This window comes from Pseudomonas sp. BO3-4, assembly GCF_034044115.1.
Taxonomy (GTDB): Bacteria; Pseudomonadota; Gammaproteobacteria; order Pseudomonadales; family Pseudomonadaceae; genus Aquipseudomonas; species Aquipseudomonas alloputida.
This window is the reverse complement of sequence record NZ_CP139018.1, coordinates 4,492,574-4,723,259: the sequence shown is the minus strand read 5'-3', so window position 1 is coordinate 4,723,259 and position 230,686 is coordinate 4,492,574. Positions and strand designations below refer to the sequence as shown.

Genomic DNA, 230,686 nt, shown 5'->3' with positions numbered 1-230,686 from the left:
GATATTCCCCTGGAAGAGCGTGACGCCGACGAGTGGCTGGACTTTGGCGGTGCCCCGGCGGTACGGGATGTGCAGGTATTCAACCCGGTGTTCGACGTGACCCCGGCCGACCTGATTGACGTTATCGTGACCGAACGGGGTGTTGTCGAGCGCCCGGATACCGCCAAACTGGCCCAGTTGATTTGCCGCAAGCGCCTGCACTGATACCCCGGTAGAACGCGTACTTTGTGGGGGCGGCCTTGCGTCGCGATAGGGCCGCAAAGCGGCCCCGGGATGTCGGCGAAGAAGCAAAAATTGCCGGGGCTGCTGTGCAGCCCTATCGCGACACAAGGCCGCTCCCACAATGACCGTGCACTGCCGTACAGATCTCCCCACCGCCCCCGCCTTTGTGATAATATCCGGCAGTTTCCAAGACCGCCCAAAGTGGCGGCCTTCATTGCGCAGATCCATGGCACAACTCATTGATTTGTCGTAAGTCGTCGCACCCTTATGCGCTGCGGCGGCGAGCTTCGTTCGGCCCTTGATGGAGCTGCGAAGTTTCACCAGAAAAAGGAATCAGGCTTCTCATGGGCGAACTGGCCAAAGAAATCCTCCCGGTCAATATCGAAGACGAACTGAGACAGTCTTACCTCGACTACGCGATGAGCGTGATTGTCGGGCGAGCGCTGCCCGATGCGCGTGACGGCTTGAAGCCCGTGCATCGCCGCGTTCTCTATGCGATGAGCGAACTGGGCAACGACTGGAACAAGCCGTACAAGAAATCCGCCCGTGTGGTCGGTGACGTGATCGGTAAGTACCACCCGCACGGCGACACTGCGGTCTACGACACCATCGTGCGTATGGCCCAGCCGTTCTCGTTGCGCTACCTGCTGGTCGACGGCCAGGGCAACTTCGGTTCGGTGGACGGCGACAACGCTGCTGCCATGCGATACACCGAAGTGCGCATGACCAAACTGGCCCACGAACTGCTGGCCGACCTGCACAAGGAAACCGTCGACTGGGTGCCCAACTACGACGGCACCGAGCAGATCCCGGCGGTCATGCCGACGCGTATTCCCAATCTGCTGGTCAACGGTTCCAGCGGTATTGCCGTGGGCATGGCGACCAATATCCCGCCGCACAACCTCGGCGAGGTCATCGATGGCTGCCTGGCGCTCATCGACAACCCGGAAGTCACCATCGATGAGCTGATGCAGTTCATCCCTGGCCCGGACTTCCCGACTGCCGGCATCATCAACGGTCGCCAGGGCATCATCGAGGCCTATCGCACCGGCCGTGGCCGCATCTACATGCGCGCCCGCTCCGAGATCGAAGACATCGACAAGGTTGGCGGCCGCCAGCAGATCGTGATCACCGAGCTGCCGTACCAGCTGAACAAGGCGCGCCTGATCGAAAAGATCGCCGAGCTGGTCAAAGAGAAGAAGATCGAAGGCATCACCGAGCTGCGCGACGAGTCCGACAAGGACGGCATGCGCATCGTCATCGAGCTGCGTCGCGGCGAGGTGCCGGAGGTGGTGCTCAACAACCTCTACCAACAAACCCAGCTGCAGAGCGTATTCGGCATCAACGTGGTGGCCCTGGTCGACGGCCGTCCGCGCCTGCTCAACCTCAAGGACCTGCTCGAAGCGTTCGTCCGCCACCGCCGTGAAGTGGTGACCCGCCGTACCGTATTCGAGCTGCGCAAGGCCCGTGAGCGCGGCCATATCCTTGAAGGCCAGGCGGTCGCGCTGTCCAACATCGACCCGGTCATTGCCCTGATCAAGGCCTCGCCGACGCCGTCCGAAGCCAAGGAAGCCCTGGTTTCCACACCGTGGGAATCCAGTGCCGTGCAGGTCATGGTCGAGCGCGCCGGCGCCGACGCCTGCCGCCCTGAGGACCTGCCGGAGCAGTACGGCCTGCATGACGGCAAGTACTTCCTGTCGCCGGAGCAGGCCCAGGCCATTCTCGACCTGCGCCTGCACCGCCTGACCGGCCTGGAGCACGAGAAACTGCTGGCCGAGTACCAGGAAATCCTCGAGCAGATCGGCGAGTTGATCCGCATCCTCAGCAGCGCCGAGCGCCTGATGGAAGTGATTCGCGAGGAGCTGGAGGCCATCCGTGCCGAGTACGGCGATGTGCGCCGCACCGAAATCCTCAATGCCAGCCACGACCTCAACTACGGCGACATGATCCCGGAAGAAGAGCGTGTGGTCACCATCTCCCATGGTGGTTATGCCAAGACCCAGCCATTGTCCGCCTACCAGGCCCAGCGCCGCGGCGGCAAAGGCAAGTCGGCGACCGGCGTGAAGGACGAGGACTACATCGAGCACCTGCTGGTCGCCAACAGCCATGCCACCCTGTTGCTGTTCTCCAGCAAGGGCAAGGTGTACTGGAAGAAGACCTACGAAATCCCCGAAGCGTCCCGCGCTGCCCGCGGTCGTCCGCTGGTCAACCTGCTGCCGCTGGAGGAGGGTGAGCGCATCACCGCCATGCTGCAGATCGACCTCGAAGCGCTGCAGCAGAATGCCGACCTCGACGAAGAACTGGACGAGGCTGATGACACCGTGCTCGAGGGTGAGCTGGTGGAGGCCGAGGAAGTCGACGAAGAAGACGGCGACACCCCGGAGTGGGTTGCAGAGCCGACCGGCGCGTACATCTTCATGGCGACCGCTTCCGGTACCGTCAAGAAGACCCCGCTGGTGCAGTTCGCCCGTCCGCGCTCCAACGGCCTGATCGCCCTGAAGCTGAAGGAAGGCGACACCCTGATTGCCGCGGCCATCACCGATGGCGCCAAGGAAGTCATGATGTTCTCCGACGCTGGCAAGGTCATTCGCTTTGCCGAGAGCGTCGTGCGTGAAATGGGTCGCAACGCCCGTGGTGTTCGCGGCATGAAACTGGGCAAAGGCCAGCGGATCATCTCGATGCTGATCCCGGAGTCCGGCTCGCAGATCCTCACCGCCTCCGAGCGTGGCTTTGGCAAGCGCACCCCGCTGTCCAAGTTCCCGCGTCGCGGCCGTGGTGGCCAGGGTGTGATCGCCATGGGTACCAAAGGGCGCAACGGCCTGCTGATCGGGGCTATCCAGGTGCAGGAAGGCGAGGAGATCATGCTGATTTCCGACCAGGGCACGCTGGTTCGCACCCGGGTTGGCGAAGTGTCCAGCCTGAGCCGCAACACCCAGGGTGTTACGCTGATCAAGCTGGCGGCCGATGAGACACTGGTGGGCCTGGAGCGTATCCAGGAGCCGTCCGAGGACGAACTCGATGAGGTGATCGAGGCGGACGAGGAGGGTGTCGAAGCCGAAGCGCCAGACGAAGCTGCAGGCGCCGAAGAGGCCCCGCAAGAGTAATCAAGCGTGAAACCCGAACGGGGCGACCAAGGTCGCCCCGTTTGACTGATAACAGCTGGCAAAGCCCGGCCTTGTGGGAGCGGGCATGCCCGCGAAGCAGACACTGCGGTAGATGGCACCGGCTTTGCCGGTGTTCGCGGGCTCGCCCGCTCCCACAGGGTCGCTGCTAACCCATGTGATAGTTTTTGTTCTATTTGGCAGAGCGAGAGTGGATGTGAGCAAACGAGCCTTTAACTTCTGCGCAGGCCCTGCCGCGCTTCCTGACGCTGTCCTGCAGCGCGCACAGGCCGAGATGCTGGACTGGCGTGGCAAGGGGTTGTCGGTGATGGAAATGAGCCATCGCAGCGACGATTACGTGGCCATCGCCGAAAAGGCCGAGCAGGACCTGCGTGACCTGCTGTCCGTCCCCTCCAACTACAAGGTGCTGTTCCTGCAAGGGGGCGCCAGCCAGCAGTTCGCTGAAATCCCGCTGAACCTGCTGCCGGAAAACGGCACGGCCGACTACGTCGAAACCGGTATCTGGTCGAAAAAGGCCATCGAGGAAGCGCGCCGTTTCGGCAACGTCAACGTCGCCGCCACTGCCAAGCCTTACGACTACCTGGCCATCCCCGGCCAGAACGAGTGGAACCTGACCAAAAACGCAGCCTACGTGCACTATGCGTCCAACGAGACCATCGGTGGCCTGCAGTTTGACTGGGTGCCGCAAACCGGTGACGTACCGCTGGTGGTCGATATGTCGTCCGACATCCTCTCGCGCCCGATCGATGTGTCGCAGTTCGGCCTGATCTACGCCGGCGCGCAGAAGAATATCGGCCCAAGCGGCCTGGTGGTCGTGATCGTGCGCGAAGACCTGTTGGGTCATGCCCGCAGCAGCTGCCCGACCATGCTCGACTACAAGGTTTCGGCTGACAACGGGTCGATGTACAACACCCCGGCCACCTACTCCTGGTACCTCTCTGGCCTGGTCTTCGAGTGGCTGAAAGAGCAGGGCGGTGTTGAGGCCATGGAGCAGCGCAACCGTGCCAAGAAAGAGCGCCTTTACGGGTTCATCGACCGCAGCGAGTTCTACACCAACCCAATCAGCGTCAACGCCCGTTCGTGGATGAACGTGCCGTTCCGCCTGGCTGACGAGCGCCTGGACAAGGCCTTCCTCGCTGGCGCCGATGCGCGTGGCCTGCTCAACCTCAAGGGCCACCGTTCGGTGGGCGGCATGCGCGCCTCCATCTACAACGCCTTGGGCCTGGAAGCGGTAGAAGCGCTGGTAGGCTACATGGCTGAATTCGAGAAGGAGCATGGCTGACATGTCCGAACAGGAGCTCAAGGCGCTGCGCGTGCGCATCGACAGCCTCGACGAGAAAATCCTCGAGCTGATCAGTGACCGCGCCCGCTGCGCCGAAGAAGTAGCCCGGGTCAAGACGGCCTCGCTGAAAGAGGGCGAGAAGCCGGTGTTCTACCGTCCCGAGCGTGAAGCTGCGGTGCTCAAGCGCGTGATGGAACGCAACAAGGGGCCGCTGGGCAACGAAGAGATGGCGCGGCTGTTCCGCGAAATCATGTCGTCGTGCCTGGCCCTGGAAGAGCCGCTGAAAATCGCCTACCTCGGCCCTGAAGGCACCTTCACCCAGGCGGCGGCCATGAAGCACTTCGGCCACGCGGTGATCAGTCGGCCGATGGCGGCCATCGACGAAGTGTTCCGTGAAGTGGCGGCCGGTGCCGTCAACTTCGGTGTGGTGCCGGTGGAAAACTCCACTGAAGGTGCGGTCAGCCACACCCTGGACAGTTTCCTCGAGCATGACATGGTGATTTGCGGTGAAGTCGAGCTGCGTATCCACCACCACCTGCTGGTGGGCGAGAACACCAAGACCGACAGCATCACCCGCATCTACTCCCACGCCCAGTCGCTGGCCCAGTGCCGAAAGTGGCTGGACGCGCACTACCCGAACGTGGAGCGCGTGGCCGTATCGAGCAATGCCGAAGCGGCCAAGCGGGTCAAGGGTGAGTGGAATTCGGCGGCGATCGCCGGCGATATGGCGGCCAACCTGTACGGCCTGACCCGTCTGGCCGAGAAGATCGAAGACCGCCCGGACAACTCCACGCGCTTCCTGATGATCGGTAACCAGGAAGTGCCGCCGACCGGCGACGACAAGACCTCGATCATCGTTTCGATGAGCAACAAGCCAGGTGCGTTGCATGAGTTGCTGGTGCCGTTCTATCAGAATGGCATCGACCTGACCCGCATCGAGACCCGCCCGTCGCGCAGCGGCAAGTGGACCTACGTGTTCTTCATCGACTTCGTCGGTCACCACCGTGACCCGCTGATCAAGGCGGTGCTCGAGCAGATCAGCCAGGAGGCTGTGGCGCTGAAGGTGCTGGGCTCGTACCCGAAGGCGGTGCTTTGATCTGAGGTTATTGGGGCCGCTTCGCGCCCCATCGCGACACAAGGCCGCTCCCACAGGTGTAGTGCATTGTGGGGGCGGCCTTGCGTCGCGATGGGCTGCAAAGCAGCCCCAATGGCTCCTACCGGCTGTCCAGATTTCAGAACAGGGTTCGCACCAGTGGTAAATGCAGCAAAAACCAAACCCGCACCTATCATCGACCGCCTGGTCGTGGTCGGCCTGGGCCTGATCGGTGGTTCGTTCGCCAAGGGCCTGCGTGAAAGCGGCCTGTGCCGCGAAGTGGTCGGAGTCGACCTGGACGCCCCCTCGCGCAAGCAGGCCGTGGCCTTGGGCGTGGTCGACCGCTGCGAAGAAGACCTCGCCGCCGCTTGTGTGGGCGCCGATGTCATTCAGCTGGCCGTACCGATCCTGGCCATGGAAAAAGTCCTGGCCCGCCTGGCCCAGCTCGACCTGGGTGATGCAATCATCACCGACGTCGGCAGCGCCAAGGGCAATGTCGTGCGGGAAGCGCGTGCCGTCTTCGGTGCCCGTCTGCCGCGCTTCGTCCCGGGTCACCCCATCGCCGGTTCCGAGCAGAGCGGGGTAGAGGCCTCCAATGCCACCTTGTTCCGCCGGCACAAGGTCATCCTCACGCCGCTGGTCGAAACCGACCCCGCCGCGCTGGCCCTGGTTGACCGCCTGTGGCGTGCGCTGGATGCCGATGTGGAGCACATGTCGGTCGAGCGCCATGACGAAGTACTGGCCGCCACCAGCCATCTGCCACATCTGCTGGCCTTTGGCCTGGTCGACTCACTGGCCAAACGCAATGAAAACCTCGAGATCTTCCGGTACGCTGCGGGTGGATTCCGCGATTTCACAAGAATCGCCGGCAGCGATCCGACCATGTGGCATGACATCTTCCTCGCCAACCGCGACGCTGTCCTGCGCACGCTTGATACATATCGCAGCGATCTCGACGCCCTGCGCGACGCGATCGCTGAAGGGGATGGGCACCAACTGCTGGGTGTATTCACCCGCGCACGGGTTGCCCGCGAGCATTTCAGTAAAATCCTGGCCCGCCGGGCCTATGTGGACGCTATGAACGCCAACGATCTGATTTTCCAGGCCCAACCGGGTGGCCGCCTGAACGGGCGGATCCGTGTACCGGGCGACAAGTCGATTTCCCATCGCTCGATCATGCTCGGCTCGCTGGCCGAAGGTACTACCGAGGTCGAAGGCTTCCTCGAAGGCGAAGATGCGCTGGCAACCCTGCAGGCATTCCGTGACATGGGTGTGGTCATCGAAGGCCCCAACCACGGTCGTGTGACCATTCACGGCGTGGGCCTGCATGGCCTCAAGCCGCCACCTGGGCCGCTGTACGTAGGTAACTCCGGTACTTCGATGCGCCTGCTGTCGGGCCTGTTGGCCGGTCAGTCGTTCGATGTCACCATGACCGGCGACGCCTCGCTGTCCAAGCGCCCGATGAACCGTGTGGCCAACCCGCTGCGCGAAATGGGTGCTGTGGTCGAGACCGGCCCGGACGGCCGTCCGCCGCTGACCATCCGCGGTGGCCACAAGCTCAAAGGGCTGACCTACACGCTGCCAATGGCTAGCGCCCAGGTCAAATCCTGCCTGCTGCTGGCCGGCCTGTACGCCGAAGGCAAGACCACTGTCACTGAGCCTGCACCTACCCGTGACCACACCGAGCGCATGCTGCGCGGTTTTGGCTACTCGGTCGACAGCCATGGCCCGGTGGCCTCGCTGCAGTCCGGTGGCAAGCTGACCGCTACCCGGATCGAAGTGCCGGCTGACATTTCCTCGGCAGCGTTCTTCCTGGTCGCAGCCTCTATCGCTGAAGGCTCCGAGCTGGTGCTGGAGCATGTCGGCATCAACCCGACCCGTACCGGCGTGATCGACATCCTGCGCCTGATGGGCGGCGACATCACCCTGGAAAACCAGCGTGAAGTGGGCGGCGAACCCGTGGCCGACCTGCGTGTCCGCGGTGCCAAGCTGAAGGGTATCGACATTCCTGAAGCGTTGGTGCCGCTGGCCATCGACGAATTCCCGGTATTGTTCGTGGCCGCTGCCTGCGCTGAAGGGCGTACCGTGCTGCGTGGCGCCGAAGAGCTACGGGTGAAGGAGTCCGATCGCATCCAGGTGATGGCCGATGGCCTCACCACCTTGGGCATCAAATGCGAGCCGACCCCGGACGGCATCATCATCGACGGCGGCCAGTTGGGCGGCGGCGAAGTGCATGGGCATGGTGACCACCGCATCGCCATGGCCTTCAGCGTGGCTTCGCTGCGCGCCAGTGCGCCAATTCGCATTCACGACTGCGCCAACGTCGCCACCTCGTTCCCCAACTTCCTGGCGCTGTGCGCCGAAGTGGGGATTCGCGTGGCAGAAGAGGGCAAGTCGTGAATTCAATGGCACCGGTTATCACCATCGACGGGCCAAGCGGCTCGGGCAAGGGCACGGTCGCTGGGCTGATTGCCCGCGAGCTGGGCTGGAAGCTGCTGGACTCCGGCGCGCTGTATCGCTTGCTGGCATTCAATGCCAGCAACCATGGCGTCGACCTGACCAACGAAGAGCTGCTGACCAAACTTGCCGCCCATCTGGATGTGCAGTTCATTGCTGCCGAGCCCGGTAAGCTGCAACAGATCATCCTTGAGGGTGAGGACGTCAGCAACGTCATCCGTACCGAAACCGTCGGTGCTGGTGCATCGATGGTGGCCTCGTTGCCGGCAGTGCGTGATGCGCTGCTGGTGCGTCAGCGTGAGTTCCGCGAAGTGCCGGGGCTGATTGCTGACGGTCGCGACATGGGTACCGTGGTGTTCCCGGATGCGCCATTGAAGGTCTTCCTCACCGCCAGCGCGGAGGAGCGCGCACGTCGCCGCTACCTGCAGTTGAAGGGCAAGGGTGAAGATGTTAGTCTGTCGAGTCTGCTGGATGAGATTCGTGCGCGTGATGAGCGTGACACCCAACGTGCAGTGGCCCCGCTGAAGCCAGCGGCCGATGCCATTCAGTTGGACTCTACCGAGTTGTCCATCGAGCAGGTGTTGCAACGTATCAGAAGCGAGATCGCCCAGCGCGACCTTATCTGATAGCCAGGAAAGCAGGCAGGGGCACCAGTCAACGTCCTGCCGGCTTTCCTTTACTTAAAACGAACCCACATTGTCTGGAATGTGGTTATGGGCGTCTGTTTCGCCCGAATCTACAGGAATTAAAATGAGCGAAAGCTTTGCAGAACTCTTTGAAGAAAGCCTGAAAACCCTCAATCTTCAGCCGGGTGCGATCATCACCGGTATCGTTGTCGACATCGACGGCGACTGGGTTACCGTACACGCTGGCCTGAAGTCCGAGGGCGTCATCCCGCTCGAGCAGTTCTACAACGAAGCTGGCGAGCTGACCATCAAGGTCGGTGACGAAGTTCACGTTGCGCTGGACGCGGTCGAAGACGGCTTTGGCGAAACCAAGCTGTCCCGTGAAAAAGCCAAGCGCGCCGAGTGCTGGATTGTTCTGGAAGCAGCTTTCGCCGCCGAAGAAGTGGTCAAGGGCGTTATCAACGGTAAGGTTAAGGGCGGCTTCACTGTCGACGTTAACGGCATCCGTGCGTTCCTGCCGGGCTCCCTGGTTGATGTCCGCCCAGTGCGCGACACCACCCACCTGGAAGGCAAAGAGCTGGAATTCAAGGTCATCAAGCTGGACCAGAAGCGCAACAACGTTGTCGTTTCCCGTCGCAGCGTGCTGGAAGCCGAGAACAGCGCCGAGCGCGAAGCCCTGCTGGAAACCCTGCAGGAAGGCCAGCAAGTCAAAGGTATCGTCAAGAACCTCACCGACTACGGCGCATTCGTGGACCTGGGCGGTATCGACGGCCTGCTGCACATCACCGACATGGCCTGGAAGCGCATCAAGCACCCATCGGAAATCGTTAACGTTGGCGACGAAGTCGACGTACGCGTTCTGAAGTTCGACCGTGAGCGCAACCGCGTTTCGCTGGGTCTGAAGCAGATGGGCGAAGATCCGTGGGTAGCTATCACTGCCCGTTACCCAGAAGGTACTCGCGTACAGGCTCGCGTTACCAACCTGACCGACTACGGCTGCTTCGCTGAGCTGGAAGAAGGCGTTGAAGGTCTGGTACACGTTTCCGAAATGGACTGGACCAATAAGAACATCCACCCGTCGAAAGTCGTTCAGGTTGGCGACGAAGTGGAAGTCATGGTTCTGGACATCGACGAAGAGCGTCGTCGTATCTCCCTGGGCATCAAGCAGTGCAAGTCCAACCCATGGGAAGACTTCTCCGGCCAGTTCAACAAGGGTGACAAGATCACCGGTACCATCAAGTCGATCACCGACTTCGGTATCTTCATTGGTCTGGACGGCGGCATCGACGGCCTGGTTCACCTGTCCGACATCTCCTGGAACGAAACCGGCGAAGAAGCCGTGCGTCGTTTCAAGAAGGGCGACGAGCTGGAAACTGTCATCCTGTCGGTTGACCCAGAGCGCGAGCGCATCTCCCTGGGCATCAAGCAGCTGGAAGACGATCCGTTCTCCAACTTCGTTGCTGTCAATGACAAGGGCGCTATCGTCAAGGGCATCGTGAAAGAAGTTGACGCCAAAGGCGCCATCGTCACCCTGGCCGACGACATCGAAGCCACTCTGAAAGCTTCCGAAATCAGCCGTGACCGCGTTGAAGACGCGCGTAACGTTCTGAAGGAAGGCGAAGAGATCGAAGCCAAGATCATCAGCGTTGACCGCAAGTCCCGCGTTATCAGCCTGTCGATCAAATCGAAAGACGACGCTGAAGAGCGCGAAGCTATCCAGAGCCTGAAAAACGCTCCGGAAGCTGCTGCCGACACCACCATGGCTGCGCTGCTGCGCGAAGCAATGGCCAAGCAGAACTGAGTTCTGTTTGATCGGTAGAAAAAGGGCGACCCTCGGGTCGCCCTTTTTTTATGCTCGGCAATCAGGCGGTGCGGTGGATGGCGCTGCTGGACCACGCCAGCTTCAGGCTGGCACAACCCGGTGTAGGAGCGGGTTCACCCGCGAATCAGGCAGCGCGGTGGATGGCACCGGCTTCGCCGGTGTTCGCGGGTAAACCCGCTCCTACACCGATGGCGCTGGATCACACTCGCCTCAGGCCGACGCACCCCGTTGTAGGAGCGGGCTTGCCCGCGAATCAGGCAGCGCTGGCCTGCCTGAGTGGTAGACCATTCTTGAATTACTTCAATCTTGAATTTTTTTATTAAGTCAAGATCCACCCTGTTCAAATCCTTCCCAGCGTGCTACAAACTGGTTAAGCAATGATCTAGCTGCTTGATAACGAAGGGAAAAATATGACGAAGTCGGAGCTGATCGAACGTATTGTCACCCATCAGGGGCTGCTCTCGTCCAAGGATGTGGAGCTGGCCATCAAGACCATGCTTGAGCAGATGTCGCAATGCCTGGCTACCGGCGATCGCATCGAGATCCGCGGTTTTGGCAGCTTCTCGCTGCACTATCGCGCCCCCCGCGTGGGCCGTAACCCGAAGACCGGCCAGTCGGTCAGCCTCGAAGGCAAGTTCGTGCCGCACTTCAAACCCGGCAAAGAGCTGCGTGATCGGGTCAATGAAGAAGACGAGGCTGAAGCCTGATCTACCAAGGAGAGAATTCTGATGCGTAACCTCAAGCGCGCCCTGGCGGCAGTATTCGTGCTGCTGTTGGCGGCTGTGGTGCTGTTCTTCGTGCTGGAGAACCAGCAAGCCGTGTCATTGGTCCTGTTCGGTTGGGCTACGCCAGCCATGCCGGTTGCTGTTCTGGTATTGGCTGCCTTGGTCATTGGCCTGGCGGTCGGGCCATTGCTGGGGGCTTACGGCGTGCAGCGCAGCAAGCGCAAGATCAGGGCTTCGGCCCGTCAGGCGGCACTGAACGGCAACTAAGGAAATTTCCTACACCTATTAAAGAAAGGTTCACCTATGCATGCGTCGGCCGTCATGGAGTAATAGTCCACTTCATTTTCGGTCCAGGCGAGTGTGCGCAGCATGGAATATCCCAGCCTTTCCCATCACGGTGGTACCCGGGGTGTCACCGGGTCCTGTCACCAGCTGCACCTCGGCCCATCCACCAGTTTGCTGGTCGACTGCGGGCTGGAACAGGGAAGTGATGCGCCGCCCGGTGCAGCATCCGCCCCCCTCGGTTTTGATATCCAGGGTATTCAGGCTCTGGTCATCACCCATGTCCACCTCGACCATGTTGGGCGCATCCCTGCGCTGCTGGCAGCGGGTTACCGTGGCCCTATCCTGTGCAGCGAACCCTCGGCCCGGCTGCTGCCGCTGGTACTGGAAGACGCCTACAAGCTGAGCATCAGCAGCGAGCCTGCGCAGGTGGCGCGCTACCTCGACTTCATCCATGACCTTATCGTGCCGCTGCCCTTTGAGCAGTGGCACACGGTGGTTGAGTACCCTGGTCTTGCCTGCCGTATTCGCCTGCAGCGGGCAGGGCATTTGCTGGGTTCCGCTTATGTCGAGTGTGATATGCAGCATGAGCACACCAACACCCGGTATGTGTTTTCTGGTGACCTGGGCGCTTGTGGCAACCCGCTGCTGCGCCCGGTGCAACCTCCGGAGCGTGCCGATGTGCTGGTGCTGGAAAGCACCTACGGCGACCGCCTGCACCCACAGGCAGGCGACCGCCGTCAGCGGCTGGAAGACGCCATCGACCGAGCCCTCGCCGACAAGGGCACCCTCCTGATTCCCGCATTCAGTCTTGGTCGTACGCAGGAGCTGCTGTACGAGCTGGAAGACATTCTGCACCGCAAAGCCCTACTGAACACTACCGGTCCGGCTCCGGACGGTGAGCCGATCGACTGGTCACAGTTGCCCATCATCCTCGATTCGCCCTTGGCTCAGCGCATCACCCGCGTGTACCGGGAGCTGCACGAATACTGGAATGCAGAAGCCAGGGCGCGTGTTGCAGCAGGGCGTGATCCACTCGGCTTCAGCCAACTGATCAGTGTGGACACCCATGCCCGCCACCAGCAGGTGGTGAACTACCTCAAGAGCACTGGGCGACCGGCGATCGTGATTGCCGGCAATGGCATGTGTTCGGGTGGGCGCATCGTCAATTACCTCAAGGCCATGCTGGGGGATCCGCGGCATGAGGTGATGTTTGTCGGCTATCAGGCCAAGGGGACGCCGGGGGCGGTAATCCAGGCGAGTGAAGGGGCAGAAGGGTTTGTGCAGATTGATCTGGATGGGCAGATGTACGAAATCCGGGCGAAGGTGGTCACGGTGGGTGGGTTTTCGGGGCATGCTGATCAGGCGGGGTTGGTCGGTTTTGTCAACGCAATGTCGCGCGTGCCGGGGCGGGTTGTGTTGGTGCACGGGGAGCAGCGTGCGAAGCTGATTTTGCAGCAAGTTCTCAGGGCTAGCCGAGAAACGCATAACCCATGCTTTGAGGTAATTATTCCTGAATAAAGCGGGTTGGCCATTGAACGTTCACGCGCGCAGTTGTCTCAAACCTGCCATTTGAGTTTCGCCGCCCGACGATGCAGTTGCTAAAACGGCGGTTGAACAGCCGACTGAAGATGCGCTCTCTGGCGCTCCTCGGGGGACAAGCTACATGAAAAAAACTCTGGTATTCTACGAGCCTCAGCTCGGGTCTGGAGCCTGGATGGCCAGGAATTGCCTCGCTGGGCGCGTATATTTATTGCTGCTGCACCCGACCGCAGCGGCTGTCAGATATTAAGATACATGTAGGTTTCCTGAGGTTTGAAACTTCAAGTGGCCGTTAAGGACTCAAATATGGAATTGATCCCGGTAATTTTATCCGGTGGCGTTGGTAGCCGTCTGTGGCCAGTATCACGTGAGGCTCATCCCAAGCCGTTCATGACCCTGCCAGACGGTCAGAACCTCATCCAGAAGACTTTCCTGCGAGCCGCCGACCTGAACGGTGTGGTTGAAATCCTTACGGTCACCAACCGCGAATTGCTGTTCAAGACCGAGGACGAATATCGCACCATCAACAAGCAGAACCTCAGCCAGGGTTACATTCTCGAACCCTTCGGTCGCAATACCGCCGCAGCCGTGGCCGCTGCGGCATTGCAGCTTCTGCAGTCCCACGGCCCTCAAGTGCACATGCTCGTGCTGGCGGCCGATCATCTGATCCAGAACGAAGCGGCTTTTTCCGAAGCAGTCAGCAAGGCCGTTCAGCTGGCAGGCGAGGGTTGGCTGGTCACATTCGGCATTAAACCCCAATACCCTGAAACCGGCTTTGGCTACATCGAGGCTGCGGATGGCGGTGTGCTCGAAGGTGGGCTAAGAGTCGAGCGTTTCGTCGAAAAACCCGACGCCAAAACCGCTGAGGCCTATGTCGCTGCTGGCAACTATTTCTGGAACGCCGGCATGTTCTGCTTCCAGGTTGGCACTGTGATCGAGCAGTTCAGGGCTTACGCTCCTGATGTGCTTGAAGCTGTCGAGCGTACCCTCGAAGCCTCGCGCCGCTCTACCTCCAAAGGCTATAGCTGCCTGGCTCTGGATGCAGAGTGCTTCGCCAGCGTGCCGGACATCTCCATCGATTACGCCTTGATGGAACGCTCGAGTAAAGTGGCGACCATTCCGTGCGATATCGGGTGGAGCGATATTGGCTCGTGGAATGCTGTCAGCGAACTGACCCTGCCGGATGAGCATGGCAACCGCTTCGACGGCGAAGTGATGGCTTACGGGGCGAGCAACAACTATGTCAGCACCGAAGACCGCCTGGCTGCGCTGGTAGGTGTTCAGGACTTGCTGGTGGTAGACACGCCTGATGCACTGCTGATTGCTCATAAAGACCACGCTCAGGACGTGAAACATATCGTCAAGCGCTTGAAGAACGATGGTCACACCGCCCATTTACTGCATCAAACAGTGCACCGCCCCTGGGGTACTTACACCACCTTGGAAGATGGTGAGCGCTTCAAGATCAAACGCATTGTGGTCAAGCCCAAGGCGTCGCTGTCCCTGCAGATGCATCACCACCGCAGTGAGCACTGGATTGTGGTGAGCGGTATGGCAGTGGTGGTCAATGATGATCAGGAACTGATGCTCAACACGAACGAATCCACGTTCATTCGGGCGGGTCACAAGCACCGTTTGCAGAACCCGGGTGTAATCGACCTGGTGCTGATCGAAGTTCAAAGCGGCGACTACCTGGGCGAAGACGATATCGTTCGCTTCGAGGATAACTACGGTCGTTGCGACGCCTGATCCAGCCTCTCCAGTCGACCCCGTGGGCCTGATCCAAGCGCGGGGTCGATTTCGCTCGGCAAGCCTGTCGCCGACTTTCCCCTTTTTCGAATGGTGTTCGCTCAAGCGCCGCCGTATACAAGTGAGATGTATGTACCCACCCATTCAGACCCGCTGCTTCAAAGCCTATGACATTCGCGGCCAAGTGCCGGCTGATCTCAATGAGGATGTTGCCTATCGTATTGGTCGTGCCTTGGTGGCTGAGCTGGGTGGGCGCAGCTACGTGGTAGGTCGTGACATGCGCTTGGAAAGCCCGACTCTTTCCCAAGCATTGATGAGGGGCCTTACTGAAGGCGGCGCCGACGTTATAGATATTGGCCTTTGTGGCACCGAGGAAGTGTACTTCGCTACCAGCCACTACCAGGCCGGCGGTGGCATCATGGTAACCGCCAGCCATAATCCCAAAGGCTATAACGGCATGAAACTGGTGCGCGAGCATTCGCGACCTATCAGTGGTGACACGGGCCTCAAGGATATTCGCCAGCGGGTGGAATCCGGTGATTTGGGGACCGCAGCCCCGGCCGCAGGCAGTGTTCGCCTGGCGTCCGACAAAAGCGCTTACATCGACCACCTGCTGACCTATGTGGACCTGGCTACCCTCAAACCATTGAAAGTGCTGGCGGATCCGGGTAATGGTGCTGTCGGCCCGGTGCTGGAGCTGTTGAAGGCGCGCCTGCCACTGAAGCTCACTGTTATCAATGGGGAACCAGATGGCAACTTCCCTAATGGCATCCCCAACCCGCTGCTACCGGAAAACCGTGACCTTACACGCCAAGCTGTCCTGGATACCGGTGCAGACATGGGTATTGCCTTCGATGGTGATTTCGATCGCTGCTTCTTCTTCGACAATCAGGGGCGTTTCATCGAGGGCTACTATGTAGTTGGCCTGTTGGCTGAAATGCTGCTGGCCAAGCACCCAGGCAGCAAAATCATTCACGACCCGCGCCTGACCTGGAACACCATCAAACAGGTTGAAGAAGCAGGGGGAATGGCAATCCAGAGCAAGACCGGCCATGCCTTCATAAAAGAGCGTATGCGCGCCGAAGATGCGGTATATGGCGGCGAAATGAGCGCCCACCATTACTTCCGTGACTTTGCCTACTGCGACAGCGGTAACATCCCTTGGCTCCTGGTCGCTCAGTTGATGAGCGTAACGGGCAAAAGCCTGGGGCAACTGGTGGACGAACGTATTGCAGCGTTCCCGTGCAGTGGCGAAATCAACTACGAAGTGGAGGATGTTAAAGACACTATCGAGAAGATTCTTGCTCACTACTTGCCGCAAAACCCCAGCGTCGACCGCACCGACGGTATCAGCGTAGAGTTCGCTGACTGGCGTTTTAGCCTGCGTGGGTCCAACACCGAGCCATTGCTGCGCCTCAATGTCGAGAGCCGAGGCGATCAGGCTTTGGTTGAGCGCCAGGTTGCACAAATCGCCGGCTTAATCAGAGGTTAATTATGTTTGGCATGATCAAAGGTATATGGAGCTATCGAGGCTTCATTATCTCTTCAATCAAGAACGAATTCATTTCACGCTTTGCGCGAAGCAAACTGGGCGGGCTGTGGATGATTATTCATCCCCTGGCCCAGGTCGCCATCTATGCGCTGATCCTGTCCAACGTGCTGGCCGCGAAGCTGCCAGGCATTGACAATAAATACGCTTATGCCTTGTACCTGATGGCCGGCATTCTGGCCTGGAACCTGTTTGCCGAGATCGTCAGTCGGTGCCTGACGCTATTTATCGAGCAGGGCAATATTATGAAAAAGATGCGCTTTCCGCGTATTACGCTACCGGTTATCGTGGTGGGCTCGTGTTTGCTGAACAATGTCTTGTTGTTCGCAGCAGTGATGCTGGTTTTCTCATTGCTTGGCCACTATCCGACGCTGCAGATACTTTGGCTAATCCCGTTGGTGATGATCGTCGTTGCATTAAGCGTTGGCATTGGCCTAGTGTTGGGTATTCTCAATGTTTTTCTGCGGGATGTCGGTCAGGTAGTGCCCATCGTGCTGCAGGTGTTGTTCTGGTTTACCCCAATCGTTTACATGGTCAATGTGATACCTGAACACCTTCGGGCCACCCTTAGTTTTAACCCCATGTATCCCATTGTTACTGCCTATCACGACGTACTCCTGTACGCTAAAGCGCCTGATTTGAGTCAGGCGGTTGTCATGATCGGGATTTCCTTTGGTCTGTTGTTGCTTGGCCTGTTCCTGTTTCGTCGGTCTGTGCCTGAAATGGTGGATGTACTATGAGCCTTTTGAGTGTCAGTGATGTGGGCAAAGCCTACAAAACGTACCGTTCGGAACTGCAACGAATCGCCCACTGGTTCTTTTTGCCCACTAAGGCAAGCAGTGAACACTGGGTGTTGAAACACATCAACTTTGCAATTGAACCCGGCGAAGCCATCGGCATTATCGGGCAAAATGGCGCCGGCAAGTCCACCTTGCTGAAGATGATCACCGGGACGTTGCAGCCGACCCAGGGTCGAGTACAGGTCAATGGCCGAATCGCAGCCATTCTGGAGCTGGGCATGGGTTTCAATCCAGAGCTCAGTGGCCGCCAGAACGTGTACCACGCTGCGGGTCTGATGGGTTTCGATGTACAGCAGATCAATGATGTCATTGATGACATTGAAGCCTTTGCCGAGATTGGCGAGTACTTTGATGAGGCAGTGCGTACCTATTCCAGCGGTATGCAAATGCGCGTCGCATTTGCCGTGGCGACTGCGTTCCGTCCAGAAATCCTTATCGTCGATGAGGCGCTGTCAGTAGGGGACAGCTATTTCCAGCACAAGAGTTTTGAGCGCATCCGTGAGTTCCAGCGGCTGGGAACATCGCTTTTGATCGTGTCACATGATCGTGGCGCCATCCAATCGCTGTGCAGCCGGGCCTTGCTTCTGGAAAACGGCTCCATCATCAAGGATGGGCCACCAGAGCAGGTCATGGATTATTACAATGCCCTGATTGCCGAGAAAGAAAACAGCACCGTGCAAGTCAAGCAACTGGCTGATGGCACCGTGCAGACGCAGTCGGGCAGCGGCGAGGCAACTATCGGTACCGTTGCTTTGTACGACATGCAAGGCACGCCTGTCGAGTTCGTGGCTGTGGGTGACAAAGTGACCCTGAGCGTGCAAGTAGAGGTGCACGCGCCGATCCCTGAGCTTGTAGTCGGCTACGTGATCAAGGACCGTTTAGGCCAACATGTTTTCGGTACCAATACCCACCACTTGGGCAAAGCCCAGAAGGCGCTTGAAACCGGTGAAAAACTGGAGTACCGCTTCGACTTCGAGATGAATCTGGGGCCTGGTTCCTATTCTGTAGCGGTTGCCTTGCATGCCAATGAGGTGCACATCGGCAGCAATTACGAATGGCGAGACCTGGCGTTGGTGTTCAACGTGGTCAATACCTCAAAGCCCCAATTTGTCGGCATGGCTTGGGTTCCAACAGCTGTGGAGTGCATCCGGTGAAAAAACCTTTCTATCGCGCTTTCGAGGATCGCTACCGTGGCTCCACGAAACTGATCACCGAGCGGCTGCAGGTGTATATGCCGTTCCTTCATCCGCTGTTGGCACTGGATGACGAGCATCGTGCGATTGACTTGGGCTGTGGCCGTGGCGAGTGGTTGGGTGTACTGGCCGGGGAGGGCTTCAATGCAGTTGGCGTAGACCTGGATGACGGCATGCTGGAGCAATGCCGGATCGAGGGTTATGCCGTTGAAAATGCCGACGCCGTTGCCAAGCTTAAATCGTTGGCCGACGCCAGCCAGGTGCTGGTGTCCGGGTTCCACATTGCCGAACATGTCCCGTTCCCGGTTTTGCAAGAGCTGGTAGGGCAGGCGCTTAGAGTACTCAAGCCCGGTGGGCTGCTGATACTGGAAACCCCCAACGCCGAAAACCTCATGGTGGGGACCAACAGCTTTTACCTCGACCCCAGCCATGAAAAGCCTATCCCCAACCTGCTACTGAGCTTTTTGGCGGAATACGAAGGCTTTGGTCGTAGCAAACTCGTGCGGTTGCAAGAGCTCTCACCACTACCCGCACACGAGGACATGCGCCTGCTGAATGTGCTCAGCGGTGTAAGCCCAGACTACGCGGTAATTGCTCAGAAAGATGCCCCGGAGCCGACACTTTCGGCCTTCGCCAGCGCCTTCGATGCTGAGTATGGGGTGACCCTTGAGGACCTGGCTGAGCGCTATGAAGAAAGGCTGGCTAGCAACTTCCAGCAAGTGGGCGAAAGCGTCGAAAGCTGCCATTCGGCATTGTCGCAAGTTAACCTGGAGCTGGGTCAGCACCAGGCAGCCCTTGTGGATTTGAGCCAGGAAGTCGAGCGTCATCGCGCCGAACTGGAGAGCCTCAAGCAAGTGGTGAACGGCCTGAACCACCATCTGGCCGATACCCAGCAACGGCTGGCTCTTGCTGATGAGCGTATGGCGGCGACGCAAGCCTGGATCGATAAGCAACAGGCCAAATCGCTGGTAGCTATCGTCAAACGCACAGCCAGGCCGCTTGCCATCAGGATGATTCGGTCGGTACTCGGCAACCAGGTGCTGCGACACAATGCCAACCAGTTGCTGCGCAAATTCCCCAAGCTGCACCATCAGTTGAAACTGTTCGCTCAGAACCGCGGGCTTATTGGGGGCGGTGCATTCGCATCGGCGGCCATGGGCCACGTCGGGTTCCAGGCAGTAGATTACTCGAGGGTAAGTTTTGCCGTATATCCCAAAGCGCCGCTGCTGCCTGAAGGCTATTACCTGAAGGACGAGGCTGTCGCACCGGCGTTTAATGCCGTGCGGATCACGGGGCATATCGAAGGCCATTACAGCCTCGCCATCGTCAACCGCGGCCTGGGTGTGGCGTTGTTCGACATGCTGGAGGGCAAGCTCGCGTTCCAGCCCTACCATGGTAAGGCGTACGACAATGTCATCGAGATACCAGCCTTCCAGCAGCGGCTGACAAATGCAATAGGCCAACCGTTGGATGAAGCGTTGGAAGGGGAAGTGCTGTCGATTGTTCATCACTACCCCATGATCAAGGACCTGAAAGGCGCTGGCATGCGGCTGGTCATCTTCTTCTGGGAAGAAACCGCAATCCCGTACGAGACCATCAGCTTCATTAACGAAAACTTCGATGCTGTTATCGTGGCCGCTTCTTTCGTAAAGAAAGTGCTGCACGATTCTGGCTGTGAAGTACCGGTGGTCATCTGCCCTGTCGGGGTAGATCACATCATTACCAATGAAGTGGCACCGATTACCGATATTCGTCCCGCTGCCGGGCAACGGTTCCGATTTTTGCATGTATCGTCGATGTTTGAGCGCAAAGGCCCTGACGTGCTGCTTGAGGCCTTTGCCGAGGCTTTCTCCAGCGCCGATAACGTCGAGCTGTACATCAAGACGTTCCCCAACCCGCATAACCGCGTACATGAATTGATCGCCAACCTCTCGGCTGATCGGCAAGACATGCCATCGATCGTGGTTGACGAAAGCCCTATGGACGACCAAGGCATTATCGCGTTGTATCGTTCCGCGCACACGCTGGTGCTGCCAACGCGTGGTGAAGGCTTCAACTTACCAGCGGCTGAAGCGCTGGCAATGGGGTTGCCGGTAATCGTCACCGGCTTTGGTGCGCATGTTGATTTCTGCACGCTTGGCACTGCCGAGCTGCTGCCGTTCTTGTTTGCCAAGTCGGGCAGCCACTTGGGTGCGGCTAATTCATGCTGGGTCGAACCGGACAAGCATACCTTGGCCCTCAAGATGGGCGAACTGCGCGGCAAAATCGTCGAAGGCGACGATGCACTCGAGCAGCGCCGGCGCCAGGGCATTGAACTTGTTCGCAGCATCTACACTTGGGAGCAGAGTGCGCAGGCGGTTTTAGCCAGTGCCAACTGGCTCAAACACGAAATGCCGGCGGCCGCCGCCAGCAAGACCAAACTGGTGGTGGTTTCTCCTTGGGCAACCAAATGCGGCATTGCTGAATACACTCAGGCATTGCTCAGTGAGTTCAAGCAGGACGATTACGACGTTCGCATTTACTGCGATGAGCGCACCACAGACACAACCTCCGATGTCTATCAGCCTGCCTGGAGGCTTTCCGACGCCAAATCGATGTGCAAGGTGTTGGCCAACGAGGGCTGTGCCGATGCTGATGTTGTTTTGGTGCAGCATCAGCCGAGCCTTTTCGCCCTCAATGATGAAGTTTGCGAGCGTCTGGCGCAGTTGCACGATCAGGGCAAGGTTGTGGTGCTTGAACTGCACTCTACGCAGCCGTTGATTACCGACCACCGCCTTTCCGAGAGGGCCGTACGTTCGCTGCACAAGCTTGACCGCATCATCGTCCACAAGCCTGAAGACCTGAATAACCTATTGGTGCTGGGCCTGGCCGCCAACGTCATGATGATGGCGCACGGTGTTATCTCTCCGCTCACTGACGTGCAGCCGGCGGATGTCCGCGATGAGTTGGGTATCGCTCAGGATGACCTGGTCATTTCGTGTTTCGGCTTCATTCTTGCCCACAAGGGTATCGACACGCTGATCGAGACCATTCTGCCGTTGGCGCAAGAAACAGGCCGCAATGTTCACATGCTCGGTTTGCACTCCATCCTCGATGCGCGCAGCGAACAGACACTGGATGCTTACCGGGCCAGGGCGGTTGAGCTTGGTGTGGATGACAAGATCACCTGGGTTACCGATTTCCGCCCCATCAAGGAGTGCCTGCGCCTGATGAGCGCAGCGGATTACGTGATCTTCCCCTACAAGGAAACACAAGAAAGCGCCAGCGGTGCGGTAACGATCGGCATTACCACCCTCAAGCCGGTGCTGGTGAGCCCGATCCATATCTTCTCGGACATGGCTGAAGCCACCTTGCAGATGACCGGTAGCCACGCTGCGGACATCGTGGCGTCGATCGCAGAGCTTGAACGCAACCCGGACAAGGCTCAGGCGTTGGTGGCGCGACAGGAGCGATGGATTGACGACCGCAGTTGGGAGCGGGTTTCTGCCCGCCTGAGCGCTACCGTGCAGGCACTGTTGTTCGAAAACAACCACCTCGCCCCGATTGTGGAAAAGCACCGCCGACTCAGCCCGGGAATCAGCCCGGCAGCACCGAAGAAGTTGCTGGTGGATGTGTCCGAGCTGTACTTCCGCGATGCTAAGACTGGTATTCAGCGCGTCGTGAAGCGGGTAATCAATGAATTTCAGCGCGGTGAGGGTGTTGATTACCAGGTAATCCCGGTATTTGGCGTTACCGGCAAAGGGTATAGGGTTGCAAGTGGATATCCAGGCTCCAGTGCCTATGTGGCCAGCTTGAGCGAATGCCCGATTGAGTACTCGGCGGGGGATGTGTTCCTGGGGTTGGACCTGAGCGCGCATTTGTTCCCCGAGTTTGATGGCGAGCTCGAGCGCATGCGCCGTGCAGGCGTGGGTATCCACTTTGTGGTTTATGACCTGATCCCGTTGTTGCACTCAAGGTTTGCCTACCCCGGTATTGATGGCGCCTTCAACAACTGGATGCGTTCTATCAGCCAATATGCCGATGGGGTTGTGGCGATCTCGGCTGCGGTGGCTGCTGACGTTAAAGTCTGGTTGCAGCAGCACGGTGGCGGGCGTGTGATGCCGTCCATCAGTCATTTCCACCTGGGGGCTGATATCGAAGAGGTTCAAGGCCAAGGCAGCTCTACGCTGGAAGATACGTTCATTGACCAATTGAAAGCGGTGCCCACATTCCTTATGGTGGGTACGCTTGAGCCACGCAAAGGCCATGCACAGACTTTGGCTGCGTTTGATGTGCTGTGGGCCCAGGGTGTAGAGGTGAACCTGGTGCTGGTTGGCAAGGAAGGCTGGGCCGTCGAGCAGTTGGTCCAGCACCTGCGTGCGCACCCACAATTGGGCAAGCGCTTGTTCTGGCTGCAAGGGTTGAGCGATGCCGACCTGACCGAACTCTATAGCGCCAGCTGTGCGTTGATCGCCGCCTCGGAGGCCGAAGGCTTTGGCTTGCCGTTGATTGAAGCTGCACAGCACAAACTGCCCATCATTGCGCGCGATATACCTGTGTTCCGCGAAGTGGCGGGGGAGTTTGCCTATTACTTCCAGGGCGTGTCCGCGGATGAGCTGGCTCACGCCATGAAGCAATGGCTGGAGCTGTTCCAGCAAGGTGCCCAGCCGCTTTCGGATGAGATGCCTTGGCTACATTGGAGTGAAAGTGCAGCTGAATTAAAACGCCTGGTGTTGGGTGTGACGGAAAATACTCAGCTAAAGCATAAGGCGCCTGCTCAACTGCACTGATTGCGTACGCTTGGCCATCCATGAACCCTGCAGTGCGGCGCGGCCGCACTGCAGGGTTTTTGCCATATGGCTTGTATGAGGCACGCAGTAAACGCGCCTTTATCCGGCTACGGGCACAGCCTGGCGACGCTGGCGCAGATAGCGTTGTGCCGGGCGCTCCAGCCAGCGGTGGGTCAACAGGCTAAGCGGGATAAGGATGGAAAAGAACAGCAGCATGACCCATCCCTGGTAGAACACCGTACGTGGCAAGGCCAGCGCGTCGAAGCCTATGGCGAAGAGGATCTGCAGCGGGAAGTGGGTGAGGTAGGATGCGTAGCTGATGTCCCCCAGCCAACCCCAGTGCCGTGCCAGCCCATGCCAGCGGAAGCCCAGGGCAGCCAGCGCCGCCACTAGTAGCGGGTAGCACACGTACAGCAGCACGGTACCGTTCAGCGCGTCAGCCCTGTGAACCAACCAAACCCAGCTTGCAATACACAGCGGCACAGTGGCCACGACAGTGCCGGTATCACCTGCCCACCGCCTTAGCTGATTGAGCACGCTATAGGTGACGCCGCCAATGAAGAAGCACAGCACGCCACTGCCCAGCTTGTACACCTCAGGGTACAGGTAGCTGCCCAGCGCCAGGGCCATAAAGGTCAAGGGCCATTTCCAGCGGCGGCAAAGACAGATCAGGAAAAATGCCGCATACAGCAATACTTCCACCGACACAGACCAGAACGGGGCATTGAACGACCAGCCTTTTTCCAGCCCCCAGGCAGGTACCATCAACAGGTTCAGGAGTGCGTGATACGCGTCGTTGAATGGGTAGACGAAGTAGCCGTCGCGGCCACCCGAATACGCCCATTGCAGCCCGGCAACGGCCATAAAGGTAACGATGTGTAGGGGGTATAAACGGCTGAAGCGGTCCCATGCGAAGCGCGCGGCAGGTAGCGAGCGGTCGGCCACCTCGGCGGCGAACAGCCAGTAGAACACAAAGCCGGACAAGGTAAAGAACAGTTGCACCGCCATGCCGCCATGCTGATACAACATCTTGAACTGGCTGAACAACGGCTGCAGGGTCGGGTCAAATTGTGCGGGTGTACTGCCCACATAGAAAAAGTGCTGCCAGTGCCAGAACACGACGCACAAGGCGGCAAAACCGCGCAGGACATCGAGGGTGTAAAGCCTGTTGCTGGTAGATGGGGGCATGGGATGCTGATTACCTGAGTCGCTGGGCCTTCAAGCCCGTGGTGTGCTTGAAGCGCCGATAACAGGCTGTTGAGCGCCCTGTTCACTTACTTGGCCTTTTTACGCTGGCACCCTCTTGCTCCGCTGAAAGGGGCGGCATTGTAGCCAGAATCCCTCTTCAGGAAAAGCAGATGGCGGCCATGCCATATCCGTCGGCCTGCATGGCACCGGAGCCATCCCTGTAGCAGGTCGCTCAGCACATCATGCCTAGCTCGGCCTCATCCATCAGCGCTTGAGCCAACGCGCATACACAGTGTGAAGCCCAGATCAGTTGCGGTTTGTTTTCCATCAATCCGTCCAGGGTCATGTCCCGTGTGTAGCCAGCTCTGAGACCTGTTCCCGAGAGCTCTGGCATGGGATGCCGGCTTCGATGCGGAAGAGGGGGCGACTGGTTTTGCCGACAGTGAATTAGGTTTCTACCGTAGACATTGTTCAATTTCCCGAAATCGCTGCAGCCTGGGTATGGGGCACCCCGGCCATCCCCCACATCAGTTGCACAAGCGCCAACGTGCAAAGATCGCAGCCTGAAAGGCGAGGCTGGTTTGCCTGCGATAGACCCAACCCGGGCGACACAATCAGTTAAGCCTCAATGAGACGTTTTGTAAGCGCTCCATAAACCCCACCTAACCAAAGATGGGCAGCGCACCTAGCTGTGTATTTGAGGTGTGCAATTCCATGGGAGTAGCGCTTCGTAGTCTTCCACTGAGCACGCCTGCGGCAGGCGTTCCAGTGCGTGGCGCAGCCACGCATAGGGTTCTTGGCCGTTGGCTTTGGCCGTTTCTACCAAGCTGTAAAGTTGTGCGCTGGCAGTGGCACCTTTGGGCGTGTCACTGAACAACCAGTTCTTTCTCCCGATGACAAACGGGCGGATCGCACGCTCGGCCGCGTTGTTGTCCATCGGCAAGTAGCCGTGCTCGACGTAGCGTTCCAATTTGCTCCAGTTGCTGGCCAAGTAACCGATGGCCTTGCCCAAGGCATTCTGCGTCGTGACCTGAGGTTGTGTTTTCTCTACCCAGTTTTTCAGCTGAGTCAGCAATGGCAGGCTGCGCTCCATGCGGGCAACCTTACGATCTTCGTCGTCACTGTCCTTCAAGTCGCGCTCGACGCCATAGAGCTTATTTATAAGGTTCAATGCGATGTCAGCGCGTCCTGTTTTGCCCTTGGGCTGTACTTTCTGCGCTTCGACGAACTTGCGGCGCGCGTGCGCCCAGCAGCCCAGTCGCTCCAGCCCGTCCTGTGCGGCCAGCGCGTTGTAACCGGCGTAGTCGTCGGTCATGACATAGCCGCGATAGCCGTCCAGCAGGCGCACCGGCACCTCCTGCGCTCGGCTGGTGGCGTAGTCGAAAAGGATCACCGGGCGATCAGGTGGGCCGCCGGTTTGCACCCACATCCAGGATTGGCTGCTGGGCTCACGACCAGGCTCTTTCAACACCTGCACACGTGTTTCATCACAGTGGATGATCCGACTGTTCAACAGGCTTTCGCGCATCAGATTCAGCAGCGGCTGAAAGTGCTCGCTGCATTGAATCACCCAGCGTGCCAGGGTTTGGCGCGGGCTATCGATACCGTGACGCCCCAGCACTTTTTCGAAGCGGTGAAGCGGCAAGCCGTCTACGTATTTGGTGGTCAGCAGCATGGCCAGCACACTCGGGCTGGCCATGCTTTTCTCGATCATCTGGGCGGGCCTGTCCGCCGTTACGGGCGCTGACTCGCAGTCCCGGCAGCCGTACACCTTGCGAACATGCTTGATGACGCGAATCTGCATCGGGACGATTTCAAGCTGTTCGCTGACTTCTTCACCGATGGCATGTTTGCGGCAGCCACAAGCGCAGGTCAGTTCATGCTCGGGCAGTTCGTGGACAACTTCGATACGCGGCAAATCAGCTGGCAGCGGCTTGCGCTTGCCACGGCGTTTGGTTGGCGCAACGACTTCTTCGTCGTCAGCCTCATCCAAGGGCTCGGCCAGGCTTTCCGCTTCGTCGAAGAGTGGCAACTGTGGTGTCGCCGCATCGCCAGTCTGCTCGGTCTTGCGCCCGAACAAGCGCTGGCGCAACAGCGCAACTTCCTCTTCGAGATGAACGATCTTGCCCTTGTCGGACGCGCGCTCGTTGATCATCTGCTCAAGCAGTTGCTTGAGCAGAACAGGATCGTCAGGGAGGTTTTCGGGCATGGAAATCATGCCGCGGATTATACCGAATCAGGCGACGTATCGAGGCGTCAAAACCTGATGCGGACGGTTGCGCCAGAGGTCGAAGCCATCGAGCAGCCAGTTCAGTTCCTGAACGGTCAGGACAATGGCGACGTCAGTCGGATCAGGTGAAGTTTTGAACCGTTCGGACTCCAGGCGTTTGAGCCAGAGGCAGAAGCCGTTGCGTTCCCAATACAGGATCTTCACGCGGTTGCGCGGCTTGTTGAGGAAGACGAAAAGCACTGGGTCGAACACCGCCACCTTGATATCGAGTTCGACCAGCGCGGCCAGGCCATCGATGGATTTTCGAAAGTCGACGGGCTTTGGGTAGAGGTACACTTTTTCGACTTTGGCGTCGGGTCGCATCATGGTCGGCGAGCTCCAGAAAGAAATCGGGAGCACAGCATCGGGGATCAGGTAAGCGCTTTGAATGTGGGGTTCATGGAGCGCTTACGATTGTTGGCACTCGGCGCACATGCGGGTGCCCGCACGTACAGCCGCCATAAGCGTAAGCAAACGGACAACAATCGACGGCCTGCCAAAACCGGTCACTGATTTGGTAGCGACGGGTCGAGACTAAGTCTCACGATTAACGTGTGCAACGGAAAACAGGCGCAGGGAGTATCTTTGGAAAGTGGCCTACAAGGAAGGGGCAAATTCTGATTATTTGCCAGGCCATGCAGCGGTTGCTTTTTAGTGACGTGTGAAAAACGCCACTATCGGCAAGACCCGGTTACGGCATGTGTCCAGAGACAAGGCTGCGCTACCGCAGCCCTTCTCCGCGAAAAGCGTTAGTCGAACAGCTCAGCGTCAGCCAGTGCCACCCCGAGCTGATCTTTACCAGACAAGCTCGGTGTAAAGTCGATAGGCCATTCGATGCCGACTGCCGGGTCATCCCAGGCAATGCAGCGCTCGCACTGCGGCGAGTAGAAGTCGGTGGTCTTGTAGAGGAACTCTGCGGTTTCACTCAACGTGACGAAGCCGTGCGCGAATCCTGGTGGGATCCACAGCTGGTTCTTGTTCTCGGTCGACAGCACCGCCCCCACCCACTTACCAAAGGTAGGGGAGGAGCGACGGATATCCACCGCAACATCGAAGACCTCGCCCTGCACCACGCGTACTAGCTTGCCCTGGGCGTGAGGTGCCAGCTGGTAGTGCAGACCACGCAACACGCCTTTAACCGAGCGCGAGTGGTTGTCTTGTACAAAGTCGGGCTGCAGACCGGTCACTTCGCTGAAGACACGGGCGTTGAAGCTCTCGTAGAAGAAACCACGTTCGTCGCCGAAAACCTTGGGGGTGAAAAGGACAACTTCGGGGATGCCCATTGCAATAGCGTGCATCAGAAAACTCTAACCTCAAGTAAATTACGCAGGTACTGCCCATAACCATTTTTCAGCATTGGTTGGGCCAGGCGTTCGACTTGTTCAGCAGAGATCCAGCCTGCGCGATACGCGATTTCCTCAGGGCAGGCGATTTTCAACCCTTGCCGGCGCTCAATGGTCGCAATGTACTGGCTCGCCTCAAGCAGGCTGTCGTGAGTGCCGGTATCTAGCCAGGCATACCCGCGGCCCATGATCTCTACGTGCAGCTGCTTTTGCTGCAAATACAGGTTGTTCAGGTCAGTGATTTCAAGCTCGCCCCGCGCAGAAGGTTGCAATTGTCGCGCAAGGTCGACAACCTGGTTGTCATAGAAGTACAGGCCGGTTACGGCATAGCTGGACTTTGGTGCTTTCGGCTTTTCTTCGATAGAAAGCACGCAGCCGTCCCCATCGAACTCAGCCACCCCGTACCGTTCAGGGTCCTGAACATGATAAGCGAACACCGAAGCACCCTCCTGTCGCTTGTCTGCATTGAGCAGCAGCGCCTGGAAGTCATGGCCATAGAAGATATTGTCGCCCAATACTAGCGCTGATGGATCATTGCCAATGAACCCTGAACCGATGGTGAATGCCTGGGCCAGGCCATCTGGGCTTGGTTGTACCGCATAGGTAAGGTTCAGCCCCCACTGGCTTCCATTACCCAGCAGTTGCTCGAACCGGGGTGTATCCTGAGGCGTCGAGATAATCAGTATGTCGCGAATACCAGCCAGCAATAGCGTACTGAGCGGGTAATAGATCATAGGCTTGTCGTATACCGGCAGTAGTTGCTTGGATACGGACAAGGTGGCGGGGTGCAGGCGGGTGCCAGACCCCCCCGCCAGAATTATTCCTTTACGCGCCATATGCGGTCCTTAAAGCTGGGTCTCGTCCAGCATGCGTTGCACACCTTGTTGCCAAGGCGGCATCTTTAAGTTGAATGCCTTTTCGAGTTTAGCCAAATTCAGGCGAGAGTTTCGCGGCCTTGCGGCCGGGACAGGATAATCTTCAGTGGCGATCGCACCGATCTGCTCAGGGCTTACTTTCAACGCACAACCCTGGCGGCTGGCATGCTGCAGCACAAACTGTGCGTAGCCATGCCAGGTGGTTTCACCCGCTGCTGCCAGGTGATAGATACCTGCCAGTTCGCTAGGATTAGATGCGCCGAAAATCTGCCTGATGATGTGGGCAGTTACATCTGCGATCAACTCCGCCCCGGTGGGTGCACCGTGCTGGTCAGCTACTACGTTAAGTACATCGCGCTCTCTAGCAAGCCGCAACACGGTCTTGGCGAAGTTCTGACCGCGGGCGGCGTATACCCAGCTGGTGCGCAGCACCACGGCGCGGGCACCGCTGGCCTCGATAGCGACTTCGCCATCGCGCTTTGTACGGCCGTAGACCGAAAGAGGGTGGGTGGAGGCCTCTTCTGGCCAGGGGCTGGAGCCGCTGCCGTCGAATACGTAATCTGTGGAGTAATGAATCAGCCAAGCGCCGATAGCAGCCGCTTGGCGCGCCAATACTCCAGGCGCATCGGCATTGATGCGTCCAGCCAGCGCTGCTTCGCTTTCCGCCTTGTCTACCGCGGTGTAGGCGGCCGCATTGACGATGATATCCGGCTTCAACGCCCGGACCGTGGCTGCTATCGCATCAAGGTCCCCCAGGTTGCCGCTCAAGTCCAAGCACCCTTGACGATCCAGTGCAATCACATGGCCAAGCGGTGCCAGTGAACGTTGCAGTTCCCAACCCACTTGACCATTTTTACCCAAAAGCAGAATTTTCACTGTTTGCCCGAACCATATTGCTGCGCTACCCAGTCCCGGTAGCTGCCATCCATGACGCTAGCTACCCATTGCTGGTTGTTCAAGTACCACTGCACGGTCTTGCGGATGCCCGTGTCAAATGTATCTGCGGGCCTCCAGCCAAGCTCTCGCTCAATCTTGCGTGCATCGATGGCGTACCGGCGGTCATGGCCCGGGCGGTCTGTGACATAGGTGATCAGCTCTGCATACTGCTTGACTGGTTCACCGGTCTTCACATTGATGACATCTCGTTCGTCGGCAGGCGCCATTTCATCGAGCAGCGTGCACAGAGTGCGCACGATGTCGATGTTGGCTTTTTCATTCCAGCCGCCGATATTGTAGGTTTCCCCGCAGGTACCGGCTTCCAGCACTCGGCGGATACCAGCACAGTGGTCTTCGACGTACAGCCAGTCGCGAATCTGCTGGCCGTCGCCATAGACAGGCAGCGCTTTGCCGGCCAACGCATTGACGATCATTAGAGGGATAAGCTTTTCTGGAAAGTGGAACGGCCCGTAGTTGTTCGAGCAGTTGGTGGTCAACACTGGCATGCCATAGGTGTGGAAGTACGATCGCACCAAGTGATCACTAGCGGCTTTGGTGGCCGAATAGGGGCTGTTCGGCGCGTAAGCAGTGTCCTCGGTGAAGGCTGGGTCTTCGCTGCCCAGCGTGCCATAAACCTCATCGGTGGAAACATGCAGGAAGCGAAAGCCAGTCTTGGCGTCGCCTTCCAGCTGGTTCCAATAGCCTCGGGCCGCTTCCAGCAGGCGGAAGGTTCCGAGGACGTTTGTTTCCACGAACGCTTCTGGGCCTGTGATAGAGCGGTCAACGTGCGACTCCGCAGCGAAGTGCACCACTGCTCGGGGGCGGTGTTCGGCAAATAGCCGCGCGAGCAGGGCTGCATCGCAAATGCTGCCCTGCACGAACCGATGCTGCTCGCTACGCTCCAGTGATTGCAGGTTGGCCAGGTTGCCGGCGTAGGTCAGGGCGTCGAGATTGAGAACCTCTTCGCCACCTTTTGCACACCATTGCAGTACGAAGTTGGAGCCGATGAAGCCAGCGCCTCCTGTGACTAGAATCATGTCAGTTCCTCTGTCTGCACATGGCTATTACTGGAGGGCAACTGGAGGGGGTAGTCAAGGATTGATGTATAAGCCTCGCCCAGCTGCTTGCACAAGCGCTTCAAGTTGTACTGCTTGGCCCGTTTGCGCCCGGCAGCCCCCAGGGTGCGAATTTTTTTCGGGTTACGGCAGAGCTGGCGCAGCCTATTGGCGATCGCTTTAGTGTCACCGTGCTTGAAGGTGTGACCATTGACGCCTTCATCAACCAATTCGGGCAATGCCCCCCAGCGATAAGCCAGTACTGGACGGCTGGCGGCCATGCCTTCGAGCAGCGTACGGCCAAAGGTTTCCTGGCAGTGCGACAGGTTGAGCACAATATTAGCTTGAGAAATAGCCGTTTGCGGGCTGGTTGCGTAAGGCAACAAGCTGAAGTTGGCTGGCAACTGGCCACGCGCTTCCAGTGTTCTCAAGGCGGCGACGCTTGGCGTATTTGGCCCTATCAGCAACAACTGAAGGTTAGGCGTGTCCCGAGCGGTGTCGCAGGCCAGCTGCAGAAGATCCTGGATACCTTTTTTCGGCAAATTGCTGCTGATAAGCGCGGCCGTGATGCACTTGTTGTCAATGACGTTAGGCAGGTCGAACGCCTTCAGGTCAATGATGTTGCTGACCACGTAGGTGGCCCCTTGCTTGGATAGATGCTGCGCAGTAAAGGCTGAGTTGGCCAGTACGTGATCGACACGTTCGAGTGCTTGCTCCACGATCTGCGGCGCAGGCAGGCCAATGGCGGCGCAGAGCGCCGGGTCATGGGTCGGGGACTCATGTGCATGCAGCACTGACTGTACGTTTTCGAGACGTGCCGCGATCAACGGCTCACGCAGCATCAGGGTGTTGGCCTGGACCAACTCTACCGAATGGTCACGGATAAGCGTGCGGAAGCGTTCAACGGCCAATGGACATGGTGCTGTACTGGCTACCCATTGACGAGTGGGAATACAGGCGACGAATAGCGCGCGGGCGCGTAATTCATCGATATAAGCCATGTTGGCAACGCTTGGCACGCTGACCACCACGTTAAGTTGCAGCATGTTGCAGGCATCAAGTACATCCAACAGGCTGCGTTCGGCACCAAACAGTTGCACCCCGGCCGCGTGGGCGCACAGCAACAGGGTTGGCCGACCCGGTCGATTCGGCTGGCTACCCGTGAAACTAGGGTGAGCGGGGTTGTAACCTGCTTGGCGACCTGTTTTTTCATAATGCACCAGCGGCGGCAGGCCACTGTCACGCGCCTCTATGCATTGCTCCAGATACCACGCTGTATTGAAGTCCGGGCCCGGCTCGCGGCCTTCGGCAAAACCGTTAGTAACATAGTGCTCCCAAGGGCTGATGCCGGCTTTCTCCACATCGGGGTAGCGTTGCAGGTACCACGCTGCGTCGAACAAGGCTGGTAGCCCTGTGGCGTTATCTTGCGCCGTGACGGGCTCGGGCGCCTCTGGTTCTGCCAGGGCTGGAGGAGGGGAGGAAGGCTCGGCTGGTGCAGGTTGCTCGTCGCTTGGAGGAAGTGCCTGAGCTACTGGTGCCATTACAAGCAGCTTGGCTTCACGAACGGAATCCACGACCTGGCAGGTTTGCAAGCCTTGAATGGCCGGTACTTGATCCAATGGGTAGGCAAGCAGATGACGCCCTACAAGCACCACGCGTTGGGCCACCAGTTGCTGCTCGGCCAGCACGATGTCCACTGTACCCAGTACGGCCTCGCGAAGTATGGCGGAGCTCACACGGCCTGGGCGCTGGTAGTCAGGCCAATGCAGCACGGCAACGCGCTCACCTTGCCCTTGCAACCTGTCCAGTATCAGGCGCAGGGCCTTGGCGCTGCGCGCTGTTTCGCCAAGGTCGCTGATAAGCAGCCAGTCGTAGCTGGCTTGGGCAGATGACGTACGCAGCATCGGTGCGGGTGCCGGGAAGGCGCGTTCACCCGCGCTTTCAGGCAAGCGCAGGTGAGCCGCATCTTCTGCCATGGCATGCCAGGTATCGGCCAGAGCGCTGTACAGCTGGCGCAGGCCGAAGAACGTCGAGCGCAGATGCGTGCCGGAAGCCATGGTCAGCGATTGTGGCAGGTGACGGGCAATGACCAGCGGCACCCCTGGCAGCAGGTAAAGCAGTGCCTCGTCGCCATGGCGCCGTTGCAGGCGCTGACGCAGCTCATGGTCGGCCGCGACACGCACCTCATCCCAGCCGCCAAGTTCGCGCACGGCATCGCAGCGCATCATGATGGTGGAAACGCTCGGTTCGATCAGGCTGTTTTCCATGCGCCAGCATTGGAAGTGCAGCTCGGTATCGGCCCTGACCCACTCAGCCAGAGTGCCGACCAGGCCGGGGTTCTGCAGCAGTGGGGTGGCCATGAGCTCCAGGCGCTGAGGGTGGGACCAGTCGTCACTGTCATGGTTGACCACGAACGTGCCGGTCGCGTGCTTCAATGCCGTATTGCGAGCAGCGTAAGCGCCGCGGTTTACCGGCTGCTGCAACAGCACGATACGCGCATCTTCTCGGGCCAGCTCAGAAACACGCTCGACCGTGGCATCGCTGCTGCAGTCATCGACAACCAGGATTTCGAGGTTGCTCCAGCTTTGAGCCAGCAGGCTGCGCAGGGCCGTTTCAATGAACGCCTCGGCGTTGAACGCCGGCATGATCACGCTGATTTTTGGCTGGGCCTGGGGTGGAACCTTCGCGGCAGACGCGGCCTGGAGGTTATCCAGGGTGAGCGCAGCTGCGGTATCACGCAAGGCAACCGGTGCCAGGTCGGCAGCGGCAAGCGCACGGTTAAGCCAGAACAGGCGCATAGCCGCTGGCGGCTGGTGTTGGGTGCCCTTTGTGGCCAGCAATACATTGGCGGCTGCCAAGCACAAGTCCGCTTGCATGCCTTTTGCCGCGATGGCCTCGGCGATGCAGGTTTGCGCAAGCGACTGCTGGCCATTGCGCAGCAGCACCTCGGCCCTTAGCAATATTGGGCCAAGGGTGCCGATGTAAGGTGGCAGTGGCTGTGCGAGGGCGTCGATGTATGGAAGTGCGCTCGACCATTGCGAGGCACTGGCATGCCAGCGGGCCAGGGCCCAGGAAGCGTAGGCGTGCTCTTCACGGTCTTCGGTGTGTGCCTGCAGGGCACTGAGCTCGGGCAACGCCAGCCCGCTGAAGCCGCCCCACAGGGCCGACTCCAGGCGATAGGCTTGTAGATACCGGGGCAAGCGACCCTCAGCGGCACCATGTTGTTCATAGTGCTGTTGTGGGTCTGCACCTGCAGCCGCTACATCCGGATAAGTCGCTACGTACCACTGGGGGTCGACCACACTGTTGAACGGGCTTGCCGCCTGAGGCTTAGACATTGGCAGCTACCCGGCTGATCACCTGACGAGCACGGTGCAGCGTGTGGTTGGACTGGTCCATGGCCGCGAGAATTTCGCGATTGGCCAGGTAGTAGTTTTCCAGCTCTTCCTGCACCAGATGCAGTTGCGAAAGCAGCAGTTCGTTCTCTTCGCCCAGCGCCTGGGCATTGGCTGTTGCGCCGGCCAGGTCCATGCCGGACTGCTGTTGCGCGGCAAGGGTCTGGTCCAGCTCTTTCTTCAACTTGGCGTATTTGTCGTTGAAACCCTGGCTTTCCAGGTGACGCTTTTCCAGCTCTTCTTGCACTTCGTGCAACTGGGCCAGCAGAAGCTCGCTTTCTTCTTTGTAACGTTGAGCAGCGCTATTGTCGGCATGCACCTGTTGGGCTTTTTGTTGTGTAGCGCGAGCCTGTGCTACTTCCAGCTGGAGGGCTGCGACCTGTTGTTCGAGTGACAGGCTGGCCTGATGGCGCTTTTCCAGCTCTTCCTGCACGTTATGCAGTTGAGCCAGCAACAGCTCGTTTTCCTCAGCCAATGGCTTGGAACCCGCGCTGGCAGCGCTTATGGCCTGGGTAGCTTGCTGCTTGTCCGCCAGCGCCTGGGCCAGCTGTTGCTGCAGGCTGCTGTGCTGCTCCCTGATTAGCTGACTTTCTGCTTCACGATCGGCCAGCGCTTGCTGCGCGCGGTGTAGCTGCGACAGTACCTGTTCGCGCTCATCCTGGCGGCTTTGCTGAGCACTTCGCGCTTGCTCGGTTTCACGACGCAGGCTGGTGATGGCCCTTTCGCGCTCATGCAACTGCAGTTGAGCGTTTGGCAGTTGCCGGCCGGCATGAATCAGATCCAGCAGTTCGATCAACCCTGCCGTAGTTGGCAGTGGGCGATTGGAGCGGAACTCCGGTTCACCGTTTGGCAGCCATGCTGCCGCTTCCAACGCTTCGTACAGGGTCCAGCTCTCGGGCGCCATCTGCTCGAAGACGCCGGCCAGGGTAGCCGCCAACGGGTCGGCAAACAGCTGCACTGGCTGATCGTTGTAAGCCAGGCCCAGGCGCTCGAACAACGCCTGCGGCGTCACCCTGTCGATGTTCACCAGAATCAAACGCTGACGCAGCGTGCGGCGCAGTTGCAGCACTGCGCGTTGCTCTGCCTGCCACTGGTGCAGTGCCGCTGCGACATCGACGGTGGCACCATCGGCCAACCAGGACCAAGGCGCACGGTACAGCCACACACGCTGGTGTGCCCCCGAAGAGCTGGTGAGGTCGACGCCGGCCATGAACTGCGCAGCGGGTTTCCACTGAATCGAAAATGCGTCGTCAAATGAGGCGCCTACATACGCGCGGCTGGCCTGTTCACTCAGGCCGGAGAGTAGGGTTTGCATCGATGTCTCCATAAAAACGATAGCCATGTCATGGCCGCGCTCAGTCCTTGCTGTACAGGTCGCGGGTATAAATTTTGTCGAGTATATCGTTGATTTCATCGGTAAGCCGATTGGCCACGACCACATCGCAGCTGCGCTTGAACTCCTCAAGGTCAGTCAGGACCGCTGAGTTGAAAAAGGTGGCAGTCTTGAGCACCGGCTCATAGACCACCACCTCCACCCCCTTGGCCTTCAGGCGCTTCATGATGCCCTGAATGGACGAGGTGCGGAAATTGTCCGAGCCGGCTTTCATGATCAACCGATAGATACCCACTCGTCGCGGCTGGCGCTTGAGAATGGCCTCGGCGATGAAGTCTTTGCGGGTACGGTTGGAGTCGACGATTGCCCGAATCAAGGTTTGCGGCACGTCGCTGTAGTTGGCCAGCAATTGCTTGGTGTCCTTGGGCAGACAATAGCCGCCATAGCCGAAGGAGGGGTTGTTGTAATGGTTGCCAATCCGCGGGTCCAGCCCGACACCTTCGATGATTTGGCGGGTATCCAGGCCATGGCTTTCGGCGTAGCTGTCCAGCTCGTTGAAGTACGCTACGCGCATGGCCAGGTAGGTGTTGGCGAACAGCTTGATCGCCTCGGCTTCGGTGGCGCCGGTGTGCAGTACCGGCACGTCTTTTTTGATCGCGCTGTGCTGCATCAGTTCGGCGAATAGCCTGGCGCCTGCGGTATCACCGCCGACTACGATGCGAGAAGGGTACAGGTTGTCATAGAGCGCTTGGCCTTCACGCAGAAATTCCGGTGCAAAAATGATGTCGTCAAAACCGAACAAGCGCCGCATGCGCTCGGTGAACCCGACTGGCACTGTGGACTTGATCACCAACGTGGCCGCTTGGTTGACTGCTCGCACGTCGCGGATGACCGACTCGACGGAACGGGTATCGAAGCGGCCGCTTTCAACGTCATAGTCGGTGGGTGTGGCGATGACGACGAAGGCCGCATCGGCGTAAGCCTCTGCGCCATCGAGCGTTGCCTGCAGGTTCAGCTGCTTGTTGAGCAGATAGTCTTCAAGCAACGGGTCGACAATGGGCGAGCGGCGCTGGTTGATGGCGTCTACCTTGCCCGGGTCGCGGTCCAGCGTGAACACTTGCGTGTGTTGAGCGAGCAGGGCGGCATTAGCCAGGCCTACGTAACCCATTCCGACGACGGTAATTTTCATGGTCTGCATACCCAGGCAACGGGCCGTGGCAGGCACTGGGGAGGGGTGATGTTCATAGTGTGCTTTCCCTTGCGCGCCTAGGCGTACTCAACAGCAGATAATGTAAGCGGGCCGGCTTTTCAGCCGGTCCTGCGAAGTGCCAAAGCGGTGCCTTGGTGCCTGGGCTATTTCAGGCAAGCATGCAACAGGGGTATCAACCGTTGCAGGCGTTCGCCTGTGTCAGGCTTGGTTGCCCGCATCGAGGCCCCGGCAACAGCCTTGCTGATCGCTGCATAACCCCAGGGTTTGTGGGCACGGATAAGTGCCGACTGCTGGTCGTCCGCCTGCCGGAACTCATTGTACAGGCTGGTATTGGGCGAGGGCAGTTCCTGCAGCCAGTCTTCGGGGCGGGCGAGCGCCACCATCGGGATATCGCGTTGCTTGCAGAAAACCGACAGATGCAGGTCTGCCATGCCCGGCGTACCGAAATGGGTAAGGTCCAGCCCGCGCAACAGACCCGAGTGGAACGCTACGGTGCCAGTGCCCAGGTTGTTCACCAACGCATCCCGTTCCAGTTCCTTTTTGAACATGTGCACCTTGCGGAAGGATGTGAAGTAACCTTCTGCCTGCTCTGGCAGTAGTACCCCATGTACCCCGATGACCGCCTGACGCTCGTAATCCTCGATGCGTCGCACCATGCTGGCGACGTAATCAGGGGGATAGACGATGTCGTCATCTGCTGTGAAGTAGTAGCAGTCTTCTGCAAGGGTGGAAAACGCCAGGAACTTGCCGTTGTCGCGCAGACCTGGGTGGTCCTTGGACAGGTAGGCCGTTACTTGGGGGTGGCAATTACGGACGAAGTCTGGGATCGAATCATAGCGGTCCAGATAGACGTGCATCGCGTCGACCTGCGGCGCGAGGCTAGCGAGTACCTGGCGCAGCAATTCGGCGCGTTCTGGGATGGAGCACAGGCTGACGACCACGGGTTGGGCGGGGACGAAGCATCTTGGCCTCGTAAGCAAGGGGTGGGCGTTGCTTGGCGGTAAGTCGCCATCATGGTCCGAATCGATAAACTGAGCTCTTGGCGACGATCTGCAATAAAGAGGAGTGTCGAGCTCAAAAACTTCCTCTGCTGACTGTCCTAGAGAAATAAGAATCTTAACAAGATGATCATGCTCTGAGGCGCGGGTTTGCCCAAAATTCAAGATGGGATTAAAAATGCTACGGCGCACTCCTAAAACATATGATTCCAAGCTGCTAAGGTGGTCGAGGGGTAGTGCTGGCTGATCATCGGTTAGAGCGAAATAATGGATTTTATTTCTTACGCATTGAGTGCCGGGTTGCATTAAATGCTGCATGGAACGATGAATTCGATCAGGGTGACTAAGGTCATAGCCGCGCTGGAAGAAAATATAATTTCCGCGTGACATCTGAATTCCAACTTTTTTAGAGAATATTTCACCGAGATCTGTATTAAGGCGCTTGCATCGTAGGTTGCTAACAGTTTTAAGAAGGCGTTGGATTTTGTACCATGTACCATCAGTGCTGTTGTTGTCTACTATAACGAGCTCGAGATTTTTCCACTTTTGACGTAAAATTGAAGTTATCGATTCCTCGATATATTCTACTTGATTGCTTGCGGTTAAAATGACTGAGACCAACGGTTCGGTGGTTACGTCATTGAAAGGCAAAGAGTTTGTATGTTCAGCTTTGGTCGATCGATATTCGGAGTTGTATTCTGGTGGTGCTGGCAGTATTGTTGAGGACTCAAGGCTGAGTTTTTGAGTGACTAGTTGGTGAGCAGCGACTGGGGGTAACCCCAGTCTGCCGCGTGCAATATTTAATGTTATCAGGTAAGTGCTTGTCAGAGCGGGTTGTTCTAACGCAGCGCGTTCGTATAGGTCCACTGCTAGCTGATAATCACCGTTGCGAAAGGCCGTTTGGGCGCGGCTACTAAATGACATCGACTTAACTCCTGCGGATCGACAAAGCTACTTAGTGCCCAAGCTGAATTTCGAGTGAAATTTGGGTGGGGTGAGTATCAAGATTTTCTGGCGTTGATATGCAAAATGCAGTGACTTCACTGTATACGCCAAATTCTTTAGAGAAAAAAGTGTTGTAAAGTTCTACGCTTGCTGATGAAGAAATTTTAATTTTTACATTGGAGTTATCGCTGATGAGTGCCTCCAGTGTGGAGTTGTTGGTGGTGAATTCTAATGTCGAATAAATATTGCAGGCTAGCCTGCCGGTCGAGCCGTCCTCAACTATATCCGTTACAGAGAATTTGCCAATATTGAGTTCCGATAAGTTGATTACGCGCTTGAGTGAATGACCGTAGGTGGAAGTGGTTCCAATTAAAGCAAGGCCTTCAATCTGTATTTTGGGGAGGCCGTTTGTTAATTTAGCGAAGTCACGAATGGGCTCCGCACCTAAAAAATGCGGGACGTTGTGCGCGGCTTTGGATCTTAGTGCGATTCTTCTAGGGTCCTTTTCATTGTGTGAGCCAAGTCCGCCATCTCCCAATACGACTTTTCCGTCATAGTAAAGGTGGACAGATAAGTCGTCGTCGTGCCTATGATAGTTTGAGAGGTGGCTCGACTTGAATATTAAATGAAAATCTTTCTTTAAAACGGAGCCGCGAACGATCAAGTAACCTGAGTTGGAGTAATCTAAGATGTCTATCTCCTCCTTCTGCTCGTATGATAGGCCTTTGTCGTCATCTTGGGTGTCACCAAGCATTGGGAGATTTCCACTGGGCAGCGTTATAGCCCGTAGAAAAGCCTCTGCCTTTTCTATATATTTTTCGCTTATTAGTGTGATTTCAAGGTCGCCAAGTTCAGCCAAGGTGCGAAGTTGCTTAAGCCGAGCAAGCATCATTTTTTGATAGCCTGGACTATTTTCCTTGTGAACACCTTCTTCAGTGAAAGCGAAGCAAATTTCATCTATGAGTCGTTGACGGTTAACATCTCTCACTAATTGGAGCTGTTCACCTTCAAACATTAGGCCGATAGTCAAGCCAATCATGGCCTGATCGAAGCCGTGATTAGTATGCTTTGAATAGTTTTTATCCAGGAGTAACCATTGGAGATGATTCGTAATTAGATGGCCAATGGCTGTGGACTGTGGATCTTCATTGCTGAGCCAGCCCAAAGAATGGCATGCTAAGAACCAGTTAGTTATATTCCTTACACGGTAGGCCGATGCGTGATCGTGCCAGGCAAGCGGTGATTGATTGTTGGATGCTGCATTTTTTGACCAGCCCTTAATTGCGTCCAAACAAAGTGTCAGATATTTTTTTTGCTCTTCAGCTGATAGCAGGTCAGTGCTATTTGCGAACCAAGTGAGGAAGGGGAGGGCCTGCAGTTGCCACCACCAATTTCGATCTTGGTCCGCACTTTGCCAGTCAAAGGACTGAATGCATAGATTCGTATCTGCGAAGTTTTTTGCTTCGAACACCTTAGTATCAAATAATTTCTTCAGCTTGTGGCAGTCGGCTCGACTATCTGGCTTGATTACTTTTTTTATATATCTGTGGGCTTCAGGTGTTGCGTTTGCAAAAACTTCTTTAATCATCATACGTATGTCAGTACTCTAAAATTAATTTTTCCCAGCGATGACTGGTAGCTTGCTTTTGTACAATTTCGCGCATCTTAGATACTAGGTTGTTTTGCGGTCTGCCGTCAAGGACGGCGCTCTTTGCCTCAAGGAGTGAATCCACTATCCATTCACTTCCCCATATGGCCTTAGCTCCTTCCCAGTTCCAGATAATAGGCGTTGCACCGGTCAATATGCCTTCACCAATAGCCATATGATACGATTCATGGTCAGACGAAGAAAGTATATATCCTACCATGGTGAACCATTCGTTGACATCATCACCCGCTGGGTCAAATATAACTCGATGCCTAAGTTCTGGGCTTTTGTTGATGCGCTCAAAAAGATCTCGATAATATGCTAGCTCTTCAGGTCTATTTACCAACCACGGATAGTCAAGGGGGTTTTTCCCTTTGACGCGAAGGCAGTAGCGACTATCGTGCTCTAACAAAGCCTCAAGAAGATCAACGGCGCGATCAAGACGTTTGCTCTTGGGGGTAACTCCTATGATTCCGAGCGTGTATTGAGCGTCACCGGTTTTTTTCTTTGGTGTGAACTTTGTATCATCAAGTAAGTTGCTGATAACTGATGTTTTTGAGGTTGGGAAATTTTTGAATACTTCCAGCGCCTGTTGGCGAGTATGCTCACTTACGAATACAATTTGCTCGATGGCGTCCCAGTTGGCTTCGGCTAAGTAAGGGAGTCGCGCTTCTTGAGCATGAAAGCGAGCGATAAGTCGCTGGTGCGGTTTTTTGTTGTGGGAATACCATTTCAAATTGCCTAGGCACCATTCGCAAACAATGATATCCACTGTTTCTAGGAAGGCTTTGCTATTTTCTTCTACATGTTTATCGTGCCCCTGCCACTGGTCTGTGATGAACTCAAATTTTCCAGTGTCATTTAATTTCTGCTGAAGCGAGTGAAAAAACTTGAGGTCGTGGCCGGCCACAAGGATACGAATTTTTTGTGTAGGTGCAGTATTATCATTTTCCGATAATAGCCAGTCGCGGATTTCAGAAGTTCGCACGGAGAAAGTATGCTTCTGTGCTACGTTTCGAAGCGATTGAGCGGCCTGCTCAGCTATCTCGGGCTGAGTCAATGCGCGGGTTAGTTGTTGCACGAACTCTTCACTATTATTAGCGAACAAAGGATAATTCTTTCCAAGCAGTTTCTCGTGCAATGAGTTGCGGTTCAGGATGGCTGCACATCCCGCTCCTCCATACTCCAATATTTTTGTTGAGTATTCGACTGTGTCATTCATCGTTTCGGCGCGCCAAGAGAGCCCAACGCGTGCCTCAGCTAAGTGTTGCTGGACGCTTTCCCGAGATCGTCCCCCTAGCCAAGTCAATCCGGTCGTCTCTTCCAGTGCATATTGCATGCGTTCCTGATAATTTGGCTGTCGGGGCTCATCGTGGATTTTATCCCCGATCATAACGAGCTCGCTGCCTGGAATCCGCGCGTGGACTTGTGGCCACAACTGGGCCATCTCCAAGGTCATCCAGTCACCCTTGAATTTACCAGCATAGATCGCCTGTAGCGGCCGCTCAGATATCGGCAACTGCCTTGTGACGATATCTGGAATTACCGGTGTATAAATTCGGTACTTACTAACATCCAACTGTGGTACGAGCGATTGCCATAGGGACTTGAATCCTTCTGTTTGGCAGAGTAATCGGCGACATCCAAGACCAATCCTGCGAATCAAAACGCGTTGTTCAGCGCTGTATTCTTTCAAGTCTTGCGGTATGTCGGTAAGGTACATCCAGCACTTGCCAAGTATCGACGGAAAGTTAAGGAGGTTAGTGGCGATATCAAGGCCGCGTATGATGATTACATCATATGGCTGTTGTCTGTCCAATCGCTCCACGAGATCTGCAAGCATGTTTGGGGGCAGGCGTTTATAGCTTTTTCCTTCCCAAAGGTTTCGGTCGGTCCCATTGATTATTTTAATCCTTTCCATAGCCCTGAGAGGGCCAAAGAGTTCATCGCGCTCGGGGGAGCTCTTTGCAATAAAGTCGACCTGAGCAACGCCAGTTTTAGCGGTCGCCATGGCGATCGTCTGTGCCCAGATTGATGAGCCGTCGATATAGTTTAGGTCAGGGGCGCCACAAATAAGTACGCGTTTAAGCTTGTTCATGAGAGTAAGTTTTATGCGATCAATTTTAGTGAGGTGAGCTGGACTGAAAACTCTTCACTATCGATGCAGAAAAGTTTTCTATGTGACACGCTATTTGACCAGCATTCGTTGATATGGTGCGTTAGGAAAGTGTCCGGGCGCCATATTGATGCACCTATCATGCTGGATAGGCCGTAAGCGAATGCATCCGTTTCTAAAGCTTTAGCCCATCCGCTTGCCTCAGGTTCGTAAACCATGGCATTGACCAGATCTCGTAGGTACTCGGCACCATAGCTGGCTTTTGGGGATAGCCAGCCTACCGCTTTAGCAGATTCTGCTCTAGCTCGTATTGAACTGCTGTCAAGCGCTGGGGCTTCTACTATGACAACGCCTGGGGGTGTATTTAACGCATCTAGAGGCGCCGCAATTTCAATTACCAGCTGGAAGTTTTTGTAGCTTTGCTTGGCCGCCGTCCCTATTAGGCTGTCGAGTTCCTTTTGAGTCTTGGCACGAGCGATCAACAGTAACTCAGGTTCCGCCTGGATATACTGGTCTAAACCCATTTTTTCAAGCATGAAATTGAGTCTATGTGCATAGGTGTGATTTGAGAAAACTTCACGAATCCCTGCTAGACTTCTGCGGCGCCATTCTTTGTCATCAGTAAGCAATGTGTGGATCGCGTGGTTGGCTTCTTCTTCACTATGAACTAACCAAACCGCGTCTGAGTCAAATAGTTCTTCAATTCCCCGTGCGTATGTACTTACAACGGGGGTGCCTGAGGCCATCAGTTCGAACACGCGACGTGAAAACATTGTAGGTGAGTCTAAAACCGAGTTTACGTTCAGAAAGACACGATAGCGGCTATATTCGGCGCAAAGTTCTTTATAGGGTAGGCTACCTTTGATTCCTTGTTGATACTCCCTAGGGAAAGGGAAGGCGCCGGTGCCATGGTTACGATCGTATATATCAAGGCCGTAACGGTTTGCTGCCTGCAAAAGCCATCGCATCGCTTGGCCGCGCTCAGCGTGACGTTCCCCGTACCAGCTTCCGGCAAAGCAAGAGCGTGCAGCTCTTCCACTCAATGGAGCTGGCTTGTGCAGAGCCGGCTGCGCTGCGAATGGCAGCGGGTAGACGTTGCTGTTGCCCGTATGCTTCCTATAGGAATCACACATGTTGGCATCGGTAGTAAATATATAATCTACCAACTGAGCGCTGCACATAAATTTTTGATGATGAACTGGGTCTTCTTTATTCCAGAAGACGGTTGGAATTTTCTTTTGTAGCGCGTACTGTGTTATCTGCGCAACTTCATGGCCTGGTTTTGTGGCGTAATCTGCAACTCTATACTGCCAGCTATTTCCATTTCCTTTCCACGCGCTTTCAATGAAGAAAAAAGCGGGGCGATATTGTTCGGCGAGCGCGTACCAGTTGTCGGGTCGTGGCTGAATCAGGTTGATTTCCTGCTCAAAACAGCCAGTTGTGAACTCGTCCATGATTCCCATCACGTAAGGCTGCCCATTGTCTGGATAATCTGGCCACCCTAGGATACTTACTTCTGCAGCTAACTTGCTAGGGGGGGTAAAAGCAGCAGTGGCTTCATTTTTAGACTTGATCTGAACTTCAAATGCATCAATGACTATTCGGTCTGTTGCCGTGGCGTTGAATCGGCACACGCCGATACGGATGCGTTCTGCACCTGCTGGAATTTTAAAGTTGTGTAGGTTTGCTATAGTTCCAAGGTTGCAGTTAACGTATTTGAAATACCCTTGCAGGTGCCTGGATTTAGCTAGCTGGCCACACGAAAAATCCATTTCTTTGCCATGGATATCGTTGGCGCTTACTACCATCACTGCTTTTCTGCGATTCGTCGCGTCTTTAGTAAAATAAGATACTGCTGCTCTAATGGTGATTTCATCTCCCTGATGAACTTTCACGTCGTACCACTTCATCTGGTCCGTTAGCTCTATAGACTCCATCAGGTAAGTGCCAGCGACCGCGGCGGCTTTATTTTGAATGCCTGTTTTTTCGATATTTAAAGCGGATTTATTGCTTTCAGCGGTATGTGGCTGTAGACCCCGTACAGTTGAGTCGGTGATTGGAAAATGTGCGGGGGCAGCTAAGCGATGTTCGCAAATTTTAATGTTGATTTCGAAAGCCCGTGAACTGATCGTCCTTGCAAGATCTTGGTACAATGTCAATGCTTTAGCGAACTCACCGGCTCTAAACGCTGCCAGTGCTGCTTGAGTTTTGGAAATTCCAGTTTTCACAAACTGCCCCGCCTACTAGTTAGTCAAGAATGCCGACAGCATCAACAACGTTGTTAGATTTTCGAATGTTTTCTACAGACTCAATGAACTCCCGGTGCTTCACCAGGATACAGATAACATCAGCTGTTTCAAGCGCGGTGTTAAAGTGGGAAAGCGTAATGTTTGGTTCGGCGAGCTTTGACGGGAGCTTTTCAATGTTAGGCTCAACCGCTAAGACTTGGCATCCAAGTTTTGCAACTTTTTGCATAATGGTAACAGCGGGGCTTTCACGCAGGTCATCGATATCAGGCTTGAACGCCAACCCGAGGCACGCAACACGAATGTCAGCTATGGTGCTGCCAGGTTTATTTGCCATTTTGTCAACGATACTGGCCTTCACCATATTTAAAACCCATTCAGGCTTATAATCATTGACTTCACGTGCGGTTCGAATTAGTTGGGCCTCGTCTGGTGTGGTCGCTACGATGAACCATGGATCAACAGCAATGCAATGACCACCAACTCCTGCTCCTGGTTGGAGAATGTTTACGCGAGGGTGGTGATTTGCCAATGCGATTAGTTCCCAGACGTTAATGTCCAGTTTTCCGCAGATCATTGATAGTTCGTTTGCAAATGCAATATTAACATCACGGAAGCTATTCTCGGTCAGCTTGCACATTTCCGCCGTCCGAGCATTAGTGATAATGCACTCACCCTCGACGAACGTTTTGTATAAGCTGACGGCCATTTCACTGGCTTTTCGAGTCATGCCACCAATGACCCTATCGTTGCTTACCAGTTCATGGATCACCTTGCCTGGAAGAACACGTTCAGGGCAGTGGGCTACTTGAATGTCAGCCTCCTCGCCCATTTGCTGTGGGAAGCTGAGGTCGGGGCGCGCTTCGGATAACCAAGCGGCCATCTGTTCTGTAGCGCCAACTGGAGATGTAGACTCAAGAATTACCAAATTACCCTTACATAAAACTGGGGCGATTGCTTTGGCCGCTGATTCAATGTAGCTGAGGTCGGGCCTATGTCCATCTTTGAAAGGGGTCGGGACAGCAATTAGAAAAGCGTCGGCTGGTTCTGGTGTAAGTGTGGCGCGGAGATAGCCCTCTGAAACTGCGGCGTGGACCAGGATATCTAGCTCCGGTTCTACAATATGAATCTTTCCGCTGTTGATAGTGTTAACCGCGTGTTCTGAAACGTCGACTCCGATAACCTTCTTCTTGCGCGATGCAAAAAGAGTTGCGGTTGGAAGGCCAATGTAGCCAAGGCCAATCATAGAAATAGTTTGATAGGAGTGCTTAGTGTTGGGCATTGTCGTTCCTGACATTTTGTGCTGCATGCTGGCGGTGTTGCCGAGCATGCATGCAAGGGCTAAAGGGTTAAGCGTTTTTCAGCAACGCTTGAATAATTCTTTGGCAAGCAGTGCCGTCGCCATACGGATTGTGAGCAAAGCTCATGGCCTTATAGGCTTCGTGGTCCGACAGAAGCCGCTTCAGTTCACGAACTATATTTGCCACATCACTGCCCACCAACTTTACCGTACCAGCGGCAACGGCTTCAGGCCTTTCAGTGGTATCCCGCATTACTAGAACAGGCTTCCCAAGCGATGGCGCTTCCTCTTGTATACCGCCTGAGTCAGTAAGAATGATGTGAGAGCGGCTCATCAAATGGACGAAAGGGAGATAGTCCATCGGCTCGATCAGGTGGACGTTGTTAATGCCTGACAGTAGGCGATTAACAGGTTCTCTTACGTTAGGGTTCAGGTGGACTGGGTAGACGATATCAACTTCTGGGTGCTGTTGAGCAACCTCCAGAAGCGCCTGGCAGATGCGTTCAAACCCGCTGCCAAAACTTTCGCGGCGATGCCCAGTAACCAAAATCAACTTGCGAGAAGGATCCAGAAAGTTAGATGGTGCCGAGGCTTTTTTATACAGTACCTCATCGTTTTTCAGGCGATTTACAACGTCCAAAAGCGCATCGATTACTGTGTTGCCGGTCACGACTATCGAAGCATCAGCAACCCCCTCGCGCAGCAGATTCGCTCGCGAGTCCTCGGTGGGTGCGAAATGTATGTTAGCCAATGCTCCGGTCAGCTTGCGGTTACCCTCTTCGGGCCATGGGGAATACAGATTGCCGGTGCGCAGCCCAGCTTCAACATGGCCAACAGGTATTTGGTGGTAGTAGGCAGCCAGGGTCGTAGCAAAAGTAGTTGCCGTATCGCCATGCACCAGGACCATATCGGGCTTGAAATCCTGGAAGACGCTTTTCATGCCTTGCAGGATCGAAGTGCTTACATCCGTTAGGTCCTGGCCTGGCTTCATGATGTTGAGATCAAACTCTGGTTTGATTTCAAACAATTCCAGGACTTGGTCGAGCATCTCTCTGTGCTGCCCAGTTACGCACACTCTCGCCTCGAAGCGCTCATCTGCTGCGAGTGCAAGCGCAAGGGGTGCCATCTTGATTGCTTCGGGGCGAGTGCCGAATACTGTTAGGATTTTCATGAGGTTATGCTCGTTTACACCTTATGGGGGATGGAGATAAGACAAGCGTCTTTTTCCATTTTGCGAGTAGACATCTGAGCAGTCAGGCCCTCAACTTCGATGTCTTTCAGCCATAGCTGGACGATTTCCTTTTCATCTTCACGGATGTAGTCGTCGAGCAAGATGTCGATGTGCGCATCTTTGAAACTTGCAAGTACCGAAGGCACTGCAGGATATCGCGCATGCTTTCCAAGGGATGCGGGTGGGCCGTCGACTATAATTAGTATCTTGATACCTGAACTTAGCTGCTCAGCCAATTTATGCAGGGCGGCGTGACAGCTGTAATATGAATATATGGTGCCATTGAGTGCCTTGAAATCAGCCAAAGGTGCAAGTTCTAATTGCACAGCTTCCAGTAACCCCGCGTTTCGCAAGTTCGCCTGCGTCTGCGCGTGGTACTGCTCCAGGTGTTCGAATGCCACCTGCACGGTGGCAGGCTTGCCGTGTTGCTGGCGAGCAATTCTCGCCAACGCTTTGGCAATAACTACGGTTGAAGTGCCAGAGCCAAACTCGAGGATCAAGTCATAATCATTGCCGTCGATTAATTCGACCAGGTACAGCGCAAAGTCCGGGCTGATCGGCCAACCGTGCATACCGGGCAAATGTTCGCCATGATTCAGATAGTTCTGAACGCCCATAAATGCCTCCAGCTGCTGGGCAGCATTGAGCATCTCGGACTTCATCGTGCGCTCCAGAGACTGTCGCACTTTGACCATTTCGGCATTCTGCTGCTTGATCTGTTCGCTCAAGGTTGCGTGATGTTTCTGCAAATCCTCGGATAACTTCTGAACAGCGTTTTTTTCGGGGGCTGGGCGAATGGCGCTTGGGCCTGGCTTTTGCTGGGCTTCCAGGGATGGCAGCCCAAGCTCGCCCAGTTCCTCGCGCACGCGTGCTTGTACCAGCAGGCGTACATCAGCGCCGGGCGCGGCAATTTTCACGGCGTTCTGGAAGTGCCCCAGCGCCTGTTGCGAGCGGCCAGCAATAGCCGTGGCGCGGCCCAGAGTATTGTGCACGCCAGCAATCAGCACCTGGCTGATCAGCTTCTTGCTGCAACCCCAGTCCTGGGCAAGGCGGGTGAACTGGCGCGCGGCGGTCATGTTGCCCAGTTGCTGGTGGGCGCCGGCAGCCAGAAGCGCCAGCTTGGCGCGGTCCGGGTGATGCTGTAGGGTTTCACGTTGCAGCTCGGCAAGGCTTTGCCAGTCCCCGAATTGCCATTGCGTGCGGCTGCGCTCAAGCAGGTTTTCGTCATAAGGGACTAAATGAGCATCTAGGCCTTCGTCGGCATCTTCCAGAACAACCGGCTCGGCAGCGGGCTGTTGCTTGACAGGTGGGCTCTTACGAAGGCGTAGCCAGTTGGCAATGGCTGTAAACATTGGCAAGCCCATATTCAAAGCCCTGGCTCGCGCAGAAGCAGATCTTTGATCAATTCGAGCTGGGCTTCGCTCTTGACCAGTTCTTCTTCCAGCAAGCGCTGCCGATGCTGATACTCGACCGCTTCACGCTCAAGTGTGTGCACATAACCCTGATTGGCTTCGAACGTATCCTTATGCTCGGCCAGCGCCTTCTGCAACTGGTCACGCTGTTCGCTGACCTTGTCCAGGTGCGCTTTGTATTCACTGGCCGATCTGGTTTGCCCCTCGCAGGTTTCGGTGAGCCTGGCGTTGTCCTTGGCCAAGGCATCGCGTTCGCTAGCAAGCTCGCTGGCCTTGGCGCCGAGCGCGTCAGCGCGGGCCTGGCGTTCGTCTGCCAGTTGGGTCTGCATCTGGCAGGCACCCGCCAGCTCGGCCCGTTGGTTCTCCAGCGCTTCGTTGATCAGGGCCAGTTCGCTGTTGCGGCTAGTCAGTGTGGCAAGCTCTGCTCGCAGGTCGTCTATCTGGCTGGCTTGCTGGTCGTAAGCTGAAGTCAACGCTGCATGCTGCTGCCGTAGCGCTTCGCAAGCGCTGGCAAGCTGGTCGCGCTCATTGCCAATTTCATGAACTTGCGCCTGCTGGGCGTTAGCCTGGCCGGCCTGTTCTTGCAACGCCTGATGCAGCTCTTCTTGTTGGGCTTGCATTGCTTCGCACGCAGAGGAGAGCCGGGCGTTCTCGCTTGCCAGCTCATCGAGCTGTTGCTTTTGCTCGTTGGCCAGCCCGGTCAGTTCGAGCAGGGCGACGTCGCGTTGCTGCAGTTGCTGCTCCAGCTCCTGTAGCTGCTGCTGTCTGTTTTGAGCGGCAGACGAAGACTGTGAGCGTAGCTGTGCAACTGCGCTGTGCAGGCGATGCTGTACCAGGCGCGTAGCGTTGCGTTCGAATAGCAGCTGGCTTTGCGGGAAGATGGCGTCCGGGTTGTCGGTCACCAGCTCGAAACCAATGCCGTCCATCCAGGCGATGATCTCGCTGTCACTGGCATCATCCTGGTACAGCGGCTCGCTGCTGCATTCGATAATCACCCAGCTGAAGATGTGCAGTGCGGCTGCCGGGGTAGCTTGCAGTAACTGTAATGCCTGCCCCGGTGCGGCAATGAGCAATGCGTGGGGTTGCCGGCCGTCCAAGGCCTGTTCGGTCACGATCGCTTCAAGGCTGCGGGCTGGAACCTGCAATGCTTCATCGCGGCGCAGATTGGGGTAGTAGGTAAACAGGTCGGCTGCCTGGTTGAGGCTGCTGTAGGCCAGGTTGTTCAGCGCTTGCAGCGTTGCCACCGGCTGTGCGTCGCCGGTAACGGCTACCGCGAGCAGGTGTTCCCCCTGGTCATGACGCAAGCGACGGCCCAGTTCCTCGGCCAGGCGTGGATGGGCCTCGGCCAGCAGCAACTGGCGGCAGCCCAGCTGGCGCCAGTCGCCGAGCTGGCTGCCGGTACCGGCACCCACGATCAGGCTGGTGTCCAGCCCGTCAGCGCTGTGTTCATGAATGTGGCGCAGCAGCTTTTTCATTACTCAATGGCCTCGTCCAGCCGGGTTTCGACATCGTCTAGCAGGGCTTCAAGAATGCATTGCGCCTTGCGCAGTTCATGCAGTTGCGTCATGCCAGGCAGGGTGTTGTCACTGGGCTCGCACAGCAGGTCACCCAGCAAGGCGCATGCCTGGGTGCTGTCCGGGCGCTTGAGCAGGAACGACTTGAGCAGGGCGATGGCTGCTTCGCGCTGCTGTTGGCCAAGCAGCAGGTCAACACGCTGCGGCAGACCGTGGTCTTGCATGTACTTCAGACGCTTGGCCAGCGCGGTGTCCTGCGGTTGCAGGGCAATGGCCACCTGCAGGGCCTCTTCGGCCTGTTCGAACTGGCCCAGGGCAAACAGGCTGTTGGCCATGCCCAGGTGCGCCCAGTGCAGGCGCAGGTCGCAACCAGCGGCTACGCGGAACGCGTCCAAGGCCTCGCCGGCATTGCCCTGCAGCATCAGGCATTCACCCAGCTTGCAGTAACTCAGCGGGTTTTCGCCGAGTGCGCCGTTGATGGTGGCCCATGCAGTTTGAGCTTCAGCGACCTCGCCGGTTTCTTGCAGGCGTGAGGCAAGCCGATAGGCCTGTGCGAAGTTTCTCAGGTTGCCAGCAAAGCGGCTGTAGTTGGCTTGGTTCATCAGCTCGGTCAGCATGCCCAGGCCAAGCGCTCGCGGGATCTGAGGGTAGCTGGGCTCGCGTCGCTCCGGGCCGAAGGCAACGGGCTCGCCGCCAAGAATGCCGCCGGTGTCTGCAACGCGTGCGGTCAGGCTGTGCACCTGGCCGTCGAACAGTTCGTGGGACAGTTGCAAATCGAACATATAGCAACCATCGCCTATCCCGGCGGTTTGCAAGTCTTCTCGAAACTGCTGCGCAAGGCCTTGGGCAACGACTTCACCATTGGCGATAATTTCAATGGTCAGCCGTTTTTGTGGTTGAGCAGGAGCAAACGCCCAGCCGAATGCGCGGTCGTCAAGAATGTAATCGAAATGGCCGTTGACTTCGGTACTTGATGCTGCCGGTGCAGATAGGGAATTCATGGCGTTTGGTCTGCAATTGAGTACGAGTGGAGGTTTGCTGGCCGCCCCTGATGATGGCAGTGCAGCCGTAGGGCCGCGGGCATGCGCCGGGACAGCGACCGTGCGTGCGTGTCGATGCCGTGCCCTGATGAAATAAAGCGCTTGTTTACCGTGTGGTTAATCAGGCAATAAATTTTTATTGCCATACCGCAAACCCGGGCTAAGCTTGAAACTGATTGGAATAACAATGTGCCAGGCACGGCATAACGCACTGCGTGGGTCAAAAGAGCCAGCACAGTGAACAGAAGTGAAAATTTTTGGGCATTGCCATCCATGCCGTACACCTATTGATTCCTTTCTTCCCAGGCTCCAAGGGCAGGCTGGGTATGCTTCCGTTTAGCAAAGCTGCTAACGGGCATTGCTAATCCACCGTAAGGCCCGGTCAAGTAATCCAAGGCTAACGCTGGGTTATAAAACGGGTCATTGTAGTGGCCGATCGTCCAGCGCTCAATGAATTTTTGCTGTTCGCGTTGAGCGCGCGCTCTTTTTTCAGGCGCCAAATCTTTGCCGCGGCTGGCGGATTCTGCGTGGATGAGTTGTGCACCTGCACTCCACACCAGATGTAACCCTTGTTGTTGAATCCTCATGCAAAGGTCGACATCGTTGAATGCCACCGGGAACGTGAGCTCATCAAGCCCACCCACGTCGTCGAACACCGCTTTGCGCATGAGCATGCAGGCTGCCGTGACTGCACTTTGGCGACGCGTTAGCTGGTTAAAACCGAGATATCCCGGATCGTCTTCTGCTAGCGTATTGCCACTATGTGCAGCCAGGCCATTGATACCTACTACTACACCGCCGTGCTGGACCATGCGGTTGGGCCACAATAACTTCGCCCCCACTGCGCCTACGTTCGGGCGCAGAAGTTGCGCCACCATTTCTTTCAGCCACCCGCTGTCGATGATTTCTATATCGTTGTTCACCAAGCCGATCACGTCACCCGTTGCCAGATTTGCTGCGCGGTTATTGATGGTCGAGTAATTGAACGGGAAGGGATGGCGCAGCACTGTGACACCGCGCTCAGTTAATGCTGTTAGATAATCCAGGGTCTGCGGGTCGGTGGATTGGTTATCCACAACAATGAGTTCGAGGTTCTGGTAGTCGGTGTTGTTAAGTAAGCCTTCCATACATGCGGCCAGCAATTTGTACTGGTCACGGGTTGGCACGATCAGGCTGACACGGGGCAGTTCCACGGGTAATGGCCAGTGGGCCCGCAGCAAGGCGGGGTAATTGTTCACTCTGCTCACAGTCGCCCCTGTTGCCAGCTGTTCGCACAGCCAGCTGATAGCCTGCTGGCGTTCGGGGGAGGGCGCTGCCTGCTCGGGGCTGGCGGCAGCATGGTGGGCGCGGTGGTACAGCACGCGGGGCAAGTGGCTCACGCATAATTTGTTGCGCTGCGTGGCTAGCGCGACCGCCGCGCTCAGCTGGTGGAAGTTGCAGGCCTGTGTGCCCGGCCCGGCGGTTAGCAGCGCCAGCGCGTGCTCAATAACCTCTTTGCCAAATATTGCGCCTGGCGTAAAGATATCGGCGCCGATGAACAGGTCAATGTCCCATGTGGGTTTGAACCAAGGGAAGCTGCGTTCGCCTTGTGCGCCATCACGGTCGCAGTCGGCGTAACCCCAGGCACTACCGTCGTCCAGCAGGGCGCTGAGGTGGGTAAGTGCATGCCCTGCCAGCCGGTCTCCTGCCACCAGCGGCAGGATCCGATCACACCCCGCCTCGAGCAACTGCCGCAGCCCAAGGGTGAGCATCTGCGGTGGCGTGGCCGCAAGGGCATGCACGCCGAGACGGTCAGCGCCCAGGCTCGCCAGGCTGCCCTGCTCAAGGTTGTTGTCACCGTCGCTGATCAACAGGATGCCGAGAGTACCCTGCAGGGCGGGGGCGGGTGCTTCGCCCAGGCGCTGAAAAGCGTCAAACCACTGTGGGTACAGATGCCAGCCTGCGCTTTTGGGAAGGCGCAAAGCCTGCTCCCTGGCGAGGCCGCTCAACAGGGCGAGGGTGCGGTCGTCCTCGGTTGCAGGTAGTTGTTGAAGCAACCCCTCAAGCCCCTCCGGCAGGCAGCACAAGCGGACCGGGCTGCCTGGCAATGGCTGGCCAAGGTCATTCACTACCTCCAGAACATGCAGTTCACCATCGGCAAGCTCCCAGGGCAGGTCGATGGCGAAGCCGTGGTCGGCACTCGCTCGGTAGGCCAGCGCCTGGTGATGTTGGTCGCAAATTCCGTTCGCGACCTCAATGCCGCCTTCGCGTACGCTGATTTGAACGTGTCGGCGGGGTGCTTTGGGGTCCCAAGCCCAGCCGCTCAAGCGTAGGCCGCCTGTATGCCAAACCTGTGAAGCAATGGCTGAGGTATCCAGGGTTGGCGCGGCAGGGATTTGCACCCGGCCTTGAAGTGGCAAGCCGGTATTAGCTATTTGCGCCGTGATCGAGCGGGCTTCGTCCAGCCAGCTTTGGCGCAGCTGCACGGAAAAGCCGTGGAATTGGTCCCCCTGTGGAGCACAGGGTTCGTATTGGTCGGCGCGGGCAAGTGCGACGCTGGCGCCGTCGATGAGCACTTCAACGATCAAGCGTTGCTCGGGTTGGGCTGCATCGAATGCCCAGCCCTGCAATACGTCGCCCTGCAGGCCGGTGATGGCTCCGATTGCAGTGGCGGGGTTGACGATAGGGTCGCCCGCCTGGGGCGTATCAAGGGCTGCATGGGGCATCAGGCTTGGCTCAGTAAAAAGTTAGTTGGGTAATCGGGGCTGCGCCGAGTTGGTCGGCAATTGCCCCAGGGTTAGCGTACAGCGGCACGCCTAGCTCGGCGGAAAGCGCCGCTGCGGGCCAGCCCGCATCTGGGCTTTCAGCCAGGCTCAGTACGGCTTCACAGCCAGCAGCTTTGGCTCGGTCGGCAAATGAGAAGCCAGCTATCTGCGGCAGCAGGTGTACCGTGCCAGTGGCTTGCAGTGATTTCAGCCATGGTGTCTCTGCCTTCGCCAGCAGTACCGTGGGCAGTGCCTGGCGCGCCAGCTGCCGTGCCAATGCCAGCCATTGGTGCCCCGTTGTGGCGTCGAGGTCGTCGCCGATCAGGATTGCGCGATGTGTTTTTGTGGATAGTTCTAGTGGTGCTGCAGTGGCGTCAGTGCGCAGATTGCTACCGGGAAGTTCGGTTACATCAGCACTCTGCAGCGCTTGCCAAGGCAGTTGGATGCTGGTGGCCTTGCTTGCGAACCGCCGCCAGTCGTACGAAACGTCGTTCTCCAGCAAGAGCGGATCACGGCAAATGATGCGATAGGGTGTGCCCAACAGCGAAGGAAGTCTGCACAGTTCAGTGGGGCAGCGGTGCAGGCTTTCGAATACGAGCTCGTCTTGAGGTAGTAGGCGAAGCGCTTCTACCAGTTTGTCGAGGTCTCCTGGCAGTTCGAAGTCGAGAGTAAGGGGCAGGGCTGCCACTGGTGCCTGCAAGCAGACCCATGTTCGATGTGTGTCGTGCTGCCATGTCAGGTTGAATCGGGCGTCGTTGGCCTGTCCGCTGTTGAGGTGCAGGGTTTTTTTGCCTCGTGCTGGCCAGTCCCCGTGGCCCTTGCCTGCGTAGCGGGCAAGCTGCGCCAGGCGCGCACGTTGCAGGGCGTCACGTGCCGGTTTTATGGGGTCGCGCAGGCAGAAAGCCTTATAGCGAGCTGACGCATCCGGGTACCTTTTGCGCAATACAGCGTTGTTCTGCGCAACGCGGAGATTTTTTTCTGCGCCGAATGAAATGCCACCTTGGTGTGCCACAAATACGTTGGGTGCCCCTACGTGCTTCCAGCCTAAGCCGCGCGCGCGTAGGCACCAGTCGGTTTCTTCACCGTAACCACGGGACAGATGCACTTCGTCCAGGTAGCCCACCTGGTCGAGTGCGGCCCGCTTGATATACAGGCAAAAGCCGCAGCCGGTCTCTATTTCCATCGGTGGGCTGTCAACCTGGCGAGCCAGTTCATCCAGCTCGGCCTGCGCCTGAGCGCTAGGCATGGCATGGCTGACCTGGCTTTTGGGAAAGCTCATCAGCTCACCGTTATTGGTGAATGGAGTTACCGAAGCAATGCGTGCATCGCTGTAAGCCACTTGGCGAAGGCGGTCTAGCCAGGCCCCGTGCACGCGGGTGTCGGCGTTCAACCACACCACGTCCTTGTTAGGGCTCATGGCCATCGCACGATTCATGCTACGGATGAAGCCAAGGTTCACCGGATTGATTACCAAGGTAATCTTGCCTTTGCCGGCTAGAACCTTCAAAGCCTTGGCTAGCGCAGGTACGGGGGTTTGGTCTTCTATCACCACCAGGCGGTGCGCAGTGCGGTTAAGTTTGCGCGCTTCTAGTGCGCTATTGATACATTCCAATGTTTCGTTGAGGCCGTCATACACGGGAATCAGCACATCAACTGGCTGCTGCTGGCCCCCGCCCTTTGCGCTGGGAGGTGGCTGGAAAACCGGCATCGCATACACCGGGCTGCCCAGTAGAGCAGTGCCATTGGCAAAATGCAGGTGCACCTGTGGGGTAGGGCTTGGCACGCTCACGCGCAGGCCGCCGTGAGTGCTCGGCAGGCCCGCAGCGCTGAGCAGTGGATGTTCAGCGCCGGCCGCGGCATTTACCTTCACGCCGTTGACATCAATCACCAGCGCCGCAGGGGCTTGCGGGTTGGCCATGTCCACAGCCCAACCCTGGATCTCCCTTAGCTCCGGTAGGTAGCGCACCACACCGACGGTGCGCGGGGCATCGGCTTGCCCGGCAAGCAATTTGAGTACGTGCGCCAGCTCTTTACCACTGTGAATTTCCGGCAGGTGAGCGAAGATCATGCGGCGCAGTTCGGCCGGTGTTGCTGTCTTAGCGCGGGCTTCCCACAGCATCAGGCGTAAGACAAGGTCGTTGGGTTGAACTTTCCAAGCAGTGGTCAGGTAGCGAGTGGCAAGTTCGAAGTGATTTTGCGCCAGCAGGCTGCGCCCGACCAGGGCATGAACGTCAGCCCGCTCGGGTAAGGACTTGGCGGCATTGGCAAAATATAAAAACGCCAGCTCCGGCTTCTGCGGCAGGGCCGCGATGCCTTTCCAAACCAGTGCCTCCGGCCGATATTCAGCGGTTTGCAGTGCGCGCTCGAGTGCGGCGGCTGCCAGCTGAGGCTCGTTGGCCTGGCGGTGGCGATGGAAAACGTCCAAGAGCGTTTCTCGCCCATGGTCAATGATTCTGGACATAAGCTTGGCTTGGCTATAAAAAATAAAAAGAGGGGCGACCCGAAAGTCGCCCCTTTGGCATATGCCCAGCCCTAAGGCCAGGCATATGCGGCGCTACAGCAGGGCTAGTTAAACTTGGCCGTGCAGTACAACAACGTTGTCGTTGTGAGCAACGGCTTCGTCGGAACCAACGATTGCCAGGGCAATGTCTGCTTGCGAAGCACCAGCTTCCAGCTGAGCAGCCCAGTGCGCCTTGCCGGCGTCATCAGCAGTACGGTCCAGAGCGGACTGGTACAGCGAATCGATGAAGTCGGAGTTGGCTTTCGAAGCTGCTTCGGCAGAGCCTACGATCGCCTGGGCGATGTCGGCACGGCTAGCGCCGTTGAACAGCTGGGATACCCAGTCTTGCAGGCCAGCTTCGTCAGCTTCGCGACCCAGGGCAGCTTCGTACAGGCTTTCAACGAAGGTACCGTTCGACGCATCCAGTGCCTGAGCTTCGGCCGAAACCGAGATGGCAGCAGCTACGTCAGCCAGGCTGCCGCCGTTGGCCAGCAGGTCGGTCCAGACGCTGGAGCCGGCGTCGTCAGCAGCACCACGACCCAGCAAGGCCTGGTACAGGTCGTTAACGTCAGCAGCGTTGTTAACGCCTGCGAATTCGGACGAATCCAGCAGGGCATTGGCAACGTCGGTCAGCGAACCACCGTTGTTGACATAACCAGTGAAGAACTTGGCGCCTTCCTGGTCTACGTCGCGGTCCAGGATGCCTTGGTACAGGCGCAGGGCAGCAGCTTCTGCGTCGTTGTGGGCCAGGGCAACAGTTTCAACTTCTTCACCGTTGACGAAGGTCAGGAACTCAGCGTCGGTGATCGAAGCGGTTTGGTTACCGGTCAGGTTGACGTTGAAGTTGTTGCCGACTGCGAAGGCATAGTCATCGCGCGAGCCGTCCAGCTGGACAACGTCGTAGCCAGCACCAGCGTTGACGATGTCAGCGTGGTTGCTACCGCTCAGGATGATGGTGTCATCCCCGGTACCGGTGGTGACGTTGTTGTTGCCAGCGCCAGCGATAACGGTGTTGTTGCCGTTGCCAGTAACGATGGTGTCGTTGCCGTCGCCAGCATCGATCAGGGTGTTCTGGTCGCCTTTGACGGTGATGGCGTCGTCACCGTTGCCGGTGGTAACTACCAGTTCGATAGCCGAGGTGTCGACTGCAGCCAGGGCAGCGAAGGCCTGAGCGTCGGCAGCAGGGGCAGCAGCTTGACCTTGCAGGTTCACGACGAGGTTGGCATCGCTCTGCAGGTTGTAGACGGTGGCGCCAGCGGTTTCGGCAGCGGCCAGGTCAACAACGACGGTGTCGCCCTTAACGCCTTCGACGGTGCCTTGAACGACGCTTGCAGCGCCGGATTCTGGCAGCTGAACGGTGGTGCCGGTGATGCCAGCAACTGCAACGGTCTCTACGTTATCCAGGTTCAGCAGGCTGTTGATAGCCTCGATGGTGGAGTCGGAGAGGTTGGCGCTTTCGGCGGTCAGGGTTGCCAGCAGATCGCTGCTCTGTACGGGATTATCGTATTGCATTGTGTATTCCTGTTACTTCAGGCCATCTGGCCCGCTGCAATAGTGTTCTGCTCAGTTGCAGAGTTTTCCCACGGAGACTTAAGGCGGGCAGCGTTCATCTTCGTAACGGGGGTCAGGGCGATATGCAGCGCCACCAACGGCTCGTTGCCGGTGGGGCCATGCATCATCTGATTGGCGACCAGGTGCTGTGGCTCGGCTTTGCCGAACACCACCAAGCCTGTCAGTTCATAGTGTTTGCGCAATGGCCCTACCAGGCTAAAGCCGACGCACAGCAGCGGCAGGCCTTGAGCACGGGCACCAACAAAGGTGCCGGTGGAGACATTCCGGCAGGGGCCGGAGCCGGCCACCATGCAGGTATAGAGCAGATCGACGCCGGCGGGCTTTTCAGCCCAGTCGACGGCAAAAGATTCGATGAAGTCGTCAGTGCCTGGGAGACCGACCCAGCCCTCGCTGGATATCACTTCACCCGCCTTTTTCAGGTGCGCTATAAGCGTGATGGGCAGCGGCTTGGAGCTGGCCGCAATGGCCTGAGCGGGCTCTGCGGTCGCGACCACGGCGTAGGTGCGCATGATGGCGGGGGATGTGTCGATGCGGTCGATGCGCAGGTCGACGGGTTCGATCACTTCGTCGAACATGTGGTATTCGGTGATCAATATGGTGGTAACACCACCTTTCACCCGCGCCACAATGGTGTCGCCCAGCTTGGTCAGCATATTCTTGCTGACGCCCTCGGCGGGGAAGAAATCGATAGAGCCTTTGCCCAGCGGTGCTTGCTGCAAGGCAATGCATACGGGCTTGTCTGTCTGGGGCTGCGAGGCGTAGCGGAAGATATACATGCCCGGCTCGAGCAGCGTAACCCGAGAGCTTATTTTCAGGCCGTCAAGGGTCTGCGAAGGCATAGACATGGCGTTGTTAAGCTCCTTTTAAGCAAAAACACTGGTAGCTAACTTGCTCAAACCCGTGCGTGCACCAAACGGCCAGTGATGGCTCCCTGCGAGTGGCGAAGATGCCGTCCGAGGGCAATGTTGTCAACCACAGATTCTAAAAAAAATTTCATATCCACTGGGAACTTAGCGATCAATCAAGAGATCAGCAGGGTCTTTTAGGGGGGGCTTGACTAGAATGCTGGGGGTAAAAAAATCACCTGAAAGGAGCAAGAAATCAATGGATTGCGAAGGATTAAGAGCGATGTGTGCGCATGGTGCGTTTTTTTTGACGGCCGTTCAATGGCTTTTTTTGCTTGGGTAGCCGTTTGTCGTCTCATATCCAGATGCCCAGGTGCGGGAAAAACTAAGCGGGTTTTCTCGCCAAAAATTTCATGATTCAGGTAATTCGTCGCGGAACGACCCAGCTTCCGGACAATCTGACACGCAGCAGCCTTGATGTGGGTGTTACACTGCCCGCCGCTTTCGCCTACCTCAGTATGGATACCATGAGTTCACAATCCGAAAATAATCTGCAAGCTGCCCTCAAAGCTTGTAAAAGCAGCTTCCTTTCGGTCGGTTTCTTCAGCTTCTTCGTCAATGCGCTGATGCTGGTGCCTACCTTCTTCATGATCCAGGTCTCGGGACGCGTTGTGCCATCAGGCAGCACATCGACGCTTCTCATGCTAACGCTGATCCTGACGGTGCTGATTGTGACCATGGGTATGCTGGAGTGGGTGCGCTCCCGGATCATGGTTCGTATCAGCAATCGATTAGATGTGCTTCTCAGTCGTGACGTGTACCGTGCCAGCTTCAAGCGCGCGCTCAATAGTGGCGGCTCTGACGCTACGGCGCAGTCGTTGAATGACCTCACCTCGTTGCGCCAGTTCTTTACCGGGCCAGGCCTTTTCGCGTTCTTCGATGCCCCTTGGTTTCCTATCTATACAGTAGTCATGTTCCTGTTCCATCCATGGTTCGGGTGGATGACGCTGGCCTGCGGTGCAGTGTTGGCAGTGCTGGCGGTTGTGAATCATCGGGTGACCGGGCAGGCCTTGGCCGCAGCCAACAAGGAAAACGTAGCATCCAATGTGGTCACCACTAAAACGCTGCGTAATGCCGAAGTTATCGAGTCGATGGGCATGCTGGAAACGCTGATGGCGCGTTGGGCCAAGCGTCAGCGCAACATCATGATGCTGCAGTCTGATGCAAGTGATAAGGGGGGGGCAGTAAGCTCCACCTCTAAAACATTCCGCACGTGGTCTCAGTCGATCATGCTGGCTATTGGTGCATATCTTGTGGTTACCCACGAAATCAATCCCGGCCTTTTGATGGCGGGTTCGTTGTTGCTGGGCCGAGCGCTTGCCCCGATCGACCAGATAATCGGTAGCTGGAAGGGCTTCGTCGCGGCCAAAGTTCAGTATGACCGCCTGAACAAAGTTATGGACGATCTCAACAAAGAACCCGAGCGCATGCCGTTGCCCGCCCCGGAAGGTCACATTCAGGTCGAAAACCTGATAGTCGCTCCGCCTGGCGCCAAAGCCCCGGTGCTCCGTAGTATCAGTTTCGTCGCCCCCGCCGGCTCCATTGTCGGTATTGTCGGCCCAAGCGCAGCCGGTAAGTCCACCTTGGTGCGTGCATTGATGGGCATCTGGCCGCCGCAGCACGGTGTTGTACGCCTTGATGGTGCTGATATATCCACTTGGGACAAGCAAGCCCTCGGCCCCTATGTTGGCTACCTGCCCCAGGACATCGAACTGTTCGAGGGCAGCATCAGCGAAAACATCGCGCGTTTCGACAAGGTCGACCCTGAAAAGGTGGTGCAGGCAGCGCAAATGGCGGGTGTGCATGAAATGATCCTGATGCTGCCCGACGGCTACGACACTGTCATCGGCAGTGACGGGGTGAACCTGTCGGGCGGCCAGCGTCAGCGCATTGGGCTGGCGCGTGCGATCTACGGCAACCCGCGCCTTATCGTGCTCGACGAGCCGAACTCCAATCTCGACGATGTGGGCGAGCGTGCGCTGGGCGTAGCCCTGCAAAAGCTCAAGGAAACCGGCGCGACTGTGTTCATTGTCTCGCACCGTCCCAACATCCTCACTCGGTTGGACCGCATCTTGGTTATGGCCGGTGGCTCCATTTCGCTGTATGGCGAGCGCGACCGCGTTATTGCCGAGCTGGCTGCCCAGCAGGCCAAGCTTCAGCGCGGCAGCCAGGCTGCGAGCCCGCAGGCCCCCGCTACCCCGCCAGTTGCACCCTCTGCGCCCGCGGCCGTTGCGCCTGCCACCAGTACTGGCGCCTGAAAGGATTTCTAGATGAGCAGTAAAGCAATCACTACGTTCGACCACAATTTCGACGACCTGCCAACGTCGGATCGCGGCATCCGCCGCATCGGGCTGACCGTTGTCTTTGTCACCTTCGGCATTTTCGGCACCTGGGCAGCTTTCGCGCCTTTGAGCAACGCCGTGCACGGCACCGGCGTGGTTACGGTGCAGAACTACCGCAAGACCGTTCAGCACCTGGAGGGTGGCATCGTCAAAGAGCTGCATGCCCGCGATGGGGACCTGGTGAAGAAGGGCGATCCGCTGATTGTGCTGGATGAGTCGCAGCTCAGCGCCGAGTATGAGTCCACCCGCAACCAACTGATTGTTGCCCGTTATAAAGAGGCACGCCTGCGTGCCGAGCGTGACGGCTTGGACTCGATCCCGTCGGTGATAATGGAAGGTACCGATTCTGACCGCGCGCAAGAAGCGCTGGCAGGTGAGCAGCAGGTGTTCAAGGCCCGCCACGATTCGTTGCTGGGCGAAATCTCGGTCAACCGTGAGCGGATCCAGCAAATGCAGCAGCAGATCGCCGGTCTGAACGACATGATCCGCACCAAGGCAGGCCTGAACAAGTCGTACTCTGGCGAAATCAAACAGTTGAAGGAGTTGTTGGCCGAAGGCTTTGTTGACAACCAGCGTTTGCTGGAGCAGGAGCGCAAGCTCGACATGCTGAAGACTGAAGTGGCTGACCACCAGTCGAGCATTACCAAGACCAAACTGCAGGTCGGCGAGACCGAACTGCAGATCGTGCAGTTGAAGAAGAAGTTCGATGCCGACGTGGCCAAGGAGCTGTCGGACGTTCAGGCTCAGGTGTTCGACCTGCAGGAAAAAGAAGCAGCGTTGCGTGATCGCTTGTCACGGGTGGTGATCCGCGCGCCGGAAAGCGGCATGGTGCTGGACATGAAAGTGCACACCATTGGGGGCGTGGTCAGTGCAGCTACCCCTTTGCTGGATATCGTGCCAGCTCAGTCGGATCTTGTGGTTGAAGCCAAGGTGGCCCCTCGGGACATCGACCGATTGGAGCTGGGCAAGACTGCGGACGTCCGCTTCTCTGCGTTCAACCAGGCCACCACGCCGGTCATCGAAGGTAAGTTGACGCGGATCTCGGCCGACAGCCTGGTCGAAGAGCGCTCGGGGGACCAGTACTACCTGGTCCGCGTCAAGGTCACTGAAGACGGCATGAAAAAACTTGGCAACCGCAAGCTTCAACCCGGCATGCCAGCTGAAGTCCTCATCAACGCAGGCGACCGCACCATGCTGCAGTACCTGTTGAAACCAGCGCGCAACATGTTCGCTGAATCGCTGATCGAGGAATGATTGTGCTGCGTTTGTTACCTGGAGTGATGATGTGCATGGTCGCCTGGCAAGCGGTGGCTATGGAAGGGAAGGATGCCGCTGGTGAGCAGCCAAGAGGGGTTTCGGCTTCGACTTACGTGTTGGATCTGGCGGGACTGTACCGTGAGGCGCGCCTGGAGGACCCGCGGGTCCTTGCCGCTTACGCGCGTGCGCGCTCTGCCAGTGAACAGCAGCGGGCAGCGCTGGGTAGCCTGCTGCCCCAGGTGTCGGCCAATGCCAACTCCAGCCGCATCCTGCGCAAAAACGAGGCTGAGCGCGACCTCTATAACACCGAAACCTATTCGCTCAGTCTCACCCAGTACCTGTACAACAAGCCAGCCTGGGAGCGCTACCAGAAGTCCAAGAGCGTGAAGGATCAAAAAGGTCATGAAGCTGAAGACACGCTGGCAGAGGCTACAGTCGACCTCGCCAAGCGCTACTTCGTGGCGCTGGCTGCGGACGACGAGCTGGCGCTGGTGCAGGCTGAGCGCCGGGCAACCCAAAAAAACCTTGATCGCGTCAGCAGCATGTTCGAACGGCAGATGGCCAAAATCACCGACAAGCTCGACATGCAGGCACGGGTAGATTTTTTGCTTGCGCAAGAAGTGGAAGCGCGCAATCAGGTGCAAGTAAGCCGCGAGGCATTGGCCGAGATCGTCGGGCGGCCGATTACCGAGCCGCTCAGCCGTGTACGCAACGACGTGGCATTGCAGGCGCCCACCCGGCCCTTACAGAACTGGGTTACCCAAGCAGTTGAAAACAACCCGTTGCTGAAGTCTTATCAAAGCGGGGCAGAGGCAGCCAATGCAGCGGTGCGCGAGGGTAAGGGCGAGCACTATCCGCAACTGTCGTTAAGCTTGAGTGCGCAGCAGAACGACCAGGGCTATGACAATACCCAGGCGCCGCGCAGTGACAGTTATGTGGCTTCGTTTGGGGTGAAGATCCCGATCTACAGCGGTGGCTCCACTTCCGCTCGGGTGCGCGGGTTGTATGATGATCAGTTGGCAGCCGAGGAACAGCTGGAAGGGGTGCGGCGCCAGGTGGTCAAGGAAACCACCACTGCCTACCTGACTGCACAGGCCGCGGTAGAAAAAATCCGGGCTAACCGCAACGCACTGTCATCGGCACAGCATTCCAGTGTTGCGGCGCAGAAGGCGTTCACCTTCGGTGTGGTCAATGCTGTGGATGTGCTTACTGCGGTGCAGAACGAGTTCAAGGCGCGCCGGGACCTGCTGAAAACGCAGTACGACTTTATTACCAACCTGTTCCTGCTCAACCGTTGGGCGGGTGAGTTGAATCAGGAAAGTGTGGATAACGTCAATGTCTGGTTGAGCCCGGTGCCTGAGACCAGCCTGCCCGGTGGCGAGGTTGCTCGCCTGGGCGCCAGTCGCTGAAAGCGAGGGGGTCTGCGCTTCAGGGGCTGAAGCGCAGCGCCAACCAGTGAAGCGCACAGTATCAATTTAGCCCCGGTCCCTTTTGCGTCCTGTTCCCATTGCGTGTCAGGCGAGGTCAAGATGGTTTGGCTTCATCGACCTTAGCGCAGGCCGACCCGGGCGGTGGCTGCTATGGGGCTATTTCAGATGCTTCCTACAAGTGCCGTGCTGGAACAGCCCTTCGACGGCACGTATCCTGATGCGCCTTTCGTGCGCGTGCCCCACTTGCTTTGCGCACGGGGGTGCCAAGGTTATGCAATATCGGCCGGTGGCCGAACTTGCGCCGGGGTAGCCAACATCTGTTTGCGAGTCGAGTACTCCGCCCGACCTATGTATACTTCCTCGTCTAACCTTCATACGCGTGGTTGGAATTGCCCGCGTCAGGCCAAATAAACACACATGCCCGCACGGCACTATCGGAGTTGGTTAAGTCGCATGAAAGCAATCGTTACTGGGATCACTGGTCAAGACGGCGCCTACCTGGCGGAATTGCTGCTGGAGAAGGGCTACACAGTCTACGGCACCTATCGTCGTACCAGCTCGGTTAACTTCTGGCGCATCGAGGAGCTAGGGATTCACACCAATCCCAACTTGCATCTGGTCGAGTATGACCTCACCGACCTGTCTGCCAGCATCCGCCTGCTGCAAACCACCGAAGCTACTGAGGTATACAACCTAGCTGCGCAAAGCTTCGTCGGTGTGTCGTTCGAGCAGCCGCTGACCACCGCCGAAATCACGGGCCTGGGTGCAGTCAACCTGCTGGAAGCCATCCGTATCGTCAACCCGAAGGCCCGCTTCTATCAGGCGTCCACCTCCGAGATGTTCGGCAAGGTGCAAGAAATTCCACAGGTCGAAACTACCCCGTTCTACCCGCGCAGTCCCTATGGTGTGGCCAAGCTCTACGCCCACTGGATGACCATCAACTACCGCGAGTCGTACAACCTCTTTGCGACCAGCGGTATCTTGTTCAACCACGAGTCGCCACTGCGCGGCCGTGAGTTCGTGACCCGCAAAATCACCGACTCCGTCGCCAAAATCAAGCTGGGCCTGCTCGACAAGCTCGAGCTGGGTAACCTTGATGCCAAGCGTGACTGGGGCTTTGCCAAAGAGTACGTAGAAGGCATGTGGCGCATGCTGCAGGCGGACGAACCAGACACCTTCGTACTGGCCACCAACCGTACCGAAACCGTACGCGACTTCGTTACCATGGCATTCAAAGCTGCCGGTATCGAAATCAACTGGAGCGGCAAGGACGAGGCAGAGCAGGGCACCTGCGCCGCCTCTGGCAAAGTGCTGGTTGCCATCAATCCAAAATTCTACCGCCCGGCCGAGGTGGAGTTGCTGATCGGCAACCCGGCCAAAGCCAAGGACGTTCTGGGTTGGGAGCCTAAGACAAACCTTGAAGAACTGTGCCGCATGATGGTCGAAGCCGACCTGCGTCGTAACGAAAAAGGGTTCTCGTTCTGATGCAAAAGGCTAGCAAGCGCGCGCTGATTACAGGTGTTCACGGGTTCACCGGCCGCTACATGGCAGCCGAGTTGCGGGCCGGCGGCTATGAAGTCTTCGGTACAGGCAGCCAGCCGTTGCCGGCTGCGGACTACCGCCAGGTCGATCTGACCGATGGGCAGGGCCTGCGCGCGTTGCTGGCCGAACTGCAGCCGGATGTAATTGTGCATCTGGCTGCCATCGCTTTTGTCGGGCATGGTACCGCCGACGCGTTCTACAAGGTCAACCTGATAGGCACGCGCAACCTGCTCGAAGCCATCGCGGCCTGTGGCAAAACGCCTGAGTGCGTGTTGATCGCCAGCAGTGCCAACGTCTATGGCAACGTTTCCGAAGGGATGCTGGGCGAGCAGACCCCGCCAGCGCCGGCCAATGATTACGCGGTCAGCAAGTTGGCCATGGAATACATGGCGCGGCTGTGGTGTGACCGTTTGCCTATCGTCATCACGCGTCCTTTCAATTACACCGGTGTTGGGCAGGCAGAGAATTTCCTGCTGCCCAAGATTGTTTCGCATTTTCGCCGCAAGGCCGACACCATCGAGCTCGGCAACCTAGACGTATGGCGCGATTTCAGCGATGTACGTGCGGTCGTGCAGGCGTACCGCGGCTTGATCGAGGCACGCCCGCTGGGCCAGATAGTCAACGTCAGCTCGGGGCAAACGCATTCGCTGCGCGAGGTTATCGCCAAGTGTTCCGCCATTACCGGCCATCAGCTGGACGTGCAGGTCAACCCGGCCTTTGTCCGTGCCAACGAGGTCAAGACCTTGTGTGGCGATAATGGCAAGCTGCGCGGGCTTGTGCCGGGGTGGCATACGCCTTCGCTGGACGAAACCTTGGGTTGGATGCTTTCTGATCAATGAAGCTCATCCTTTCAGTCGAGTCGGTCCGCTTCCCGTTGACCGGCATCGGGCGCTACACCTATGAACTGGCGTCACGGCTGCAGCATGCCGAGCAAATCAGTGACCTGCGTCTATTTGCTGGCAGCAGGTTCTTGCCCGAGCTGCTCAAGCCTTCGGACCAGTCCGACGCCGTGCATGGGCTCAAGCGGTTCGTGCAGAAAAATGCCCTGGCGGTTGAAGCTTATCGGCGCCTGATGCCTTTGTTGCGCAAGCGTGCGTTGCGCGGCCATGAAGACTTCATCTACCACAGCACCAATTTCTACCTGCCGCCGTTTGCAGGGCCGAGAGTGGCGACCTTTCACGACCTGTCCCCCTTTACCTGGGCTCATTGCCACACGCCGCAGATTGCCCGTTACCTTCAAAAGGAGCTCAGGCTGACCCTGGAGCGTGCTGACGCTCTGATCACGGTTTCGCACCACACGCGGAAGGAGTTGGCGGATTACTTTGGCTGGCCACTGGAGCGCATTCATGCGGTACCGCTGGCCAGTTCGCCGCAGTTCCATCCTCGGACTCCTCAGGCATTGCGTGAAACCCTTGCACGGCACGGCCTGGAGCTAGGCGGCTACAGCCTGTTCGTCGGTACCATCGAGCCGCGCAAAAACATCGAGACCTTGCTTAATGCTTACGGCCGCTTGCCACTTGCGTTGCGCCAGCGTTGGCCGTTGATCCTCAGTGGGTATCATGGCTGGCGTAGCGAGGCGATTCACAGCCGTATCGCCCAGGCACAGCAGGAAGGCTGGGCGCGCTACCTCGGCTTCGTTGCCAGTGAAGACTTGCCGCTGCTGTTTGCCGGCGCTCGGCTGTTCACCTTCCCGTCGCACTATGAAGGGTTCGGCCTGCCAGTGCTCGAGGCCATGAGCTCGGGGGTACCGGTGGTATGTTCCAACAGCTCGTCGTTGCCAGAGGTAGCGGGTTCGGCGGCGTTGATGTGCGCGCCCGATGATGTAGAAGGCCTGACCGGGTTGTTGCACCAGGGTCTCGAGGATGAAGCGTGGCGGTCTGCTGCTGTGCAGCGGGGGCTGCTGCATGCCGGTGGCTTTTCTTGGGAGCGTTGCGCTCAGGGTACAGTCGAGGTTTACAAGTCGGTCAAGGAACGATGATCAAGGTTCTGCATTTTTTTAAAACGTATTACCCGGACTCCATGGGTGGCATCGAACAGGTCATTTTTCAGATCGCCGAAGGCACCCGTGAGCACGGCGTGCAATCAGAGGTGCTATACCTCAGCCCGCGTGGGGCTGCGCGCAATGAACCGGTAGGCAGCCACCTGACTCACCGCTCCAAGCTGGACTTGCATGTCGCTTCAACGGGTTTTTCACTGTCGGTGATCAAGGATTTCGCCGAGCTGGCGGCCCAGGCCGACATTGTGCACTACCACTTCCCTTGGCCTTACATGGATCTGGTGCATTTTCTTGGGCGGCTGAACAAGCCGACTGTGGTCAGCTATCACTCCGATATCATCAAGCAAAAATGGCTGCTCAAGCTGTATCAGCCGTTGATGAGCCGTTTTCTTTCCAATGTTGACCGTATTGTTGTCTCCTCACCCAACTATGCCGCGCACAGTCAGGTGCTGACACGCTTCAAGGACAAGCTTGCAATCATTCCGTTCGGCCTGGACCGGGCGACCTATCCCAGTGCGACGGTAGAAAAGCTGGCGTACTGGCGCGCACGCATGAGCGAGCGCTTTTTCCTGTTTGTAGGCGCGTTGCGGTACTACAAGGGGCTGGATTACCTGCTACAGGCTGCGTCTATCAACCGTCTGCCGGTAGTGATCATCGGCGGTGGCTTCCTCGAAGCGCAGCTCAAGCAGCAGGCTGCTGAGCTCAGGCTTGACAATGTTCAGTTCCTGGGCAGCCTGGCAGACGATGACAGAGCGGCGCTGCTGGAGCTGTGTTATGCATTCGCATTTCCATCCCATCTGCGTTCCGAGTCGTTCGGCATTTCTCTGCTGGAAGCGGCAATGTATGGCAAGCCCCTGATTTGCTGCGAAATGGGCTCGGGTACGACCTTCATCAACCTGGCTGACCAGACCGGTTTGGTGGTGCCGCCTCGGGATGCCGCAGCGTTAGCGCAGGCCATGCAACGCTTGTGGGATGACCCTGCCATGGCACAGGCGATGGGGGCCAAGGCGTTGCAACGTTATGAGGAAGTATTTACCGCTTCGGCCATGGCCGGTGCGTATGCCGATCTCTACCGTAGCCTGTTGTAGGCAGCCAGTCTGCGTTTTCAGGCACTGCCGCAGGCGTTTCTGTTTGATCAGTCGCTCATGCGTTGTTCTATGAGGGTGGCCCTGCGCCGCGAAACGGGCACGAAGCGGCCTGTGTGAATTGAGACCGAGCCCATGGAAAGACGCACAATACTTGTTACAGGCGCTAGCGGCTTTGTCGGTGGCGCACTGTGTCGCCAGCTGGACACCTTGGGTAGTTTCGCTATCCGGGCTGCATCGCGCGACCTTGGCGGGGCCTCCGTGGCCGGTATTCAGGCGGTGACTGTGGCGGACTTGAGCGCCACCACCGACTGGGCCCGGGCATTGTCAGGTGTCGACCTAGTGGTGCATGCCGCAGCCCGTGTACATGTAATGAAGGAAACCGCCAGCGACAGCTTGGCCGAGTTCCGTCGGGTGAATGTCGACGGCACCCTCAACCTTGCCCGCCAGGCTGCGGCGGCAGGCGTGCGGCGCTTTATTTTCATAAGCTCGATCAAGGTCAATGGCGAATCCAGCCAGCCCGGTCAGCCGCTGCGTGCCGATGATAGCCCCGCACCTCAGGACGCCTACGGCGTGTCCAAGCACGAAGCGGAGCAGGGGCTGCGCCAGCTGGCGGCCGCCACGGGCATGGAAGTGGTGGTGATACGACCGGTGCTGGTCTACGGGCCAGGCGTCAAGGCCAATTTCCACAGTATGATGCGCTGGCTGCAGCGTGGCGTACCCTTGCCGTTCGGCGCGGTTTGCAACCGTCGCAGCTTGGTCTCGTTGGCTAACCTGGTCGACCTGGTCGTTACCTGCATCGATCATCCTCGCGCTGCCAACCAAACCTTCCTGGCCAGCGACGGTGACGATGTCTCGCTCACCCAACTGCTACGTGCACTGGGCCTTGCGCTCGGGCGGCCCGCTCGGCTGTTGCCTGTCCCCGCGGGCCTGTTGCGCGGCGCTGTGCTGTTAATTGGCCGGCGAGACCTTGCCCAGCGGCTGTTTGGCACGCTGCAGGTAGACATTGAAAAAAACCGGCAATTGCTAGGCTGGTACCCCCCTTGCACATTGGAACAAGGACTGAACATGACCGCTCGATCTTTTCTGGGTGCACGCCGCCCATGATATGGCTGATTGTGCTGGCAACTGTAGCCTCGTGCTTGATGACCGCCGTGCTGCGCCGCTATGCGCTGTCCCGTAGCCTGTTGGACATCCCCAATGCGCGTAGCTCGCATACCTTGCCAACCCCGCGAGGCGGCGGCTTGGCTTTCGTGGTCGCTTTCCTGGCTGCGTTGCTGGGCCTGGGGTGGGGCGGGTACGTTGCTCCGGCAGTGCTGACCAGTGTGTTGGGGGCGGGGGGGCTGGTTGCGCTGATAGGCTTCATGGACGACCACGGGCACATCGCCGCACGCTGGCGGCTGTTGGGGCATTTTGCGGCGGCCGCTTGGGGGCTCGCCTGGCTAGGGGGGATGCCGCCGCTCAGCGTTTTCGGCTTGTTGCTGGCGCCGGTCTGGTTGGGTAGCGCCATCGGTTTGCTGTATTTGGTATGGCTGCTCAACTTGTACAATTTCATGGACGGCATTGATGGCATCGCCAGTATCGAGGCCATCTGCGTGTGCATGGGCGGAAGCCTGCTCTACTGGCTCACTGGTCATGCCGAGGCAGCGTGGCTGCCGATATTACTGGCGGCCACTGTGGCGGGCTTCCTGTGCTGGAATTTCCCCCCCGCACGTATTTTTATGGGCGATGCCGGCAGTGGCTTTCTGGGTATCGTGCTAGGGCTGCTGGCATTAGTGGCAGGCTGGGTAAACCCGCTATTATTCTGGGGGTGGTTAATACTTTCGGGTGTATTCGTGGTTGATGCCACGTTTACCCTGGTGCGGCGCCTGCTGCGCGGTGACAAGGTTTATCAGGCGCATCGCAGCCATGCTTATCAGTATGCGGCTCGCCGGCATGGTCACCATCGACCGGTGAGCCTGGCCGTGGCGGCTATTAACCTGGTCTGGCTACTACCGGTGGCCCTGGCGGTAGTGCTGTTGAACCTCGATGGCGCACTGGGAACCCTGTTCGCTTATGTGCCTCTGATATTGCTGGCAATCACCTATCAGGCTGGGGAGCAAGAATAGGATGGCCAAGCACGCAAGGCATCGTGCATGGCTGCTTGACCCGCAGTGGGGCGCCATGCTCCGGTTGTTCAATCGAGGTCCTTTTGCGGTGAGGAGAGCCGAATGAGCGACGCAAAGAACAGCAGGGTGCGTGAGTACCTAGTTAACCTGTCCAGGCGGAAAAAGCGTCTTGTGCAAGTGTGCGCCGACGTGGTGCTGATCTGGTTGGCGTTATGGTTGTCTTTTATCGTGCGCCTGGGCATCGATGAAATGTACAACCCGGTCATCAAACACGCCTGGTTGTTCATGGTTGCGCCTCTCGTAGCCATTCCGCTGTTCATTCGTTTTGGCATGTACCGGGCGGTGATGCGCTACTTCGGCAATGATGCATTGGTGACCATTATCAAGGCCGTTACCCTGTCATCGCTCATTCTGGCTGTGGTTGTGTACTGGTACAGCAACCATCAGGTAATCGTGCCGCGCTCGATCATTTTCAACTATTGGTGGTTGAGCATGGTCATCATTGGTGGTTTACGCCTGATCATGCGCCAGTATTTCCTGGGTGACTGGTTTACCGGCGCCCATCAGATACCGTTCGCCAACCGCGATGATGGCCTGGTCAAGGTAGCCATCTATGGTGCAGGCACCGCCGGCAACCAGCTGCTGGCAGCGTTGCGCATGGGGCGGGCGATGCGCCCGGTGGCGTTCATTGATGATGACAGTGACCTTGCCAACCGGGTCATTTCCGGTTTGCAGGTGTACAAGCCCAAGCATCTGCAGCAGATGATCAAGGAAACCGGTGCACAGGAAATCCTCCTCGCCCTGCCTTCGGTATCGCGCGCCCGGCGCAAGGAGATTCTCGCCTTGCTCGAACCTTACCCGTTGCACGTGCGCAGCGTGCCGGCCTTTGCCGACCTGGCAAGTGGCCGGGTCAAAGTGGATGACATCCAAGACGTGGACATTGCCGATTTGCTTGGGCGTGACCCGGTCCCCGCCAAGGAAGGGCTGCTCGAACGCTGCATCCACAAGCAAACGGTACTGGTCACCGGGGCCGGTGGCTCCATCGGCTCCGAGCTTTGCCGCCAGATCATAGGGCTTGGGCCAACGACATTGCTGCTGTTCGACCACAGCGAGTACAACCTCTACGCTATCCTCAGTGAGCTGGAGCAACGCGTTGCGCGCGAGTCGCTGCCGGTTCGACTGCTGCCCATTCTGGGGTCGGTACGCAATCAGCAGCATCTTGCCCACGTTATGTCCACTTGGCGGGTAGCCACCGTCTACCACGCGGCGGCTTACAAACATGTGCCCATGGTTGAGCACAACATGGCGGAGGGCATACTCAACAATGTGTTCGGCACGCTTTGTACCGCACAGGCTGCTTTGCAATCAGGCGTTGCCAACTTCGTGCTTATCTCGACTGACAAGGCGGTGCGCCCCACGAACGTGATGGGCGGTACCAAGCGTCTTTCCGAGTTGATTCTGCAAGCACTAAGCCGCGAGGCGGCACCCGTCATGTACGGTGACAGCAGCAAGATCGCCCGGGTGAACAAAACCCGCTTCACCATGGTGCGCTTTGGCAATGTGCTGGGCTCCTCTGGCTCGGTGATCCCGTTGTTCCACAAGCAGATCAAGGCCGGTGGCCCAATTACAGTTACCCACCCGAAGATTACCCGCTATTTCATGACTATCCCCGAAGCCGCTCAACTGGTGGTTCAGGCAGGGGCGATGGGGCAGGGCGGGGACGTATTTGTTCTCGACATGGGGGAGCCGGTAAAAATTGTTGAGCTGGCTGAGAAAATGATTCATCTCTCGGGCCTTAGCGTACGTAGCTCGGGTAACCCCAATGGTGATATCGCCATCGAGTTCACGGGGTTGCGCCCAGGTGAGAAGCTTTTTGAAGAGTTGTTGATTGGCGATGACGTTTCGCCTACCGTCCACCCGATGATCATGGTAGCGAATGAAGACTACGTCACTTGGGACGTCTTGCGTGAACGTATTGCCGTGTTACTCAATGCAGTGGCGGTGGATGACTTTGGCCGTATCCGGCAACTGTTGCGTGAACTAGTGAACGGGTATGTGCCGGAAGGAGAAATTGTCGACTGGATCTACCAACAGCAGCGGCAGGACAGTTGATGCCGCGTCCCGTTGAAGCATACCTTTTCTGTTAATGAGTTAAAGAGTGAAGATGAACCATCTTGATATCGCCAAAGAAGCCCTCGTTGCCCAGGCCCAGGCGGTCGCCAAACTAGCGGATCGTCTTGATGGTCAGTTCCAAAGCGCGGTCGATTTGATTCTTGCCTGTGAAGGGCGGACAGTAGTTTGTGGTATGGGCAAATCCGGCCTGATTGGCAAAAAAATGGTCGCTACTTTTGCCTCTACCGGTACACCTAGTTTCTTCCTGCACCCGGCAGAAGCTTTTCACGGCGACCTGGGGATGCTCAAGCCCGTTGATGTGCTGGTGCTGATAAGTTACAGCGGAGAAACCGAAGAGCTGATCAAGCTGATTCCCAGCCTCAAGTCATTTGGCAATAAATTTATTGCGATGACCGGGAGCGGCAACTCCACCCTAGCCAAACATGCAGACATTTGGCTTGATATTTCGGTGGATCGCGAAGTTTGTCCAAATAACCTAGCGCCTACCACGTCCACATTAGCCACCATGGCCATGGGGGATGCGCTGGCAGTGGCTCTGATTACCGCGAATCAGTTCAAACCGATGGACTTTGCTCGTTACCATCCCGGCGGAAGCCTTGGTCGAAAATTGTTGACTCGCGTAGCTGACGTAATGCACTCGCCGGCACCTATTGTTTCGCCAGCGAGCAGTTTTCAAGACTGCCTGCTGATGATGACGCAAAGCCGGCTTGGCTTAGCCATGGTGATGGATGGTAATGAACTTGTCGGTATTGTAACGGATGGCGACCTGCGTCGTGCCTTGTTAAAAAATAACCAGGTTATTCATGCCTCTGTAACTGAGTTCATGACGCTGAACCCCCACACCATTCCAGCGGATTGCCGCGTGTCGGTCGCTGAAGCTTACATGCTGGAGAACAAAATCCGTGCCTTGGCGGTGGTCGACGATTGCGGGGCTATTGTTGGCGTCGTCGAGATTTTTGACGGCAATCCCGTAGCGTGAAACAGCCGGTAATTATCGTTGCCTGGGTAGGCAGCCGCTTCTTGTCCAGAAGCGGCTTTACTCACCGTCGTAGATTAGGCAATAGTCAATTGCGGGAATGATTTTACCAGATCATCCAGCGCTTTGATTTGTGCCAGGAAGGGTTCCAGCTTGTCCAATGGCAGTGCGCTCGGGCCATCACACTTGGCCTGATCAGGGTTTGGGTGGGCTTCCAGGAACAGGCCAGCCAATCCGACTCCCATGCCGGCACGTGCCAGCTCTACCACCTGCTCGCGCCGACCGCCAGAAGCCGCACCCGATGGGTCGCGATTCTGCAGGGCATGAGTGACGTCAAAGATGATCGGCAGATCTTGGCAAGTACGCTTCATGACGCCGAAGCCAAGCATGTCCACGATCAGGTTGTCGTAGCCCATGCAAGTGCCCCTGTCGCAAAGGATCAACTGGTCATTACCCGCTTCCTTGAACTTATGCACGATGTTCTGCATCTGCGAAGGGCTGAGGAATTGGGGCTTTTTGATGTTCACCGGCTTGCCGGTTTTGGCCAAGGCAACAACTAGGTCTGTTTGACGGGCGAGGAATGCCGGTAGCTGCAGCACATCGACGACTTCCGCCACCGGGGCCGTTTGGTAGATTTCGTGAACGTCGGTGATTATCGGCACGCCAAATTCTGCCTTAACCTTTTCAAAGATCCGCAGCCCTTCTTCCATGCCGGGGCCACGGTAGGAATGGATCGATGAGCGGTTGGCTTTATCAAAGCTGGCTTTGAACACATACGGGATGCCCAGCTTCTGCGTGACGCGCACATATTCTGCACAGGCGTTAAGGGCCAGGTCTTCAGACTCGAGCACGTTGATGCCGCCGAATAGCACAAAAGGAGCCGAGTTGGAGCATTCGATTGTGGAGTTGATCTTGATCATTTTTTACTCGATAGGTCCTTAGGGGGCAACCCGCAGGACATGGCAAAGGGATAATAGTCAGCGCGCCCTTGCTAACCGTGGTTGTGCCGATTCTACAATTTTTCTGCTGCCTTTCGAGCATGGCGAGGCTGCCAGGCGTTTGTGAGCGGTATTTTGCGCGCATGAATGCGGCTTTTCCCTTTCTTGCGCATGGGCATTGCCTATAATGTCGCCGACGTGGAACCTGACAACGATTGATAGGTTCTGGCTTTACCCGTATCAAGAATCTTTTTGCAATGGCGTTCTACCGTACACCTCACGATGTCACTGCTCTGCCAGCCTGGAAGGCGCTTCAGCAACACCGCGAAGCCATGCAAGGCTTCAGCATGTCCGAAGCCTTTGCCGCCGATGCCAAGCGCTTCGACCAGTTTTCCCTTAGCGCTTGCGGCCTGTTCCTCGACTACTCAAAAAACCTGATCACCGAGCAAAGCCGCGATCTGCTGGTCAACCTGGCCAATGAAGTGGGCCTGCAGGACGCCATCAAGTCGATGTTCAGCGGTAAGATCATCAACGCCTCCGAAGGCCGTCCGGTGCTGCACACCGCCTTGCGCCGGCCCGTAGGTGACAAACTCAGCGTCAACGGCGTGAACGTCATACCGGAAGTGCACAAGGTGCTCAACCAGATTACCGAACTGGTTGGTCGCATTCACGATGGCCTGCGCGGCTACAGCGAAAAGCCGATCACCGACGTGGTCAACATTGGCATTGGCGGTTCGTTCCTGGGCCCCGAGCTGGTGTCCGAAGCGCTGCTACCCTATGCCCAGCGCGGCGTGCGCTGCCACTACCTGGCCAATATCGACGGCAGCGAGTTCCACGAGCTGTCGGCCAACCTGCGCGCCGAAACCACCCTGTTCATCGTCTCGTCGAAGTCGTTCAACACCCTCGAGACGCTGAAAAACGCCATGGCCGCGCGTACCTGGTACCTGGCCCAAGGCGGCTCGGAAGCCGAGCTGTACCGCCATTTCATTGCAGTTTCCAGCAACAAGGCCGCTGCTGTAGCGTTCGGTATCCGCGAAGAAAACATCTTCCCGATGTGGGACTGGGTGGGCGGGCGCTACTCGCTGTGGTCGGCCATCGGCCTGCCTATCGCCCTGGCCATCGGCACTGCCAACTTCAAGGAACTGCTGTCCGGCGCCTACACCATGGACCAGCACTTCCAGACCGCACCGTTCGACAAGAACATGCCGGTGCTACTGGCCTTGCTGGGCGTGTGGTATGGCAACTTCTGGGACGCGAACAGCCACGCGATCCTGCCGTACGACCACTACCTGCGCAACATCACCAAGCACTTGCAGCAGCTGGACATGGAATCCAACGGCAAGAGCGTGCTGCAAGACGGTACCCCGGTGAAGACCGACACCGGGCCGGTGATCTGGGGCGGCGTGGGCTGCAACGGCCAGCATGCCTACCACCAGTTGCTGCACCAGGGCACCCAGTTGATTCCGGCCGATTTCATCGTGCCGGTGGTGAGCTTCAACCCGGTGGCCGACCACCACCAGTGGCTGTACGCCAACTGCCTGTCGCAGAGCCAGGCGCTGATGCTGGGCAAAACCCGCGAGGAAGCCGAAGCCGAATTGCGCGCTAAAGGCCTCAACGAAGCGGACATCGAAAAGCTGGCCCCGCACAAGGTGATCCCGGGTAACCGCCCGAGCAACACATTGGTGGTCGAGCGCATCAGCCCGCGCCGCCTGGGCGCGCTGGTGGCGATGTACGAGCACAAGGTGTTCGTACAGAGCGTTATCTGGGGTATCAACGCCTTCGATCAGTGGGGCGTCGAGCTGGGCAAGGAACTGGGCAAGAGCGTTTACCAGCGCTTGGTCGGTAGCCTGGAAGACAGCGCCGAAGACGGTTCCACCCAAGGCCTGATCAATTACTTTCGTGGTAAACACCGTGGCTGACCCTGCTTGATACTGGCCCGGCGGGAGGGGCGTCCGAGCGGAGCTGGTGGTCGCCGGAAACACTAGCGCATCATGGCGGTGAATAGCAGGCCGCATTTCGACGCAGAGGTGGTACAGTCAACAGGGTAGGTAATTCGCAGATTTTGTCATCCATCCAAGTGCTAATGCTCTTGGATGGGGCTCAGTCCCAGTTGTGACTAGAGGATCTGAATGTACAATGCACTTCTGCTAATCGCTGCAATTGCCCTTACCGGATGCGCTGCGTCCTCGGAAATGAAGACGGTGAGAGGTAAGACAGGCGTTCACATCAACTGCTCAGGCCTATCTTCGTCATGGGACCGCTGTTACCAGAGAGCTGAGGCCTCCTGTAGTACACGAGGATACCGCGTTGTAGCGCGGTCCGGTGATACCGAGGAGGAGGCAGGGGATTATTTGTTCGGTATTAATCCTGCCGGCTTCACTAGCCGAAGTATGATAGTCATCTGTAAGTGATGATCACATCATATTCCTAGGCGCTCGGCGATACCACAGCGCTCGGTCATTTTCCTGACCCGCTGGCTCCGAAGCATGCGCAACTTGGGTTACACGGCTTGCCGATTTCGACTTGCTAAGGGCCCCTGCTCGTGTCCGCCTGCCAAGACCCCTCTGAGGCTGGCTGAGCAGTTAGATCCTGTGCTGTGCCGGGTGAAGGTTGGCAGCCAGATCGCAAAGCTTGCGTCGACACGCGATGCGGTCTTGGTAGAAATTTCGTAACTGAGTGTCAAATGGCCAGTAAACAAAGACCCTTTGCGTAAAGCGTGATATTCACAATCTGAATAGCCCCTGGTTTCCTAGACACTCTCCAAGCTCAAAAAATAGCGTTTCTCATACTCTACTGGAGACAGCTGCATAGCACTGCTGTGTCGGCGTTTAGGGTTATAGAACATCTCGATGTAATCGAAAATATCACTCCGGGCTTCGTCACGTGTCGCGTAGGTTTTTCGTCGAATCCGCTCCCGCTTCAAAAGCTGGAAAAAACTCTCAGCTACGGCGTTGTCATGACAGTTTCCCCGCCGGCTCATGCTGCTGATCACATTGTTGGCCTTCAGGAAGCTTTGCCAATCTGAGCTACTGAATTGACTGCCCTGGTCTGAATGAATCATTACTTGCTGCTGTGGCTTGCGGCGCCACACGGCCATCAGCATGGCGTCGATGGCCAGGTCGCTGCACATCCTGGGCTTCATTGACCAACCAATCACTTGGCGAGAAAACAAATCCAGCACTACCGCCAAGTACAGCCATCCTTCATAGGTGCGGATGTAGGTGATATCGGTCACCCAGACCTTATTCGGCTCGCTGACCTTGAACTGCCGGGCAAGGTGGTTCGGCGAGGCGACGGTTGGTTTCCCGCCATAAAATCCGGGACGCCGCCGATAGCCCGTCTGGGAACGCAGGCCCTCTACCTGCATCAAGCGCCCGACTCGATTTCTACCGCAGGTCTCGCCCAGCTCACGCAGGTCATCGTGAATCTTGCGATAGCCGTACACGCCTCCGCTTTCTAACCAGGCATGCTTGATCAAGCCAAGCAGGCGCTGATCTTCTTTGGCTCGGGCAGATTGAGGCTTGGCCAGCCAAGCGTAGTAGCCGCTGGGATGCACCTTGAGGGTTTGGCAAAGGCGACGCACAGGGTAATCCGTCGAGTGCTTCTTGATGAAGGCGTACTTCAGCCGCACTCCTTGGCAAAGTACGCGGCGGCCTTCTTTAAGATGTCTCGCTCTTCCGTCACTCGCTTGAGTTCAGCGCGTAGCTTGCGCAGTTCGGCCTGCTTATCATCGTCTTGCTGACGCTGCTCTTGGGGCTTGCTGTAGACCTTGATCCAGGCGTAAAGGCTGTGCACGGACATCCCCAGGCGCTGGGCGACATCGGCAACAGGTTTGCCTTTCTCGGTCACTTGCTTGACCGCTTCGATTTTGAATTCTTCGGGGTAACGCTGACGACTCATGGCACCTTTTATTTGGGCCTCATTATGAGGCTTGGAGGTGTCTGCGAAACCAGGGGCTATTCAATCCTGTGTTACGGCATCACCCTATAGACAGCCAGTGAACCTCACCCTTTCTATCAAGAAAGTCAGAGGTCGACCGATGTATTAGTCGATTCCGCGACACAGGACAGGCCCACAGTTACCTTCTACCGTTGGGCTGGTGGGTGGTGCTCTCGGGGATGTTCTGGACCGCGGGAGCGCTCCCTTACCACAGACTTTTCTATATCTTGCTGGCTGCGTCCAGGCCCATGACGCAGGCGACGGGGCTACTCACGCTGAATGAGCCGTCGCTCTGCACATCGATCAGGGCCGAGGGCATCATAGCTGGACTTTCCAGAGGATGCTCGGGGCTCCGCCAGTTAAGCGCTGCAACTTCTGCCGCCTGCACTTTCGGAAGGCGAGTGCAGACGGCGGTCAGCCCGGCGTTAGGGGCTATAACGAACGTCACGTTTTAGTGAGCGATGTCCATGGGGCCTGACGAGGTGGGTCGGATAATCGCGATGTCGACATGGTAATTGGCAAACTCGGTGGATCGGGCATCTGTACGCAATGTGGCACTCAATACGACCTCTTGCTGACGGTTGATATCGGTCAAGTAACTCTGGAATTGGTGCTCTTTCACAATGATCAGGACCACGCAGTTTGCACCTTGTGAAAGATGGTCTTTCATTTCTGCTGCACTGAACGCTACTGCCACGTTACGCTCGTAACTCTCTACCAGATCGCGAGTCGATGTGGCGTCCATAGTCAAAGCCCCAGTGAGTCCGCGGCGATTTGCCATCTTGGATTGGGTTAGAACATGACTACACATTTGCAAAAAAAGCGATTCGTACCACTCCACAGCCTTCTCCCTGGGTCGAAAGGGCGTCATAGATACAGCAGATCGCATCAGGTTGCCAGCCTTACGGGATAACTGGCGTTGTGCTGCTACGCGCAGGGGGCTGCGGCTGGTTGAGGGCATGCTGAAGCAGTATTGGGAAGACCGAGGGCTATCTGTCTAGTTCATGATTCCTTGTTATGAGGTTAAGCAGTGCGTTGTTAGAACTCACCACCTCGATCTTTCTCATGGACAAAGGTGGCGGCCATTGCGCGGGGTGAGAAACCGATGCACTGAAACCGGCCAAGCCGAAGCCTGCCCGCGTATGGCTGCCATTGAACAGTAGAGCAGCAGTGCACAACGAGTTCTCACACCCGGTCACCAACATGGCGACCCGGTGAAGTTATCCCTGGGGCATTTCCCCGACAATTCAGCTGCTTCTGACTGGCGCGTAGGATAGTTCGCTTGGTTGTCGAGCTGAAGAGGTGGGGCAGGGTTTCAGGAAAGTCTGACGTGCTGGGTGTGCACCCCAAGGCAAGTAGCTTCGCCGTTGGCGGGGGTTTACCCGCGAACCGCCACCGCATTCGCGGGGGAAGCCCTGTACATCGATCGGGGGGGTTGAGCGGGGCGTTGGTGTCGCCATGTTCCAGATGCGCTTGAAGCCGCCACGGCCGGCTGCTTTACGGGGTGAGCCTTGTTCGGCGGGCATTGTAGGAGAATGGCCGGGCATTGGTGGGCAGTGGGTGTCGAACCAACCGGGATTTGGCTACAGGCACAGGGCCGGGGTCTTGTGCATCAAGGGCCGGCGCCGAGCGAGGAGGAAACGGCCACTGTTGGTGGGTGGGCGAAGTTGAGCGTTTTGCTGACCGATTCGGTAACCATTCGCCGGGGTGGTTGGGTGTGTTGCGACCGGGTTACCCGCTAGGGTTGGTTGCGCAGCCGAAGGAAAACGGTTGCTGGAAAATGACCAACCCAAGGAGTGTTGACCATGCGCAATAACGTTCTGTCGTACCTGCTGCTGCCGCTGTTCACCAGTTTGTCGTTCTCCCTTAGCGCCGCCCCGGCCAGCACCATGGCAGTGGCCGAACCGGTGCCGGTGGTAGCCCAGGCCCAGGCACAGCAGGCGCCGAGGCTGGACTTGAACACGGCAGATGCACTCACCCTGCAAAAGGAGCTGAACGGCATTGGCAAGGCCAAGGCGGAGGCTATCGTGGCCTACCGCGAGGCCAATGGGCCGTTTGCTTCAGTGGATGAGTTGCTGGAAATAAAGGGCATAGGCAATGCGTTGCTGGAGCGCAACCGGGACAAGGTGATGGTGGAGTAAGCGGGCAGGGGCCGGGGTGATGCCCTGGCCCGGCCTTTACGTGCCGGGGATGGCGCGCTCCCGCAGGCGCAGCGACTGAAGGGCTGGGCGTTTTAGCGGTCTTGTGCGTCCTTGGCATCCGCCTCGGCATTGCGCTCATGTACCTTGCGCAATTGCTCTTCGGTCAGCGGCAGTTTTTTGGCCGTGTCGCGCAGCAGCATCAACCCGCCGACAATCGAGCCGAGGGCTATGATGAGTATCAGCCAGGCATACCAGGGCATTGTCGTTCTCCTTAGATCGGGCCATGGGCAACGGTTACATGAGTTTTGAGCAATTGCCCGTTCCGTTGGTTCAATTATAGGTGCCAGGCCGTGCAGGGCCAATTCCGTGACCTGCGGGCCCCAAAGCCTGCGTCACTTCGTTTACAATGCGCGCCGTTTTCGACTTGCCAAGAGACCCTGCCCATGTCCGCCTGCCAGACGCCCCTGATCGTCGCCCTGGATTTCCCTACCCGTGAGGCCGCCCTGAAGCTGGCTGACCAGCTTGACCCTGCGCTGTGCCGGGTGAAGGTTGGCAAGGAGCTGTTCACCAGCAGCGCTTCGGGCATTGTCGAAACCCTGTGTGACAAGGGCTTCGAAGTGTTCCTGGACCTCAAGTTCCACGACATTCCCAACACCACCGCCATGGCGGTAAAGGCCGCCGCCGAGATGGGCGTGTGGATGGTCAACGTACATTGCTCCGGTGGCCTGCGCATGATGGTGGCCTGCCGTGAAGAGCTGGCCAAGCGCAGCGGCCCGCAGCCGTTGCTGATTGGCGTGACCGTGCTGACCAGCATGGAGCGTGAAGACCTGGCCGGCATTGGCCTGGATGTCGACCCCCAAGAGCAAGTGCTGCGTTTGGCGGCGCTGGCGGAAAAAGCGGATATGGACGGTTTGGTGTGCTCGGCGCTTGAGGCCCCGGCATTGAAGGCGGCGCACCCATCGTTGCAACTGGTGACACCGGGCATTCGCCCGGCGGGCAGCGCGCAGGATGACCAGCGCCGCATCCTCACCCCGCGTCAGGCACTGGATGCCGGTTCGGACTACCTGGTGATTGGCCGGCCGATCAGCCAGGCTGCAGACCCTGCGCAAGCGTTGGCAGCGGTGGTGGCGGAGATTCGTGGGTAATTAACCTGCGGCTGTCCAACAACGGCCTATGCCGAGCCACCGCTGTGTGTCCCCCGCGAATACGGTGGCGGCGGCAACGGTGGACGGCGGGTGGAAGTTGGCCGGCAGGCCTGGCCCTTTCGCGGGTGAACCCGCTCCTACGACGGCCTGTGTCGGGCCACCAATGTGTGTCCCCGCGAATACGGTGGCGGCGGCAGCGGTGGACGGTGGGTGGAAATTGGCCGGCAGGCCTGGCCCTTTCGGGCCACCGATGCCTTTGTCGAACCATTGATGTGGCTGCACCCCACGATCCGTGTAGGAGCGGGTTTACCCGCGAGTACGGTGGCGGCGGCAACGGTGAACGGCCGGTGGAAATTGGCCCGCAGGCCCGGCCCTTTCGCGGGTGAACCCGCTCCTACGGCGGGCTATGTCGGGCCATCGGTGGCGTTTAAACCTTCAACACCAACTTGCCAAAATTCTCCCCGCTGAATAGCTTCAACAAGGTCTCCGGGAAGGTTTCCAGCCCTTCCACCACGTCCTCTTTGCTCTTCACCTGCCCGCTGGCCAGCCAGCCGGCAATCTCCAGCGCGGCTTTGCCGTAGTCTTTGCTGTAATCCATCACCACAAAGCCTTCCATGCGCGCGCGGTTGACCAGCAGCGACAGGTAGTTGGCCGGGCCTTTCACCGCTTCTTTGTTGTTGTACTGGCTGATCGCGCCGCAAATCACGATGCGTGCCTTGAAGTTGATGCGCGTCAGCACGGCATCGAGGATGTCGCCGCCCACGTTGTCGAAGTACACGTCCACGCCTTTGGGGCATTCGCGCTTCAGGCCGGCCAGCACGTCTTCGGCCTTGTAGTCGATCACGCCGTCAAAGCCCAGTTCGTCCTTCAGGTACTGGCACTTTTCGGCACCGCCGGCAATGCCGACCACGCGGCAGCCTTTGATCTTGGCAATCTGCCCGACAATGCTGCCCACCGCACCGGCCGCGCCGGAAATGACCACGGTATCGCCAGCTTTGGGTTGGCCAACCTCCAGCAGGGCGAAGTAGGCGGTCATGCCGGTCATGCCCAAGGCTGACAGGTAACGGGGCAGGGGGGCCAGCTTGGGGTCGATCTTGTGCAGGCCCTGGGGCTCGCCGGTGAAGTAGTCCTGCACACCGAGGGCGCCGCTCACATGGTCGCCGGGCTGGTAGCCGGGGTGATTGGAGGCAACCACTTCACCTACACCCAGCGCACGCATTACCTGGCCCAGGGCCACGGGCGGGATGTAGGACTTGCCTTCGTTCATCCAGCCGCGCATGGCCGGGTCCAGCGACAGGTACAGGTTACGCACCAGTACCTGGCCTTCGCCGGGTTGTTCGGCGGGTACGGTCTCGAAGCTGAAGTCGTCACGGCGCACGGCGCCGACCGGGCGTTTGGCAAGCAGGAAGCGGCGGTTGGTCTGGGTCATGGCGGGTCCTTGTGGGCAGTGGAGGGCGTAAGGCGTTCAATCTACCTTGTTGATGAAGGCGGTTCCTTAAAATCACTGACAAGCATGGTAGCCCAACCGTTGCTGTGATGATGCTGCCCGGCCGAGCGGTGGCTGACTATGCTCTGAACCCCACCCAACCCCTCACAGGAGCACGCGATGAGCATGACCTTTTCTGGCCAGGTAGCCCTGGTGACCGGCGCGGGTGCCGGTATCGGCCGGGCAACCGCCCTGGCGTTCGCCCACGAGGGCATGAAAGTGGTAGTGGCCGACCTCGACCCGGTCGGCGGCGAGGCCACCGTGGCGCAGATCCACGCGGCAGGCGGCGAAGCGCTGTTCATTGCTTGCGACGTGACCCGCGACGCCGAGGTGCGCCAGTTGCATGAGCGCCTGATGGCCGCCTACGGCCGGCTGGACTACGCCTTCAACAACGCCGGGATCGAGATCGAGCAACACCGCCTGGCCGAAGGCAGCGAAGCGGAGTTCGATGCCATCATGGGCGTGAACGTGAAGGGCGTGTGGTTGTGCATGAAGTATCAGTTGCCCTTGTTGCTGGCCCAAGGCGGTGGGGCCATCGTCAATACCGCGTCGGTGGCGGGGCTTGGGGCGGCGCCAAAGATGAGCATCTACAGCGCCAGCAAGCATGCGGTCATCGGCCTGACCAAGTCGGCGGCCATCGAGTACGCCAAGAAGGGCATCCGCGTGAACGCCGTGTGCCCGGCCGTGATCGACACCGACATGTTCCGCCGCGCCTACCAGGCCGACCCGCGCAAGGCCGAGTTCGCCGCAGCCATGCACCCGGTGGGGCGCATTGGCAAGGTTGAGGAAATTGCCAGCGCTGTGCTGTACCTGTGCAGCGACGGCGCAGCGTTTACCACCGGGCATTGCCTGACGGTGGATGGTGGGGCTACGGCGATCTGAGTCGTTACCGTGCGGGCTGCTGCGTGGGCAAGCCCGCACCTGCGCGTGCGCTCACCAACCCCAGGCCAAACCCACCATGTCGCGCATGGGCAGGCTGCGCGTACCCAGGCCTCTCTTGAGCAAGCCGGGCAGTCAGCTGGCCACTCGGCTAAAAGCTGGCACCTATCTTCAGGCCATACTCGTCACGGGTTTGTTCGTCCGAGTCAGTCATCCGGAACTGCCCGTCCAATTCATAGTTGTAGCGGCTGAAGTAAAGCGAAGCGTATACCGGCACAGTACCGTGTTGGTTGAACAGCACACAAAGTTCGGCAAAGGGGTTGGTGGTATCTTTCAAATCAAGCTCTTCGTTGCTGATGCCATGTATTTTCAATTGCGAATCGCCATTGATAACCTGGCGTATGCCCGCCTCGAAACGCAAGGTGGCATTATTGAATGCGGTAATTGTACCCCGCCGCCAGTTTGGCGAACGGCGTGCGGTTGGTAAGGTCGACATCATGGCGACTGGTATTGGGTTCCAACCGGTTCCACTTGTAGCCGGCGCCCAGCAGCAGGTCGACTGAATGCCGTTCGGCCAGTGCCAAGCGCCAGCCCAGGTCCAGGTCGGCCTGGCCGTCCTTGAGCTTCTGGTCATGCTGTTTCGAGTACATGCCACTGGCCTCGGCCTGGTAGACAAGGCCTTGCGTGGCCGTCATCTTGTTGCTGTAGTTAATGAATAAGCCACCTTCGGGCATATCTTCGGTTTCATTATTACGGCCGTTGAGTTCCAGTTGGGTGTAGCTCCCTTGTAAACCAAGGGTGAACAACGGGGCGGTGGAAGTTTCGGCATAGCCAACGGTTGGCACAGTAAACAGCAGCAACGGGGTGACCACAGCAGTAAACATGGCTGTTTTCATTGCAAACTCCAGGGTGCACTGCAGGTCCGGAGAACGGGCCAGTTACCGATCACGATAGCGACGTTTTTATTGTGTGCAGGGGTGTTTAAAAAAATTTCAATACCCCACTTTTGGCGCAAATTTAATGGCGTCAATAGTGTTCGATAAAGTGTGGATTGGAATAAATGAATGTTTTACTTGCGTCGATTTAATATGGGCAGGTGCCGCCGCAGGTTGAGGGACGGGCTATCATTGATGGCCTAGTGATATCTTTTACAGCTGGCACTGAAAGCGACCCTTTTACAGCCAAAAACGACAAGACATAGCTATTTGACACTATTCTGACGTCAGCCCCTTGTTCATTGGCAGATAACGTTGCCACCCTTAGCCTTCGGGATAACCTCACTGGCTGAAAGGGGATCGGCGATGGGCGCGAGCAAGCACGGTGTGCTGGCCAACCTGGGCATGGCCCGCAAACTTGGCCTGGGCTTTGCCTTGGTGCTGCTGCTGACACTGGCGGTGGCGGCTATCGGCGTCGCGGCGTTGCACAGCGTTGGCCAGCGCTTTGACAGCTTGCGTCAGCTGGCCCAGTTCAATACCGACTTGCTGCGTTTGCGCGAGCATGAGCAGGCGTTTGCCCTGCGCTCCGACATGCAGCAGGCCGACGCCTTGCGTGGCGGCCTGCAGGGCTTGGTGGAACGCGCCCGCGGCCTGCCGGCGCTGGCGGCGGCGCAAACCGATCTCGCCGCCTATGGCCAGGCCTTCGAAGCCTTTGTCGAGGCCGTGCAAGCCAAGGAGCTGGCGCTGGACATGGCCAGCTGGTCGGTGTCCAACGTGTCCAACAACCTTGATGTGCTGCAGGCCGGCCTGGCCGATGACGGCGTGTACACCCTCAAGCAGTCCCAGGGCCAGCAGGGTGGCGAGTTTCTTGAGCAAGCCGCGCAGGTGGCCCAGGTGTCGCGGCTGATGCTGCAGGCCATGGACGAAGCACGGGTACGCCTGGAAAAAAGCCGCAAGGGCGAGGAGGGTGTGAGCCAGGAGCGTATTGCCCAGACGGTGGAGGCCGCTGGCCTGGTCAGCCAGCTGCAAGGCGCGGTTGGCGATGCCGGTTACCAGAGTGTGTTGGGCGAAGTGGCGGGGCACATTGGCAGTTTCTCGGAAAAACTCAACGAATACACCGACCAGCTGGCCCGCGAGCAGGGGCTAAAGGCGCAGTTGCAAGCCAGCGCCGAGCGGGTTACCGGGCGTGTCGACCAGGCCTATCTTGGGCAGGAGCAGGCCCTGCAGGGCGAGCTGCAGCGTAATGCCTTGGCCATCGGCCTGGCCACGGCGCTGGCGCTGCTTGTAGGCGTGTTGGCGGCCTGGCTGATTACCCGGGCTGTGGTCGGCCCGTTGAAGCATGTGATTGCCCGTGCCCAGCGCATTGCGGCGGGTGAACTGGGCTTCGACGCCCAGGCGCCGCGCCGGGATGAGGTGGGGCAACTGATGCAGGCCATGCAGCAGATGGCGGCGGGGCTCTCGGGCATTGTCAGTGGCTTGCAGCAGGGCATCGAACAATTGGCCGGCAGCGCCCAGGCGTTGTCGACGGTGACCGAGCAGACCAACCGCGAGGTGGGCAGCCAGAAGGAGGAAACCGAACAGGTGGCGACCGCCATGCAGCAGATGACTGCCACCGTGCACGATGTGGCGCGCAATGCCGAGGAGGCGGCGCAGGCGGCCCAGGCGGCGGACGAGAAGGTCGACACCGGCCAGCAGGTGGTGCGCCAGAGCATGCAGCGCATCGAGCAGCTGGCGTCGGCGGCAGAAGCTGCCAGTGCCGGCATCGACAGCCTCAGTGCCGAAATCCACACCATTGGTGACGTGTTGGAAGTGATCAAGAGCGTGGCCGAGCAAACCAACCTGCTGGCGCTTAATGCTGCCATCGAGGCTGCCCGCGCCGGCGAGCAGGGGCGCGGCTTTGCCGTGGTGGCCGATGAAGTGCGCGCCTTGGCGCGGCGTACCCGGCAATCCACCGAGCAGATCGAGACCTTGGTGGCCAGCCTGCGCGGCAATGCCCAACAGTCAGTGGCGCAGATCCGCGGCAGTACCGAGCTGGTGCGGCTGGCCGTGGCCGATGCACTGCAGACCGAAAGTGCGCTGGGCAGCATTGCCGCAGCGGTGTCATTGATTCAGCAGATGAACCAGCAGATTGCCGCAGCCGCCGAGCAGCAGAGTTCGGTGGCGGAAGAGATCAGCCGCAGTGTCACGCAGATTCGCGGCAGTGCGGACCAGGCGGCGTTGGCGATGCAGGACAATGCCCGGTCCAGTGTCGAGCTGGCGCAGCTGGGCACCGATTTGAAGGGCATGGTGGGGCATTTCAGGTTGTAATCTCGTTGCCTGTGCCGGCCCATTCGCGGGTTGTGTGATTTCCCGTCGTAGGAGCGGGTTTACCCGCGAAGAGGCCACCCCAGGCAACAACAACCCTCACCCCCTACGCGGGTTAAGAATCACCAAAGCCAACACCCCCGCCACAATCCCCCAGAACGCCGAACCAATCGAGAACAAGGTCAGCCCCGAAGCGGTCACCATAAAGGTGATCACCGCGGCCTCCCGCTCGCGTGCCTCGCTCATGGCCACGGTCAAACCGTTCATGATCGAACCAAACAGGGCCAGTGCCGCAATCGACAGCACCAGTTCTTTCGGCAATGCCGCAAACAGTGCCGCCAAGGTGGCGCCGAACACCCCGGCAATGCCGTAGAAAATCCCGCACCACACTGCCGCGGTGTAGCGTTTGCTTGGGTCTTCATGGGCATGCGGCCCGGTGCAGATCGCCGCGCTGATCGCCGCCAGGTTGACCCCATGCGAGCCAAACGGCGCCAGCAGCAGCGAGGCAAAGCCGGTGGCCGAAATCAGCGGCGAGGCCGGTACCTGGTAGCCGTCGGCACGCAGGACGGCTACGCCTGGCATGTTCTGTGAGGTCATGGCCACCACGAACAGCGGAATGCCGATGCTGATGGTTGCCGCCAGTGAGAAGCTTGGGGTGGTCCACACCGGCTTGGCCACTTCCAGGTGGAAGCCGCTGAAGTCCAGCAGGCCCAACGCGCCGGACAATGCCGTGCCCACCAACAGCGCGGCCAGCACGCAATAACGCGGCGACAGGCGCTTGACCAGCAGATAGCTGAAGAACATGCCCAGCACCAGCAACGTGCGGTGCTGGGCGGCCACGAAGATTTCGCTGCCGATCTTGAACAGGATGCCCGCCAGCAGCGCCGAGGCCAGCGAGGCCGGGATGCGTTTGACCAGGCGCTCGAAGCTGCCGGTCAGGCCGCACACCAGCACCAGCAAGGCGCAGGTAATGTAGGCGCCAATGGCTTCGCCATAGCTGACCCCACTCAGGCTGGTGATCAGCAGCGCCGCGCCGGGGGTGGACCAGGCGACGGTGACCGGTGTGCGGTAGCGTAGCGACAGGCCGATACTGCATACCGCCATGCCGATCGACAGCGCCCAGATCCATGACGAGATCTGCGCGGTGGTCAGCCCGGCCGCCTGGCCGGCCTGAAACATCAGCACCAGCGAACTGGTATAGCCGGTGAGCATGGCAATGAAGCCGGCGACCACCGCCGAGGGGGAGGAGTCTGCCAGGGGCCGCAGGCGTGCGGAAGTGGCATCGGTCATGAATAAAATCCTTGTAAAGGTGTAAGCAGTTTTTTCAGACTACAGCGAGCAAGGTTGATCCTTGCCATACAGCGGCCATTGCTTTTAGCCGTACAGTCGCCAAATATTGGGCGCAATTGCGAAACTGCTTTGCAGGGAGGGTCGATGTACAAGGTCTATGGCGACTACCAGTCGGGTAACTGTTACAAGGTCAAGCTCATGTTGAGCCTGCTGGGCCGGCCCTATGAATGGCACCCGGTGGACATCCTCAAGGGCGAGACCGAAACGCCCGAGTTTCTGGCGATGAACCCTAACGGCAAGGTACCGGTGCTGGAACTGGAAGACGGTAGCTACCTGTGGGAGTCCAACGCCATTCTCAACTTCCTGGCCGATGGCAGCGAGTTCCTGCCCAGCGAGCCGCGCCTGCGTACCCAGGTGCTGCAGTGGCAGTTTTTCGAGCAGTACAGCCATGAGCCGTACATTGCCGTGGCGCGGTTCATCCAGTTCTACCTGGGGTTACCGGACGAGCGCCTGGACGAGTACCGCAAATTGCACAAGGGCGGCTACAAGGCGCTGAAGGTGATGGAGCGACAGTTGCAGATGACGCCTTACCTGGTGGGTGAGCACTACTCGATTGCCGATGTGGCGTTGTATGCCTACACCCATGTGGCGCAGCAGGGCGGCTTCGACCTGGCGGAGTACCCGGCGGTAAGGGCCTGGCTGGAGCGGGTCAGCAGCCACCCGCGGCATGTGCCGATGGTGGGTTGAAAGCCGACCTGTTTTCCAGGCGCTTGCGCAACCCTTGTGGGAGCGGGCGTGCCCGCGAACACGGGCGCAGCCCGTGCCAACCACCGCGATGCCTGCTTCGCGGGCTCGCCCGCTCCCACAAGGGATCCGCAGCGTCAGTCAGATGGCGGCAAACCGCTTATTCCGGCGGTAAGGGCCTGGCTTGAGCGGGTCAGCAGCCACCCGCGGCATGTGCCGATGGTGGGCTAAACGCCGACCTGTTTTCCAGGCGCTTGCGCAACCCCTGTGGGAGCGGGCGTGCCCGCGAACACGGGCGCAGCCCGTGCCAACCACCGCGGTGCCTGCTTCGCGGGCTCGCCCGCTCCCACAAGGGATCTGCAGCGTCAGTCAGATGGCGGCAAACCGCTTATTCCGGCGGTAAGGGCCTGGCTGGAGCGGGTCAGCAGCCACCCGCGGCATGTGCCGATGGTGGGCTAAACGCCGACCTGTTTTCCAGGCGCTTGCGCAACTGAGCTGCGCCCCAGATGTTGGACGGTCGGTGCTAGGCTACCTCAGCTTGAGTTCTGTAAGCCACAGGACTCAGGCCGTTGAGTTTCATTTTAATGCGGTCATGGTTGTAGTAGTGGATGTACTCATCCAGTCCCGCCTGTAGCTCTGCGACGCTTTTGAAGCGCTCACGGTAGAAGTATTCCGACTTCAGCGTGCCGAAAAAACTCTCCATCGCGGCGTTGTCCAGGCAGTTACCTTTGCGTGACATGCTTTGCTCAAGCCCTGCTTCCTTCACACGTGCACAGTAATCAGGGTATCGGTAGTGCCATCCTTGGTCCGAGTGCAGCAGTGGTTTGTTGCCCGCCGGAAGCAGTTGAATCGCGCGCTCCAGCATTTCGCCGACCAAGGTGAAGCGCGGTCTGGTGTCGGTGCGATACGTCACGATTTCGCCGTTGTACAGATCCATTACAGGCGAGAGGTACAGCTTTTCACCCGCCACTTTGAACTCAGTGACATCGGTAACCCACTTCTGGTTAGGCTGATCAGCCTGGAAATTACGCTTGAGAATGTTAGGCGCGGCTTCTCCCATCAGGCCCCGATACGCCTTGTACTTCTTCGGGCGGACCGTGCACTTGAGGTCTAGAGCAGCCATCAGCCGGCGCACCTTTTTACTGTTAACCAACTGCCCAGAACTGCGCAGCGCAGAGGTAACCCGCCGATAACCATAACGACCGCGATGTCGGTCGCAGATCTCCTGGATCGAGATTTTGAGAGAGGCACACTTATCCCCGGCCTCAAGCAGCCCTAGCTGGTAATAGTAAGTACTGCGTGGCAGGCCGGCAGCCTTGAGCAGATCGGCAAACGGGTAGTGTTCGCGCAAAGCCCTTACTAGCCGGGTTTTTTCCTGGCTTTCTTCAGCCTCGCCTTCTCCTCGTCGAGCTCCTCGAGCTTTTTTAGGTAGGCGTTCTCCGCTTCAAGCTGGCGAAGTCTCTTGAGCAGCTCCGCATGGGTAAGCTCCTCGATAGGTTTGGGAGCGGTCTCTTCGGGCTTGCGCGGGGCTTTAGGCATAGGGGTGACCAATATCTTTTTGCTTGAGGACAGGGCCTGGAAGCCGCCACTGTAATACTGTTCCTCCCAGCGCCGCACCTGAGATGAGTTACCCAGGTTGAACAACGCTGCGGTGGCCCGGAGCGACAGCTTCTCGCGCCACATACGGTAGAGCACAGAAAGCTTGAACTCACTGCTGTAATGACCGCCAGGCTTCTCGAAGCTGGCCTCACCATGTAACTGATAGGACATGACCCAACGGCGCAGCAAAGTCGGATCGATTTGAAACAGCGCCGCGATGTGGCGAAAGCCTCGGCCACGCTTGAGGAAAGCCTGGATGGCTGACTGCTTGAATTGTGTTGAGTACTTGCTCATAAAAACCCCAGATGATGGACAGATGTCCAACATCTGGGGCGCAGCTCAAACCCTTGTGGGAGCGGGCGTGCCCGCGAACACGGGCGCAGCCCGTGCCAACCACCGCGATGCCTGCTTCGCGGGCTCGCCCGCTCCCACAAGGGATCCGCAGCGTCAGTCAGATGGCGGCAAACCGCTTATTCCGGCGGTAAGGGCCTGGCTGGAGCGGGTCAGCAGCCACCCGCGGCATGTGCCGATGGTGGGCTAAACGCCGACCTGTTTTCCAGGCGCTTGCGCAACCCCTGTGGGAGCGGGCGTGCCCGCGAACACGGGCGCAGCCCGTGCCAACCACCGCGGTGCCTGCTTCGCGGGCTCGCCCGCTCCCACAAGGGATCTGCAGCGTCAGTCAGATGGCGGCAAACCGCTTATTCCGGCGGTAAGGGCCTGGCTGGAGCGGGTCAGCAGCCACCCGCGGCATGTGCCGATGGTGGGCTAAACGCCGACCTGTTTTCCAGGCGCTTGCGCAACCCTTGTGGGAGCGGGCGTGCCCGCGAACGCGGGCGCAGCCCGTGCCAACCACCGCGATGCCTGCTTCGCGGGCTCGCCCGCTCCCACAAGGGATCTGCAGCGTCAGTCAGATGGCGGCAAACCGCTTATTCCGGCGGTAAGGGCCTGGCTGGAGCGGGTCAGCAGCCACCCGCGGCATGTGCCGATGGTGGACTGAAAACCGACCTGTTTTCCAGGCGCTTGCGCAATCCTGTGGGAGCGGGCGTGCCCGCGAACACGGGCGCAGCCCGTGCCAACCACCGCAGTGCCTGCTTCGCGGGCTCGCCCGCTCCCACAAGGGATCTGCAGCGTCAGTCAGATGGCGGCAAACCGCTCATCCAGGTAAGCGATGATCGCCTTGGACTCATACATCCAAGTCACCTTGCCGGCTTCTTCAATGCGCAGGCATGGCACTTTCACCCGGCCGCCACCTTCTTGCAGGGCCTGGCGGTGCACCGGGTCGTTCTTGGCGTCGCGCAGCGCCACCGGCACGTTCAAACGGTGCAGGGTGCGGCGGGTTTTGACGCAGAACGGGCAGGCGTGGAACTGGTACAGCGCCAGCCCCTTGGCCGCTTGCTCGATGCGGGCCTGGGCGGCCGCGTCGCGCTTGCGCTTGGCCGGGCGGCTGATCCAGTCACCGAACACAATGAGCTGGCCGAGGCCAACCCGCAGGGCTTTGACGATCATGGACAACTCCTGAAATGCAAAAGCCGACCCTGAAGGGTCGGCTTGGGGTCAGCAACCAATCACTTGATCAGGCTGAGGAACTCGCTACGGGTGGCGGCGTTATCGCGGAACTCACCCAGCATCACCGAGGTGATCATGGTCGAATTCTGCTTTTCGACACCGCGCATCATCATGCACATGTGCTTGGCTTCGACCACCACGGCCACGCCCGCGGCACCGGTTACCTGCTGCACGGCTTCGGCGATCTGGCGGCTGAGGTTTTCCTGGATCTGCAGGCGGCGGGCGTACATGTCGACGATACGTGCCACCTTGGACAGGCCCAGTACCTTGCCCTTCGGCAGGTAGGCAACGTGTGCCTTGCCAATGAACGGCAGCATGTGGTGTTCGCACATCGAATACAGCTCGATGTCCCGGACCAGCACCATTTCGCTGTTGTCAGAGCTGAACAAAGCGTTGTTGGTGACTTCTTCCAGTGTTTGCTCATAACCGCGGCAAAGGTACTTCATCGCCTTTGCAGCCCGCTTGGGCGTGTCGAGCAGGCCCTCACGGGAGACGTCCTCGCCAATCTGGCTGAGGATCTCGGTGTAGTTCTGTTCCAGGGACATGGATCTACCTGTGGGAAAAAATCGCAAAAACGAAGGGTACGGCGGTGAGGGCGGCGCTGCAAGCGCGGCGTTACTCGTCGCGGCCTTCGAGCATGGTTCGCTTCAGCATCACATACACCGCGCCAGTGCCGCCGTGGCGGGCACTGCACGAGGCGAAACCGAGCACTTGCGGGTGCTGGCGCAGCCAGGTGTTGACGTGGCTCTTGATCATCGGGCGCTTGCCGTCCAGGCGCGCGGCCTTGCCGTGGGTCACTCGCACGCAGCGCACCTCCAGTTTGGTGGCTTCGGCGATGAAGTCCCACAAGGTTTCGCGGGCCTTTTCCACCGTCATGCCGTGCAGGTCGAGGCTGCCCTCGAATGGAATCTGCCCCAGCTTCAGCTTGCGCAGTTGGCCTTCCTGCACGCCATCGCGGCGCCACATCAGCTCGTCTTCGGCGCCTACGTCGATGACGAACTGGTCGGACATGCCATCGATGACCAAGGCCTTGTCACTGCGCACGGTCGCCGCCTGGCGCAGGCCGGCCAGCTTCTGGCGGTCGGCCTTGGGCTTGCCGACGTCGGCACGGTCGTGGCTGATCGGCTTTACGCCGCGCACTTCGGCCTTGAACAGGGAAAAATCGTCGTCTTGCATGATGCCTCCACGTAGGCGACGTAGTTTACGCGACTGTGGGGCCGTGTGCAGCCTGTGCGGGCCTCTTCGCGGGTAAACCCGCTCCTACGGGGATTGCGTATGGCTTGTGGCCGGTGCGATCAGGGGGCAACTGCCTTGCGTCGCGAAAGGGGTGCGCAGCGCCCCCGAGGGTTTCAGTTCACTGCATGAATTGCCGGGGCCGCTTTGCGGCCCTTTCGCGACACAAGGCCGCTCCCACAAGGACCGCGTTAGCAGCGTCTCAATCGTGCTTCTTCATCAGGTGCGGCGACAGGTTAAGCTCCCGCCCGCGGCGCAAGCGGATACGGCTGCGCCGCCAGAAGCGCACACCCAGCCACAGCAACAGCAAGCCAGCCACGGTGAGGATGCTGGACAACGGTTTGTTGGCGTTGAGTTCCTGCAGGGCAGGGTAGTTGCCCAGCAGGCCGGCGACGCCGGCCATGGCCAGCAATACGCCCAGCGTCGCCAGCAGGGCCGACAGGCCGGCCGCCAGGCGGGCGCCCCAGTTACGCGGCTCGCGCGGGCGCAGGCGCTTGGCGTCGAAACTGCCTTTAAGCTTCATTCCGCTCTCCTCGGTGGATATCCGGAATTCGACCTGCTGCTGCCCATCGGGTTCCGCCCGGCTGCCGGGCGGTCCTGCAAGCCGCTCAGATCAGGCTCGCGGTGGGTGCGACGCAAGCGAAGTTGTCAGCCATCACGGCCATTTCGCACTGGTGAATCTGCGCGGCCGGAATGACGCCGTCCTTGAATGCCAGGTCGCGGGTGGCCGACGCATCTTCTACCAGGGTGCACCGATAACCATAGTCCTTGGCGCGGCGAACGGTGGTGCTGACGCTGGAATGGCTCATGAAACCACAGACGATCAGGTCCAGGTGGCCCAGCTCCTGCAAAGTTTCGTGCAGCTTGGTGTTCTTGAACGCGTTGGGCATGCGTTTTTCGATGACGATTTCACCTTCCAGCGGCTCCAGCCCCGGAATGAACTGGCCAGCCGGCCCCTGGGGGTCGAAACGGCCACCAACAGTGCCCAGGTGGCGAACATGGATGATCGGACGGCCGCTTTTACGGGCGGCGTCGAGCAACCTGGCGATGTTGGCCACGGCCTCGTCCATGCCTGACAGCTTCAGGGGACCACTGAGGTACTCCTTTTGTGCATCGATGATGATCAGGCTGGCGTGGCTCAGCTTGGCCGGCGGATAGTCGCGGCCAGTGAGGCGAAACATCGTGGTTGGAACGGACATCAAGGGCTCCTTGGATAGGGCTTTTGTATACCTATTCTCCCCTGCCTTGGCGCCAATGGGAATGGTTGACAACGCAAGCGGCATGGTTACTGGCCTGTGGCTAGCCTTTGGGCAAGGCAAAGGAACAAATGTGCGGGTGGGGCTGTTAGACTTTTGTCCGGTCTGAAAATAGGAGTACCCCGTGATCACATCCCGTCTGCGCACGCTGCGCGACTACATCCGCTGGGCGGTCAGCCGCTTCCACGAGCATGACCTGTTCTTCGGTCACGGTGCCGACAACGCCTGGGACGAAGCCCGCCTGCTGGTGCTGGGTGCGGTGCACCTGCCATGGGAGGTGGCCGACAGCTACCTGGACTGCATGCTCGAGGACGACGAGCGAGTACGCCTTCAGCACCTGCTCAAGCGCCGTATCGAAGAGCGTGTACCGGCCGCCTACCTGCTGGGCGAGGCCTGGTTCTGCGGCATGTCGTTCATCGTCGACGAACGGGTGCTGGTGCCGCGTTCGCCCATTGGCCAGCTGATCGAAAAACGTTTTGAGCCGTGGCTGGCCAGCGAGCCGGCGCGCATTCTGGACCTGTGCACGGGGTCGGGTTGCATCGGCATCGTCGCCGCTGACGTGTTCCCCGAGGCCGAGGTGGTGTTGGCCGACCTGTCGTTCCAGGCCCTTGAAGTGGCCAACCAGAACATCGAGCGCCATGGCCTGGACGGGCGCGTGTACACCGTGCAGGGCGATGGCTTTGGTGGTTTGCCGGGGCAGCGTTTCGACCTGATCCTGTCCAACCCGCCGTATGTCGATGCCGAAGACTTCGACGACATGCCGGCCGAGTACCACCATGAGCCCGAGCTGGGCCTGGCCTGCGGCAGCGACGGCCTGGACCTGGTACGGCGGATGCTGGCCGAAGCGGCTGACCACCTGACCGAGAAGGGTTTGCTGATTGTCGAAGTGGGCAACAGCCAGGTGCATGTCGAGGCGTTGTACCCCGAGGTGGACTTTGCCTGGCTGGAATTCGAGCGTGGCGGGCACGGGGTGTTCATGCTCACCGCCGAGCAGTGCCGCCAGCATCAGGAATTGTTCAAGGCCCGCGTTTAGGCTATTTGGGGCTGCTTTGCAGCCCATCGCGACACAAGGCTCCACCAGGTGCGCGATCAATGTGTGGGAGCGGCCTTGTGTCGCGATGGGCCGCGAAGCGGCCCCAATCTCCACCGGCTGATGCGGTCTTAGCGGGTTGCAATCCAGATCAACAGCCCTGCCTGGAACACGGCAAACGCCACCAGGCAGGTAATGGTGAAACGCAATCCGCCGTCTTCGCGCTGGTATTTGGCCACGCGCTCATCCCGCTCGCGCAGTTGCCCTTCCTTTTCCTGCAGTTGCTGGTCCGCCTGCTGCAGCAGGTTGGCGGCATCCAGAATCTCCACCCGCTGCAGGCGCTCGTTGCTCCAGGCGGCCTTGAGCTGGCCCACCGTCATATCCGCGGTACGGCCCTTCAGGTGCTGGCTGTCCTCGTACTGCACCTCGATACCCACCCCGCGCAAGCAGTGGTCACGGCGCAGGCGTGAGTCCTCGTTCAGGGCATCCTTGCTCGGCAGCGCCATGCCTTCAACCCGGTAGTGCGACCACCTGCGCTGCAACCACTGCGCGGCCTGGGCCAGCATGAAACGGCCGATGCCACGGTTCACCGGTTCCAGTTGCAGGCCATGTTCATTGCCAATACGCACCAGGCGCTCGGCATGGTCGACGCGGATGTCCAGGCGGTTCTGCTCTTTGTGTACTTTCTGCCCAGGCAGCTGGATTTCCATGCGCAGCAGGCTGTGTGCCTTGTCATGGCGCTCGGCATAGCCGAACTGCACAAAACGCAGCGGCCGCGCGCCGGTGCTGCGGTCGGTAGGCAGTGCTGCCAGGCGCAGCAGCTGGAAATGTTCGGCGGTCAGCTCGGCCCAGGGCAGGGCGGGGATTTCCTGGGGTTCTTCGGCCGGCTCGACGGCGGTGGGGGAGGTGGTCATCAGGGCTTGTCCTCAGCTATGCCTGCTGTATCGGCAGGCATGGCTGAGACCTGAGCCTGTTTGACTTACGCCGAAGGCAAATGCTGGATGAACGTCACAATTCGCTCGCCCAGCTCACGCGCCAGCGGCAGCTCGGGGTTGAGGTAGCTGTCGCGCTGCTGGCTCATGCCCTTGGGGCTGATGCGCAGCATGTGGTTCATGCCATCAATCAGGACCAGTTGTGCATCTGGCTTGGCCGCTTTCAGCCGTTGGGCGTCGGCCACGTCCACCTGCACGTCGTTGCGCCCCTGCACGATCAGCGCGGGCATGGGCAGGCGGGCAAAGGCGGCTGCCGGGTTTTGCTGGAACAGCGAAATCAGGTACGGCTGCACGCTGGGGCGAAACACCTGGCGCAGCGGCGCTGGCACATCCAGGCTGGTCTGCCCGGCCTGCAGGCGGTCGAGCAGGGCACTGCCACCGGCCAGTTGCGCGGGCGGCAGGCGCTGGGCCAGTTGTTCGTGCAGCACCTCGGCCAGCGGCCGGCCGCTGCCGGCCAGGGTGATGACTGCGCTGGCGCCAGCCTGCTCGGCGGCCAGGCTGGCAATCAGTGCGCCTTCGCTGTGGCCAATCAGGATCAGCGGGCCGAAGCGCGGGTCGGCTTTGAGCTTGCGGCTCCAGGCGACCACATCGGCCACGTAGCGCTCCACGCTGAGGTCACGCTCGTCAGGCGTGGCCGGCTGGCTGGCGGCCACCCCGCGTTTGTCGTAACGCACGCTGGCAATGTGTTCGTTGGCCAGCAGCAGGGCCAGGCGCTTCAGGTTGTCGACCCGGCCCGACGCCGGGTTGTTGCCGTCACGGTCGGTGGGGCCGGAACCGGCGATGATCAGCACCACTGGCGGCGGGGTGGCCTGTTGTGGCAGCAGCAGGCTGCCGTGCAGCACGCCCTGGCCGGTGTCCAGGTCGATCGGGCGTTGCAGTACAGTGGGGGCGGCGGCCTGGGCCAGGCCGGTGCACAGCAGGAAGAGCAAGGCGACGAGGCGCGACATCATGCGGTACTACATGGGGAGATGTGGGTTTGACCCAATGTTTGCAGGAAGGTTCTGGGAAGCGAATGGCAGGTTCGGCCCTTTCGCGGGCACGCCCGCTCCCACAGGTATTTCACAGCATTCGGATCTGTGGTGATCCTGTGGGAGCGGGCATGCCCGCGAAGAGGCCCGCACAGGCGATCAAAGCATCTGTATACTGCTGCTTTCGTCCATTTCAGGCAGAACTCGCGGAGCGTCCATGTCCGGCAATACCTACGGCAAGCTGTTCACTGTCACCACCGCTGGCGAGAGCCATGGCCCGGCGTTGGTCGCCATTGTCGATGGATGCCCTCCGGGCCTGGAAATTTCCCTCGCCGACCTGCAGCACGACCTTGACCGGCGCAAGCCCGGCACCAGCCGGCACACCACCCAGCGCCAGGAAGCCGACGAGGTAGAAATCCTTTCCGGCGTGTTCGAAGGCCGCACCACCGGCTGCTCGATCGGCCTGCTGATCCGCAACACCGACCAGAAGTCCAAGGACTACTCGGCCATCAAGGACTTGTTCCGCCCGGCCCACGCCGACTACACCTACCACCACAAGTACGGTATCCGCGACTACCGCGGCGGCGGCCGCAGCTCGGCCCGCGAAACCGCCATGCGCGTGGCCGCCGGCGCTATCGCCAAGAAGTTCCTGGCCACCCAGGGCATCACCGTGCGTGGCTACATGAGCCAGCTGGGCCCGATCGAAATCCCGTTCAAGACCTGGGAGTCGGTGGAGCAGAACGCCTTCTTCAGCCCTGATCCGGACAAAGTACCTGAGCTGGAGGCCTACATGGACCAGCTGCGCCGAGACCAGGATTCGGTAGGCGCCAAGATCACCGTGGTCGCAGAAGGCGTGATGCCCGGGCTGGGCGAACCGATCTTCGACCGCCTGGATGCAGAGCTGGCCCATGCGCTGATGAGCATCAACGCGGTCAAGGGCGTGGAAATCGGCGCCGGCTTTGCCAGTGTGGCCCAGCGCGGCACCGAGCACCGGGACGAGCTGACCCCGGAAGGCTTCCTCAGCAACAATGCAGGCGGCATTCTGGGCGGTATTTCCTCGGGCCAGCCGATCGTTGCCCACCTGGCACTGAAGCCCACTTCCAGCATCACCACCCCGGGCCGCTCGATCGATGTCGATGGCAACCCGGTGGACGTCATCACCAAGGGCCGCCATGACCCGTGCGTGGGCATCCGTGCCACGCCGATTGCCGAGGCGATGATGGCCATTGCGCTGATGGACCACCTGCTGCGCCACCGTGCGCAGAATGCCGATGTGCAAGTGAATACCCCGGTGCTGGGCCAGCGCTGATCCACCTGCACCGGCCTCTTCGCGGGTAAACCCGCGCCTAAATTGGGATATCACTGCCCTCAGGTGCAGTGACAGGGTGAAATCCGCGTAGGCGCGGGTTCACCCGCGAAGAGGCCGGCCCAGGTCCCCACAAGGCCACCCCATGCAACCCATCCCCTACTGGCGCCTGTCCAGCTTCTACCTGTTCTATTTCGCCCTGCTGGGCTCCACCGCACCGTTCCTGGCGCTGTACTTCGACCACCTGGGCTTCTCCCCAGCGCGCATCGGCGAGCTGGTGGCCATCCCCATGCTGATGCGCTGCGTGGCCCCCAACCTGTGGGGCTGGCTGGGCGATCGCACGGGCCAGCGCCTGTTGATCGTCCGCCTTGGCGCGCTGTGCACCTTGGCCACCTTCGCCCTGATCTTCTTCGGCAAAAGCTACGCCTGGCTGGCGCTGGTGATGGCCCTGCACGCGTTCTTCTGGCATGCGGTGCTGCCGCAGTTCGAGGTCATCACCTTGGCCCACCTGCACGGGCAAACGTCGCGCTACAGCCAGGTACGTCTGTGGGGTTCGATCGGTTTCATCCTCACCGTGGTTGGCCTGGGCCGCTTGTTCGAGTGGTTGAGCCTGGACATCTACCCGGTGGCGCTGGTCACGATCATGGCCGGCATCGTTGCCGCCAGCCTGTGGGTGCCCAATGCCCAGCCGGTGGAGCAGGGCGGGCGCAGCGGCACCGGGGGCTTCCTGCAGCAGTTGCGTGCCCCGGGGGTGATTGCGTTCTACGCGTGCGTGGCCCTGATGCAGCTCAGCCACGGACCGTACTACACCTTCCTTACCCTGCACCTGGAGCACTTGGGCTACACGCGCGGTGCCATCGGCCTGTTATGGGCGCTTGGGGTGGTGGCCGAGGTGCTGATGTTCATGGTCATGAGCCGCCTGTTCGCCCGTTTCAGCGTGCAGCGCGTGTTGTTGGTCAGCTTCCTGCTGGCGGCATTGCGCTGGCTGCTGCTGGGTAACCTGGCACAGGAGCCGACAGTACTGATCTTCGCCCAGCTGCTGCACGCGGCCACCTTCGGCTGCTTCCATGCCGCCAGCATCGCGTTCGTCCAGGCCAGCTTCGGTGCCCGCCAGCAGGGCCAGGGCCAGGCGCTTTACGCAGCGCTGTCGGGTACCGGCGGTGCGCTGGGGGCGCTGTACTCAGGCTACAGCTGGAAGCTGCTGGGCCCCACCTTCACCTTTGGTATGGCCAGTGCCGCAGCCTTGGCCGCAGCCGTTATCATTGCCCTTTGTTCGCAACCGACCAGGACCCGCCCCTGATGAGCATTCTCAGCGTTTTCCACCCCGCCAGCCCGGCACTGCCGAACAAGGTGCTGACTCACCACGACGACATCGCCGCTACGTTGGCCGAGCAGGGCGTGCGCTTTGTGCATGCCGAACCTGGCCTGCGGGTGCGCCCGGGCACGGCCCAGGACGAGGTGCTGGAGGTTTGCCGCGTGTATCTGGATGAGTTGATGACGGCGCATGGCAGCAAGGCCTTCGCGCTGCTCAACCGCGACGGTGAAGACCCGGCACAGGTCGATGTGCGTGATGAACATGTGCATGATGCCGACGAGCTGTTTGCCGTGGTCAGTGGGCGGGCGCAGGTTGGCCTGCGGCTGGGGGACTGGGTGTATTCGGTGCTGTGCGAGAAGGGTGACCAGCTGCTGGTGCCGGCCGGGACGCGGCGCTGGGTTGAGCTGGGTGATACACCGTTTTGCCTGGCGTTGCGCTTGTATGGCAGCGAGCAGGGTGTGGAGGCGCGGTTTACCGGGGATGTAACGGCGCGGGCGTTTCTGGGGATCGACGAGTTGTAATGGCATTGCCGGCCTCTTCGCGGGTGAACCCGCTCCTACATTGACTGCGCGATGCCAAGGGCGGCGCAACCGTCGGTCGTAGGAGCGGGTTTACCCGCGAAGGGGCCAGTTCAGGCAATACACCCCTCAGCGGTAGGTCGGCAGGGCAAACCGCTGCTGGCTCTGCAGCATCGAGATGACCGGCAATTCACTGGCCTCTTCAGCCAGGTCACGACGGATGGCACTGATCGCCCAGGACAGCTGTTCGGCACTGTGCAATTGCCCGTAGGTCAGCACCCGGCGGGTAACCTTGCCATCCGCTGCGCGCAGGGTAAGCAGTACACCGCCATCGGGCCGGGCTTTGGTGTTCACCTGATAGGCCGAAAATACCGAGGCGAACTTTTGCTGGATGAGGTCCATATCAACTCCTGGCTGTTGTGTGGCAGACATGAGTTGATGGTTGCAGTGACCGTGCCAGAATCCTGTTTGGCGAAAAACCCAGTAAATACAGGCGGTTACGGGTGATTTGCAGAAGCGGCATCGTGCAGGCTGCACGGTCGTGCATTTTGCACAGTGCATTTTGCACGGGTCAGGGTTTGCCTATCGGCCTCATAGAATCTGAACCTTTGACCGCAATGGCATGCCTGACGAACACTTGGGCCATCAATTATGCCAGGAGGTTCCCTATGTCCAGCCAAGCCGCACCCGCCACCATGACCGATAACGAAACCGCTGCGTTCGCCGAGCAGGTGTTCGAACGTGCCCGTCAGGGCGACGCCGACATGCTCGGGCGCCTGCTTGCCAGCGGCCTGCCGGCCAACCTGCGTAACCACAAGGGCGATACCCTGCTGATGCTGGCCAGCTACCACGGTCACCACGAGGCGGTGCGGGTGCTGCTGGCGCAAGGTGCCGATCCGCTGATTGCCAACGACAACGGCCAGCTGCCGATTGCCGGTGCCGCATTCAAAGGGGACCTGGCGATGATTCGCCTGCTGGTGGAGCATGGCGTGCCGGTGGATGCCGCCGCGCAGGACGGTCGCACCGCGCTGATGTTGGCGGCGATGTTCAACCGCAGCGAAATCCTCGACTATCTGCTGGCCCAGGGGGCCGACCCGGCGCACCAGGACGCCCGCGGCATCACCGCCCTGATGGCGGCGCAAACCATGGGCGCAGCAGACACCGCGGCGCGCCTGCAAGTGCTGGCCGGCTAACCGCCTGGGGGCATTTGCGGCTATCCTTGGCGACTTTTCACCCGTCGCAGGCCCCCTTTCATGAAAACTCAGTTGCTCGAATTCATCAGCCTCATTGGCGCCGGCTGCATGCGTGAGGCAGATATCGAGCGTATCGCCGACGAGGCCGCCCAGGCCTACGCCGACCCTGTCGCCTTCCTGGCCGCCAACCCCGACATCAACTACGACGACACTTTCCCGATGCCATTGGGCGAATGGGTGGTGCTGGGCAGCCTGCCGGATACCGTGGTGTTCCAGGCCGACAGCTACCAGGCGCTGTTCCAGCAGATCAGCGACTCGTTCGACAACAGCGTGCCGTTTACCCTCAAGCCCAAGCAACTGGCCCGTACCGAGCCACTGACCGCGCTCAACCGTATCCAGGTGCAGATGGGCGCGCTGAACAAGGAGGCCGGGGGTTATGTGCTGCTCAACTTCAGCCAGTTGCTCGATGATGAACTGCAGATGGTCATGGTGGGGCAGCAGGACCTGGCGCGGGTAATGGAGCTGGGGGCAGCGCTGGGCATCAAGGTCGAGCCGGCGCTGGAAGCCCTGAAGGTCGCCGTACACATCTAAAGCCTGGCGCAGTCCTTTTGGGAGCAACTGTCTTGCTCAATTTCTGAAAGCTGGCGCGATCCGTGTGGGAGCGGCCTTGTGTCGCGAAAGGGCTGCACAGCAGCCCCGGGATTTCAGCGTCGATGCAAATAATGCCGGGGCCGCTTCGCGGCGCTTTCGCGACACAAGGCCGCTCCCACAGATACTCCACCGCATCAGGCCCTGTGATATCCCTGTGGGAGCGGGCGAGCCCGCGAAGAGGCCGGCTCACGAAATATCAATCTTCAGCCCAGCGCAGTGTCGAGAAACATCATCACCGCAAACCCACCCATCAACCCCAAGGTCGCCGCTGTCTGGTGCCCGTTGCGGTGGGTTTCGGGGATCACCTCGTGGCTGACCACAAAGATCATCGCCCCCGCCGCCAGCCCCATGCTGATCGGGTAGGCGAGGGCAAAGCCGGTAGAAATCCCCAGCCCGATCACCGCCCCTAGCGGCTCCATCAGGCCCGATCCTATCGCCACCAACGCGGCCTTCAGGTTGGAAAGCCCCGTGGCGCGCAAGGCCAGCGCCACGGCCAGCCCCTCGGGGATGTCCTGAATGGCGATGGCACTGGTCAGTGGCAGGCCGATGTTCATGTCGCCATTGGCAAAGCTCACGCCAATCGCCATGCCTTCAGGCAGGTTGTGCAGGGTAATCGCCAGCACAAACAGCCACACCCGGCTGATGCGCTCGGCTTCGGGGCCGCACGGGCCGGTGCTTTCGTGTTCATGCGGGGTGAAGCGGTCCAGGCCCAGCATCAGCAGCACACCCAGGCCCATGCCCAGCACCACGGTAAACGCAGCGGCCGGGCCGTTGCCCGTGATCTCGCGGGCAGCCTCCAGGCCCGGCAAAATCAGCGAAAACGAGCTGGCGGCCAGCATCATGCCGGCAGCAAAGCCCAGCATCACGTCCTGGGTGCGCGCGTTGACATCGCGCAGCACCACTGCCAGCACGGCGCCCAGTGCGGTGGCCCCAAAGCCGGACAACCCGCCCAGCATGGCCAGGTGCAGGTTGTCGGCATGGTCGCCGTTCACCGCGTTCCAGAGGCTGGCGGCCAGCAGCACGCACACCGCCAGCAGGCTCAGCCCCAGGCCGGCGCTGAGCCAGGGGGTATCGGAAACTTGCTGGCGCCAGGCCTGCAGCAGTGAAGAGGGGGCGGCGCTTTGGCTGTGAGTGGGCGGCATGCGAACCTCGAATCAGTGAATGCAGTCAGTCTACCGAGGGACCTGTGACATCGGCCAAGGATTCCCTTCTATTGCTGCGATAGCTGACTATGCTGTGCAGCAAAGCCTCTGGACAGGAATTCAGACATGGGATCTACCTTCAACAGCCTGGTCGGGCTGATCATTCTGGCGCTGGATATCTGGGCCATTCTCAACGTGATCAAGAGTGGCAGCGAGGTGGGCATCAAGGTGTTGTGGATCTTGTTGATCGCCTTGCTGCCGGTGGTGGGGCTGGTGATCTGGGCGATTGCCGGGCCGCGGGGAAATGTGCGGCTCTAGGCGCGTTACTGACATAGCCAGTAATAGGGCCGTGACAAAATTTTCACATTGGTTTAAACAGAATCCGCACCCGCACAATGCTGCGTTGGCCTAGCGCCATCGCCTCTTCGCAAACCGCAATCCTAGGACCTTCCCATTCATGGCTAACACGGACGCCTTGAAGCAACAGGGCGCGCGAACGTCATTTTCGCCGACCTTGAAATCCCACCTGGCCTACACGCTGCTCAGCGGCCTGGTGATCATGCTGATGCTCAGCCTCGTGCGCCTGGCGCTGCTGGCCTACAACAACGACATGGTCGGCGATACCCCTTATTCGACGGTCGCCGAAGGCTTCCTCAACGGCTTGCGCTTCGACCTGCGGGTGGTGGTTTACATCAGTATTCCGCTGCTGCTGGCCATCCTCAGCCCCTGGGCCATGGCCCGGCGTGGCGTGTTCCGTTTCTGGCTGACCCTCGCTTCGAGCGTGGTGATGTTCCTCGGCCTGATGGAAATGGACTTCTACCGCGAGTTCCACCAGCGCCTCAACGGCCTGGTTTTCCAATACATCAAGGAAGACCCGAAAACCGTCATGAGCATGCTCTGGTACGGTTTCCCGGTGGTCCGCTACCTGCTGGCCTGGGCCTTCGGGACCTGGCTGCTGAGCCTGCTGTTCAAAGGTATCGATCGCGCCACCCGTGCCGAAGGCCTGTACCGCGTTGCCCCGTGGTACAAGCGCCTGGCGGTATTCATGGTGATCTTGCTGGTGGCCGTGGTCGCTGCCCGTGGCACCCTGCGCCAGGGCCCGCCGATGCGCTGGGGTGATGCCTTCACCACGGACTCCAACTTCGTCAACCAGCTGGGCCTGAACGGCACCCTGACCCTGATCGACGCTGCCAAGAGCCGTTTTGGCGAGGACCGTGCCAACATCTGGAAGCCAGTCCTGCAGCAGGACGTGGCCACGCAAAGTGTGCGTGAGCAACTGCTGACCGCCCACGACACGCTGGTCGACGCCGACGAAGCCGCTATCCGCCGCGACTTTGTGCCGCCGGCTGACCGTACCCTGCCGATCAAGAACGTGGTGGTGATCCTGATGGAAAGCTTCGCCGGCCACTCGGTAGGCGCGCTTGGCAGCCCCAACAACATCACCCCGTACTTCGACAAGCTGGCCAAAGAAGGCCTGCTGTTCGACCGCTTCTTCTCCAACGGCACCCATACCCACCAGGGCATGTTCGCCACCATGGCCTGCTTCCCCAACCTGCCAGGTTTCGAATACCTGATGCAGACCCCGGAAGGCGGCCATAAGCTGTCGGGCCTGCCGGCCCTGCTCAGCGCCCGTGACTACGACGACGTGTACGTCTACAACGGCGACTTTGCCTGGGACAACCAGTCCGGGTTCTTCGGCAACCAGGGGATGACCACCTTCATCGGCCGTAATGACTTCGTCAACCCGGTGTTCTCCGACCCGACCTGGGGTGTGTCCGACCAGGACATGTTCGACCGCGGCAACGAAGAGCTGGCCAAGCACGATGGCAAGAAGCCGATCTACGCGCTGCTGCAGACGCTGTCCAACCACACGCCGTATGCCCTGCCGAAGGACTTGCCGGTAGAGAAGGTTACCGGCCAGGGCCGTCTGGACGAGCACCTGACCGCCATGCGTTATTCGGACTGGGCGCTGGGCCAGTTCTTCGAGAAGGCGCGTAAAGAGCCTTACTTCAAGGACACCCTGTTCGTCATCGTCGGTGACCATGGCTTTGGCAACCACCAGCAGGTTACCGAGCTGGACCTGGGCCGCTTCAACGTGCCGCTGCTGCTGATTGCCCCGGGCATTCAGGAGAAGTTCGGTGCGGTGAACCACACCGTGGGTACCCAGGTCGATATCGTGCCGACCATCATGGGCCGCCTGGGTGGCAAGGCTCGCCACCAGTGCTGGGGGCGTGACCTGCTCAACCTGCCCGAGGGTGACCAGGGCGTGGGCATGATCAAGCCGTCGGGCAGCGAGCAGATTGTCGGGCTGGTGCAGGGTGACCGTATCCTGATCGAGTCCAAAGACATGAGCCCGCGGATGTACCGCTACCAGTTGGGCAGCGAGTTCAAGGCCGAACTGATCGAAAGCCCGGACCAGCCGGAAATGCTCAAGAAGCTGGAAGCGTATATCCAGACGGCGACCAAGAGCCTGCTGGATAACACCGCTGGCGTGGTGCACGGCACACCGAAGTAAACCAGGGCCGCGTTGCGGCCCATTCACGGGCTTGCCCGCGCCCACAGGCTTGCACAGGGTTCGAACCTTGTGCTGGCCCTGTGGGCGCGGGCAAGCCTGCAAATGGGCCCCGTACAATTTCCCGGACTGAACATTATCCCCGCCCCAAGGTCAGTTATTCAGGCATCACACACCTGGTGTTCGTTGACTGAGAGGGTCCGTTCAATGAAAGAGTGGGAAGTCATTTTTGCCGACCAGAAGGGCGAACCGTCCACATTGCTGTTGCATGCCGAGCATTGCCCCAGCGAGGAAGACGTTGCGCGGGCCATCCGCTCACACCTGTTTCCGGTGATGGACGAGCTGGACCTCAACGACTTCCAGGACCGTATCATCTCCCCGACCGCACGCTGGCTCAAAGAGCATAGCGGTGTGACCATCACCAGCATTCACGAAGTCCCCTGAACCACACGTTTGCGTGGTGCCTTGGCAGGCACTACGCTGGAGAAGGGCCTGCCTGTTCTGCGGGTTGGCGCCGCTACAATTCGCGTCTTGCATCAGCTCGAACTGCACGGCCTTTGCCGGCAGGTGCGTAGTGCACGGAAAGTCTATCCATTGCTTTATTCAGGAGGACGATTCATGAGCAGCCAGAACGACGATATCAGCAGCAACGTCCTGCGCCAGATGAAAGCAGGCGGTTTCGACTTCACCCAGATCCACCCCATCGAGTTCTATGCCGTATTCCCGGACGAAGCAGGGGCCCGTCGTGCAGCCGGGCAGTTTCGCGGGGAATCGCTCAATGCCCAGGTGAAGGAGCTGGGCGACGGTGCCTGGCACCTGGAACTGAGCAAGGTCATGTACGCCACCCATGGCGGGATTGGCGACTTTGAAGAGGCCTTCGAGCAGTTGGTGACACCGTATGGGGGTGAGGTGGAAGGGTGGGGCGTCAAGCACGAACGGCTCACGGCCTGACAGTTTTGTGTTGGCCCGTTCGCGGGTTAACCCGCGCCTACACATTGATGGAGGGTGGACACCCCCTGCCGTTGTAGGAGCGGGTTCACCCGCGAATACGGTGGCGGCGGCAACGATGAACGGCCGGTGATATTGGCCAGCAGGACCGGCCCTTTCGCGGGTGAACCCGCGCCTACGACGACCTGTGTCCACCCTCCACCACCGTGTAGGCGCGGGTTTACCCGCGAAGAGGCCCTCAAGGCTTACGCGCTGCCATGTGCCCCAAATAGGCCAGCAGCGCATCCAGTTCCTGTTCACTCAACACACTTTCGGCAAACCCCGGCATCTTCGCCTGCGGCCACCGCCGCAGGCTTTGCGGGTCGCGTATCAACTTGCGTAAATAAACCGGCTGAAAATACTCGGTCGGGTTATACGGCACATTCAAGTCCGGCCCCACCTGCCCATCCCCCGCACCGTTCAACCGGTGGCACACCAGGCAATTCTGCTGGAACAGGGCAAAGCCCTGGCGCACCGGGCTGTCGGCCGGCAGCTTCGGGTCGGGTAGCAGCGCAGGAAATCGCTGGTCCACCGGGGCCAGCTTGCGAAGGGTGGCGATCTGGAATGGCCACTGCTCAGGGCGGATGCCGCTGGCCTGCGGCGCAGTCCACACCAGGTAGAACGGCCCGGCACTTGGCTTGCCTGGACCCAGTGACGGCCACGGCGTGTCGGGGTCTTCCACGGCCAGCCAGGCCCGTGCCGGCCCTTGCTGCAGCAAGGGCGCAGCGGGCATTTCGGCGGCAAAGCCATCCAGCGCCACGGCTTGCAGGTGATCGCTGGCAGTCACGCCTTTCAGCAGCGTGACCAGTGGCACCGCCCGATAGTGCATGGGGCGTTTGTAGGATACGTCCTGTTCGATGCTGATGTCCTGGGCCTCAGGGTGGCCAAGCAGTTCGGCGCTGCTCCACTGGCGCGGTGTCGCGCCCAGTTCAAGGTGCAGTTGCGCCGCCGACAATGGCAGGCTCAGGAGCAACGCTAGCAGGGCAAGGCAGTGGCGCATAGGCGATCTCCGACCATCAAGGCCAGCAGGTTACCTGTGCGTTGCCCGTTGGCGCCACCGCCGCAGTCAGCCAAACAAACGTGTCAGGTTCGGCAAGATCAACAGCAACGTGGTGGCAAATAAAATGAGCCCAGCTTGGCGAATTTTCGATTGTCTGAACATGGCGGACCGCCTTCTTGTTGTTATTCCTGAATACCCGTTGGCTTCCTTGTCGCGCTTCGGGTCGATCGCAGCGGCGTTGAATGGCGCCGGACTGCTTGCCGCTTGAAAGTGGATATACCTTCAACAGTAGGGTGTGCGTTATCCATATTTGAGAACCCTTTGTTCTAACCGTGCACTAAAACCATTCCTCTGGCTATGAGGCTAAGTGCTATCTAGCTGACACGCTCTATCTAGACAGTGGCGCAAGCACCCGGCAGGCGCCGACGAAATGTGACCGTTCGTCAGTGCAGCCTACTTGCTTGTACGTGCCTTTCGCGGCAGTCTCTACAGCAGATTCCCACCCATGTCGTTCAGGACTACCCCTATGTCGTTACGCATCTGCATCCTTGAAACCGATGTCCTGCGACCGGAGTTGACGGCGCAATATCAGGGCTACGGCAGGATGTTCGAGCAGCTCTTCTCGCGTCAGCCGATTGCCGCCGAATTTTGTGTGTACAACGTGATGCACGGCGACTATCCCGCCGACAGTGAAAAGTTCGATGCCTACCTTGTGACGGGCAGCAAGGCCGATTCGTTCGGTACCGACCCGTGGATCCAGACGCTAAAGGCCTACCTGCTCAAGTTGTACGAGCGCGGTGAAAAGCTGCTGGGCGTGTGTTTTGGCCACCAGTTGCTGGCCTTGACCCTGGGTGGCAAGGCCGAGCGGGCTGAGCAAGGCTGGGGCGTGGGTATTCATCGCTACTCGTTGGCGGCGCATGCGCCCTGGATGGACCCGGAGGTGTCGGAGCTGACCTTGCTGATCAGTCACCAGGACCAGGTGACCGAACTGCCGGAAGGCGCTACGGTGATTGCCTCCAGCGATTTCTGCCCGAATGCGGCGTACCACATTCGCGACCAGGTGCTGTGCTTCCAGGGCCACCCGGAATTCGTGCATGACTACTCCCGAGCACTGCTCGATGCGCGCCAGGAATACCTGGGTGACGAGGTGTACCACAAGGCCGTTGCCAGCCTGGCCACCGAGCACCAGGGAGATTTGGTAGGGGAGTGGATGTTGCGCTTTATCCAGCAGCCGTCAAAGGCCGGCGACAGCGCCGCGTAATCGGTGGCAACCCTTCGCGGGCACGCCCGCTCCCACAGGTGATGCACAATTTCCAGCATTGTGCGCAACCTGTGGGAGCGGGCGCGCCCGCGAAGAGGCCATCAAAGCCAACCCGATTTCTTGAAGCTGGCATACAACCCGGCACACCCCGTCGCAATCACCCCCAGTACCGCGAAGTAACCGTAGTGCCAGCTCAGCTCCGGCATGTTCTGGAAGTTCATCCCGTAAACCCCGGCAATGGCCGTAGGGAATGCCAGAATCGCCGCCCAGGCCGCGAATTTGCGCTGCACGATGCTTTGCCGTGACGATTCCAGCAGCATGCCGATCTCGATCGTCTGGCTGGCAATGTCGCGTATGCCGGCCAAGTCTTCCATCTGCCGTGTCACGTGAATTTGCACATCACGAAAGTACGGGCGCATGTTCTTGTCGATGAACGGGAAGCTCAGGCGCTGCAGTTCTTCGCTCACTTCAACCAGGGGTGCCACGTAGCGGCGCAGGCGCAGGATGTCACGGCGCAGGCTGTGCAGGCGGCGGATGTCGTCTTCCCGCAGCGAGCCGCCCAGTACGCTTTCCTCCAGCGCTTCGATCTCGCCATGAATGGCCTCGCTGACCGGTTGGTAGTTCTCGGTGACGAAGTCGAGCAGGGCGTACAGCACGAAGTCTTCGCCATGTTCCAGCAGCAGGGGCCGAGCCTCGCAGCGCTGGCGGACCATGGCGTAGGATTTGGAGTGGCCGTTGCGGCAGGTGATGATGTAGCCGTTGCCCGCGAAGATATGGGTCTCGATGAATTCCAGTTTGCCTTCGTGGCGCACTGGCGAATAAGTGACGATGAACAACGCGTCACCGAAGGTTTCCAGCTTGGGCCGGCTGTGTTTTTCCAGGGCATCTTCGATGGCCAGTTCGTGCAGGTTGAACTGCGACTGCAGGTTGGCCAGCTCCTCGGCATTGGGCTCTTCCAGGCCGATCCACACAAAATGCCCCGGCTTGCGCGCCCACTCGCTGCCTTCGTCGATGCTGATGTTGGTGACCTTTCTGCCGGCGCTGTACACCGCCGATGCCACGACTCGACCCATGGTTGTCCGCTTATTCGATTGAACACGGATACAGCTTGGGCTGTACCCGGCTCCAGAGCAACCCCGGATCAGGCCAGTTCTTTTTCCATGCGGTCAATGCACTGCTGCATTTGCACCCGGCATTGCTCGATCAGCGCGGGCAGGTCCTGCAGCGTCATGCCCGTCGTGGCAATGGGCGGCAGCGAGCGCACAATCACCGTGCGCTGGCGCCAGCTGTTCAGGCTCAGGCGCCTGGCATAGCGGCTGACGCAGACCGGCACGATCGGCACACCGGCCTCGATGGCCATGTGAAACGCGCCTTTCTTGAACGCCAGCAAATGCTCGCCGGGATTGCGGGTGCCTTCGGGGAAAATCCAGATCGAGGTGTCGTCCTGCAGAACCCGGGTGGTCTTCTGTATGGCCCTGCGTGCCTGATAGGCATTCTTGCGGTCGACCAGCACGTTGCCGCCCAGCCAGAACAATTGGCCGAACAGCGGGATCCAGCCCAGGCTCTTCTTGCCGATGGCGACGGTGCGTTGCGGCACCACTTGGCCCAGCACGAACAGGTCGAAGTTGGACTGGTGGTTGGCCACGATCACACACCCGGGTGGATGGTCCCACAATGGGCCGACTTCGGCCTTGACCTTGATGCGCATCAGCCAGGTGGCCGGCAAGCTGTAGAGCCGGGCGAAAACGCGGCTGTTGTCAGGGTTGAAGGGGCGGCACAGACCAATGATCAGGCCCACGGCGCCAACGGCAAGAAAATGCAGCCCCAGCAGGAACATACGCAATGAATAAAGCATGGTACGGCTCACACCAGACGGTCGCGGGCAGTGTACGGGTGTGCACTGGTTGGGGCAAACCTTGGTGCAGGCCTGTTCCGGCCTTTTCGCGGGCAAGCCCGCGAAAAGGGCCCGTGCGTCTAGCCCATATGCTGCTGATCCAGCTCGATCGCCTTGTCCAGCGCCTCCAGCAGCCCTTTGCGCACTTTCAGCTTAGTGTTCTTGTGCGCCAGCATGTTCAGCTTCTTCAGCTCTCGTGCTACAGTCATTGCCGCTTCCTGCAACTGCTCGGCCGGTACCACCTTGTCGAGGAAGCCGGCATCCACGGCACCCTGCGGGTCAAATACTTCGGCATTGATCACCGAGCGGTGGAAGGCCGAGCGGCGCAGGCGGTCGCGGGCCAGTTCAATGCCGGCGTGGTGCATGGTCATGCCGATTTGCACTTCGTTCAGGCATACCTTGTATGGCCCATCGACGCCAATGCGGTAGTCGGCCGACAGCAGCAGGAAGGCGCCCTTGGCCACCGCATTGCCGGGGCAGGCGACCACCACCGGGAACGGGTGCGACAGCAGCCGGCGGGCGAGGGTGGAACCGGCGGTGACCAGGCTGATGGCGTCCTTGGGGCCGCGGGTCATCACCTTGAGGTCGTAACCGCCTGACAGAATGCCCGGCTGCCCGGTGATGATCACTACTGCACGCTCCTCGGTAGCGCGGTCCAGCGCTGCATTGAAGGCAGTGATGACGTCCGGCGAGATGGCATTGACCTTGCCGTTGTTCAGGGTAAGGGTGGCGATGCCGTCTTCGGCGTGGTAGGTAATCAGCTCGCTCATGGCAGAGTCCTTTTGTTGGCGTGGCGACGACGTTACCCAGCGCCAGGGGCGAGGTAAAGCAGCAAGGCTGACTGGTCGGTCAGTGCTCATGGCAGCCCAAGTGCAAATACATGAAAAAATTGAAAAAAATGCTTGCCAAAGGGAAAGTCTTTCACTAAATTAGCGCACCTCGACAGGCCGCAAGGCTTGAAGAGAAACGGTGAAGTGTCCGAGTGGTCGAAGGAGCACGCCTGGAAAGTGTGTATACGAGAAATCGTATCAAGGGTTCAAATCCCTTCTTCACCGCCACATTCGTAAAAGCCCCGCAAATCAATGGTTTGCGGGGCTTTTCATTTGTGGATTGTACTACTCGATTGTACTACTCCTCAGCCTCTCTTCCCGGCGCTCCGCCGCTGGGAGTCCTAGTTAGCCCTCAAATCTCCTTATCGCAGTATTCCGTTCAGCTTATGCAGGCGAGGCGGATAGACTCTGATAGCCGTCTATCCGCAATGCAAGAAAGTGCTTGCATCATGTTTGAATGTGTGCTTGACAATTCTCTAGGTCCGTGGTAGACTGTGCTCTTCAGTGGGGAATCCCACTCGACCCTCCTCCCCGTGATACCCATATCCCCGACTGCTAGTGCACCGACTGAGACGAACGGCTCTGTCAGTGCGGCATAACCTGTTGCTCGATCCAGGGCAGATGATCGAGACCTCATTGGGTCGCAAGTTGTACCAAGAGGTTAATTAGGCTTCGGGAGTCTTAACTTCAAGGTATTCTCCGGCCAGGAGAGCAACGCAACTGGCCACTACTTTATAGACTTGCCCCGCAACGGGGAGCCCGCACTTCAGCTTAGAAGCGCAGTACATCTTGAGCCCAACTTGACCCCGAAGCTCTTAGCAGAGCTAGGGGTTTACTTTGCCCGCTGTAAACCTTTAATTCATGGATATAACAACTATGGCCCAGCGCCCTTTAAAACGTAACACCTGCTCGGGATGTGGACGAATCCACTACTCCCGCTCTCCACTAACCCGCTTCTGTGGGTCAACTTGCCAGAGTCGTACTTGGCGGCAGAATAACAAAGCCACCCAAGAGCAACTTGAGCAAGAGTACCTTGCCCAAGAAGCCGATAAATCAGCCCAGCAAGAAAGGGATGCCGCTTGATGAGCAGTAATATTGTCTGGCTCGAAGTTCGCAAGGATAACGGGGCTATCTTATCTTACTACCTGAATAAGCCTTCAGCCCCTTCTGCTACAGTGGATTACGTCCAAGCCACCAATGACGAACTTCTGTACTTGAATAGCCTAGAAGACTTCATTCTCCCAGCTGGAATGGTAGCCACTCTAGATGACCTTGTGGGCCACAGAGAGCGTTTGCAAGCAGCAAAGAAGAAGAGCCTGCCCCTACCCGCAGGGTCGAGCAAGAAGCCCTCACAGAGCATTGCAGGGGGTACTGATAATAAGCAACGTGCAACCAAGAAGCTTTCCAAGGCAGAGTTTATGTCAGGCTTCAAGAAGGTTGATAAGCCAACCAAACAAGGAAATGAATAATGACCACATACACCTATGGACTCGACGTTGTGGAGTTCTTTAAATACGATGATATAGAGCTACAGCAACTACTTGATCAGCGAGTTATCCGATATAACAGTAATTCGGAAGGGCTCAGCCATAAGGGGATGGCTGCTAATGTGGACTTTGTTCGCCACAAACCTCTTGAGATGTCCCTGATCGAGCTTCAAGAAGAGGTGCTGCAGGGTTATAGAATTGTAAAGGCAAATGCCGAGTCCTTGTTCTTCAAGGCCATTCTGCGGAAGCCCGAGAAGGTAATTAAGACCGAGCTACGCAAGCTAGAAGAGTTGGTGCGTACTGAGTATGAACAGAGTCGGTATGAGCGTAATGCTGCTGAGACTGCTCGCCAAGTTGAGCTCACCATCTCAATGCAGCGCCGTAAAGCAGAAGCAAAGGCAGCAGCCGAGCAAGCAGCAGCACTGGCCGCACAGCAAGCAAGTGAAGAAGCAGCCGCCCTGGCCGACCTTCGCCGCGCCTACGCGGAGCCTGCCGAGGTGGCCTAGCTGGTCTCCTTGCGTATGCACTTGAAGGGGCAGGTAGTATAGATTCTGTCCGCCTTAATCGCTTAAACCCGCATGGCACTAGGGCTCCAGCCCAATCAGCTATGCACAATTCCAGTAGGAACCTACATGCGAATCTCAGTATACCGGCCTGAACATCAAGCGAAGTTGCTTCGCTTGATGGAATACACAGGCGCCATTAACCCAACCCGGCTAATCGAGCAATTGATTGTTGAAGCTGCCATGCGGCTTGATTCCCTAGAGAGTGGAACGAATGTCACCAAGCAAGACCAAGAAGAACAACACCCGTAACTACAGTTACACCTGCGCTACCTGCGATACCCCTTTCACAGGACACCGAGAACAGGCAGATAAGAGTAAACGCTTCTGCAAAGATAGCTGTAGGAAGGCCAAGTCAAGAGAGGCTGATAAGGCAGCAAAGCGCCAGTCCCGCATAGAAGTGCAGAAAGTACAGTGGAGCAAGAGCACGGCAGGCCAGTTTGCTATAAGTCAGTGCAGGCGAGAAGGTAGCGTAGCCATCCTCTGGGGAAACACTACGGCTTCCCTTGTCGAGTTTGATAAGTTTATTAAGCTCTACAAGAAGTGCCATGGTTACGATCGAAAGGCTCGGAAGTCTCTTTACCACCGCTGCCACATTCAGGCCAGCAGAGGTACAGACGGTTCCACAGGCGCCTTGCACTACCTTAACCTGTTCATCGGCCTGGATATGCACAACCAGAAGGCCGGTAACAAATTTATTTCAGTAGATGCAGGCTTGAGAGTTCCTGCAAGCAAGTTTATCAAGAAGTGGGAAGTCACCAAGGGTGATACCAGTCGGCAAATTGTCGATAAGATTCACGCCCTTCTAGGTGATGATTTTACCAACTATGTAAATCAGCGCCTTCTTATTAAGATGGACACAGTGCACGAGCTAGCCAAGCGTATCTACAATAGACAGCAGAAGGGCACAGCAGTAAAGGAGCTAGAGCGACGTTATACGCTCTCTGAGTTAGAGCAGGAATCTCTCGACGATTTGGAAAAGATGGATGCGCTTCAGCGTGGTAATAGTTCTGTTGCCAGCTACAGGCCAGAGTCCCTTACCCGCGCCCCATTGTGCGTATATGCCGATGAACTGGAGCGGGTGGCTGCTGTATCTCTCTCAGGGCGTCACAGGGACAATTGCCTATTTATGCTTGACCTTGTGCGAGTTCTGGGCGCCTACATTGCTCAGGCGGAGTTGCAGGTAGCAGCTCAGATGGGTATTGAAGAAAGTGTCGTCCATGAGAGGTTCATGTCATTGAAGGATGCAACGTGGGAACCACTAGCTTACTTGTGCCACCTACAGCCGTGGGGGAGGCCAAGGTATCCATGGCAAAAGTCCAGGCCACTGCTAGAGGCAGACCGCCAGCACCTAATTAACAGTATTCTTGAGCATTGCTACAACGCCCTAGCTGGTGCAGACGTGCCTAGAGAGTTGCTACGGAATCGCCTGTCAAAGCGCCTCTATGTGGTCAATCTGGTGCCTACAGTGCAAGCACCAGACAAGTGGCGCTATAAAGCCTCGGGAGGCTGGGATAAGTTCCTTGAGGGCTTGTACTCCGATGCTGAGCCGATATGGCAGGCTCTGCTTGCCCTGGACCTCTGCACTCCCGAGCAGCTAGAAGAAGCTCGCACAGGCTTGCTGTGGAGCCTCCACCGGGCAATTGAGAAGGCCCGCCGCGTATATCGGGCCTCAAGGCGCGTAAGTAAGGCAGGCTGCCCAGAGCACTTGGAATACCCGCCGATCCTCATTGACTTGATGCAGGCAGGCAATAGTGAGATGGCCGTACCGCTGGTGGCATAGGGGTATATCCAGCTTTGGCGATACGCCCCGCTGGCGGGCGTGAATGCCACGCCGGGATGACGCACTTCTGCGTCCTCCCAGTATCTATTGCCGATCTAGGCAATATCTAATTGCTCTGGGGCGCCTGTGCTGCCGCTTACATACCCTTACACCCGGCTAGGCCCCTATTTACGGGGCCTCCGCTAGACCTGGGTTAAGCTAATCGCCTTAAATACGTTGAGATTTACTTTCCTCGCTGACTTCTGCCCCAAAGTCTCAGCGAAGGGAAGAACTCAAGGTATTGGCCTACGCCGTAAACCAGCAGAATCCCCAGTGCGGATACGACGTACTTAGTTTGCATAGCCATCGCAAAGCCGTCCTCGCAAGTTTGCACCGCTCCCCAGGTTGCCTGCGGCTCGCAACCTATTGCTATCTTGAAGAGGTGCATATTATGGGTGATGCTCCACAGCAGCCCGCCCCGTGGGTTGTAGCCATCCGACAAGATTAACGCGATCACGATTAAGACTAGGCTAGCCGTAATCGTGAGCAGACCTTCCTTCTTCACCTGCTTGAAATCCATTATTTAGTCTCGACTGTAGACACGCTGCGAGAAGCGATGATGCCCCAGGCGCCTTTGTAGTGCCATAACGTTCGCAGGATTTATTACAATGGTTGATCGGTCGTTGTAACAGTTGTAAACTGATATCATCAGCCACTGCAAGGGATCACCGCCATGGAAGTCGTTGCCTACTACCGCGTATCTACCAAAGGGCAGGGCGAATCCGGCCTCGGTATTGAAGCCCAGCGGGAGTATGTGCATATCGCTGCTGAGAAGCAGGGCTGGACGATTGTGGCTGAGTACACCGACTCGGGCGTCTCTGGCTCGCTTCATCCGCTAGATCGGCCAGCAGGTGCTGCTGCTTTCGCTCACCGCCTCCCGGTGATCGTGGCCAAGCTCGACCGTCTAAGTAGGGATGTTGAGCATATAGCAGGCTTAATGAAACGTAGTACATTCAAAGTAGCGACCATGCCCAACGCCTCGACGGTGGAGCTACATATCTATGCTGTTCTAGCGGAACAAGAGCGCACCTTTATCAGCGAACGAACCAAAGCCGCTCTGCGGTCACTGGAAGCTCGTGCTGCTGGTGGCGATGCAGAGGCCGTCCAAAAGATCAGTAACCGCTCACAAGCGCTCGCTAAGGGCCGTAGCATGTTGAATAGGTCCAGGGGTCACGCCACCCAGCGCCAGCAGGCAGACGACCGCGCAGCACTGCTCAAGGACGCTGTAGAGAACTGCATCCTCAAGGGGGCTGGTAGCCTACAGGCGGTGGCTGACTGCCTAATAGCACGCAACATCCCCACTGCCCGTGGTGGCCAGTGGTCGCCAACCGCTGTAATGCGAGTGATGCAGCGCCTTGGCCTAGAACTGAGCAAGCCCACCAGTGCTCCCGTGGTCTCATAGAAAGTGCTTATGGCCACCCCAAGGGTGGCTTGATACCCTGCCACGTTCCTGTGTATTCAGTAGCGATACCGATACGGCCCCGCCATTGTGCGGAGCTTTACTTTGGCCCTCTATATTTAAAAATCAGCCTATGCGGTGGCACAAGGCAGAGCCAGGGGCGTTAAGCACCGACCGCCATTCAGCCTGATCTCAGCCGTTTGCCCAGCACCCCCGCTGTATATTCCGCCCCTGAATCCGCAAGTGCCATTTACGAAAGGCAGAGGTCGCGTTTGAAAATTCAGGGGGCGCCAGGGTGGCAAGACTTTGCCTCAAAAGTGAGTGAAAGCCTCGCCCAGGTGGAGATCAGATGGGGAGGGCGGGTATCTTGGAGATGGCCGTTAGCTTCTGTGCTGCGCTTGCACCCTTTGAATATACGTCGTGTGTCACCGAACCTGTTTCATGTCCAACCAGTTCCTTTGCCAAGGCGTCTGGCACATCTGCCCTGATAAGCTCGGTGACTACGGTGTGTCTAAAACCATGAAATACGTGCAGCTTGCTGAAGCCTGCTGCCGTACGCAACCGACCGAATGCCTTGGATATCGCGTGAGAGCGTTTGCCGTAGTGGTCATGTGAGTTGGTGGGGATTAGGAAAGTGTCAGTGCTGTCTTTGATTAGCCGATTGATGGTTGGCAACAAGCTTGGGTGAACAGGCACCACACGCTTGCTGGCCTTGCTCTTGCTTCGGGGGAAGTCGAAGCACGGGATGCCGTCAACGGTGATAACACTGTCTTTGGTAAACTTGCATAGTTCTTCGATCCTGCCGCCTGTGTACCAGCCCAGGAGGATCAGGTCTGCAAGCGGTTGGTCTTTCTTCTCCAGGGCCGCTTTATGCAACTTGAGGGCATCGGTCCGCGTGTAAATCTCCCTGTCTTGGCCTGCCGTCTCAGACCCTCCGCCTTGTGGCAGTTCGTGGCCAGTGAACGGATTCACCTTGTCTTTGTACTCTACGCGCCAGCGTTCGTCATACTTCGCCGCCCACTTCCAAAACGCAGTACCGGCCATCAGGTACTGGCTCAATGTCTTGGGGGCACGGTTCAGGGATTTCAACCACTGGTCTACCGTGTCGAAGTTGATCGGTAGGGCCTCTTGTTTCAGGAACTCAGATAGCCGTTCCAGCTTACTCACCTGCTGGTCAACATGCTTAGGTGCTCCGCCTCTGCTCTCTCGGAACTCACGGAATGCTTTAAGGCGGGCCGGGGTGATTGCCACAACTGCTTTTGCGTTGAGGGTGCCAAGGTAAGCGGCAGGGGTTCGTAAGAGTTCCTTCGCCTCTGCTACCTCTGTTGCGGTAAGGCCATATGTTTCCGTTGCCTTTCGTGCAGTGTCTGCATGGCCTCGCGCAAGCTTCTCGTTAAAGGCACTTACGGCTGCTGGTAAGTCTGTAGGCGGGCCCTTCACGAACTTTTGCAGCGCTTTGTGAGTTAGCTTTTCCATGGCGCTACCCATCAGAGCAACCTCGACCTTCCAGTTCTCCTTGCGGTTCTGTACCTGCGCTCTGGCTGCTGCGATTTCAGCTTTCCATTGAGCGAGGTAGGGCAGGCTCGCTTCCTTAGCTTCCTTGCGGAGCCCAGTCTTCAGCGACCGAATCCGTACCTTGCAGCCAATTGCTTTCTGTACATCGGCAGGGATGGCCAGCCTAACGTACCATGTGGATTCGCCTTTCTTCTGGATCAGGTTGTCGGGCATTGAAGCAGCCGTATCGTAGTGATTTGGGAAGCGGATTGTACTACTCAATTGTACTACTATTCACGCTGTAAGCCCCGCAATCCCGTGATTACTGGCCGGGGAGTCCTTGAAATTCAAATCCCTTCTTCACCGCCACATTCTACGAAAAGCCCCCGCGCTGAAAAGCACGGGGGCTTTTTGTTTTCAAGGCCATTGGGGCTGCTCCGCAGCCCATCGCGACACAAGGCCGCTACCACACGGATCGCGCCAGCTTTTAGAAATTGAGCAAGACAGTTGCTCCCACGGGCAATTGGAGTGCCCCCAAGAAGTTGGACACCAATCCAACCCTTGGGGGCAGTCCACACCTGTGGGAGCGGCCTTGTGTCGCGAAAGGGCCGCAGAGCGGCCCCGGCAATCTAGAAGCTGATCGAAGCCGAAAGCCGAGCGGTACGCGGTGCCCCCTGGAACAGGTAGTTATCCCCCAGGTAATCGCCCACATCGCGCCAGTATCGCTTGTCCAGCACGTTATCCACCGTCAGCCGCAGCACCGTGTCATACCCGGCAACACGGGTACTGTAGCGGCTGCCAAGGTCGAACACGGTATACCCGCCAACCTCCACATTGCCCGCCTGGCTCGCATACTTGCTGGCGCTATACCGCGCCCCGCCCAGCAGCGCCAGCCCCGGAACCGGCAGGGCATATTCCGCATGCAGCGCCGCCCGGAATTTAGGCACGTTGATCGCCTGGTGGCCTTCATAGGCTTCGGTGCCGCTGTTCTGCACCCGCGCCCGAATGGCTGCCGCACTGGCCTGTACCTGCAGGTTCGGGGTCACCCGACCGCTGGCGCCCAGTTCCAGGCCGGTATTTTTCTGCTGGCCTTGCTGCACGTAGGTGAAGTTGCCGGTGCTGTCCGGGCGCGCGTACTGGTACGCCTGGCGGATCTGGAACAGGGCGGCACTCAGGCTCAGGCCTTGCCAGTCGTGCTTGACGCCCAGTTCCAGTTGGCGGGAGGTGGTGGGCGCCAGGATCTCAGCTGCATTGCTGGAGAACCAGGGGGCCGTGCCTCCGGCAGACAGGCCCTTGGCGTAGCTGGCGTATACCGTGGTGTTCGGCTGCGGTTTGTAGATAAGCGCAGCGTTGGGCAGCAGTTCGTATTGGCGGGTATGGCGCCCGGCTACGCCGTTCTCGTCCCAGGTCTTTTCATCCAGGCGCACTTCACGGGCGCCCAGCACGGTCTGCCATTGTTCGTTGAAGCTGATGCGGTCGCTGACGAACAAGCCGTACTGGCGGCTGTCCAGGCGGCGTTCGCTGGCGCCGACGGGTTTGTCGGACGGATCGAGGTCCGGGGCGCCGGTATGGATGTTGCCAGTACCAAGCCACTCGTTGTAGTACGGGCGCTGATCCAGTGTGCGTCGCTGCGCACTGGTACCCACGGTCAGCTCGTGCCCCACCCCCAGCGCATCGAAGTGCCCGTTGAGCATGGCCTGTGCCTCGTCGGTACGGCGGGTATCGTCGGGGCTGCGGAAGTCATAGATGTCGTAGTCGCCATTGCTGCCGAAAAACGCCCCCTCGCTCGAACCCCAGGCAAACGCGCTGTAATCGTCGATCACCACTTTGCTGCGGGAGGCGCTCAAGGTGCCGGTCCAGGTATCGTTGAAGCGGTATTCGAAGCGCCCGCCCAGGTTCAGCGAGTCGTTCTGCACAGGCTTTGCCCAATGCTGGTAGGCCAGGCGGTCTTCCGGGTCTATGCCGTGGGGCACTTCAGTGCCTCCGAGCAGCTGGTAACCCGGCACCGACGACTGTTCGCGGTGTTGATACTCGGCATCCAGCTGCAGGGTGGCATCCGGGTTGATCTGCCAGTCGAATGCCAGCGAGGCGAAGTCGCGCTTGCCGTCAGCGTGGTCGACGTAGGTGCGGATGTCTTCATGGGCCAGGTTGGCGCGCAGGCCGAACTGCTTTTCGCTGCCGAACCAGCCGCCAAGGTCGGTGGCCAGATAGCGTTCGCCTTGTTCGTTGGTCGATACCGTGACGCTGCGTATGTCTTGGGCCCGCTTGGTCACATAGTTGATCAAGCCGCCCGGCTCCGACACGCCGGTCTGCAGCCCGGACAGGCCCTTGAGCAATTCCACCTGCTGCTTGTTTTCCAGGGCTACGTTCTGTTCGCCGGCAATGGTCTGGCCATTGATGCGATAGCTACTGGCGGCGTTCAGCTCGAAGCCGCGCACATTGAAGTTTTCGTAGTAGCCGATGGGGGCATAGCTTTCGCCGACCGAGGCATCGCTTTGCAACACTTCGCTAAGCTTGCGTACCTGGCGGTCTTCCAGCAACTGCTGGCTGAACACGCTGACAGAGGCGGGGGTGTCGAGCAGTGGCGCGGGCTGGAAGCCGGCCACCGCGGCCTGGCGTGCCTGGTAGCCATCATTGGCGTAGGTGTCGGAGACCTGCAGCGGGGCCAGCACCACGCTGTCTTCGGCAAGCACAGAGGGGCACTGCAGGGCCAGGCCCAGGCTGAGCAGGCTCAGGGGCAGGCGGGGGTGATGCGGGGGCATGCGGTGGGGCTCCTGGATGCGCGATACCTGTACTGGCCCTTTCGCGGGTAAACCCGCTCCTACACTGGTTGGGATACACCAGTTGGTGATGCACCGGGCGGCGATACACCCGTTGGTGATGCACCGGGTGGCGATACACCCGTGGGTGATGCACCGGGTGGCGATACACCGGTTGGTGATACCCCTGTAGGAGCGGGTTTACCCGCGAAGAGGCCGGCACAGGCCATGAAAAAGGCGGCATCTTACCAGCCGCCCTCTACATAAAACGATCCAGGCCCGGCGTATTCAGTCAGCCTGTCTTGATCGGCCGCTTGTGCTGCCGCCAGTTGTCATCGATCTTCGACCAGGTCTTGCCATCGGTAATGGCCATCAGCTTGCGTCCATCCTTGAAGGTGGCCAGAAAGGTTGCTTCTTCTTCCTTGCCACCCAACCACAGCCCGGCCAGCAGCCCTACTGGCCCTGCCACCAGGGCGCCGGCCACGCCCCAGCCCAAGGCGCTGCCAAGGCTGCGGTTGGTTTCCAGGCTGGCCAGCCGCAAGTCGCTGATGCGTGCCAGGGAAATCCGCTCACCGGGTGAGGGGCTGCGCGCGGTCTTGAGTGTGAGCGATCCATTGCGATACTCGCCTTCACCTTGCAAGAAATCGCCGGACTGTACCGTGAGTCTTGTCATAAATTCATCCTGTCAGGGAAAGGGCATTCCAGCGCTTAATGAGCGCTGCCCAGGCAGGCAAGTCAACGGCATTGCGACGGAGGGTAGTGCGGTACTTTGTCGCCGTGGCTGGCCTCTTGGCGGGCACACCCGTACCCACAGGCGTATCAGTGCCCTGAGGTTTGTGAGGCACCTGTGGGAGCGGGCGTGCCCGCGAAGAATCCAGCGAGCGTTTTTCAGGCCACCTGCAAGGCATTCTTGCGCTTGCGTTCGGCCCATCCCCAGGCCAGCAACGCCAGCCCGCCAATCACCAGCCCGGCCACCACGATCCCCATCCAGCCCTGGCGCTGGAACAGCTGGGTGCCCAGCAACGACCCAAGCGCCCCGCCAATGAAGTAGCAGGTGATATAACCGGCATTCAGCCGCGTACGTGCCTCGGGCCGCAGGGCGATCACTGCGTTCTGGTTGCTCACATGCACCAGCTGTACCGCCAGGTCGAGCATCAGCACCCCCAGCAGCAAGGCGAGCAGGGACTGTTCGGCAAACCCCAGCGGCACCCACGACAGCAGCAACACCACCAGGCCCACGGTGGTACCCAGCGCGCCCTTGCCGCGGTCTGCCAGGCGCCCGGCCCAGTTGGCCGACAACGCACCCGCCGCACCGGCCAGGCCGAACAGGCCGATCACTGCATCCGAATAGTGGTAGGGGCCTTTCGCCAGCAGAAACGCCAGGGGTGTCCAGAACAGGGCGAACAGGCTGAATGCCAACAGACCGAGCAGCGAGCGCAGGCGCAGCACGGGCTCTTCGATGAACAGACGGAACACGGAGCCGATCAGTGCCGGGTATTTCAGCCCGGCGTGGCTGTGGTGCTGTGGCAGGCTGCGGTACAGCGCCACGGCGGTAACTGCCATCAGCACGGCGGCCAGCACGTAGATACTGCGCCAGCCACCCAGCTCGGCCATGAAGCCGGCAGCAGTACGCGCCAGCAGGATGCCCAGCAGCAGGCCGCTCATCAGCGTGCCGACCGCGCGCCCACGCTGATGCGGCTCGCTCAGGGTCGCTGCCATCGGCACGAGGATCTGTGCCACCACCGAGAACAGCCCGGTCAGCGCCGTGCCGAGCAGCAGCCAGGGCAGGCTGGGTGCACAGGCGCTGATGACCAGGCCCAAGGTGGAGACAACGGTCATCACGGTAATCAGCCGGCGCTGCTCGAACAGGTCGCCCAGCGGTGCTAGTAACAACAGGCCGGCGCCATAGCTGAGTTGCGCGGCAATCACGATGCTGCCGGCGCTGGCGGTGCTCAAGCCAAACTGCTGGGCGATGCTGTGCAGCAGCGGTTGGGCGTAATAGTTGCTGGCCACGGCCAGGCCTGTGGCGGTGGCCATCAGCAGGATCAAGGCGCGGCTGAGAGTGGGGGTGTGCATGCAATTCTCGTGGGGGCAGTGGTGTGTGGTGATGATTATCAGGAAGTGTCAGGCATGACACCAATGTATAGTTTTCAACCTATTCATCTTGAAAGCAGATAAATCGATGAACCTCAAGCAGCTCGAATATGCCCTTGCCGTGGCCGACACCGGCAGTTTTACCCGCGCGGCGGAGCGCTGCCATGTGGTGCAGTCGGCGCTTAGCCATCAAGTGGCGCGGCTGGAGACGCAGCTGGGGGTGAGCCTGTTCGAGCGTAGTTCGCGACGGGTGCGCCTGACACCTGCGGGGGAGGCCTTTGTACTCAGTGCACGGCCCGCGGTGGAGGCGGCCCGGCGCATTGCCGATGACGTGGCAGCGGCCTGCGGCCAGGTGCGCGGGCGGCTGGCGATTGGTGAAATCAGCTCGCTCACCGCGCTGGACCTGGTCGACCTGTTGGCGGTGTTTCACGGTCGTTTCCCGGATGTGGATGTACGCTGGCTCACGGCCAAGAGCGAATTGCTGATTGCTGATGTGCTCGAGCGGCGCCTGGACGTGGGTTTTATCGGGCTGTGGCAGGGCGAGGTGGTGCAGGGGGTGCAGCATCGGTTGCTGGCCCGGGAAGAACTGGTGGCGGTGTTGCCGTTGGGGCATCGCCTGGCGGGCAGGGCACAACTGGCGCTGGCTGACCTGGCAGGTGAGGTGTTGGTGGACTTCCCCGAAGGCACCGGGGCGCGACGCCAGACCGACGAGGCGTTTGAAGCAGTGGGGTTGCAGCGTCGGGTGCAGTTCGAGATCGGGCATGTTCGTCTGGTGGAGAAATTCGTGCAGCGGGGCATGGCCGTCGGCCTGGTGCCCGAGCGGGTGGCTCAAGGCATCGAAGGGGTGGCAGTGGCGCGGTTGGTGGATGCCCCGGTGCGGCACTTGTATGCGGTGTGGTCGTCCAGCCCCACACCGGCTGCCCGGGCTTTTCTGGACGTGATGGAACAGTGCCTGGGGGCACACAAAGGCTAAGCCTGTGCCGGCGTTGTCGCGGCACAGGCAACCGTTCAATCAGGCTGCAAACCCACCATCTACAGTCAGGCTGGCCCCGGTGATATACCCGGCTTCAGGCCCTGCCAGGTAAGCCACAAAGCTGGCAATTTCTTCCGGCTCGCCATACCGCCCAATGGCCATCAGCGGAATCAGGCTCTCGGCAAACTCGCCACTGGCCGGGTTCATGTCGGTGTCCACTGGGCCGGGCTGCACATTGTTCACGGTAATGCCCTGCGGCCCGAGGTCGCGTGCCATGCCGCGGGTCAGGCCAACCAGTGCCGACTTGCTCATGGCGTACGGTGCACCACCGGCAAACGGCATGCGTTCAGCGTTGGTGCTGCCAATGTTGATGATACGACCCCCCTGGCCCATATAGCGTGCGGCGGCCTGGCTGGCGACGAACACGCTGCGTACGTTCACGGCCAGCATGCGATCGAAGTCGGCCAGGTCGAACTCTGTCACCGGGGCCACTGCCAGCACACCGGCGTTGTTGACCAGGATATCCAGCCGGCCCAAGGCTTTTACGGTGTCATCCACCGCCAGTTGCACGGCCGCGGCATCAGCGCTGTCAGCCCGCAGGGCCAAGGCTTTGCCACCGTTTTCGGTAATTTCTCGAGCCAGTTCTTCAGCCGGGCCGGCAGAGCTGACATAGGTGAAGGCCACTTGCGCGCCTTCGCGGGCCAGGCGCCGCACGATGGCTGCACCAATGCCTCGGGAACCGCCCTGAACCAGGGCCACTTTGCCTTCGAGTGTAAGTTGCTTGGACATGCTGTTCTCCTGCTGGAAGCCAGGCCGAAATGCCTTGGATGGGCACAGTATCGGCGCTCGATTGCCTACTGATAAGATGGTAATCACTATCAGCAGAGTAAACCTTTGGTTGCTAATCATGGCCATGGAATCATTCAGCGCGTTGGAATGCTTCATCCGCAGTGCCGAGGTCGGCAGTTTTGCCGAAGCCGCTAGGCGCCTGAGCCTAACCCCGGCTGCCGTGGGCAAGCACGTTGCGCAGCTGGAAGCGCGCCTGGGTGTGCGGTTGTTCCAGCGTAGTACCCGCAAGCTGACCTTGACCGAAGCGGGGCAGCGTTTTCTTGGCGAGGTCAGTGACAGCTTTCGCACCATTCAGTACGCCGTGGCCAACCTGGCCAGTGCAGAAGGCCAGCCGGCCGGGTCGTTACGGGTGAGTATGGGCACGGTGTTCGGGCGTTTGTACGTGCTGCCGTTGCTGGGGGAATTCTTGCGCCGTTACCCGGCGATTACCCCGGATTGGCATTTCGACAACCGCCAGGTGGACCTGATCGGCCAGGGCTTCGATGCAGCGATTGGCGGTGGTTTCGAACTGCCGCCGGGGGTGGTGGCGCGCAAGCTGACCCCGGCGCACCGGGTGTTGGTAGCGGCGCCGGCCTATCTGCAGCGGCACGCGCCGATAGAAGACCCGCAGGTGCTGCAACGCCATGACGGCATCCTGGTGCGGTCACCGCAGACCGGGCGGGTGCGCTCGTGGCCGTTGACCAGCCGTTGGCAGACGCAGCAGCCGCTGCAATTGCGTCAGGCGATGACCATGAGCGATTCGGACGCGGCGTGCGCGGTGGCCGAGCAGGGGCTGGGCATTGCCCTGGTGAGCCTGCCGTTTGCCGTGCCCTACTTGCTGGCCGGGCGGCTGCTGCGGGTGTTGCCGGACTGGTATGTGGACGATGGGCATATCAGCCTGTATTTCGCCGAGCACAAGCTGTTACCGGGCAAGACCCGGGCGTTCATCGACTTTGTGGTGGAGCAGTTTGCCGAGCAGGGGCTGGCGGGGCGGTTCGATGCCCTGCAGGCCCTTTAGAGAATTATTGCCTGTGCCGGCCCTTTCGCAGGCTCGCCCGCGCCCACAGGGATATCACAGCCCTGAAGACAGTGGGGTCCTTGTGGGAGCGGGCGTGCCCGCGAAGAGGCCGGTTCAGACAACATCGACAATGAACGATACCTGTGCGCCCAGGTTCACCTCGTCATCCACGCGCTTGCCCAGCAGTTGCTGCCCCAGCGGCGATCGTGGGGTAATCACCGTCACCAGTCCGTCACCCTCGCCAATCTTCAACCCCGCTGCCTCAGGCCCGAGAAACAGCCGGCGTTGCGCGCCATCTTCATTTTCCAGGGTCACCAGGTTGCTTACCTGCACACCGCGCGCCGGGTCGTAATCACGCAGCAGCAACTGCTGGTAGATCACCAGCGCCTGGCGGATCTCGGCACTGCGGCGGGCCTGGCCGGTGGCCAGGTACGAGGCCTCCAGGCCCAGCGTGTCATACTTGTTCTCGGCAATGTTCTCTTCGGCGGTGGCGGCCTCGTAGGCGGTTTGCGCCGCGCGGGTCAGCACGTCCAGGTCATGCGCGAGGGTGGCGACAATCAGCGCCAGCAGGTGGGGCTTGTCCATGGTCAGTAACAGAACTCCAGCACGTTGGCCTGGCTTTTTTCGGTGGGCGCGGTACGGTTTTGCTGCAGCCAGAACTGGCACTTGGGGCTGTTGAGGTTGCGCGGGTTGCCTTGGGCGGCATCGGCGGCCTGTTGCAGCGCCTGTTTGTGCAGGATGTCCTTGTAGCGTTCGAACATCTCGGCCTGGGCATCCTGGGCATCCTGGGCAGTGGCCGGTGCAGGCGTTGCAACGGGGCGGTCTGCATGCGGGGCTACCACCTGGGCCAGAGGTTGCACCTGCTGTGGCCACAACTGCTGGGCCAGCCACAGGCTCGCGGCAATGGCCATGGCGCCCAGCCACAGGCCCAAGGCAACGCACATGATCAACGGCAACGGCTTGAGGGTGATCTTCAATTCACGGTGGCGCGGCATGGCAGCCTCCTGGCAGCGTGGTAGGGGGCATTGTCGCATGCGCTTGGGCATTTTTCTGCGCAGGTGCTTTTGTCTGCGCCAATTTATGCGCAGAATTCGCTGTTTTTGCACCCGCACGGGAGGGGCGCATGAAAGCCACCTGGGACATCTTCTGCAGCGTCGTCGACAACTACGGCGATATTGGCGTGACCTGGCGCCTGGCCCGGCAGTTGGTGGCCGAGCACGGCCTGGCGGTGCGCCTGTGGGTGGATGACCTCAACGCTTTCACGCCCATGTGCCCTGGCGCCAATGCCACGGCGGCGCAACAGTGGCAACACGGCGTGGATGTGCGCCACTGGCCGGCAGCGTGGTTGCCGGTGGCGCCGGCCGATGTGGTGATCGGCGCGTTCGCCTGCCAGTTGCCCGCGGCGTATGTCGAGGCCATGCGCGCCCTTCCGCAGCCGCCGCTCTGGTTCAACCTCGAGTACCTGAGTGCCGAGGACTGGGTGGAGGGTTGCCATGGTTTGCCTTCGCCGCAGCCCAACGGTTTGCGCAAGGTATTTTTCTTCCCGGGCTTTACCGACAAAACGGGTGGTTTGCTGCGCGAGGGTTCGCTGCTGGCCCGGCGTGACGCGTTCCAGCAGTCGGCGGAGGCGCGCCGTGCCTTTTTGCAGGGGCTTGGTGTAGACCTTGTGCCGGATGCGCTGCTGATCTCGCTGTTTGCCTATGAAAACCCGCAGCTGGGCAACTGGCTTGATGCCCTGGCTACAGCTGACCAGGCCTGCCACCTGTTGGTCCCGCAAGGGCGCATCGTCGCGGGGCTCAGCCAGTGGTTGGGCGAGGGGCCGCTGCACGTGGGTGATGTGCGCACCCGTGGGGCGCTGACCGTTCAGGTGCTGCCTTTCGTCAGCCAGGACGACTTCGACCGGCTGTTATGGAGCTGCGATTTCAATGCCGTGCGTGGCGAAGACTCGTTCGTGCGTGCGCAGTGGGCGGGGCAGCCGATGCTGTGGCACATCTATGTGCAGGACGAGAATGCCCATTGGGAAAAACTCGAAGCGTTCCTCGCGCATTATCGCTGCGGCCTGTCAGACGATGCCGATGCAGCCCTGCTGGGCCTGTGGCGTGCCTGGAACATGAATATCGACATGGGCCAGGCCTGGCGGGCGGCCCGCCAGCATTGGCCGGAACTGCAGCAGCATGCCCGCCTTTGGGGGGCGCGACAGGCCGCTCAGCCGGACCTTGCCACAGCGCTAGTACACTTTTACCGAAATTCGCTATGATACGCGGCCTCGATTTTTATAAATCCATCCAGATTCGGATACTTCGTAATGAAAACTGGTAAAGAACTGAAACCCGGTACCGTCCTGCGGATCGACAACGACCCGTGGCTGGTTCAAAAAGCTGAGTTCACCAAGTCGGGCCGTAACAGCGCGATCATGAAGACCAAGCTGAAGAACCTGCTGACCGGCTACAAGACCGAAACCGTATACGGTGCGGACGACAAGCTGGACGACGTGATCCTGGATCGCAAAGAAGCGACCCTGTCGTTCATCAATGGTGACGAGTACACCTTCATGGACACCACCGACTACACCATGTACGAGCTGAACGCCGAGGACATCGAAGCCGTTCTGCCGTACATCGAAGAAGGCATGGAAGACGTCTGCGAAGCCGTGTTCTTCGAAGGCCGTCTGGTGTCGGTTGAGCTGCCAACCACCATCAGCCGTAAAGTTGTCTACACCGAGAACGCTGCTCGCGGTGACACCTCCGGCAAAGTCATGAAGCCTGCCAAGCTGGCGAACGGTACCGAGATCTCGGTGGCCGACTTCATCCAGATCGACGAGTGGATCGACATCGACACTCGCGACAACAGCTTCAAAGGCCGCTCCAAGAAGTAATGCTTCTTGCGAGACGCAAAAAACCCGGCGCAAGCCGGGTTTTTTTATGCCTGTGTTTTCCCAATCCTCAGCGCGTGCTTGTGCTCGCGCTTTTGTGGGAGCGGCCTTGCGTCGCGATAGGGCCGCAAGGCGGCCCCGGCAATTTCTGCCTACATGCCGAACGCCTGGGGCCGCTTCGCGCCCCGTTCGCGACGCAAGGCCGCTCCCACAGGTCACCGCGCCAGTCTTTGCGCCTTAGACGGTTACGTGCAGGCGCACATCCACATTACCGCGGGTGGCATTGGAGTACGGGCACACCTGATGCGCCTTTTCCACCAGCCCTTCGGCATCGGCCTGGGCCAGGCCCGGCAGGTTGATGTGCAGGTCGATGTCCAGGCCGAAACCGCCCGGGATCTGGCCGATGCCCACCTTGGCGGTGATCGAGGCATCTGCCGGCAGGGCTTTCTTCTCTTGCCCGGCCACGAACTTCAAGGCGCCGATGAAGCAGGCCGAGTAACCGGCGGCGAACATCTGCTCGGGGTTGGTGCCGTCACCGCCCGCGCCGCCCAGCTCTTTGGGGGTGCTGAGCTTGACTTCCAGCTTGCCGTCGCTGGAGCGGGATTTGCCGTCGCGCCCACCGGTGGAGGTTGCTTCTGCGATGTACAGCGGAGTGACCTTTTGCATCTTGAGCCTCGCTAATGTGCTGTGCACTCCCGTTTGCAGGAGGGCGGGGGTTGGTGTGGGATTTAAATTAGCGCGCAATTAGTTAGCGCGCAAGATAAATAATCACCGTTCATCCGAACGGCCATCTCACAGCATAGCGCTCAGAGGTTTTTCTGCAGGTTTTCGCGCAGGTTCAGCAGGTCGGCTTGCAGTTGCTGCAGCTGCTCCAGGCTGCGCCCGCTGGCCTTGAGAATGCATTGCGGCACCTGTTTGGCCTGCTGTTGCAGGGCGCGGCCTTTGTCGGTCAGCTGTACCATCACTACCCGTTCATCTTCGCGGCTGCGGTTGCGCTGCAACAGGCCTTCGCTTTCCAGGCGCTTGAGCAGCGGGGTCAGCGAGCCTGGGTCGGTCAGCAGGTGCTGGCTGATTTCGCCCACGGTCAGGCCGTCACGCTCCCAGAGCACGAGCATGGCAAGGTATTGCGGGTAGGTCAGGCCCAGCGCCTGCAGCAGCGGCTTGTAGACCTTGGTCATCAGCAACGAGGTGGAGTGCAGGGCGAAACAGACCTGGTTGTCCAGCAGCAGCTCGTCACAAGAGGCTTGGGTGTCGGCGTTCATGCAGGTCCTTGAAAGTCATCAATGGAAAATTCTGGCACGCTGATCATCAGTGCGCGAATTAATCGCGCAGTTCACTGCGCAAGGCCAGGTCCCAGGGTGGAATCGGGCTGAAGCGGCTCTTGAGGAATTCGAGCAGCAAACGGCTGCGAGAGTTCGTTTCATGTGCCAGGCGTAGCGCGTAAATGCCGCTGGTCTCGGCTTCAGGCAAGCCGCCGTCGCAAAACAACGGGATCAGCTCGCCGCGCAGCAGGTATTCACTGATCAGCCAGGTGGGCAGGTGGGCTATCCCCAGGCCGGCGAGGGCGCCGAACAGCAGGGTTTCCGCATTGTTGGCAGCCATGCGCATGCGCGCGGGGCGGTACAGGCGGGTTTGCCCGGCCACACTGAAGCGCCAGGCGAACGGCGGCGCCAGGCCATCCCAGTCCAGCCCGTCATGCCCGGGCAGTTCGCTGGGGCAGGTGGGGATGCCGCGGCTGGCCAGGTAGGCGGGGCTGGCGCAGGCAATGCGCACCATGTAGGCGAGCGGCGTGGCGACCAGACGGGTGTCGGCCAAGGGGCCGGCGCGCAGCACCAGGTCGACCTCGCCCAGGTGGCTGCCCTGCAGGTCGACGAAGCTGTCGATCAACCGCAGTTGCACGTCCAGGCCCGGGTAGGCCACCAGGAAGTCGGCAATGGCCGGGGCCAGGTGGCGGCGGCCAAACGCGGCAGGGGCGTCGATGCGGATCAGGCCTTCCGGGGCATTGCTCAGTGACACCGCTTCAGCCCGGGCCAGGCGCAACTCCTCGATGATGCGCCTGGCCCGCTCGGCAAAGGCGTTGCCTGCAGGCGTGGCCCGCACCGCGTGGGTGCTGCGGGTGAACAGGCGGCTGCCGACGGCGCTTTCCAGGTTGTCGACGCGCCGTGCTACCGCAGACGGGGTCAGCGGGTGGCGACGGGCGGCGGCAGAAAAGCTGCCGGTTTCCAGCACATCGAGGAACAGGCTCAATTGGTCGGTCAGGGTATCGGGGTTCATGGCTGCCTTGCTTTTGCGAAAAACGCACAGCCATTGTGCGCTGCTGTGCGTTTCCCCGCCAGCGCACACTCGTTAGCATGCTCGCATTATTGGTACAGGCGGACGAGGCCCTGATGATCGAGTGGTTGTTGTATATCGTGCTGGGCGCTGCCCTGGGCACCATGGGGGGCTTGTTCGGCATTGGTGGCGGGCTGATTGCGATTCCGGCGTTGGGCGTGCTGTTTGGCCTGGACCAGCAGTTGGCGCAGGGGACCGCGTTGGTGATGGTGGTGCCCAATGTGCTGCTGGCGCTGTGGCGGTATCACCAGCGCAACCGCATCGCGTTGCGCCATGCGTTGCCGCTGTCGGCGTGCAGCTTCTTGTTTGCCTGGCTGGGGTCGATCTGGGCGGTGGGGCTTGATGCGCAATCCATGCGCCTGGGTTTTGTCGGCTTCCTGGTAGCCTTGGCGGTGTGGAACGTGGTGCGGATGTTCATGAAGGTGTCGCCGCCGAGTGCCGAGCTGCGTCATGCCTGGCCGTGGCTGGGTGTACTGGGCAGCTTTGCCGGCACCATGGGCGGCTTGTTCGGGGTGGGTGGGGCCGTGGTGGCCACGCCGATCCTGACCAGTGTGTTCGGCGCTACTCAGGTGGTGGCGCAGGGGCTGTCACTGGCGCTGGCGGCGCCGAGTACCTTGGTCACGCTGGTGACCTATGGCGTGCACCATAGTGTTGACTGGGGGGTGGGGATTCCCTTGGCGGTGGGGGGCTTGCTCAGCATCAGCTGGGGCGTGAAGCTGGCCCACGCGTTGCCGGAGAAGGTATTGCGGGCGATGTTCTGTGTGTTCCTGGTGGTCTGTGCGGTGATGCTGGGGTTTGAGCTTTGAGAGGTTGGGGCCGTTTTTCGGCCCCCGATCACTTGAAACCCTCAACGATGTAGTCGGCCATGCAGTCGGTGATTGGCGAGGGGGTCTGCGTACTGCGCACCAGCATTACATTGGCCATGGGCAACTGTGGCAGCCCTTCGCTCTCACCCAGAATGCGGATGTTGCCCCCGATCAGGCTCTGCAGCTGCGCGGTCACTGCCAGCCCGGCGGTGACGATGGCAAAGATTGCCGCCAGGCTTGGGCTGGTGTAGGCAATACGGTAATCGACGCCCTGTGCCTCCAGCGCATTGCAGGTCCAGGCGCGACAGAAGCAGTCGGTGTTGAACAGCGCCACCGGCATCGGCCGCTGTTCGTGCGGGCAAAAGCCTTCTGCCGCGGCCCACACCAGGCGTTCCTGGCGTAGCAACTGGCCAATCTCGTTGCCGGGCTCGCGGGTGACGATGGTCAGGTCCAGGTCCTGGCGCAGCATCAACTGCTTGGACGAATCGCAATGCACTTCCACCTGCACCAGCGGGTAGGCTTGGGCAAAGCTCGACAAGATGGTCGGCAGGAAGCGCATGGCGTAGTCGTCTGGTGTGCCGATGCGCACCAGCCCAACCATGTGTGGCATGCGCAGGGTGTTGAACACCTCGCCATGCAACTTGAGAATGCGTCGGGCATACCCCAGCAGTACCTGGCCTTCGGCGGTCAGCCGCACCTGACGGCCATCACGTTCGAATAGCTGGCGCTGCAGAATGTCTTCTTCCAGGCGTTTCATCTGCATGCTGACCGCTGACTGGGTGCGGTTGACCACTTCGCCTGCGCGGGTAAAGCCGCCTTGCTCGGCAATGGCGACGAAGGTGCGCAGGACGTCCGCGTCGAGGCTCTGGTACTGGGACATTGCATCAATCTCCGAGATGCATTGCATCAGAAACATTCGTTGGATTGATCTTATGCCTGGCGTGAGACTGAGGCCATCAACACGGAGGGCTTCACGATGAAAGGTCATGTCAGCAGCATCCAGCAACCTGCCTTTTCCCTGAGCTACCTGTGGCATGCGGCCTTGCAGCGTCCGGCGCGCTGGCTGCAGTTGTACCGTCAGCGTCAGGAGCTGGCCAGCCTCAGTGATGCAACCTTGCGCGACTTGGGGTTGAGTCGGGCGGATATCCAGCAAGAGGCCGAGCGGCATTTCTGGGATGATCCATTGAGGAAGTGATGCCATGCGTGGCAGTCGCTTCTGCTCCAGCTCCAGCTCCAGCTCCAGCTCCAGCTCCAGCTTTTGCTTTTGCTTTTGCTTTTGCTCTTGCTCTTGCTTTGGCTTTTGCTTCTAAGCGCGCGGTAGTTCAGGCGACGCAGATTGCGACTTCAGGAGGCCGAGCGCAGGGCTTGCGGAGGGAGGTGACGGGCATGGATGTCCGTCAAGCGCTGGGCCCCAGGATGGGGCCTGCAGCGCGGTCCTCCCGGGAGCTAGCCCGGAGCGAGGGGACCCCGGAGCGGAGCGTAGGGGCCGGATGATGGGAGCCGACGGTTTTGGTTACTTTGGCCACGACCAAAGTAACCCGCCGGAAGGGCGGAAAGGTGAATAGGCGCCTACATCGTGAATGAATGTCTACTTGATGTGAAAGCGCACAACCCAAAGGCCCAAAAGCTCAAAAGCTCAAAAGCTCAAAAGCTTAAGCGCTGGTTCTGATCGGGCGTACAGTCCGTTTGCGATGGCGACGCCGACTCACCTTTCCGCCCTTACGGCGGGTCCCTTTTTGTCGTGGCAAAAAGGGACCAAAAACCGTCGGCTCCCATCATCCGGCCCCTACGCTGCGCTCCGGGGTCCCCTCGCTCCGGCCTTGCTCCCGGGAGCACGCGCTGCAGGCCCCATCCATGGGGCCTCAGCGCTTGACGGGCATCCATGCCCGTCATCTCCCTTCGCAATGCCTCCACTCGGCCTCCTGAAGTCGCAATCTGCGTCGCCTGGACTACCGCGCGCCTTAGAAGCAAGCTCAAAAGCGAGAAGCGAATTCGGTGATCGGCCGGCACCGCCGATGCATTCGGTGAGGTTCTGCCCGGTCATCTGGATAAGGATATCGCCGGCATGGCTGCCCTCGGCCTGGTGTACCAGGAAGAACGCCGTTGCTCTTGCTCTTGCTCTTGCTTTGGTTTTTGCTTCTAAGCGCGCGGTAGTTCAGGCGACGCAGATTGCGACTTCAGGAGGCCGAGCGCAGGGCTTGCGGAGGGAGGTGACGGGCATGGATGCCCGTCAAGCGCTGGGCCCCAGGATGGGGCCTGCAGCGCGGTCCTCCCGGGAGCAAGCCCGGAGCGAGGGGACCCCGGAGCGTAGCGTAGGGGCCGGATGATGGGAGCCGACGGTTTTGGTTACTTTGGCCACGACCAAAGTAACCCGCCGGAAGGGCGGAAAGGTGAACAGGCGCCTACATCGTGAATGAATGTCTACTTGATGTGAAAGCGCACAACCCAAAGGCCCAAAAGCTCAAAGCTTAAGCGCTGGTTCTGATCGGGCGTACAGTCCGTTTGCGATGGCGACGCCGACTCACCTTTCCGCCCTTACGGCGGGTCCCTTTTTGTCGTGGCAAAAAGGGACCAAAAACCGTCGGCTCCCATCATCCGGCCCCTACGCTGCGCTCCGGGGTCCCCTCGCTCCGGCCTTGCTCCCGGGAGCACGCGCTGCAGGCCCCATCCATGGGGCCTCAGCGCTTGACGGGCATCCATGCCCGTCATCTCCCTTCGCAATGCCTCCACTCGGCCTCCTGAAGTCGCAATCTGCGTCGCCTGGACTACCGCGCGCTTAGAAGCAAGATCAAAAGCGAGAAGCGAATTCAGTGATCGGCCGGCACCGCCGATGCATTCGGTGAGGTTCTGCCCAGTCATCTGGATAAGGATATCGCCGGCATGGCTGCCCTCGGCCTGGTGTACCTGGAAGAACGCCGTTGCTCTTGCTTTGGCTTTTGCTTCTAAGCGCGCGGTAGTTCAGGCGATGCAGATTGCGACTTCAGGAGGCCGAGCGCAGGGCTTGCGGAGGGAGGTGACGGGCATGGATGCCCGTCAAGCGCTGGGCCCCAGGATGGGGCCTGCAGCGCGGTCCTCCCGGGAGCAAGCCCGGAGCGAGGGGACCCCGGAGCGGAGCGTAGGGGCCGGATGATGGGAGCCGACGGTTTTGGTTACTTTGGCCACGACCAAAGTAACCCGCCGGAAGGGCGGAAAGGTGAACAGGCGCCTACATCGTGAATGAATGTCTACTTGATGTGAAAGCGCACAACCCAAAGGCCCAAAAGCCCAAAAGCGTAAGCGCTCGTTCTGATCGGGCGTACAGTCCATTTGCGATGGCCGCAAGGCCTCCACTCGGCCTCCTGAAGTCGCAATCTGCATCGCCTGAACTACCGCGCACTTAGAAGCAAGATCAAAAGCGAAAAGCGCTCAGCGCCGTACCTGCTTGAGGGTTTCGGCAATCAGGAATGCCAACTCCAGCGACTGATCAGCATTCATCCGCGGATCACAATGGGTGTGATACCGGTCAGACAACGCATCCTCGGTGATCGGCCGGGCACCGCCGATGCATTCCGTGACGTTTTGCCCAGTCATCTCGATATGGATACCGCCGGCATGGCTGCCCTCGGCCTGGTGCACCTGGAAGAACTGCTTCACCTCATCCAGAATCTGCGCAAAATCGCGGGTCTTGTAACCGCTGCTGGCCTTGATGGTGTTGCCGTGCATCGGATCGGAACTCCACAGCACCTTGCGCCCCTCGCGCTCGACAGTGCGGATCAGCCCCGGCAAGTGGTCGCCAACCTTGCCCGCGCCCATGCGCACGATCAGGTTCAAACGCCCCGGGTCGTTGGCCGGGTTGAGCGTGTCGATCAGGCGGATCAGCTCTTCGGGGTTCATGCTCGGGCCAACCTTGACCCCGATCGGGTTGTGCACGCCACGCAGGAACTCCACATGGGCCCCATCGAGCTGGCGGGTGCGGTCGCCGATCCACAGCATGTGCGCCGAGCAGTCGTAGTAGTCGCCGGTCAGGCTGTCCTGGCGCACGAAGGCTTCTTCATAGTTCAGCAGCAGCGCTTCGTGAGCCGTGAAGAAGCTGGTTTCGCGCAGTTGCGGCGCACTGTCCAGGCCACAGGCACGCATGAACGCCAGGGTTTCATCGATGCGATTGGCCAACTGGTGGTACTTGTCGGCGAGCGCCGAGTTGGCGATGAAGTCCAGGTTCCACTTGTGCACCTGGTGCAGGTCGGCAAACCCGCCCTGGGCGAACGCGCGCAGCAGGTTGAGGCTGGCGGTGGCCTGGTGGTAGGCCTGCAGCAGCCGCTCCGGGTCCGGAATGCGGCTTTTGGCGTCGAAACCGATGCCGTTGACGATGTCGCCACGGTAGGCGGGGAGGGTGACGTCGCCGATGGTTTCATCGCCAGATGAGCGCGGTTTGGCGAACTGCCCGGCCATACGCCCCACTTTCACCACCGGGCAGCCGGCGGCAAAGGTCATGACAATGGCCATTTGCAGCAACACCTTGAAGGTGTCGCGGATTTTTGCAGCCGAGAACTCGGCGAAGCTCTCGGCGCAGTCGCCGCCCTGAAGCAGGAAGGCACGGCCTTCGGTGACCTCGGCGAACTGCCGGCGCAGCTCGCGCGCCTCACCCGCGAACACCAGTGGCGGGTAGCTGGCCAGCGTCTGTTCAACCTTCAGCAGGTGCGCGGCATCGGGGTAGGTCGGTTGCTGCTGGATCGGCAGGGCGCGCCAGCTGTCGGGGCTCCACGGTTGGTTCATCTTGGGCTCGGTCTTGTCGGTTGTAGGCTATGAGCCATGGTAACAGTTGGCGCTGCGCTTGTTGCATCAAGGGTGTTGGCGGACAATGCGCGTTTTTGCGCAGGTGGGTGGTGGACATGACGGCGGAACGGCAAGAGCGGCTGCTGGCACGGGTGGAAGATGCGTTTGGCGTCATCAGCGTGTACGAAGTAGACGACTACCGCTTTCTGGAATTCGGCGATGCGATCGAGCAAAGCTGCGTGTTCACCGCCGACCCCAGCTGGCTGGAGTACGACTATACCCGCGCCATGCTGGTGGGGGCGCTGTGCCACGAACTGCCTGAGAGTGCACTGTTTCTGGGCCTGGGCGCCGGCACGCTGACCCAGGCCTGCATGAAGTTCCTGCCGCTGGAAGACATCGAGGCCATCGAGCTGCGCCCGGATGTGCCGCGCCTGGCCATGGATTACCTGGGCCTGGACGACGACCCGCGGCTGTATGTGCGCATCGGCGATGCGCTGGAGCTGCTGCCCACGGCAGAAAAGGCCGACCTGCTGTTCGTTGACTTGTACACCGACCATGGTCCTGGGGTCGGGCACCTGGCGTGGAACTTTCTGGAGAACTGCCAGCAGCACCTGAACCCGGGCGGCTGGCTGGTGATCAACCAGTGGGCCACCGATGATGGCAGGCCGCTGGGCGCGGCGTTGTTGCGCGGGTTGTACCACCGGCATTACTGGGAACTGCCTGTGAAGGAGGGCAATGTGATTTTGCTGGTGCCGGCAGACCTGGAGCAGTCGCTGGACCTGGACGGTTTGAGGGCCCGGGCCGAGGCGCTGGCGCCGCGTTTGGGGTACAGCCTCGAGGGGCTGATCCGCGAGATTCGGCCGGCGACGTGAGTGGCTGACGCGCGCCGACACCGAGCGCGCCAGGCTTCCAGGGATTATCGATTCAGCCTGTCGTGCTTGATGGCCCGATACTGGCCCTGCCTCCATGAAAATATTCCTCACGTACGCGACTATTTCAGGTATAGTACGCGCCGGTCTTTTAGCGGACCTCAAAATCAGGTGGTGCAAATCCTCCGAGTCCAGCTTCGGCTGCGCGTCCGCTAGGCGGACCTTCCCAAGTTTTCTTTTTCAATCGTTTTCGCAAATCCCCGCCGCCAAAGCTGCCTGGGTGACCTGACGGTCTTTCAAGGCATGTGCAGCTTTGGAGCATGGGTCTTTGCGGATGCACCTAGAGGCAGACCCATGACCCAGGAAACCGGCGGCTTCGCCGCTCTCGATCTTAACCCGAACATTGTTGCTGCCGTTGTGGCTACCGGCTACGAAGAGCCGTCCGCCATTCAGCAACAATCGATCCCGATCATCCTCGCCGGTCACGACATGATCGGCCAGGCGCAGACTGGCACCGGCAAAACCGCTGCCTTCGCCCTGCCGATCCTGAACAAGATCGATGTGAGCAAGCGCGAACCGCAAGCCCTGATCCTGGCGCCAACCCGTGAGTTGGCGCTGCAAGTTGCTACCGCTTTCGAAACCTACGCCAAGCAGATGCCGGGCGTGAACGTTGTCGCCGTCTACGGTGGTGCCCCGATGGGCCCACAGCTGCGTGCGATCCGCAACGGCGCGCAAATCGTCGTGGCCACCCCGGGCCGTCTGTGCGACCACCTGCGTCGTGACGAAAAAGTCTTGTCGACCGTACAGTACCTGGTACTGGACGAAGCCGACGAGATGCTGAAGCTGGGCTTCATGGACGACCTCGAAGTGATCTTCGACGCAATCCCGGCTACCCGTCAGACCGTACTGTTCTCCGCTACCCTGCCGTCGTCGATCCGTTCGATCGCCGAGCGTCACCTGCGTGAACCCAAGCACGTCAAGATCCAGACCAAGACCCAGACCGTTACCGCGATCGAGCAGGCCCACCTGATGGTCCACGCGGACCAGAAGATCCCGGCTGTGCTGCGTCTGCTGGAAGTGGAAGAGTTCGACGCGCTGATCGCCTTCGTGCGTACCAAGCAAGCCACCCTGGACCTGGCCGCCGCGCTGGAAGCCAAAGGCTACAAGGCTGCTGCACTGAACGGCGATATCGCCCAGAACCAGCGTGAGCGCGTGATCGACTCGCTCAAGGATGGCCGCCTGGACATCGTCGTCGCCACCGACGTCGCTGCCCGTGGCCTGGACGTACCGCGCATCACTCACGTGTTCAACGTTGACATGCCGTACGACCCGGAATCCTACGTACACCGTATCGGCCGTACTGGCCGTGCCGGTCGCGATGGCCGTGCACTGTTGCTGGTTACCCCGCGTGAGCGCCGCATGCTGCAGGTGATCGAGCGTGTTACCGGGCAGAAGGTTGCCGAAGCGCGCCTGCCGAATGCCCAGGCCGTGCTGGATGCCCGCATCAAGAAGCTGACCTCGAGCCTGGCGCCGCTGGTAGCCGAAGCAGAAGCCACCCACGGCGAGCTGTTCGACCGCCTGACCACCGACCTGGGTTGCAGCGCGCGTGCCCTGGCTTCGGCCCTGCTGCGCAAGGCCACCAATGGCCAGGCGCTGGACCTGGCGGCGGTAGAGCGCGAGCAGCCACTGGTGCCGAGCTTCGCCCCGCGTGGTGAGCGTACCGAGCGCGGTGAGCGTGGCGAGCGTCCTGACCGTGGTGATCGTGAGCGCCGTGCACCGCTGCCGTTGGCCGAAGGCCGCGTGCGTTGCCGTACCGCCCTGGGTGCCCGTGATGGCATCGCTGCCAAGAACCTGCTGGGGGCGATCCTCAACGAAGGTGGCCTAGCGCGTGACGCTATCGGCCGCATCCAGGTGCGCGACAGCTTCAGCCTGGTCGAGCTGCCGGAAGACGGCCTCGAGAAGCTGCTGTCCAAGCTCAAGGACACCCGCGTGGCTGGCAAGCAGCTGAAGCTGCGTCGCTACCGCGAGGATTGATCCTGGCGTAACGAAAAAATCCCCGGCTTAGGTCGGGGATTTTTTTTGCCAGTACCGGCCCTTTCGCGGGCAAGCCCGCTCCTACAGGTACCCCACAGATTTCAGTACCTGTAGGAGCGGGCTTGCCCGCGAAGAGGCCCTTCAGTCGAACCGATAGATGTCCATCCCCAGCGCGCCCAGGGTGAACCCCTGATGCACCACGCCGAACTTGCTCCCGGCCCCGAGGGCAAAGAACAGCGGCAGCAAATGCTCATCACTGGGATGGTTGCGCACCGCAAACGGCGCCTGCTGCCGGTAATCCAGCAACGCCGCCTGGTCATCCTCCTGCAACCGGTCTACCACCCAATCCCTGAACGCCAGCGCCCACGGCTCGATCACATCCGGCCCTGCATGCCAGTCCAGCTCACCCAGGTTGTGGGTAATGCTGCCCGAACCTATCAGCAGTACATCCTCGGCACGCAACCCCGCCAGTGCCTGGCCCACCTTCAGCTGCAGCGCCGGCCCCATGTGGCTGGGCAGTGAAACCTGCACCACGGGAATGCTCGCATCCGGGTACATCAGCGACAGTGGCACCCAGGCGCCATGGTCGAATGGGCGCTGCATGTCCAGCCGCGCGGGTAGCCCCGTAGCCTTCAACCGTTCGCTGACCTGGCCAGCAAGCCCGGGCTCGCCCGGCGCCGGGTACTGCACCGCATACAGGGCTGGTGGGAAGCCGTAGAAGTCATGCCAGGTTTCGGGCTGTGCGCTGCCGGTGACCAGCAGCTCGCGGCTTTCCCAGTGTGCCGACACCACCACGATCGCTTTCGGCCGGGGCAGCGCGTTGGCCAACCCGGACAGTGCCGGCCCGCTGGCGCCGGGTTGCAGGGCAAGCATGGGGGAACCATGGGAAATGAACAGGCTGGGCAGCATGGCGGGGTCCTGAAGGTTAAGATGCAACCATCATCGATTAACTACAGATCGAAATCCAAACCAAGTTTTACCGACAAATCATCTAAAAATCGGGAGTAATCATGGAACCAGCGTTCTGGCAGCAGCGGTGGGCCGATAACCAGATCGGCTTTCACCAGGCGCAGGTGAACCCCTATCTGCAGACGTATTGGCCACAGTTGCAGTTGGCGCCCGGCAGCCGCGTGCTGGTGCCGTTGTGTGGCAAGAGCCTGGACCTGGCCTGGCTGGCCGGTCAGGGCCATCGTGTATTGGGTGTGGAGCTGTCGCGGCGGGCGGTGGAGGACTTTTTCCGTGAGCACGGGCTTGAGGCCGAGGTGCGGCAGCAGGGCGCATTCGAGGTTTGGCGCAGTGGAGATGTGCAGCTGTGGTGTGGCGACTTCTTTGCCTTGCGGGCAGAGGATGTGGCTGGCTGCGTGGGGCTGTATGACCGGGCGGCGGTGATTGCGCTGCCGGTGCAGATGCGTGCGCGGTATATGCAGCTGTTGTCGGGGTTGCTGCCGACAAGCTGCCGGGGGTTGGTGGTGACGCTGGACTATGACCAGTCATTGTTGGCCGGGCCGCCGTTTTCGGTCAGGGATGAAGAGCTGAGGCAGGGGTTTGCGGGGTGGCAGGTGGAGCAGTTGGAGGCTGTGGAGGTGATTGAGGAGAGCCCGAAGTTTGTGCAGGCCGGGGCGTCGAGTTTGTTGGAGCGGGTGTATCAGGTCAGCCGATAAGCAGGTATGGCAGGCTAACCCGGCCCATGTGGGAGCGGGCGCGCCCGCGAAACAGGCGACACGGTAGATGGCACCGGCTTTGCCGGTGTTCGCGGGCGCGCCCGCTCCCACAGAAGGCTGCGTAAGGCCGGTGTCTAGTCCTGAAATAGGTTTACACCTGTTCAGGTAGGCCGACAGGCCTCAAAACGCCTGATGCACCGCATCGGGCGTTTTGTTGTGCGCCAGGCATGGCGCGTTGCGCGTAAGCGCAACCTGCTTGGCTGTGGTGGCCGAGCGGGTGACTTGGAGGTGAAAGTCCTCTACACACCCGGCAAGGGGAAGTGTTAGCCGGAGGCAAGGGTGTCGCGGGCGACTGCGAATCTGAAGGAAGCCCGAGGCAAAATGCTGGCCTGACGAACAGGAAGCGGATCAGGCGGCACAGCGGGGTCAGGCGGCAACAATCGCCAAAGCCCAATACTTGCACGGAGCGCTGTGACGTAAATCCGACAGGTATAAGCAGGAAGGTCGCGCGAATTACCCTGGGAGATCTGCACGCTTGCCATAGTGCTACCGAGCGTCGAGAGGCGACGGGATGAGCGTGCAGAAGTCAGCCGAAGCCGTAGTAAGTGGCGGTTAACCGCGCCACCAAGGGCCGAACAGGTTATGCCGCTAGTAGGCGTCACTGTCTCGTTGGTAGCCGTAATGCAGAAATTTCCTTCAACGGAATCTGTCACTCCGAATCCCGGCCAGAAGCCGAGGGTGATGCCTGACAGTGCAAAGGTGCCGGCGGCGTCAGCGACGTGGACGAACGCGGAGCTGGACACGCTGATGGAGCGGGTGCTTGCACCGGCCAACCTCAGGCGTGCGTATCAACGCGTGGTTAGCAACAAGGGGGCTCCGGGTGCTGATGGCATGACGGTCGCTGACTTGGCGGGCTACGTGAGACAGTATTGGCCAACCCTCAAGGCCAGGTTACTGGCCGGTGAATACCAGCCCCAAGCAGTGCGAGCGGTTGAAATTCCCAAGCCGCAGGGCGGCACACGGCAACTGGGAATCCCCAGCGTCGTGGATCGCCTGATCCAGCAAGCACTGCAGCAGCAGCTCACACCTATCTTCGACCCACTGTTCTCGGACTACAGCTATGGTTTTCGTCCGGGCAGAAGTACGCATCAAGCCATCGAGATGGCTCGTGCTCATGTGACAGCGGGACACCGCTGGTGCGTGGAACTCGATCTGGAGAAGTTTTTCGATCGGGTCAATCACGACATCCTCATGGCCTGCATCGAACGTCGGATCAAAGACAAGTGCGTACTCAGGCTTATCCGCCGCTACCTTGAAGCCGGGATCATGTCGGGCGGTGTCGTCAGCCCACGGCAGGAGGGGACGCCGCAAGGCGGCCCGCTTTCGCCGTTGCTGTCGAATATCCTGCTCGACGAACTCGACCGCGAGCTGGAGCGACGGGGCCATCGCTTCGTACGTTATGCCGATGATGCGAACATCTATGTACGCAGTCCTCGAGCTGGCGAACGGGTACTGGCCAGTGTCGAACGCTTCCTGAATCAACGTTTGAAACTGACGGTGAATCAGAAGAAGAGTCGAGTCGCGAGAGCCTGGAAGTGTGACTACTTGGGCTATGGGATGAGCTGGCATCAGCAGCCAAGGCTGCGGGTGGCAACGACGAGCCTGGGTCGCCTGCGCGACCGGCTCGCAGAGCTGCTACGCGGTGCACGGGGTCGCAAGATGACGAATACCATCGAGCGGATAAACCCTGTCCTGCGAGGCTGGGCGGGTTACTTCAAGCTTAGCCAGAGCAAACGGCCACTTGAGGAACTGGATGGCTGGATCAGGCACAAACTCCGCTGTGCCATCTGGCGCCAATGGAAGCAGCCCTCTACGAGGGCGCGCAACCTGATGCGTCTGGGCTTAAGCGAAGAGCGTGCCTGTAAATCGGTCTGTAACGGCCGAGGCCCGTGGTGGAACTCGGGGGCGCCACATATGAATCAGGCGCTGCCGAAGAAGCTATGGGATCGACTCGGACTGGTCTCGATACTGGATACGATCAACCGGCTTAGCCGCATAGCTTGAACCGCCGTGTACGGAACCGTACGCACGGTGGTGTGAGAGGACGGCGGGTGTGAGCCCGCCTCCTACTCGATTTTCAGGGCCATATGAGGCCGTTCTGTATTGTAAATCTGCACTGCCTCGTCAACCATCTGCCTCGCTTGTTCCAGATCCTCAGGGCTACTCAACAGCAGCTCCATCTTGAGGATTCCGTTGATTCGCTCGGCCAGCGCGTTCTGGTAGCAGTCATACCCATCAGTCATGGAGCACTGAACGCCGTGCCGTTGATGTAGTGACTGGTATAGCGCCGAGCAATATTGGATTCCTCGATCCGAATGGTGGACTAATGGCTGGCGACGACGGCGCTTTCGTAATGCCTGCTTGAAGGCTTGCGCCACTGACTCGGCATGCAGGCTTTCATGGACGTGGTGGCCAACAATCTTCCTTGAGTACGCATCCGTTACCAGGCTCAGGTACAGCGGGCCCTTGCGTGCGGGCAGGTAAGTAATGTCGGCAACCCAGACGTGCTCCGGCCTTGTCGGAACGATCTGACTTGGGCCGGGTTTGAGTAAATTGGGATGGCGGTAGAAGCGATGAAAGCTTTGTGTTGTCTTGTGATAGGCCCGCTTAGGCAGCACTAGCAAACGGCGCTCTCCCAAGACCTGGAACAGCCTATCTCGGCCGACCTGGAATCGTCTGTCAGGTTGGCAATGCAGCAGATAGTGCAGCTTGCGTGTGCCCAGACGAGGCTGGCGTATCCGGATCTGCTGTACAAACTCAACCACCCGGTCTGCCTGGCGTTCTTTGCCATCAGCAACTCGATTGCGTTTGTAGTAAGCCTGTCGACTGATGCCTAGAAACTGACAAGCCCTGGCAATGCTCAGTCCTGCGACTTGACCTTGCGTGAGGACTTGCCGGATCGCTTTTTTACGACCGAGACACCATAGTCATTTTTCAGAACATCAACGACCGTCTCAAAGAATTGGGCCTTCTGGCTCATCAGCTCAAGCTGCTGCTCAAGCTCTTTGATCCGCTGCTCTGGAGTGAGCGTTTTGGGGTCAGACATCGCGCAGCTCCTCTCGTCGCGGATCGAGGCCCCCTGGCTCCAATCCTGCCGACCGTGCTTACGCAACCATACCAGAACCGTCGAGCGACCCTGGATGCCATACCGCACCTGGGCCTGCTTGTAGGTCAGTTCGCCTTTTTCTATCTGATCAACCACCGCCAATTTAAAAGACAGTGAGTAATCACGCTGTGTGCGCTTTACACCTTGCTCCATCAGACTCTCCGGAAATTCGGGATGGGAGGTGTAAACCTTATTCAGGACGGGACACGGGAATAAAAAAGGGCGACCGAAGTCGCCCTTTGTTTTCTCAGGTGAATCAGCCGCGCTGACGCAGGGCCTCGATGCGGTCTTCCAGCGGTGGGTGGCTCATCAGCAACCCGGCCAGGCCGTGCTTGAGGCCGCCATTGATGCCGAAGGCCTTCATGGTGTCCGGCATGTGCACTGGCAGGCCTTGTTCCACGCGCAGGCGCTGCAGGGCGCCGATCATTGCTGCGGTACCGGCCAGCTGCGCACCGGCTTCGTCGGCGCGGAATTCGCGGCGGCGCGAGAACCACATCACGATCATGCTGGCCAGGATGCCAAGGATCAGCTCGGCAACGATGGTTGCTACATAGTAGGCAATGCCTTGGCCCTCTTCGTTCTTGAAGATTACCTTGTCGACAAAGTTGCCGATGATGCGGGCAAAGAACATCACGAAGGTGTTCACCACGCCCTGCACCAGCGCCAGGGTGACCATGTCGCCGTTGGCAACGTGGCCAATTTCGTGGGCCAGTACCGCACGCACTTCATCGGGCGAGAAGCGCTCCAGCAGGCCCTGGGACACTGCGACCAGCGCGTCGTTGCGGTTCCAGCCGGTGGCGAAGGCGTTGGCCTCGTAAGCCGGGAAGATACCCACTTCAGGCATTTTGATGCCCGCTTCGCGGGACAGCTCTTCGACCGTTTGCAGCAGCCACTGCTCGTGGCGGGTGCGCGGCTGGCTGATGATCTGGGTGCCGGTGGTCATCTTCGCCATCCACTTGGAGATGAACAGCGAGACGAGGGAGCCGGCAAAGCCGAACACGGCGCAGAACACCAGCAGGCTGCTGAGGTTCAGGTCGACCCCGTTGGCGGCCATGAACCCGTTGAAACCGAACAGGCTCAGGGTAATGCTTGCAACCAGCACCACCGCGAGGTTGGTGGCTACAAACAACAGAATGCGCATCATGGTTGTTACGTTCTCCTGACGGATGAGTTGTCGCTTACTGCGGGGTATATAAGGGGCCTGCCGCGCCGATTCAATCGGGGGACTATTTCAAACTGTGTACGGCGGAGTATGGCAGAGGATGGCGTGGGGGCTGTGGGATAGAGCGTTGCAGGATGTAAGAAACATTCGGCTTGGGGGTTGCGTCAAGGCCGCTGGGTGTTTGCCGCAAGGGGTGTGGCGCCTGTGAGATCGAGCGCCGCGCGGGCGGCGCTCGATCTGCGCCCCACCACCACCCCCGCGTCGAACCTCTCGTGGCCCCCGGCGCCCCCCGTCGAACCCTACTGCGAATAACCCTTCAGGAAATTGCCGATCCGGCCAATGGCTGCTTCCAGGTCATCCACCCGCGGCAAGGTCACCACGCGGAAGTGGTCCGGCCACGGCCAGTTGAACGCCGTTCCTTGTACGATCAGCAGCTTCTCCGACAGCAACAGGTCAAGGGCGAACTTCTCGTCGTTGAGGATAGGGCAAACCTTCGGGTCGATCCGCGGGAACGCATACAGCGCGCCCATCGGCTTCACGCAGCTGACGCCGGGGATGTCGTTGAGCAGTTCGTAGGTGCGGTTGCGCTGCTCCAGCAGGCGGCCCGGTGGCAGCACCAGGTCGTTGATGCTCTGGTAGCCGCCCAACGCGGTCTGGATGGCGTGCTGGGCCGGCACGTTGGCGCACAGGCGCATGTTGGCCAGCATGTCGATGCCTTCGATGTAGCTGAGTGCGTGGTGCTTGGGCCCGGAAATGATCAGCCAGCCAGAGCGGAAGCCCGCCACCCGGTACGACTTGGACAAGCCGTTGAAGGTCAGGCACAGCAGGTCCGGGGCCAGCGAGGCGGTGCTGATGTGCACGGCTTCGTCGTACAGGATCTTGTCGTAGATCTCGTCGGAGAACACCACCAGGTTGTGCTGGCGGGCCAGCTCCAGCATGCCCAGCAGCAGCTCTTTGGAGTAGACGGCGCCGGTCGGGTTGTTCGGGTTGATGATCACCAGCGCCTTGGTGTTCGGGGTGATCTTGGCCTTGATGTCCTCAAGGTCAGGGAACCAGTCGGCCTGCTCGTCGCACAGGTAGTGCACCGGCTTGCCGCCGGCCAGGCTCACGGCGGCAGTCCACAGCGGGTAGTCGGGGGCCGGGATCAGCACTTCGTCGCCGTTGTTGAGCAGCGCCTGCATCGACATGACGATCAGCTCGGACACACCATTACCCAGGTAGATGTCCTCGATGGTGACGCCTTCGATTTCTTTCTGCTGGCAGTACTGCATCACCGCCTTGCGGGCACTGAACAGGCCTTTGGAGTCGCTGTAGCCCTGTGCGGTGGGCAGGTTGCGGATCACATCCTGAAGGATTTCATCAGGCGCCTCGAAGCCAAACGGCGCCGGGTTGCCGATGTTCAGCTTGAGGATGCGGTGGCCTTCCTCCTCCAGGCGTTTGGCGTGCTTGAGCACTGGGCCGCGAATGTCGTAGCAGACATTGGCGAGCTTGTTCGATTTGCTGAACTGCATGATGGGATCCCGATTGAGAAAACGCGCTACGCCCCGCCGAAAGGTTTGAAAGGGCAGGAAGCGGGTGCCAGACTGAACGCCTGGCACACGAAGCCAACTAATATACGTGCCACCCGCGCCCCGGAAAAGACGGTGTGGGGTGAAATTCAGCCTGCCGAGGTTTCTACATGAAAAAGATCGAAAAAACCCTGGACGAATGGCGGTCGATGCTCGACCCCGAGCAGTACCAGGTCTGCCGCCTCAAGGGCACCGAACGGCCATTCAGCGGCAAGTACAACAGCGAGCGCCGCGATGGCATCTACCATTGCATTTGCTGCGGCCTGGCGCTGTTCGATGCGCAGACCAAGTTCGACGCTGGCTGTGGTTGGCCAAGTTTCTACGCCCCGATCGAGGACAGCGCGATGATCGAGATTCGCGACACCTCCCACGGCATGATCCGCACCGAGGTCACCTGCGCCCGTTGCGATGCGCACCTGGGGCATGTGTTCCCTGACGGCCCGCCACCGACCGGCCTGCGCTACTGCATCAACTCGGTGTGCATCGACCTTCGTCCGCGCGACTGACCGGAGCCCGATCATGGCTGCAACGATGCTGAACATCCCCTGCGTGACCCTGGGCGGCGAGCACAAGACGCTGGGCGACTTCCCGGGCAAGGTGCTGTTGGTGGTCAATACCGCCAGCCAGTGCGGTTTTACCCCGCAGTACAAGGGCCTGGAGCAACTGTGGCAGGCCTACCGCGACCGTGGTCTGGTGGTACTGGGCTTTCCGTGCAACCAGTTCGGCAAGCAGGAACCTGGCGATGCGCGGGACATTGCGCAGTTCTGCGAGCGTAATTTCGGCGTGAGTTTTCCGCTGTTTCGCAAGGTCGAGGTCAACGGCCCGGGCGCTCACCCTCTGTTCGTCGAACTCAAGCAACGCGCCCCGGGTATTTTGGGTAGCCAGAAGATCAAGTGGAACTTCACCAAGTTTCTGGTCGACCCGGCCAGTGGCCAGGTCACGCGCTATGCTCCCTCCACCAAGCCACAGGCCCTGCAGGCGGACATCGAGCGTTTGCTCAGCCGCTGAAGGGCACCCAATGGTCAACCAGGGCCAGTAGCTCTTCGCGGCGGAATGGCTTGGCCAGGTAGTCGTTCATGCCCGCCGCCCGGCAGCGTTCGCGCTCTTCGGGCATGGCGTTGGCGGTGAGGGCGACGATCGGCAACTCGGGCCAGCGGCCGCTTTGGCGGATACGCCGGCTGGCCTCGTAGCCGTCCATCACCGGCATGTTGCAGTCCATCAGCACCAGGTCGAATTCCTCACGCGCCAGCAGCTCAAGGGCCTCCGCGCCCTGGGTGGCCAGTTGCACCTGGCAGCCGAGCTTGGCCAGCATGCCCTTGGCCACCAGCTGGTTCACCGGGTTGTCCTCTACCAGCAGTATCCTCGCACGGCCTTGCTCCTGGGTAATGGCCGGGATGGCCAGCGGGTGTTCGGGTTCATGGCCTTGCAAGGTGCGGCGCAGGGTCTGGTACAGGGCGTTGCGTGCCAATGGTCGGGCCAGCTGGTGCAGCGGGGCCAAGGCCAAGGACTGCTCGTTGGGCAGGAAATTGCCGTAGGCAGTCACCAGCAGGATTGGGGTTTTCAATGCCGGGCGCAGTTCGAACAGGTGCTCGACGTCGTCGGTGATCAACAGGTCGATCACTGCGGCATCCAGCGTGGCGCAACTGTCATGGCGCTGGTAGGTCAGGCCCCAGGCAGGCAGCAAGTGCTGCAACAGTTCATTGAGCCCGCTGCCGGCTGCGCTCAGTGCGGCCACGCGGCCATGCAAGGGCGCCGGCGGGATGGCTTCGGTGTGCACGGTCAGCGGCAACTCGGCGGTAAAACAGCTGCCAAAGCCCGGCTCGGAGCGAATGTGCAGGTGGCCCTGCATGGCCTTGCACAGGTTGCGCGTCAACGCCAGGCCCAGGCCGGTGCCACCGTACTGGCGGGTGATGCCGGCACCGGCCTGGGTGAAGGGCTGGAAGATGCGCGCCTGGGCGTCTTCGGGGATGCCGATGCCGGTATCCCGTACCTCAAGACGTACACCACCGACAATGGCCATCAAGCGCACATCGACACGGCCGAAGCGGGTGAACTTCAGCGCGTTGGACAGCAGGTTGCTGACGATCTGCCGCACGCGCGTGGGGTCGCCGAGCACGCTGCTGGGGAAGTCGCTGGCGATCAGGCAGGTCAGTTCCACGCTTTGCGCGGTGTTCTGCGACAGCAGGTTGGCGGTGTCTTCCACCATCGAGCCCATGTCGAACGCAATGCGTTCCAGTTCCAGCTGGCCGGCATCGAACTTGGACAAGTCGAGAATATCGTTCAGCAGCTCTACCAGCACCTTGCCCGAGTCATGGGCGATAGCCAGTTGCTGGCGTTGCTCGCTGGGCAGCGGGTTGTCCAGCGCCAGGGCGATCATGCCCAGCATGCCGTTGAGCGGGGTGCGGATTTCATGGCTCATGTTGGCCAGGAAGGCGGCGCGAGCCTGGGCCATGTCAAGCGCTCGGCTGCGGGCTTGTTCCAGCTCCTGGTTGGACAGGCTCAGGCTGCTGTTGCTGGCCTTGAGCTCGTTGGTGCGCGCCGACACGATGTCTTCCAGCTCGTTCAGGTACTGGGTCAGACGGTTTTCCGCAGTGCGCCGCTGTTCGATCTCGGTGGCCATGCTGATGAACTGCTGGTTGGCGACCTTCACCAGCACGCCGATTTCGTCATGCTCGTGTCCGTGTGGGCATTCCAGGCGCGTTTGCCGGGGTTTGCGCGGGTCGCTGCCGCTGAGTGCGCCAATCACCGTCACCAGCGGCTTGGTCAGCATCATGTAGAACAGCGCCAACAGGAGGCCGGTGAGCACCAGGCTGCGGGCGAACCCATTGAGCAGGGTGATGCCGGCACGGTCGAGAAAGCGGCTGCCGAAGGCGAAGGTGTCGATGTCCAGGTACAGGGTGCCCAGGTATTGCTCCGGCATGTGGGTCAGGTACAGGCGCTCCTTGAACTGGCGTTGCTCGCCGAACAGGAAGTCGCTGAGTGGCCGGGAGCGGTCCTGCAGTTTTGGCCGCTCGACATCGGCCAGCACCGTTTCGTTGTTGTCGATCAGCCGTGCGCGGATGACGGCCGGCGACTGCAGCAGGCCGCGGGTCAGCTCCAGCGCCAGTTCCGAGTCGATGTTGTAGGCGATGCGCGAGGCCGGGTTGTGGCTGATTTGCAGCAACGCGTTCACTTCACGGTTGATGGACGCGTCTTCGCTGGCATAATCGATGCCGATCTGGATGAGACTGAGCAATGTTCCCAGGATGAAGCCGACCAGGACTGTCAACCGGGCTTGCTTGTATGACAGGCGATTGGTGAACTTGATATCCATGAGTCCCGAGCCGGTTTCCCGTTCCTTGCGCTGCGCAAGCATAGCCGAATAGCCCCGGCTGCTGGTGGGTCTGTCTGTTCATTTCAGTTGATCGCCAAGCGGGGGCCGCTTGGCGCCCCTTCGCGGGCTTGTCCGCTCCCACAGGTACAGCTTAGCCCCAGGCTGAAGGCAAGCCCTGAGGGAGCGGGCAAGCCCGCGAAGGGGCGCGCAGCGGCCCCCAAAAAACTGAAATTGTTAGGAGTCGTCATGGACGCTCGCTTGATCGCTTTTCTGGACCGCGCCGAATCGGTACTGGCGCGCCTTGAACCCCTGTTGCCGGCACAACGCCCGCACATCGACTGGGGCACCACACTGGCCGCGCGCTGGCAGCGTGATGGCCGCAGCGGCTACCTGCTGCCGCTGGACGTCAGCCTGGATATCCGCCTGACCGACCTGATCGGCGTCGACAAACAGCGTGACCAGCTGGGCCGCAACACCCACCAGTTCATCAACGGCCTGCCGGCCAACCACGCGTTGCTGTGGGGGTCGCGTGGTACCGGCAAGTCGTCGCTGGTACGTGCCCTGCTGGCCGAGCACGCCAGCGCCGGCCTGCGCCTGATCGAAATCGAACGTGACCACCTGGCCGACCTGCCACGGGTGGTCGAGCAACTGCAGAAGCTGCCGCAACGCTTCATCCTGTTCTGCGACGACCTGTCTTTCGAAGCCGGGGAGGGCGACTACCGGGTGCTCAAGAGCGTGCTCGACGGCTCGCTGGAGCAGGCCCCGGACAACGTGCTGCTGTACGCCACCTCCAACCGCCGCCACCTGGTGCCCGAGAAGGAGAGCGACAACGAGAACTGGAAGCGTGTGGACGGCGAACTGCACCCCAGCGAAGCGGTGGAGGACAAGATTGCCCTGTCTGACCGTTTTGGCCTGTGGCTGTCGTTCTACCCGTTTACCCAGGACCACTTCCTGAACGTTGTCGAGCACTGGATTGGCCAGTTGGCACAACCTGCGGGCCTTGTGTGGCAGCGCACCGAAGCACTCGACATCCTCGCCGTGCGCTGGGCCACCGGCCGCGGCAACCGTAATGGCCGTTGTGCCTATCAGTTCGCCCGCTACTGGGTCGGGCTGCAATTGCTGGAGCAAAAGTAAATGATCGACCTCAATGCCAGTGGCGCCGGCCTCGACGGCTATAACCTGCTGGCGGCGCAAGTGCAGGCGCTGTTCGCCGACGAGCGTGACTTCATTGCCAACGCCGCGCAGTTTTCCGCGTTTCTGTATAACCAGGTGGACGACCTGAACTGGGCGGGGTTCTACCTCAACCGCAACGAAGAGCTGGTGCTGGGCCCGTTCCAGGGCCAGGTGGCGTGCGTGCGCATTCCGTTCAGTAAAGGTGTGTGCGGGGCTGCGGCGGCAACGCGGCAGACCCAGCGGGTTGAGGATGTACATGCATTCCCTGGCCACATTGCCTGTGACAGTGCCTCCAACAGCGAGCTGGTGATCCCGTTGGTGAAGGACGGCAGGTTGATTGGCGTGCTGGACCTGGACAGCCCGACGGTCGGGCGGTTCAGCGAGGCGGACCAGGTGGGGCTGGAGCGGTTGGCGGCGATCTTTCTGGCGTTGACTGACTGCTGATCGATGTTGCCTGTGCCGGCCTCTTCGCTTGTAGGAGCGGGTTTACCCGCGAATACGGTGGCGGCGGCAACGATGAATGACCAGGGATATTGGCCAGCAGACCCGGCCCTTTCGCGGGTAAACCCGCTCCTACATCGGCCTGCGCCCAACACCCGAAGTGGGTAAACCGCCGTGTTGGAGCGGGTTTACCCGCGAATACGGTGGCGGCGGCAACGGTGAATGACCAGGGATATTGGCCAGCAGACCCGGCCCTTTCGCGGGTGAACCCGCTCCTACAACGGCCTGCGCCCAACACCCGATGTGGGTAAACCGCCGTGTAGGAGCGGGTTTACCCGCGAATACGGTGGCGGCGGCAACGGTGAATGACCAGGGATATTTGTCAGCAGGCCCGGCCCTTTCGTGGGTGAACCCGCTCCTACAAAGGCATTGATACACCTGTAGCAGCGGGTTTACCCGCGAAGAGGCCGGTACAGGTTAACCAATCAGTCGTAGATCACCTTCTTCTTCCAGGTTTCTTCCTCATCGGTCTTGAGCCCATCGGTCAATTCGTTGTGCTCGTCTTCTGCCGGCGCCATGCGGTCCAGCACCTGGGCATTGGCCCGGGCCAACAGTTTCTCAAGATACGTCAGCTGCTCTTCATACACCTTCGGCTCGGGCTGCTTGCGCAAATACTGCACGCCGCGCTCGAAGGCCAGGCGCGCCTGGCCGGGCTGGCCTTTTTGCAGGGCCTGTTGGCCGAGGTTGTTGAAGAACTCTATATGCAGCAGCACTAGGACATGGCGGATTTCCTTGACCCAATGCTTGGCCTCGACAGCGGGCAAGAAGCCCTCATGGGCAGCGCGGGTCACCTGATTGTGCAGCGCCTCCAGCAAGAAGCGTACGTCCTTGGCCTTGATCTCGGTGTGGATCGGGTTGGGTGGGTTGTTGACCGGGATCTTGTCGCCCAGGGCAATCAGCCCTTCCAGTTCGGCGATGCGCGCCTTGAATTCGGCATTGTGCTTGTCCACCGCCAGCAGGCGCTGGTTGAGGTTCAGCTCCAGGCGGGTCAGCAGCAATTTGAGGGCCGGGGTCATGAACTGGCCGGGGAACGTCTCGGTGATTTCGCCACAGCGGCGCAGGCGGTCGGCGAGCTCGATCTTCGTCCGCGCGCGCTCAAGCTTGCCATTTTCGACCACATTGTTGAGGTAGCCGATCACGATCAGCAAGGCGATGCCCGCCACGATGAGCAGGGTGATCAGAAGTGGTGTCACCGTTAAAGCCTCATGAATAGGTTTGCATGATTGAGTGTAGGAGCGAGCTTGCTCGCGAGAGGCCCTGACAGCCATTCTCTTTTTCTATCGGCAAACTGTGCCATGACTGGATGCTGGCACATTAATGCTGACTTGACGCCAGAAAATCAACGCCAAACCCCAGCAGGCTTGCCAAAACAGCGCTGGGTGTACCCGGAAGTCATTGATTTAAATAAATTTCTACAAAGGGGTTGACGCCTTCCCGAACCATCCATAGAATGCGCGCCACTTGCAGCGTAAAGCACACAGCGAAACGCAGCAGGGAGTGAAAGCAGGCAGTAATGCCAGCAGCGTGTCCCCTTCGTCTAGTGGCCTAGGACACCGCCCTTTCACGGCGGTAACAGGGGTTCGAGTCCCCTAGGGGACGCCAGTGCGGGAATAGCTCAGTTGGTAGAGCACGACCTTGCCAAGGTCGGGGTCGCGAGTTCGAGTCTCGTTTCCCGCTCCAGTTTCTCCGGCACTGCTTAACGGCGGGGCAGGAAAAGAAAATCCAGGCTGAATCGTGAGGTTCATGTTCTGGTGCACTGAAAAGTGTTGTGTGTCCCCTTCGTCTAGTGGCCTAGGACACCGCCCTTTCACGGCGGTAACAGGGGTTCGAGTCCCCTAGGGGACGCCAAATGCGGGAATAGCTCAGTTGGTAGAGCACGACCTTGCCAAGGTCGGGGTCGCGAGTTCGAGTCTCGTTTCCCGCTCCAGTTTAAATACTGTGGCGTCTATGCGGTGCAGTGGTGGTGAGGGCTGTAAAGGCGCTTCACGCCGAACGTGTTAAAGCTTCAAATTGCGGGAATAGCTCAGTTGGTAGAGCACGACCTTGCCAAGGTCGGGGTCGCGAGTTCGAGTCTCGTTTCCCGCTCCAAATCAAGATTTACAGCCCTCTGCGGAAGTCTGTAGATCCTCGAAAATAGACGCTTCGGCGTCTTTTTTCGTTTCAGTCAAAGCCATCGGGATCCATGGTCATCCCGACATTTGGCTTCAACTGCAAAAAACGCCACTCTTTCGGGTGGCGTTTTTTTTTGCATCGGGCTACGGCTTGTCTTCCAGTTGGGCTGCCGCATCGGGAAATTTCAACCAGCTCAGCTTATCGTCGAACGACACTTCAACCGACACCCGGAACTGATAGTTGATTGCCAGCCTCAACAGTTCGGTTTTCGTGACGGTACCCAGCACCATTACGCCCGTTTCGCTGGGTACAGGCAGCGCGGTGGCTATCGGCAGCCTGATTTCCCGAGTGACGTTGCCGCTTTCCACCCCGTCGATCCAGGCGTTGACGAATTGCGACGTATGCCGGAACGGCCAGCTTTCCAGGGTAAAGGTGGTGCTTTCGCCCAGTGTGCGCAGGTTCAGTGCGCGGTTGCGGATATCACTGCACTGCACGATTGGCAGTCCTTCGATTTTCCGCACCGTGACATAGTGCGAAGGCGAGGGGGGCACGTCAGGCTTGTCGATTTGGTAATACAGTTCCACCCGGCCGTTCATGTGCGGCGGCACATATAGGCTGGGGATCAGGTATTCAAGTGCGCCTGGCGATATGGGCGTGTTGGTGGAATAACCGCCGAGCGTCCCGGGTTGGCCCCAGAATACGGTGACAGTTTCATTCGGCCTGATGTCGGCATCGTCGGGTATGACGAATGTGACGCCGTCGGATGCATTGCCAGGTTCCAGCGTGCTTTGGTAATCGCTGCCCTTCGCCTCCTTGATGTGTGGCGGTGGCAATTCGCGTGGTGGCGGGGAAGGGTCGGACTCCAACGCGACCGCTAGCGCACGCTGGGGCTGCGTGCCAGCGCGGTCCTGCACTTCATAACGCACGTAACGCGTGCCGTTGCCGGACTGGCGAATAAAAGCGCCCGGGAAGGTCAGTTCGAGCGGTTTGCTGGTGCCTCGCGGGCCCAGTGTTTCGATGTGCTCCTGGGTCAATGTCATCATGTCGACCATTTCCTGCCCGGCACCGTTTTCGCTGTAAAACCACTTCACGACATCGCCTGGCTCCGCACCAATGTACGAGGGGACTGTGCAGACGAGCTTGTCGCCGTTGGCCGCGAGGTACTCCTCGGTGACACCTTCGCGAATAACGTAGTCGGGAAGCATCAATCGATCATCTGTGGGGAGCAGCGGCGCGGTCTTGTCGATGTAGATATCCAGTGGCCGTGAAGACACATGGGTATCGTTGTACAGCGTGACTGCGTAGTGCAGGCGGTGCGTGCCTTCAATAAGCTTGTCGACCGGTACCAATATGAACAGCTCTTCAGGTTCGATTGGCTTGCTGAAGGTCTTCTTGTCGACCAGTACGTCATTCCAGTAGAGGAAAAGGTATTCCTCATCTATTTCCGGGTGCGAATTTGCCCAGGGGTGGAACTCTACCCGCAGGGGGGAATAGGTTGCCCGGAACTCGACCGTGTTGGGTCTCCCCCCTTCAACATCGGGCACCACGCTTGGTACGGTTGGATGGACAAGAGGGGCCGAGTCCAGTTCAGGGGTTGGAGTTCTGCGGTTACCGGAGCGCTTGTTCTGTGTCATCGTCCTTCTCCATGTGTCACGCATGAATGCAAAAGGGAAGGCGCATTGGCCTTCCCTCGTTTTTTCACCAGTTGTAACGGGCGCCGACGCTCACGCCCCATGGCTGTTCAAGCTTGCTGCCATGGCTATAGTCGAAGTCGGCGTGGGCCTGCCATTTTTCGCCCCAGGCGACCGTCACCCCTGCACCGAGTTCACCGCGCGAACCGGCCAGGTTGTTGCTGAAGCGGTTGTCGTTGACCTTCACCTGGTTGTCGTTGACGAACTCATGAACTGCCGCCACCCGCAGGTAAGGTTGCACGCTACGGCCTGTGCCCGCGCTGAAGGTGCGCCCGACCGAGGTACCCACTTTGCCCAGCAGCGAGTGGGTACTGTTGCTGTTGGCGCGCATGCCGTTGTCCAGGCTGTAGTCCTTGCCCTGGACCACGAGCCCGGACAGTTGAGCGAACGGTTCGAGGAACCAGTCGTCGGCCAGGTTCAGATGACGCCCCACCTCCAGCGAAACGCCAGCACCCAGGTTGCTGTAGTCACCCTTGGTCTTGCTGCCGTCACTCAGGCGCACGTCGGCCTGGTTGCGGAAACGGTTGATGCGCGCCACGGTGTCGATGTAATAGCCGCTTTCGGGATCGAGCCAGGTGGCGTAGGCACCGGCATGGTAGCTGTCGACGCTGGCCGAAGAGCCGCGAGCGAGGTTCAGGTCGGAATTGCTGTAGCCGGCCGTGATCCCCACCAGCCAGTTGCCGTCGCCAGCTGCCAGGGGCGCATCTGCGCCGATCGACAGGCCTTGTTGCTGTTGCTGGTACGCCGCGCCAGACGTCGCCGAGACATTGAACCGGTTACCGTAGCTGCGTACCCAGCCACCGGCCTTGCCAGGGTTGCGGCGCACGTCGCCCATGCGGCTGCGCAGCACGCCGAGCTCGCCGTACCAGATGGTCGGCACGACGTTGGCCAAGGCCATCACCGTTTGTGTGCCGGGGCTGACCGTACGGGTGGTCCCGTCCAGGTACCAGTCGTTGTCGCCGCGTTGCACCAGGTCGTAGGAATAGGCTCCCAGGTCCACGGAGCCACCCAGCAGCGAGAATTGTGAATCGCCAGCAGCGGCATGTACCACATGCAGGCTGTTGTCCGTCAGCGGATCGTTGCCGCTGGCGCTGATCAGCAACTGGTGGTTGCCGCTGGCGGTGCCCGTCACGTCGAGAAAGTCCGACTGCGAGGTGCTGAAATCGGCTTCCATGATGAAGGTGCCGTTGCCGGTGAGGTTTTCTACGGAAAGGGTAAAGAATTCTCCTGGCCCGCCGAAGCGCACGGCACCGTCATCCAGAGACAGGTCGGTCACCTGGCTGTTGTCGACCAGGGTCCATTCGCCGCCGCTGTTGATTCCCAGGCTTGCAACGTTATCCAGCCGGCCTTTGAGGGTGGCGAAGTTTTCCAGCAGCACGTTGGCGGTGCCGCCGCTGGCGGCGACGATATCGCCCAACAGGTGGCTGTTGTTGACACGCAGGTTGGCGGCAGCATCCTCCGCCACCTGCAGCAGCACGCCGTTGCCGCCACTGAGGCTGGCACCGTTGATGACGTCGATCTGCGCCGATGCTGCAAAGCCGGCCCCTCGGCCGACAGCAATCGCTGGCCCGTTGCGTCCCTCGATCAGGCTGTTGTCGACCACCAGCGTAGAGCCGCGGCCGTCGTCCTCAAGAATGCGCGCGCCATAATTGCCGCCGCTGATGGTGCTGCCGTCCCTGGCAATCAGGGTGCCGGCAACCAGTCGTGCGCCCTCGCTGCTGGCGCCCGTGCCGCGTAGTTCGCTGCGCTGCAGTTCGGCAGAACTGGCATTGATGGTCGCGCCTTGTACGCCGCCTTCGATCACGCTGTCGTTGATCAAGGCGCGCGAGCCGTTACCCGTCCCTGCGGCGCTCAATGCCAGGCCACGGGCGTCACTGCGGATGGTTGAGCGGTGTACGGTGGCACTGGCACCATTGAGCGCCAGGCCATTGCCATTCGATTCAGCGGTGACCTGGCTATCCGACAGGTTCACGGTGGCGCCCGCCTGGCCGGCGATCTGTAACGTCGTCGCCCCGGTGGCTGTCAGAACGGCCGGGCCGATCACCCGGTAGCTGTCGAGTGTGCTGCCGGCATCCAGCTGAGTATCGGCATCTATGAGGGTTTCTGCCCAGCAGGCACTGGCGAAAAACAGCGGGCCTGCCAGCACGAGATGGGCGGGTGGTGAACAGTGGCGAAGGGTGTGAAAAAGGCGGCTCGGCATTCAGGGAAAACCTCGAAGTGAACAAATTTTTGTAAGACCGTTCTTCTTTTCGTTGGAGAACAATCCGCATACCGCGAGGCTAAGCGCGTTAAGTCGCAAAAAATGTAAGGAAATTCCTACTCTTTAATGGAAAATTCCTGCAAGTTGATCGGCAGCGGACGATTGCCAACGCCGCTGCCGAGGCTTACTCAAGGTGGGGTCAGGTCACACGAGCCCCCCGTACCCTGATCGGCGACGCTGATCCTGTTGGCCGTGGTATTGGAGGTAATGGGTGGCTGCGTGTTGATGATGTAGCTCACCTCGGCCCGCCCGCCCGACGGCGCGGCGTCATAGATGGGCTTGATGTGCTGATCGTACGGCTCGACTCGCGTGACGAAGCCGTTCGCGATCTGCTCGGCGTTCAAGGTCACAGTCCAGGTTTTCTCGACGCCATCGATCAGGTTGCCATCCACAATTTGGTCATACACCACCCAGTTCAGTGTCATGGTGGTGTTTGGTGGCACATTGAAGCGGCTGCAGGGCGGTACCTGCACCCTGATCGCCGGGGCGGCGGAGGGGTCATCAGGGTCCCAGAGGGATTGGCAACTCAGCCAGAGCCGATCCGTTAAACCCTGGAACTCGAGATTGTCGGCCGTCATGTCGATGGCCGATACCTCTACGAACTGTGGAAGCGACTCCTGTTCATTGAGCGCGTTTTCGTCGCCCCTCACGGTGTAATGCACAGGCAGTCCCAGCTTGTTACCTGCAGCCTCGATATAGCTCCACGGAATCGTGACGGACTTGTTGGTACCGGGTGCCTCATCGACAACCCAGCGTGCCGGGGTCACCTGCGTGCCGTCCCAGTAGAAGTCCACTACCTGGGGGGCTGCGGCGCCCTCGAATACCGTGAAGGTCAGCGTGGCGTCTTTGCCACGGTCGGCCGGAGGAATGAGGTTCGTATCGCCGCTGAAACTGGTGATTGTGGGGGCGAGCATCTTGTCGTTGACCGGGTCCGGCCAGTCGGGGTCGGGGTCAGGGCGTTCCGGGCCAGCAACGGAAAAGTCGACAGCGAAGTCATCGGCCGCCGGTCCATAGGCGGCGTGGCCACGTAGCACCTGGTAGCTGACAGGGGTCGCTACCTCCCCGGAAGCCTTGCCGTATTCGTTTCGCAAGATATCGCTGGTTACGGATATCGATATAGGGAATCGGCGTGAGCCTACCTGTTCAGCGATCAGGGGCGTGGTGCCCCACTTGATCGCGATCTTGTCCTCTTTGCGGTAATTGGTGTAAGCCGGTATGTCCACCTGCACACCCGCCTGTGCATCTTTCAGGCTCAGTACGCCGTCATCTGCCGCTAGCGGCACCTCTGGCGGCAGCAGGTCCTTGGGCTCTGGTGTGAGCACCACATCGACCGTCGCCGGTAACCGGATGCGACTGCGGTTCTGGGCTTTGTCGAACAGGTAGTAGACGATGTAGAACCTGCCATCACCCAGGCTGCGTACCACATCTGCCGGAATGGTTATCTTGCGGTCGTCTGTGACGGTGCCATCGACGACAGGGTTATCGTAGTCCGCATTTTCTTCAGGCCATTCCTTCAGATAGAACGCCTGGTAGGTATCTTTGGATGCACGTTCCGGGTACTCAGGTATACCCAGTTCAATGCCGGCCTGGTGGTTGGTCAGGTAGGCTTCGTTGATGATCTCCGTAGGCGCGGTCAGCGGGGGAGCAGGCTCATCCCCCCAGGGCGGAACGCTGTCGCAGATCAGCTCGATAGGGTGCGAAACATATTGGTCGCCCTTGTGGTCGATGAGTTCGTAGCGAATCCACAGTTTGCCATTGCGTGGAATGGACGCCTGGGGAAAAGCCAGTGCTAACGGAAAGTCTCCTGGCACGAGGGGTGGGAGGAACTTTTCGACAGGGCCAATGGCACTGAAGGTGTTTTCGGCGCCAGTCAAGGTGAACTGCAGCTGTAACGTCGAGTAGTCATTTGGATCATTGCCCGGTGGCAGGTCAGACCATGCGGGGATCTCGACGGTCAGGTCGGTTTTCAAGCGGTCTTTGTGCAGCGTGCCATCGTCACTGTCGATGATGCCTTGGACGTTAGGGGCGGTCACCGGTAATGGCGCTGCCTTGACAGGGGCATCTTGCAAGTTCAGATACTTGCGCCGGGCTTTGGTGGTGCGGTCATGTTGCTGCGTGCTGAACGTTAGTGGTTTCATTGTTGTCTCCAACAAATATGCCTGCCTGAGGTGTTGAACTGCAGTGACGGGGTTTGTGTTTCGGTTTGTTATTTAGCGTCTGATTTCTGCATACGGTAAATATATTTTATGGCCGACTGGAATATCCTCGGCTATTGGGAAGAAATGCTTGGTTTTTAAGGCTGAGAGGGGGGCTATTGGGTGGGGGATTTGCCTTGCCATTTTTATGTCGTAAAGGGTTTTCCCGCTGTTTATCAAAGGGTCGTCGGTGATTGATGTGACGGCATAACTGCCAGTGCGCACTGCAATATTTGTTATTCTTGAAAGCAACTGCAATGCGCCCACCGCAAGCCCAAAGATAGCTGCCGAGTAATTCAGGATTGTCCCAATATTGTTCCGCGTTTCATGCCCCGAAAGTATCCCTTCCGTTTGTAGCGTCGTACCGGCGACTGACAACGTGGCTGTAGCCACCGTGGCCGCCAACTTGATGCCGGTGGCGAGCGATACCCCGGCAATCGCCCCGACGCCTGCCGAAAAAGCCGCCCCCGCGCCACTGATGCCGCCACCGGCGGCTGACCAGGCAGCCGCCATTGCCGGCGCAGCTACGCCCCCCGTCACCACGACGGCCGCCACTGTGCCAATGGCGGCGAAGAGTATGCCCAGGCCCATCCCGATCCAGCCGATCGCACCCAAGGCCCTGCCTTGCCAGAGGCTGTAGCTCTTCAGGTCTGCCAGCGACCGACTCTGCCCGCTATAGCCGATGCTGTAATGCCCGGTCGGGTCGCGGAAGGTTATCGGGTTGCCTTGGCAATAGCCGTAGTAGTTAAGCCCCCCCGCGCCGAAGGGGCTGAGTGCGTCGGGGCTGTGAAAGCGCATCAGCACCGGGTTGTAGGCGCGGTAGCCGCTACCGAGCAGGTACCAGCCGCTGTCGGGATCGAGCGCTTCGCCGTTGTAGCCCAGGGTGCCGAGCAGTGGATCGTCGGCGTGCTGCTCGCCATACGCGGTATAACGGACGGCGCGCGTGCTGCCGGCCTGGCTCTCGGCGATCACGCTGTGGCTGGCACTGGTGTGCAGCAGCAGGGGCGATTGCGCACCACTGCCTTTCTGCTGCTGGCCCAGCGCTTGTTCGTCATGATGCAGGTACAGGGTTTGCAGGCTGTCACGCACGGCCATGCGCAAACGCTGGCCGTCATGCAGCAGCAGCGTGCGCTCGCCGGCCTCGGGCCTGCTGACCAGCAAGCCGCCTGCGTCGTAGCCATAGGTGTCCGGGGCGCCGCTGTCGTTAAGGCCCAGCAACCGGTTCTGGCTGTCGTAGCGAATCGGCCGGGCTTGCTCGTCTCGGGTCAGGTTGCCATTGGCATCGTAGCTGAACTCAGGATCGGGCTCGGTGCGCGGCGGTGTGTACTCGATACGCTGCAGCTGGCAGGGGTCGCGTTCGGCATGAATAAAAGTGGCGCGTTCAGCGGCCGGCCCACCTGTGAAGGAAGTGACGGTCAACTCGATGTTGTTGTAGGCATCGAAGTTGAACACCTGCATGGCGATGCTGCGGCCCAGCGCATCGCGAGGTTGGTCCGGCCCCGTGCAGTTGTACATGTTCAGGCGCGCATGGCTGTCGTAACCGAACTTTTCGACCAGTCGCGATACTCCGCCGACCTGCAGGGTGCGGCTGAGCAGGAGGTCATCCTTGTCCCAGACGGTTTCCTGTGTGCGTTCTGGCTGCCCGGGCTGACGCCAGGTGCGTTTGACTTCACGGTCCTGGTCGTCGTACTCGATCTCGGTTTCCAGGGCCTGTGCGCTGGCTCGGTCATGGCTTGTGATGAATTTGATACGGCCCAGATCATCGTATAGGAACTCGGCCTGCAGCTGCCCCTGAAGGGTTGAGATCAGGCGGCCCTTGGTGTTGTACTCGTGGGTGGTGTCTTCACCGTAGGGTTCGTGGGTGTTCTTCAGACGATCCTGCAAGGTGCTGCTATGAATGCGGCTCCAGGTCTTGCCGTCGCGCTTGTCCTCCCAGTGTTCGGCGGTCAGCTGATTGGCTTTGTTGTATTCGAAGCGCCGCGCGCATTGCCGGTTGTCGTCGCTCAGCAATCGGGCGCTGACAGGGTCGTAGGCGAAGCTGGCGTGGTCCTCGGGCGCGGTGTTGCTGATCGGCTCATTGGTCAGCTGCAGGTTGTAGTCCAGCTCGATGGTCTCGCCAGCGGGGTTGATGCGTTGGCGCGGTATCGATTCACCGTCGCGGAACAGGAAGTACTCCGTCCGGTCACCGGTGGTGGTCCCTATCAGGCGGTCCAGGCCGTCGAAGTACTGCGCGCCGATCTGGCGGGCGGGCAACTGCACATTCGCCGGGGTCACCACCAGGCGGGTCGGCAGGTCTTCGGCAGAGTGTTCGGCGTAGGTGCGGGTGAGCAGGGTTTTATTCGGTTGCTCGGTCGTGAGCATCCGGCCCCAGGCGTCGTAGCTGAATGCAGTGGTGTGGTTGCGCTCATCCGTTTCGGTGAGCGTGCGTCCGAGGCCGTCATAGCTGTAGCGGCGTTCGCCAATCAGCTCCCCCAACGCATCCAGGCGCTTGCGCAGCACCGGCTTGTTGAACAGGTTGAGCCAGGTCTCGGTCTTGCCGCTGATGGCCCGTGCCTGGTGGGTGAATCGGATGTTCCTGCCGTTGCGGTTCTGCACCTGGGGCCGTGATCTCACTTTCCCGGCTTCGCGCCAGCTGTAGCGAATGGCGCCCTGGTGATTGGCGTCGCCGATCGGGTCCAGTACGTTGTGCTGCTCCACGTCGTCCGGGCCGATGGTGCAGCATTGCTCACCCCAGTCGTCGTACCGCGTTTTTGTTACCAGGTGCAGGTACTGCTGGGCTTCCAGCCAGTCGGTAACGCTTTCCTTCACCCGGTTGCCGTAGGCATCGTACTGGATGGCCAGGATTTCGTAGAAAGCGCCCGGCCTCGCCTCGAGCACGTTGTCACGGCTCTCCCGGGTCGGCCGTCCGAGGCCGTCCAGCTCGGTTTCGGTGGTGATGCCGCGAGCGTTGGTGACTCGGGCGCGGGCAATGTCGGCATCGCTGGCACAGAGTTGGTAGTCGTAGCGTTTTTTGGCCTCGAACGGTGTCTCTGGCGAAACCCTTTCCTCGGTGACTCGGCGCAGGGCGTCGTACGCCCATTGTGTGTGAACCCCGTTCTCGTTGAGTTCGTAGAGCTTCTCGCCATGCAGCAGCGAGCGCCGTTGAACGGTGGATCGTTGCGCGCCGTCGTAACCAAAGAGGGTCTTGCGGGTTTCCAGTACCTGATGGCCGCCCAGAGGGTCTAGCAATGAATTGAACTGGTACTGGGTGGTGGTTTCCAGCTTGTTGCGTTTGACCACCTCCTGATAGCGGCGGCCATGCCGCAGGCTGGACTTGGGCGCGTCGAGGTAATAGTAAATTTTCTCTTCCAGGGGATGCGCCGGATCGTGCGCATGCGTCAGGGTTTCACTGTGCTCGACAATCATGGGGTTGAGGGTGATGGCGTTGCCTGCCAGTGGCGCCAGCGCCTTGTAGCGGTAGTGCTGAGTGAGAACAGGGGCTTGCCCCCGGCCGCTGCTCGCCGGGGTGGTGGTTTTGCTCTTCAGGTGACGAACGAAACCATTGGCATCACCGGGGTAGCCATCTTCCGCTTGCGTGCCATACCACTCTTGGGTCTCGGTCACGCCGTTGGCGAGTTTGCGCCAGATGATGTTGCCCGATGTATCGTAGGTGGTTTCGACGGTTTCAAGGCGGCTGCGCGTGATGTTGTTCGCCAGCGACCAGCGTGTCTGTTCCCTGATCGGCATTTGCAAGGTCGACACCTGTTGATTGAAGGGGGCGTCCTTGATGTTGTACTGCATGGTGACTTCATGTACGCAGTTGTTCTGCACGGTTCTGGTCGAGGTCAGCAGATGGAAGCGGTTGAAGGTGCGGGTGATGTCGCGCAGTGCCGTTCCGTCCTCGTCGCGCAAGGTTTCGACCGTTTGATACTCAAAGTCGTACCGTTTCGACTCGTACAGGTTGTCCAGCCCGTTGTCAGACCAACCGATCCCGGCGCCGTAACCCAGAAAGTTGTTGGAGCCCGGGTAGGTATAGGTTCGCTGGAACGCAGGTTGGCCACCGCGCGGTTCGATGACGTGCCGGGTCACGCGCGGCAGGGGTGGCCGGGCGTCACCGGGGAACAGATGGCCACGGTCCTGGTAGTAGAGATATTCACGGGCACCGGTCGGGGGCTCGATCTTGCTCACGCACAACAACCCGTTCACCAGGGCGTAATCCAGGCGCCAGCTGGCCAGCTCACGGGTTGGCAGCACGATCGATGCGACCCAGTCAGTATTGATCAGGTTCATCGCATAAAGGGCAACGGGCTGGCCGTTGTCGCCCTGATAAGGGCGCTCGCGCAATTCGATGCGGCCATCGTCGCGTTCGATTTCCAGCAGGATCTCCTTACGCTCGTCGCTGATCGAGCAGAGCATCATGTAAGACGAGTTGAACGGTTTGTATTCGAGGTCGATCCTGTGCCCCGTGGCCGCGTAGATCTCCACCGGCAGGGCGATACGCCCGTTCGCGCTGCCCATTTCTTCGAGGATCTCCACCAGGCCTGAACGGTGCACCACGCGATAGCGCGCGTTGCCGCCTGGCCCGGCAGGCTCGCGGTACAAGTGAAAGTGCGCCAGCCGTTGCTCCTGCATTTGCAAGCGTGAACCCGAACTACCGGTCACTTTGAATGATTCACCGCTGTACGTGGTGATGACCTGTGTATGCGGTGCGAACTGCGTCAGTGACAGATTCCATCCCCGCCCCCAGCCCGAATCAATCATATTGAGCGGGTTGAAGTTCAGGCTGAGTTCAAGCTCGGGGCCGGAGAAGTAATTGGCGCCCAACTCGGGAAGTTTGATGGACAGTGTGTATTGTCCGGTGCGGCTATCGACACCGCTCTCCATGAAACTCATGAAGTTAAGGGCGTTGGAATGCAGTGAAGATTCCGTACTCATAATGAACGTTCTCACTCTGCTTGTCAGGGGTGGCGGGCGCTGTAAGACAGGGGCTGCGCGTGCCGAATACGTGTCGACAGTAGTGGAAGTTTCGTGTGTTGACACCTATCAGTTTTGCCAGGTGTTCAGGTTCCGGGGCGGTGTTATATCTATGCCAACTCTCGAATCGGACATGTGCAAGGCGGAGATATTCATACATGGACATGCCAGACGTTTCACACCTTAATGAACGTATGAACTCTGTCGACCTGGACGCGCTTGGCAGTGCTGATCTGACGACTTGGATTAGCTACCCCGGCATTGCCGAGCACGACCTGGTATATATCAACTGGCGGGGGTGCAAGGCCGACAACAGTGCCGAGGACCTCTTTGGCGAACGCGAAGTATTGAGCCTGGATGCCGGCCGCGGGGAGATCCTGATCGATAACGCACTCGTCACTGCCTTGCGCGGTGGTCAGGTGTTCTATTCGTTCACGCGTCTGGACAACGCCGGCAATCCTGTGGGGCCTGAGTCCAAGCGTCGTTTCTTCTTCGTTGACCGGCCCGCTGAAGGCATATGGGCTTTGCCGGTTGCCCACTTCCAAGATGCCCATGAGGGGGTGATCGACGTCAACCTGCTCAATCCCGAAGGCATATTGCTGGCAACAGCGCCCTATGCCGCCATGGCCAAGGGTGACAAGGTTTTCCTGAGTTGGGAGCCCTGGTTCAATGAGTCCGTAGCTGGCGATCCGTTCGAGCAAGTACTGGAAGTGCAGGAGTCTGATCCTGGCCGGCCACTGCTGTGGCACCTGGAGGTTGGCCAGGTCTTCATGTATATCGGCGGGTTCGCCTTTTTGCACTATCGCATCGAATTCGCCGACGGCACCAGCAGCCGGTCGCCAGCACAGCGCTTCGACATCGTTTCGCCCGCCGCCGGCGACCCACCGCCGGCACCTTTGCTGGCGGCGCCGCGTATCCCAGGGGCGACGGATGGCGCGCTGGATCCTGATGACGAAACCTATCGCGCCGGCCTTCTGGTGGAGGTGGACCCCTATCCGGAGCTGGAATTGGGCGATTCGCTGGTGCTCTATACCGTAGGGCCGGAGGTGACGCTGCGCAGCCTGCGTGTGGATGCGAGTTCGGTGGACAGCAAACGCTTGACCTTCCACCTGGAGCGGGAGTGGCTGCAGAGCGAGGTCAACCGCGGCAAGCGGTTCGCGTTCAGCTATGAGTTTTCGCGTCAGGGCGTGCAGAGGCGCTCCCAAGTGCTGGATCTGGTCTTGCAGCGCAAGCTTTACCTGCCGTTACCGATAATCCCGGACGCCACGCAGGAAGACGGTGACGCGTCGTACCAGGGCGTGGTCCATCCAAGCAGGCTGGAGTGTGGCGCCGAAGTGCGAATCCCGGCAGAGGCCGAGCTGGGTGATGGCGCGGAGCCTGCGCCGATCGTCAACCTGCATTGGGAAGGGCACGGCAGCACGGGGGCAGCCATCGTTCCCCGGCCGCCGTCAGGTGACACACTCCTGTTCACGGTGCCGCGGTCGGCCATGGCCGCCAATCTGGGTAGACGTCTGTGGGTGTACTACACCGTCACCCGCGCCGGCGAAACGCCACGCACATCAGAAAAGTTCGAGCTGCGGGTAAGCGATTTCGATCAGCGCAGCTACCCGATAATTCAGGTCAAAGGTGCCGAGAACCGGGAATTGAAACTGCACGAAGTTCCAGTGAATGGCGCTTTGTGCACGCTGCCTTTTTGGACGTTCATGGCAGAAGGGCAATTGCTGGGTATTGAGGCGCTAGGCCGTTCGATATCTGGCCAGGATGTCACGCATATTCTGCGTCCCCCCACCGAGGCGGTGACATACGACGAATATTCTGATGGCGTTATTGAAGCCTATCTGCCCAAACAGTTTCTTGAAAACCTGGAATTGCGCAGAGATTTCAGGTTGACCGTATCTGCAAGTTTCGATGACGGCGAAACCTGGCGGGCATTTCCAATCGTTGATCTTAAGCTGGTTCCTTAAACAGACGCGCCTGCGTGTGTGTAAATGTGAGGTGATTTATGTCGAGCAATTCGAAACAGGATTTGCTGGAGTGGTTGCAGTCTGACTACCGGATGTTGGGGTGGAATACGATTTTCGCTATCCAGAAGGACAAGGCGGACACTTTGTTGACCCAGGAATATATACGGCGCTTCAAGACCAGCTCTTACCTTGACCCTATCAGCGGTGAGACGGCGCCGGACAATGGTTACAAGGTTTATATGCAGAACTTTGTTCTGGATCACCCGCGGTTGTCATTCGATAATGCCGATATCACCGGTTCGCGTGCCAGCCTGCGTATGAAAATACTCGGCGGCAACCAGGTAGGGCTGAAGCAGGTGGGGGCCCATTGGTACCCACAGCGGATCGATCGGATAGAACCACTGGTCGGGCCAGAGCTGCGCCTGCGGCTGGAACTGTCCGACGTGCCTGGCTATGTCGCCGACAACGGCGCGTTGACGCTGGACTTGCACAACAGTGATGACTTTGTGGTGACCTTCTCGGATTCCAGACGCGTTCGCGAGCTGGGGGGGGACTTCTTCAAGGAGCTGTTCCGCGGGTTGCCGGACCATCAACGCGTCTGGTCATTCGGCAGCATCGAACATGGCGAAAATGACCTGATGCGGCCCGAGTCGTTCATCCTGCGTACCCAGCGTAACCCCTCGGTCGCCCTGGCCCCGATGGAGAGCGATGACGCCGATGACGTGGACGGTGCGCTCGTGGGGTTGGTCGCCATGGGGCCCAGTAACGGGCCGCAGAATATGCCTGGCCCGGAATACCGTTACTTGATTCCCGATGACAACGGTGATTACTCGGCGACGGTACTGCTTGATAAAGCCTGGGTCGCGTTGGCTACCGTGTTAAGCAAACTGCCGTTGGAGTTTTTCACGAATGTTGAATTTAAATTTGAACGTGCAGAAAACGGTGATCTGACAGCGACTGCCATTGCAGGTGTAATACCCTCAGAGACAGAAAGTTCTGTTCACCCTTACCATGAGCAAAACTTGCGCGGTAGTGTTGATTGTCGGGCGTACATTGATTTCATTACTGATGAGCTGCCGCTCAAGGATGTGCTGAAGTTTCATGTGTCAGGGGACCGTGTGTCCATGGAGCTGGTGACCGTTCATACAGCCACTGCGGACTTTACTCAATATAAAGAAATTGTCGCCACGCCGCATTCCTGGACGTGGGGGTACGCGTGCGTGGGGCTCTGGCATGCCGAAATCGATGTGAAAATAACGGCTAGCTGGCAGATACAAGACCTGCAAGGCGCTACGTTGAAGCTTGAAGAGTATGGTCACCATATATACCCGAAGGACGGTTCGTTTAAATTTGAAGGTGACCCCTACGAAGACCAGGTCATGGCGCTGAGCCTTTTCCATGTACTGTGGGGGGTTACAGTGGCGACGACTTCATTTGCCTCGCTGGCTTCCGCGCGCGGCCCCCTTGCCGCGGCAAGAGCCGCACTCGCCAAGGACCTTCGTTCAGACCTGTACATGGAGGAATTGATCGATAAGACCATCAAGCTGAACTTTGGTGGCGCGATACTCGCAGGTGAGCGGCACATGCCCCGCGACATTGCCTGTTTTGGCATCGTCGCTCCACAGCTGACCACCTTCGCCGTCACCCCCCTGGAAAAAATCGTGACCCACGGCAGCACGTTGCAGCTTGCCACCGTCCCGGCGCAAGCCAACGTAACCTGGTCGGTCGAGTCGGTAGAGGGCTCCACGGATGACCCGGGCCATTTCGACCAGCACACCCATGGCCTGTATCTGGCGCCCGGGGCTGCGGGCATCGAAGGTGAATTTACCCGGGTGCGTGTCACTGCCACTGTTCCAGGCTCAGGCTTTGCCAGTTCGGCCCTGCTCACGGTGGTCAAGAACGCACTGCAGGTCAGCCCATTGCTGTCGGTCTGCCAGGTGGGCGACGAGGGTGTCAGCCTCAAGGCGGACAGTGTCGTTGAAGGACCGCTGCAATGGCGCATCCTCGGCGCTTCACCCCATGGCAGGCTGGCGCAGGAATCGGGCACGGCCAATCGCTATATCCCCGGCGAGAACCTGCCCGACAAGTCATTCATCGTCGAAGAAGTCGAGGTCCGTAACAGCTTGACCGATGAGCACCGGACGCTGTGCATCGTTACCCAGATGACCCTGAAACGTCCCTCTGATGTGGTGGTGGACAAGCGCGATGAACAACACGCCAGGGTCTGGCTGTCGATCCATCTCAGCGGGGCGTCAGGTGTCGACCAGTTGACGGTGGTGCATGGCCCGGGGCAGATCGATATCGATGAAGACGGCAAGCCTTACTACCAGGCCGACGCCGCAAGCCCCGCACATTTCTGCGTGGTTGGCGTCGTCTGGAGGCTCTCCCCCGAATTACCCATCACGCTCGAGGGCTTCATCGTGCTGCCGCTGCCGCTGGGGCAGCACAGTCAAGCCTATCAGGCCCTTGAGCAGGCAGCGCAACGGGCAACGCGCAGGTAGTCAACCGGCGTTCACCTAAACCCATACCTTTCAGCACTCCAGTTGAGCGGGGCCACATCATGCCTACCAATTACCTCTCGGTCATCACGGCCTGGATGAAGCACAACCACAAGCACCTGAACTGGGACCTGACGTACGCCACGCGTCCCGAGGCCATCAACGACCTGCTCACGTTGGCACATTGCAGCCAACCAGACAGTGCCCTGGGCGATATCGAAGGTGAGATCGCCATGCCAAATTCCGATGTCACCCACATCCTGACGGGCTACCGCATGGGGCCGCCCGCACTGGTGGATATGCAAGCGAACTACGCGTCACCCAAGGTCCGGCAAAGCCTTGCCTTGGAAGGCGGGAGCCATCTGGTCATGGACAAGACCGAGGGGCTGCTGAGCCTGTCGGTTCACGACCTGCTCGACCCGTTGCCGGTCACTCAGACACTGCTGCTGAGCACCGATGCCCAGGGCGTGAGCGCCGACCTGCGTGAAGGCACGGATACCGAGCTGGACCTGGGCGGTGGTTCGCCACTGACCGCCGGGCGATTCTTCAAGGAAGTGCTCAGCGGGTTGGGCAGCGCCCGGCAGGTTTATCCCTTGGTGGACTTCAAGGCGCTGTCTGGCAACCCTTACCTGGCGGTTCGGCACAGTGAAGTACGCACCCACGTCAGCAAAGCCGACGGCAAGTCCGCACTGGTGATATTCGCGGGTATCAACAATGGCTCTGTGGGCAACCTGCCCGGTGAGCAGTCCGATTACCCGTTCCTGCTCCCCGATGATCTTGCGCAACCGGTCGACAGCGCACTGTTGCTGACATCGCGCTTCCTGCACCGTGCAGCTTACGCCACGGGCCTGGCGCAGATGCTCGAGGGTGGCGCGTTCGATGCCCGGTTCGATGAAGACAATAACTTGCAGCGGCTGGATGCCACGGCCGGGCTGTTGGAGGTGTACCCCAGCACTTACGAGAGCGACAAGTATCAGTTTGCCTGCGAGGGTTTCAAAATTGCCGTGGACGCAGGGGCGCCGGCCGGCGATCAGGGGCGGGCTGCCCTGGCGGATTTCCAGCCCCTTCTGAGTGTCACCTTTGAACACGATGAGGTCCGCCAGCACTGGAAGTCCTATTGCACGCTGACCTTCACCTACAAGCCCAAGCCAACGGGTCCTCTGTACAGCCGAACGGCAACGTTCCAGTTCGACCTGCAAACCGTGTTCACCCTGAATGCGCCTGCATCACCTGAGGAAAGCGCTGGCTGTATGTTGCTAGGGCAGGTTTTGTGGCCGTGGCAGGCGGCCGAAGTGACGGAAGTCAGTGGCCTGCCCAGCGACACGCCATCGGACCTGCGAGAGGAGATCTATGCGTTTGTCGCCTTCCTGGTCAAGCAGGCGGTACTTGAAGGGCTGGCCAGGGAGTTGACGGCGATGATCCCGGAACAGGTGATGGCCGGTCTGTCGCTGGCAGATGGCAAGCGCCTTGTACCGTTCGACTTCCAGTTACCCGATGGAATGGCCGTGTTCGCCAGCGGCTACGGCACGGCCGGCATGCGCATCGTCGATCGCCCCGTGACGCTGGCACCCGGGCAGCGGCATACGTTCAGCGTTGAACCGCCGCGTGAAGGGCTGACATGGTCCCTGGAGGCTTTGCCAGGCACTGTCGGTGATCTGGGGCGCATCGACCCCGCCAGCGGTGAATACCGGGCACCGCCTGCGCACGCCATGGCGGGGAAACCCGTGCGGGTCCGGATCACCGCCACCGACCCGGGTACCAACAAGCAGGCCATCAGCATGGCCTCTGTGGCGCCCGCGACATTGACGGTCAATCCACTGATCCGGGTCTGCTACTTCGACGACACACTGACCCTCACGGCGGGTGCGCTGACCGGAGACCTTGACTGGTCTGTGGTCGACGATGGCGAAGTAGGGCGGGGCTCGGTCGTCGCTGAGGGCGATGGCAGGCGTTGCACCTATACCGCAGGCAGTAAGGTGGATGCCAACGTGGCCTACGTGCTCGATCAGGTCAGGGTACAGAACCGGGAGACCAGCGAGTCGCGTTCAATCTATGTGCTGGTACGCCAGCGGCGGCCTGAACTGGTGATCGACGTCGAGCAGTTGCCCGATGGCGACCTGCAGTTGACAGGTATGTTCGATGGGGTAGGCCAGCCAGACACCCAGTGGGCATTGCCTATTGCAGGGACTGGCGAGATCGATGAGGCCACTGGCCGCTATTCCCCTGTATCTGCCGACGCCGATGCGCGTTTCGCGCTGATTACCGCCAAATGGGCGATTCCAGGTTCTGTCTTCATCCTCGAAGGCCACCTCATTCTGCCGCTGCCCCTTTCCTTGCACTTCGACGCCGCACGGCGCGCTGCCAGCCCGACAGGCCTGCGTGTGGCCACATCACCATCCATTGGAGGCTGAGACCATGTCCAATTCACTGCAAGAACTGCTCGAGCTCATGAAAAAGGGCTCAGTGACGCTAGGCTGGGGGGCGGTTGCTGTCTATAGCCGTGACCGGCTCAACCGCTTGCTGGAGCAGCAATACCTGACGCGCTTCAAGGAAAACCGCTACCTCCCGCCTTTCAGTCACACGTTCGCAGGCGTGGGGGTGAAGGAGGCCGTGAGCGTTGAGGCGCTGGAGTTCGGTACGCCCTTGCTGTCGTTCAGCAATGCGTCGACGAGCGATGCCAAAGCAACCCTGACCATGAACATCATCAAAGGTACGGTGAACAACAGTGGCAAGTTGGTCAGCAGCGTCGAGATCACCGAGGCGTCGGGGTACTGGCTGCAGATGGAGGTCGACCTGGAGACCGTGCGCGGTGAGGTTCACCCGTACGGCCTCGTTGCGCTCAACCTTGCCAAGGGGGGGCGGTTCAGCAGCAACCTGTTCGAGGATAAACCCGACCTCGCTCAGCAACTGATCGACGCACTGCAAGCCTGGATGGGCGAGATGCCTGGCCGTTGCGCCAGGTTCGAGCTGGGCACCGTGGATTTTTCCGGTTATGGCCCGCTGACACCTACAGGCTTCATCCTGCGCACCCAGGCGGCACCTGGTGCGCGAGTACGCGATGCCGTCAACTACGGCGATGGCGCAGTGCTGGTGTTCATCCGCCTGCGCGATAGCCTGGTCGATGGTCAGCCGCCAGGCACAAGCTACCCGTATCTGTTGCCCGACGGTGATTACTCGGCAACGCTGGTGCTGAACAAGGACATGCTTGGCCATGCCTCCGACGACGGCCTGGAGCTGCTCGCCCGACTGCTGTTCCCTGAGCTCAATGCCTTTGTCAAGAAAGTGGACAGTACGCCGTTGGACCGCGTCATGTTCGGCAATATCGACCCGTTGCGCACGCAACTGACGGTGAAACCGACCATGGGCACCGTGGTGACGGCCGGCAAGACGCAGCAGTTTCGGCTGTACGACGGCAAGGATCAGATGATCACTGCCAGCGCCTGGTCGGTGATCAACCCGCAAAGCCATGATGACGCAGGGCATGGTTCGATCGATGGAAATGGCCTTTTCACGGCCCCTTCACCGGAAGTGATCGGACAGGAAGTGCAGACATTCATCATCAAAGCTGAATACAAGCAGGGTGAGGAGACTTACCATGCCGCCGCCCGCGCGCTGGTGATTTCCGAGCCAGTGCTGGCGATGCCTGCCTTCGGCGCATATCGCCCGCAAGAGAGTGCGGACGGGATCGACCTGTGGAATGCAGGTTTAGGCAACGTCAGCTTTGAAATGCTCGGGCAGCCGCTGGGCCAGATAGCCAGCCTGGGCAATGGGCGCTCGCGCTTTGTGCCTGATCAGCAAGCCAGTCGGCGGATTCTGGGCGTGCAACAATTGCAGGCCAGTTCAACGGCAAAGGGCTACAACGCGCTTGTCCTGGTAAACAACCAGCCACTGGTTTCGGTTGACCCACCTTTCGTACCCAGGGTCGGCCACGGTGAGGCCACCCAGCTGAGCGAGGTGAACCGCATCATGCCCAACGAAACGCGGCGTTGGCGGATGCTGGCAGGGCCGGGCAGCGTCTCGCCATCGGGCCATTTCCGGGCTTCTGAGCTTGCTGTTTCGCAACCCAACGTAGTGACCTGTGAAGTGGTGCGCAACGGTGTCGTGTTCGCGGCGGGCTACAGCGTGGTGAAAGAGACCGCGGTCAAAGCAGTCAGCGGCTGGGTGGATCTGCAGCGCTTTACCCTCACGGTCGGCAAGAGCCCTGACGGTGTGACCGGCACTGTGGGTTCCAATGGTTACCAGCAACTGGAACTCGAGGTCACCGTCGAAACCATGCAGGCGAATGGCCAGGACTACAAACTGTGTCTGGACGAGATAGCCTCCATCGCGCTGTACGACAGGTCGGGGATGAAAATTCCTTTTCTGTGCGGGGACGGGATTGACTCGGGCTCTGGCAATGTCTGGCGCACAAACCTGAAGCCGAACGATTTCATCCGAGCCAATGAAAGTCTCATGGCGACTGAAGGGCACGGACCGCAGCCCGCAGCGCCACGAGGTGCGGAGGACCGAACCATCCGCCTGCAGCTGTTCTTGCACCGCCGCGGAACCACTTTCTCGGAAGTTTTTTACGCCGGTTTCCAGGCAAAGAGCGGGCGGTTTTTCTACTCGAATGACACCTCCGATCAGAATGCCACAATCGAGGTCAAGGTACACACGCCGGCCGCCTACAAACCCACAGACTACACGTTTGTTCGCAAGCGAGTGGCGGGGGGCGGCACTAGCGAAGGGACACACCCGGAGCACGAAGATTTCGACCTGCACCCGGAGACCGACGATTACTGGATGTTGGACTACCGCGGTGGGAGCTTCTACACGGCAGAATTCATCAAGACCAGGGAAAGTGATAACGACAAGGATGTGAATACCTCGATGGTGCGCTGGGAAAGTTCTTATTCTGATGAGTTCTACCGCAGTTATACAGGGTATGTTTTTCAGGACTACAACAAGCCAAAGCCGGAGTTTGTTTCCTTTGATCCTGACTCGACACCATTGATCAATGGTGTCGGTCGTGAAGTGAGCTCGGTATACGAGCCCGGTCTTTTGGCAATTGTTAATTTCCGTCGACGGGACTTGCCATATTACAGTGCGACCCTTAATCCGGCTGTATTTAAAAAGCTCAGTAAGCCATTGCGTGTGCAGTTGCGCGATGCTCAAGGCAATTTGCATATTGTCCAGATCGATTATCTGTCCCCTGACACCATCGGTGATCGTAACATTCTGGTCCACACGGTTCCCTCGCGACCGACTGGCAGAGAGACTCCGATTATCCGTCTGAGCAATTACCATGAAGGAGAACGCGTATGAACCGTTATTGCATGGTGGCACTTTTGAGCGGTATATATGTCGGCGTGGGTCAGGCAGCGTCTGCGCCAAGTAGTGCAGGTACGATTCAGCTCGCCGAGATTATCGAACCCTCAGGACTTCCCGGTGGCAAGCAGTGTACGATCTCGGTGGAGCTGGGTGAATCTGAAAGCTTCAAAATGGCGGACACCACCTGTAAGAATGATACGATTACTTTCTTCAAATTCAATAATATACTCTCAACGTCAACGGTAGTATTTAACTCCGAAGAAGACTGCGGAGCAACGGATGACTGGGTATTCATCGTTAAAGCAATAAAGCAGCCGACCACCACGGGTTGGCTGAGTATCCCAGAGCTTGATGGGCATCGTGAGGGCGACATCGTGGCGCCGGGATTGGAGCTTGTAAAACATTACAATGATCATGGCAATATTAAAGGCAAGCTATCTTGCGTGCGTATTACTGCACCCTATAAACCTTAAAGGTTCCTTAAATGGTCTTGATTCTTTGATGGAGCTAGGTAATGAGCACATCCACTTCAGTGCATTCCAACGCTTTTAACTTTTCTTCCTATGTTGAAAGCGGCGTTGATCCTCGCACCGGGCAATACACTGTGTCGATCAGGCTGCCCGAATTGCAAGGCAATGATTTGCAAGGCCCAGGTTTCGAACTGGCGTTGTTCTACAGCCCTTTGAATGGCGAGGATTCAGGATTCGGCAAGGGCTGGAACCTGCAACTGACACAAGTACGCAAGCACATCGTGACGCTGAGCAGTGGTGAAGCGTACAGGATTACCGGTAAGTCATCGGTTACCGGGCGGCTGGAAATGAAAGAACAGAAGCTGCGGCAGTTCGATCTGTATGAGGATCCCCCTGGGCCCGGTGGGGCCGCACGTTTTCGCGTGGAGCACCGCTCAGGGTTGGTTGAGGTACTGGAAGTGATGGGCTCGGAAGAGGGCGAGGTCGCCTTGCCCGTGGAGCTGCATTCACCGCTGGGGCACATGTTGCACTTGAGTTACCTGCCCTTCGGCAAGGGTCACATGCGTTTGAGCGAGGTCCAGGATGAAAGTGACGTGCTGCTGAGGCTGCAACGCAGCGACAACAGCCGTGTCGAACTGCTTTGCTACCCTTTCGGTGGTGATGATGGTGGCCCGCTGGCCCGGTATGCGATGACGTTGCGCGAAAGCGACAACCGGGTCAGTGAGATCATCCTGCCCACGGCCAATCAGGCCCGCTGGCGCTTCACTTATGAGGACGTGTTGGGGTACTTGTGCGTACGTGAGTGCACAACACCCTATGGTGGGGTGGAGCGGGTGTTCTACGAGGACGCCGGGCATGAGTTCCCACGCAGCGCAGCACGTGACAAAAATCTGCCCAGGGTTACCCGCCATGAAATCGATCCACGCTTTGGTCAGGCGGCGAAAGTGGTGCGGTATGAATACCCCGGCACGCACAACTTCATCGGCGGTGGCAGCAGCATCCCGTGGTCTGACGAGGGCCTGGACAATCTCTATGAGGTGCCGGAGGACTATACCTACAAGTCGATTCAGATACAGGAAGTGCGGACGCAGCCGGTGCGTACGATCACGCGTACATTCAACCGCTTCCATTTGCTCACCGAGCAAGCCACCGCTCAGGGTGACAAGCTGTTGCAAGCCTTGACCCGTTACGCTGACAAGGCTGGCAAGTTCGAGAGCCAGGAGCCTTATTTCCAGCTGCCCCATGACGAAACCCAGCGTTGGTCGCTGATCAGCAACCCCTCCCGGCAGCGAGAAGAGAAGCGAGTCACCCGCTATGACAGCCACGGCAACGTGTTGACTCGCCTGTTGCCGAATCAGGTACTGGAAACCAATGTCTGGTACTCGGCTGAGGAGGAGGGCGATGAGCACGGTTTCGTGCGCAACCTGAAGACCCGGACCGTGCAACCCGCAGCAACAGGACACGGGGCGGCCGCCACCTTGACCCAGGCGTACCAGTACCGGGCGCTGACCCCGTTGGGTAGCTACCTGAAGCAGCCCTGGCGCTTGCTGGAAAGCGAGACCCTGAGCGAATCAGGTAGCACGCCTGGTACGTTCCTGGAAAAAGTCAGCAAGCTTTACCAGGAAGAATCGGCCGAGCGCTTCAGCTATGGGCGAGTCAGGCAGCAAACCGTCAGTTACCCCGGTGTCGATGGAGGCAGCCCGTTCGACACTCTGACCCATTATGGCTACTCCCTGCCGGACGATGAGCGTGCACTGCAGACGTTGGAAAAGCTGGTGGGCGTTGACGGTGAGTCCAAGACCATCACCTTGCGACATTCCCTGGAAACGGGCGAGCCGCTGCTCAACCTGGACGACAACGGTGTCGAAATCCGATACTACTACGACGCTTTGCGTCGGGTAACACGCGAGGTCGTGGCGCCAGGCAAGCCTTTCGAAGCGGAACGCAATTACAAGTACTTCCTCTGCGCATACGACAACGAGCAGGCCCAGCAATGGGCCTATGACGTGAAGCAAGTCGAGACGCACACGCTGCTCGACGGGCTCAGCCGTCCCATCTTCGAAGAGCGTGCAGACAAGGACAGCGCGACGTATGCTGGTGCTTTGCGGCCTATCTACCGCGCTCGTCACGACGAACTGGACCAGCTGGTCGAGGAAACCGAAATCGACTGGCTGGGTGATGGTTTGCTGGAATTGACCAGCCACATCAGTTACGACGACTGGGGCCAGAGGTACGCTGTCCTGAATCCGGATGGCACGACTCAAGTCGAGGAGATCGACCAGGTGGCGAGCAAGGACGGTCCGGTGCATCGCGCCTGGCGTGAGGTGGAGCACTCACGGGTCAGCGGCATCAACGAGACGTGGTACAACCTGTTCGAGAAGCCGGTGCGGATCGAGCGATTTGCCCTGGATGGAAGCACCAGTATCAGCTTGCAGGTCAATGACTACGATGGGCTTGGCCGGCTGAGCAGGGAAGCTCAAGGAAGCGGTACAGGCCAGCGTGTGGTTGAGTATCGTTACGACGCGTTCGACCGTGTCCGCGAGGAACGCCTGGCAGATCGAGTCAACACGGTCTATCGCACCTATGCCGGGCACAGTCGCAATGACCTGCCGGTCAGCATCAAGGTGGGTAACACCGAAAACGCCGCCGTGTTGTTGGGCGAACAGGTGTTCGATGGCCTTGAGCGGCGAACCGTGGCCAAGACCGGAGGGCGAGAGCAGAAATTCGAATATGACCCAGGTGAGCGGCAACCGCATTGGGTGCAGGCGCCGGATGGTACCCGGATCGAGTACCAGTACCGGCCAGCGTTGGGTGAAGAGCCCGTCCTTCGGGTCCTCTCCGGCAAGGAAGCGAAATACGAGTATGACCTGAAAAATGCCAGGCTTACCCATTGCGAAGAGCCTGGGGATGACGAGAATTCCGGTTACACATTGGACCGTAGCCATTTCCTGAGCAACGGCGAGGTCAAGCGCGAGTCGCGTACGGTGGATGGTGAAGTGTTCAGCATGGCCTACGACTACAGTTTTCGCAGTCGCTTGCGTGCCTATGTGGATGTGCTGGGGCAGACACAGCTCTACGATTTCGACGATGTCGGGCGCCTGGAAAAAACCACGCTGCACGCGCCTGAGCCCAAAAGGTCTCGCTACCGGCTGCAGCGTGCGCCTTCCGGGCAACTGCTGCTGGAGTCGACGTTCGGGTATGACCGCCAAGGACGCATGGCGTCCATTACCACCACCGATGCCAGCACCGGGAATGCTTTGGCAATTCTGCTCGAGTACGATGAATTCGACAGGGAGATCCTGCGGACCTTCGATTTTGGTGACACCGTGCAAACGTTGGCACAGGACTATGATGAGTTCGATTGTTTGAAGTCCCGCATTCTGAAGGAGCGCCCGAAGGGCAGCGACGAAAGCCAGGCCACGCTGTTGCGGCATGAGACTTACCAGTACGATCGGCGCGGGCGGCTGCAGATATACACCTGTGATGGCCCTGAAGCGCCCGTGGACCCCTCTGGCCAAACCATTGCCAGGCAGATATTCGGCTTCGATGGCCTGGACAACATCCTCTCGGTGATCACCTACCGCCCGGACGGGTCGTGGCAGCGGACCTTGTACGAATTCAAGAATAGCGATCCGGCACAAATGAGCCGGATCATTCCGCCTGATGCGCTACTGGAGACCTATGACGTCGATCACGACCTGGAGGAGTTGTTCAAGATCGTCAAATACGATCCGCAGTTGGCTATCGATTTGCATTACGACTGCAATGGCAACCTGATCAGTGATGAGCAGGGTCGGGTACTGACGTATGACGGGCTCAACCGTTTGCTCAGGGTCGAGACCCCGGACGGTGAACGCTGTCGCTACAACTATGACCCAGAGAACATTCTGTCCGGCACGGCCCCTGGCTAAGGGCACCGGGGGGCGACGAGGCCGGTATAGGGACCGGCCTCGTCGCATTCAGCGGTAGCGAATGGTGAAGTTCAAGGCGCCCTTGGCCAAGCCCGGGCGCAGGCTGCTGTTGGGTTCTGTCTGGTAGAAGCGAGCCTGAAAATTCAAAGGCACGTTATTGCTTGTCAGGGGTACCAGGTCGATCTCTTTGTTCAGGGGCATCGATACCCCGTTGTACAGCATCTGAATACCTATGCCACGGGCTGCGGAGTCGTCGGTCAGGCTGAACACGTTTTCATCCGCAGGGCCAATCGGTCGAGAACCATTGATGCCATCGAGTTCGATGGTCGCAAGGGTCTCGTTACCCGGGTCAGGGTCCACCTGGCAGTTGCTCAAGCGGACCTGGAATGCTGCAGGAGGCGTGGTGAAGCCTGGGCCGGTGAAGTCGTTGACGCTCCATTCGCCGAGGTCCACCGGGTTGGCACTGACGTCTGCTGAAGCATCGCACTGGGTCTGGATGACCATTGCCCTGAGGGTGTATTCCAGAACTTTGCCAAAGCCTCCCCAGTCCAGATGGCCGGTCACCAGTACGCCATCCAGCTGATGCTCGCCGGGCGGCAGATCGCCGGTCTTGACCAGCGTGATCCTGTGCCTGAACGTGGCTAGCGTGGCCGGGCCCAACTGGGTCTGCTCGTAATAGGCCGTGAACGGCACCCTGGGCGGCCTGCTGTCGGGGATGAACTGGTCGGTGCCACCGAGGAAGGGGTGCAGCAACTCTACGATCGCTCCGATGCCTGGGATGTTGGTCCTGAGGACGGGGGCGTCGAGCAAGCGCCTATCAACCGCAGGCAGCGGAGGATGTACCCCGCGGGCGGCCTGGAAGTTGAAATTTATCCGCTCGCCGTAGGTCCGGCACAGGAGGGCAAGGTTGTTCTGGTCGAGAGTGGCTTCGAACAGCTCTGGGGTGCCGATCGTTGTGCCGATCCGCGCATCGCGTGGCACATAAAGGGTGTTCAGGTCGCGGACATGGACCTTGAGGTTTGCGCTGATCAGCGGTTCGAACTCGCAGCGGGTCTGGTCTACCGGCATGGCCATGGCGTTTGCAGCCGGCCATGCCAGGGTGGCGAGCAGCGCCTGGAAAAGGGTCTTGTTGATGCTTTTCATGGGGGTCCTGAAAGACGCGGTACGGCCGTGGGTACGGCTGCACCGCGTGAAGGTTGCTAGATACAGGTCAGGGTTTGCTGGCGATAGCCGTCGACGACGGGAGCGTCCAGTCCATCGAGATGCACCCGGCAGCCGGCGTTGGGCTGGTCGCCCCAACTCACCTGCAGGGGTTGCTCCTGGCTCGGGTTGGTGAGCATTACCAGGCCCGCCTGCCCGACCATGCCCAGTTGGGTACCGTTCTCGGCCAGCACCTGGGCCCCAAAAGGCAGCGGTTGACCCTGGGTATCGTGCAGGGTCAGTACAAGGCGTGAAACGCGGCGTGCCTCGAAGCGGTGCTTTACCACTGCACCCTGGCGAGGCACTACCTGGGCGATGCCGTTGTCGATTTCCACATCAGGATCGAGACGGTCGGTTTCCAGGACCACCGAATTGGTCCGGTACGGTTGCAGGTAGGGTAAAAGTGCATAGCCGCGTGAATTGGTGCGCGTACCCGTTGCGTTTTGCAGGCCCACATTGGCCACGCCAGGGACTTCGATCAAGGCCGCGGTATCTCCCAGATATCGGCCGAACTCCAGCCCGTCAGCATGCAGCAGCACCGCACCACTGGCATTCAATGACAGGCTGCGGTAGTTGTCGGCTTCGGTATAGCCAGCACTCACGCTGGCATAGGGCGCCTGATGGCCGAGCGACAGTGCCGCTGTCTTGCGGGCGTGTTCGTCACGGCTCAGGCTGGTGCTGTAGCTCAGCGCGCGCGCGCTGTCACTGCCGCTGAGCGTGGCACGCTGGCTGTAGCCGTTGGCATTGTGCTGCAGGTCGAAGGTCGCATTGGCGCGGTGACCGAAATGCAAGGGTACCGTCACGCTCAGGCCGAACTGACGATCACTGCCGTAACGGTCGGTCAACGATTGTGAGGCGAACAGGTTGTAGCCTACACCCCGATGCTGGGTGTTGAAGTTGAACTGGTATTGCCGTTGGGTGGCATTGCTGCGCCAGTAGTCCTGTTGCGACAGCGTCAGGGTCAGCGAGCTGGTCCTGCCCAGGCTCTGGTGGACCGAGGCCTCCAGGCGGCTGCGGCGACTGCCGCTGAACGTAGTGTCTTGGCTGCGCTGGCGCACCACTTCATCGAAGTCACGGTAGCCTTGGGTCGAATAGCGATATCCGGCAAAGCGCAGGTTGGTTTGGGTGGTGAAGGCCTTGGCATACTTCAGGGCGTAACTGGAACCCTGCACCTCGCGCTCATGGGCATTGTCGATTGCGCTGGACGCCTGCGTTACATCGAAGGCCACTGCGCCCAAGTGGCCCAGGTCCTTGCTAAACCCCAGGTTGCCCGCGTGGTAGAATTCGCTGGCCATCAAGCCGCCGTAAACGGTGGTGTCCCAGTAGGAGCCTACGGCCAGCGTGCCTTGCCAGAGCAGCGGGGTCTCGAGGTCGCTGGAGGGGTTGTAGCGCCCGACCGTGGCACTGTAACGCCATACGCCTGGGCGCAGCAGATTGCTCATGGTCGAGTACGGCTGGATGAAGCGGCGGACCTGGCCATCGGCCTCGGTCACGACGACTTCCAGCTCGCCGCTGCCTGCGGTACTCAGGTCGTCGATGGCGTAGGGACCGGCGCTGACGTACGTCGAGTAGATCGGATAACCATGCTGCCAGATCTCGACTTTCGCCCGGCTCTGTGCCACGCCGCGAATGATCGGGGCATAGCCGCGCTGGTTGTCGGCCAGCATGCCCATGTCCGAGGCCACGCGCACGCCTGATATTGGCACCGAACGGAACACTTCCCTGTCCGTGAAGGTTTCGCCAATCGTCAGATTGGCGAGGGTACCCGGTATATCGCGCTGTGCGTAGGTCTGTGCCCGGGTCCATTCCGTTTTGCCCTGGCTGCCCTGGCGCCAGGACTGGGTGCTGCGCAGGCGCCATTCGCCCAGGTTGATACCGCTGTTCAGGTACAGGTCGTTGCTGGTGTAACGGCCAGAGGAGCGATTGCGGCCATTCAGGGTGGAGGCCTGATAGTTGATGAAAGCGGCATTGATACCACTGTCCCAGCGGGAAGGGTCGACCTGGTTAGCGGTGTTCCGGCGCATGGCGATCTGCGGAATCGAGATGGCCAGGTGCAGCTCCGCAGGGGTGAAGACGATTTGTGCACCAGGAACGACGGCCAGCAAGTCCAGGCAGGCACTCGCCTGGTCCTCTGGATTGGCCAGTGCGTCCAGGCGCATTCCCCATTCGCCAAGCAGCCTGGCTGGCAGGCAAGGCTGCAGCTCGCCGTCCGGGCCTGGCTGGAAGTCCAGCTCATGCTGGCCGGCAGGTTCAAGATTGACCTGTACCTCTACCCGGTAGCGGCCAGGCGCGAGCCCCTGATCGCTGGTCAACATGCTCAGCGACCAGGCACTCGCTGCTTGCGGTTGGCCAGGCACTTGGCGCAGGAAGCCGCTCTGGAACCCGGAGTCTGCCTGGGAGTAGGGCGCTGAGAGCAAGGTGGAGCTACCCAGCAGGCACAGCAATGCGCTGCGCTGGCGGCGCATAATGCGCCAGCGTAGTGGGGGGAGGACCATGATGACGATTCCTGTTTGCGTGCGAGGCAGGCCCTAGTTGGCCAGTTGAATAGGCGCGCTCAGCGGTTCGGTGAAGCCACCGTAGTCATTGACGATGGAAAAACGGGCCTGCAGGCTTGAGGCGCGAGTGATGCCGGTCAGCGGGTAGGCTTTTTCGCCAAAGGGTTCCAGCATGGCGGTGTTTTTCAAGGTGGTTTGCTGGCCTTGGCCATTCACCTCCAGGCGGTTGAAGGTGATGTGGAAAGGCGATGGGTTCTTGACCACCAACTGCTCCACCCCGTTACGTACGCTCAAGGAAAATGTCAGCGAGTTCAGGTGATCGGTCGGCGTACCCTTGAGTGTGTGCGGCCGATAGAACAGTTTGATGCGTGTGCGCAAGGCGATGTTGAGTTGATTGCCCGTGTCGCTGCTGACTTGCGGAATCTCCTGCACGTTGAAGAAGAACAGCGACTCGCGATCGTGCGGCAGTGTATTGGGCAGTCCAATTATCTTTAGAAGTTGTTCACTGTTGGGGTTGATCTTGAACAGCGGTGGGGACGTTGCAAAGGGTACGCTGGTCGTATTGTCGTCGGCGTCCGTATTTATCCAGGCCTGCACGGCATAGATGCTTTTCGATGGATTTCGAACAACGACGGATGTACTGCGTTTGTCGCCGTTGAAAACGAGGCGCGTGTTGTTTAATGTCAAGGCGGCATGACTGCTTACCGAGAAGGTAAGCATCAATAAGGTCAGGCAGGCGCAAGCAACGACGCGGGCGGGTATCGTGAATGTTGACGGATTGGTCATCGGGTAACTCGCTGCATCCAGACGCACAACTACGCCTGGATGGTTTAACCGTGCAAGGACTGCACAGAATTTATGCGTAATTATTGATAGTCGACGGTGTAACGAACCTGGGCGGATGCAAGGCCGTGCGTCACGGTGCTGGCAGTGGAACGGTAGTAGGCGTCGAACCGGAGGTCGGTTGGGCCTGTCGCGTTGAGTGGGTAATCAACCGAGGTTCCACCGGGTTTGATCGAGGCCTTGGAACTGTCCCTGATGACAATCGAGATGTTTTCTGCCGTGCCGGTACTGGTACCAATGCTGAAATAGTCGCCGCTGGCATCAGCGGCACCGTCAAACTTCACGAAGGCATTGTCTTCGCTGATGCCACAGACTGTTTTGTCGGGTACGCGGATGTTAAAAGATGCGCCACGGACTTCAACGTTGGCACCGGGGAAGCGCCCCATGGGAATTTCTCCCATGGCGACGCGGTCACTGACATTGCCGTCACCGGGATTGACGATCTCGATAGGGCACGTTTCGGGCGTGATGCGGCCTTCAAAGAATATCGAGCCGGAAGCGAATGCAGCATTGCTTGCCAGGCCAGTAAGCAGGCCGAGGGATAGTACTAAGGACTTCTTCATGACATAACCTGATTGGGTAAATGGGTCAAGTTTCAGTGCGGGGGTGGGCTGGGTCTTTCCAGTTTTCCGTTTTCGCCCCGGCGCTGATTCTATTTGTCATGAGATTTATCGGGCTGTAGGAATAAGCCGGATAACTTTGCGATTTTTCGCTTTGTTACAAGATCTTGATGTGTAGGCTTCCACAGGTGCCCTGGCGTTACCAGGGCACCTGAAATCAGGTTAATGGGTACTGCTTGGGCCACTCTGGCTCAGCAGTTGCTTTTCCAGGTTCCAGTCGAATGGCTCTGCGTTCAACTCGGCCTCGTGGCGACGCTCTTCAAGCTGCTGATAAAGCGCCAGCTCCTCGTCTGGCATGAAGTGCAGGCAATCGCCAGCGAAGAACCACAGCAAGTCACGCGGCACCAGATGAGCGATCTGCGGGTAACGCTGGATCACCTGACACATCAGGTCCTGGCCCAGGTACTGGCTCTCAAGCGGATCCTGCGGCAATAGCGTCAGCAGTTCGTCGAAGCGTTCGAGGAACAGGGCGTGGCTTTCTTCTGGCACCTGTTCTGCTTCACCCAGCGCCACCAGAATGGTACGCAGGTGCTGGAGCAGTTGCAGGTGATATTCCAGGTAGGGGTTGGCCATGGAATGGGTCCTCGGTATGGCTGAAACGGGGGGCGGAGTATACGCCGCCCCCCCTTTCTCGCGAAGGGTCAGCGCACCTTGCCCGGTTCGGCGAGCAACTGCGCCTTGTCGAAGGCATCGACATCGATCACCTTGCGTCGAGCCTGTTCGGCTTCGTGCAGCCGCTGGCCCTCGCCGGGTTGCAGCACGCCTGCCTCGACGGCGGCGTCGATACCGGACTGGCCGGGGGCTGGTTGGACTTTGCCTTCCTTGACGGCTTGGTACAGGGTCTTGCTCAACTGTGCCGTGTCTTCGAGCAGGTCACTGGCCCGTTGCAGATCCGCGACCGGGTCGTGTTGTGCCTGCGGGCGGTAGCAGCCGGCCAGCAGTTCCTCCAGTGCCGGATCGCCCTTGCGCCGGCCGATCAGCTCGGCCACCTCGGCATCCAGTTCATCACCGGGGCCTTTATGGCGGCGGCCGAAGGGGAATACCAGCACCCGCAGCGCACAGCCGACGAAGCGGTTGGGGAAATTGTCGAGTAGGCGGTCCAGCGCACACTCCGTCTGGGCCAGGCTTTCTTCCATGGCCCAGCGCAGCAGCGGCTGCAGGTATTCGGGCGAGCCTTGATCGTGATAGCGCTTCAGGGCGGCGCTGGCGAGGTACAGATAGCTCAGCACATCACCAAGCCGGGCGCTGAGGCGCTCGCGACGCTTGAGCGCCCCACCCAGCAGCATCATCGAAAGGTCGGCCATCATGGCAAACGCCGCCGCCTGGCGGTTCAAGGCGCGGAAGTAGCCTTGGCTCAGGGCATCGCCCGGCACCCGCTCAAAGCGACCCAGCCCCAGGCCGTAGACCAGGGTGCTGGCCGCATTGCCGGCGGCGAACAGGATGTGTTTCAGCAGCAGGTCATCGAATTCCTTGAGTGCCTGATCGTGGTCTTCACGCCCGGCCAATGCCATTTCCTTGAGCACGAACGGATGGCAGCGAATGGCGCCCTGGCCGAAGATCATCAGGTTGCGCGAAAGGATGTTGGCGCCTTCGACCGTGATGAAGATCGGCGCCCCTTGCCAGTTGCGGCCCAGGTAGTTGTTCGGGCCCATGATGATGCCCTTGCCACCGTGCACGTCCATGGCGTGCTGGATGCATTCGCGGCCACGCTCGGTCAGGTGGTACTTGAGGATCGCCGACAGCACCGAGGGCTTTTCGCCCAGGTCCACCGCCTTGGCGGTCAGCAGGCGGGCACTGTCCATCAGCCAGGCGTTGCCGCCAATGCGTGCCAGTGATTCCTGGATGCCCTCGAAGGCCGCCAGTGGCACGTTGAACTGCTCACGGATATTGGCGTACTGGCCGGTGACCAGGCTGGTGTACTTGGCAGCCCCTGTACCCACGGCAGGCAGTGAGATGGAGCGGCCCACCGACAGGCAGTTCATCAGCATCATCCAGCCTTTGCCGAGCATGGCTTGGCCGCCAATGAGGAAGTCCAGCGGGACGAACACGTCCTTGCCGCTGTTGGGGCCGTTCATGAAGGCGGCGCCTAGCGGCAGGTGACGTCTGCCGATTTCCACACCCGGTGTGTCGGTGGGGATCAGCGCCAGGCTGATGCCCAGTTCTTCCTCATCGCCCAGCAGATGGTCCGGGTCGTAGGCCTTGAACGCCAGGCCCAGCAGGGTGGCGACCGGGCCGAGGGTGATGTAGCGCTTTTCCCAGTTCAGGCGCAGGCCGATCACTTCTTCGCCTTGCCACTGGCCTTTGCAGATGATCCCGGTGTCAGGCATCGCGCCAGCGTCGGAGCCAGCAAGCGGCCCGGTAAGGGCGAAGCAGGGGATGTCCTCGCCACGGGCCAGGCGCGGCAGGTAGTGGTTGCGTTGTTCGTCGGTGCCGTAGTGCAGCAGCAGTTCGGCAGGGCCGAGTGAGTTAGGCACCATCACCGTGGAGGCCAGGTCGCCGCTGCGGGTGGCCAGTTTCATCGCCACCTGGGAGTGGGCGTAGGCGGAGAAGCCCTTGCCGCCGTATTCCTTTGGGATGATCAGGGCAAAAAAGCCATGCTGCTTGATATGTGCCCAGGCTTCGGGCGGCAGGTCCAGGTCCTGGCCGATCTGCCAGTCGCTGACCATGGCGCACAGTGCTTCGGTCGGGCCATCGATGAAGGCCTGTTCTTCATCGGTCAATTTCGGTGCCGGGTAGGCCAGCAAGGTGCGCCAGTCGGGGCGGCCACTGAACAGTTCGCCGTCCCACCACACGGTGCCGGCGTCGATGGCTTCGCGCTCAGTCTGGGACATGGGCGGCAGGGTGCGCTGGAACCAGCGGAATATTGGGGCGGTAAACACCTTGCGTCGCCACTGCGGGAGCGCAACCAGGGCGATCTTCAGGGCCAGCACCACCCAGATCAGGGCCAGCAGCCAGCCGGGGGCACTGCTGAAAATGCCCATCAACAGCACATAGGCCGCCAGGATGCCGAGAATCTGCAAGGGCGCCAGGCGCCGGTGCGTGAGGTACGCCGCGCCGATCACCAGCACCACCAACCACAACAGCAACATAATCGGTCCTCCTTGGAACCAAGGGCTTGAGCCGTCCCAGACAGCTTAGACGCAATGCTGTGAACGGCATGTTCAGAACAGTGACAGGGCGTGGCGGTGGGAGTTTCAGTTCATTTGTTCGCCTGTACCGGCCTATTCGCGGGTAAACCCGCTCCTACCACGGAAGGTGGCGATGGCAGCGATTGGCGAATGTGGGGGCGGCCGCGATGGTGAATGGCCGGCAGGCTCGGTCTATTGTGTGGGTAAAACCCACGCAGGAATACCGGTGACGTGAAGACGGTGGTGAGCCTGTGGGAGCGGGCTTGCCCGCGAAGAGGCCCGTACAGGCGGTGAAGGTCTGGAGTAGACTGTGCCACCTCCGCATTCAAAAGGATGTTGCCATGCTGAAGATCTGGGGCCGCAAGAATTCGAGCAATGTGCGCAAGGCGCTGTGGATCGCCCACGAGCTGGGCCTGGACTTCGAGTCCATCGACGCCGGTGGCGCCTTCGGCGTGGTCAACGAGCCGCACTACCGCGCCCGCAACCCCAACGGCCTGGTGCCGATGCTCGAAGACGGCGACCTGACTTTGTGGGAATCCAACACCATCGTTCGCTACCTGTGCGCGGAGTACGGCACGGAGCAGGGCTGGTATCTGGCAGACCCACGGCAGCGCGCCCTGGCCGACAAATGGATGGACTGGACCACATCGTCCTTCGCCGCACCCTTCCGCCCGCTGTTCTGGGGCCTGCTGCGCACGCCGGAAGACCAGCGCGACTGGGTGGCGATCAACGCCGCGCACAAGCAGTGCGCGCAATTACTGGCCATTGCCGACGAAACCCTGGCCAATCAGCCGTACCTGTCCGGTGACCAGATCGGTATGGGCGACATCCCATTGGGTAGCTTCATCTATGCCTGGTTCGAACTGCCCATCGAACGCCCGGACATGTACCACCTTCAAGCCTGGTATGAGCGCCTCAAACAACGCCCGGCCTACCAGGCCGCAGTGATGACCGCGCTCACTTGAACCCGCTTCGATAGTCATTATCAATAGATGTGACTGTACTTGTGCAGCCTGGCCTTGCACCATGGCTGCACTCACTGCGCCAGTGACTTTACCTGGCGTGTCCTGCACCTTTTTCTTCGGTAAGTGACCCGCTATGAGTTCCGCCCTGTCCATCCGACAGCTGACCAAGACCTACGGCAATGGCTTTCAGGCCCTCAAAGGCATCGACCTCGATGTTGCCGAAGGCGACTTCTTCGCCTTGCTCGGCCCCAACGGCGCCGGCAAATCCACCACCATCGGCATTCTCTCGACCCTGGTGAACAAGACCAGCGGCACAGTGAGCGTGTTCGGTCACGACCTGGATCGCGAGCCCTCCGCGCTCAAGCGTTGCCTGGGCGTGGTGCCGCAAGAGTTCAACTTCAACCAGTTCGAGAAGACCTTCGACATCGTCGTGACCCAAGCCGGGTACTATGGCATCCCGCCCAAGCTGGCCAAGGAGCGCGCCGAGCAGTACCTGACCCAGCTGGGCCTGTGGGACAAACGTGATGTGCAGTCGCGTTCGTTGTCCGGCGGCATGAAGCGGCGTCTGATGATTGCCCGCGCATTGATCCACGAACCGCGTCTGCTGATCCTGGACGAACCCACCGCCGGGGTTGATATCGAGCTGCGCCGCTCGATGTGGAGCTTCCTCACCGAGCTGAACCAGAAGGGCATCACCATCATCCTCACCACCCACTACCTGGAAGAGGCTGAACAGCTGTGCCGTAACATCGGCATCATCGACCACGGCACCATCGTCGAGAACACCAGCATGCGCCAGTTGCTGGGCAAGCTGCATGTCGAAACCTTCGTGCTCGACCTCAAGCAGGACCTGGCCACGGCGCCGGTACTGCAGGGCTACCCGTGCCGGCTGCTGACCCCGCATAGCCTGGAAGTGCAGGTGGAGAAGGACATCGGCATCACCGCGCTGTTCGGCCAGCTGGCGCTGCAGAACATCGAGGTACAGAGCCTGCGCAACAAGACCAACCGACTTGAGGAGCTGTTCGTGTCCCTGGTGGAAAAAAACCTGTCGAAGGTGGCCGTATGAGTGTGGAACTGCGCACCAACTGGGTCGCCCTGAACACCATCGTCTACCGCGAAGTGCGGCGCTTCCTGCGCATCTGGCCGCAGACGTTGCTGCCACCAGCGATCACCATGGTCCTGTACTTCGTCATCTTCGGTAACCTGATTGGCCGGCAGATCGGCGACATGGGTGGCTTCACCTACATGCAGTACATCGTGCCGGGGCTGATCATGATGTCGGTGATCACCAACTCCTACGGCAACGTGGTGTCGAGCTTTTTCGGCAGCAAGTTTCAGCGCTCGATCGAAGAGCTGATGGTGTCGCCGGTGTCACCGCACACCATTCTCGTCGGCTATGTGCTGGGTGGGGTGCTGCGTGGTTTGGCGGTGGGTGTGATCGTGACCATCCTGTCGATGTTCTTCACCGACCTGCAGGTGCACCACCTGGGCGTGACCGTGGTGGTGGTGCTGCTGACGGCCACCATCTTTTCGCTGCTTGGCTTCGTCAACGCAGTGTTCGCGCGCAACTTCGACGATATCTCGATCATCCCGACCTTCGTGCTGACGCCGCTGACCTACCTGGGCGGGGTGTTCTACTCGATCAACCTGCTGCCGCCGTTCTGGCAGACCGTGTCGTTGGCCAACCCGGTGCTGCACATGGTCAACTCGTTCCGCTACGGCATTCTAGGGGTGTCGGATATCAGCATTGGCACGGCGATCACCTTCATGCTGGTGGCCACTGCGGTGCTCTACGTTGTTTGCGTTCGCTTGCTGGTCAGCGGCCGTGGCATGCGGGCCTGAAGCCTTGCACCGGCATTGGCGACGACGCCACTGCCGGCCCACCCACCAGCGCCAGTAGAACATGGTGGTGAAGTAGGCAAGGATGCCCAGCACCACGCCGCACACCACCGAGCCGAGCAGGAAGGGTTGCCACAGCGTCGACAGCTGGTCGGTGATCCACTGGAAGGTCAGCTCATCGGGCAGGGTGCGCGGCGGTACCTGCATCAGCCAGGCACCGGTCATGTAGGTGACGAAGAACACCGGCGGCATGGTCAACGGGTTGGTCAGCCACACCAGGCTGACGGCGACCGGCAGGTTGCCGCGCACCGGGATCGCCAGGGCCGCCGCCAGCAGCATCTGCATCGGGATGGGAATAAGCGCCGCGAACAGGCCCACACCCATGGCTCTGGCCACCGAATGGCGGTTCAGGTGCCAGAGGTTGGGGTCGTGCAGCAATTTGCCGAAAAAGCGTAAGGACTTGTGTTCCCGAATGCTGGTCGGGTCCGGCATGTAGCGTTTGAAAAGTCGGCGCGGCATGTAGGCTCCCGGAGCGTTGACCCTGGCAGTATGCCCTTAATCCTGCTCCGCCTCGTTTAGAGTTTGTGACAATTGTTGAGCAAGCGATGCCGGCAATTGAGCTATGCCTCAGGAGGTGACTCGCCTTCTGGAGCTCTACCTCATGCGCACAGGGATGTTTGCGCTCGCGCTCGGGCTGTTGTGCCTGGGCTTTCTGCCCGCATTGCCATCGGTCGGATGGTTGATAACCCTGGCAGCCTGCGCTGTCGGCAGCCTGTTTACCCGCGTATGGCCGTTGGGATGGTTTCTGCTGGGCTTGTGTTGGGCGTGCGGGTCTGCTCAGCAGGCCCTTGATGATCGTCTGGCTGCCGGCCTGGAGGGGCGCACCTTGTGGCTGGAGGGGCGGGTGGCGGGTTTGCCGGCCCGCACTGCACAAGGCGTGCGTTTCGAGCTGGAAGCGCCACGCTCGCGGCGGGCCGAACTGCCTCAGCGTTTGCAACTGAGCTGGTTCGATGGGCCGCCGCTGCGGGCGGGCGAGCAGTGGCGGCTGGCGGTGACCTTGCAACGCCCGGCCGGGCTGCTGAACCCGCACGGGCCTGACCGGGAAGCGCAGTTGCTGGCGCGACGGGTGGGGGCTACGGGTACGGTCAAGGCGGGGCAGTTGCTGGCGCCAGTCGCCGGTGGTTGGCGCGATGCGCTGCGTCAGCGTTTGCTGATGGTCGAAGCCAATGGCCGGCAGGCAGCGCTGGTGGCACTGGTGCTTGGCGATGGTGCGGGCATGGCCCGGGAGGACTGGCAGACGTTGCAGGCCACCGGCACGGTGCACCTGCTGGTGATTTCCGGCCAGCACATCGGCCTGGTCGCCGGTTTGCTCTATGGCCTGGTCGCCGGGCTGGCGCGTTGGGGGCTATGGCCGGCAAGGCTACCGTGGTTACCCTGGGCCTGTGGCCTGGCCATGGCCGCAGCGCTGGCCTACGGGTGGCTGGCGGGTGGTGGGGTGCCAGTGCAGCGGGCCTGTCTGATGCTGGCCGTGGTGCTGCTCTGGCGTCTGCGCTTTCGCCACCTTGGCGCTTTTTTTCCGTTGCTGCTTGCACTGGTCGCTGTGCTTGTCTTCGAGCCACTGGCGGCGTTGCTGCCTGGGTTCTGGCTGTCGTTCGCCGCCGTGGCCACGCTCATCTACTGCTTCAGTGCCCGGTTGGGGGGTTGGCGGCCCTGGCAGGCCTGGACACGAGCGCAATGGGTGATCGCCGTCGGCTTGCTGCCGGTGTTGCTGGCCACCGGCTTGCCGGTGAGCCTCAGTGCGCCGCTGACCAACCTTGTGGCGGTGCCGTGGGTCAGCCTGGCGGTCTTGCCATTGGCGTTGTTGGGCACGCTGATGTTGCCGCTGGCGGGCGTTGGCGAGGCGTTGCTCTGGCTGGCAGGTGGCCTGCTGGATGTGCTGTTCCGCGGGCTGGCGCTGGTGGCGCAACAGCGCCCGGCATGGGTGCCGCCGGCCCTGTCGTGGTGGGCCTGGCTGCTGGTATGTCTGGGTGCGCTGTTGCTTTTGCTGCCTCGTGGTGTGCCGCTGCGCGGGTTGGGAGGGGTGATGCTGCTGGCGCTGTGGGTACCCAGGGAGCCGGTGCCGTTTGGCCAAATCGAGGTCTGGCAGCTGGATGTCGGCCAGGGGCTGGCGGTGCTCTTGCGTACGCGGCATCACAGCCTGCTTTACGATGCCGGGCCGGCCAGGGGGGAAAGCGACTTGGGGGAACGCGTGGTGCTGCCAACCTTGCGCAAGCTGGGGGTGGGCGGCCTTGACGTGATGGTGATCAGCCATGCGCATGCCGATCATGCGGGCGGGGCCGAGGCCATTGCCCGTGGTTTGCCGATCAAGCGAATAATCGGTGGGGAAGCGCTGGTTGATGTTCCGTTGCAGCCTTGTGCCAGTGGCGAGCAATGGGACTGGGATGGCGTGCGTTTTTCGTTGTGGCGCTGGGTGGACGGGCAGAGCAGTAATGACCGTTCCTGTGTGCTGTTGGTCGAGGCGCAGGGCGAGCGCTTGCTGCTGGCGGGGGATATGGAAGTTGCTGCCGAACGGGCCTGGCTGGCGGACACTGAAGTGCCGCGTATCGACTGGCTGCAGGCGCCGCATCATGGCAGTCGCAGCTCGTCCACCGAGGCGTTCGTCCGGGCTACCGCACCGCGCGGGGTATTGATTTCGCGGGGGCGCAACAACAGCTTCGGGCACCCCCACGTGCAGGTGGTCGAGCGGTATAAGCGGCATGGGGTGGTGATGCATGATACGGCAGTGGAGGGGGCATTGCGGTTGGTGCTGGGGCGGCATGGGGAGGTTGAGGGTGTGCGCCGACAGCGGCGATTCTGGCGTGATGTGGGGGGTGGCTGATCTGGCCCTTTCGCGGGTAAAGCCGCTGCCACAGGTACTGCACGGCCCAGAGGGCCGACCCGGTAGCCCGACAGCCTAATTCCCTGACCTCCGGCAGATGAGCCCTCGGCGCGCCTATGGTAGAGTGGCGGCCTTTTTCCGAAGGGGCGTTTACTGTGTGGGAATTGGTCAAGTCCGGTGGTTGGATGATGCTGCCGATCATTCTGAGTTCCATCGTTGCCATGGCTATCGTCGTCGAGCGCCTGTGGACCCTGCGTGCCAGCCGCGTCACCCCGCCCCACCTGCTGGGCCAGGTGTGGATGTGGATCAAGGACAAGCAACTGACCAGTGACAAGCTCAAGGCGCTGCGGGCCGATTCGCCACTGGGCGAAATCCTGGCAGCGGGCCTCGCCAACTCGCGCCATGGTCGTGAAATCATGAAAGAGTGCATCGAGGAGGCCGCCTCGCGCGTCATCCACGAACTGGAACGCTACATCAGCACCCTCGGCACCATCGCCGCCATGGCGCCTCTGCTGGGCCTGCTGGGCACCGTGCTGGGCATGATCGACATTTTCAGCGCCTTCATGGGCTCGCAGATGACCGCCAACGCCGCCGTGCTGGCCGGTGGTATCTCCAAGGCCCTGGTCACCACTGCGGCAGGCCTGATGGTCGGTATCCCGGCGGTGTTCTTCCACCGCTTCCTGCTGCGCCGCATCGATGAGCTGGTGGTCGGCATGGAGCAGGAGGCGATCAAGCTGGTGGAAGTGATCCAGGGCGACCGTGAAGTGGAAGTGGCCGGAGGCAAGGCGTGAAGTTCCGGCGCAATCGCCAGCGGGAGAACGTCGACATCAACCTGGCGTCGCTGATCGACGTGGTGTTCGTCCTGCTGCTGTTCTTCGTGGTTACCACCACCTTCACCCGCGAAACGCAACTGCGCGTCGAGTTGCCCGAAGCCACCAGCGCCGAGCCGGCGCCGGCCGACCCGGGCAAGCTGGTGGAAATCACCATCAGCGCCGAAGGCGTGTATTCGGTGAACAACCACCTGCTGCCCAAAAGCGACCTGGCCACCCTGAGCGAGGCCATAGCGCGCGAGTCGGGCGGCGACAACACGCTGCCGCTGGCCATCAGCGCCGACGGCAAGACCCCGCACCAGGCTGTGGTCACCGCAATGGATGCTGCCGGCAAGCTCGGTTTCAGCCAGTTGCGCATGACCACCGTCGAGGCGGCCCAGGGCACGCCTTGATGGCGTTCGCCGACCGCTTGCTCGCTGCCTGGTACGCCGGGCATCCGGCGCTGGCGCTGCTGCGTCCGCTGGAGGCCTTGTATCGCCGCGTGGTCACGCGCAAGCGCGCGCGTTTTCTAAGGGGTGACAGTGCCAGCTACCGGGCACCGGTACCGGTCATTGTGGTGGGCAACATCACCGTCGGTGGCACCGGCAAGACGCCGATGATTCTCTGGTTGATCGAACACTGTCGCCAGCAAGGGCTGAAGGTGGGCGTAGTCAGCCGCGGTTATGGTGCCAGGCCTCCACGGCTGCCCTGGCGGGTGCAGGCCGATCAACCGGCCGATGAGGCGGGCGACGAGCCGCTGCTGATCGTGCAACGCACCGGCGTGCCACTGATGATCGACCCGGATCGCGCCCGGGCCGTGCAGGCATTGCTGGCCAGCGAACCCCTCGACCTGATCTTGTGCGACGACGGTATGCAACATTACCGCCTGGCCCGTGACCTGGAACTGGTGCTGATCGATGCTGCCCGCGGCCTGGGCAATGGCCGCTGCCTGCCGGCGGGGCCGTTGCGTGAGCCGGCCGACCGCTTGCGTGAGGCTGACGCGGTGCTGTTCAACGGCGCCAGCGAAGACCGCACCGAGGGTTTTGGTTTCCGCCTGCAGCCGTCGGCCCTGGTCAACGTGCGCACTGGCGAGCGCCGTGCGCTCGACCATTTCCCCGCCGGCCAGCGCCTGCATGCGGTGGCCGGTATCGGCAACCCGCAACGTTTCTTCAACACCCTGCTGGGGCTAAACTGGCAGCCGGTGCCGCATCCCTTCGCCGACCATGCGCAGTTCAGTGCCCGGAGCCTGGTTTTCAGCCCGCCACTGCCGCTGGTCATGACCGAGAAGGACGCGGTGAAATGCCGGGCCTTTGCCGCTGACGACTGGTGGTACCTGGCCGTTGAAGCGCAGCCTACGCCGGCTTTCAGCGCCTGGTTCGACAACCAGCTGCAACGCTTGTTGCGCAAACCCTGAGCCCGTTTTCAATTTCCGGCCACCTGGCCTAAAGGAAGCCTCCAATGGACACCAAACTGCTTGATATCCTGGCCTGCCCGATCACCAAGGGCCCGCTCAAGCTGAGCGCCGACAAGACCGAGCTGATCAGCAAAGGCGCTGGCCTGGCCTACCCGATTCGCGACGGTATCCCGGTCATGCTGGAAAGCGAGGCACGCACCCTGACCGACGACGAGCGTCTTGACAAATGAGCCTGGAATTTACGGTAGTAATCCCCGCCCGGCTGCGCTCCACCCGCCTGCCAGGCAAACCGCTGCTGCTGATTGCCGGCAAGCCGATGGTGCAACATGTGTGGGAGCAGGCCCGCAAGAGCGGTGCCAGCCGTGTGGTCATCGCCACCGACGACACCAGCATCCTCGAAGCCTGCCAGGCCTTCGGTGCCGAAGTGCTGATGACCCGTGCCGATCATGAATCGGGCACTGACCGCCTGGCCGAAGTGGCCGCGTACCTAGGGTTGCCGGCTGACGCCATTGTGGTCAACGTGCAGGGCGACGAGCCGCTGATCCCACCGGTGATCATCGACCAGGTGGCGGCCAACCTGGCGGCGCATCCGGAAGCCGGTATCGCCACCCTGGCCGAGCCGATCCATGAGCCGGAAACCGTGTTCAACCCGAACGCGGTCAAGGTGGTGAGTGACAAGAACGGCCTGGCCCTGACGTTCAGCCGAGCGCCGCTGCCCTGGGCCCGCGATACCTTTGCCAAGGCCCGCGACGTGCTGCCGGAAGGGGTACCCTATCGCCGTCATATTGGCATGTACGCCTACCGTGTCGGCTTCCTGCACGACTTCGTCAGCTGGGGCCCATGCTGGCTCGAGCAGGCTGAAGCGCTGGAGCAGCTGCGTGCCCTGTGGCACGGCGTACGCATTCACATCGAGGATGCCATCGAGGCGCCTGCCGTGGGTGTCGACACCCCTGAGGATCTGGAGCGCGTACGGCGCTTGCTGGAGGCCTGATGCGCGTCCTGTTTGTGTGCCTGGGCAACATCTGCCGCTCGCCCACCGCCGAAGGCGTGCTGCGCCATCAATTGCACGCCGCCGGGCTCGCTGACAAGGTGCAGGTGGCTTCTGCCGGCACCGGCGATTGGCATGTCGGCAAGGCGCCAGACAGCCGCACCTGCAAGGCGGCGCTGGCGCGCGGTTACGACCTGTCGCAGCAACGCGCCCAACAGGTCAAGGCATCGCACTTCGCCGAATACGATCTGGTGTTGGCCATGGATGAGCACAACCTGCGCGATCTGCGCGCCCTGCGCCCGTCCACGGCAGTGGGCGAACTCGACCTGTTCCTGCGCCGCTACGGTGCAGCCCTGGATGAAGTGCCAGACCCGTACTACGGTGGCGCCGACGGCTTCGAGCAGGTGCTGGACCTGGTGGAAGCGGCTTGCCAGGCGCTGGTACTGGAAATCAAGGGGCGTCTATGACAGTGCAGTGGCAGGAGCAGGTATCGCTCAAGCCTTACAATACCTTCGGCATCGACGTGAAGGCGCGCTATTTCAGCCAGGTGCAGGACGACCAGCAGGTGCGTCAGGCACTGGGCCAGGCACAGCAGAGGGGCTTGCCGGTACTGGTGATCGGGGGTGGCAGCAACCTGCTGCTGACCCGCGATATCGATGCACTGGTGCTGCACATGGCCAGCCGCGGTCGGCGTGTGCTCAGTGACGATGGCGAGCGTATCGTGGTCGAAGCCGAGGCCGGTGAGCCATGGCACGCGTTTGTGCAATGGGCGCTGGCGCAGGGCTATTGCGGGTTGGAGAACCTCAGCCTGATCCCCGGCACCGTGGGTGCTGCGCCGATGCAGAACGTGGGCGCTTACGGGGTGGAAATCAAGGACGTATTCGCCGGGCTGACAGCCCTGGACCGTGAGACGGGCGCGCTGCGTGACTTCAGTTTGGCGGAATGTGCTTTCGGCTATCGCGACAGCCTTTTCAAGCGCAATCCCGGCCGCTGGTTGATCCTGCGTGTGCGCTTTGCCTTGACCCGCACCCTGCACGCTCATCTGGACTATGGCCCGGTGCGCCATCGTCTGTCTGAGCAGGGTGTGACCGAGATGACCGCGCAAGCGATCAGCGATGCAATCTGCAGCATTCGCCGCGAGAAGCTGCCAGACCCGGTAGAGCTTGGCAATGCCGGGAGCTTCTTCAAGAATCCGGTGGTAACGGCTGATCGGGTCGAGCGAATTCGTGCGCAGTATCCCGCGGTTGTGGCTTACCCCCAAGCGGATGGCCAGGTGAAACTGGCCGCGGGCTGGTTGATTGAGCAGGCGGGCTGGAAGGGTCATCGTGACGGTGATGCTGGCGTGCATCGCTTGCAGTCGCTGGTGCTGGTCAACTATGGCCAGGCGAGCGGAGCGCAGATGCATGCGCTGGCGCGCAAGATTCAGGCGGATATCTTCGAGCGGTTTGGGGTTGAGTTGGAGATGGAGCCTAATCTTTACTGATTTGCCGGCTGTGAACCCCCGTAGGAGCGGGTTTACCCGCGAAAGGGCCGGGCCTGGTGGCCAATTTCCACCCGCCGTTCACCGTTGCCGCCGCTACCGTATTCGCGGGTAAACCCGCTCCTACACGCTGATCGGTGGTGGACACACATCGGGGGGTTGGACACAGGCCATTGTAGGAGCGGGTTTACCCGCGAAAGGGCCGGGCCTGGTGGCCAATTTCCACCTGCCGTTCACCGTTGCCGCCGCCACCGTATTCGCGGGTAAACCCGCTCCTACACGCTGATCGGTGGTGGACACACATCGGGGGGTTGGACACAGGCCATTGTAGGCGCGGGTTTACCCGCGAAGAGGCCCGTCAGGCAAACCAAAAAAAGCCCCGCCAGTTTGCACTGGCGGGGCTTTTTCATTCAGCTTTGGCTATCAGCCGTGATGAGGTTTGTGCTCATCGGCGGCTTCCAGGGCTGGTTCCTGGGAAGCTGCAGCAGCTTCCTGTGCCGCTTTGGCAGCAGCCTCGGCCTCCCGCTTGCGGCGACGCACTTCACGTGGGTCGTTCGGTGCACGGCCGTTGGCCAGCATGACAGTGGCAGGTTCGACCACTGCAGGTGCAGGTTCGACCACCGCAGGTGCAGGCTCGGCCACCACTTCTGGCTGGGCTTCGACAACCGGGGCAGGCTGTGCGGCAACCGGAGCGACTTCGACCACGGCCGGGGCCTGTTCGATCTCGCCGGCTTCTACCGCTGGGGCTTCTGCTGGGGTTTCAGTGACCACGGTTTCTGCAACTACGACCGGCTCAACAGCAGGTGCATCTTCAGCGACAGGCTGCGGGGCCATTTCGACCACAGGCTCGGCAGTTGCCTCGGCTGCGGCCACTGGCTCGGTGACCGGCTGCTCGACCGCTGGGGCCACGGACGCTTCTTCAGCTTTGGTGACCGCTTCGACCTGCTCGACCGGTTGGGCGGCTTCGCTGTTGTCGGTTTCTGCAACGGCAGCGACTTCGGCGGTAGCACGCTCGGCCTGCTGGTTGGCCTGGGCTTCTGCGTCGGAGCTGATGTTGCTGCTGGCGACAGCAGCCGTCACGGCAAGGCCGGCAGCCAGTTCGGCACCCAGCTCGGTGGCCTGGTGCTGTTGTGGCTGCTCTTCGCTGCCTTCTTCTTCACTGCCGTCGATCAGCTCGCCATTGGCATTGCGCTGACGCTCACGACGGTTGCTGCGACGACGCTGGCCACGGGAGCGGCGGCGTGGGCGCTCGCCATCGGTGCCTTCCTGCTCGTCTTGCAGCAGCTCTTCGCTTGGCAGTTGCTCTTCGGCCAGTTCGGCAGCCTGCTCGGTTGCTTCTTCAGCAGCGCGTGGTTGGCGTTCTTCGCGTGGTGGGCGCGGGGCGCGTTCTTCGCGTGGAGCGCGTTCTTCCCGAGGTGCGCGCTCTTCACGTGGAGCACGTTCTTCACGCGGTGCGCGTTCTTCACGTGGAGCACGTTCTTCACGCGGTGCGCGTTCTTCACGTGGCGCACGTTCTTCGCGAGGTGCGCGTTCTTCGCGTGGAGCACGCTCTTCGCGGGCTACACGTTCTTCACGCGGCTGGCGCTCTTCGCGTTCGGCTGGCGGGGTGGCGTCCAGCGGTTCGCGCAGCTCGCGAACGCGCTCTTCGCCGCGGTTGCTACGGCGGTCTTCGCGTGGCTGGCGCGGAGTACGTTCTTCACGCGGTGCACGCTCTTCACGTGGGGCACGTTCCTCACGCGGTGCACGTTCTTCACGTGGGGCACGTTCCTCACGCGGTGCACGTTCTTCGCGTGGGGCGCGTTCCTCGCGCGGTGCGCGCTCGGCACGCTCTTCACGCGGTTTGCGTTCTTCGTCGCGGCGGCCGTTGCGGTTGCGGCTTTGCTGGCGGCCGTTGCGGCGTTCTTCGTTACGCGGGCTGCGCTCGGCAGCCGGTTTTTCGGCGGCGGGCACCACTGGCGCGGCGGCAGGCTCGTCCTTGCCGGCGAACAGGCTCACCAGCGACTTCACCAGGCCTTTGAACAGGCTTGGCTCCGGAACGCTCGGGGCAGGGGCGACCGGCGCGGCAGCCTGGGGCTCTTCAGCGGCGGCCGGTACCGGTGCGTTGGCGCGGGCCGGGGCCGTCTTCACTGCGGCTTCCTGGCGTACCAGGGTGCGGGTGGCGGTCGGTTGCGGCGCTTCTTCGGCTTCGGCGGCGGCGATTTCGTAGCTGGACTGGTTGTTCAGCACTTCGGGGTTGTCGTCGCGCAGGCGCTGGACTTCGAAGTGCGGGGTTTCCAGGTGGTCGTTCGGCAGGATGATGATGCGCGCACGGGTACGCAGCTCGATCTTGGTGATCGAGTTACGCTTTTCGTTCAGCAGGAACGCGGCTACCGGGATCGGCACTTGAGCACGTACTTCGGCGGTGCGGTCCTTCAGGGCTTCTTCTTCGATCAGGCGCAGGATGGCCAGCGACAGCGATTCGACGTCACGGATGATGCCGGTGCCGGAGCAGCGTGGGCAGACGATGCCGCTGCTTTCGCCCAGCGATGGGCGCAGGCGCTGACGGGACATTTCCAGCAGGCCGAAGCGCGAGATGCGGCCTACCTGCACGCGGGCGCGGTCGGCTTCCAGGCATTCACGCACGCGCTCTTCAACGGCGCGCTGGTTCTTCGCCGGGGTCATGTCGATGAAGTCGATGACGATCAGGCCGCCGATGTCACGCAGGCGCAGCTGGCGGGCGATTTCCTCGGCCGCTTCCAGGTTGGTCTGCAGGGCGGTTTCTTCGATGTCGCTGCCTTTGGTGGCGCGCGCCGAGTTGATGTCGATGGACACCAGGGCTTCGGTCGGGTCGATCACGATCGAACCGCCGGACGGCAGGTCGACCACGCGCTGGAAGGCAGTCTCGATCTGGCTTTCGATCTGGAAGCGATTGAACAGCGGTACGCTGTCTTCGTACAGCTTGACCTTGCTGGCGTACTGCGGCATCACCTGGCGGATGAAGGTCAGCGCTTCTTCCTGGGCGTCGATGCTGTCGATCAGCACTTCGCCGATGTCCTGGCGCAGGTAGTCGCGGATGGCGCGGATGATGACGTTGCTTTCCTGGTAGATCAGGAATGGCGCGGCGCGGTCCAGGGACGCTTCCTTGATGGCGGTCCACAGCTGCAGCAGGTAATCCAGGTCCCACTGCATTTCTTCGCTGCTGCGGCCAAGGCCGGCAGTGCGCACGATCAGGCCCATGTCACCCGGTACGGTCAGGCCGTTCAGGGCTTCGCGCAGTTCGTTGCGCTCTTCGCCTTCGATGCGGCGCGAGATGCCACCGGCACGCGGGTTGTTGGGCATCAGCACCAGGTAGCGGCCGGCCAGGCTGATGAAGGTGGTGAGGGCGGCGCCTTTGTTGCCGCGCTCTTCCTTCTCGACCTGAACGATGACTTCCTGGCCTTCGCTGAGCACTTCCTTGATGTTGACCCGGCCTTCTGGGGCCTTCTTGAAGTACTCGCGGGAGATTTCTTTCAGCGGCAGGAAGCCGTGACGTTCGGAACCGAAGTCGACGAAGGCGGCTTCGAGGCTGGGTTCGATGCGGGTGATCTTGCCTTTGTAGATGTTGGCCTTTTTCTGCTCGCGCGCGCCGGACTCGATGTCCAGGTCGTAGAGACGTTGGCCGTCCACCAGGGCTACACGCAACTCTTCGGGTTGAGTCGCGTTAATCAGCATTCTTTTCATGTTGTACCGTCGGTTTCCGGGCTGCCGGAAACGGCGTTCGGCACACACGACGTCTCATGGTCGGTGCCAAGGTGCGCAAAGGGTGGCCGGGCCACCCCCGTGTCGAGCGACGTTCGGCACCAGCCGGTTGCCCAGCCTGCCGTTGTCGCGACGACGCGTCCTGTTTGCTGCGGTGCCAACAAGGCCCCGGTGGCTTCGAATAGGTATCCGAATCAACCAAGCGGGCCTTGTGCACTCAGTCAGGAGGAGGAATCAACCGTCAGCCGTGGACGCCCGGAGGGCATCTGTTCAGGACCTTATCCGCTCACCAGCCGTCAGTGGGCTGGTGGCCGGACGCGGTGCTACACGGTCCGAGGGCTGTGCATCTCCACCCTGCACGTATCCCTGATAATTCGGGTGCTGCCGCGCGCTGAATCCGCAACGGGTTGCATTTTTCGCCAGCGCTGGTTCTGCGCTGGCGCCATTCATGTCCAAGGCAGGTATTTCCGAAGCATTCGCCGGGCGATGCGTGGAAGCGACTCGCGGGCAGAGGTGCAGCGAAAAGAATCGGGTAAGCAGGTGAAACACCGCACTTGTCGTTTTTTTTCGGTCTTCTCTACACGGCGCTGGTGGCGATTCCAGGCATTTCGGTAAACTGGCGAAAACCCCGTAGGACGGCCTCGCGTCCTGGAGAATTGCGAAGGTCAAGGACCGGCAAAGAGCCTGGTGCCGCTGGCCTGCCGCTTTTGGCGGCGTTCGCGACTATAGCAGCAATGATTAAGTGCTTCAATTCCATAAAAAATTGTTATGATCTCGCAATGACGACCAATACCCCTCCGACTTCCGGCGTTCAGCTGATCGAAGTCGCGCCGGAGCTTGCCGGCCAACGCATCGATAATTTCCTCATCACGGCCCTCAAGGGCGTGCCCAAGACACTGGTCTACCGCATCCTGCGCAAGGGTGAGGTGAGGGTCAACAAGGGCCGCGTCAAGCCGGAGTACAAGATCCAGGCCGGCGACATCGTGCGCGTTCCGCCCGTCCGCTTGCCGGAACGAGACGAACCGGCGCCGGTGGCCCAAGGCCTGCTGCAGCGTCTGGAAGCCGCCATTGTCTACGAGGACAAGGCGCTTATCGTGATGAACAAGCCGGCCGGCATCGCCGTGCACGGCGGCAGTGGCCTGAGCTTCGGGGTGATCGAGGCGCTGCGCCAGTTGCGCCCGGACGCCAAGGAGCTGGAGCTGGTGCACCGCCTGGATCGCGACACGTCTGGCCTGTTGATGATCGCCAAGAAGCGCAGCATGCTGCGCCACCTGCATGCCGCCCTGCGCGGCGATGGTGTCGACAAGCGCTACATGGCGCTGGTGCGCGGCCACTGGCCAACCTCGAAAAAGCAGGTCAACGCGCCGTTGCTCAAGAGCAACCTGCGTTCCGGTGAGCGCATGGTCGAGGTGAACGATGAAGGCAAGGAGGCGCTGACCCTGTTTCGCGTGCTGCGCCGCTTTGGCGACTTTGCCACCATTGTCGAGGCGCGCCCGATCACCGGTCGTACTCATCAGATCCGCGTGCACACCTTGCATGCCGGGCACATGATCGCTGGCGACAGCAAATACGGCGACGAAGACTTCAGCCGGGAAATTCGCGAGTTGGGTGGCAAGCGCCTGTTCCTGCATGCCTACGCGTTGACTGTACCGCTGCCCGACGGTGGCGAGTTGAAGCTCGAGGCGCCTGTGGATGAGGTATGGGCGAAAACCGTTGAACGTTTGAGTGCGTCCTGATCCATGAAAAAAGGCTATGAGCTACTGATCTTCGACTGGGACGGCACCCTGGCCGATTCCATTGGTCGTATCGTCGAGGCCATGAATGTCGCCGCAGAGCGTGCCGGCGAGGCCCAGAGCAGCGATGATGCGGTCAAGGGCATCATCGGCCTGGCCTTGGACGAGGCGATCCACACCTTGTACCCGCACCTGGTGCCTGCAGAGGTTGCCAGCTTCCGCCAGCACTATGCCGATGTCTACGTTGCGCTGGATCAGCAACCTTCGCCGCTGTTCGATGGCGTGGTCGAGTCGCTGGATGCCTTTCGCGCCGAGGGTTACCGCCTGGCGGTGGCCACCGGCAAGGCCCGTCGCGGGCTGGATCGGGTGCTCAGGGCCAATGGCTGGGAGCGGTTCTTCGACATCACCCGCGCCGCTGACGAGACCCGTGGCAAGCCACACCCGCTGATGCTTGAGGAAATCCTCGGGCATTGTGGCGTCGAACCGTCGCGTGCGCTGATGGTCGGAGATTCGGCATTCGACCTGCAGATGGCCAGCAATGCCGGCATGCATTCGGTGGCGGTTGGCTATGGTGCCATGTCGCTGCAGGCGTTGGCCGAGTTTGGTCCGCAGGTATGCATCGATCGCTTTTCCCAGTTGCGCGAGTGGCTGGGTGGTTCCGCAATTCCACTTCCAAGGTAGGTAAGCATGGCAGACGAATGGAAAGCCCCTGAGCCCGAGCCCGGGGAGCGCGAAGAGCGCAACAGCTGGAAGCTCCTGGAAAAGACCTTGCTGGCGAGCGTGCAGGAGCAGCGACGGTCGCGGCGCTGGGGGATCTTCTTCAAGCTGCTGACCTTTGTCTACCTGTTTGGCATTCTGGCGTTGTTCTCGCCGCTGATGGACATGGACAAGGCCGCTTCGCGCAGTGCCAGCCATACCGCGCTGGTCGAAGTGCGCGGGGTGATTGCCGATCAGGAGGCTGCCAGCGCCGATAACATCGTCAAGAGCCTGCGCGAAGCGTTCAAGGACGACAAGACCAAGGCTGTGGTGATGCGCATCAACAGCCCGGGTGGCAGTCCGGTGCAAGCGGGTTACGTGTATGACGAAATCCGTCGCCTGCGTGCCGAATATCCCGCCATCAAGCTGTATGCGGTGATCGCCGACCTTGGGGCTTCCGGTGCCTATTATATCGCCAGTGCGGCGGACGAGATCTATGCCGACAAGGCCAGCCTGGTGGGTTCCATTGGGGTGACGGCGGCGGGTTATGGCTTTGTTGGTGCCATGGAGAAGCTTGGGGTCGAGCGGCGTGCCTATACATCGGGTGAGCACAAGGCGTTCCTTGATCCGTTTTCGCCGGAAAAACCAGAAGAGACCCGGTTCTGGCAGGGCGTGCTGGATACCACGCACCAGCAGTTCATCGCCATGGTCAAGCAGGGGCGGGGTGAGCGCCTGAAGGACAAGGAGCACCCGGAGTTGTTCAGTGGCCTTATCTGGTCGGGTGAGCAGGCCAAGGCGCTGGGGCTGGTGGATGGCTTGGGCAGTGCCAGCTATGTGGCGCGCGAGATCGTGGGGGAGAAGGAGTTGGTGGACTTCACCGTTCAGGAGTCGCCTTTCGATCGCTTCTCCAAGCGCGTGGGTGCCAGCGTGGCTGAGCACCTGGCGATGTGGATGGGGTTCCAGGGGCCGCAGTTGCGTTGAGTTCGTCGCAGTTTTTGTAGTGCCTGGCAGATCGAGCGCCGCCCGCGCGGCGCATTGCGCGCAGGTTCGCTCATCGATCGGGGTGCCCAGCGGTGCGTTGTAGGGGCGGGTTTACCCGCGAATAGGCCGGACCTGCCGGCCAATATCCCTGGCCATTCACCGTCGCAGCACCATCGCATTCGCGGGCATGAGGTGGTGTCACTACGCCCGTTGTAGGAGCGGGTTTACCCGCGAATAGGCCGGATCCGCCGTCCAATATCCCCGATCGTTCACCCTCCCGGGCGGCGCTCGATCTGTCGGGCGCCAAAATCTCCAGCCAGGTTACGGAACCATCACCCCTTCCTTGGTCAGCATATCCACCAGCCGAATCAGCGGCAGCCCGATCAGGCTGGTTGCATCGCACCCATGGGTGCTCTGGAACAGGCTCACCCCCAACCCCTCCGCCTTGAAGCTCCCCGCGCAATCCAGCGGCTGTTCCGTCGCGACATAGCGCTCCACGCGCTCGCGGCTCAATTCGCGCATCGTGACGGTAAACGGCACGCAATCCACCTGGCATTGCCCGGTGGCGCTGTTCAGCAGTGCCAGCCCGGTCAGAAAGCTCACCTGCTGCCCGCTACACTCCAGCAGTTGCTCGCAAGCCCGCTCGAAGGTGTGCGGCTTACCCAGCACCTGTTCGCCCAGCACGGCTACCTGGTCCGACCCGATAATCAGGTGCCCGGGATGGCTGCCCGCCAAGGCCTCGGCCTTTTGCCTGGCAAGGCGGCGTACCAGTTCAACGGCTGGCTCGTCTTCCCGGCGCTGCTCGTCTATATCGGGGCTTGCCCAGGTGAAGGGCAGGTGCAGGCGTGCGAGCAGTTCGCGGCGATAGGCAGAGCTGGAAGCCAGTAACAAAGGAAGCATGGTAGACTCCGGGTTCGGTTGAACCAATTCTATCACGCACGATGCCGCCTAATTTCCTTTGACAGGGGCGGGGGGCATCCCTAGAATGCTGCGCCTATGTTGAATGACCCGATTCCACCTCACGTTGACCCGCGCAAATTAGCCGATCGTGGCGTAACCCTTAACGGTTCGCTGCAACTCGCTGATTTGGAAAGACTCTGCGACCCGCTTTCCGACAATGTCGGTACGGTGCAGGCGAAGTTCGATTTTGAACGAGATGAACAGCACGTGGTGGTTATCCACAGCGAGCTGGACGTCGAAGTCAAGATGGTTTGCCAGCGTTGTCTTGAGCTGGTCACCCTACCGGTCCACAGCGAATGTACATACGCCGTGGTGAAGGAGGGTGCGAATACCCAGTCGTTGCCGAAAGGCTATGACGTGCTGGAACTGGGCGAAGATCCTTTGGATCTGCAGGCATTGGTCGAGGAGGAGCTTTTGCTCGCCTTGCCAATCGTGCCTGCTCATCATCCGGAAGAATGCCAGCAGCCGGCGGGCGCAGACGAGCCCGAATCGAGCAAGGACGAGGTGTCGCGGTCCAACCCGTTCAGTGTTTTGGCGCAGTTAAAGCGTGACCCAAACGTTTAGGAGTTAATCAATTATGGCTGTTCAGCAGAACAAAAAATCCCGCTCTGCCCGTGACATGCGCCGTTCGCACGACGCTCTGTCGGAAAACGCGCTGTCGGTAGAGAAAACCACCGGTGAAGTTCACCTGCGTCACCACGTTTCGCCAGAAGGCGTTTACCGTGGTCGTAAAGTGGTCGACAAGGGCGCTGACGAGTAATCCTTGTCCGCTCAGGTCATCGCGATCGACGCAATGGGCGGGGACTTCGGTCCCCGCAGCATTGTCCAGGCTAGCATTGCCTGCCTTTCGGCTACCCCCTCGCTCCACCTGACCCTCGTCGGTCAACCCTCCCTCCTTGAAGATCTCATCAGTGGCTTGCCAGCTGCGGATCGCGCGCGCCTGCAGATTGTGGCCGCCAGTGAGGTAGTCGGCATGGACGAGCGGCCATCCCAGGCGTTGCGCGGCAAGCCGGATTCGTCGATGCGCATCGCCCTCGAACTGGTGCGCGACGGAAAAGCCCAGGCCTGTGTCAGTGCCGGCAATACCGGGGCGCTGATGGCGTTGTCGCGCTTCGTGCTCAAGACCTTGCCGGGTATCGACCGGCCGGCCATGGTGGCGGCGATCCCGACCCAGACGGGTTACTGTCAATTGCTCGATCTGGGCGCCAATGTCGACTGCAGCGCCGAAAACCTCTACCAGTTCGCGGTAATGGGCTCGGTGGCCGCTCAGGCCCTGGGTGTGCATCGGCCACGCGTGGCGCTGTTGAACATCGGTACCGAGGACATCAAGGGTAACCAGCAGGTCAAGCTGGCTGCCACGCTGTTGCAGAACGCCCGCGGCCTCAACTATGTCGGTTTCGTCGAAGGGGATGGCCTGTACCGGGGTGAGGCAGACGTGGTGGTGTGCGACGGTTTTGTCGGCAACATACTGCTCAAGTCCAGCGAGGGCTTGGCGACGATGATCGGTGCGCGCATCGAAAAACTGTTCAAGGGCGGTGCTTTTGCCCGCGTTGCCGGGGCCGTTGCCATGCCGCTGCTCAAGCGTCTGCAGGCCGACCTGGCGCCGGCGCGGCACAATGGGGCGAGCTTCCTGGGGCTGCAGGGTATCGTCATCAAGAGTCATGGCTCGGCGGGCGTGCAGGGGTTTCAGAGTGCCATCCAGCGGGCGCTGATCGAAATTCAGGAAAACCTGCCGCAGCGGCTGCACGGCCGCCTTGAAGACCTGTTGCCTTAGGCATTTCGCCGATGAAGTGCTTAAATGTGACCGCTTGGTCTGTGTTTCCATCCAAGTTTTCAGATTCCGCGCCTGGCCTCGGGCCTGGCGCACACTATCCGACGACAAGATCATAAGGGCTTGTTCAATGTCTGCATCCCTCGCATTCGTCTTTCCCGGTCAAGGTTCCCAGTCGCTGGGCATGCTCGCCGAGCTCGGCGCCGAGAAGCCAGTGATCATCGAAACCTTCAAGGAAGCGTCCGAAGCGCTCGGCTACGACCTGTGGAAGCTGGTCCAGGACGGCCCGGAAGAGCAACTTAACCAGACCGACAAGACACAGCCGGCAATCCTCACGGCGTCCATCGCACTGTGGCGCCTGTGGCTGGAAGAGGGCGGTGCCAAGCCGGCCTTCGTTTCCGGTCACAGCCTGGGCGAATACAGTGCCCTGGTCGCCGCCGGCAGCATCAGCCTGAAAGATGCCGTTCGCCTGGTCGAGCGCCGCGGTCAGCTGATGCAGGAAGCCGTACCGGCCGGTCATGGCGCCATGGCTGCCATTCTCGGCCTGGACGATGCTGTGGTCGTGGAACTCTGCGCCGAAGCCGCTGAAGATGAAGTGGTCAGCGCCGTGAACTTCAACTCGCCTGGTCAGGTGGTCATCGCCGGTAACAAGGCGGCGGTAGACCGCGCCATGGAGCTGTGCAAGGCCAAAGGTGCCAAGCGCGCCCTGCCACTGGCGGTGAGCGTCCCGTCGCACTGCGCCCTGATGAAGCCCGCCGCCGAGCGCTTTGCCGAATCGGTCAATGCCATCGAATGGAAGGCCCCGCAGATTCCGGTGGTGCAGAACGTCACTGCCGCCGTCGCTGCCGACCTCGATGCCCTCAAGCACGACCTGCTGGCACAGCTGTACCAGCCGGTGCGCTGGGTCGAGTGCGTGCAGACCCTGGCCGCCAACGGTGCGGTCAACCTGGTCGAGTGTGGCCCGGGCAAGGTGCTGGCTGGCCTTAACAAGCGTTGCGCCGACGGCGTGACCACCTACAACCTCAACACCCCTGACGCCGTTGCTGCCACCCGCGCGGCACTGGCCTGATTTGGAGAAGCTTGCATGAGCCTGCAAGGTAAAGTTGCACTGGTTACCGGCGCCAGCCGTGGCATTGGCCAGGCCATCGCCCTCGAGCTGGGCCGCCAGGGTGCGACCGTGATCGGTACCGCCACGTCGGCGTCCGGCGCCGAGCGCATCGCTGCCACCCTGAAAGAACACGGCATCACCGGCACCGGCATGGAGCTGAACGTGACCAGCGCCGAATCGGTTGAAGCCGTGCTGGCCGCCATTGGCGAGCAGTTCGGTGCGCCGGCCATCCTCGTCAACAACGCCGGTATCACCCGCGACAACCTGATGCTGCGCATGAAAGACGACGAGTGGTTCGATGTCATCGACACCAACCTCAACAGCCTCTACCGTCTGTCCAAGGGCGTGCTGCGTGGCATGACCAAGGCACGTTGGGGTCGTATCATCAGCATCGGCTCGGTCGTTGGTGCCATGGGTAACGCAGGTCAGGCCAACTACGCGGCTGCCAAGGCCGGTCTGGAAGGTTTCAGCCGCGCCCTGGCGCGTGAAGTGGGTTCGCGTGGTATCACCGTCAACTCGGTGACCCCGGGCTTCATCGATACCGACATGACCCGCGAGCTGCCGGAAGCTCAGCGCGAAGCCCTGCAGACCCAGATTCCGCTGGGCCGCCTGGGCCAGGCTGACGAAATTGCCAAGGTGGTTTCGTTCCTGGCGTCCGACGGCGCCGCCTACGTGACCGGCGCTACCGTGCCGGTCAACGGCGGGATGTACATGTAATACTGCAACTCAATGTGACGGGTTTCGTAAAAAAAGAGTCATACTGCGAGCCTAAAATCCGTTATAAAGCTGCAACCAGATTCCAGGCAGCGGGTGTGGTGACTAGCCTGAAGGTGCGTTTAGCTTGAAAAGCGAACGTCTTTCTATAAAATTAGCCACCGGCCAGCTGCCTGACATATATCCATTAGGAGTGAAAACTAGGTATGAGCACCATCGAAGAACGCGTCAAGAAAATCGTCGCCGAGCAACTGGGCGTCAAGGAAGAAGAAGTGACTGAGACTAAGTCCTTCGTCGATGACCTGGGTGCCGATTCGCTTGACACCGTTGAACTGGTGATGGCTCTGGAAGAGGAATTCGAGACCGAAATCCCTGACGAAGAAGCCGAGAAGATCACTACCGTTCAAGCTGCTATCGACTACGTCAAAGCCCACCAGGCCTAAGACGCTACAGTCGACGTTTCTTGTCGGGGAAAACCGCACTGCCTTCGCTGGCGTGCGGTTTTTTCTTTGCGAGCGCCTCGCATTTTTCAGGCGGCTTCGTTCACCGCGCACCAAGAGCTTGTTGCCATTTCATTCCAGCGCTTGAATGCAATGGCAAGAAACTCTGTCATTAGAAAAGGAGAGTACTGTGTCGCGTAGACGCGTCGTGGTCACCGGTATGGGTATGCTGTCGCCACTGGGTACCGATGTACCGAGCACCTGGCAGGGCATTCTGGCTGGCCGCAGTGGCATTGGTCCGATCGAACACACGGACCTGTCTGCCTACTCCACCCGTTTTGGCGGCTCGGTGAAAGGCTTCGAGGTTGAGCAGTACCTGTCGGCCAAAGAGGCCCGCAAGCTCGACCTGTTCATCCAGTACGGCTTGGCCGCTGGTTTCCAGGCGGTGCGCAATGCCGGCCTGGAAGTCACCGATGCCAATCGCGAGCGCATTGGCGTGGCCATGGGCTCGGGTATCGGCGGCCTGACCAACATCGAAGAAACCAGCCGCACCCTGCACGATTCAGGGCCGCGCCGCATTTCGCCGTTCTTCGTGCCGGGCTCGATCATCAACATGATCTCGGGTTTCCTGTCGATCCACCTGGGCCTGCAGGGGCCGAACTACGCCATCGCCACCGCCTGCACCACCGGCACCCATTGCATCGGCATGGCCGCGCGCAATATCGCCTACGGTGAAGCTGACGTGATGATCGCTGGTGGCGCCGAAATGGCCGCTTGCGGCCTGGGCATGGGCGGCTTCGGTGCCTCGCGTGCGCTGTCGACCCGCAACGATGAGCCGGCCCGTGCCAGCCGCCCGTGGGACAAAGGCCGTGACGGCTTCGTGTTGTCGGACGGTGCCGGTGCGCTGGTGCTTGAAGAGCTGGAACATGCCAAGGCGCGCGGTGCGACCATCTACGCCGAGCTGGTCGGCTTTGGCATGAGCGGTGACGCCTACCACATGACCTCGCCACCCGACTCTGGCGAAGGCGCTGCCCGCTGCATGGCCAACGCCTTGCGCGATGCCGGTATCCAGCCGGAAGACGTCAGCTACATCAACGCCCACGGCACTTCTACCCCAGCGGGCGATGTGGCCGAAGTGGCGGCGATCAAGCGCGTGTTCGGCGAGCATGCCTACAAGCTGGCGGTCAGCTCGACCAAGTCGATGACCGGCCACTTGCTGGGCGCCGCGGGCGCGGTGGAAGCGATCTTCAGCGTGCTGGCAATCAATAGCCAGATGGCCCCACCGACCATCAACCTGGACGAGCCGGACGAAGGGTGTGACCTCGACTTCGTTCCCCACCAGGCGCGCAGCATGCCGATCGACGTGGTGCTGTCCAACTCGTTCGGCTTTGGCGGCACCAACGGCTCGCTGGTATTCCGCCGGTTTGCCGACTGATGCACAGCTGGATCGACGGCCAGCCGGCGACTGCACTCAACCTGCAGAACCGCGGCCTGGCCTACGGCGATGGCCTGTTCGAAACCATCGCCGTGCGAGGTGCCCAGCCCAGCTTGCTGGACGGCCACCTTGCACGCCTGGCACTGGGCTGCCAGCGCTTGGCGATCAACACCGACCTGGCGCTGGTGCGCGACGAGCTGCTGCGTTACGCCAGCCAGCTGGGTGAGGGTGTCGTCAAACTTATCCTTACCCGTGGCGATAGCCAGCGTGGCTATGCGCCAGCTGTGGATGCAGCGCCGCGGCGTATCCTGCAAGGCAGCCCATTACCCCGTTATCCTGTCGAGCATGCTGAGCATGGCGTGCGTTTGTTCCCTTGCCAGACCCGGCTTGGGGAACAACCACTGCTGGCCGGCCTCAAACACCTTAACCGCCTGGAGCAGGTGCTGGCCCGTGCCGAATGGCAGGACAGCGACCATGCCGAAGGCCTGATGCGTGACGCGCAGGGCAGGGTGATCGAAGGGGTATACAGCAATCTGTTTCTGGTGCGCGATGGCGTGTTGCTTACCGCCGACCTTAGCCGTTGTGGCGTGGCGGGCGTGATGCGTGCCGCACTGCTGGAACAGGCCCCGCTGCTGGGTATTGCGGCACATGTCTGCGACCTGTCGTTCGAGGCGCTTGAGCAAGCGGATGAAGTATTTGTTTGCAATAGCGTTTACGGCATTTGGCCCGTGTGTGGCGTAGCCGCGCTAAACTGGTCGCCGGGCCCGCTCACTCGTAAACTGCAGGCCGTTGCCCGTACGTTACTGGAAACCTGAATTCGTGAGACGTAAATTCCTGCTGTTGCTGGAAATGGGCTTGATCCTTGCCGGCCTGGCGTTTGGCTGGTCGGCCTGGAAGGTCAACTCGGTCCTGGAGCAGCCCCTGCACGTCACGCAGGAGCGCCTGCTGGATGTGCCCAATGGCACTAACCCCAACCGCATGTTCTACAGCATGCAAAGAGATGGGTTGCTTGACGATGCTGTCTGGTTGCGTTTGTACTGGCGCTTCAACATGGCCGGCACCCCGCTGCACACTGGCGAGTACCGTCTTACCCCTGGCATGACCGTCGAGCAGTTGTTCGACGCCTGGCGCCGTGCCGACGTGGTGCAGTACAACCTCACCCTGGTCGAAGGCTGGACCTTCCGTCAGGTGCGTGCGGCCGTGGCCAAGCATGAAAAGATCAAGCATACCCTGGACGGCTTGTCGGATGCCGAGGTCATGGACAAGCTCGGCCATACCGGTGTATTCCCCGAAGGCCGCTTCTTCCCCGACACTTACCGCTTCGTGCGGGGTATGACCGATGTCGAGTTGCTGCAGCAGGCCTACATGCGTCTGGACGAAGTGCTGGCCAAGGAGTGGGCCGAGCGCTCCACCGACCTGCCGTATCGTGACCCTTACCAGGCGCTGATCATGGCCTCCCTGGTCGAAAAGGAAACCGGCATTCCGCAGGAGCGGGGGCAGATCGCCGGCGTGTTCGTGCGGCGCATGCGCCTGGGTATGATGCTGCAGACGGACCCGACGGTTATCTATGGCATGGGTGAACGCTATAACGGCAAGATCACCCGCGCCGACCTGCGCGAGCCAACGCCCTACAACACTTACACCATGACTGGGCTGCCACCGACCCCGATCGCCATGGTCGGCCGCGAGGCGATTCACGCGGCGCTGAACCCGTCCAATGGCACCAGCCTTTACTTCGTCGCCCGCGGCGATGGCAGCCATGTGTTTTCCGACGACCTCGACGACCACAATTCGGCAGTGCGCGAGTTCCAGCTCAAGCGCCGGTCGGACTACCGCTCCAGCCCCGCGCCGCAGCAAGAGGCCAAGCCAGGGGCCGATGATGCCGAACAGGCGTCGGGCGCCGACGATGCGCAGCGCCCTGAGCCCCCAGCAGCGGACGAGCCAGCTGCGCAGCCAGCCCCCGATCAAGCGCCCGCGCAGGATGCCCCTGCCGGCGGTGCGCAAGCGGCCGAGCGGCCGACGCCTGACGAACAACATTAAGGACTGCCTGTGAGCGGCTTGTTTATAACTTTGGAAGGCCCCGAAGGCGCGGGCAAGAGCACCAATCGCGACTACCTGGCCGCGCGCCTGCGCGAGCACGGCCTGGACGTGGTGCTGACCCGTGAGCCAGGCGGTACGCCGCTGGCGGAAAAGGTGCGTGAACTGTTGCTGACGCCCAGCGACGAAGGCATGGCGGCCGACACCGAGCTGCTGCTGGTGTTCGCCGCTCGCGCCCAGCACCTGGCGCAGGTCATCCGCCCGGCGCTGGCACGCGGGTCTGTGGTGCTGTGTGACCGTTTCACGGACGCCACCTATGCCTATCAGGGCGGCGGTCGTGGTTTGTCGGTCGAGCGTATCGCGGTTCTGGAGCAATTCGTCCAAGGCGACCTGCGCCCGGACCTGACCCTGGTCTTCGACCTGCCGGTAGAAGTGGGCCTTGCCCGCGCCGCCGCCCGTGGCCGCCTGGACCGATTCGAGCAGGAAGGGCAGGCGTTCTTCGAAGCAGTGCGTCAGGCGTACCTGCAGCGCGCCCAAGGCGCGCCACAGCGCTACAGCCTGCTTGATGCGGCACAATCCCTGGAGGCTGTGCAGCGTGACATCGACGCTCTGCTGCCAGGCATTCTGGAGCGTTGCCGTGGCTGAGGCCTACCCTTGGCAGCAGGCGCTGTGGCAGCAACTGGCCGGTCGTAGCCGCCACGCCCACGCTTATCTGCTGCATGGGCCGCAGGGTATTGGCAAGCGGGCCATGGCCGAGCGCCTGATGGCGCGCCTGTTGTGCCAGCAGCCGCAGGGCCTGGACGCTTGTGGGGCGTGTAAGTCGTGCCTGTTGCTCAAGGCCGGCAGCCACCCGGACAACTTCGTCCTCGAGCCGGAGGAGGCTGACAAGCCGATCAAGGTCGACCAGGTACGGGAGCTGGTGGCCTTTGTGGTGCAGACCGCGCAGTTGGGCGGGCGCAAGGTGGTGTTGATCGAGCCGGTGGAGGCGATGAATGTAAACGCCTCAAACGCCCTGCTCAAAAGCCTTGAAGAACCTTCCGGTGACACCGTGTTGTTGCTGGTGACGCACCAGCCCAGCCGTCTGCTGCCGACGATCAAGAGCCGCTGCCAGCAGGTGGCCTGCCCGCAGCCCAGCCTGGCCCAGAGCCAGGCATGGCTGGCTGGCGCGTTACCCGACTGCGACGAGGTCGAGCGCGATGAGCTGCTGACGCTGGCAGCGGGCTCGCCATTGATGGCGGTCAGCCTGCAGGCGCAGGGTGTGCGCGAGCAACGCGCGCTGGTGGCCGACGGGGTGAAGAAGTTGCTCAAGCAGCAGCAATCGCCCAGCCAGCTGGCCGATGCCTGGAGTGGTGTGCCGTTGTTACTGCTGTTCGACTGGTTCTGCGATTGGTCGCACCTGATCCTGCGCTATCAGTTGACCCAGGACGAGGAAGGGTTAGGCTTGGCCGATATGCGCAAGGTCGTGCAATACCTGGCGCAGAAGAGCCGCCAGGCCAAGGTGCTGGAGGTGCAGGCCTGGATCCTCGAGCAGCGCCAGAAGGTGCTGGGCAAGGCCAACCTCAACCGTGCCTTGTTGCTTGAATCGCTGCTGGCTCACTGGCTGCAACTGCCGGGTGCCCGCTGATTTCCCATTTTTCATGTGTGCCGTTATCCCATGCTCGTAGATTCCCATTGCCACCTCGACCGTCTTGACCTCAGTGCCCACCAGGGCTCCCTCGATGCTGCCCTGCAGGCGGCGCGTGAGCGTGGGGTCGGGCATTTCCTGTGCATTGGCGTCAGTGCCGAGAATGCGGGTGCAGTGAAGGCGCTGAGCGAGCAGTACGCTGACGTCGACTGCTCGGTGGGCGTGCACCCGCTGGACCTGGCCCCTGGCGAAACCCCGGCGTTGGAGTGGCTGTTGCGCGAATTGGCCCACCCGCATGTGGTGGCGATTGGTGAAACCGGGCTGGATTACCACTACGAGCCAGAGGCGGCAGAGCTGCAGCAGGCCTCGTTCCGTCTGCACCTGGAGGCCTCCAGGCAGACCGGCAAGCCGGTGATCGTGCATACCCGGGCGGCGCGCGCCGATACCCTGGCGCTGCTGCGTGAGGCGAGCCTGCCGCAAGCGGGCGTGCTGCACTGCTTCACCGAAGACTGGGACATGGCCAAGGCGGCGCTGGACCTGGGTTATTACATTTCGCTGTCGGGCATCGTGACCTTCCGCAATGCCGATGCCTTGCGGGAAGTGGCGCGGCAGGTGCCTGTCGATCGCTTGCTGGTGGAGACCGATTCGCCCTACCTGGCGCCGATTCCCCATCGCGGCAAGCCGAACTTGCCGCAGTATGTACGGGAGGTGGCGGAGTATGTGGCTTCGTTGCGCGGGGCCAGTTATGAGCAGTTGGCCGAGCAGACCACGGCCAACTTCAAGCGATTGTTCCCGTTGGCGCGGGTGGCTTGATTTACCGGGGTTAAAGATTTTGTGAGGGGCACAAGGTGCCTGCCACAACCCTTGCAGCGCCTGTGAGATCGAGCGCCGCCCGCGCGGCGCTTCGCGGGTAAACCCGCTCCTACGTTTGTTTCGGGCCAGTCCGTCCTGTGCCAGGCGCGCGCGACCGCCTTGTTTGTACGGCGCGATATCGAGGCGTGCGCCAAGGCGTTCGCGCGCAAATCCCACAGGCCTAATTGGCCCGAAACAAGCGTAGGAGCGGGTTTCCCCGCGAAGCGCCGCGCGGGCGGCGCTCGATCTCCCTTCTGTGCCACGCGCGCGCGACCGCCTTGTTTGTACGACGCGATATCGAGGCGTGCGCCAAGGCGTTCGCGCGCAAATCCCACAGGCCTAATTGGCCCGAAACAAGCGTAGGAGCGGGTTTACCCGCGAAGCGCCGCGTGGGCGGCGCTCGATCTCCCTTCTGTGCCAGGCGCGCGCGACCGACTTGTTTGTACGACGCGATATCGAGGGGTGCGCCAAGGCGTTCGCGCGCAAATCTCACAGGCCTAATTGGCCCGAAACAAACGTAGGAGCGGGTTTACCCGCGAAGCGCCGCGCGGGCGGCGCTCGATCTCACAGGCGCTGAAAATCTTGCGTCACGCACCTGACAGCCGTCACACCATCCTCCCCACAAAAACACAAAAAAAACCCGGGTTCTGGGGGAGGAATCCGGGTTAAGACCATTAGGAGTAAAACAAAGGTACGCGGTCCCTGAGCACCTTTATCGGCGCGCCACTGGGGGGGATGCGCCGCGCCAACACTTCAAGTATTGGTCAGGTTTGGCGCAGTGCCAGTGCATATTGGACGTTTTTTAAACAGATTTGGAATACGCCAACGTTTCATTCCTCCCGCAGCGCATGGCTGTATGCATCGTGAAACACAGACATGCGTGGATGATCCGTGCAATTTCCCGCAAGTTAGGCATAATAAACCGCTTCGATTGTCATCCAGTCCTTCCCATGCAGAAAGAACCTCGTAAGGTCCGTGAGTTTCGCCGTCGCGAACAGGAAATCCTCGATACCGCGCTCAAGCTGTTTCTCGAGCAAGGTGAAGACAGCGTCACCGTCGAGATGATCGCCGACGCCGTGGGCATCGGCAAAGGTACGATCTACAAGCACTTCAAGTCCAAGGCGGAGATCTACCTTCGCCTGATGCTCGATTACGAGCGTGACCTGAATGAGCTGTTGCACTCGGCCGACGTCGACCGTGACAAGGAAGCGCTGTCGCGCGCCTACTTCGAGTTCCGCATGCGCGATCCGCAACGCTACCGGCTGTTCGACCGCCTTGAAGAAAAGGTGGTCAAGGGCAATCAGGTGCCGGAAATGGTCGAGCAGCTGCACAGCATCCGTGCCTCCAACTTCGACCGCCTGACCCAGCTGATCAAGGGCCGTATCAGCGAAGGCAAGCTCGAAGACGTGCCGCCGTATTTCCACTACTGCGCTGCCTGGGCGCTGGTGCACGGCGCTGTGGCGCTGTACCACTCGCCGTTCTGGAGCAATGTGCTGGAGGACCAGGAAGGCTTCTTCCAGTTCCTGATGGACATTGGCGTGCGTATGGGCAACAAGCGCAAGCGCGACCCGGAACCCTCGAACTGACCCTTGCGCGAAACTGCGCGGGCCCTATGGGGGCGGGCGCGCCCGCGAACACCGGCGCAGCCCGTGCCAGGCACCGCGTTTGATTCTTCGCGGGTACGCCCGCTCCCATAAGCACTGCGTCGTGCGTTCTCTGCGCGGCAGTGCAGCCCAAAGCGTTTGGCTATCGTCTGGACATTCGGCATTGCTCATTGGGGCTTGCAAAAACCTGATTTATGAGTCAGGTTTTGCCGGCCCCTTCATCCATGCCGGAGTCATTCATGATTGTCGATCGTCAAGGCAGGCGCTTTCGCAACCTGCGCGTCAGCCTGACGGCTGCCTGCAACTACGCTTGCACCTACTGCGTACCCGACGGCAAGCGGCTGGTGGCGGCGCAGGACGAGCTGTCTGCGGATGCCCTGGCCCGTGGCGTGGCCTATCTGATCGAAGCCGCCGGCATCGAGCGTCTGCGGATTACTGGCGGTGAGCCACTGGTCAGCCCGCGCCTGGATGCCTTTCTGGCTGCCGTGGCCAAACTCGACCTTGACGACGTCTCGCTGACCACCAACGGCCAGTTGCTGGCGCGCAAGTTGCCGCAACTGCAGGCGGCGGGGATTCGTCGGCTGAACGTTTCCCTCGACACCCTCGACCCGCTGGCTTTCCGCCAGATTGCCCGTGGCGGCGACCTGGGCACTGTGCTGGACGCAATGGAGCAGGCCCGCGCCGTGGGTATGCGAATCAAGGTCAATATGGTGCCGATGCGCGGGAAAAACCTTGATCAGGTACTGCCGCTGCTGGATTACTGCCTCGCGCGCGGCTTCGAGCTGCGCTTCATCGAGCTCATGCGCATGGGTCACCTCTCTCACGATCGCAACGCATTCCTCCAACAGTTTGTAGGCCTCGACCAGCTGCTTGCGCTGATCGGCGGCCAGCATACCTACGCCCAGGTGAATGCGCCGCTGGACGCCACAGCCATGCGTTACCACATCCCTGGCAGGGGCCACTTCGGCATCATTGCCAACGAAAGCGTGCCGTTTTGCCGGACCTGCTCGCGGCTGCGCCTGTCTTCTACGGGCTGGCTGCATGGCTGCCTGTCGTCAGGTAACCGGCACTTCGTCGGCGACCTGCTGGAGAAGCCGCGTCATCAGGCGCTGCCGGCCTTGCAGCGGTTGTTGGTCAAGGCTTTGGCTGACAAGCAGGACGTGGCCTTCTCCGGTGGCGTGACAGTCATGAAAGTGATCGGTGGCTGAAGCTGGCGCAAAAGCTGCATCCGCCGGCTATTCGCCGGTTTTTCGTCGCCGGCCACTGGAGGAAAGATGCGTAGCCTGGTCTTGCTGCTGGCGCTGATGGCGCTGGGCGGCTGCATGAATGTCAGCGATATGGGCGAAGGCGTCCGCTATCACATGAGCGATGCCGGTCTGCTGGACCACAGCGAAACCCGTCGCACCTTGTCGATCCGCCTGCAGCCTGATTCGTTCATTTTCATTGGCCAGGGTGCGTTCGTGCCGCCGGGCGAGGGGCCGGTGCCTCGGCAGAATGCAGTGGCCCAGCAGGCCTACAAGAGCTTCGTCGAATACTTCCCGATGGTGCGTCGTGCCCAGGGCCCGCTTGGCCTCGAAGAGGCCATCGCCCAGGCGCGCTCGGTAGGTGCGGACTACGTGTTGTACACGCGCTTCGCACGTACCGACGATCGCATCGGCAATGGTGACGAGTGGTATGACGAGCAGGCCGTCGACCGCTTGGGCTGGGACTCTGGCGTGGTGCAGATGATGCTGATCGAAACCAGTACCCGCTACCTGATCGACACCGCACGCATCAAGAGCCGTGGCGGTTTGTTGACGTTCCACGACAACACGCCGGAGGATTTGCTTGGTGCGCCGATGCGCGAGTACGCTCGTAGCCTCCTGGGCATGAGTGAATGAGGCAAGCGTGATGAGCGACTCCGGCAAGGCCAATGACCTTCTGGCGCAGATCCCCAAGGCCAAGGGGCTGCCGCCGGTGCACCTGTGGAACCCGGATTTCTGTGGTGACATCGACATGCGCATCGCCCGCGATGGCACCTGGTACTACCTGGGCACGCCGATCGGGCGCAAGCCGATGGTGCGGCTGTTCTCTACCATCATTCGCCGCGACGGCGATGACTACTTCCTGATTACCCCGGTAGAGAAGGTTGGCATTCGTGTCGACGATGCGCCATTCGTGGCCGTGCTGCTGGACGTGCAGGGCGAAGGCGAACAGCAGGTGCTGCGCTTTACCAGCAATGTCGAGGACCAGGTCGAGGCGGGGCCGGATAACCCCCTGCGGGTAGTGATCGACCCGGTGACGCAGGAGCCATCACCGTATGTGCTGATGCGCAGCAACCTGGAGGCGCTGATACATCGCAATGTGTTTTACCAACTGGTGGAGCTGGCGGTGCCGCATGTGATCGACGGGGAGGAATGGCTTGGGGTGTGGAGTCGGGGGGCGTTTTACCCGATCGGGCGCGGCTGAGGCCTATGTTGGCGATGCCGGGCTCTTCGCGGGTAAACCCGGTCCTGCACACGCATCGGTGATTCGGCACAGGCCGTTGGCGCCGGTTCGCCCGTGAATGGGCCGGGCCTGCTGGCCAATCTCCGCCCGCCGTTCACCGTTGCTGGCCAATAATTCCAGCGCAACGAAAAAGCCCCCGGTTGCTTGCGCATCCGGGGGCTTCTTCAATGTCTGGCTCCGCGACCTGGACTCGAACCAGGGACCCAATGATTAACAGTCATTTGCTCTACCGACTGAGCTATCGCGGAATCTGCGCGTATCTTACTGATTGCCCGGGAGAAGTCAACCCACCCCCAGGCAAAACAATGAGTTACAGCACTTCCACGATCGCTTTGGTCACCACGTGGATGTTGCTCTGGTTCAGCGCGGCCACCGCGATACGGCCGGTGTCCAGGGCATAGATGCCGAAGTCGTTCTTCAGGCGGGCGACCTGTTCAACGGTCAGGCCCGAGTAGGAGAACATGCCAACCTGGCGGCCAACGAAGCTGAAGTCGCGGTTGGCACCGTATTCGGCCAGCAGCGATACCATCTGCTTGCGCATGCCGTGGATGCGTTCACGCATTTCGGCCAATTCGGTTTCCCACATCTGGCGCAGTTCTGCGCTGTTCAGCACGGTGGCAACAATGGTTGCGCCGTGGGTTGGCGGGTTGGAGTAGGTGGTGCGGATCACGCGCTTGACCTGCGACAGCACGCGGGTGCTCTCGTCCTTGGAGGCGGTGACGATCGACAGTGCGCCGACGCGCTCGCCGTACAGCGAGAACGATTTGGAGAACGAGCTGGAAACAAAGAACTCCAGGCCCGACTCGGCGAACAGGCGCACGGCGAAGGCGTCTTCGGCGATACCGTCACCAAAGCCCTGGTAGGCCATGTCGAGGAACGGCACGTGGCCCTTGGCCTTGACCACTTCCAGGACGTTCTTCCAGTCGTCCAGGTTCAGGTCGACACCGGTCGGGTTGTGGCAGCAGGCGTGCAGGACCACGATCGAGCCGGACGGCAGGGCGTTGAGGTCTTCGAGCATGCCGGCGCGGTTGACGTCGTTGGTCGGCGCATCGTAGTAGCGGTAGGTCTGCACCGGGAAGCCGGCCGATTCGAACAGCGCACGGTGGTTTTCCCAGCTAGGGTCGCTGATGGCAACCACGGCGTTGGGCGAGAGGCGCTTGAGGAAGTCGGCACCGATCTTCAGTGCGCCGGTACCACCGACGGCCTGCACGGTGACCACGCGGCCGGCGGCCAGCAGTGGCGACTCGGCGCCGAACAGCAGCTTCTGCACAGCCTGGTCGTAGGTGGCGATGCCGTCGATCGGCAGGTAGCCGCGCGAAGCGTGCTGGGCGGCACGCTGGGTTTCGGCTTCGATCACGGCGCGCAGCAGCGGAATGCGGCCCTCCTCATTGCAATACACGCCTACGCCCAGGTTGACCTTGTCGGTACGTGGGTCGGCGTTGAATGCTTCGTTGAGGCCCAGAATAGGGTCGCGGGGTGCCAGCTCGACAGCGGAAAACAGGCTCATTGTTACCTTGGCTCTGATTGGAGTGTGATAGGGCGTACACGCTCCAGCCGAATGCACTGAAGCGGTGCACAAACGGGGAGTCAGTATAGTGATACCGACCGGTCACCGCGACACTCTGGCGCAGCTTTTGGGGCTATTTGCGCAAATATTTTTCGACCATTGGTCTAAATGCCGTGTCCACCGTTGGGCGCGCCCACACCTGTACCTTGAAAGCGCCCCCGAACGGGCGCATTTGGGTATAGACTACTGGCTAAATTTACAGCTGCTGCACCGCGAGGTCCTTCATGTCCGAGTTCCAGCTCGTCACACGTTTCCAGCCGGCTGGCGACCAGCCCGAGGCTATCCGCCAGTTGGTCGAAGGCATCGAGGCGGGGCTGTCGCACCAGACGTTGCTCGGGGTGACCGGTTCGGGCAAGACCTTCAGCATTGCCAACGTCATCCAGCAGGTGCAGCGCCCAACGCTGGTGCTGGCGCCCAACAAGACGCTGGCCGCGCAGTTGTACGGGGAGTTCAAGGCGTTCTTCCCCAACAACGCGGTGGAGTACTTCGTTTCCTATTACGACTACTACCAGCCGGAAGCCTACGTCCCTTCGTCAGACACCTTCATCGAGAAGGACGCCTCGATCAACGACCACATCGAGCAGATGCGCCTGTCGGCGACCAAGGCGCTGCTGGAGCGGCGTGACGCGATCATCGTGACCACCGTGTCGTGCATCTACGGTCTGGGCAGCCCCGAGACCTACCTGAAAATGGTTCTGCACGTGGACCGTGGCGACAAGCTCGACCAGCGCGCGCTGCTGCGCCGGTTGGCCGACCTGCAGTACACCCGCAACGAAATGGACTTTGCCCGCGCCACCTTCCGGGTACGCGGCGACGTGATCGACATCTTCCCGGCCGAATCGGATCTGGAAGCCATCCGCATCGAGCTGTTCGATGATGAAGTGGAGAACATCGCCGCCTTCGATCCGTTGACCGGCGAGGTTTTCCGCAAGCTGCCACGTTTCACTTTCTACCCCAAGAGCCACTACGTCACCCCGCGGGAAACGCTGCTGGAAGCAGTGGAGGGCATCAAGGAAGAACTGAAGGAGCGTCTGGAGTACCTGCACAAGGCCAACAAGCTGGTCGAAGCGCAGCGTCTGGAGCAACGCACCCGCTTCGATCTGGAGATGATCCTCGAGCTGGGCTACTGCAACGGCATCGAAAACTACTCGCGTTACCTGTCCGGGCGCCCGGCCGGCGCGCCGCCGCCCACCCTGTACGATTACCTGCCGCCCGATGCGCTGCTGGTGATCGACGAATCCCACGTCAGCGTTCCGCAGGTCGGCGCCATGTACAAGGGCGACCGTTCACGCAAGGAGACCCTCGTCGAGTACGGCTTCCGCATGCCTTCAGCGCTGGACAACCGGCCGATGCGTTTCGACGAGTGGGAGGATGTCAGCCCGCAGACCATTTTTGTTTCGGCCACTCCGGGCCCCTACGAGGCTGAGCATGCCGGGCGCGTGGTGGAGCAAGTGGTGCGCCCGACCGGGCTGGTCGACCCGCAGGTAGAGGTGCGCCCGGCGCTGACCCAGGTCGACGACCTGCTGTCCGAGATCCGCAAGCGTGTCGCAGCAGGCGAGCGAGTGCTGGCGACCACGTTGACCAAACGCATGGCTGAGGACCTCAGCGATTACCTGGCCGACCACGACGTGCGGGTACGCTACCTGCACTCGGACATCGATACGGTGGAGCGGGTGGAGATTATCCGCGACCTGCGCCTGGGCACCTTCGACGTGCTGGTGGGCATCAACCTGCTGCGCGAGGGCCTGGACATGCCCGAGGTGTCGCTGGTGGCCATCCTCGATGCGGACAAGGAAGGTTTTCTGCGTTCCGAGCGCTCCCTGATCCAGACCATTGGCCGCGCGGCACGTAACCTCAATGGCCGGGCCATCCTGTATGCCGATAACGTAACAGGCTCGATGCAGCGGGCCATTGACGAAACCGAGCGTCGCCGCGAGAAGCAGATCGCCTTCAACGAAGCCAACGGCATCGTGCCCAAGGGCGTGGTCAAGGACATCACCGACATCATGGAGGGTGCCGCCGTGCCTGGTGCGCGCAGCAAGAAGCGCAAGGGCATGGCCAAGGCGGCGGAGGAGAGCGCCCGTTACGAGGCCGAACTGCGTACGCCGGGCGAGATCACCAAGCGCATCAAGCAGCTTGAAGAAAAAATGATGCAGTTCGCCCGCGACCTGGAGTTCGAAGCTGCGGCGCAGCTGCGTGACGAGATTGCGCAGCTGCGGGAGCGGTTGATTAGCAGCTGAAGCCGGGCGCGGGCCCTGTGGGAGCGGGCGTGCCCGCGAAGAATTCAACGCGGTGGCTGGCACCGGCTGCGCCGGTGTTCGCGGGCATGCCCGCTCCCACAGGGACCGCATCTGATCTGTAATAGCCTCAATGGGCTTCCCCAGCCTTCAGCCCCTCCGGCAACTTGCGGGTCAGCAACACCGCCACCATGCTCACCGCCAACCCGATCCCGACAAAGTGGAAGGCATCGTTGTAAGCCATGATCAGTGCCTGCTGGTGGGTAATCTCGCTAAGTTTTCCCAGCGCCGCATTGTCATTGCCCAAGCGCTCCGCCAGTTGCGCCAGCCGCTCAGCCACCTGCGGGTTGCTCGGCACCACCGATTCGCGCAGGTAGTCGAAGTACACCTTGGTGCGCGCATCCAGCAGGGTGGCCAGCAAGGCAATACCAATCGCGCCACCGAGGTTACGCAGAATATTGAACAGGCTCGACGCGGACCCTGCATCCTGTTGTTGGATATACGCGGTGGCAATCAGCGAGATGGTCACCATGATCATCGGTTGGCCCAGGGCGCGGATGATCTGGATATGGTTGAACTGCGGCCCGGCAAAGTCCGGGTTGAGCACCCCCGAACCGAAACTGGCAGCGCCGAACAGGCAAAAACCCAGCGCGCATAGTACCTTGGGCGATATCACCTTCATCAGTTGCGGCACCAGCGGGATCAGGAACAACTGCGGAATACCCATCCACATGATCACCTCGCCAATCTGCAAGGCGTTGTAACCCTGTACCTGCGCCAGGTACAGCGGTAGCAGATAGATCGAGCCGTACAGGCCCACGCCCATGCCCAGGCTGGCGATGCTCGACAGGCCAAAGTTGCGGTTGCCGAGGATGCGCAGGTTGATCAGTGGGTGTGGCTTGGAAAACTGCAAGATGACGAAGGTGATCAGGCTGACCAGGGCAACACTGCCCAGGCCGACGATCAGGTGCGACTCCAGCCAGTCCTTGCGATGGCCTTCCTCGAGAAACACCTGCAGGCAGCCCAACCCAAGGCCGAGCGTGACGATGCCGGCGTAATCGGTACTTTTCAGCAGCTCCCAGTGCGCCTCTTTCTTCTCAAGCCCGTATAACAAGCCGGCGATCATTAGCAGGCCCGGTGGGATATTGATGTAGAAGATGTATTCCCAGCCCCAGTTCTCGGTCAGCCAGCCGCCCAGGGTGGGGCCGATGGAGGGGGCAAAAGTGGCGGTCATGGCGAACATCGCCATGCCTTTGGCGCGGTGGTGCTCGGGCAGCTTGATCAGCGTCAGGGTGAAGGCCAGCGGGATCAGCGCGCCACCGGTGAAACCCTGCAAGGCGCGAAACAGGATCATGCTCTCCAGGTTCCAGGCCATCGAGCACAGCAGCGACGACAGCAGAAAACCGCTGGATACCCACACCGCCAGGCGCCGCGCCGACAGCAGCTGCACCAGCCAGGCCGTTAGCGGGATCATGATGATTTCCGCCACCAGGTAGGAGGTTGAAATCCATGAGCCTTCTTCCAGGGTCGCCGACAGAGCGCCCTGGATGTCCTTCAACGAGGAATTGGTGATCTGGATATCCAGCACTGCCATGAAGGCACCGAGCATCACGCTCATCACCGCGATCCAGTCGCGTCGGGTTGGCTCCGCCGTGGGGCGCAGCAGTTGGTCACCGGCCATTGTGGCCTTCGTCTGCGCTGCGCAGGTCGACGGTGGCGGTCACCGACATGCCGGGGCGAATACGCCCGTGCAACGGGTTGTCGGCGCTGAACGTGAGTTTTATCGGGATGCGCTGCACAACTTTGGTGAAATTGCCGGTGGCGTTGTCCGGTGGCAGCAGGCTGAACTGCGCACCGGACGCGGCGAACAGGCTGTCCACCCGGCCTTCGATCGGTGTGTCGGGGTAGCTGTCGAACAACAGCTCCGCGCGCTGGCCGGGGTGCATGCGGCCGATCTGCGTTTCCTTGAAGTTGGCCTGCACCCAGATGTCTTCATCCGGCACGATCGACAGCAGGTAGGCGCCGGCCTGCACCACTTGGCCATTGCGCGCATTACGCTGGCCAATGGTGCCGCTGATCGGCGCATGGATTTCGCAGCGGGTCAGGTTCAGTTCGGCCTGGGCCAGGTCGGTGCGGGCATTGGCGATTTGCGCATCGAGGCGCTTGAGTTCGGCGTTCAGGGCGGTGACCTGCTGGCGCTGGCTTTGCAGGTCGGCGCGGGCCTTGTCGACCTGGGAGCCGGCGACATGGCTGTCCGCCGACAGGGTAGTGACACGCTCCTCAGAGACAAAACCCGGCTTGCGCAGCTTCTCGGCACGGCTCAGGTCCAGCCGTGAACGGTCGAACGTGGCCTGGGTGGCCGCCAACTGGGCCTGGCCGGCGGCAATCAGGCTGCCTTGTTGGGTGAGGCGGCTTTGCGCTTGTGCGTACTCGGCTTCGCGGGTGGCCAGGGCGGCACGGGCGCGTTCGACCGCCAGCTCGAAGTCGGCGGCTTCCAGGCGCACCAGCAGGTCGCCCTTGCTGACGTGCTGGTTGTCCTCGACCGGTACCGTTTCGATACGTGCGCCAAGCTGGCTGGAGATACGGGTGATCTCACCCTGCACGTAAGCGTTGTCGGTGCTCTCGTAGAAGCGGCCCTTGAAGTACCAGTGGCCCAGGAAGGCGAGGGCGATGATGGCCACCAGGGCGAAGAAGAGCGTCAGGCGGCGTTTGAGTTGGGCAGGCATGGGGACTATCGTTCCAGAAATGTAAACAAATTTAACAGCGGCACCGGGCCTGTCGACAAGTGACGTTCGCGCCATTGCTGGAGCCCGGTGCCCGCCTCCTGCTAACATCCCGCCTTTGTTTCATCTTTCGTTCGAGACTCTCCATGACCACCGTACGCACGCGTATTGCGCCATCGCCTACCGGCGACCCCCATGTCGGCACTGCCTACATCGCCCTGTTCAACTACTGCTTTGCCAAGCAGCACGGCGGTGAGTTCATCCTGCGCATCGAAGACACCGATCAGCTGCGCTCCACGCGTGAGTCGGAGCAACAGATCTTCGACGCCCTGCGCTGGCTTGGCATCGAATGGAACGAAGGCCCGGATGTCGGCGGCCCGCACGGCCCTTACCGGCAGAGCGAGCGTGGCGAAATCTACGCCAAATACGCTAAAGAGCTGGTAGACGCCGGCCACGCCTTCTACTGCTTCTGCACCGCCGAAGAGCTGGAGCAGATGCGTGCCGAGCAGCAGGCTCGCGGCGAAACCCCGCGTTACGATGGCCGTGCATTGCTGCTGAGCGCCGAAGAAGTGCAGCGCCGCCTGGACGCTGGCGAGCCGCACGTGATCCGCATGAAGGTGCCGAGCGAGGGTATCTGCGTGGTGCCGGACATGCTGCGCGGCGATGTCGAGATCCCGTGGGACCGCATGGACATGCAGGTACTGATGAAGAACGACGGCCTGCCGACGTACTTCCTGGCCAACGTGGTCGACGACCACCTGATGGGCATCACCCACGTGCTGCGTGGTGAAGAGTGGCTGCCATCGGCGCCCAAGCTGATCAAGCTGTATGAGTACTTCGGCTGGGAGCAGCCCAAGCTGTGCTACATGCCGCTGCTGCGCAACCCGGACAAATCCAAACTGTCCAAGCGCAAGAACCCGACCTCGGTCACCTTCTACGAGCGCATGGGCTTCATGCCTGAAGCGATGCTCAACTACCTTGGCCGCATGGGCTGGTCGATGCCTGACGAGCGCGAAAAGTTCTCGCTGGCCGAAATGGTCGAGCACTTCGACCTGTCGCGTATCTCGCTGGGCGGCCCGATCTTTGACATCGAGAAGCTGTCCTGGCTCAACGGCCAGTGGCTGCGTGAGCTGCCGGTAGAGGAATTCGCCGCACGCCTGCAGAAATGGGCGTTCAACAGCGACTACATGATGAAGATTGCCCCGCACGTGCAGGGCCGGGTAGAAACCTTCAGCCAGGTTGCCCCGTTGGGCGGGTTCTTCTTCGAAGGCGCGCTCAAGCTGGACGCCAAACTGTTCGAAAGCAAGAAACTGTCGGCCGACCAGGTGCGCCAGGTGATCCAGCTGATCCTGTGGAAGCTTGAAAGCCTGCGTCAGTGGGAAAAAGAGCGCATCACCGGTTGCATCCAGGCCGTGGTCGAAGCGCTGGAGCTGAAGCTGCGTGACGCCATGCCGCTGATGTTCGCCGCCATCACGGGCCAGGCCAGCTCGGTTTCGGTGCTGGACGCCATGGAAATCCTCGGCCCCGACCTGACGCGCTACCGCCTGCGCCAGGCCCTGGACCTGTTGGGTGGTGTGTCGAAGAAAGAAAACAAAGAGTGGGAAAAGCTGTTGGGCTCCATCGGCTGACCGTTTTCCGAGCACCGCTGTTGAGCACTGTGGGAGCGGCCTTGTGTCGCGAAAGGACTGCAACGCGGTCCCACAATCTTTGACTCGACGCAAATCCGTCGGGGCCGCTTTGCGGCCCTTTCGCGACACAAGGCCGCTCCCACAGGCATATTCCTGAGGACCAAGTAGCCGGATTGAGTGGAGCAGGGCGGTAAGTGATTGTTATCTGTGAAAAAATTTTTGGATATTTTTAAAAATTCGTTTGACAGCCCTGCAATCCGAACTTAATATGCGCCCCGTCCACAGCGATGAACGAAAACGAAACGCCAGGCACCCAGCCAGCGGTTCAGTTCAAAGCGACATTGTGGGGCTATAGCTCAGCTGGGAGAGCGCCTGCATGGCATGCAGGAGGTCAGCGGTTCGATCCCGCTTAGCTCCACCAAATTCCGCTTAGCAGCCAAGGCTGATAAGCAAGACCGGGTCCAGCAACCAGGTCTTGAAGGTAAGAAGGTTCGTCCCCTTCGTCTAGTGGCCTAGGACACCGCCCTTTCACGGCGGTAACAGGGGTTCGAGTCCCCTAGGGGACGCCAGTTTTACACAAGCGATGTTGTTATGTCGCTGGGCCGCGAGGCTAGAAATCCGGGGCTATAGCTCAGCTGGGAGAGCGCCTGCATGGCATGCAGGAGGTCAGCGGTTCGATCCCGCTTAGCTCCACCAATTTTGCCGCGGTTCGCGTTAGCGGATCGGCACGAAGGTTACGTCCCCTTCGTCTAGTGGCCTAGGACACCGCCCTT

176 protein-coding genes, 11 tRNA genes and 10 pseudogenes (2 of these 197 cut by a window edge) are annotated in these 230,686 nt (G+C 60.1%); 115 read left to right on the top strand and 82 right to left on the bottom strand.

The genetic code is table 11. The features are described from left to right. The 15 genes from mtnA to REH59_RS21605 form a co-directional block, all read left to right on the top strand. Nucleotides 1-204: the 3' portion of an S-methyl-5-thioribose-1-phosphate isomerase gene (mtnA, locus tag REH59_RS21675; RefSeq protein ID WP_014860623.1), read on the top strand. 873 nt of this gene lie to the left of the window's left edge; only the last 204 of its 1,077 coding nucleotides appear in the window; the start codon falls outside the window, past its left edge; it ends in the stop codon at nucleotides 202-204. 362 nt (nucleotides 205-566) lie between these two features. Further along, nucleotides 567-3,326, top strand: a complete 2,760-nt coding sequence (gene gyrA, locus REH59_RS21670; RefSeq protein WP_012053386.1) for a DNA gyrase subunit A — start codon at nucleotides 567-569, stop codon at nucleotides 3,324-3,326. A 214-nt stretch (nucleotides 3,327-3,540) separates the two neighbouring features. Next, nucleotides 3,541-4,626: a 3-phosphoserine/phosphohydroxythreonine transaminase gene (gene serC / locus REH59_RS21665; protein ID WP_100773919.1), complete on the top strand. Its 1,086-nt coding sequence runs from the start codon at nucleotides 3,541-3,543 to the stop codon at nucleotides 4,624-4,626. A gap of 1 nt (nucleotide 4,627) precedes the next feature. Further along, entirely contained in the window at nucleotides 4,628-5,722 is a 1,095-nt protein-coding gene (pheA, locus tag REH59_RS21660; protein WP_003252669.1) for a prephenate dehydratase, read from the top strand. A gap of 189 nt (nucleotides 5,723-5,911) precedes the next feature. Continuing rightward, on the top strand, nucleotides 5,912-8,119 hold the full coding sequence (locus tag REH59_RS21655) for a bifunctional prephenate dehydrogenase/3-phosphoshikimate 1-carboxyvinyltransferase (RefSeq protein WP_245150133.1): 2,208 nt from the start codon (nucleotides 5,912-5,914) through the stop codon (nucleotides 8,117-8,119). Nucleotides 8,120-8,124: 5 nt separating this feature from the next. Next, on the top strand, nucleotides 8,125-8,802 hold the full coding sequence (gene cmk / locus REH59_RS21650) for a (d)CMP kinase (RefSeq protein WP_003252672.1): 678 nt from the start codon (nucleotides 8,125-8,127) through the stop codon (nucleotides 8,800-8,802). 124 nt (nucleotides 8,803-8,926) lie between these two features. Continuing rightward, nucleotides 8,927-10,603, top strand: a complete 1,677-nt coding sequence (gene rpsA, locus REH59_RS21645) for a 30S ribosomal protein S1 (RefSeq protein ID WP_003252673.1) — start codon at nucleotides 8,927-8,929, stop codon at nucleotides 10,601-10,603. Nucleotides 10,604-11,034: 431 nt separating this feature from the next. Beyond that, entirely contained in the window at nucleotides 11,035-11,331 is a 297-nt protein-coding gene (gene ihfB, locus REH59_RS21640; RefSeq protein WP_003252675.1) for an integration host factor subunit beta, read from the top strand. Nucleotides 11,332-11,352: 21 nt separating this feature from the next. Then, nucleotides 11,353-11,616 (top strand): lipopolysaccharide assembly protein LapA domain-containing protein, encoded by a 264-nt coding sequence (locus tag REH59_RS21635; RefSeq protein ID WP_003252676.1) that lies wholly within the window; start codon nucleotides 11,353-11,355, stop codon nucleotides 11,614-11,616. Between the two features lie 102 nt (nucleotides 11,617-11,718). Continuing rightward, on the top strand, nucleotides 11,719-13,152 hold the full coding sequence (locus REH59_RS21630) for an MBL fold metallo-hydrolase RNA specificity domain-containing protein (RefSeq protein WP_014860627.1): 1,434 nt from the start codon (nucleotides 11,719-11,721) through the stop codon (nucleotides 13,150-13,152). A 327-nt stretch (nucleotides 13,153-13,479) separates the two neighbouring features. Continuing rightward, nucleotides 13,480-14,922 (top strand): mannose-1-phosphate guanylyltransferase/mannose-6-phosphate isomerase, encoded by a 1,443-nt coding sequence (locus tag REH59_RS21625; protein ID WP_014860628.1) that lies wholly within the window; start codon nucleotides 13,480-13,482, stop codon nucleotides 14,920-14,922. A gap of 130 nt (nucleotides 14,923-15,052) precedes the next feature. Next, nucleotides 15,053-16,414 carry a phosphomannomutase/phosphoglucomutase gene (locus REH59_RS21620; protein WP_014860629.1) on the top strand — a complete coding sequence of 454 codons (1,362 nt, stop codon included), beginning with the start codon at nucleotides 15,053-15,055 and terminating at the stop codon, nucleotides 16,412-16,414. A gap of 2 nt (nucleotides 16,415-16,416) precedes the next feature. Further along, a complete protein-coding gene (locus REH59_RS21615) occupies nucleotides 16,417-17,211 on the top strand; it encodes an ABC transporter permease (RefSeq protein WP_014860630.1) in 795 nt (264 codons plus the stop codon). Further along, nucleotides 17,208-18,425, top strand: coding sequence for an ABC transporter ATP-binding protein (locus REH59_RS21610; protein ID WP_010952816.1), 1,218 nt, complete (start codon nucleotides 17,208-17,210; stop codon nucleotides 18,423-18,425). Before REH59_RS21615 ends, REH59_RS21610 begins: the two co-directional genes overlap by 4 nt. Next, the gene (locus REH59_RS21605) at nucleotides 18,422-23,233 is read left to right on the top strand and encodes a glycosyltransferase (protein WP_014860631.1); all 4,812 of its coding nucleotides are present in this window, start codon (nucleotides 18,422-18,424) and stop codon (nucleotides 23,231-23,233) included. The genes REH59_RS21610 and REH59_RS21605 overlap by 4 nt, the downstream gene beginning before the upstream one ends. A gap of 99 nt (nucleotides 23,234-23,332) precedes the next feature. Here the strand turns inward: REH59_RS21605 and REH59_RS21600 are convergent, their stop codons facing one another. The 23 genes from REH59_RS21600 to REH59_RS21490 form a co-directional block, all read right to left on the bottom strand. Then, entirely contained in the window at nucleotides 23,333-24,421 is a 1,089-nt protein-coding gene (locus tag REH59_RS21600) for an acyltransferase family protein (protein ID WP_014860632.1), read from the bottom strand. A gap of 685 nt (nucleotides 24,422-25,106) precedes the next feature. Then, nucleotides 25,107-26,639: an IS66-like element ISPpu13 family transposase gene (locus REH59_RS21595; protein ID WP_014860634.1), complete on the bottom strand. Its 1,533-nt coding sequence runs from the start codon at nucleotides 26,637-26,639 to the stop codon at nucleotides 25,107-25,109. A gap of 18 nt (nucleotides 26,640-26,657) precedes the next feature. Further along, a complete protein-coding gene (tnpB, locus tag REH59_RS21590) occupies nucleotides 26,658-27,017 on the bottom strand; it encodes an IS66 family insertion sequence element accessory protein TnpB (protein ID WP_010954006.1) in 360 nt (119 codons plus the stop codon). A gap of 422 nt (nucleotides 27,018-27,439) precedes the next feature. Further along, on the bottom strand, nucleotides 27,440-27,988 hold the full coding sequence (rfbC, locus tag REH59_RS21585; RefSeq protein WP_128573705.1) for a dTDP-4-dehydrorhamnose 3,5-epimerase: 549 nt from the start codon (nucleotides 27,986-27,988) through the stop codon (nucleotides 27,440-27,442). Then, nucleotides 27,988-28,869 carry a glucose-1-phosphate thymidylyltransferase RfbA gene (gene rfbA / locus REH59_RS21580; RefSeq protein WP_014860636.1) on the bottom strand — a complete coding sequence of 294 codons (882 nt, stop codon included), beginning with the start codon at nucleotides 28,867-28,869 and terminating at the stop codon, nucleotides 27,988-27,990. Before rfbA ends, rfbC begins: the two co-directional genes overlap by 1 nt. A 9-nt stretch (nucleotides 28,870-28,878) precedes the next feature. Continuing rightward, nucleotides 28,879-29,784 (bottom strand): dTDP-4-dehydrorhamnose reductase, encoded by a 906-nt coding sequence (gene rfbD, locus REH59_RS21575; RefSeq protein ID WP_014860637.1) that lies wholly within the window; start codon nucleotides 29,782-29,784, stop codon nucleotides 28,879-28,881. Further along, the gene (gene rfbB / locus REH59_RS21570) at nucleotides 29,781-30,881 is read right to left on the bottom strand and encodes a dTDP-glucose 4,6-dehydratase (RefSeq protein ID WP_014860638.1); all 1,101 of its coding nucleotides are present in this window, start codon (nucleotides 30,879-30,881) and stop codon (nucleotides 29,781-29,783) included. The genes rfbD and rfbB overlap by 4 nt, the downstream gene beginning before the upstream one ends. Further along, nucleotides 30,878-34,237: a glycosyltransferase gene (locus REH59_RS21565; protein WP_014860639.1), complete on the bottom strand. Its 3,360-nt coding sequence runs from the start codon at nucleotides 34,235-34,237 to the stop codon at nucleotides 30,878-30,880. The genes rfbB and REH59_RS21565 overlap by 4 nt, the downstream gene beginning before the upstream one ends. Further along, nucleotides 34,230-35,609 (bottom strand): KfiB protein, encoded by a 1,380-nt coding sequence (locus tag REH59_RS21560; RefSeq protein ID WP_014860640.1) that lies wholly within the window; start codon nucleotides 35,607-35,609, stop codon nucleotides 34,230-34,232. Before REH59_RS21560 ends, REH59_RS21565 begins: the two co-directional genes overlap by 8 nt. A gap of 40 nt (nucleotides 35,610-35,649) precedes the next feature. Then, nucleotides 35,650-36,816, bottom strand: a complete 1,167-nt coding sequence (locus tag REH59_RS21555) for a nucleotide sugar dehydrogenase (RefSeq protein ID WP_128573922.1) — start codon at nucleotides 36,814-36,816, stop codon at nucleotides 35,650-35,652. 164 nt (nucleotides 36,817-36,980) lie between these two features. Then, the gene (locus REH59_RS21550; RefSeq protein ID WP_265536530.1) at nucleotides 36,981-38,759 is read right to left on the bottom strand and encodes a glycosyltransferase family 2 protein; all 1,779 of its coding nucleotides are present in this window, start codon (nucleotides 38,757-38,759) and stop codon (nucleotides 36,981-36,983) included. A 31-nt stretch (nucleotides 38,760-38,790) separates the two neighbouring features. Beyond that, nucleotides 38,791-40,371 (bottom strand): heparinase II/III family protein, encoded by a 1,581-nt coding sequence (locus REH59_RS21545; protein WP_320450355.1) that lies wholly within the window; start codon nucleotides 40,369-40,371, stop codon nucleotides 38,791-38,793. A gap of 7 nt (nucleotides 40,372-40,378) precedes the next feature. Next, complete coding sequence (locus REH59_RS21540) at nucleotides 40,379-42,526, bottom strand: glycosyltransferase family protein (protein ID WP_014860644.1); 2,148 nt, start codon at nucleotides 42,524-42,526, stop codon at nucleotides 40,379-40,381. 11 nt (nucleotides 42,527-42,537) lie between these two features. After that, nucleotides 42,538-44,772 carry a CgeB family protein gene (locus REH59_RS21535; protein ID WP_014860645.1) on the bottom strand — a complete coding sequence of 745 codons (2,235 nt, stop codon included), beginning with the start codon at nucleotides 44,770-44,772 and terminating at the stop codon, nucleotides 42,538-42,540. Nucleotides 44,773-44,791: 19 nt separating this feature from the next. Next, a complete protein-coding gene (gene wecC / locus REH59_RS21530; RefSeq protein ID WP_014860646.1) occupies nucleotides 44,792-46,072 on the bottom strand; it encodes a UDP-N-acetyl-D-mannosamine dehydrogenase in 1,281 nt (426 codons plus the stop codon). Nucleotides 46,073-46,139: 67 nt separating this feature from the next. Further along, nucleotides 46,140-47,261, bottom strand: a complete 1,122-nt coding sequence (gene wecB, locus REH59_RS21525; RefSeq protein ID WP_014860647.1) for a non-hydrolyzing UDP-N-acetylglucosamine 2-epimerase — start codon at nucleotides 47,259-47,261, stop codon at nucleotides 46,140-46,142. 14 nt (nucleotides 47,262-47,275) lie between these two features. Then, entirely contained in the window at nucleotides 47,276-48,673 is a 1,398-nt protein-coding gene (locus REH59_RS21520) for a methyltransferase FkbM (protein WP_135198640.1), read from the bottom strand. Nucleotides 48,674-48,687: 14 nt separating this feature from the next. Continuing rightward, nucleotides 48,688-50,208: a hypothetical protein gene (locus REH59_RS21515; protein WP_014860649.1), complete on the bottom strand. Its 1,521-nt coding sequence runs from the start codon at nucleotides 50,206-50,208 to the stop codon at nucleotides 48,688-48,690. After that, the gene (locus REH59_RS21510; RefSeq protein WP_014860650.1) at nucleotides 50,208-51,248 is read right to left on the bottom strand and encodes a tetratricopeptide repeat protein; all 1,041 of its coding nucleotides are present in this window, start codon (nucleotides 51,246-51,248) and stop codon (nucleotides 50,208-50,210) included. The genes REH59_RS21515 and REH59_RS21510 overlap by 1 nt, the downstream gene beginning before the upstream one ends. Nucleotides 51,249-51,571: 323 nt before the next feature. Continuing rightward, on the bottom strand, nucleotides 51,572-53,992 hold the full coding sequence (locus REH59_RS21505; RefSeq protein ID WP_014860651.1) for a glycosyltransferase family 2 protein: 2,421 nt from the start codon (nucleotides 53,990-53,992) through the stop codon (nucleotides 51,572-51,574). A 10-nt stretch (nucleotides 53,993-54,002) separates the two neighbouring features. Continuing rightward, nucleotides 54,003-56,150, bottom strand: a complete 2,148-nt coding sequence (locus REH59_RS21500) for a glycosyltransferase family 2 protein (RefSeq protein WP_320450354.1) — start codon at nucleotides 56,148-56,150, stop codon at nucleotides 54,003-54,005. A gap of 450 nt (nucleotides 56,151-56,600) precedes the next feature. Then, nucleotides 56,601-58,043 carry a DUF4214 domain-containing protein gene (locus tag REH59_RS21495; protein WP_014860653.1) on the bottom strand — a complete coding sequence of 481 codons (1,443 nt, stop codon included), beginning with the start codon at nucleotides 58,041-58,043 and terminating at the stop codon, nucleotides 56,601-56,603. Between the two features lie 17 nt (nucleotides 58,044-58,060). Then, on the bottom strand, nucleotides 58,061-58,942 hold the full coding sequence (locus REH59_RS21490) for a hypothetical protein (protein ID WP_128573708.1): 882 nt from the start codon (nucleotides 58,940-58,942) through the stop codon (nucleotides 58,061-58,063). Between the two features lie 533 nt (nucleotides 58,943-59,475). Between REH59_RS21490 and REH59_RS21485 the strand changes: the two genes are divergently transcribed. The 11 genes from REH59_RS21485 to REH59_RS21435 all read left to right on the top strand — a co-directional run bounded on the left by REH59_RS21485 (nucleotide 59,476) and on the right by REH59_RS21435 (nucleotide 73,880). Then, entirely contained in the window at nucleotides 59,476-61,266 is a 1,791-nt protein-coding gene (locus REH59_RS21485; protein WP_128573923.1) for a type I secretion system permease/ATPase, read from the top strand. A gap of 12 nt (nucleotides 61,267-61,278) precedes the next feature. Further along, nucleotides 61,279-62,604, top strand: a complete 1,326-nt coding sequence (locus REH59_RS21480) for an HlyD family type I secretion periplasmic adaptor subunit (RefSeq protein WP_014860656.1) — start codon at nucleotides 61,279-61,281, stop codon at nucleotides 62,602-62,604. After that, entirely contained in the window at nucleotides 62,601-64,016 is a 1,416-nt protein-coding gene (locus REH59_RS21475) for a TolC family outer membrane protein (protein ID WP_010952834.1), read from the top strand. The genes REH59_RS21480 and REH59_RS21475 overlap by 4 nt, the downstream gene beginning before the upstream one ends. A 474-nt stretch (nucleotides 64,017-64,490) precedes the next feature. Beyond that, nucleotides 64,491-65,522 (top strand): GDP-mannose 4,6-dehydratase, encoded by a 1,032-nt coding sequence (gene gmd, locus REH59_RS21470; RefSeq protein ID WP_014860658.1) that lies wholly within the window; start codon nucleotides 64,491-64,493, stop codon nucleotides 65,520-65,522. Beyond that, the gene (locus REH59_RS21465; RefSeq protein ID WP_014860659.1) at nucleotides 65,522-66,418 is read left to right on the top strand and encodes a GDP-mannose 4,6-dehydratase; all 897 of its coding nucleotides are present in this window, start codon (nucleotides 65,522-65,524) and stop codon (nucleotides 66,416-66,418) included. The genes gmd and REH59_RS21465 overlap by 1 nt, the downstream gene beginning before the upstream one ends. Then, nucleotides 66,415-67,557: a glycosyltransferase family 4 protein gene (locus REH59_RS21460; protein WP_014860660.1), complete on the top strand. Its 1,143-nt coding sequence runs from the start codon at nucleotides 66,415-66,417 to the stop codon at nucleotides 67,555-67,557. Before REH59_RS21465 ends, REH59_RS21460 begins: the two co-directional genes overlap by 4 nt. Then, nucleotides 67,554-68,663: a glycosyltransferase family 4 protein gene (locus REH59_RS21455; RefSeq protein WP_014860661.1), complete on the top strand. Its 1,110-nt coding sequence runs from the start codon at nucleotides 67,554-67,556 to the stop codon at nucleotides 68,661-68,663. Before REH59_RS21460 ends, REH59_RS21455 begins: the two co-directional genes overlap by 4 nt. 132 nt (nucleotides 68,664-68,795) lie before the next feature. Then, complete coding sequence (locus REH59_RS21450; RefSeq protein ID WP_014860662.1) at nucleotides 68,796-69,767, top strand: UDP-glucose 4-epimerase family protein; 972 nt, start codon at nucleotides 68,796-68,798, stop codon at nucleotides 69,765-69,767. Further along, on the top strand, nucleotides 69,764-70,768 hold the full coding sequence (locus REH59_RS21445) for an MraY family glycosyltransferase (RefSeq protein ID WP_020190516.1): 1,005 nt from the start codon (nucleotides 69,764-69,766) through the stop codon (nucleotides 70,766-70,768). Before REH59_RS21450 ends, REH59_RS21445 begins: the two co-directional genes overlap by 4 nt. Before the next feature lie 102 nt (nucleotides 70,769-70,870). Next, entirely contained in the window at nucleotides 70,871-72,880 is a 2,010-nt protein-coding gene (locus tag REH59_RS21440) for a polysaccharide biosynthesis protein (protein WP_014860664.1), read from the top strand. Nucleotides 72,881-72,932: 52 nt separating this feature from the next. After that, nucleotides 72,933-73,880, top strand: coding sequence for a KpsF/GutQ family sugar-phosphate isomerase (locus REH59_RS21435; RefSeq protein WP_049587275.1), 948 nt, complete (start codon nucleotides 72,933-72,935; stop codon nucleotides 73,878-73,880). A 74-nt stretch (nucleotides 73,881-73,954) separates the two neighbouring features. Here REH59_RS21435 and kdsA read toward each other — a convergent pair whose 3' ends face one another. Then, the gene (gene kdsA / locus REH59_RS21430; RefSeq protein WP_014754147.1) at nucleotides 73,955-74,797 is read right to left on the bottom strand and encodes a 3-deoxy-8-phosphooctulonate synthase; all 843 of its coding nucleotides are present in this window, start codon (nucleotides 74,795-74,797) and stop codon (nucleotides 73,955-73,957) included. Nucleotides 74,798-75,072: 275 nt separating this feature from the next. Between kdsA and pgi the strand changes: the two genes are divergently transcribed. After that, nucleotides 75,073-76,734, top strand: a complete 1,662-nt coding sequence (pgi, locus tag REH59_RS21425; RefSeq protein WP_128573710.1) for a glucose-6-phosphate isomerase — start codon at nucleotides 75,073-75,075, stop codon at nucleotides 76,732-76,734. 210 nt (nucleotides 76,735-76,944) lie between these two features. After that, a complete protein-coding gene (locus REH59_RS21420; protein WP_080580328.1) occupies nucleotides 76,945-77,226 on the top strand; it encodes a hypothetical protein in 282 nt (93 codons plus the stop codon). Nucleotides 77,227-77,564: 338 nt separating this feature from the next. On the opposite strand, the gene REH59_RS21415 is transcribed toward REH59_RS21420, so the two are convergent. Both REH59_RS21415 and REH59_RS21410 read right to left on the bottom strand, forming a co-directional pair. After that, nucleotides 77,565-78,715, bottom strand: a protein-coding gene (locus tag REH59_RS21415; RefSeq protein ID WP_103518337.1) for an IS3 family transposase whose coding sequence is annotated in 2 segments (ribosomal slippage) — nucleotides 77,565-78,472 and nucleotides 78,472-78,715 — 1,152 coding nt in all. Because the reading frame shifts where the segments join, the coding sequence is not laid out codon by codon here. Nucleotides 78,716-79,205: 490 nt separating this feature from the next. Further along, nucleotides 79,206-79,499: a hypothetical protein gene (locus tag REH59_RS21410; protein WP_240635092.1), complete on the bottom strand. Its 294-nt coding sequence runs from the start codon at nucleotides 79,497-79,499 to the stop codon at nucleotides 79,206-79,208. Between the two features lie 1,060 nt (nucleotides 79,500-80,559). On the opposite strand from REH59_RS21410, the gene REH59_RS21405 reads away from it, so the two are divergent. Then, nucleotides 80,560-80,895: a ComEA family DNA-binding protein gene (locus REH59_RS21405; protein ID WP_003252760.1), complete on the top strand. Its 336-nt coding sequence runs from the start codon at nucleotides 80,560-80,562 to the stop codon at nucleotides 80,893-80,895. Between the two features lie 92 nt (nucleotides 80,896-80,987). Here REH59_RS21405 and REH59_RS21400 read toward each other — a convergent pair whose 3' ends face one another. Then, nucleotides 80,988-81,155, bottom strand: a complete 168-nt coding sequence (locus REH59_RS21400; RefSeq protein ID WP_010952850.1) for a DUF2897 family protein — start codon at nucleotides 81,153-81,155, stop codon at nucleotides 80,988-80,990. 183 nt (nucleotides 81,156-81,338) lie between these two features. On the opposite strand from REH59_RS21400, the gene pyrF reads away from it, so the two are divergent. Continuing rightward, complete coding sequence (pyrF, locus tag REH59_RS21395; protein ID WP_014859331.1) at nucleotides 81,339-82,040, top strand: orotidine-5'-phosphate decarboxylase; 702 nt, start codon at nucleotides 81,339-81,341, stop codon at nucleotides 82,038-82,040. A gap of 427 nt (nucleotides 82,041-82,467) precedes the next feature. On the opposite strand, the gene REH59_RS21390 is transcribed toward pyrF, so the two are convergent. Further along, nucleotides 82,468-83,469, bottom strand: a complete 1,002-nt coding sequence (locus REH59_RS21390) for an NADP-dependent oxidoreductase (protein ID WP_003252767.1) — start codon at nucleotides 83,467-83,469, stop codon at nucleotides 82,468-82,470. A gap of 177 nt (nucleotides 83,470-83,646) precedes the next feature. Between REH59_RS21390 and REH59_RS21385 the strand changes: the two genes are divergently transcribed. After that, nucleotides 83,647-84,408, top strand: a complete 762-nt coding sequence (locus REH59_RS21385; protein WP_003252780.1) for an SDR family oxidoreductase — start codon at nucleotides 83,647-83,649, stop codon at nucleotides 84,406-84,408. Nucleotides 84,409-84,556: 148 nt separating this feature from the next. Here REH59_RS21385 and REH59_RS21380 read toward each other — a convergent pair. Further along, nucleotides 84,557-85,301, bottom strand: a pseudogene (locus REH59_RS21380) (hypothetical protein). 405 nt (nucleotides 85,302-85,706) lie between these two features. Between REH59_RS21380 and REH59_RS28870 the strand changes: the two are divergent. Then, nucleotides 85,707-86,738: pseudogene (locus REH59_RS28870) on the top strand (methyl-accepting chemotaxis protein); the annotation flags it as partial. A gap of 27 nt (nucleotides 86,739-86,765) precedes the next feature. Next, nucleotides 86,766-87,647: a methyl-accepting chemotaxis protein gene (locus REH59_RS28865; RefSeq protein ID WP_371264248.1), complete on the top strand. Its 882-nt coding sequence runs from the start codon at nucleotides 86,766-86,768 to the stop codon at nucleotides 87,645-87,647. Nucleotides 87,648-87,743: 96 nt separating this feature from the next. Here the strand turns inward: REH59_RS28865 and REH59_RS21370 are convergent, their stop codons facing one another. Next, nucleotides 87,744-88,934, bottom strand: coding sequence for a benzoate/H(+) symporter BenE family transporter (locus REH59_RS21370; RefSeq protein WP_014860319.1), 1,191 nt, complete (start codon nucleotides 88,932-88,934; stop codon nucleotides 87,744-87,746). A 144-nt stretch (nucleotides 88,935-89,078) separates the two neighbouring features. Between REH59_RS21370 and REH59_RS21365 the strand changes: the two genes are divergently transcribed. The 3 genes and pseudogenes from REH59_RS21365 to REH59_RS21355 all read left to right on the top strand — a co-directional run. Beyond that, nucleotides 89,079-89,681 carry a glutathione S-transferase family protein gene (locus tag REH59_RS21365; RefSeq protein WP_003252786.1) on the top strand — a complete coding sequence of 201 codons (603 nt, stop codon included), beginning with the start codon at nucleotides 89,079-89,081 and terminating at the stop codon, nucleotides 89,679-89,681. A gap of 162 nt (nucleotides 89,682-89,843) precedes the next feature. Next, nucleotides 89,844-89,909 (top strand): annotated as a pseudogene (locus REH59_RS21360) (glutathione S-transferase family protein); the annotation flags it as partial. A gap of 162 nt (nucleotides 89,910-90,071) precedes the next feature. Next, nucleotides 90,072-90,137: pseudogene (locus REH59_RS21355) on the top strand (glutathione S-transferase family protein); the annotation flags it as partial. A gap of 64 nt (nucleotides 90,138-90,201) precedes the next feature. On the opposite strand, the gene REH59_RS21350 reads toward REH59_RS21355, so the two are convergent. Then, nucleotides 90,202-91,571 (bottom strand): IS3 family transposase gene (locus REH59_RS21350; RefSeq protein ID WP_128573916.1). Its coding sequence is split into 2 segments (ribosomal slippage): nucleotides 90,202-91,089 and nucleotides 91,092-91,571, totalling 1,368 coding nucleotides; the frame shifts between segments, so codons are not numbered across the junction. Nucleotides 91,572-91,752: 181 nt separating this feature from the next. Here REH59_RS21350 and REH59_RS21345 point away from each other — a divergent pair. Together REH59_RS21345 and REH59_RS28860 are read left to right on the top strand one after the other, a co-directional pair. Beyond that, nucleotides 91,753-91,818 (top strand): annotated as a pseudogene (locus REH59_RS21345) (glutathione S-transferase family protein); the annotation flags it as partial. 390 nt (nucleotides 91,819-92,208) lie between these two features. Next, nucleotides 92,209-92,274: pseudogene (locus REH59_RS28860) on the top strand (glutathione S-transferase family protein); the annotation flags it as partial. Nucleotides 92,275-92,411: 137 nt separating this feature from the next. Here the strand turns inward: REH59_RS28860 and REH59_RS21335 are convergent. The 5 genes from REH59_RS21335 to REH59_RS21315 all read right to left on the bottom strand — a co-directional run bounded on the left by REH59_RS21335 (nucleotide 92,412) and on the right by REH59_RS21315 (nucleotide 95,275). Continuing rightward, nucleotides 92,412-92,783 carry a glutaredoxin family protein gene (locus REH59_RS21335; protein WP_010952857.1) on the bottom strand — a complete coding sequence of 124 codons (372 nt, stop codon included), beginning with the start codon at nucleotides 92,781-92,783 and terminating at the stop codon, nucleotides 92,412-92,414. Between the two features lie 59 nt (nucleotides 92,784-92,842). Beyond that, on the bottom strand, nucleotides 92,843-93,388 hold the full coding sequence (folE, locus tag REH59_RS21330; RefSeq protein ID WP_003252789.1) for a GTP cyclohydrolase I FolE: 546 nt from the start codon (nucleotides 93,386-93,388) through the stop codon (nucleotides 92,843-92,845). 70 nt (nucleotides 93,389-93,458) lie between these two features. Beyond that, nucleotides 93,459-94,019, bottom strand: a complete 561-nt coding sequence (locus REH59_RS21325; protein ID WP_003252791.1) for a Smr/MutS family protein — start codon at nucleotides 94,017-94,019, stop codon at nucleotides 93,459-93,461. Nucleotides 94,020-94,278: 259 nt separating this feature from the next. Further along, nucleotides 94,279-94,599 (bottom strand): hypothetical protein, encoded by a 321-nt coding sequence (locus REH59_RS21320; RefSeq protein WP_004577080.1) that lies wholly within the window; start codon nucleotides 94,597-94,599, stop codon nucleotides 94,279-94,281. 85 nt (nucleotides 94,600-94,684) lie between these two features. Beyond that, the gene (locus REH59_RS21315; RefSeq protein WP_003252796.1) at nucleotides 94,685-95,275 is read right to left on the bottom strand and encodes a cysteine hydrolase family protein; all 591 of its coding nucleotides are present in this window, start codon (nucleotides 95,273-95,275) and stop codon (nucleotides 94,685-94,687) included. A 181-nt stretch (nucleotides 95,276-95,456) separates the two neighbouring features. On the opposite strand from REH59_RS21315, the gene prmB reads away from it, so the two are divergent. Next, on the top strand, nucleotides 95,457-96,365 hold the full coding sequence (prmB, locus tag REH59_RS21310; protein ID WP_003252797.1) for a 50S ribosomal protein L3 N(5)-glutamine methyltransferase: 909 nt from the start codon (nucleotides 95,457-95,459) through the stop codon (nucleotides 96,363-96,365). A 128-nt stretch (nucleotides 96,366-96,493) separates the two neighbouring features. Here the strand turns inward: prmB and REH59_RS21305 are convergent, their stop codons facing one another. Then, nucleotides 96,494-97,276: a hypothetical protein gene (locus REH59_RS21305; protein ID WP_003252799.1), complete on the bottom strand. Its 783-nt coding sequence runs from the start codon at nucleotides 97,274-97,276 to the stop codon at nucleotides 96,494-96,496. Nucleotides 97,277-97,341: 65 nt separating this feature from the next. Further along, nucleotides 97,342-98,304, bottom strand: coding sequence for an alpha/beta hydrolase (locus tag REH59_RS21300; RefSeq protein ID WP_003252801.1), 963 nt, complete (start codon nucleotides 98,302-98,304; stop codon nucleotides 97,342-97,344). A gap of 235 nt (nucleotides 98,305-98,539) precedes the next feature. On the opposite strand from REH59_RS21300, the gene aroC reads away from it, so the two are divergent. From aroC to REH59_RS21285, 3 genes are all read left to right on the top strand, one after another. Then, nucleotides 98,540-99,631 carry a chorismate synthase gene (gene aroC / locus REH59_RS21295; protein ID WP_003252803.1) on the top strand — a complete coding sequence of 364 codons (1,092 nt, stop codon included), beginning with the start codon at nucleotides 98,540-98,542 and terminating at the stop codon, nucleotides 99,629-99,631. A 142-nt stretch (nucleotides 99,632-99,773) separates the two neighbouring features. After that, nucleotides 99,774-100,928 carry an MFS transporter gene (locus REH59_RS21290; protein ID WP_014859926.1) on the top strand — a complete coding sequence of 385 codons (1,155 nt, stop codon included), beginning with the start codon at nucleotides 99,774-99,776 and terminating at the stop codon, nucleotides 100,926-100,928. Next, nucleotides 100,928-101,464, top strand: coding sequence for an oxidase (locus REH59_RS21285; RefSeq protein ID WP_014859925.1), 537 nt, complete (start codon nucleotides 100,928-100,930; stop codon nucleotides 101,462-101,464). The genes REH59_RS21290 and REH59_RS21285 overlap by 1 nt, the downstream gene beginning before the upstream one ends. A gap of 126 nt (nucleotides 101,465-101,590) precedes the next feature. Here REH59_RS21285 and REH59_RS21280 read toward each other — a convergent pair whose 3' ends face one another. Further along, nucleotides 101,591-101,863, bottom strand: coding sequence for a DUF3509 domain-containing protein (locus REH59_RS21280; protein ID WP_003252809.1), 273 nt, complete (start codon nucleotides 101,861-101,863; stop codon nucleotides 101,591-101,593). 266 nt (nucleotides 101,864-102,129) lie between these two features. Here REH59_RS21280 and REH59_RS21275 point away from each other — a divergent pair, with 266 nt between their 5' ends. After that, nucleotides 102,130-102,654: an ankyrin repeat domain-containing protein gene (locus REH59_RS21275; RefSeq protein WP_014859923.1), complete on the top strand. Its 525-nt coding sequence runs from the start codon at nucleotides 102,130-102,132 to the stop codon at nucleotides 102,652-102,654. A 60-nt stretch (nucleotides 102,655-102,714) separates the two neighbouring features. Beyond that, the gene (locus REH59_RS21270) at nucleotides 102,715-103,245 is read left to right on the top strand and encodes a hypothetical protein (RefSeq protein ID WP_004577082.1); all 531 of its coding nucleotides are present in this window, start codon (nucleotides 102,715-102,717) and stop codon (nucleotides 103,243-103,245) included. Nucleotides 103,246-103,508: 263 nt separating this feature from the next. Here the strand turns inward: REH59_RS21270 and REH59_RS21265 are convergent, their stop codons facing one another. Beyond that, nucleotides 103,509-104,447 (bottom strand): ZIP family metal transporter, encoded by a 939-nt coding sequence (locus REH59_RS21265; RefSeq protein WP_012053339.1) that lies wholly within the window; start codon nucleotides 104,445-104,447, stop codon nucleotides 103,509-103,511. A gap of 126 nt (nucleotides 104,448-104,573) precedes the next feature. Between REH59_RS21265 and REH59_RS21260 the strand changes: the two genes are divergently transcribed. The 4 genes from REH59_RS21260 to REH59_RS21245 all read left to right on the top strand — a co-directional run bounded on the left by REH59_RS21260 (nucleotide 104,574) and on the right by REH59_RS21245 (nucleotide 107,910). Continuing rightward, the gene (locus REH59_RS21260; RefSeq protein WP_003252818.1) at nucleotides 104,574-104,765 is read left to right on the top strand and encodes a PLDc N-terminal domain-containing protein; all 192 of its coding nucleotides are present in this window, start codon (nucleotides 104,574-104,576) and stop codon (nucleotides 104,763-104,765) included. Nucleotides 104,766-104,904: 139 nt separating this feature from the next. After that, the gene (locus REH59_RS21255) at nucleotides 104,905-106,962 is read left to right on the top strand and encodes an LTA synthase family protein (protein WP_014859922.1); all 2,058 of its coding nucleotides are present in this window, start codon (nucleotides 104,905-104,907) and stop codon (nucleotides 106,960-106,962) included. Nucleotides 106,963-107,166: 204 nt separating this feature from the next. Next, on the top strand, nucleotides 107,167-107,403 hold the full coding sequence (locus REH59_RS21250) for a hypothetical protein (protein ID WP_003252823.1): 237 nt from the start codon (nucleotides 107,167-107,169) through the stop codon (nucleotides 107,401-107,403). 174 nt (nucleotides 107,404-107,577) lie between these two features. Then, nucleotides 107,578-107,910: a ribonuclease E inhibitor RraB gene (locus tag REH59_RS21245; protein ID WP_003252824.1), complete on the top strand. Its 333-nt coding sequence runs from the start codon at nucleotides 107,578-107,580 to the stop codon at nucleotides 107,908-107,910. Between the two features lie 235 nt (nucleotides 107,911-108,145). On the opposite strand, the gene REH59_RS21240 is transcribed toward REH59_RS21245, so the two are convergent. After that, the gene (locus REH59_RS21240; RefSeq protein ID WP_004577085.1) at nucleotides 108,146-108,946 is read right to left on the bottom strand and encodes a cytochrome c; all 801 of its coding nucleotides are present in this window, start codon (nucleotides 108,944-108,946) and stop codon (nucleotides 108,146-108,148) included. A gap of 526 nt (nucleotides 108,947-109,472) precedes the next feature. On the opposite strand from REH59_RS21240, the gene REH59_RS21235 reads away from it, so the two are divergent. Beyond that, nucleotides 109,473-110,207, top strand: a complete 735-nt coding sequence (locus REH59_RS21235; protein WP_010952873.1) for an amidotransferase — start codon at nucleotides 109,473-109,475, stop codon at nucleotides 110,205-110,207. A 101-nt stretch (nucleotides 110,208-110,308) separates the two neighbouring features. Here REH59_RS21235 and REH59_RS21230 read toward each other — a convergent pair whose 3' ends face one another. The 3 genes from REH59_RS21230 to REH59_RS21220 form a co-directional block, all read right to left on the bottom strand. Next, nucleotides 110,309-111,280, bottom strand: coding sequence for a magnesium and cobalt transport protein CorA (locus REH59_RS21230; RefSeq protein WP_010952874.1), 972 nt, complete (start codon nucleotides 111,278-111,280; stop codon nucleotides 110,309-110,311). Between the two features lie 68 nt (nucleotides 111,281-111,348). Continuing rightward, on the bottom strand, nucleotides 111,349-112,062 hold the full coding sequence (locus REH59_RS21225; protein ID WP_004577086.1) for a lysophospholipid acyltransferase family protein: 714 nt from the start codon (nucleotides 112,060-112,062) through the stop codon (nucleotides 111,349-111,351). Between the two features lie 119 nt (nucleotides 112,063-112,181). Beyond that, a complete protein-coding gene (locus REH59_RS21220) occupies nucleotides 112,182-112,871 on the bottom strand; it encodes a crotonase/enoyl-CoA hydratase family protein (protein ID WP_014859501.1) in 690 nt (229 codons plus the stop codon). 198 nt (nucleotides 112,872-113,069) lie between these two features. On the opposite strand from REH59_RS21220, the gene REH59_RS21215 reads away from it, so the two are divergent. The 4 genes from REH59_RS21215 (at nucleotide 113,070) to REH59_RS21200 (ending at nucleotide 116,764) form a co-directional block, all read left to right on the top strand. Beyond that, nucleotides 113,070-113,159, top strand: a tRNA-Ser gene (locus REH59_RS21215). An 854-nt stretch (nucleotides 113,160-114,013) separates the two neighbouring features. Continuing rightward, nucleotides 114,014-114,400 carry a hypothetical protein gene (locus tag REH59_RS21210; protein ID WP_320450353.1) on the top strand — a complete coding sequence of 129 codons (387 nt, stop codon included), beginning with the start codon at nucleotides 114,014-114,016 and terminating at the stop codon, nucleotides 114,398-114,400. Next, complete coding sequence (locus REH59_RS21205) at nucleotides 114,400-114,924, top strand: hypothetical protein (protein WP_123108983.1); 525 nt, start codon at nucleotides 114,400-114,402, stop codon at nucleotides 114,922-114,924. The genes REH59_RS21210 and REH59_RS21205 overlap by 1 nt, the downstream gene beginning before the upstream one ends. 271 nt (nucleotides 114,925-115,195) lie before the next feature. Beyond that, nucleotides 115,196-116,764, top strand: coding sequence for a hypothetical protein (locus REH59_RS21200; RefSeq protein ID WP_320450352.1), 1,569 nt, complete (start codon nucleotides 115,196-115,198; stop codon nucleotides 116,762-116,764). Between the two features lie 223 nt (nucleotides 116,765-116,987). Here REH59_RS21200 and REH59_RS21195 read toward each other — a convergent pair whose 3' ends face one another. After that, nucleotides 116,988-117,323 (bottom strand): hypothetical protein, encoded by a 336-nt coding sequence (locus tag REH59_RS21195; RefSeq protein WP_104834178.1) that lies wholly within the window; start codon nucleotides 117,321-117,323, stop codon nucleotides 116,988-116,990. A 153-nt stretch (nucleotides 117,324-117,476) separates the two neighbouring features. Here REH59_RS21195 and REH59_RS21190 point away from each other — a divergent pair, with 153 nt between their 5' ends. After that, nucleotides 117,477-118,205 carry a recombinase family protein gene (locus REH59_RS21190; protein ID WP_320450351.1) on the top strand — a complete coding sequence of 243 codons (729 nt, stop codon included), beginning with the start codon at nucleotides 117,477-117,479 and terminating at the stop codon, nucleotides 118,203-118,205. Nucleotides 118,206-118,547: 342 nt separating this feature from the next. Here REH59_RS21190 and REH59_RS21185 read toward each other — a convergent pair whose 3' ends face one another. The 4 genes from REH59_RS21185 to REH59_RS21170 form a co-directional block, all read right to left on the bottom strand. Continuing rightward, complete coding sequence (locus REH59_RS21185) at nucleotides 118,548-119,930, bottom strand: site-specific integrase (RefSeq protein ID WP_320450350.1); 1,383 nt, start codon at nucleotides 119,928-119,930, stop codon at nucleotides 118,548-118,550. A gap of 395 nt (nucleotides 119,931-120,325) precedes the next feature. Then, nucleotides 120,326-122,458, bottom strand: a complete 2,133-nt coding sequence (locus REH59_RS21180) for a TonB-dependent siderophore receptor (RefSeq protein WP_014859500.1) — start codon at nucleotides 122,456-122,458, stop codon at nucleotides 120,326-120,328. 289 nt (nucleotides 122,459-122,747) lie between these two features. After that, a complete protein-coding gene (locus REH59_RS21175) occupies nucleotides 122,748-123,128 on the bottom strand; it encodes a hypothetical protein (RefSeq protein WP_003252855.1) in 381 nt (126 codons plus the stop codon). Between the two features lie 215 nt (nucleotides 123,129-123,343). Next, the gene (locus REH59_RS21170; protein WP_014754115.1) at nucleotides 123,344-124,531 is read right to left on the bottom strand and encodes an MFS transporter; all 1,188 of its coding nucleotides are present in this window, start codon (nucleotides 124,529-124,531) and stop codon (nucleotides 123,344-123,346) included. 106 nt (nucleotides 124,532-124,637) lie between these two features. Here REH59_RS21170 and REH59_RS21165 point away from each other — a divergent pair, with 106 nt between their 5' ends. Beyond that, nucleotides 124,638-125,522 (top strand): LysR family transcriptional regulator, encoded by an 885-nt coding sequence (locus tag REH59_RS21165; protein ID WP_014859497.1) that lies wholly within the window; start codon nucleotides 124,638-124,640, stop codon nucleotides 125,520-125,522. A gap of 39 nt (nucleotides 125,523-125,561) precedes the next feature. Here the strand turns inward: REH59_RS21165 and REH59_RS21160 are convergent, their stop codons facing one another. Beyond that, complete coding sequence (locus REH59_RS21160) at nucleotides 125,562-126,311, bottom strand: 3-oxoacyl-ACP reductase family protein (RefSeq protein ID WP_003252861.1); 750 nt, start codon at nucleotides 126,309-126,311, stop codon at nucleotides 125,562-125,564. A 118-nt stretch (nucleotides 126,312-126,429) separates the two neighbouring features. On the opposite strand from REH59_RS21160, the gene REH59_RS21155 reads away from it, so the two are divergent. Next, on the top strand, nucleotides 126,430-127,368 hold the full coding sequence (locus REH59_RS21155; protein WP_014859496.1) for a LysR family transcriptional regulator: 939 nt from the start codon (nucleotides 126,430-126,432) through the stop codon (nucleotides 127,366-127,368). Nucleotides 127,369-127,482: 114 nt separating this feature from the next. Here the strand turns inward: REH59_RS21155 and REH59_RS21150 are convergent, their stop codons facing one another. Together REH59_RS21150 and REH59_RS21145 are read right to left on the bottom strand one after the other, a co-directional pair. Beyond that, nucleotides 127,483-127,953, bottom strand: coding sequence for a GreA/GreB family elongation factor (locus REH59_RS21150; RefSeq protein ID WP_003252864.1), 471 nt, complete (start codon nucleotides 127,951-127,953; stop codon nucleotides 127,483-127,485). A 2-nt stretch (nucleotides 127,954-127,955) separates the two neighbouring features. Beyond that, the gene (locus REH59_RS21145; protein WP_003252867.1) at nucleotides 127,956-128,363 is read right to left on the bottom strand and encodes a hypothetical protein; all 408 of its coding nucleotides are present in this window, start codon (nucleotides 128,361-128,363) and stop codon (nucleotides 127,956-127,958) included. Between the two features lie 128 nt (nucleotides 128,364-128,491). On the opposite strand from REH59_RS21145, the gene earP reads away from it, so the two are divergent. Next, entirely contained in the window at nucleotides 128,492-129,625 is a 1,134-nt protein-coding gene (earP, locus tag REH59_RS21140) for an elongation factor P maturation arginine rhamnosyltransferase EarP (protein ID WP_014859495.1), read from the top strand. A 48-nt stretch (nucleotides 129,626-129,673) separates the two neighbouring features. Further along, nucleotides 129,674-130,243 carry an elongation factor P gene (gene efp / locus REH59_RS21135; protein ID WP_003252871.1) on the top strand — a complete coding sequence of 190 codons (570 nt, stop codon included), beginning with the start codon at nucleotides 129,674-129,676 and terminating at the stop codon, nucleotides 130,241-130,243. A 234-nt stretch (nucleotides 130,244-130,477) separates the two neighbouring features. Here efp and REH59_RS21130 read toward each other — a convergent pair whose 3' ends face one another. The 3 genes from REH59_RS21130 to REH59_RS21120 all read right to left on the bottom strand — a co-directional run bounded on the left by REH59_RS21130 (nucleotide 130,478) and on the right by REH59_RS21120 (nucleotide 132,514). Beyond that, on the bottom strand, nucleotides 130,478-130,906 hold the full coding sequence (locus REH59_RS21130) for an organic hydroperoxide resistance protein (protein ID WP_012053329.1): 429 nt from the start codon (nucleotides 130,904-130,906) through the stop codon (nucleotides 130,478-130,480). Between the two features lie 140 nt (nucleotides 130,907-131,046). Continuing rightward, nucleotides 131,047-131,502, bottom strand: a complete 456-nt coding sequence (locus REH59_RS21125; protein WP_014861691.1) for a MarR family winged helix-turn-helix transcriptional regulator — start codon at nucleotides 131,500-131,502, stop codon at nucleotides 131,047-131,049. A gap of 58 nt (nucleotides 131,503-131,560) precedes the next feature. After that, the gene (locus REH59_RS21120; protein ID WP_014861690.1) at nucleotides 131,561-132,514 is read right to left on the bottom strand and encodes a LysR family transcriptional regulator; all 954 of its coding nucleotides are present in this window, start codon (nucleotides 132,512-132,514) and stop codon (nucleotides 131,561-131,563) included. A gap of 113 nt (nucleotides 132,515-132,627) precedes the next feature. Here REH59_RS21120 and REH59_RS21115 point away from each other — a divergent pair, with 113 nt between their 5' ends. Next, nucleotides 132,628-133,377, top strand: coding sequence for a sulfite exporter TauE/SafE family protein (locus REH59_RS21115; protein ID WP_014861689.1), 750 nt, complete (start codon nucleotides 132,628-132,630; stop codon nucleotides 133,375-133,377). A gap of 28 nt (nucleotides 133,378-133,405) precedes the next feature. On the opposite strand, the gene REH59_RS21110 is transcribed toward REH59_RS21115, so the two are convergent. Next, the gene (locus REH59_RS21110) at nucleotides 133,406-134,257 is read right to left on the bottom strand and encodes a LysR substrate-binding domain-containing protein (RefSeq protein WP_128573943.1); all 852 of its coding nucleotides are present in this window, start codon (nucleotides 134,255-134,257) and stop codon (nucleotides 133,406-133,408) included. Between the two features lie 96 nt (nucleotides 134,258-134,353). On the opposite strand from REH59_RS21110, the gene REH59_RS21105 reads away from it, so the two are divergent. Continuing rightward, on the top strand, nucleotides 134,354-134,572 hold the full coding sequence (locus tag REH59_RS21105) for a DUF1127 domain-containing protein (RefSeq protein ID WP_003252881.1): 219 nt from the start codon (nucleotides 134,354-134,356) through the stop codon (nucleotides 134,570-134,572). A 796-nt stretch (nucleotides 134,573-135,368) separates the two neighbouring features. On the opposite strand, the pseudogene REH59_RS28675 reads toward REH59_RS21105, so the two are convergent. From REH59_RS28675 to REH59_RS21095, 3 genes and pseudogenes are all read right to left on the bottom strand, one after another. Continuing rightward, nucleotides 135,369-135,475 (bottom strand): annotated as a pseudogene (locus tag REH59_RS28675) (3-deoxy-7-phosphoheptulonate synthase); the annotation flags it as partial. A 708-nt stretch (nucleotides 135,476-136,183) separates the two neighbouring features. Beyond that, a pseudogene (locus REH59_RS21100) lies at nucleotides 136,184-136,290 on the bottom strand (3-deoxy-7-phosphoheptulonate synthase); the annotation flags it as partial. A gap of 492 nt (nucleotides 136,291-136,782) precedes the next feature. Next, nucleotides 136,783-138,129: a class II 3-deoxy-7-phosphoheptulonate synthase gene (locus tag REH59_RS21095; RefSeq protein ID WP_010952895.1), complete on the bottom strand. Its 1,347-nt coding sequence runs from the start codon at nucleotides 138,127-138,129 to the stop codon at nucleotides 136,783-136,785. A 116-nt stretch (nucleotides 138,130-138,245) separates the two neighbouring features. Here REH59_RS21095 and REH59_RS21090 point away from each other — a divergent pair, with 116 nt between their 5' ends. Both REH59_RS21090 and REH59_RS21085 read left to right on the top strand, forming a co-directional pair. Next, nucleotides 138,246-139,001: a spermidine synthase gene (locus REH59_RS21090; protein ID WP_003247095.1), complete on the top strand. Its 756-nt coding sequence runs from the start codon at nucleotides 138,246-138,248 to the stop codon at nucleotides 138,999-139,001. Nucleotides 139,002-139,318: 317 nt separating this feature from the next. Continuing rightward, nucleotides 139,319-141,032, top strand: a pseudogene (locus REH59_RS21085) (DEAD/DEAH box helicase). A 141-nt stretch (nucleotides 141,033-141,173) separates the two neighbouring features. Here REH59_RS21085 and REH59_RS21080 read toward each other — a convergent pair. Then, nucleotides 141,174-141,941, bottom strand: a complete 768-nt coding sequence (locus tag REH59_RS21080; RefSeq protein ID WP_014859302.1) for a DODA-type extradiol aromatic ring-opening family dioxygenase — start codon at nucleotides 141,939-141,941, stop codon at nucleotides 141,174-141,176. A gap of 101 nt (nucleotides 141,942-142,042) precedes the next feature. Between REH59_RS21080 and REH59_RS21075 the strand changes: the two genes are divergently transcribed. Together REH59_RS21075 and ltrA are read left to right on the top strand one after the other, a co-directional pair. Beyond that, nucleotides 142,043-142,693 (top strand): thiopurine S-methyltransferase, encoded by a 651-nt coding sequence (locus REH59_RS21075; RefSeq protein ID WP_014859301.1) that lies wholly within the window; start codon nucleotides 142,043-142,045, stop codon nucleotides 142,691-142,693. A gap of 642 nt (nucleotides 142,694-143,335) precedes the next feature. Next, complete coding sequence (gene ltrA, locus REH59_RS21070; protein ID WP_265536532.1) at nucleotides 143,336-144,757, top strand: group II intron reverse transcriptase/maturase; 1,422 nt, start codon at nucleotides 143,336-143,338, stop codon at nucleotides 144,755-144,757. Between the two features lie 62 nt (nucleotides 144,758-144,819). Here the strand turns inward: ltrA and REH59_RS21065 are convergent. The 3 genes from REH59_RS21065 to REH59_RS21055 all read right to left on the bottom strand — a co-directional run bounded on the left by REH59_RS21065 (nucleotide 144,820) and on the right by REH59_RS21055 (nucleotide 148,532). Continuing rightward, nucleotides 144,820-146,012 (bottom strand): IS3 family transposase gene (locus REH59_RS21065; RefSeq protein WP_320450349.1). Its coding sequence is split into 2 segments (ribosomal slippage): nucleotides 144,820-145,664 and nucleotides 145,664-146,012, totalling 1,194 coding nucleotides; the frame shifts between segments, so codons are not numbered across the junction. A 103-nt stretch (nucleotides 146,013-146,115) separates the two neighbouring features. After that, on the bottom strand, nucleotides 146,116-147,003 hold the full coding sequence (gene htpX / locus REH59_RS21060; protein ID WP_010952899.1) for a protease HtpX: 888 nt from the start codon (nucleotides 147,001-147,003) through the stop codon (nucleotides 146,116-146,118). Between the two features lie 317 nt (nucleotides 147,004-147,320). Further along, nucleotides 147,321-148,532, bottom strand: a complete 1,212-nt coding sequence (locus REH59_RS21055; protein ID WP_004575940.1) for a pyridoxal phosphate-dependent aminotransferase — start codon at nucleotides 148,530-148,532, stop codon at nucleotides 147,321-147,323. 167 nt (nucleotides 148,533-148,699) lie between these two features. Between REH59_RS21055 and msrB the strand changes: the two genes are divergently transcribed. Beyond that, complete coding sequence (gene msrB, locus REH59_RS21050; RefSeq protein WP_003247101.1) at nucleotides 148,700-149,095, top strand: peptide-methionine (R)-S-oxide reductase MsrB; 396 nt, start codon at nucleotides 148,700-148,702, stop codon at nucleotides 149,093-149,095. A 13-nt stretch (nucleotides 149,096-149,108) separates the two neighbouring features. Continuing rightward, nucleotides 149,109-149,597, top strand: a complete 489-nt coding sequence (locus REH59_RS21045) for a glutathione peroxidase (protein WP_014859862.1) — start codon at nucleotides 149,109-149,111, stop codon at nucleotides 149,595-149,597. On the opposite strand, the gene REH59_RS21040 is transcribed toward REH59_RS21045, so the two are convergent. Next, entirely contained in the window at nucleotides 149,587-151,944 is a 2,358-nt protein-coding gene (locus tag REH59_RS21040) for a hybrid sensor histidine kinase/response regulator (RefSeq protein ID WP_004575942.1), read from the bottom strand. The genes REH59_RS21045 and REH59_RS21040 overlap by 11 nt on opposite strands. A 204-nt stretch (nucleotides 151,945-152,148) precedes the next feature. On the opposite strand from REH59_RS21040, the gene REH59_RS21035 reads away from it, so the two are divergent. Together REH59_RS21035 and REH59_RS21030 are read left to right on the top strand one after the other, a co-directional pair. After that, a complete protein-coding gene (locus REH59_RS21035; RefSeq protein WP_003247104.1) occupies nucleotides 152,149-153,036 on the top strand; it encodes an ATP-binding protein in 888 nt (295 codons plus the stop codon). Beyond that, the gene (locus tag REH59_RS21030; protein ID WP_003247105.1) at nucleotides 153,037-153,519 is read left to right on the top strand and encodes a GAF domain-containing protein; all 483 of its coding nucleotides are present in this window, start codon (nucleotides 153,037-153,039) and stop codon (nucleotides 153,517-153,519) included. A 482-nt stretch (nucleotides 153,520-154,001) separates the two neighbouring features. On the opposite strand, the gene REH59_RS21025 is transcribed toward REH59_RS21030, so the two are convergent. Beyond that, nucleotides 154,002-154,769: a hypothetical protein gene (locus REH59_RS21025; protein ID WP_014754096.1), complete on the bottom strand. Its 768-nt coding sequence runs from the start codon at nucleotides 154,767-154,769 to the stop codon at nucleotides 154,002-154,004. A gap of 333 nt (nucleotides 154,770-155,102) precedes the next feature. On the opposite strand from REH59_RS21025, the gene REH59_RS21020 reads away from it, so the two are divergent. The 5 genes from REH59_RS21020 (at nucleotide 155,103) to REH59_RS21000 (ending at nucleotide 155,664) form a co-directional block, all read left to right on the top strand. Then, nucleotides 155,103-155,178, top strand: a tRNA-Glu gene (locus REH59_RS21020). 2 nt (nucleotides 155,179-155,180) lie between these two features. Next, nucleotides 155,181-155,256 (top strand) — tRNA-Gly (locus REH59_RS21015). A gap of 92 nt (nucleotides 155,257-155,348) precedes the next feature. After that, nucleotides 155,349-155,424 (top strand) — tRNA-Glu (locus REH59_RS21010). 3 nt (nucleotides 155,425-155,427) lie between these two features. Continuing rightward, nucleotides 155,428-155,503, top strand: a tRNA-Gly gene (locus tag REH59_RS21005). Between the two features lie 85 nt (nucleotides 155,504-155,588). Then, a tRNA-Gly gene (locus tag REH59_RS21000) sits at nucleotides 155,589-155,664 on the top strand. A 167-nt stretch (nucleotides 155,665-155,831) separates the two neighbouring features. Here REH59_RS21000 and REH59_RS20995 read toward each other — a convergent pair. The 4 genes from REH59_RS20995 to REH59_RS20980 all read right to left on the bottom strand — a co-directional run bounded on the left by REH59_RS20995 (nucleotide 155,832) and on the right by REH59_RS20980 (nucleotide 166,748). Next, on the bottom strand, nucleotides 155,832-157,322 hold the full coding sequence (locus REH59_RS20995; RefSeq protein ID WP_240459534.1) for a hypothetical protein: 1,491 nt from the start codon (nucleotides 157,320-157,322) through the stop codon (nucleotides 155,832-155,834). Nucleotides 157,323-157,386: 64 nt separating this feature from the next. Continuing rightward, nucleotides 157,387-159,579: an autotransporter outer membrane beta-barrel domain-containing protein gene (locus tag REH59_RS20990; RefSeq protein ID WP_128573621.1), complete on the bottom strand. Its 2,193-nt coding sequence runs from the start codon at nucleotides 159,577-159,579 to the stop codon at nucleotides 157,387-157,389. 188 nt (nucleotides 159,580-159,767) lie between these two features. Next, entirely contained in the window at nucleotides 159,768-161,777 is a 2,010-nt protein-coding gene (locus tag REH59_RS20985) for a hypothetical protein (RefSeq protein ID WP_014859866.1), read from the bottom strand. A gap of 72 nt (nucleotides 161,778-161,849) precedes the next feature. Beyond that, nucleotides 161,850-166,748, bottom strand: a complete 4,899-nt coding sequence (locus REH59_RS20980) for an RHS repeat-associated core domain-containing protein (RefSeq protein ID WP_014859867.1) — start codon at nucleotides 166,746-166,748, stop codon at nucleotides 161,850-161,852. 197 nt (nucleotides 166,749-166,945) lie between these two features. On the opposite strand from REH59_RS20980, the gene REH59_RS20975 reads away from it, so the two are divergent. From REH59_RS20975 to REH59_RS20950, 6 genes are read left to right on the top strand one after another with little or no spacing between them, the layout of a single operon-like run. Further along, nucleotides 166,946-168,751, top strand: a complete 1,806-nt coding sequence (locus REH59_RS20975) for a hypothetical protein (protein ID WP_014859868.1) — start codon at nucleotides 166,946-166,948, stop codon at nucleotides 168,749-168,751. Nucleotides 168,752-168,789: 38 nt separating this feature from the next. Further along, nucleotides 168,790-171,252, top strand: a complete 2,463-nt coding sequence (locus REH59_RS20970; protein WP_320450348.1) for a hypothetical protein — start codon at nucleotides 168,790-168,792, stop codon at nucleotides 171,250-171,252. 59 nt (nucleotides 171,253-171,311) lie between these two features. Then, nucleotides 171,312-173,660 carry a hypothetical protein gene (locus REH59_RS20965; RefSeq protein ID WP_014859871.1) on the top strand — a complete coding sequence of 783 codons (2,349 nt, stop codon included), beginning with the start codon at nucleotides 171,312-171,314 and terminating at the stop codon, nucleotides 173,658-173,660. A gap of 4 nt (nucleotides 173,661-173,664) precedes the next feature. Beyond that, nucleotides 173,665-176,553 carry a hypothetical protein gene (locus REH59_RS20960; protein ID WP_014859872.1) on the top strand — a complete coding sequence of 963 codons (2,889 nt, stop codon included), beginning with the start codon at nucleotides 173,665-173,667 and terminating at the stop codon, nucleotides 176,551-176,553. Continuing rightward, nucleotides 176,550-177,032 (top strand): hypothetical protein, encoded by a 483-nt coding sequence (locus tag REH59_RS20955; protein ID WP_121783871.1) that lies wholly within the window; start codon nucleotides 176,550-176,552, stop codon nucleotides 177,030-177,032. Before REH59_RS20960 ends, REH59_RS20955 begins: the two co-directional genes overlap by 4 nt. 41 nt (nucleotides 177,033-177,073) lie before the next feature. Then, nucleotides 177,074-180,940, top strand: a complete 3,867-nt coding sequence (locus REH59_RS20950) for an RHS repeat domain-containing protein (RefSeq protein ID WP_014859873.1) — start codon at nucleotides 177,074-177,076, stop codon at nucleotides 180,938-180,940. Between the two features lie 48 nt (nucleotides 180,941-180,988). Here the strand turns inward: REH59_RS20950 and REH59_RS20945 are convergent, their stop codons facing one another. The 6 genes from REH59_RS20945 to REH59_RS20920 all read right to left on the bottom strand — a co-directional run bounded on the left by REH59_RS20945 (nucleotide 180,989) and on the right by REH59_RS20920 (nucleotide 189,187). Then, entirely contained in the window at nucleotides 180,989-182,083 is a 1,095-nt protein-coding gene (locus REH59_RS20945; RefSeq protein WP_014859874.1) for a fimbrial protein, read from the bottom strand. Nucleotides 182,084-182,139: 56 nt separating this feature from the next. Next, nucleotides 182,140-184,635 (bottom strand): fimbria/pilus outer membrane usher protein, encoded by a 2,496-nt coding sequence (locus REH59_RS20940; RefSeq protein WP_128573622.1) that lies wholly within the window; start codon nucleotides 184,633-184,635, stop codon nucleotides 182,140-182,142. Between the two features lie 33 nt (nucleotides 184,636-184,668). After that, nucleotides 184,669-185,421 carry a molecular chaperone gene (locus REH59_RS20935; protein WP_209019169.1) on the bottom strand — a complete coding sequence of 251 codons (753 nt, stop codon included), beginning with the start codon at nucleotides 185,419-185,421 and terminating at the stop codon, nucleotides 184,669-184,671. Between the two features lie 80 nt (nucleotides 185,422-185,501). Next, nucleotides 185,502-186,041, bottom strand: a complete 540-nt coding sequence (locus REH59_RS20930; RefSeq protein WP_014859877.1) for a fimbrial protein — start codon at nucleotides 186,039-186,041, stop codon at nucleotides 185,502-185,504. Nucleotides 186,042-186,260: 219 nt separating this feature from the next. After that, nucleotides 186,261-186,671, bottom strand: coding sequence for a PA2817 family protein (locus REH59_RS20925; protein ID WP_010952919.1), 411 nt, complete (start codon nucleotides 186,669-186,671; stop codon nucleotides 186,261-186,263). Nucleotides 186,672-186,739: 68 nt separating this feature from the next. Next, the gene (locus tag REH59_RS20920; protein WP_320450347.1) at nucleotides 186,740-189,187 is read right to left on the bottom strand and encodes an acyl-CoA dehydrogenase; all 2,448 of its coding nucleotides are present in this window, start codon (nucleotides 189,185-189,187) and stop codon (nucleotides 186,740-186,742) included. A 380-nt stretch (nucleotides 189,188-189,567) separates the two neighbouring features. Here REH59_RS20920 and REH59_RS20915 point away from each other — a divergent pair, with 380 nt between their 5' ends. From REH59_RS20915 to REH59_RS20905, 3 genes are all read left to right on the top strand, one after another. Beyond that, entirely contained in the window at nucleotides 189,568-190,191 is a 624-nt protein-coding gene (locus REH59_RS20915; RefSeq protein ID WP_003247126.1) for a glutathione S-transferase, read from the top strand. A 133-nt stretch (nucleotides 190,192-190,324) separates the two neighbouring features. Next, entirely contained in the window at nucleotides 190,325-191,257 is a 933-nt protein-coding gene (locus REH59_RS20910) for an ABC transporter ATP-binding protein (protein ID WP_003247127.1), read from the top strand. Beyond that, complete coding sequence (locus REH59_RS20905) at nucleotides 191,254-192,033, top strand: ABC transporter permease (RefSeq protein WP_003247128.1); 780 nt, start codon at nucleotides 191,254-191,256, stop codon at nucleotides 192,031-192,033. The genes REH59_RS20910 and REH59_RS20905 overlap by 4 nt, the downstream gene beginning before the upstream one ends. Before the next feature lie 9 nt (nucleotides 192,034-192,042). Here the strand turns inward: REH59_RS20905 and REH59_RS20900 are convergent. Beyond that, nucleotides 192,043-192,549 (bottom strand): annotated as a pseudogene (locus REH59_RS20900) (DUF2062 domain-containing protein); the annotation flags it as partial. 142 nt (nucleotides 192,550-192,691) lie between these two features. Here REH59_RS20900 and REH59_RS20895 point away from each other — a divergent pair. From REH59_RS20895 to murB, 8 genes are all read left to right on the top strand, one after another. After that, the gene (locus REH59_RS20895) at nucleotides 192,692-194,908 is read left to right on the top strand and encodes a DNA internalization-related competence protein ComEC/Rec2 (protein WP_265536523.1); all 2,217 of its coding nucleotides are present in this window, start codon (nucleotides 192,692-192,694) and stop codon (nucleotides 194,906-194,908) included. 155 nt (nucleotides 194,909-195,063) lie between these two features. Further along, nucleotides 195,064-195,699 carry a MotA/TolQ/ExbB proton channel family protein gene (locus tag REH59_RS20890; protein ID WP_003247132.1) on the top strand — a complete coding sequence of 212 codons (636 nt, stop codon included), beginning with the start codon at nucleotides 195,064-195,066 and terminating at the stop codon, nucleotides 195,697-195,699. Next, a complete protein-coding gene (locus REH59_RS20885) occupies nucleotides 195,696-196,130 on the top strand; it encodes an ExbD/TolR family protein (protein ID WP_014859651.1) in 435 nt (144 codons plus the stop codon). The genes REH59_RS20890 and REH59_RS20885 overlap by 4 nt, the downstream gene beginning before the upstream one ends. Next, entirely contained in the window at nucleotides 196,130-197,131 is a 1,002-nt protein-coding gene (lpxK, locus tag REH59_RS20880; protein WP_014859650.1) for a tetraacyldisaccharide 4'-kinase, read from the top strand. Before REH59_RS20885 ends, lpxK begins: the two co-directional genes overlap by 1 nt. Before the next feature lie 44 nt (nucleotides 197,132-197,175). Then, complete coding sequence (locus REH59_RS20875) at nucleotides 197,176-197,361, top strand: Trm112 family protein (protein WP_003247142.1); 186 nt, start codon at nucleotides 197,176-197,178, stop codon at nucleotides 197,359-197,361. Further along, a complete protein-coding gene (kdsB, locus tag REH59_RS20870) occupies nucleotides 197,358-198,122 on the top strand; it encodes a 3-deoxy-manno-octulosonate cytidylyltransferase (RefSeq protein ID WP_003247143.1) in 765 nt (254 codons plus the stop codon). The genes REH59_RS20875 and kdsB overlap by 4 nt, the downstream gene beginning before the upstream one ends. After that, the gene (locus REH59_RS20865) at nucleotides 198,122-198,586 is read left to right on the top strand and encodes a low molecular weight protein-tyrosine-phosphatase (protein WP_004575950.1); all 465 of its coding nucleotides are present in this window, start codon (nucleotides 198,122-198,124) and stop codon (nucleotides 198,584-198,586) included. The genes kdsB and REH59_RS20865 overlap by 1 nt, the downstream gene beginning before the upstream one ends. Beyond that, nucleotides 198,583-199,602, top strand: a complete 1,020-nt coding sequence (murB, locus tag REH59_RS20860; protein ID WP_014859649.1) for a UDP-N-acetylmuramate dehydrogenase — start codon at nucleotides 198,583-198,585, stop codon at nucleotides 199,600-199,602. Before REH59_RS20865 ends, murB begins: the two co-directional genes overlap by 4 nt. A gap of 420 nt (nucleotides 199,603-200,022) precedes the next feature. Here the strand turns inward: murB and rne are convergent, their stop codons facing one another. Beyond that, a complete protein-coding gene (rne, locus tag REH59_RS20855) occupies nucleotides 200,023-203,298 on the bottom strand; it encodes a ribonuclease E (protein WP_128573591.1) in 3,276 nt (1,091 codons plus the stop codon). Nucleotides 203,299-204,095: 797 nt separating this feature from the next. Between rne and rluC the strand changes: the two genes are divergently transcribed. Genes rluC through REH59_RS20840 form a run of 3 tightly spaced genes read left to right on the top strand, consistent with a single transcriptional unit; the run spans nucleotide 204,096 to nucleotide 206,726 of the window. Continuing rightward, on the top strand, nucleotides 204,096-205,052 hold the full coding sequence (gene rluC / locus REH59_RS20850) for a 23S rRNA pseudouridine(955/2504/2580) synthase RluC (protein WP_003247149.1): 957 nt from the start codon (nucleotides 204,096-204,098) through the stop codon (nucleotides 205,050-205,052). Between the two features lie 3 nt (nucleotides 205,053-205,055). Further along, entirely contained in the window at nucleotides 205,056-205,730 is a 675-nt protein-coding gene (locus REH59_RS20845; RefSeq protein ID WP_014859693.1) for an HAD family hydrolase, read from the top strand. Nucleotides 205,731-205,736: 6 nt separating this feature from the next. Next, nucleotides 205,737-206,726 (top strand): S49 family peptidase, encoded by a 990-nt coding sequence (locus REH59_RS20840; RefSeq protein ID WP_003247151.1) that lies wholly within the window; start codon nucleotides 205,737-205,739, stop codon nucleotides 206,724-206,726. Between the two features lie 321 nt (nucleotides 206,727-207,047). On the opposite strand, the gene REH59_RS20835 is transcribed toward REH59_RS20840, so the two are convergent. Continuing rightward, nucleotides 207,048-207,626: a Maf family protein gene (locus tag REH59_RS20835; protein WP_014859694.1), complete on the bottom strand. Its 579-nt coding sequence runs from the start codon at nucleotides 207,624-207,626 to the stop codon at nucleotides 207,048-207,050. Nucleotides 207,627-207,722: 96 nt separating this feature from the next. Here REH59_RS20835 and REH59_RS20830 point away from each other — a divergent pair, with 96 nt between their 5' ends. From REH59_RS20830 to REH59_RS20755, 16 genes are all read left to right on the top strand, one after another. Continuing rightward, nucleotides 207,723-208,250, top strand: coding sequence for a YceD family protein (locus REH59_RS20830; RefSeq protein WP_003247153.1), 528 nt, complete (start codon nucleotides 207,723-207,725; stop codon nucleotides 208,248-208,250). Nucleotides 208,251-208,263: 13 nt separating this feature from the next. Then, nucleotides 208,264-208,446 carry a 50S ribosomal protein L32 gene (rpmF, locus tag REH59_RS20825; RefSeq protein ID WP_003247154.1) on the top strand — a complete coding sequence of 61 codons (183 nt, stop codon included), beginning with the start codon at nucleotides 208,264-208,266 and terminating at the stop codon, nucleotides 208,444-208,446. A 3-nt stretch (nucleotides 208,447-208,449) separates the two neighbouring features. Further along, nucleotides 208,450-209,460 (top strand): phosphate acyltransferase PlsX, encoded by a 1,011-nt coding sequence (plsX, locus tag REH59_RS20820; RefSeq protein ID WP_019752226.1) that lies wholly within the window; start codon nucleotides 208,450-208,452, stop codon nucleotides 209,458-209,460. A 127-nt stretch (nucleotides 209,461-209,587) separates the two neighbouring features. After that, nucleotides 209,588-210,526, top strand: coding sequence for an ACP S-malonyltransferase (gene fabD / locus REH59_RS20815; protein WP_010952936.1), 939 nt, complete (start codon nucleotides 209,588-209,590; stop codon nucleotides 210,524-210,526). A 15-nt stretch (nucleotides 210,527-210,541) separates the two neighbouring features. Continuing rightward, the gene (fabG, locus tag REH59_RS20810) at nucleotides 210,542-211,282 is read left to right on the top strand and encodes a 3-oxoacyl-ACP reductase FabG (protein ID WP_003247160.1); all 741 of its coding nucleotides are present in this window, start codon (nucleotides 210,542-210,544) and stop codon (nucleotides 211,280-211,282) included. A 203-nt stretch (nucleotides 211,283-211,485) separates the two neighbouring features. Next, entirely contained in the window at nucleotides 211,486-211,722 is a 237-nt protein-coding gene (acpP, locus tag REH59_RS20805) for an acyl carrier protein (RefSeq protein WP_003247161.1), read from the top strand. A gap of 187 nt (nucleotides 211,723-211,909) precedes the next feature. Next, complete coding sequence (fabF, locus tag REH59_RS20800) at nucleotides 211,910-213,154, top strand: beta-ketoacyl-ACP synthase II (protein WP_014859697.1); 1,245 nt, start codon at nucleotides 211,910-211,912, stop codon at nucleotides 213,152-213,154. Then, a complete protein-coding gene (gene pabC / locus REH59_RS20795) occupies nucleotides 213,154-213,969 on the top strand; it encodes an aminodeoxychorismate lyase (protein WP_003247163.1) in 816 nt (271 codons plus the stop codon). Before fabF ends, pabC begins: the two co-directional genes overlap by 1 nt. Nucleotides 213,970-213,973: 4 nt before the next feature. Beyond that, nucleotides 213,974-215,194 carry an endolytic transglycosylase MltG gene (gene mltG, locus REH59_RS20790; RefSeq protein ID WP_003247164.1) on the top strand — a complete coding sequence of 407 codons (1,221 nt, stop codon included), beginning with the start codon at nucleotides 213,974-213,976 and terminating at the stop codon, nucleotides 215,192-215,194. Nucleotides 215,195-215,203: 9 nt separating this feature from the next. Then, entirely contained in the window at nucleotides 215,204-215,836 is a 633-nt protein-coding gene (tmk, locus tag REH59_RS20785) for a dTMP kinase (RefSeq protein ID WP_003247165.1), read from the top strand. Next, nucleotides 215,829-216,815, top strand: a complete 987-nt coding sequence (locus REH59_RS20780; protein ID WP_003247167.1) for a DNA polymerase III subunit delta' — start codon at nucleotides 215,829-215,831, stop codon at nucleotides 216,813-216,815. The genes tmk and REH59_RS20780 overlap by 8 nt, the downstream gene beginning before the upstream one ends. A gap of 30 nt (nucleotides 216,816-216,845) precedes the next feature. Further along, nucleotides 216,846-217,628 carry a TatD family hydrolase gene (locus REH59_RS20775; protein ID WP_221101093.1) on the top strand — a complete coding sequence of 261 codons (783 nt, stop codon included), beginning with the start codon at nucleotides 216,846-216,848 and terminating at the stop codon, nucleotides 217,626-217,628. 989 nt (nucleotides 217,629-218,617) lie between these two features. Continuing rightward, on the top strand, nucleotides 218,618-219,253 hold the full coding sequence (locus REH59_RS20770; RefSeq protein ID WP_003247170.1) for a TetR/AcrR family transcriptional regulator: 636 nt from the start codon (nucleotides 218,618-218,620) through the stop codon (nucleotides 219,251-219,253). A 257-nt stretch (nucleotides 219,254-219,510) separates the two neighbouring features. Then, nucleotides 219,511-220,479: a GTP 3',8-cyclase MoaA gene (locus REH59_RS20765; protein ID WP_012053287.1), complete on the top strand. Its 969-nt coding sequence runs from the start codon at nucleotides 219,511-219,513 to the stop codon at nucleotides 220,477-220,479. A gap of 66 nt (nucleotides 220,480-220,545) precedes the next feature. Beyond that, the gene (locus tag REH59_RS20760) at nucleotides 220,546-221,151 is read left to right on the top strand and encodes a DUF4823 domain-containing protein (RefSeq protein ID WP_014861671.1); all 606 of its coding nucleotides are present in this window, start codon (nucleotides 220,546-220,548) and stop codon (nucleotides 221,149-221,151) included. Nucleotides 221,152-221,161: 10 nt separating this feature from the next. Then, nucleotides 221,162-221,719 (top strand): DUF1285 domain-containing protein, encoded by a 558-nt coding sequence (locus REH59_RS20755; RefSeq protein ID WP_003247173.1) that lies wholly within the window; start codon nucleotides 221,162-221,164, stop codon nucleotides 221,717-221,719. A 211-nt stretch (nucleotides 221,720-221,930) separates the two neighbouring features. Here the strand turns inward: REH59_RS20755 and REH59_RS20750 are convergent. Next, nucleotides 221,931-222,006 (bottom strand) — tRNA-Asn (locus REH59_RS20750). A gap of 62 nt (nucleotides 222,007-222,068) precedes the next feature. Beyond that, nucleotides 222,069-223,265: an amino acid aminotransferase gene (locus REH59_RS20745; protein WP_003247178.1), complete on the bottom strand. Its 1,197-nt coding sequence runs from the start codon at nucleotides 223,263-223,265 to the stop codon at nucleotides 222,069-222,071. Nucleotides 223,266-223,549: 284 nt separating this feature from the next. On the opposite strand from REH59_RS20745, the gene uvrB reads away from it, so the two are divergent. Beyond that, nucleotides 223,550-225,565 (top strand): excinuclease ABC subunit UvrB, encoded by a 2,016-nt coding sequence (gene uvrB / locus REH59_RS20740; RefSeq protein ID WP_003247179.1) that lies wholly within the window; start codon nucleotides 223,550-223,552, stop codon nucleotides 225,563-225,565. Between the two features lie 127 nt (nucleotides 225,566-225,692). On the opposite strand, the gene REH59_RS20735 is transcribed toward uvrB, so the two are convergent. Both REH59_RS20735 and REH59_RS20730 read right to left on the bottom strand, forming a co-directional pair. Further along, complete coding sequence (locus tag REH59_RS20735; protein ID WP_172830958.1) at nucleotides 225,693-227,183, bottom strand: MDR family MFS transporter; 1,491 nt, start codon at nucleotides 227,181-227,183, stop codon at nucleotides 225,693-225,695. Nucleotides 227,184-227,232: 49 nt separating this feature from the next. Further along, nucleotides 227,233-228,288 (bottom strand): HlyD family secretion protein, encoded by a 1,056-nt coding sequence (locus REH59_RS20730; protein WP_004577219.1) that lies wholly within the window; start codon nucleotides 228,286-228,288, stop codon nucleotides 227,233-227,235. 143 nt (nucleotides 228,289-228,431) lie between these two features. Between REH59_RS20730 and gltX the strand changes: the two genes are divergently transcribed. The 5 genes from gltX to REH59_RS20705 all read left to right on the top strand — a co-directional run. After that, nucleotides 228,432-229,913 (top strand): glutamate--tRNA ligase, encoded by a 1,482-nt coding sequence (gene gltX / locus REH59_RS20725; RefSeq protein ID WP_003247183.1) that lies wholly within the window; start codon nucleotides 228,432-228,434, stop codon nucleotides 229,911-229,913. A 345-nt stretch (nucleotides 229,914-230,258) separates the two neighbouring features. Continuing rightward, a tRNA-Ala gene (locus REH59_RS20720) sits at nucleotides 230,259-230,334 on the top strand. A gap of 72 nt (nucleotides 230,335-230,406) precedes the next feature. Further along, nucleotides 230,407-230,482: transfer RNA gene (locus REH59_RS20715), tRNA-Glu, on the top strand. Nucleotides 230,483-230,533: 51 nt separating this feature from the next. Next, nucleotides 230,534-230,609, top strand: a tRNA-Ala gene (locus REH59_RS20710). A 42-nt stretch (nucleotides 230,610-230,651) separates the two neighbouring features. Then, a tRNA-Glu gene (locus tag REH59_RS20705) sits at nucleotides 230,652-230,686 on the top strand (it continues 41 nt past the right edge of the window).

What these genes read in the sequence shown, in the direction of transcription:
- REH59_RS20915 (WP_003247126.1), top strand. Translation starts at nt 189,568, where the DNA reads ATGCTGAAGATCTGGGGCCGCAAGAATTCGAGCAATGTGCGCAAGGCG.
- REH59_RS21125 (WP_014861691.1), bottom strand. Translation starts at nt 131,502, where the DNA reads ATGAACGCCGACACCCAAGCCTCTTGTGACGAGCTGCTGCTGGACAAC.
- REH59_RS20895 (WP_265536523.1), top strand. Translation starts at nt 192,692, where the DNA reads ATGCGCACAGGGATGTTTGCGCTCGCGCTCGGGCTGTTGTGCCTGGGC.
- REH59_RS21320 (WP_004577080.1), bottom strand. Translation starts at nt 94,599, where the DNA reads ATGAAGCTTAAAGGCAGTTTCGACGCCAAGCGCCTGCGCCCGCGCGAG.
- msrB (WP_003247101.1), top strand. Translation starts at nt 148,700, where the DNA reads ATGAAAAAGATCGAAAAAACCCTGGACGAATGGCGGTCGATGCTCGAC.
- REH59_RS21160 (WP_003252861.1), bottom strand. Translation starts at nt 126,311, where the DNA reads ATGTCCAAGCAACTTACACTCGAAGGCAAAGTGGCCCTGGTTCAGGGC.
- earP (WP_014859495.1), top strand. Translation starts at nt 128,492, where the DNA reads ATGAAAGCCACCTGGGACATCTTCTGCAGCGTCGTCGACAACTACGGC.
- REH59_RS21315 (WP_003252796.1), bottom strand. Translation starts at nt 95,275, where the DNA reads ATGTCCGTTCCAACCACGATGTTTCGCCTCACTGGCCGCGACTATCCG.
- REH59_RS20970 (WP_320450348.1), top strand. Translation starts at nt 168,790, where the DNA reads ATGTCGAGCAATTCGAAACAGGATTTGCTGGAGTGGTTGCAGTCTGAC.
- REH59_RS21505 (WP_014860651.1), bottom strand. Translation starts at nt 53,992, where the DNA reads ATGCCCCATGCAGCCCTTGATACGCCCCAGGCGGGCGACCCTATCGTC.
- REH59_RS21555 (WP_128573922.1), bottom strand. Translation starts at nt 36,816, where the DNA reads ATGAAAATTACCGTCGTCGGAATGGGTTACGTAGGCCTGGCTAATGCC.
- REH59_RS21595 (WP_014860634.1), bottom strand. Translation starts at nt 26,639, where the DNA reads ATGATTTCCATGCCCGAAAACCTCCCTGACGATCCTGTTCTGCTCAAG.
- ltrA (WP_265536532.1), top strand. Translation starts at nt 143,336, where the DNA reads ATGCCGCTAGTAGGCGTCACTGTCTCGTTGGTAGCCGTAATGCAGAAA.
- REH59_RS21370 (WP_014860319.1), bottom strand. Translation starts at nt 88,934, where the DNA reads ATGACCGATGCCACTTCCGCACGCCTGCGGCCCCTGGCAGACTCCTCC.
- cmk (WP_003252672.1), top strand. Translation starts at nt 8,125, where the DNA reads ATGGCACCGGTTATCACCATCGACGGGCCAAGCGGCTCGGGCAAGGGC.
- REH59_RS21080 (WP_014859302.1), bottom strand. Translation starts at nt 141,941, where the DNA reads ATGCTGCCCAGCCTGTTCATTTCCCATGGTTCCCCCATGCTTGCCCTG.
- REH59_RS21205 (WP_123108983.1), top strand. Translation starts at nt 114,400, where the DNA reads ATGACCACATACACCTATGGACTCGACGTTGTGGAGTTCTTTAAATAC.
- REH59_RS20960 (WP_014859872.1), top strand. Translation starts at nt 173,665, where the DNA reads ATGTCCAATTCACTGCAAGAACTGCTCGAGCTCATGAAAAAGGGCTCA.
- REH59_RS21560 (WP_014860640.1), bottom strand. Translation starts at nt 35,609, where the DNA reads ATGCAAACCCTACTCTCCGGCCTGAGTGAACAGGCCAGCCGCGCGTAT.
- REH59_RS21105 (WP_003252881.1), top strand. Translation starts at nt 134,354, where the DNA reads ATGAAAGGTCATGTCAGCAGCATCCAGCAACCTGCCTTTTCCCTGAGC.
- REH59_RS21150 (WP_003252864.1), bottom strand. Translation starts at nt 127,953, where the DNA reads ATGGACAAGCCCCACCTGCTGGCGCTGATTGTCGCCACCCTCGCGCAT.
- REH59_RS21545 (WP_320450355.1), bottom strand. Translation starts at nt 40,371, where the DNA reads ATGATGATTAAAGAAGTTTTTGCAAACGCAACACCTGAAGCCCACAGA.
- REH59_RS21335 (WP_010952857.1), bottom strand. Translation starts at nt 92,783, where the DNA reads ATGATCGTCAAAGCCCTGCGGGTTGGCCTCGGCCAGCTCATTGTGTTC.
- REH59_RS21260 (WP_003252818.1), top strand. Translation starts at nt 104,574, where the DNA reads ATGGGATCTACCTTCAACAGCCTGGTCGGGCTGATCATTCTGGCGCTG.
- REH59_RS20745 (WP_003247178.1), bottom strand. Translation starts at nt 223,265, where the DNA reads ATGAGCCTGTTTTCCGCTGTCGAGCTGGCACCCCGCGACCCTATTCTG.
- folE (WP_003252789.1), bottom strand. Translation starts at nt 93,388, where the DNA reads ATGTCCCTGGAACAGAACTACACCGAGATCCTCAGCCAGATTGGCGAG.
- REH59_RS20985 (WP_014859866.1), bottom strand. Translation starts at nt 161,777, where the DNA reads ATGAAACCACTAACGTTCAGCACGCAGCAACATGACCGCACCACCAAA.
- REH59_RS21435 (WP_049587275.1), top strand. Translation starts at nt 72,933, where the DNA reads ATGAACCATCTTGATATCGCCAAAGAAGCCCTCGTTGCCCAGGCCCAG.
- wecC (WP_014860646.1), bottom strand. Translation starts at nt 46,072, where the DNA reads ATGCCCAACACTAAGCACTCCTATCAAACTATTTCTATGATTGGCCTT.
- REH59_RS21445 (WP_020190516.1), top strand. Translation starts at nt 69,764, where the DNA reads ATGATATGGCTGATTGTGCTGGCAACTGTAGCCTCGTGCTTGATGACC.
- REH59_RS21095 (WP_010952895.1), bottom strand. Translation starts at nt 138,129, where the DNA reads ATGAACCAACCGTGGAGCCCCGACAGCTGGCGCGCCCTGCCGATCCAG.
- fabD (WP_010952936.1), top strand. Translation starts at nt 209,588, where the DNA reads ATGTCTGCATCCCTCGCATTCGTCTTTCCCGGTCAAGGTTCCCAGTCG.
- REH59_RS21035 (WP_003247104.1), top strand. Translation starts at nt 152,149, where the DNA reads ATGGACGCTCGCTTGATCGCTTTTCTGGACCGCGCCGAATCGGTACTG.
- murB (WP_014859649.1), top strand. Translation starts at nt 198,583, where the DNA reads ATGACAGTGCAGTGGCAGGAGCAGGTATCGCTCAAGCCTTACAATACC.
- wecB (WP_014860647.1), bottom strand. Translation starts at nt 47,261, where the DNA reads ATGAAAATCCTAACAGTATTCGGCACTCGCCCCGAAGCAATCAAGATG.
- REH59_RS21110 (WP_128573943.1), bottom strand. Translation starts at nt 134,257, where the DNA reads ATGTCCCAGTACCAGAGCCTCGACGCGGACGTCCTGCGCACCTTCGTC.
- REH59_RS21465 (WP_014860659.1), top strand. Translation starts at nt 65,522, where the DNA reads ATGCAAAAGGCTAGCAAGCGCGCGCTGATTACAGGTGTTCACGGGTTC.
- REH59_RS20980 (WP_014859867.1), bottom strand. Translation starts at nt 166,748, where the DNA reads ATGAGTACGGAATCTTCACTGCATTCCAACGCCCTTAACTTCATGAGT.
- REH59_RS20955 (WP_121783871.1), top strand. Translation starts at nt 176,550, where the DNA reads ATGAACCGTTATTGCATGGTGGCACTTTTGAGCGGTATATATGTCGGC.
- REH59_RS21480 (WP_014860656.1), top strand. Translation starts at nt 61,279, where the DNA reads ATGAGCAGTAAAGCAATCACTACGTTCGACCACAATTTCGACGACCTG.
- REH59_RS21175 (WP_003252855.1), bottom strand. Translation starts at nt 123,128, where the DNA reads ATGACAAGACTCACGGTACAGTCCGGCGATTTCTTGCAAGGTGAAGGC.
- REH59_RS21475 (WP_010952834.1), top strand. Translation starts at nt 62,601, where the DNA reads ATGATTGTGCTGCGTTTGTTACCTGGAGTGATGATGTGCATGGTCGCC.
- REH59_RS21515 (WP_014860649.1), bottom strand. Translation starts at nt 50,208, where the DNA reads ATGAAAAAGCTGCTGCGCCACATTCATGAACACAGCGCTGACGGGCTG.
- gltX (WP_003247183.1), top strand. Translation starts at nt 228,432, where the DNA reads ATGACCACCGTACGCACGCGTATTGCGCCATCGCCTACCGGCGACCCC.
- efp (WP_003252871.1), top strand. Translation starts at nt 129,674, where the DNA reads ATGAAAACTGGTAAAGAACTGAAACCCGGTACCGTCCTGCGGATCGAC.
- rfbA (WP_014860636.1), bottom strand. Translation starts at nt 28,869, where the DNA reads ATGGCGCGTAAAGGAATAATTCTGGCGGGGGGGTCTGGCACCCGCCTG.
- REH59_RS21460 (WP_014860660.1), top strand. Translation starts at nt 66,415, where the DNA reads ATGAAGCTCATCCTTTCAGTCGAGTCGGTCCGCTTCCCGTTGACCGGC.
- REH59_RS20765 (WP_012053287.1), top strand. Translation starts at nt 219,511, where the DNA reads ATGATTGTCGATCGTCAAGGCAGGCGCTTTCGCAACCTGCGCGTCAGC.
- REH59_RS21630 (WP_014860627.1), top strand. Translation starts at nt 11,719, where the DNA reads ATGGAATATCCCAGCCTTTCCCATCACGGTGGTACCCGGGGTGTCACC.
- REH59_RS20975 (WP_014859868.1), top strand. Translation starts at nt 166,946, where the DNA reads ATGGACATGCCAGACGTTTCACACCTTAATGAACGTATGAACTCTGTC.
- REH59_RS21210 (WP_320450353.1), top strand. Translation starts at nt 114,014, where the DNA reads ATGAGCAGTAATATTGTCTGGCTCGAAGTTCGCAAGGATAACGGGGCT.
- REH59_RS20840 (WP_003247151.1), top strand. Translation starts at nt 205,737, where the DNA reads ATGGCAGACGAATGGAAAGCCCCTGAGCCCGAGCCCGGGGAGCGCGAA.
- REH59_RS21075 (WP_014859301.1), top strand. Translation starts at nt 142,043, where the DNA reads ATGGAACCAGCGTTCTGGCAGCAGCGGTGGGCCGATAACCAGATCGGC.
- REH59_RS21120 (WP_014861690.1), bottom strand. Translation starts at nt 132,514, where the DNA reads ATGAACCCCGATACCCTGACCGACCAATTGAGCCTGTTCCTCGATGTG.
- REH59_RS21510 (WP_014860650.1), bottom strand. Translation starts at nt 51,248, where the DNA reads ATGAATTCCCTATCTGCACCGGCAGCATCAAGTACCGAAGTCAACGGC.
- REH59_RS21550 (WP_265536530.1), bottom strand. Translation starts at nt 38,759, where the DNA reads ATGTCATTTAGTAGCCGCGCCCAAACGGCCTTTCGCAACGGTGATTAT.
- REH59_RS21400 (WP_010952850.1), bottom strand. Translation starts at nt 81,155, where the DNA reads ATGCCCTGGTATGCCTGGCTGATACTCATCATAGCCCTCGGCTCGATT.
- REH59_RS20990 (WP_128573621.1), bottom strand. Translation starts at nt 159,579, where the DNA reads ATGCCGAGCCGCCTTTTTCACACCCTTCGCCACTGTTCACCACCCGCC.
- lpxK (WP_014859650.1), top strand. Translation starts at nt 196,130, where the DNA reads ATGGCGTTCGCCGACCGCTTGCTCGCTGCCTGGTACGCCGGGCATCCG.
- REH59_RS21385 (WP_003252780.1), top strand. Translation starts at nt 83,647, where the DNA reads ATGAGCATGACCTTTTCTGGCCAGGTAGCCCTGGTGACCGGCGCGGGT.
- REH59_RS21090 (WP_003247095.1), top strand. Translation starts at nt 138,246, where the DNA reads ATGACGGCGGAACGGCAAGAGCGGCTGCTGGCACGGGTGGAAGATGCG.
- REH59_RS21130 (WP_012053329.1), bottom strand. Translation starts at nt 130,906, where the DNA reads ATGCAAAAGGTCACTCCGCTGTACATCGCAGAAGCAACCTCCACCGGT.
- REH59_RS20950 (WP_014859873.1), top strand. Translation starts at nt 177,074, where the DNA reads ATGAGCACATCCACTTCAGTGCATTCCAACGCTTTTAACTTTTCTTCC.
- REH59_RS21600 (WP_014860632.1), bottom strand. Translation starts at nt 24,421, where the DNA reads ATGCCCCCATCTACCAGCAACAGGCTTTACACCCTCGATGTCCTGCGC.
- rfbC (WP_128573705.1), bottom strand. Translation starts at nt 27,988, where the DNA reads ATGCACGCTATTGCAATGGGCATCCCCGAAGTTGTCCTTTTCACCCCC.
- REH59_RS21440 (WP_014860664.1), top strand. Translation starts at nt 70,871, where the DNA reads ATGAGCGACGCAAAGAACAGCAGGGTGCGTGAGTACCTAGTTAACCTG.
- REH59_RS21250 (WP_003252823.1), top strand. Translation starts at nt 107,167, where the DNA reads ATGAAAGAGTGGGAAGTCATTTTTGCCGACCAGAAGGGCGAACCGTCC.
- REH59_RS21195 (WP_104834178.1), bottom strand. Translation starts at nt 117,323, where the DNA reads ATGGATTTCAAGCAGGTGAAGAAGGAAGGTCTGCTCACGATTACGGCT.
- REH59_RS21155 (WP_014859496.1), top strand. Translation starts at nt 126,430, where the DNA reads ATGGCCATGGAATCATTCAGCGCGTTGGAATGCTTCATCCGCAGTGCC.
- REH59_RS21200 (WP_320450352.1), top strand. Translation starts at nt 115,196, where the DNA reads ATGTCACCAAGCAAGACCAAGAAGAACAACACCCGTAACTACAGTTAC.
- rne (WP_128573591.1), bottom strand. Translation starts at nt 203,298, where the DNA reads ATGAAAAGAATGCTGATTAACGCGACTCAACCCGAAGAGTTGCGTGTA.
- REH59_RS21625 (WP_014860628.1), top strand. Translation starts at nt 13,480, where the DNA reads ATGGAATTGATCCCGGTAATTTTATCCGGTGGCGTTGGTAGCCGTCTG.
- REH59_RS20910 (WP_003247127.1), top strand. Translation starts at nt 190,325, where the DNA reads ATGAGTTCCGCCCTGTCCATCCGACAGCTGACCAAGACCTACGGCAAT.
- REH59_RS28865 (WP_371264248.1), top strand. Translation starts at nt 86,766, where the DNA reads ATGCAGGCCATGCAGCAGATGGCGGCGGGGCTCTCGGGCATTGTCAGT.
- REH59_RS21280 (WP_003252809.1), bottom strand. Translation starts at nt 101,863, where the DNA reads ATGGACCTCATCCAGCAAAAGTTCGCCTCGGTATTTTCGGCCTATCAG.
- REH59_RS20935 (WP_209019169.1), bottom strand. Translation starts at nt 185,421, where the DNA reads ATGACCAATCCGTCAACATTCACGATACCCGCCCGCGTCGTTGCTTGC.
- REH59_RS21040 (WP_004575942.1), bottom strand. Translation starts at nt 151,944, where the DNA reads ATGCTTGCGCAGCGCAAGGAACGGGAAACCGGCTCGGGACTCATGGAT.
- REH59_RS21420 (WP_080580328.1), top strand. Translation starts at nt 76,945, where the DNA reads ATGTACAATGCACTTCTGCTAATCGCTGCAATTGCCCTTACCGGATGC.
- REH59_RS21055 (WP_004575940.1), bottom strand. Translation starts at nt 148,532, where the DNA reads ATGCAGTTCAGCAAATCGAACAAGCTCGCCAATGTCTGCTACGACATT.
- REH59_RS20945 (WP_014859874.1), bottom strand. Translation starts at nt 182,083, where the DNA reads ATGAAAAGCATCAACAAGACCCTTTTCCAGGCGCTGCTCGCCACCCTG.
- REH59_RS21220 (WP_014859501.1), bottom strand. Translation starts at nt 112,871, where the DNA reads ATGAGCGAGCTGATTACCTACCACGCCGAAGACGGCATCGCCACCCTT.
- REH59_RS20905 (WP_003247128.1), top strand. Translation starts at nt 191,254, where the DNA reads ATGAGTGTGGAACTGCGCACCAACTGGGTCGCCCTGAACACCATCGTC.
- REH59_RS21490 (WP_128573708.1), bottom strand. Translation starts at nt 58,942, where the DNA reads ATGCCTTCGCAGACCCTTGACGGCCTGAAAATAAGCTCTCGGGTTACG.
- rluC (WP_003247149.1), top strand. Translation starts at nt 204,096, where the DNA reads ATGACGACCAATACCCCTCCGACTTCCGGCGTTCAGCTGATCGAAGTC.
- REH59_RS21230 (WP_010952874.1), bottom strand. Translation starts at nt 111,280, where the DNA reads ATGGGTCGAGTCGTGGCATCGGCGGTGTACAGCGCCGGCAGAAAGGTC.
- REH59_RS21030 (WP_003247105.1), top strand. Translation starts at nt 153,037, where the DNA reads ATGATCGACCTCAATGCCAGTGGCGCCGGCCTCGACGGCTATAACCTG.
- REH59_RS20940 (WP_128573622.1), bottom strand. Translation starts at nt 184,635, where the DNA reads ATGGTCCTCCCCCCACTACGCTGGCGCATTATGCGCCGCCAGCGCAGC.
- REH59_RS21170 (WP_014754115.1), bottom strand. Translation starts at nt 124,531, where the DNA reads ATGCACACCCCCACTCTCAGCCGCGCCTTGATCCTGCTGATGGCCACC.
- REH59_RS21235 (WP_010952873.1), top strand. Translation starts at nt 109,473, where the DNA reads ATGTCGTTACGCATCTGCATCCTTGAAACCGATGTCCTGCGACCGGAG.
- REH59_RS21305 (WP_003252799.1), bottom strand. Translation starts at nt 97,276, where the DNA reads ATGACCACCTCCCCCACCGCCGTCGAGCCGGCCGAAGAACCCCAGGAA.
- REH59_RS21455 (WP_014860661.1), top strand. Translation starts at nt 67,554, where the DNA reads ATGATCAAGGTTCTGCATTTTTTTAAAACGTATTACCCGGACTCCATG.
- ihfB (WP_003252675.1), top strand. Translation starts at nt 11,035, where the DNA reads ATGACGAAGTCGGAGCTGATCGAACGTATTGTCACCCATCAGGGGCTG.
- REH59_RS21185 (WP_320450350.1), bottom strand. Translation starts at nt 119,930, where the DNA reads ATGCCCGACAACCTGATCCAGAAGAAAGGCGAATCCACATGGTACGTT.
- gmd (WP_014860658.1), top strand. Translation starts at nt 64,491, where the DNA reads ATGAAAGCAATCGTTACTGGGATCACTGGTCAAGACGGCGCCTACCTG.
- REH59_RS20995 (WP_240459534.1), bottom strand. Translation starts at nt 157,322, where the DNA reads ATGACACAGAACAAGCGCTCCGGTAACCGCAGAACTCCAACCCCTGAA.
- tnpB (WP_010954006.1), bottom strand. Translation starts at nt 27,017, where the DNA reads ATGATGCGACCCGACGCCAAAGTCGAAAAAGTGTACCTCTACCCAAAG.
- REH59_RS21485 (WP_128573923.1), top strand. Translation starts at nt 59,476, where the DNA reads ATGAGTTCACAATCCGAAAATAATCTGCAAGCTGCCCTCAAAGCTTGT.
- REH59_RS20965 (WP_014859871.1), top strand. Translation starts at nt 171,312, where the DNA reads ATGCCTACCAATTACCTCTCGGTCATCACGGCCTGGATGAAGCACAAC.
- REH59_RS20925 (WP_010952919.1), bottom strand. Translation starts at nt 186,671, where the DNA reads ATGGCCAACCCCTACCTGGAATATCACCTGCAACTGCTCCAGCACCTG.
- REH59_RS21540 (WP_014860644.1), bottom strand. Translation starts at nt 42,526, where the DNA reads ATGAACAAGCTTAAACGCGTACTTATTTGTGGCGCCCCTGACCTAAAC.
- pheA (WP_003252669.1), top strand. Translation starts at nt 4,628, where the DNA reads ATGTCCGAACAGGAGCTCAAGGCGCTGCGCGTGCGCATCGACAGCCTC.
- uvrB (WP_003247179.1), top strand. Translation starts at nt 223,550, where the DNA reads ATGTCCGAGTTCCAGCTCGTCACACGTTTCCAGCCGGCTGGCGACCAG.
- REH59_RS21450 (WP_014860662.1), top strand. Translation starts at nt 68,796, where the DNA reads ATGGAAAGACGCACAATACTTGTTACAGGCGCTAGCGGCTTTGTCGGT.
- REH59_RS21270 (WP_004577082.1), top strand. Translation starts at nt 102,715, where the DNA reads ATGAAAACTCAGTTGCTCGAATTCATCAGCCTCATTGGCGCCGGCTGC.
- REH59_RS21190 (WP_320450351.1), top strand. Translation starts at nt 117,477, where the DNA reads ATGGAAGTCGTTGCCTACTACCGCGTATCTACCAAAGGGCAGGGCGAA.
- REH59_RS20865 (WP_004575950.1), top strand. Translation starts at nt 198,122, where the DNA reads ATGCGCGTCCTGTTTGTGTGCCTGGGCAACATCTGCCGCTCGCCCACC.
- REH59_RS21635 (WP_003252676.1), top strand. Translation starts at nt 11,353, where the DNA reads ATGCGTAACCTCAAGCGCGCCCTGGCGGCAGTATTCGTGCTGCTGTTG.
- REH59_RS21620 (WP_014860629.1), top strand. Translation starts at nt 15,053, where the DNA reads ATGTACCCACCCATTCAGACCCGCTGCTTCAAAGCCTATGACATTCGC.
- REH59_RS21045 (WP_014859862.1), top strand. Translation starts at nt 149,109, where the DNA reads ATGGCTGCAACGATGCTGAACATCCCCTGCGTGACCCTGGGCGGCGAG.
- rpmF (WP_003247154.1), top strand. Translation starts at nt 208,264, where the DNA reads ATGGCTGTTCAGCAGAACAAAAAATCCCGCTCTGCCCGTGACATGCGC.
- gyrA (WP_012053386.1), top strand. Translation starts at nt 567, where the DNA reads ATGGGCGAACTGGCCAAAGAAATCCTCCCGGTCAATATCGAAGACGAA.
- pgi (WP_128573710.1), top strand. Translation starts at nt 75,073, where the DNA reads ATGGCGTTCTACCGTACACCTCACGATGTCACTGCTCTGCCAGCCTGG.
- kdsB (WP_003247143.1), top strand. Translation starts at nt 197,358, where the DNA reads ATGAGCCTGGAATTTACGGTAGTAATCCCCGCCCGGCTGCGCTCCACC.
- REH59_RS21410 (WP_240635092.1), bottom strand. Translation starts at nt 79,499, where the DNA reads ATGGACGCCACATCGACTCGCGATCTGGTAGAGAGTTACGAGCGTAAC.
- REH59_RS20920 (WP_320450347.1), bottom strand. Translation starts at nt 189,187, where the DNA reads ATGTTGCTGTTGTGGTTGGTGGTGCTGGTGATCGGCGCGGCGTACCTC.
- REH59_RS21240 (WP_004577085.1), bottom strand. Translation starts at nt 108,946, where the DNA reads ATGCGCCACTGCCTTGCCCTGCTAGCGTTGCTCCTGAGCCTGCCATTG.
- acpP (WP_003247161.1), top strand. Translation starts at nt 211,486, where the DNA reads ATGAGCACCATCGAAGAACGCGTCAAGAAAATCGTCGCCGAGCAACTG.
- kdsA (WP_014754147.1), bottom strand. Translation starts at nt 74,797, where the DNA reads ATGATCAAGATCAACTCCACAATCGAATGCTCCAACTCGGCTCCTTTT.
- REH59_RS20875 (WP_003247142.1), top strand. Translation starts at nt 197,176, where the DNA reads ATGGACACCAAACTGCTTGATATCCTGGCCTGCCCGATCACCAAGGGC.
- REH59_RS21285 (WP_014859925.1), top strand. Translation starts at nt 100,928, where the DNA reads ATGAGCATTCTCAGCGTTTTCCACCCCGCCAGCCCGGCACTGCCGAAC.
- REH59_RS20775 (WP_221101093.1), top strand. Translation starts at nt 216,846, where the DNA reads ATGCTCGTAGATTCCCATTGCCACCTCGACCGTCTTGACCTCAGTGCC.
- REH59_RS21245 (WP_003252824.1), top strand. Translation starts at nt 107,578, where the DNA reads ATGAGCAGCCAGAACGACGATATCAGCAGCAACGTCCTGCGCCAGATG.
- REH59_RS21265 (WP_012053339.1), bottom strand. Translation starts at nt 104,447, where the DNA reads ATGCCGCCCACTCACAGCCAAAGCGCCGCCCCCTCTTCACTGCTGCAG.
- REH59_RS21500 (WP_320450354.1), bottom strand. Translation starts at nt 56,150, where the DNA reads ATGCTGTGGGAAGCCCGCGCTAAGACAGCAACACCGGCCGAACTGCGC.
- rpsA (WP_003252673.1), top strand. Translation starts at nt 8,927, where the DNA reads ATGAGCGAAAGCTTTGCAGAACTCTTTGAAGAAAGCCTGAAAACCCTC.
- REH59_RS21325 (WP_003252791.1), bottom strand. Translation starts at nt 94,019, where the DNA reads ATGCAAGACGACGATTTTTCCCTGTTCAAGGCCGAAGTGCGCGGCGTA.
- aroC (WP_003252803.1), top strand. Translation starts at nt 98,540, where the DNA reads ATGTCCGGCAATACCTACGGCAAGCTGTTCACTGTCACCACCGCTGGC.
- REH59_RS21520 (WP_135198640.1), bottom strand. Translation starts at nt 48,673, where the DNA reads ATGTTTACAGCCATTGCCAACTGGCTACGCCTTCGTAAGAGCCCACCT.
- REH59_RS21300 (WP_003252801.1), bottom strand. Translation starts at nt 98,304, where the DNA reads ATGATGTCGCGCCTCGTCGCCTTGCTCTTCCTGCTGTGCACCGGCCTG.
- REH59_RS21225 (WP_004577086.1), bottom strand. Translation starts at nt 112,062, where the DNA reads ATGCTTTATTCATTGCGTATGTTCCTGCTGGGGCTGCATTTTCTTGCC.
- REH59_RS21165 (WP_014859497.1), top strand. Translation starts at nt 124,638, where the DNA reads ATGAACCTCAAGCAGCTCGAATATGCCCTTGCCGTGGCCGACACCGGC.
- REH59_RS20845 (WP_014859693.1), top strand. Translation starts at nt 205,056, where the DNA reads ATGAAAAAAGGCTATGAGCTACTGATCTTCGACTGGGACGGCACCCTG.
- REH59_RS21495 (WP_014860653.1), bottom strand. Translation starts at nt 58,043, where the DNA reads ATGCAATACGATAATCCCGTACAGAGCAGCGATCTGCTGGCAACCCTG.
- REH59_RS21255 (WP_014859922.1), top strand. Translation starts at nt 104,905, where the DNA reads ATGGCTAACACGGACGCCTTGAAGCAACAGGGCGCGCGAACGTCATTT.
- REH59_RS20770 (WP_003247170.1), top strand. Translation starts at nt 218,618, where the DNA reads ATGCAGAAAGAACCTCGTAAGGTCCGTGAGTTTCGCCGTCGCGAACAG.
- htpX (WP_010952899.1), bottom strand. Translation starts at nt 147,003, where the DNA reads ATGATGCGCATTCTGTTGTTTGTAGCCACCAACCTCGCGGTGGTGCTG.
- REH59_RS21115 (WP_014861689.1), top strand. Translation starts at nt 132,628, where the DNA reads ATGATCGAGTGGTTGTTGTATATCGTGCTGGGCGCTGCCCTGGGCACC.
- rfbB (WP_014860638.1), bottom strand. Translation starts at nt 30,881, where the DNA reads ATGATTCTAGTCACAGGAGGCGCTGGCTTCATCGGCTCCAACTTCGTA.
- pyrF (WP_014859331.1), top strand. Translation starts at nt 81,339, where the DNA reads ATGTCCGCCTGCCAGACGCCCCTGATCGTCGCCCTGGATTTCCCTACC.
- REH59_RS21610 (WP_010952816.1), top strand. Translation starts at nt 17,208, where the DNA reads ATGAGCCTTTTGAGTGTCAGTGATGTGGGCAAAGCCTACAAAACGTAC.
- REH59_RS21180 (WP_014859500.1), bottom strand. Translation starts at nt 122,458, where the DNA reads ATGCCCCCGCATCACCCCCGCCTGCCCCTGAGCCTGCTCAGCCTGGGC.
- REH59_RS21405 (WP_003252760.1), top strand. Translation starts at nt 80,560, where the DNA reads ATGCGCAATAACGTTCTGTCGTACCTGCTGCTGCCGCTGTTCACCAGT.
- fabG (WP_003247160.1), top strand. Translation starts at nt 210,542, where the DNA reads ATGAGCCTGCAAGGTAAAGTTGCACTGGTTACCGGCGCCAGCCGTGGC.
- REH59_RS21565 (WP_014860639.1), bottom strand. Translation starts at nt 34,237, where the DNA reads ATGTCTAAGCCTCAGGCGGCAAGCCCGTTCAACAGTGTGGTCGACCCC.
- REH59_RS20730 (WP_004577219.1), bottom strand. Translation starts at nt 228,288, where the DNA reads ATGCCTGCCCAACTCAAACGCCGCCTGACGCTCTTCTTCGCCCTGGTG.
- REH59_RS20755 (WP_003247173.1), top strand. Translation starts at nt 221,162, where the DNA reads ATGAGCGACTCCGGCAAGGCCAATGACCTTCTGGCGCAGATCCCCAAG.
- REH59_RS21365 (WP_003252786.1), top strand. Translation starts at nt 89,079, where the DNA reads ATGTACAAGGTCTATGGCGACTACCAGTCGGGTAACTGTTACAAGGTC.
- REH59_RS21390 (WP_003252767.1), bottom strand. Translation starts at nt 83,469, where the DNA reads ATGACCCAGACCAACCGCCGCTTCCTGCTTGCCAAACGCCCGGTCGGC.
- REH59_RS20930 (WP_014859877.1), bottom strand. Translation starts at nt 186,041, where the DNA reads ATGAAGAAGTCCTTAGTACTATCCCTCGGCCTGCTTACTGGCCTGGCA.
- pabC (WP_003247163.1), top strand. Translation starts at nt 213,154, where the DNA reads ATGCACAGCTGGATCGACGGCCAGCCGGCGACTGCACTCAACCTGCAG.
- REH59_RS20760 (WP_014861671.1), top strand. Translation starts at nt 220,546, where the DNA reads ATGCGTAGCCTGGTCTTGCTGCTGGCGCTGATGGCGCTGGGCGGCTGC.
- REH59_RS20830 (WP_003247153.1), top strand. Translation starts at nt 207,723, where the DNA reads ATGTTGAATGACCCGATTCCACCTCACGTTGACCCGCGCAAATTAGCC.
- REH59_RS20835 (WP_014859694.1), bottom strand. Translation starts at nt 207,626, where the DNA reads ATGCTTCCTTTGTTACTGGCTTCCAGCTCTGCCTATCGCCGCGAACTG.
- REH59_RS21615 (WP_014860630.1), top strand. Translation starts at nt 16,417, where the DNA reads ATGTTTGGCATGATCAAAGGTATATGGAGCTATCGAGGCTTCATTATC.
- REH59_RS21145 (WP_003252867.1), bottom strand. Translation starts at nt 128,363, where the DNA reads ATGCCGCGCCACCGTGAATTGAAGATCACCCTCAAGCCGTTGCCGTTG.
- REH59_RS21290 (WP_014859926.1), top strand. Translation starts at nt 99,774, where the DNA reads ATGCAACCCATCCCCTACTGGCGCCTGTCCAGCTTCTACCTGTTCTAT.
- REH59_RS21275 (WP_014859923.1), top strand. Translation starts at nt 102,130, where the DNA reads ATGTCCAGCCAAGCCGCACCCGCCACCATGACCGATAACGAAACCGCT.